The sequence below is a fragment of the Enterococcus sp. DIV1444a genome (assembly GCF_051712125.1).
GTDB lineage: Bacteria > Bacillota > Bacilli > Lactobacillales > Enterococcaceae > Enterococcus > Enterococcus faecalis.
The window spans coordinates 1,650,830-1,881,515 of sequence record NZ_JBIOOG010000001.1 but is presented as its reverse complement, the minus strand read 5'-3'; the positions used below and the strand labels follow the sequence as shown (position 1 = coordinate 1,881,515).

General features: G+C 36.7%; 204 protein-coding genes, 1 tRNA gene, 1 other RNA gene, 2 pseudogenes and 2 other annotated features (2 of these 210 cut by a window edge). Of the genes and pseudogenes, 168 read left to right on the top strand and 40 right to left on the bottom strand.

Annotation, left to right across the window (positions count from 1 at the left end; all coding sequences use genetic code 11):
- Both IGI87_RS09110 and IGI87_RS09105 read left to right on the top strand, forming a co-directional pair.
- Positions 1-129 carry the final stretch of a glycosyltransferase family 2 protein gene (locus IGI87_RS09110; protein WP_438736760.1) on the top strand. The gene continues 597 nt to the left of window position 1, outside the view, so the window shows 129 of its 726 coding nt (coding positions 598-726); its start codon lies off the left edge, out of view; it ends in the stop codon at positions 127-129.
- On the top strand, positions 129-479 hold the full coding sequence (locus IGI87_RS09105) for a DUF2304 domain-containing protein (RefSeq protein WP_438736758.1): 351 nt from the start codon (positions 129-131) through the stop codon (positions 477-479). Before IGI87_RS09110 ends, IGI87_RS09105 begins: the two co-directional genes overlap by 1 nt.
- Positions 480-552: 73 nt before the next feature.
- On the opposite strand, the gene IGI87_RS09100 is transcribed toward IGI87_RS09105, so the two are convergent.
- Positions 553-894: an EamA family transporter gene (locus tag IGI87_RS09100; RefSeq protein WP_002356899.1), complete on the bottom strand. Its 342-nt coding sequence runs from the start codon at positions 892-894 to the stop codon at positions 553-555.
- 247 nt (positions 895-1,141) lie between these two features.
- On the opposite strand from IGI87_RS09100, the gene IGI87_RS09095 reads away from it, so the two are divergent.
- The 34 genes from IGI87_RS09095 (at position 1,142) to IGI87_RS08930 (ending at position 49,606) form a co-directional block, all read left to right on the top strand.
- Entirely contained in the window at positions 1,142-1,936 is a 795-nt protein-coding gene (locus IGI87_RS09095; protein ID WP_192384268.1) for an ABC transporter permease, read from the top strand.
- Positions 1,937-1,948: 12 nt separating this feature from the next.
- Positions 1,949-3,166: an ABC transporter ATP-binding protein gene (locus IGI87_RS09090; protein WP_438736755.1), complete on the top strand. Its 1,218-nt coding sequence runs from the start codon at positions 1,949-1,951 to the stop codon at positions 3,164-3,166.
- Entirely contained in the window at positions 3,156-6,299 is a 3,144-nt protein-coding gene (locus IGI87_RS09085; RefSeq protein WP_438736753.1) for a glycosyltransferase, read from the top strand. The genes IGI87_RS09090 and IGI87_RS09085 overlap by 11 nt, the downstream gene beginning before the upstream one ends.
- A gap of 11 nt (positions 6,300-6,310) precedes the next feature.
- Positions 6,311-8,452, top strand: a complete 2,142-nt coding sequence (locus IGI87_RS09080) for a glycosyltransferase family 2 protein (RefSeq protein ID WP_438736751.1) — start codon at positions 6,311-6,313, stop codon at positions 8,450-8,452.
- The gene (locus IGI87_RS09075) at positions 8,453-10,456 is read left to right on the top strand and encodes a YfhO family protein (RefSeq protein ID WP_242365972.1); all 2,004 of its coding nucleotides are present in this window, start codon (positions 8,453-8,455) and stop codon (positions 10,454-10,456) included.
- 28 nt (positions 10,457-10,484) lie between these two features.
- The gene (locus tag IGI87_RS09070; protein ID WP_438736748.1) at positions 10,485-11,777 is read left to right on the top strand and encodes an EpaQ family protein; all 1,293 of its coding nucleotides are present in this window, start codon (positions 10,485-10,487) and stop codon (positions 11,775-11,777) included.
- Between the two features lie 105 nt (positions 11,778-11,882).
- Complete coding sequence (locus tag IGI87_RS09065) at positions 11,883-13,280, top strand: sugar transferase (RefSeq protein ID WP_033600742.1); 1,398 nt, start codon at positions 11,883-11,885, stop codon at positions 13,278-13,280.
- Positions 13,281-13,290: 10 nt separating this feature from the next.
- A complete protein-coding gene (locus IGI87_RS09060; RefSeq protein ID WP_421503429.1) occupies positions 13,291-14,118 on the top strand; it encodes a glycosyltransferase in 828 nt (275 codons plus the stop codon).
- 17 nt (positions 14,119-14,135) lie between these two features.
- The gene (locus IGI87_RS09055) at positions 14,136-16,955 is read left to right on the top strand and encodes a GW dipeptide domain-containing protein (protein WP_438736746.1); all 2,820 of its coding nucleotides are present in this window, start codon (positions 14,136-14,138) and stop codon (positions 16,953-16,955) included.
- Between the two features lie 126 nt (positions 16,956-17,081).
- On the top strand, positions 17,082-18,080 hold the full coding sequence (locus IGI87_RS09050; RefSeq protein ID WP_438736744.1) for a glycosyltransferase family 2 protein: 999 nt from the start codon (positions 17,082-17,084) through the stop codon (positions 18,078-18,080).
- On the top strand, positions 18,077-19,228 hold the full coding sequence (locus tag IGI87_RS09045) for a CDP-glycerol glycerophosphotransferase family protein (RefSeq protein WP_174098089.1): 1,152 nt from the start codon (positions 18,077-18,079) through the stop codon (positions 19,226-19,228). The genes IGI87_RS09050 and IGI87_RS09045 overlap by 4 nt, the downstream gene beginning before the upstream one ends.
- Positions 19,229-19,237: 9 nt before the next feature.
- Positions 19,238-20,671 carry an oligosaccharide flippase family protein gene (locus tag IGI87_RS09040; protein ID WP_421503432.1) on the top strand — a complete coding sequence of 478 codons (1,434 nt, stop codon included), beginning with the start codon at positions 19,238-19,240 and terminating at the stop codon, positions 20,669-20,671.
- Positions 20,671-21,558, top strand: coding sequence for a beta-1,6-N-acetylglucosaminyltransferase (locus tag IGI87_RS09035; RefSeq protein WP_002370370.1), 888 nt, complete (start codon positions 20,671-20,673; stop codon positions 21,556-21,558). The genes IGI87_RS09040 and IGI87_RS09035 overlap by 1 nt, the downstream gene beginning before the upstream one ends.
- Positions 21,555-21,959 carry a glycerol-3-phosphate cytidylyltransferase gene (gene tagD, locus IGI87_RS09030; protein ID WP_002364272.1) on the top strand — a complete coding sequence of 135 codons (405 nt, stop codon included), beginning with the start codon at positions 21,555-21,557 and terminating at the stop codon, positions 21,957-21,959. The genes IGI87_RS09035 and tagD overlap by 4 nt, the downstream gene beginning before the upstream one ends.
- Before the next feature lie 63 nt (positions 21,960-22,022).
- Positions 22,023-23,420, top strand: a complete 1,398-nt coding sequence (locus IGI87_RS09025) for an O-antigen ligase family protein (RefSeq protein ID WP_438736738.1) — start codon at positions 22,023-22,025, stop codon at positions 23,418-23,420.
- A gap of 598 nt (positions 23,421-24,018) precedes the next feature.
- The gene (locus IGI87_RS09020; RefSeq protein WP_421503434.1) at positions 24,019-24,969 is read left to right on the top strand and encodes a GDP-mannose 4,6-dehydratase; all 951 of its coding nucleotides are present in this window, start codon (positions 24,019-24,021) and stop codon (positions 24,967-24,969) included.
- 132 nt (positions 24,970-25,101) lie between these two features.
- Positions 25,102-26,067 (top strand): glycosyltransferase family 2 protein, encoded by a 966-nt coding sequence (locus IGI87_RS09015; protein WP_421503435.1) that lies wholly within the window; start codon positions 25,102-25,104, stop codon positions 26,065-26,067.
- Positions 26,064-27,428, top strand: a complete 1,365-nt coding sequence (locus tag IGI87_RS09010) for a DUF3329 domain-containing protein (RefSeq protein ID WP_002359921.1) — start codon at positions 26,064-26,066, stop codon at positions 27,426-27,428. Before IGI87_RS09015 ends, IGI87_RS09010 begins: the two co-directional genes overlap by 4 nt.
- A 1,027-nt stretch (positions 27,429-28,455) precedes the next feature.
- Positions 28,456-29,202 (top strand): glycerophosphodiester phosphodiesterase, encoded by a 747-nt coding sequence (locus tag IGI87_RS09005; RefSeq protein ID WP_421503437.1) that lies wholly within the window; start codon positions 28,456-28,458, stop codon positions 29,200-29,202.
- Positions 29,203-30,132: a tRNA (adenosine(37)-N6)-dimethylallyltransferase MiaA gene (miaA, locus tag IGI87_RS09000; RefSeq protein ID WP_438736734.1), complete on the top strand. Its 930-nt coding sequence runs from the start codon at positions 29,203-29,205 to the stop codon at positions 30,130-30,132.
- Between the two features lie 3 nt (positions 30,133-30,135).
- Positions 30,136-31,377: a GTPase HflX gene (hflX, locus tag IGI87_RS08995; RefSeq protein WP_104853746.1), complete on the top strand. Its 1,242-nt coding sequence runs from the start codon at positions 30,136-30,138 to the stop codon at positions 31,375-31,377.
- A gap of 202 nt (positions 31,378-31,579) precedes the next feature.
- On the top strand, positions 31,580-31,963 hold the full coding sequence (locus tag IGI87_RS08990) for a MerR family transcriptional regulator (RefSeq protein WP_002388239.1): 384 nt from the start codon (positions 31,580-31,582) through the stop codon (positions 31,961-31,963).
- 42 nt (positions 31,964-32,005) lie between these two features.
- A complete protein-coding gene (gene glnA, locus IGI87_RS08985) occupies positions 32,006-33,346 on the top strand; it encodes a type I glutamate--ammonia ligase (protein ID WP_104853747.1) in 1,341 nt (446 codons plus the stop codon).
- A gap of 257 nt (positions 33,347-33,603) precedes the next feature.
- Complete coding sequence (gene nifJ / locus IGI87_RS08980; RefSeq protein ID WP_438736732.1) at positions 33,604-37,335, top strand: pyruvate:ferredoxin (flavodoxin) oxidoreductase; 3,732 nt, start codon at positions 33,604-33,606, stop codon at positions 37,333-37,335.
- 196 nt (positions 37,336-37,531) lie between these two features.
- Positions 37,532-38,416 (top strand): diadenylate cyclase CdaA, encoded by an 885-nt coding sequence (gene cdaA, locus IGI87_RS08975; protein ID WP_438737419.1) that lies wholly within the window; start codon positions 37,532-37,534, stop codon positions 38,414-38,416.
- The gene (locus tag IGI87_RS08970) at positions 38,413-39,576 is read left to right on the top strand and encodes a CdaR family protein (RefSeq protein ID WP_317095141.1); all 1,164 of its coding nucleotides are present in this window, start codon (positions 38,413-38,415) and stop codon (positions 39,574-39,576) included. Before cdaA ends, IGI87_RS08970 begins: the two co-directional genes overlap by 4 nt.
- A complete protein-coding gene (gene glmM, locus IGI87_RS08965) occupies positions 39,569-40,924 on the top strand; it encodes a phosphoglucosamine mutase (protein WP_438736730.1) in 1,356 nt (451 codons plus the stop codon). Before IGI87_RS08970 ends, glmM begins: the two co-directional genes overlap by 8 nt.
- 228 nt (positions 40,925-41,152) lie before the next feature.
- Positions 41,153-41,704, top strand: a complete 552-nt coding sequence (locus tag IGI87_RS08960) for an ECF-type riboflavin transporter substrate-binding protein (protein WP_002356937.1) — start codon at positions 41,153-41,155, stop codon at positions 41,702-41,704.
- A gap of 100 nt (positions 41,705-41,804) precedes the next feature.
- Positions 41,805-43,511: an ABC transporter ATP-binding protein gene (locus tag IGI87_RS08955; RefSeq protein ID WP_438736728.1), complete on the top strand. Its 1,707-nt coding sequence runs from the start codon at positions 41,805-41,807 to the stop codon at positions 43,509-43,511.
- Positions 43,508-44,341, top strand: a complete 834-nt coding sequence (locus IGI87_RS08950) for an energy-coupling factor transporter transmembrane component T family protein (RefSeq protein WP_002356939.1) — start codon at positions 43,508-43,510, stop codon at positions 44,339-44,341. The genes IGI87_RS08955 and IGI87_RS08950 overlap by 4 nt, the downstream gene beginning before the upstream one ends.
- A gap of 442 nt (positions 44,342-44,783) precedes the next feature.
- Positions 44,784-46,592: a glutamine--fructose-6-phosphate transaminase (isomerizing) gene (gene glmS, locus IGI87_RS08945; RefSeq protein ID WP_113794334.1), complete on the top strand. Its 1,809-nt coding sequence runs from the start codon at positions 44,784-44,786 to the stop codon at positions 46,590-46,592.
- A gap of 381 nt (positions 46,593-46,973) precedes the next feature.
- Positions 46,974-48,212, top strand: a complete 1,239-nt coding sequence (locus IGI87_RS08940; protein WP_438736725.1) for an aminoacyltransferase — start codon at positions 46,974-46,976, stop codon at positions 48,210-48,212.
- A 48-nt stretch (positions 48,213-48,260) separates the two neighbouring features.
- Positions 48,261-48,551, top strand: a complete 291-nt coding sequence (locus tag IGI87_RS08935; protein WP_002359936.1) for a hypothetical protein — start codon at positions 48,261-48,263, stop codon at positions 48,549-48,551.
- An 89-nt stretch (positions 48,552-48,640) separates the two neighbouring features.
- Positions 48,641-49,606 carry a hypothetical protein gene (locus IGI87_RS08930; protein WP_113794332.1) on the top strand — a complete coding sequence of 322 codons (966 nt, stop codon included), beginning with the start codon at positions 48,641-48,643 and terminating at the stop codon, positions 49,604-49,606.
- 87 nt (positions 49,607-49,693) lie between these two features.
- On the opposite strand, the gene IGI87_RS08925 is transcribed toward IGI87_RS08930, so the two are convergent.
- The 3 genes from IGI87_RS08925 to IGI87_RS08915 all read right to left on the bottom strand — a co-directional run bounded on the left by IGI87_RS08925 (position 49,694) and on the right by IGI87_RS08915 (position 51,807).
- Entirely contained in the window at positions 49,694-49,873 is a 180-nt protein-coding gene (locus IGI87_RS08925; protein ID WP_002383739.1) for a hypothetical protein, read from the bottom strand.
- A gap of 213 nt (positions 49,874-50,086) precedes the next feature.
- Complete coding sequence (locus tag IGI87_RS08920; protein ID WP_438736723.1) at positions 50,087-51,577, bottom strand: glucosyltransferase domain-containing protein; 1,491 nt, start codon at positions 51,575-51,577, stop codon at positions 50,087-50,089.
- Positions 51,578-51,734: 157 nt separating this feature from the next.
- A tRNA-Thr gene (locus IGI87_RS08915) sits at positions 51,735-51,807 on the bottom strand.
- Positions 51,808-52,070: 263 nt separating this feature from the next.
- Positions 52,071-52,316 (top strand) — a binding site (T-box leader).
- A 161-nt stretch (positions 52,317-52,477) separates the two neighbouring features.
- Positions 52,478-52,728: a binding site (T-box leader), on the top strand.
- 85 nt (positions 52,729-52,813) lie between these two features.
- Between IGI87_RS08915 and IGI87_RS08910 the strand changes: the two genes are divergently transcribed.
- The 5 genes from IGI87_RS08910 to IGI87_RS08890 all read left to right on the top strand — a co-directional run bounded on the left by IGI87_RS08910 (position 52,814) and on the right by IGI87_RS08890 (position 58,552).
- The gene (locus tag IGI87_RS08910; protein WP_438736721.1) at positions 52,814-53,884 is read left to right on the top strand and encodes a methionine ABC transporter ATP-binding protein; all 1,071 of its coding nucleotides are present in this window, start codon (positions 52,814-52,816) and stop codon (positions 53,882-53,884) included.
- Between the two features lie 18 nt (positions 53,885-53,902).
- The gene (locus tag IGI87_RS08905; RefSeq protein ID WP_002359998.1) at positions 53,903-54,583 is read left to right on the top strand and encodes a methionine ABC transporter permease; all 681 of its coding nucleotides are present in this window, start codon (positions 53,903-53,905) and stop codon (positions 54,581-54,583) included.
- Positions 54,584-54,602: 19 nt separating this feature from the next.
- Positions 54,603-55,436, top strand: a complete 834-nt coding sequence (locus IGI87_RS08900; RefSeq protein WP_002366917.1) for a MetQ/NlpA family ABC transporter substrate-binding protein — start codon at positions 54,603-54,605, stop codon at positions 55,434-55,436.
- Between the two features lie 14 nt (positions 55,437-55,450).
- Positions 55,451-56,644 carry an amidohydrolase gene (locus IGI87_RS08895; RefSeq protein WP_438736719.1) on the top strand — a complete coding sequence of 398 codons (1,194 nt, stop codon included), beginning with the start codon at positions 55,451-55,453 and terminating at the stop codon, positions 56,642-56,644.
- A 369-nt stretch (positions 56,645-57,013) separates the two neighbouring features.
- The gene (locus IGI87_RS08890) at positions 57,014-58,552 is read left to right on the top strand and encodes an ABC-F family ATP-binding cassette domain-containing protein (protein ID WP_438736717.1); all 1,539 of its coding nucleotides are present in this window, start codon (positions 57,014-57,016) and stop codon (positions 58,550-58,552) included.
- Positions 58,553-58,606: 54 nt separating this feature from the next.
- Here the strand turns inward: IGI87_RS08890 and IGI87_RS08885 are convergent, their stop codons facing one another.
- Genes IGI87_RS08885 through IGI87_RS08875 form a run of 3 tightly spaced genes read right to left on the bottom strand, consistent with a single transcriptional unit; the run spans position 58,607 to position 61,135 of the window.
- Positions 58,607-59,533, bottom strand: a complete 927-nt coding sequence (locus IGI87_RS08885) for a metal ABC transporter substrate-binding protein (RefSeq protein ID WP_113794324.1) — start codon at positions 59,531-59,533, stop codon at positions 58,607-58,609.
- Positions 59,520-60,389, bottom strand: coding sequence for a metal ABC transporter permease (locus tag IGI87_RS08880; RefSeq protein WP_104855145.1), 870 nt, complete (start codon positions 60,387-60,389; stop codon positions 59,520-59,522). The genes IGI87_RS08885 and IGI87_RS08880 overlap by 14 nt, the downstream gene beginning before the upstream one ends.
- Complete coding sequence (locus tag IGI87_RS08875) at positions 60,386-61,135, bottom strand: metal ABC transporter ATP-binding protein (protein WP_104855146.1); 750 nt, start codon at positions 61,133-61,135, stop codon at positions 60,386-60,388. Before IGI87_RS08875 ends, IGI87_RS08880 begins: the two co-directional genes overlap by 4 nt.
- A 212-nt stretch (positions 61,136-61,347) precedes the next feature.
- On the opposite strand from IGI87_RS08875, the gene IGI87_RS08870 reads away from it, so the two are divergent.
- From IGI87_RS08870 to mnmA, 4 genes are all read left to right on the top strand, one after another.
- On the top strand, positions 61,348-62,322 hold the full coding sequence (locus tag IGI87_RS08870; protein ID WP_438736715.1) for a ribose-phosphate diphosphokinase: 975 nt from the start codon (positions 61,348-61,350) through the stop codon (positions 62,320-62,322).
- Between the two features lie 156 nt (positions 62,323-62,478).
- Positions 62,479-63,624 (top strand): cysteine desulfurase family protein, encoded by a 1,146-nt coding sequence (locus tag IGI87_RS08865; RefSeq protein ID WP_104855147.1) that lies wholly within the window; start codon positions 62,479-62,481, stop codon positions 63,622-63,624.
- A gap of 67 nt (positions 63,625-63,691) precedes the next feature.
- Complete coding sequence (locus IGI87_RS08860) at positions 63,692-64,036, top strand: DUF1831 domain-containing protein (protein WP_002356959.1); 345 nt, start codon at positions 63,692-63,694, stop codon at positions 64,034-64,036.
- A 225-nt stretch (positions 64,037-64,261) separates the two neighbouring features.
- Positions 64,262-65,386 (top strand): tRNA 2-thiouridine(34) synthase MnmA, encoded by a 1,125-nt coding sequence (gene mnmA / locus IGI87_RS08855; RefSeq protein ID WP_104855148.1) that lies wholly within the window; start codon positions 64,262-64,264, stop codon positions 65,384-65,386.
- A 179-nt stretch (positions 65,387-65,565) separates the two neighbouring features.
- Here mnmA and IGI87_RS08850 read toward each other — a convergent pair whose 3' ends face one another.
- Together IGI87_RS08850 and IGI87_RS08845 are read right to left on the bottom strand one after the other, a co-directional pair.
- A complete protein-coding gene (locus IGI87_RS08850; protein ID WP_438736713.1) occupies positions 65,566-66,804 on the bottom strand; it encodes a multidrug efflux MFS transporter in 1,239 nt (412 codons plus the stop codon).
- Between the two features lie 16 nt (positions 66,805-66,820).
- Positions 66,821-67,336 (bottom strand): YbhB/YbcL family Raf kinase inhibitor-like protein, encoded by a 516-nt coding sequence (locus tag IGI87_RS08845; RefSeq protein ID WP_104855150.1) that lies wholly within the window; start codon positions 67,334-67,336, stop codon positions 66,821-66,823.
- 132 nt (positions 67,337-67,468) lie between these two features.
- Between IGI87_RS08845 and IGI87_RS08840 the strand changes: the two genes are divergently transcribed.
- From IGI87_RS08840 to cydC, 7 genes are all read left to right on the top strand, one after another.
- A complete protein-coding gene (locus IGI87_RS08840; protein WP_002356965.1) occupies positions 67,469-68,038 on the top strand; it encodes a TetR/AcrR family transcriptional regulator in 570 nt (189 codons plus the stop codon).
- Positions 68,039-68,135: 97 nt separating this feature from the next.
- Positions 68,136-68,501: a DUF1033 family protein gene (locus tag IGI87_RS08835; RefSeq protein ID WP_438736711.1), complete on the top strand. Its 366-nt coding sequence runs from the start codon at positions 68,136-68,138 to the stop codon at positions 68,499-68,501.
- Positions 68,502-68,631: 130 nt separating this feature from the next.
- Positions 68,632-70,713 carry a DNA topoisomerase III gene (locus IGI87_RS08830; protein WP_438736709.1) on the top strand — a complete coding sequence of 694 codons (2,082 nt, stop codon included), beginning with the start codon at positions 68,632-68,634 and terminating at the stop codon, positions 70,711-70,713.
- Positions 70,714-71,373: 660 nt separating this feature from the next.
- Positions 71,374-72,792 carry a cytochrome ubiquinol oxidase subunit I gene (locus IGI87_RS08825; protein WP_002356974.1) on the top strand — a complete coding sequence of 473 codons (1,419 nt, stop codon included), beginning with the start codon at positions 71,374-71,376 and terminating at the stop codon, positions 72,790-72,792.
- Positions 72,789-73,802, top strand: a complete 1,014-nt coding sequence (gene cydB, locus IGI87_RS08820) for a cytochrome d ubiquinol oxidase subunit II (protein ID WP_104855155.1) — start codon at positions 72,789-72,791, stop codon at positions 73,800-73,802. Before IGI87_RS08825 ends, cydB begins: the two co-directional genes overlap by 4 nt.
- Before the next feature lie 4 nt (positions 73,803-73,806).
- Positions 73,807-75,540, top strand: a complete 1,734-nt coding sequence (cydD, locus tag IGI87_RS08815) for a thiol reductant ABC exporter subunit CydD (RefSeq protein ID WP_421503448.1) — start codon at positions 73,807-73,809, stop codon at positions 75,538-75,540.
- Complete coding sequence (gene cydC / locus IGI87_RS08810) at positions 75,537-77,303, top strand: thiol reductant ABC exporter subunit CydC (protein WP_438736707.1); 1,767 nt, start codon at positions 75,537-75,539, stop codon at positions 77,301-77,303. Before cydD ends, cydC begins: the two co-directional genes overlap by 4 nt.
- A gap of 80 nt (positions 77,304-77,383) precedes the next feature.
- Here the strand turns inward: cydC and IGI87_RS08805 are convergent, their stop codons facing one another.
- Positions 77,384-78,364: a polyprenyl synthetase family protein gene (locus IGI87_RS08805; RefSeq protein ID WP_002360015.1), complete on the bottom strand. Its 981-nt coding sequence runs from the start codon at positions 78,362-78,364 to the stop codon at positions 77,384-77,386.
- A 121-nt stretch (positions 78,365-78,485) separates the two neighbouring features.
- Here IGI87_RS08805 and IGI87_RS08800 point away from each other — a divergent pair, with 121 nt between their 5' ends.
- The 17 genes and pseudogenes from IGI87_RS08800 (at position 78,486) to IGI87_RS08720 (ending at position 95,908) form a co-directional block, all read left to right on the top strand.
- Positions 78,486-79,391: a prenyltransferase gene (locus IGI87_RS08800; protein WP_438736705.1), complete on the top strand. Its 906-nt coding sequence runs from the start codon at positions 78,486-78,488 to the stop codon at positions 79,389-79,391.
- A gap of 28 nt (positions 79,392-79,419) precedes the next feature.
- On the top strand, positions 79,420-80,631 hold the full coding sequence (locus tag IGI87_RS08795; protein ID WP_438736703.1) for an NAD(P)/FAD-dependent oxidoreductase: 1,212 nt from the start codon (positions 79,420-79,422) through the stop codon (positions 80,629-80,631).
- A gap of 172 nt (positions 80,632-80,803) precedes the next feature.
- Positions 80,804-83,227 carry a DNA translocase FtsK gene (locus tag IGI87_RS08790; RefSeq protein ID WP_280210809.1) on the top strand — a complete coding sequence of 808 codons (2,424 nt, stop codon included), beginning with the start codon at positions 80,804-80,806 and terminating at the stop codon, positions 83,225-83,227.
- Between the two features lie 130 nt (positions 83,228-83,357).
- Entirely contained in the window at positions 83,358-84,059 is a 702-nt protein-coding gene (locus IGI87_RS08785) for a GntR family transcriptional regulator (RefSeq protein WP_104855161.1), read from the top strand.
- Between the two features lie 117 nt (positions 84,060-84,176).
- A complete protein-coding gene (locus IGI87_RS08780; protein WP_002381711.1) occupies positions 84,177-84,926 on the top strand; it encodes an ABC transporter ATP-binding protein in 750 nt (249 codons plus the stop codon).
- Positions 84,916-86,745, top strand: coding sequence for an ABC transporter permease (locus tag IGI87_RS08775; protein WP_438736701.1), 1,830 nt, complete (start codon positions 84,916-84,918; stop codon positions 86,743-86,745). Before IGI87_RS08780 ends, IGI87_RS08775 begins: the two co-directional genes overlap by 11 nt.
- Positions 86,746-86,869: 124 nt before the next feature.
- A pseudogene (gene rlmN, locus IGI87_RS08770) lies at positions 86,870-87,943 on the top strand (23S rRNA (adenine(2503)-C(2))-methyltransferase RlmN).
- Between the two features lie 290 nt (positions 87,944-88,233).
- Positions 88,234-89,562 (top strand): APC family permease, encoded by a 1,329-nt coding sequence (locus IGI87_RS08765; RefSeq protein ID WP_438736699.1) that lies wholly within the window; start codon positions 88,234-88,236, stop codon positions 89,560-89,562.
- Between the two features lie 239 nt (positions 89,563-89,801).
- Positions 89,802-90,770: a competence type IV pilus ATPase ComGA gene (gene comGA, locus IGI87_RS08760; protein ID WP_438736697.1), complete on the top strand. Its 969-nt coding sequence runs from the start codon at positions 89,802-89,804 to the stop codon at positions 90,768-90,770.
- On the top strand, positions 90,727-91,773 hold the full coding sequence (comGB, locus tag IGI87_RS08755) for a competence type IV pilus assembly protein ComGB (RefSeq protein WP_438736695.1): 1,047 nt from the start codon (positions 90,727-90,729) through the stop codon (positions 91,771-91,773). The genes comGA and comGB overlap by 44 nt, the downstream gene beginning before the upstream one ends.
- Positions 91,773-92,048, top strand: coding sequence for a competence type IV pilus major pilin ComGC (comGC, locus tag IGI87_RS08750; RefSeq protein ID WP_002356991.1), 276 nt, complete (start codon positions 91,773-91,775; stop codon positions 92,046-92,048). Before comGB ends, comGC begins: the two co-directional genes overlap by 1 nt.
- Positions 92,045-92,491, top strand: a complete 447-nt coding sequence (comGD, locus tag IGI87_RS08745; RefSeq protein WP_317095153.1) for a competence type IV pilus minor pilin ComGD — start codon at positions 92,045-92,047, stop codon at positions 92,489-92,491. Before comGC ends, comGD begins: the two co-directional genes overlap by 4 nt.
- Positions 92,457-92,783 (top strand): type II secretion system protein, encoded by a 327-nt coding sequence (locus IGI87_RS08740; RefSeq protein WP_280210800.1) that lies wholly within the window; start codon positions 92,457-92,459, stop codon positions 92,781-92,783. The genes comGD and IGI87_RS08740 overlap by 35 nt, the downstream gene beginning before the upstream one ends.
- Positions 92,773-93,210 carry a competence type IV pilus minor pilin ComGF gene (gene comGF, locus IGI87_RS08735; RefSeq protein WP_438736693.1) on the top strand — a complete coding sequence of 146 codons (438 nt, stop codon included), beginning with the start codon at positions 92,773-92,775 and terminating at the stop codon, positions 93,208-93,210. Before IGI87_RS08740 ends, comGF begins: the two co-directional genes overlap by 11 nt.
- Positions 93,207-93,560, top strand: a complete 354-nt coding sequence (comGG, locus tag IGI87_RS08730; RefSeq protein ID WP_104855170.1) for a competence type IV pilus minor pilin ComGG — start codon at positions 93,207-93,209, stop codon at positions 93,558-93,560. The genes comGF and comGG overlap by 4 nt, the downstream gene beginning before the upstream one ends.
- 128 nt (positions 93,561-93,688) lie before the next feature.
- Positions 93,689-94,696 carry a class I SAM-dependent methyltransferase gene (locus IGI87_RS08725; RefSeq protein WP_438736691.1) on the top strand — a complete coding sequence of 336 codons (1,008 nt, stop codon included), beginning with the start codon at positions 93,689-93,691 and terminating at the stop codon, positions 94,694-94,696.
- 24 nt (positions 94,697-94,720) lie between these two features.
- Positions 94,721-95,908, top strand: a complete 1,188-nt coding sequence (locus tag IGI87_RS08720; protein ID WP_438736689.1) for an acetate/propionate family kinase — start codon at positions 94,721-94,723, stop codon at positions 95,906-95,908.
- Between the two features lie 111 nt (positions 95,909-96,019).
- Here the strand turns inward: IGI87_RS08720 and IGI87_RS08715 are convergent, their stop codons facing one another.
- The 4 genes from IGI87_RS08715 to IGI87_RS08700 all read right to left on the bottom strand — a co-directional run bounded on the left by IGI87_RS08715 (position 96,020) and on the right by IGI87_RS08700 (position 98,855).
- Positions 96,020-96,493 (bottom strand): universal stress protein, encoded by a 474-nt coding sequence (locus IGI87_RS08715; protein WP_104854105.1) that lies wholly within the window; start codon positions 96,491-96,493, stop codon positions 96,020-96,022.
- A gap of 478 nt (positions 96,494-96,971) precedes the next feature.
- Positions 96,972-97,304: a hypothetical protein gene (locus tag IGI87_RS08710; protein ID WP_113794297.1), complete on the bottom strand. Its 333-nt coding sequence runs from the start codon at positions 97,302-97,304 to the stop codon at positions 96,972-96,974.
- Between the two features lie 7 nt (positions 97,305-97,311).
- Positions 97,312-97,505, bottom strand: a non-coding RNA gene (gene ssrS / locus IGI87_RS08705) — 6S RNA.
- A gap of 72 nt (positions 97,506-97,577) precedes the next feature.
- Positions 97,578-98,855: a replication-associated recombination protein A gene (locus tag IGI87_RS08700; protein WP_113794295.1), complete on the bottom strand. Its 1,278-nt coding sequence runs from the start codon at positions 98,853-98,855 to the stop codon at positions 97,578-97,580.
- Positions 98,856-98,982: 127 nt separating this feature from the next.
- On the opposite strand from IGI87_RS08700, the gene IGI87_RS08695 reads away from it, so the two are divergent.
- From IGI87_RS08695 to IGI87_RS08595, 21 genes and pseudogenes are all read left to right on the top strand, one after another.
- The gene (locus tag IGI87_RS08695; RefSeq protein WP_438736686.1) at positions 98,983-99,660 is read left to right on the top strand and encodes a DNA-3-methyladenine glycosylase; all 678 of its coding nucleotides are present in this window, start codon (positions 98,983-98,985) and stop codon (positions 99,658-99,660) included.
- Complete coding sequence (locus IGI87_RS08690; RefSeq protein ID WP_317095154.1) at positions 99,617-100,102, top strand: DUF3013 family protein; 486 nt, start codon at positions 99,617-99,619, stop codon at positions 100,100-100,102. Before IGI87_RS08695 ends, IGI87_RS08690 begins: the two co-directional genes overlap by 44 nt.
- Positions 100,103-100,117: 15 nt before the next feature.
- On the top strand, positions 100,118-101,065 hold the full coding sequence (gene prmA, locus IGI87_RS08685) for a 50S ribosomal protein L11 methyltransferase (RefSeq protein ID WP_002357075.1): 948 nt from the start codon (positions 100,118-100,120) through the stop codon (positions 101,063-101,065).
- A 1-nt stretch (position 101,066) separates the two neighbouring features.
- Positions 101,067-101,819, top strand: a complete 753-nt coding sequence (locus IGI87_RS08680) for a 16S rRNA (uracil(1498)-N(3))-methyltransferase (protein ID WP_438736683.1) — start codon at positions 101,067-101,069, stop codon at positions 101,817-101,819.
- 214 nt (positions 101,820-102,033) lie between these two features.
- On the top strand, positions 102,034-104,247 hold the full coding sequence (locus IGI87_RS08675; protein WP_438736681.1) for a RelA/SpoT family protein: 2,214 nt from the start codon (positions 102,034-102,036) through the stop codon (positions 104,245-104,247).
- A gap of 23 nt (positions 104,248-104,270) precedes the next feature.
- Complete coding sequence (gene dtd / locus IGI87_RS08670; RefSeq protein WP_113794287.1) at positions 104,271-104,717, top strand: D-aminoacyl-tRNA deacylase; 447 nt, start codon at positions 104,271-104,273, stop codon at positions 104,715-104,717.
- A gap of 139 nt (positions 104,718-104,856) precedes the next feature.
- Complete coding sequence (locus IGI87_RS08665) at positions 104,857-105,051, top strand: hypothetical protein (protein WP_162782500.1); 195 nt, start codon at positions 104,857-104,859, stop codon at positions 105,049-105,051.
- Positions 105,052-105,074: 23 nt separating this feature from the next.
- Positions 105,075-106,376: a histidine--tRNA ligase gene (hisS, locus tag IGI87_RS08660; RefSeq protein ID WP_438736679.1), complete on the top strand. Its 1,302-nt coding sequence runs from the start codon at positions 105,075-105,077 to the stop codon at positions 106,374-106,376.
- 17 nt (positions 106,377-106,393) lie between these two features.
- Positions 106,394-108,163, top strand: a complete 1,770-nt coding sequence (gene aspS, locus IGI87_RS08655) for an aspartate--tRNA ligase (protein WP_104854101.1) — start codon at positions 106,394-106,396, stop codon at positions 108,161-108,163.
- A gap of 154 nt (positions 108,164-108,317) precedes the next feature.
- Entirely contained in the window at positions 108,318-109,154 is an 837-nt protein-coding gene (locus IGI87_RS08650) for a bifunctional hydroxymethylpyrimidine kinase/phosphomethylpyrimidine kinase (protein ID WP_438736677.1), read from the top strand.
- Positions 109,138-109,644 carry an ECF transporter S component gene (locus tag IGI87_RS08645; RefSeq protein WP_438736675.1) on the top strand — a complete coding sequence of 169 codons (507 nt, stop codon included), beginning with the start codon at positions 109,138-109,140 and terminating at the stop codon, positions 109,642-109,644. Before IGI87_RS08650 ends, IGI87_RS08645 begins: the two co-directional genes overlap by 17 nt.
- On the top strand, positions 109,641-110,210 hold the full coding sequence (locus IGI87_RS08640) for a TIGR01440 family protein (RefSeq protein WP_438736673.1): 570 nt from the start codon (positions 109,641-109,643) through the stop codon (positions 110,208-110,210). The genes IGI87_RS08645 and IGI87_RS08640 overlap by 4 nt, the downstream gene beginning before the upstream one ends.
- 142 nt (positions 110,211-110,352) lie before the next feature.
- Positions 110,353-111,231, top strand: a complete 879-nt coding sequence (locus IGI87_RS08635) for a YitT family protein (protein ID WP_002357090.1) — start codon at positions 110,353-110,355, stop codon at positions 111,229-111,231.
- A gap of 420 nt (positions 111,232-111,651) precedes the next feature.
- Positions 111,652-112,689 carry a sugar-binding transcriptional regulator gene (locus IGI87_RS08630; protein WP_002357092.1) on the top strand — a complete coding sequence of 346 codons (1,038 nt, stop codon included), beginning with the start codon at positions 111,652-111,654 and terminating at the stop codon, positions 112,687-112,689.
- 39 nt (positions 112,690-112,728) lie between these two features.
- The gene (gene gap / locus IGI87_RS08625) at positions 112,729-113,730 is read left to right on the top strand and encodes a type I glyceraldehyde-3-phosphate dehydrogenase (protein ID WP_002357093.1); all 1,002 of its coding nucleotides are present in this window, start codon (positions 112,729-112,731) and stop codon (positions 113,728-113,730) included.
- A gap of 126 nt (positions 113,731-113,856) precedes the next feature.
- Complete coding sequence (locus IGI87_RS08620) at positions 113,857-115,050, top strand: phosphoglycerate kinase (RefSeq protein WP_002357094.1); 1,194 nt, start codon at positions 113,857-113,859, stop codon at positions 115,048-115,050.
- A 48-nt stretch (positions 115,051-115,098) separates the two neighbouring features.
- Complete coding sequence (gene tpiA, locus IGI87_RS08615; protein WP_002362045.1) at positions 115,099-115,854, top strand: triose-phosphate isomerase; 756 nt, start codon at positions 115,099-115,101, stop codon at positions 115,852-115,854.
- Positions 115,855-115,985: 131 nt separating this feature from the next.
- Positions 115,986-117,284 (top strand): phosphopyruvate hydratase, encoded by a 1,299-nt coding sequence (gene eno, locus IGI87_RS08610; RefSeq protein WP_002357098.1) that lies wholly within the window; start codon positions 115,986-115,988, stop codon positions 117,282-117,284.
- 353 nt (positions 117,285-117,637) lie between these two features.
- Positions 117,638-117,721 (top strand): annotated as a pseudogene (locus tag IGI87_RS08605) (toll/interleukin-1 receptor domain-containing protein); the annotation flags it as partial.
- A 69-nt stretch (positions 117,722-117,790) separates the two neighbouring features.
- The gene (locus tag IGI87_RS08600) at positions 117,791-119,428 is read left to right on the top strand and encodes a DUF6119 family protein (protein WP_438736671.1); all 1,638 of its coding nucleotides are present in this window, start codon (positions 117,791-117,793) and stop codon (positions 119,426-119,428) included.
- Positions 119,429-120,091: 663 nt separating this feature from the next.
- The gene (locus IGI87_RS08595) at positions 120,092-120,442 is read left to right on the top strand and encodes a DUF2200 domain-containing protein (RefSeq protein ID WP_438736669.1); all 351 of its coding nucleotides are present in this window, start codon (positions 120,092-120,094) and stop codon (positions 120,440-120,442) included.
- Positions 120,443-120,452: 10 nt separating this feature from the next.
- Here IGI87_RS08595 and IGI87_RS08590 read toward each other — a convergent pair whose 3' ends face one another.
- A complete protein-coding gene (locus IGI87_RS08590; protein ID WP_002387299.1) occupies positions 120,453-120,803 on the bottom strand; it encodes an iron chaperone in 351 nt (116 codons plus the stop codon).
- Between the two features lie 150 nt (positions 120,804-120,953).
- Positions 120,954-121,103 (bottom strand): hypothetical protein, encoded by a 150-nt coding sequence (locus tag IGI87_RS08585; protein ID WP_002357118.1) that lies wholly within the window; start codon positions 121,101-121,103, stop codon positions 120,954-120,956.
- Positions 121,104-121,311: 208 nt separating this feature from the next.
- Between IGI87_RS08585 and IGI87_RS08580 the strand changes: the two genes are divergently transcribed.
- Positions 121,312-123,147 (top strand): LTA synthase family protein, encoded by a 1,836-nt coding sequence (locus IGI87_RS08580; protein ID WP_438736667.1) that lies wholly within the window; start codon positions 121,312-121,314, stop codon positions 123,145-123,147.
- 36 nt (positions 123,148-123,183) lie between these two features.
- Here the strand turns inward: IGI87_RS08580 and IGI87_RS08575 are convergent, their stop codons facing one another.
- The 3 genes from IGI87_RS08575 to yeiL form a co-directional block, all read right to left on the bottom strand.
- A complete protein-coding gene (locus IGI87_RS08575) occupies positions 123,184-124,365 on the bottom strand; it encodes a multidrug effflux MFS transporter (protein WP_438736665.1) in 1,182 nt (393 codons plus the stop codon).
- A 109-nt stretch (positions 124,366-124,474) separates the two neighbouring features.
- Positions 124,475-124,870 (bottom strand): DUF3224 domain-containing protein, encoded by a 396-nt coding sequence (locus IGI87_RS08570; RefSeq protein WP_002362038.1) that lies wholly within the window; start codon positions 124,868-124,870, stop codon positions 124,475-124,477.
- A gap of 71 nt (positions 124,871-124,941) precedes the next feature.
- Entirely contained in the window at positions 124,942-125,607 is a 666-nt protein-coding gene (gene yeiL / locus IGI87_RS08565; protein WP_113794265.1) for a transcriptional regulator YeiL, read from the bottom strand.
- An 88-nt stretch (positions 125,608-125,695) separates the two neighbouring features.
- Between yeiL and IGI87_RS08560 the strand changes: the two genes are divergently transcribed.
- The 4 genes from IGI87_RS08560 (at position 125,696) to IGI87_RS08545 (ending at position 130,484) form a co-directional block, all read left to right on the top strand.
- Positions 125,696-126,346 (top strand): YczE/YyaS/YitT family protein, encoded by a 651-nt coding sequence (locus IGI87_RS08560; protein ID WP_104854090.1) that lies wholly within the window; start codon positions 125,696-125,698, stop codon positions 126,344-126,346.
- A 317-nt stretch (positions 126,347-126,663) separates the two neighbouring features.
- Positions 126,664-129,369: an HAD-IC family P-type ATPase gene (locus tag IGI87_RS08555; protein WP_202564864.1), complete on the top strand. Its 2,706-nt coding sequence runs from the start codon at positions 126,664-126,666 to the stop codon at positions 129,367-129,369.
- Positions 129,370-129,437: 68 nt separating this feature from the next.
- Entirely contained in the window at positions 129,438-129,974 is a 537-nt protein-coding gene (locus IGI87_RS08550) for a GNAT family N-acetyltransferase (protein WP_438736662.1), read from the top strand.
- 69 nt (positions 129,975-130,043) lie between these two features.
- Positions 130,044-130,484: a hypothetical protein gene (locus IGI87_RS08545; RefSeq protein WP_002385841.1), complete on the top strand. Its 441-nt coding sequence runs from the start codon at positions 130,044-130,046 to the stop codon at positions 130,482-130,484.
- Between the two features lie 240 nt (positions 130,485-130,724).
- Here the strand turns inward: IGI87_RS08545 and IGI87_RS08540 are convergent, their stop codons facing one another.
- Positions 130,725-130,886: a hypothetical protein gene (locus tag IGI87_RS08540; RefSeq protein WP_002357133.1), complete on the bottom strand. Its 162-nt coding sequence runs from the start codon at positions 130,884-130,886 to the stop codon at positions 130,725-130,727.
- 33 nt (positions 130,887-130,919) lie between these two features.
- Positions 130,920-131,276 (bottom strand): hypothetical protein, encoded by a 357-nt coding sequence (locus IGI87_RS08535; RefSeq protein ID WP_002357135.1) that lies wholly within the window; start codon positions 131,274-131,276, stop codon positions 130,920-130,922.
- Between the two features lie 179 nt (positions 131,277-131,455).
- On the opposite strand from IGI87_RS08535, the gene IGI87_RS08530 reads away from it, so the two are divergent.
- The 5 genes from IGI87_RS08530 (at position 131,456) to IGI87_RS08510 (ending at position 138,606) form a co-directional block, all read left to right on the top strand.
- On the top strand, positions 131,456-132,790 hold the full coding sequence (locus IGI87_RS08530) for an FAD-dependent oxidoreductase (RefSeq protein WP_438736660.1): 1,335 nt from the start codon (positions 131,456-131,458) through the stop codon (positions 132,788-132,790).
- Positions 132,780-134,246, top strand: a complete 1,467-nt coding sequence (locus tag IGI87_RS08525; protein ID WP_280210767.1) for a helix-turn-helix domain-containing protein — start codon at positions 132,780-132,782, stop codon at positions 134,244-134,246. The genes IGI87_RS08530 and IGI87_RS08525 overlap by 11 nt, the downstream gene beginning before the upstream one ends.
- A 277-nt stretch (positions 134,247-134,523) precedes the next feature.
- Positions 134,524-136,029, top strand: a complete 1,506-nt coding sequence (gene glpK, locus IGI87_RS08520; RefSeq protein WP_438736658.1) for a glycerol kinase GlpK — start codon at positions 134,524-134,526, stop codon at positions 136,027-136,029.
- Between the two features lie 20 nt (positions 136,030-136,049).
- On the top strand, positions 136,050-137,879 hold the full coding sequence (glpO, locus tag IGI87_RS08515) for a type 1 glycerol-3-phosphate oxidase (RefSeq protein ID WP_104854084.1): 1,830 nt from the start codon (positions 136,050-136,052) through the stop codon (positions 137,877-137,879).
- Positions 137,880-137,886: 7 nt separating this feature from the next.
- Positions 137,887-138,606 (top strand): MIP/aquaporin family protein, encoded by a 720-nt coding sequence (locus IGI87_RS08510; protein ID WP_002357140.1) that lies wholly within the window; start codon positions 137,887-137,889, stop codon positions 138,604-138,606.
- Positions 138,607-138,685: 79 nt separating this feature from the next.
- Here the strand turns inward: IGI87_RS08510 and IGI87_RS08505 are convergent, their stop codons facing one another.
- Positions 138,686-140,191, bottom strand: a complete 1,506-nt coding sequence (locus IGI87_RS08505; RefSeq protein WP_104854083.1) for a helix-turn-helix domain-containing protein — start codon at positions 140,189-140,191, stop codon at positions 138,686-138,688.
- A gap of 186 nt (positions 140,192-140,377) precedes the next feature.
- On the opposite strand from IGI87_RS08505, the gene IGI87_RS08500 reads away from it, so the two are divergent.
- Complete coding sequence (locus IGI87_RS08500) at positions 140,378-142,729, top strand: VaFE repeat-containing surface-anchored protein (protein WP_438736656.1); 2,352 nt, start codon at positions 140,378-140,380, stop codon at positions 142,727-142,729.
- A gap of 378 nt (positions 142,730-143,107) precedes the next feature.
- Here IGI87_RS08500 and IGI87_RS08495 read toward each other — a convergent pair whose 3' ends face one another.
- A complete protein-coding gene (locus IGI87_RS08495) occupies positions 143,108-144,136 on the bottom strand; it encodes a lactonase family protein (protein WP_104854081.1) in 1,029 nt (342 codons plus the stop codon).
- Positions 144,137-144,327: 191 nt separating this feature from the next.
- Between IGI87_RS08495 and clpX the strand changes: the two genes are divergently transcribed.
- Both clpX and yihA read left to right on the top strand, forming a co-directional pair.
- Positions 144,328-145,581, top strand: coding sequence for an ATP-dependent Clp protease ATP-binding subunit ClpX (clpX, locus tag IGI87_RS08490; protein WP_104854080.1), 1,254 nt, complete (start codon positions 144,328-144,330; stop codon positions 145,579-145,581).
- A gap of 97 nt (positions 145,582-145,678) precedes the next feature.
- A complete protein-coding gene (yihA, locus tag IGI87_RS08485) occupies positions 145,679-146,260 on the top strand; it encodes a ribosome biogenesis GTP-binding protein YihA/YsxC (protein ID WP_002357155.1) in 582 nt (193 codons plus the stop codon).
- 16 nt (positions 146,261-146,276) lie between these two features.
- On the opposite strand, the gene IGI87_RS08480 is transcribed toward yihA, so the two are convergent.
- Entirely contained in the window at positions 146,277-146,429 is a 153-nt protein-coding gene (locus tag IGI87_RS08480; RefSeq protein WP_002362024.1) for an SPJ_0845 family protein, read from the bottom strand.
- A 178-nt stretch (positions 146,430-146,607) separates the two neighbouring features.
- On the opposite strand from IGI87_RS08480, the gene yidD reads away from it, so the two are divergent.
- Positions 146,608-146,910, top strand: coding sequence for a membrane protein insertion efficiency factor YidD (gene yidD, locus IGI87_RS08475; protein WP_002357157.1), 303 nt, complete (start codon positions 146,608-146,610; stop codon positions 146,908-146,910).
- Positions 146,911-146,912: 2 nt separating this feature from the next.
- Positions 146,913-147,794, top strand: coding sequence for an ROK family protein (locus IGI87_RS08470; RefSeq protein WP_002360061.1), 882 nt, complete (start codon positions 146,913-146,915; stop codon positions 147,792-147,794).
- Positions 147,795-147,834: 40 nt separating this feature from the next.
- Here IGI87_RS08470 and IGI87_RS08465 read toward each other — a convergent pair whose 3' ends face one another.
- A complete protein-coding gene (locus IGI87_RS08465) occupies positions 147,835-148,446 on the bottom strand; it encodes an FUSC family protein (RefSeq protein ID WP_002395185.1) in 612 nt (203 codons plus the stop codon).
- A gap of 102 nt (positions 148,447-148,548) precedes the next feature.
- Here IGI87_RS08465 and IGI87_RS08460 point away from each other — a divergent pair, with 102 nt between their 5' ends.
- From IGI87_RS08460 to IGI87_RS08440, 5 genes are all read left to right on the top strand, one after another.
- A complete protein-coding gene (locus IGI87_RS08460; RefSeq protein WP_104854079.1) occupies positions 148,549-149,508 on the top strand; it encodes an aromatic acid exporter family protein in 960 nt (319 codons plus the stop codon).
- 116 nt (positions 149,509-149,624) lie between these two features.
- Positions 149,625-150,578 carry a hypothetical protein gene (locus IGI87_RS08455; RefSeq protein WP_438736654.1) on the top strand — a complete coding sequence of 318 codons (954 nt, stop codon included), beginning with the start codon at positions 149,625-149,627 and terminating at the stop codon, positions 150,576-150,578.
- Between the two features lie 154 nt (positions 150,579-150,732).
- Entirely contained in the window at positions 150,733-152,070 is a 1,338-nt protein-coding gene (murC, locus tag IGI87_RS08450) for a UDP-N-acetylmuramate--L-alanine ligase (RefSeq protein ID WP_002357163.1), read from the top strand.
- A gap of 198 nt (positions 152,071-152,268) precedes the next feature.
- Complete coding sequence (locus IGI87_RS08445) at positions 152,269-152,754, top strand: MaoC/PaaZ C-terminal domain-containing protein (protein WP_002357164.1); 486 nt, start codon at positions 152,269-152,271, stop codon at positions 152,752-152,754.
- Positions 152,747-153,433, top strand: a complete 687-nt coding sequence (locus IGI87_RS08440) for a Bax inhibitor-1/YccA family protein (RefSeq protein WP_002364139.1) — start codon at positions 152,747-152,749, stop codon at positions 153,431-153,433. The genes IGI87_RS08445 and IGI87_RS08440 overlap by 8 nt, the downstream gene beginning before the upstream one ends.
- A gap of 46 nt (positions 153,434-153,479) precedes the next feature.
- On the opposite strand, the gene IGI87_RS08435 is transcribed toward IGI87_RS08440, so the two are convergent.
- From IGI87_RS08435 to IGI87_RS08425, 3 genes are all read right to left on the bottom strand, one after another.
- Positions 153,480-155,282, bottom strand: a complete 1,803-nt coding sequence (locus IGI87_RS08435; protein WP_002364138.1) for a glycerophosphoryl diester phosphodiesterase membrane domain-containing protein — start codon at positions 155,280-155,282, stop codon at positions 153,480-153,482.
- Between the two features lie 100 nt (positions 155,283-155,382).
- Entirely contained in the window at positions 155,383-155,991 is a 609-nt protein-coding gene (locus IGI87_RS08430) for a TVP38/TMEM64 family protein (protein WP_002383106.1), read from the bottom strand.
- Between the two features lie 250 nt (positions 155,992-156,241).
- Complete coding sequence (locus tag IGI87_RS08425; protein WP_113794238.1) at positions 156,242-156,616, bottom strand: VOC family protein; 375 nt, start codon at positions 156,614-156,616, stop codon at positions 156,242-156,244.
- 196 nt (positions 156,617-156,812) lie between these two features.
- Between IGI87_RS08425 and IGI87_RS08420 the strand changes: the two genes are divergently transcribed.
- The 4 genes from IGI87_RS08420 (at position 156,813) to rplS (ending at position 160,027) form a co-directional block, all read left to right on the top strand.
- Positions 156,813-158,174 carry an Nramp family divalent metal transporter gene (locus IGI87_RS08420; RefSeq protein WP_002360069.1) on the top strand — a complete coding sequence of 454 codons (1,362 nt, stop codon included), beginning with the start codon at positions 156,813-156,815 and terminating at the stop codon, positions 158,172-158,174.
- 107 nt (positions 158,175-158,281) lie between these two features.
- Entirely contained in the window at positions 158,282-158,806 is a 525-nt protein-coding gene (gene rimM / locus IGI87_RS08415) for a ribosome maturation factor RimM (RefSeq protein WP_002360070.1), read from the top strand.
- The gene (trmD, locus tag IGI87_RS08410; RefSeq protein WP_002389350.1) at positions 158,796-159,536 is read left to right on the top strand and encodes a tRNA (guanosine(37)-N1)-methyltransferase TrmD; all 741 of its coding nucleotides are present in this window, start codon (positions 158,796-158,798) and stop codon (positions 159,534-159,536) included. The genes rimM and trmD overlap by 11 nt, the downstream gene beginning before the upstream one ends.
- A 143-nt stretch (positions 159,537-159,679) precedes the next feature.
- Positions 159,680-160,027, top strand: coding sequence for a 50S ribosomal protein L19 (gene rplS, locus IGI87_RS08405; RefSeq protein WP_002357176.1), 348 nt, complete (start codon positions 159,680-159,682; stop codon positions 160,025-160,027).
- A 122-nt stretch (positions 160,028-160,149) separates the two neighbouring features.
- Here the strand turns inward: rplS and IGI87_RS08400 are convergent, their stop codons facing one another.
- A complete protein-coding gene (locus IGI87_RS08400) occupies positions 160,150-161,055 on the bottom strand; it encodes a polysaccharide deacetylase family protein (protein WP_438736651.1) in 906 nt (301 codons plus the stop codon).
- A gap of 1,140 nt (positions 161,056-162,195) precedes the next feature.
- Here IGI87_RS08400 and fsrA point away from each other — a divergent pair.
- The 5 genes from fsrA to sprE all read left to right on the top strand — a co-directional run bounded on the left by fsrA (position 162,196) and on the right by sprE (position 167,755).
- Positions 162,196-162,927 (top strand): response regulator transcription factor FsrA, encoded by a 732-nt coding sequence (fsrA, locus tag IGI87_RS08395; protein WP_104854072.1) that lies wholly within the window; start codon positions 162,196-162,198, stop codon positions 162,925-162,927.
- An 88-nt stretch (positions 162,928-163,015) separates the two neighbouring features.
- Positions 163,016-163,744 carry a quorum-sensing system protein FsrB gene (gene fsrB / locus IGI87_RS08390; protein ID WP_113794213.1) on the top strand — a complete coding sequence of 243 codons (729 nt, stop codon included), beginning with the start codon at positions 163,016-163,018 and terminating at the stop codon, positions 163,742-163,744.
- On the top strand, positions 163,741-165,084 hold the full coding sequence (gene fsrC, locus IGI87_RS08385; protein ID WP_438736649.1) for a sensor histidine kinase FsrC: 1,344 nt from the start codon (positions 163,741-163,743) through the stop codon (positions 165,082-165,084). The genes fsrB and fsrC overlap by 4 nt, the downstream gene beginning before the upstream one ends.
- 235 nt (positions 165,085-165,319) lie before the next feature.
- The gene (gene gelE / locus IGI87_RS08380; protein WP_104854069.1) at positions 165,320-166,852 is read left to right on the top strand and encodes a gelatinase GelE; all 1,533 of its coding nucleotides are present in this window, start codon (positions 165,320-165,322) and stop codon (positions 166,850-166,852) included.
- A 48-nt stretch (positions 166,853-166,900) separates the two neighbouring features.
- Positions 166,901-167,755, top strand: a complete 855-nt coding sequence (sprE, locus tag IGI87_RS08375; protein ID WP_104854068.1) for a serine proteinase SprE — start codon at positions 166,901-166,903, stop codon at positions 167,753-167,755.
- A gap of 147 nt (positions 167,756-167,902) precedes the next feature.
- Here the strand turns inward: sprE and IGI87_RS08370 are convergent, their stop codons facing one another.
- Positions 167,903-168,733 carry an MBL fold metallo-hydrolase gene (locus IGI87_RS08370; protein ID WP_104854067.1) on the bottom strand — a complete coding sequence of 277 codons (831 nt, stop codon included), beginning with the start codon at positions 168,731-168,733 and terminating at the stop codon, positions 167,903-167,905.
- A 329-nt stretch (positions 168,734-169,062) separates the two neighbouring features.
- Here IGI87_RS08370 and IGI87_RS08365 point away from each other — a divergent pair, with 329 nt between their 5' ends.
- The 3 genes from IGI87_RS08365 to IGI87_RS08355 all read left to right on the top strand — a co-directional run bounded on the left by IGI87_RS08365 (position 169,063) and on the right by IGI87_RS08355 (position 173,788).
- Positions 169,063-169,917 carry a LysR family transcriptional regulator gene (locus tag IGI87_RS08365; protein WP_104854066.1) on the top strand — a complete coding sequence of 285 codons (855 nt, stop codon included), beginning with the start codon at positions 169,063-169,065 and terminating at the stop codon, positions 169,915-169,917.
- 380 nt (positions 169,918-170,297) lie between these two features.
- Positions 170,298-171,686, top strand: a complete 1,389-nt coding sequence (locus IGI87_RS08360) for an MFS transporter (RefSeq protein ID WP_438736647.1) — start codon at positions 170,298-170,300, stop codon at positions 171,684-171,686.
- Between the two features lie 41 nt (positions 171,687-171,727).
- Positions 171,728-173,788 carry an LTA synthase family protein gene (locus IGI87_RS08355; protein WP_438736645.1) on the top strand — a complete coding sequence of 687 codons (2,061 nt, stop codon included), beginning with the start codon at positions 171,728-171,730 and terminating at the stop codon, positions 173,786-173,788.
- 147 nt (positions 173,789-173,935) lie between these two features.
- Here the strand turns inward: IGI87_RS08355 and IGI87_RS08350 are convergent, their stop codons facing one another.
- Positions 173,936-174,775, bottom strand: a complete 840-nt coding sequence (locus tag IGI87_RS08350; RefSeq protein ID WP_104854058.1) for a helix-turn-helix domain-containing protein — start codon at positions 174,773-174,775, stop codon at positions 173,936-173,938.
- 202 nt (positions 174,776-174,977) lie between these two features.
- Here IGI87_RS08350 and IGI87_RS08345 point away from each other — a divergent pair, with 202 nt between their 5' ends.
- From IGI87_RS08345 to IGI87_RS08255, 19 genes are all read left to right on the top strand, one after another.
- Complete coding sequence (locus tag IGI87_RS08345; protein WP_438736643.1) at positions 174,978-175,553, top strand: WxL domain-containing protein; 576 nt, start codon at positions 174,978-174,980, stop codon at positions 175,551-175,553.
- 89 nt (positions 175,554-175,642) lie between these two features.
- Complete coding sequence (locus tag IGI87_RS08340) at positions 175,643-176,686, top strand: WxL protein host-binding domain-containing protein (protein ID WP_438736641.1); 1,044 nt, start codon at positions 175,643-175,645, stop codon at positions 176,684-176,686.
- Positions 176,687-176,688: 2 nt separating this feature from the next.
- Positions 176,689-178,857 (top strand): L-type lectin-domain containing protein, encoded by a 2,169-nt coding sequence (locus IGI87_RS08335; RefSeq protein WP_438736639.1) that lies wholly within the window; start codon positions 176,689-176,691, stop codon positions 178,855-178,857.
- 368 nt (positions 178,858-179,225) lie between these two features.
- The gene (locus IGI87_RS08330; RefSeq protein ID WP_113794193.1) at positions 179,226-180,071 is read left to right on the top strand and encodes a glycosyltransferase family 8 protein; all 846 of its coding nucleotides are present in this window, start codon (positions 179,226-179,228) and stop codon (positions 180,069-180,071) included.
- Entirely contained in the window at positions 180,061-180,963 is a 903-nt protein-coding gene (locus IGI87_RS08325) for a glycosyltransferase family 8 protein (RefSeq protein WP_113794191.1), read from the top strand. Before IGI87_RS08330 ends, IGI87_RS08325 begins: the two co-directional genes overlap by 11 nt.
- Positions 180,964-181,093: 130 nt before the next feature.
- Positions 181,094-182,032, top strand: coding sequence for a magnesium transporter CorA family protein (locus tag IGI87_RS08320; RefSeq protein WP_104854052.1), 939 nt, complete (start codon positions 181,094-181,096; stop codon positions 182,030-182,032).
- Between the two features lie 36 nt (positions 182,033-182,068).
- Complete coding sequence (locus tag IGI87_RS08315; protein WP_104854051.1) at positions 182,069-182,899, top strand: manganese catalase family protein; 831 nt, start codon at positions 182,069-182,071, stop codon at positions 182,897-182,899.
- A gap of 271 nt (positions 182,900-183,170) precedes the next feature.
- Positions 183,171-183,902, top strand: coding sequence for a GntR family transcriptional regulator (locus IGI87_RS08310; protein ID WP_104854050.1), 732 nt, complete (start codon positions 183,171-183,173; stop codon positions 183,900-183,902).
- A gap of 11 nt (positions 183,903-183,913) precedes the next feature.
- On the top strand, positions 183,914-185,086 hold the full coding sequence (agaS, locus tag IGI87_RS08305; protein WP_113794189.1) for an SIS domain-containing protein: 1,173 nt from the start codon (positions 183,914-183,916) through the stop codon (positions 185,084-185,086).
- A 22-nt stretch (positions 185,087-185,108) separates the two neighbouring features.
- Positions 185,109-186,104 (top strand): tagatose-bisphosphate aldolase, encoded by a 996-nt coding sequence (lacD, locus tag IGI87_RS08300; RefSeq protein WP_104854048.1) that lies wholly within the window; start codon positions 185,109-185,111, stop codon positions 186,102-186,104.
- 15 nt (positions 186,105-186,119) lie between these two features.
- Entirely contained in the window at positions 186,120-187,061 is a 942-nt protein-coding gene (locus tag IGI87_RS08295; RefSeq protein ID WP_438736636.1) for a hexose kinase, read from the top strand.
- 32 nt (positions 187,062-187,093) lie between these two features.
- Positions 187,094-188,902 carry a glycoside hydrolase family 35 protein gene (locus IGI87_RS08290; RefSeq protein WP_438736634.1) on the top strand — a complete coding sequence of 603 codons (1,809 nt, stop codon included), beginning with the start codon at positions 187,094-187,096 and terminating at the stop codon, positions 188,900-188,902.
- Positions 188,903-188,904: 2 nt separating this feature from the next.
- Entirely contained in the window at positions 188,905-189,384 is a 480-nt protein-coding gene (locus tag IGI87_RS08285; protein WP_002361968.1) for a PTS system mannose/fructose/N-acetylgalactosamine-transporter subunit IIB, read from the top strand.
- A 13-nt stretch (positions 189,385-189,397) separates the two neighbouring features.
- Positions 189,398-190,297, top strand: a complete 900-nt coding sequence (locus tag IGI87_RS08280) for a PTS mannose/fructose/sorbose/N-acetylgalactosamine transporter subunit IIC (protein WP_002357253.1) — start codon at positions 189,398-189,400, stop codon at positions 190,295-190,297.
- Complete coding sequence (locus tag IGI87_RS08275) at positions 190,284-191,093, top strand: PTS system mannose/fructose/sorbose family transporter subunit IID (protein WP_002357254.1); 810 nt, start codon at positions 190,284-190,286, stop codon at positions 191,091-191,093. Before IGI87_RS08280 ends, IGI87_RS08275 begins: the two co-directional genes overlap by 14 nt.
- A 19-nt stretch (positions 191,094-191,112) precedes the next feature.
- The gene (locus tag IGI87_RS08270) at positions 191,113-191,520 is read left to right on the top strand and encodes a PTS sugar transporter subunit IIA (protein WP_438736632.1); all 408 of its coding nucleotides are present in this window, start codon (positions 191,113-191,115) and stop codon (positions 191,518-191,520) included.
- A gap of 147 nt (positions 191,521-191,667) precedes the next feature.
- Positions 191,668-195,642 carry an endo-alpha-N-acetylgalactosaminidase family protein gene (locus IGI87_RS08265; protein WP_438736630.1) on the top strand — a complete coding sequence of 1,325 codons (3,975 nt, stop codon included), beginning with the start codon at positions 191,668-191,670 and terminating at the stop codon, positions 195,640-195,642.
- 240 nt (positions 195,643-195,882) lie between these two features.
- A complete protein-coding gene (locus IGI87_RS08260; protein WP_438736628.1) occupies positions 195,883-197,037 on the top strand; it encodes an AI-2E family transporter in 1,155 nt (384 codons plus the stop codon).
- Between the two features lie 120 nt (positions 197,038-197,157).
- A complete protein-coding gene (locus IGI87_RS08255) occupies positions 197,158-197,802 on the top strand; it encodes a DUF998 domain-containing protein (RefSeq protein ID WP_438736626.1) in 645 nt (214 codons plus the stop codon).
- A 47-nt stretch (positions 197,803-197,849) separates the two neighbouring features.
- On the opposite strand, the gene IGI87_RS08250 is transcribed toward IGI87_RS08255, so the two are convergent.
- Entirely contained in the window at positions 197,850-198,419 is a 570-nt protein-coding gene (locus IGI87_RS08250) for a hypothetical protein (protein ID WP_104854041.1), read from the bottom strand.
- 228 nt (positions 198,420-198,647) lie between these two features.
- Positions 198,648-198,818: a hypothetical protein gene (locus tag IGI87_RS08245; RefSeq protein WP_010707488.1), complete on the bottom strand. Its 171-nt coding sequence runs from the start codon at positions 198,816-198,818 to the stop codon at positions 198,648-198,650.
- Positions 198,819-199,017: 199 nt separating this feature from the next.
- Between IGI87_RS08245 and IGI87_RS08240 the strand changes: the two genes are divergently transcribed.
- From IGI87_RS08240 to IGI87_RS08225, 4 genes are all read left to right on the top strand, one after another.
- On the top strand, positions 199,018-199,470 hold the full coding sequence (locus tag IGI87_RS08240; RefSeq protein WP_113794176.1) for a DUF2188 domain-containing protein: 453 nt from the start codon (positions 199,018-199,020) through the stop codon (positions 199,468-199,470).
- A 189-nt stretch (positions 199,471-199,659) separates the two neighbouring features.
- Complete coding sequence (locus IGI87_RS08235; RefSeq protein ID WP_438736624.1) at positions 199,660-200,679, top strand: branched-chain amino acid aminotransferase; 1,020 nt, start codon at positions 199,660-199,662, stop codon at positions 200,677-200,679.
- 134 nt (positions 200,680-200,813) lie between these two features.
- On the top strand, positions 200,814-201,134 hold the full coding sequence (locus IGI87_RS08230; protein ID WP_438736622.1) for a cupin domain-containing protein: 321 nt from the start codon (positions 200,814-200,816) through the stop codon (positions 201,132-201,134).
- A 62-nt stretch (positions 201,135-201,196) separates the two neighbouring features.
- Positions 201,197-202,837, top strand: coding sequence for a peptide ABC transporter substrate-binding protein (locus tag IGI87_RS08225; protein WP_438736620.1), 1,641 nt, complete (start codon positions 201,197-201,199; stop codon positions 202,835-202,837).
- 97 nt (positions 202,838-202,934) lie between these two features.
- Here the strand turns inward: IGI87_RS08225 and IGI87_RS08220 are convergent, their stop codons facing one another.
- The gene (locus IGI87_RS08220) at positions 202,935-203,810 is read right to left on the bottom strand and encodes an NAD(P)H-hydrate dehydratase (RefSeq protein WP_438736618.1); all 876 of its coding nucleotides are present in this window, start codon (positions 203,808-203,810) and stop codon (positions 202,935-202,937) included.
- Positions 203,811-203,959: 149 nt separating this feature from the next.
- Between IGI87_RS08220 and IGI87_RS08215 the strand changes: the two genes are divergently transcribed.
- The 14 genes from IGI87_RS08215 to IGI87_RS08150 all read left to right on the top strand — a co-directional run bounded on the left by IGI87_RS08215 (position 203,960) and on the right by IGI87_RS08150 (position 217,652).
- Positions 203,960-204,826 (top strand): SPFH domain-containing protein, encoded by an 867-nt coding sequence (locus IGI87_RS08215; RefSeq protein ID WP_002357267.1) that lies wholly within the window; start codon positions 203,960-203,962, stop codon positions 204,824-204,826.
- A 172-nt stretch (positions 204,827-204,998) separates the two neighbouring features.
- Positions 204,999-205,487, top strand: coding sequence for a 5-(carboxyamino)imidazole ribonucleotide mutase (purE, locus tag IGI87_RS08210; RefSeq protein WP_002365766.1), 489 nt, complete (start codon positions 204,999-205,001; stop codon positions 205,485-205,487).
- Positions 205,480-206,604, top strand: coding sequence for a 5-(carboxyamino)imidazole ribonucleotide synthase (purK, locus tag IGI87_RS08205; protein ID WP_438736616.1), 1,125 nt, complete (start codon positions 205,480-205,482; stop codon positions 206,602-206,604). The genes purE and purK overlap by 8 nt, the downstream gene beginning before the upstream one ends.
- A 148-nt stretch (positions 206,605-206,752) precedes the next feature.
- Positions 206,753-207,466: a phosphoribosylaminoimidazolesuccinocarboxamide synthase gene (gene purC, locus IGI87_RS08200; protein WP_438736614.1), complete on the top strand. Its 714-nt coding sequence runs from the start codon at positions 206,753-206,755 to the stop codon at positions 207,464-207,466.
- 13 nt (positions 207,467-207,479) lie between these two features.
- Positions 207,480-207,731, top strand: coding sequence for a phosphoribosylformylglycinamidine synthase subunit PurS (gene purS, locus IGI87_RS08195; protein WP_002357271.1), 252 nt, complete (start codon positions 207,480-207,482; stop codon positions 207,729-207,731).
- Positions 207,732-208,406 carry a phosphoribosylformylglycinamidine synthase subunit PurQ gene (purQ, locus tag IGI87_RS08190; protein ID WP_002408883.1) on the top strand — a complete coding sequence of 225 codons (675 nt, stop codon included), beginning with the start codon at positions 207,732-207,734 and terminating at the stop codon, positions 208,404-208,406.
- On the top strand, positions 208,403-210,622 hold the full coding sequence (purL, locus tag IGI87_RS08185; RefSeq protein ID WP_438736612.1) for a phosphoribosylformylglycinamidine synthase subunit PurL: 2,220 nt from the start codon (positions 208,403-208,405) through the stop codon (positions 210,620-210,622). The genes purQ and purL overlap by 4 nt, the downstream gene beginning before the upstream one ends.
- Positions 210,598-212,037: an amidophosphoribosyltransferase gene (gene purF, locus IGI87_RS08180; protein ID WP_438736610.1), complete on the top strand. Its 1,440-nt coding sequence runs from the start codon at positions 210,598-210,600 to the stop codon at positions 212,035-212,037. The genes purL and purF overlap by 25 nt, the downstream gene beginning before the upstream one ends.
- A 1-nt stretch (position 212,038) precedes the next feature.
- On the top strand, positions 212,039-213,070 hold the full coding sequence (purM, locus tag IGI87_RS08175) for a phosphoribosylformylglycinamidine cyclo-ligase (RefSeq protein WP_438736608.1): 1,032 nt from the start codon (positions 212,039-212,041) through the stop codon (positions 213,068-213,070).
- Complete coding sequence (purN, locus tag IGI87_RS08170) at positions 213,067-213,639, top strand: phosphoribosylglycinamide formyltransferase (RefSeq protein WP_280210661.1); 573 nt, start codon at positions 213,067-213,069, stop codon at positions 213,637-213,639. Before purM ends, purN begins: the two co-directional genes overlap by 4 nt.
- The gene (purH, locus tag IGI87_RS08165) at positions 213,591-215,177 is read left to right on the top strand and encodes a bifunctional phosphoribosylaminoimidazolecarboxamide formyltransferase/IMP cyclohydrolase (protein ID WP_438736605.1); all 1,587 of its coding nucleotides are present in this window, start codon (positions 213,591-213,593) and stop codon (positions 215,175-215,177) included. The genes purN and purH overlap by 49 nt, the downstream gene beginning before the upstream one ends.
- Before the next feature lie 18 nt (positions 215,178-215,195).
- Positions 215,196-216,443 (top strand): phosphoribosylamine--glycine ligase, encoded by a 1,248-nt coding sequence (gene purD, locus IGI87_RS08160; protein ID WP_438736603.1) that lies wholly within the window; start codon positions 215,196-215,198, stop codon positions 216,441-216,443.
- 124 nt (positions 216,444-216,567) lie between these two features.
- On the top strand, positions 216,568-216,897 hold the full coding sequence (locus IGI87_RS08155; RefSeq protein ID WP_104854025.1) for a DUF1648 domain-containing protein: 330 nt from the start codon (positions 216,568-216,570) through the stop codon (positions 216,895-216,897).
- A gap of 20 nt (positions 216,898-216,917) precedes the next feature.
- Positions 216,918-217,652, top strand: a complete 735-nt coding sequence (locus tag IGI87_RS08150; RefSeq protein WP_438736601.1) for a TIM44-like domain-containing protein — start codon at positions 216,918-216,920, stop codon at positions 217,650-217,652.
- A 39-nt stretch (positions 217,653-217,691) separates the two neighbouring features.
- On the opposite strand, the gene IGI87_RS08145 is transcribed toward IGI87_RS08150, so the two are convergent.
- From IGI87_RS08145 to IGI87_RS08130, 4 genes are all read right to left on the bottom strand, one after another.
- Complete coding sequence (locus IGI87_RS08145; RefSeq protein ID WP_438736599.1) at positions 217,692-218,213, bottom strand: QueT transporter family protein; 522 nt, start codon at positions 218,211-218,213, stop codon at positions 217,692-217,694.
- A 145-nt stretch (positions 218,214-218,358) separates the two neighbouring features.
- Complete coding sequence (locus tag IGI87_RS08140) at positions 218,359-219,144, bottom strand: 3-oxoacyl-ACP reductase (protein ID WP_317095229.1); 786 nt, start codon at positions 219,142-219,144, stop codon at positions 218,359-218,361.
- Between the two features lie 63 nt (positions 219,145-219,207).
- Positions 219,208-219,441, bottom strand: a complete 234-nt coding sequence (locus IGI87_RS08135; RefSeq protein ID WP_002357284.1) for a DUF2829 domain-containing protein — start codon at positions 219,439-219,441, stop codon at positions 219,208-219,210.
- Positions 219,431-220,093, bottom strand: a complete 663-nt coding sequence (locus IGI87_RS08130; RefSeq protein ID WP_438736598.1) for a YigZ family protein — start codon at positions 220,091-220,093, stop codon at positions 219,431-219,433. The genes IGI87_RS08135 and IGI87_RS08130 overlap by 11 nt, the downstream gene beginning before the upstream one ends.
- Before the next feature lie 141 nt (positions 220,094-220,234).
- Here IGI87_RS08130 and IGI87_RS08125 point away from each other — a divergent pair, with 141 nt between their 5' ends.
- Positions 220,235-220,522: a DUF7662 domain-containing protein gene (locus tag IGI87_RS08125; RefSeq protein ID WP_002357286.1), complete on the top strand. Its 288-nt coding sequence runs from the start codon at positions 220,235-220,237 to the stop codon at positions 220,520-220,522.
- Positions 220,523-220,642: 120 nt separating this feature from the next.
- Positions 220,643-220,978 carry a PTS sugar transporter subunit IIB gene (locus tag IGI87_RS08120; protein ID WP_002360150.1) on the top strand — a complete coding sequence of 112 codons (336 nt, stop codon included), beginning with the start codon at positions 220,643-220,645 and terminating at the stop codon, positions 220,976-220,978.
- A 324-nt stretch (positions 220,979-221,302) separates the two neighbouring features.
- On the opposite strand, the gene IGI87_RS08115 is transcribed toward IGI87_RS08120, so the two are convergent.
- The gene (locus IGI87_RS08115) at positions 221,303-222,019 is read right to left on the bottom strand and encodes an AAA family ATPase (RefSeq protein WP_104854021.1); all 717 of its coding nucleotides are present in this window, start codon (positions 222,017-222,019) and stop codon (positions 221,303-221,305) included.
- A gap of 272 nt (positions 222,020-222,291) precedes the next feature.
- Here IGI87_RS08115 and IGI87_RS08110 point away from each other — a divergent pair, with 272 nt between their 5' ends.
- The 7 genes from IGI87_RS08110 (at position 222,292) to ftsX (ending at position 230,614) form a co-directional block, all read left to right on the top strand.
- Entirely contained in the window at positions 222,292-223,608 is a 1,317-nt protein-coding gene (locus IGI87_RS08110) for a DEAD/DEAH box helicase (protein WP_104854020.1), read from the top strand.
- Positions 223,598-224,284, top strand: coding sequence for a ComF family protein (locus IGI87_RS08105; RefSeq protein ID WP_104854019.1), 687 nt, complete (start codon positions 223,598-223,600; stop codon positions 224,282-224,284). The genes IGI87_RS08110 and IGI87_RS08105 overlap by 11 nt, the downstream gene beginning before the upstream one ends.
- Before the next feature lie 138 nt (positions 224,285-224,422).
- Entirely contained in the window at positions 224,423-224,974 is a 552-nt protein-coding gene (gene hpf / locus IGI87_RS08100) for a ribosome hibernation-promoting factor, HPF/YfiA family (protein ID WP_002357293.1), read from the top strand.
- A gap of 255 nt (positions 224,975-225,229) precedes the next feature.
- Positions 225,230-227,767, top strand: coding sequence for a preprotein translocase subunit SecA (gene secA, locus IGI87_RS08095; protein WP_002381826.1), 2,538 nt, complete (start codon positions 225,230-225,232; stop codon positions 227,765-227,767).
- Positions 227,768-227,843: 76 nt separating this feature from the next.
- A protein-coding gene (gene prfB, locus IGI87_RS08090; protein WP_111997025.1) for a peptide chain release factor 2 occupies positions 227,844-228,945 on the top strand; the annotation gives its coding sequence in 2 pieces (ribosomal slippage) (positions 227,844-227,915 and positions 227,917-228,945; 1,101 coding nt in all).
- A gap of 105 nt (positions 228,946-229,050) precedes the next feature.
- Positions 229,051-229,737 (top strand): cell division ATP-binding protein FtsE, encoded by a 687-nt coding sequence (ftsE, locus tag IGI87_RS08085; protein ID WP_002361935.1) that lies wholly within the window; start codon positions 229,051-229,053, stop codon positions 229,735-229,737.
- Positions 229,730-230,614, top strand: a complete 885-nt coding sequence (gene ftsX / locus IGI87_RS08080) for a permease-like cell division protein FtsX (RefSeq protein WP_002360154.1) — start codon at positions 229,730-229,732, stop codon at positions 230,612-230,614. Before ftsE ends, ftsX begins: the two co-directional genes overlap by 8 nt.
- Positions 230,615-230,632: 18 nt before the next feature.
- Here ftsX and IGI87_RS08075 read toward each other — a convergent pair whose 3' ends face one another.
- Positions 230,633-230,686, bottom strand: partial view of a helix-turn-helix domain-containing protein gene (locus tag IGI87_RS08075; RefSeq protein ID WP_438736597.1) — the final stretch only. Its footprint extends 1,482 nt past the window's final position; 54 of the gene's 1,536 nt are visible here — the last part of the coding sequence; its start codon lies off the right edge, out of view — the gene reads right to left on this strand; it ends in the stop codon at positions 230,633-230,635.

The window sequence follows — 230,686 nt, the reverse complement described above, 5'->3', positions numbered from 1 at the left end:
GAAAGACCTGTCAATATGATGGAACGGCTTGGTGGTGTTTCTTCGATTCGTGCCTTGGCTTCTGTGAAGTATATGCTGGAAGTCGGCTCAGCAATTCTGATTGCTGCCTTTATGAAGGAGGGAGATTAATGCTACCAACCGTGTTATGGCTAGCTTTATTTTTATTTGCGATTGGTTTTTTCTTGTACATTATTCGCGGGATTAATAAAAATATTTTTCTCCTAAAAAATGCTTTGATTTGGTTATTAATCTCAGTTGTCTTAATTATTTTTGCTATTTTCCCGCATGTGGCAGAATGGTTAGCAATGGCCTTGGGGTTTGAAACAACGTCAAACTTCTTATTATCTGTTGCAGTGATTGTCCTTTTAATTATGGAAATTAAAAATTCTGTGTTGATTTCAAAACACGAAAATCGCATCAAAACATTATTGCAAGAATTATCTATCATGAAATCTGAAGAAAATAAAAAAGATCGCTAATGTGTAGTGACCCTTAAAAGTTGGACCTGAAAGTCTAATATTTAAGGGTCAGCTCAATGAATAGCGATCTTTTTTATTTAAGATTCATAATCACAATACCGACAATAATAACCACAGCACCAATAAGGGCATTCGTTGTGATCGTCTCTTTTAGAATCAAATTTGAAGCAATTAAAATAGCAATGTTTGTACAGGCAACGCCTAAAGGAACAATGTAAGAAACATCGGAACGACTAATAATTAACATCCATAAAATAAAACTAATTAAATAACAAAATAAACCTAATAAAGAAATAAGTGAGATATTCATTGAAAAGATTGTTTGTTGGAGTTGGATGTTCAAACTGCTAGAACCTAGTTTAAATAAGACCAGACCAGCAGAAGACAGAAATACGTAAATAATAAAAAGAACCATAATTTCCCTTCTCTCAAAAATAGTTTCCGTGCAAAAAAATGCAAGACCTCCATTATTGTAGCATAATCTCCCAAAAATTGGACAAGATTTTTTAATATAGCGAAATCAATTAAATTTTTCTTTATAAAAAGGGGTCTACTATTGAAAAGCTAGGCGTTTATCGATAAAATAGAAATGTTGTTTAAAATGGCATTTTTGTATCCAAAAATTTTAGTTAAAAATAGTTTATTACGGAAGGAATAAGTATATGTTTAAAGAAACATTTTCAATTTTCAAGAATATTTTTCAGAACAAAAAATTGTTATTACAATTTTCATTTAATGATTTTAAAGCCAAGTATGCTGGTTCAGCACTAGGAATTGTCTGGGCGTTTTTAACGCCATTAGTAACTGTTTTGACGTATTGGTTTGTCTTTTCTGTGGGCCTTCGTTCTAGAGCTGGCAACAATATGCCGTTCATTGTCTATTTAGTAACAGGGATGGTGCCTTGGTTCTTCTTTTCAGATTCGTTATTATCAGCCACGAATGTGTTTCGTGAATATAGTTACTTAGTTAAAAAAGTCGTGTTTAATGTACAGATTTTACCGACGTCTAAAATTTTATCGAACTTGTACACCCACTTGTTTTTCATTCTAATTGGTTTTGTGATTACTACAGCTAACGGTTATTATCCAAGTCTGTACAGTTTACAATTAATTTACTACTTAGCTTGTTTATTAGTCTTTTTAACAGCAATTACGTGGATTACTGCTTCAACACAACCATTTTTACCTGATATTATGCAATTTATCAATATCATTATGCAAACAGTTATGTGGACATTGCCAATTTTATGGCAACCAACTGGAATGATTGCGACAATCTTAAAAATCAATCCATTATATTATATTGTTCAAGGATACCGCGAATCTTATTTAGGCGGTGCATGGTTCTGGGAACATTGGCAATATAGCTTATATTTCTGGGGAGTTACTATTGTTTTACTATTAATTGGCTCAACCGTGTTTAGACGCTTAAAACCACATTTTTCAGATGTACTATAAGGAGAGAACGACATGTCAGAATATGCAATTGATATCCAACATATTACCAAAACATACAACATGTATAAAAAACCGTCCGATCGGTTTAAAGAAGCGCTTAGTCCAACCCAAAAATCCTACCACGATTTGTTTTATGCATTAGACGATGTCACGATGCAAATTAAAAAAGGCGAGATGATTGGTTTTGTCGGTGAAAATGGCTCTGGAAAATCAACCATGTTAAAAATTATTACTGGAGTGCTAACACCAACCTCCGGGTCAATGGTCATTAATGGTAAAATTTCAGCGTTGCTTGAATTAGGTTCAGGTTTTAACCCTGAATATTCAGGATATGAAAATATTTTCTTAAACGGAATGGTCCTAGGTTTTTCCCGAGAAGAGATGGAAGAGCGTGTCCAAGATGTCATTGATTTTGCTGACATCGGCGATCATTTGTATCAACCAGTTAAAACGTACTCTAGTGGTATGTTTGTCCGCTTGGCTTTTGCGGTAGCCATTAACGTGGATCCAGATATTTTAATTGTCGACGAAGCGTTGGCTGTCGGGGATTTAGAATTTCAATTAAAATGTATGGAAAAATTTACAGAAATTAAAAATTCTGGTAAAACAATTTTATTTGTTTCTCACGATGTAAACTCCATCCGTCGTTTTTGTGACAGAACTTTTTGGTTGCAACACGGGAAAGTCGTTGAATATGGTGATACGATGGATGTGACTACCAATTACGAAAACTTTTTGAAAAAGAAATCAATTAAAACAGTTGACCGCGAAGCGACCATGAAGGATGAAACTCCAACGCCAGATATTATTGAAGTGGATCATGCGGAACTTTTAAACGCGGATTATGAACCATTAGAAATGGTAACACAAGATGAAAAAGTGATTGTAAAAATTGAATATACTGTCAAAAACGACCAAATTAAGAAGCCTGTTTGTGGGGTCGCTATTCGAACAGTGGACAATCATTATGTCTGTGGCTTAAATACGTTGTTAGATGACGTGCAAATTCCTTGGAAAAAAGGACGGAATGTTTTTTATTTAGAATATGAAAAAATGTCATTATTAACAGGTGAATATTATTTTGATATTGCTTTCTTTGAGGAACATGCAACAGTCCCATTAGTCTACAAAACAAAATACGTGACGATGTTTATTACCGGTCGTTATGCCGGAGAAGGAATTGTCATCTTAGATCATAAATGGAAGGATACGACAAAAGATGAAGTATGATTTTGAAATGGAAACAGACGAGAGTACCAGTGTTGGGAAAATCGTAGCACAAATCAAAGAAAATAGTGATGTTTTGGAATTCGGTCCAGGGAATGGGCGGATGACTAGCTATTTGATGGAAGAAAAAAAGTGCCAGGTCTCAATTGTTGAATTAGACAAAGAACTTTATGATCATGTCAGTCAATTTTCAACAGATGCCTTTTATGGCAATATTGATGAAAATGATTGGGTCGAATACTTTGCTGGTAAGACGTTTGATTATATCGTTTTTGCGGATGTGTTGGAACATTTAATGAATCCTCAAAGCGCCTTAGCAAAAGTCAAACCATTTTTAAAACCAGGCGGTCAAATCTTAATCACTTTCCCTAATTTGGCACATAATTCGGTCTTAATTAATTTATTTAATAATCGTTTAACCTGGAATGAAACTGGGCTGTTGGATGCTACGCATAAATCATTCTATTTACAAGAAGGATTTGAAAAAGTTTTTGCAGAAGTTGGATTATACATTGCCAAAGAAGATTTTACATTTAATCAAGTGGGCTACAACGAAATTCCTACGACGTATGAAGAGTTACCTGTAGAAGTACAAGCAGCTTTTAAAGCGCGTCCCTTTGGCGAAGTGTATCAGTACTTTTTTGCTTTGACTGCTGAACCAGTAGAAGAGCCAGAGCGAGTAACACCGATAAATTCATACAATGAAAAAAATGTTCATATTTTGATTAATTGTGGCGAAGAAAAAGAAACCGAGTTGGATCAACCAGTTGATCTACAAAATCCTGAAACAAAACAGTTCCAACTGAAGATACCAGAAGACGCCCAACTGATAAAATTATTCCCAAGTTTAACGGGGACAATTATCAAATTATCCATGACGATAGATGGCGAGACAGTCCCAGTCGCAGCAACAAATGCTTTTCTGGTACAAGAGAATATCTATTATTTCTTAGATACGCAAGTACCTGTAATTGAAGTAACCGATGCCCAAATAGCAGGCAAAGACCTGACGGTAGCCATTGATTATTTCTTTGAAGGCAACTATTCAGAACGTGAAAATACCTTTATTCATGCATTGTTAGATGAAAGAAATCAATTTTTAGAAGAAATGAATAAACAGACGGAGACTGCCCCTATGCCTACTGGAAAATATAAACGAATCACATTAACTAAATTTGATAAAATGATTAATTTGACCATTGATGATATTGCTCGCGATGTAGAAAATAACGTTTCTGTTATTAGAGGGTGGGCGTATGACAAACAAACAAATTATCCGCTAAGATTCGGCATTGCAGAAGCCAGTGAATCAGTCACTTATACGGTGGAAACAGAATATCGTCGTGATGTTATCGATATGTTCGAATTAGAAGGCGATCAAGATTATGGGTTTGTCATTACGATTAAAGATCCAGAAGATTTACCAGCCTACACGTTAAACATTGACACCAAATCAGGACAGAAGGTTCAATACATGGTGGAGCGTCCAAACATGGTTCAACCAGGTACGAAATTTGATCGAGCATGGCGTTCGATTCAAACACGTGGTTTGATGGGCTCTGTGAAGTGGTACTTTAAACGACAAGAAAAAGCAGAAGCCCCTGTTGACGTGGAGGCAGTTTTAGCGGAAATCAAAACGTTCCAATTTCAGCCTAAAATTTCTGTCGCTGTGCCTGTTTATAATGTCGAAGAAAAATGGCTTGCAGCGTGCGTCTCTTCTTTACAAAATCAGTACTATGAAAACTGGGAGTTATGTTTAGCAGATGATGCATCGCCAAGCGAACACATTAAGCCCATGCTAGAAAAATATAAAGAACTAGATCAACGGATTAAAGTTATTTATCGCGAAGAAAACGGACATATTTCAGAAGCAACTAACTCAGCTTTGTCGATTGCTACTGGCGATTTTGTTGGTTTCATGGATAACGATGATGAATTAGCGCCACAAGCATTATATGAAGTGGTCAAAGCTTTAAACACAGACCCAACGATTGATTTTCTTTATACTGATGAAGATAAAATTACAGAAAATGGTCGTCGCTTCAACGCGTTTTACAAATCGGACTGGAATCCAGAATTGATTTTAAATCATAATTACATTACACACTTTGTTGTTGTGAAACGTGATTTATTAGAAAAAGTAGGCGGATTGAACTCAGCATATAACGGCGCTCAAGACTATGATTTCGTATTACGAGCAACGGAACAAGCAACGAAAATCAAGCATATTCCTGGTATGATGTATCATTGGCGTGCCATTGAATCATCGACTGCTCTAAACCCTGAAAGCAAAGGTTATGCCTATGTAGCTGGTCAAAAAGCGGTCCAAGCGGCAACGGAACGCCGTGGCTTAAAAGCACAAGTAGAGATTGCCGAATTTTATGGTTCCTATAAAATTAACTATCTTTATGATCATGTGCCGATGGTATCATTGATTATTACGAATGATACAGAGAATATGAGTAGTTACTTACGTCAATTATTAGAAAAAACTGCCTATACAAATTATGAAATTCTATTGCCTGCACGCTTCGAGAATCAAATAAATATCCAAAATGACCGTCTTCGTTATGTTTCAACAGAAACTCGTCATGGCATGATTCAAGCTGCTAAGGGAGAATATGTGGCTTTATTAAATGCTGGATTGGTACCAACGAAAAATGATTGGTTAAAAGAGTTAATGAACATTGGTCAACAAGAGACCTCTGGTTTAGTGACTGGCCGCGTAGTTGATGCACGCTATCGCGTGGAAACGGTGGGAGTATCAGTTGATACAGACAAAGGTCGATTACTTTATCCTGAAAAAGGCACCCCTGGTAAAAGCTTAGGTTACTATTACAGAATTGCTTTACCAAGAAATATTCAAGCAGCAACTGAAGACTGCTTACTATTCAACAAGCAACTTTACCTAAATTTAGAAGGAATTAACGAAAGCTTAGGAAAAGAGTGGATGGGTGTCGATTTATCGTTACAATTTGCTAGCGTTGGTAAACGAAATGTATATGTGTCCTATGCAATTTTAAAAGCAGACGAAAAAATGCAAAACCATGATAAAAAAGGATCTTATAAAGAACTTGCGGAAAAATGGACCGCGGAAACTTTAGCTGATCCCTACCGAAATCCGAAACATCTATAAGGAGAATGCACATGAATGAAGACATTAAGGTGATCTTTGATAGTATCTATCGCGACAAAACAACAAATAATTTAACCATTACAGGTTGGGCGTTGGATACAATCACTAAAGAAAGCCCAACTTTCACAATTAATAATGAAAACCAAGTGTCCGCTTATAACATTCAGCGCGTTTTACGTGAAGATGTTAATCAAATTTATCAAACAGAGCCTGCGATTGAAGCTGGCTTTGTTGTTACACTTGAAGGAATTAAACAAAAAAAAGTACTCCCTTTTCATTTTCAATCATCAGCACATGTTGTAACGGTGGATTTTCCCTTGAATAAAAAATATCCAGTGATTCCAGGGACAGAAGATAAAGTGACTCGTCTTTGGATAAAAGCCAAAAAAGGATTTAAATATATGGCTAAAAATGGTATTTCTCATACCATTCAACGAGCGAAAATTGAGAAACTAAGAAATCAAGCTTCGTATCCTAACTGGTTAGCTAGAAATGAAGTACTAGACATAGAAGCGATGACGCAAGAAATCGCAACGTTTCATTACCAACCTAAAATTTCCATTGCGATGCCAGTGTATAATGTTGAAGAAAAATGGCTTCGGTTGTGCATTGATTCTATTTTGAATCAAGTCTATACTAACTGGGAATTATGTATGGCCGATGACGCCTCAACAGATCCTAATGTCAAAAAGATTTTAACAGAGTACCAACAATTGGATGAGCGAATTCGGGTCGTCTTTCGTGAACAAAATGGTCATATTTCCGAAGCAACCAACTCTGCTTTAGTGATTGCTACCGGAGAATTTGTCGCCTTACTAGACAACGATGATGAATTAGCGATCAATGCTTTTTATGAAGTGGTTAAAGTGCTGAATGAAAACCCAGAACTGGATTTAATTTATAGTGATGAAGATAAGATTGACATGGATGGAAATCGTTCTGATCCAGCCTTTAAACCAGATTGGTCACCTGATTTACTTTTAGGAACCAATTACATTTCGCATTTAGGCGTGTATCGTCGGAGTATTCTAGAAGAAATTGGCGGCTTTCGAAAAGGTTACGAAGGTTCTCAAGACTACGATTTAGTCTTAAGATTTACTGAAAAAACGACAAAAGAACGCATCAAACATATTCCAAAAGTTCTTTACTATTGGCGGATGCTGCCAACCTCAACAGCAGTAGATCAGGGCTCAAAAGGTTATGCTTTTGAAGCGGGGCTAAGAGCCGTGCAAGATGCGCTCGTTCGTCGAGGTATTAATGGTCATGCAACGCATGGGGCGGCGAATGGCTTATACGATGTTTATTATGACATTGAATCTGAAAAGTTAGTCTCAATTATTATTCCAACTAAAAATGGCTATAAAGACGTACAACGTTGTGTTTCATCGATTATTGAAAAAACAACTTACCAAAATTACGAGATTATTATGGCTGACAATGGAAGTACAGATCCAAAAATGCACGAATTGTATGCAGAATTTGAACAACAATTGCCTGGCCGCTTTTTCGTTGAAGCAATCGATATTCCATTCAATTTCTCAACTATTAACAATCGTGCAGCGAAAAAAGCGCACGGAGAGTATTTGTTATTTTTAAATAATGATACTGAAGTGATTACAGAGAATTGGTTAACTTTGATGGTTTCATTTGCTCAGCAAGAACGGATTGGCTGTGTAGGTGCGAAATTATTGTATCCAAATAATACGGTCCAACACGCAGGCGTTATTTTAGGACTAGGTGGCGTCGCTGGGCATGGTCATTATGGTTATCCCCATGGTGACTTAGGCTATTTTGGTCGGTTAGCTATTAATGTTAATTATTCAGCAGTAACTGCCGCATGCTTACTTATGAAAAAAGCAGATTTTGATGCAGTTGGTGGTTTTGAAGAAGCGTTTACCGTAGCTTTCAATGATGTTGATTTATGCCTGAAAGTCCAAGCTTTAGGACGTGACAATGTTTGGCTTCATGAAGCAGAGCTTTATCATTTTGAATCTCAAACTCGTGGATATGATGATAAAGGCAAAAAGAAAAAACGTTTTGAACAAGAAAAAGTGATGATGGAAGAAAAATGGGGACCTTTAATTGAAAATGATCCATTTTATAATCCTAATCTGACAAGGGATATTCCCAACTTTTCATTACGAATTGACTAGATGCAATTGCGGATGACGAAATGGAGCGAAAAGATGGAACAACAACTAACTACAAGAAAAGAAAAACAACCATTACGCAACCAAGCTGAGCAGAGCGCTCGCTTGGTTGATCATTTGTTACGCTGGCGCTATCTGCTAGCGGCAGTCATTTTTATTTTACTGGTCGCCTTGAAAGTCCATGGTAGTTCATTAAACATGTGGGATGCGTATGTTTCTGAATATGCAGATGGTCAAAAAAGTTCATTAATTGCTGGTGAACCAAGAGGTGTTCGCTCGGATGAATGGCTCGTTCAAACCCCATTTAGCCTCTCGCAAACACAAACAGGTTTGAAAACACATAATGATGTGATTACGTTAAATGGGCAAGACATGGTGGTAGGCTATAATTCGCCAGCGTGGAATTTGGCCACGTTAGCGAAACCTTTTACGTGGGGCTACGTGCTGCTAGGTAAAGAATATGGCTTATCTTGGTATTGGAATCTTAAATTAATTGGCTTAATTTTATTCTCTTTTGAAATTGGCTTGATCGTCACACGGCGGAATAAATATTTAGCTTTGTTAGCAAGTGTTTGGATTCCGTTTTCTTCGGCCCTTCAATGGTGGTTTGTCTCGCCAGTCGGAGATTTAGTATTTTTTGGCTTAGGTTTTTTAGTGGGAATTTATAATTATTTCTATTATCATAGTAGTGTTCGACGTCGCGTTATTTGTGCGATAACGGCTGTTATTATGGCCTCAGGATTTGTTTTAGTGATTTATCCTGCGCTACAAGTACCACTTGGTTATTTGATTTTATTATTTTTGATTTTATTCTTTTTAGAATTTCGTAAAAAAATTAAGTTGGATAAGTGGGATGGGGTCCTGATAGGTGGGGCACTCTTGATGACGGCGATTATTGTTGGCGGCTCGCTATATGGCTCGTTGGATTCCTTAAAAGCAGTAATGGATACCGCTTATCCAGGAAAACGGGTGAGTTTAGGTGGCGATATGCCCAAACGTGATATTTTGTTATTTTTAACAAACTGGAAAATGCCGTTTCAAGATGTTCCGTATTCCAATAATTCGGAAATCAGTAGTTTTTATCAATTATTTTTTGTTATTTTGCCGCTCTCACCATTTATTTTTTATAAAAAAATCAAAGAAAACATTTACGGTTTTGTCTTATTCGTGTATTGTTTATTTAACTTAGTTTGGATGAGCGTTCAATTTCCAACAATTTTTGCTAAGGTCACATTGTGGTCTTATGTGCCAGAACAACGGGCGATGTTATCCTTTGGGTTTGCCGCTGTGTTGTTGAGTTTATGGTTCATCGATTATTTATGGAATCGTCAAGCAAAAATTCCGATGATGGGCTGGTTAGGAGCGCTAGGATTAAATGTTGTTCTGTATTTCTTTGTTTTATATACGGGTAATTTACGGTTATATGTTACACGAATGGACATCATCGGTGTCTTGGTTGTCGCTACCGTTTTAATTGTTGCTTTATTTAAACGTTGGCGCACGTTATTTGTCCTTGTCTTATTAGGGATCATTATGGTTTCTGGTGCCTTTGTTAATCCAATTTCTCGAGGTGTTTCTGCTGTCTATGGAAAAAAATTAGCAGTAGAAGTGGAAGAAATTAACAAAAAAGACCCCAACCAATTGTGGGTGGGCGAACGCTTGATGTATGGTTATTTGCCAATGTTAGGCGTGCATACATTTAACGGTGTTGCTTTTACACCTGACTTAGAGGCTTGGAAACCATTAGATCCAAAAGGAAAAGACACATTTATTTATAATCGCTATGCGCATATCAATGTTGAAGTAGGAAATCAGACACCTGTTTTAGAGTTGATGCAAAAAGATGCGATTATTGCTCGTTTATCTCCAGAAAAATTAAAAGAATATGGGATTAAATATGCGGTCGTTTATAAACCATTAGAACCGTTAGACACACCAACGATTCATTTTGAAAAATTATATGGACCTGATCAGAATGGGGCATATATTTATCGAATAAACGACTAGTGATTCATTCATGGAATGAGGTTTGAATATGGGAAAAGTATTGAATAGAATCGGTCGACTTATTTTATTATTAACAATGATCGGCTCGTATACGATGTGGGTCGTAGGAATTGACGCGCCAGTCACAAAATATATGTATGCCAATAGTTCAATTTTATTATTAATAGCAGTAATACTTGTACTGCTATTAAATTGTACGAAATTAAAATTTATTGACTGGCTGACCGTAGCGCTGGCACTAGCCACCTGGCTCTTGTTTCACTTTACGGAATCAATCCGTCATAGCACAATGCAAACAGATACAATGATTCCTTTAATTATTTTGTTGGTTCTTTGTTTTAAAGTTTGTGTCTTTGATCGTTTGGATCAAACGCTTTTATTAATTGTCTCTTTAGTTGCTTTGAGTGCGACTTTGTATCGGATGTCCGTGGAGTTGCCTCAGTTGATTCCAGCAGACGAAATTTTTAAAGAATCAAATAAACTAGAAAGTATTTGGATTAATACCAATACGATTGGTGCAACGTTGATGTTTTCAACGATGATGGCCAGCAGTTTGATCAAAGCATATAGAAATAAAGTTTTTAACCTGCTACTTTTACCTGTATACATTGGTGGTGTTTTAGGTACATGGGTCAGTCAATCAAAAACCTCTTTTGCCATTTTAGTTGGTTTTATTCTGGTGGATAATCTTTTACCAAAACGTTTCTTGCAACGTTCGAAAGTTTGGCTGTTTGGTTTTGTCGGAGTAGCTGCATTGGGACCGTTGTTATTTTACTTATGTGCGGAAACAGATACTGTTGATTTATTTACAGGAAGAGAACGAATTTGGCATGAGTTTTTTGCTAAATGGTTATCTGATCCTCAACATATTAAAGTCGGTATGGAGCCTTTTGTGGCCTCATGGAAACCGCTGGGGACACATAATGCTTTTCTATTTACGTTAAGTAACTTTGGTGTCATTGGCTATCTGATTTTATTTGGTTTTTTAGGCAGTATGATTTTATTGATTGGTTTCCGCAAAAAAACATTGGATCGTTTGCAAGTTAGTTTACTTTTAGGCTTCCTTTTAATCTGGATTCATTCATTTATGGAAGATATTTTATTAGCGCCTCATTGGATGCCGATTGTTTATAGTTTCCTTGGGCTAGCCTTCTACTTCCGGCCAGAGAAAAAACGAGGAAGACATGAAAGACCAACGATACCTAAAAGAAGAAAACGAGTGAAACAAACAAGTCCTGTTAGCAATGAAGAGGCACCTGTTGACGAAGAGGGCTGGGACCATTCTGAAGAATTAAGTCGTGTCCAAAGACATCGCAGATAATTTTCATCCTATAGAACTTTCTTGTCCGCTGACATTATGGTAATATAGGGGTTGCATGTTATTACAAATAATGTAATTACTGGAAGTGAAGAGAGGAAGTTTTTAATGACATCAAAAAGTGAATGGAGTAATGCAAGACGAATTGTAATTATTTTAGCAGACGTTTTGCTCTATAATTTATCAATCATCTTAGGGTTTATGGTGAAATTTGGCCGAGAAATTCCTTCATTTAACTTTGTGGCTTATGAAAAATCTGCAATTTACATTTCAATCTTTTTTATCTTTTTGAATTTGTTGTTAGGTGCGTATATTTTTTATAATCGCAAAATTAGTGACATCATTTTTGTCACGGTGATTGGTCAAATTTTAATGACTTTAACGATTATGATTGTGACATTTGCCGGACGTTGGTTTACGTTCCCGCGTTCTGTTTTAGGATATTCCTTTATAATCGGAATTATTGTTCTAAGTCTTTGGAGAATTCTTGTTTATTATCTTTACTTAAAGGTCAGCAATGAGCGAAAAGTTGTTTTACTAGGTAAAGAAAATCAAGTCATGCGGTCAATTCAAAACTTTATGTCTGATAAAAATAACAAGCATAAAGTAACGAGCGTTGTTGTCAGCAATTACTATGAAAACTTAAAAAAAATTATCGATGAAATCGATATTGTTTATATTTCAAGTAATGTTGATGAGAACGAAAAAGTAAAATTGTATCAATTAATTGTCAAACACAAGAAAAAAATCTTTTTAGATACAAGTTTTGAAAATCTAATTATGTTAAAACCAAACATGATGAACTTTGAAGATGAAAGTATTATCGAAGTCTCAAATTTTGAAATTCAACCAGAAGAGAATTTTATTAAACGTTTATTCGATATTTTAGTCTCTGTTTGCCTATTTGTGATTACCTCCCCCTTAATGCTTATTGCAGCAATTTTAGTCAAAGCAACCTCACCGGGACCAGTGATTTACAAACAAACTCGGATTACATTAGATCAACGTGAGTTCTCGATTTTAAAATTTAGAACGATGTCGGCAACAGCGGAAGCAAAATCAGGCCCAGTCTTATCTACAAGTAACGACAGTCGCGTCACTACAGTTGGTAAATACTTGCGCGCTTTACGTATTGATGAATTGCCACAACTAATCAATGTTATTCGCGGGGATATGTCCATTGTCGGACCACGTCCTGAACGACCATTCTTTGTTAATCAATTTAATCAGGAAAACCCGAATTACTATTTACGTCACAATGTACGTGCGGGGATTACTGGCTATGCCCAAGTTTATGGGAAGTATGCTTCTGACTACAATAGTAAATTGAACTTTGATTTACTGTACATCAAGAATTATTCATTACTGTTGGATATGAAAATTTTGCTTCAAACCATCAAAATTCTCTTTGATAAAGTATCATCAAGAGGATTGGATGAGTCTGAAGAACGTGAAACGATTACTTGTTCTTATTTAAAAGAACGAAATATAAAGTTATTGAAATGAGGATTTTATTGTGGAGACTGTGCCTATAAGTATTCTAATGTCAATTTACAAAAATGAAAAACCAGAGTATTTAATTGACACAATGGAGAGTATTTTAAGACAAACTATTCAACCTGAAGAAATTTTTTTAGTAAAAGATGGCCCTTTAACGTTAGAACTAGATGAAGTTATTGATGAATATAAACGAAAATTAGGCAATCAACTAAGTCTTTACTCGTTATCAGAAAATAAAGGATTAGGTATAGCGTTGGCAGAGGGAGTTTTAAATTGCCGAAATGAGTTAATTGCAAGAATGGACACAGACGATATTATGGTAGAGGACAGATTGGAAGTTCAGTATAAATTATTTAAAGAAAACCCAAGTTTAGCGATTGTTGGTGGTAATATTATAGAATTTGAGGGGAATGTTACCAATATTTTGGGAAGACGTATAGTACCACAAAGTAACGAGGAAATTCGCCGCTTTTCGAAAAGAAGAAATCCCTTTAATCATATGACAGTTATGTATAAAAAAGAGGATATTATTCAGGTTGGTAACTATAAACCTTTGAAGGGGTTTGAAGATTATTATCTTTGGATAAGGCTGTTGAAACAAGATAAAAAAGCGGCAAATATAAATAAGATTTTGGTTTATGCTAGAGGCGGAAAAGATATGTATTCTAGGCGTGGCGGGATTAAATACCTAGTACCAGGATTAAAAGCGCGTAAAGTAATATATCGGGAAGGTTTAGGATCTTTTTCTGATTTTATATTTGTTTCTGCAGTACATTCAATTATTAGTTTACTTCCTAATGGTATACGTGGAGTGATTTATCAAAAAAGGTTGAGAAATAAATAATATTCAAGGAGAGAATAATGAAAAAAATTTTATTACTGTTGTTACTTCCTATTTGTTTTTGGAGCCAAACGGTTTTTGCTTCAGATAAGCTTCAGGATTCATTACCTATAGAAAATCATAAAATGGGAGATTTTATTTATTCAACGTCAAGTTTATCTAATCAAATTTTATTTAGAGCAATGAACCAATTATCGCCAGTTGATGTAAATGCTGGCGATAAAAACACTCCAGGTCAAGATTTTATTGATGTTTCATACTGGAATGGATACATATCTACTACTCAATACTCTATGATGAAAAACCAATATGGTATTAAAGGTGTTGTAGTGAAGTTAACAGAAGGCACGTACTATATAAATCCATACGCAGAAAGTCAAATTAGAAATGCCCAAAGTGCAGGCCTAGTAGTTTCTGTGTATCATTTTAGTAGATATACGACTTCTGAGGAAGCAATTCAAGAAGCAAATTATTTCGTAAATTATATGAAAAAATTGAAACTGAACTCAAGTACTATTACAGTTAACGATGCTGAAGCAACGGAATTATTGCAGGGGGATGTAACTGAAAATAGTAAATCTTTTATAAATCAAGTTAAAGCACATGGATACAATTATTCACTTTTATATACAGGGAAAAATTGGTTAAATAGTGGTTATATTGATCCTAACCAATTTGGATATAAAAATATTTGGGTTGCTCAGTATCCCTTCTATCCCGCTGCAGATTCAATTTGGAATCAAGAATATGGGGCTTGGCAATGGAGCTCGCAGTTTTATTTTCCAGGTATTGCTCATCCTTTTGATATTTCTATGAGCTTTACTGACTATTTTGTGAAATCGCTGAGCGGTTATGATATCATTACAGAAGAGAAATCATTAATTAAGGACGGAAATATTTTATCTACTCCTTTTGATGAATATGGTAATAGACCATGGGGGACAGAAGGTTATCAAAAATTAGGAGCTGTAACTCAGTTTTTAAACAAAGACATAAAAGTTAAAAAAGAAGTGGTAACGACATCTAACAATAAGTATTATCAGTTTGAAGCTGATGGAAATAATTATTGGACTGACTACAGAAATATCAAACTATTTGATCAAATCGTTTCAGAAAAGCAAATAGATGCAGATGGGACTATCCAATATTTCGAGTATTCAGAGTATGGAAGCGTCCCATGGGGAACACGAGGTTATAAGCGAGTAGGTCTCCTAAAAGAATATGAAGGTCAGACAGTGAAAGTAACCAAAGAAGTGACAACTTCAGGGAACAATACGTACTATGAATTTGAGCTGAATGGACAGAAGTATTATGGAGATGTCCGTAACTTTAAGTTGAAACAATACGATCAAGTCGTTTCAGAAAAGCCAATAGATGCAGATGGGACTATCCAATATTTCGAGTATTCAGAGTATGGAAGCGTCCCATGGGGAACACGAGGTTATAAGCGAGTGGGTCTCCTAAAAGAATATGAAGGTCAGGCAGTGAAAATAACCAAAGAAGTGACAACTTCAGGGAACAATACGTACTATGAATTTGAGCTGAATGGACAGAAGTATTATGGAGATGTCCGTAACTTTAAGTTGAAACAATACGATCAAATCGTTTCAGAAAAGCCAATAGACGTAGATGGGACTATCCAATATTTTGAGTATTCAGAGTATGGAAGCGTCCCATGGGGAACACGAGGTTATAAGCGAGTGGGCCTCCTAAAAGAATATGAAGGTCAGACAGTGAAAATAACCAAAGAAGTGACAACTTCAGGGAACAATACGTACTATGAATTTGAGCTGAATGGACAGAAGTATTATGGAGATGTCCGTAACTTTAAGTTGAAACAATACGATCAAATCGTTTCAGAAAAGCCAATAGACGTAGATGGGACTATCCAATATTTTGAGTATTCAGAGTATGGAAGCGTCCCATGGGGAACACGAGGTTATAAGCGAGTGGGTCTCCTAAAAGAATATGAAGGTCAGGCAGTGAAAATAACCAAAGAAGTGACAACTTCAGGGAACAATACGTACTATGAATTTGAGCTGAATGGACAGAAGTATTATGGAGATGTCCGTAACTTTAAGTTGAAACAATACGATCAAATCGTTTCAGAAAAGCCAATAGACGTAGATGGGACTATCCAATATTTTGAGTATTCAGAGTATGGAAGCGTCCCATGGGGAACACGAGGTTATAAGCGAGTGGGCCTCCTAAAAGAATATGAAGGTCAGACAGTGAAAATAACCAAAGAAGTGACAACTTCAGGGAACAATACGTACTATGAATTTGAGCTGAATGGACAGACGTATTATGGAGATGTCCGTAACTTTAAGTTGAAACAATACGATCAAATCGTTTCAGAAAAGCCAATAGACGTAGATGGGACTATCCAATATTTTGAGTATTCAGAGTATGGAAGCGTCCCATGGGGAACACGAGGTTATAAGCGAGTGGGCCTCCTAAAAGAATATGAAGGTCAGACAGTGAAAATAACCAAAGAAGTGACAACTTCAGGGAACAATACGTACTATGAATTTGAGCTGAATGGACAGACGTATTATGGAGATGTCCGTAACTTTAAGTTGAAACAATACGATCAAATCGTTTCAGAAAAGCCAATAGACGTAGATGGGACTATCCAATATTTTGAGTATTCAGAGTATGGAAGCGTCCCATGGGGAACACGAGGTTATAAGCGAGTGGGCCTTTTAAAAGAATATGAAGGTCAGACAGTGAAAATAACCAAAGAAGTGACAACTTCAGGGAACAATACGTACTATGAATTTGAATTGAACGGTCAGAAGTATTATGGAGATGTTCGCAACTTTAAGTTGAAACAATAGTAAAAAAGGTGTACGTAAAAGTTTATGTACACCTTTTTAATTAAAATCGTTATTTTTTTGACTTTCTAGTATAGAAAAGTGTATTATAAAATGAATTAGTTTAAAAGAAATGAGTTAGGAGATAAGATGAAATTAGTCAGTGTAGTCATACCCGTATACAATGTAGAAAAATATGTAGAAAAATGTTTAGACTCAGTTATTAATCAAACCTATCAAGCTTTAGAAATTATTATTGTTAATGATGGATCTACTGATAATTCTTTAAGTATTTGTCAAAAAAAGAAACTATCAGATTCCAGAATAAAATTAATTAACAAGGAGAACGGAGGACTCTCTTCTGCTAGAAACGCTGGGATTGAATGTGCACAAGGTGAATTTATCTGTTTTGTCGATAGTGATGACTGGATTGAATTAGATTATATTGAAGTGTTATTGAACGGCATGGAAAACACGAATGTGGATATATCGGTTATTCAGATGATTAAAGTAAAGGATTTTAATAAAATTGAATTTCAAAGTGAAAGTCAAAGTGAGTGGGACATATTTGAACGAAAAACTGCAATGAAAGAACTATTTTCGAGCAACTTAATTGGTTATTCGGCAAACAATAAGTTATATAGAATTAGTTTGTTTAAAAGCATAAGATACCCAGAAGGAATGTTGATGGAAGATAAAGGAACTACGTATCGTTTAATTGATAGTTCAACCAAAGTCGCTGTTAATGGTTCTACTAAGTATCACTATTATTTACGAGATAATAGTATTTTAAGAACAAATTTTAATCAAAAAAATTTTGATTCTTTTATTATCCATGAAGAAATTTTAAATTTTATGGATGAACATTATCCTAGTATAAGTCCTAAAGTAAAGTCTAGATATGTCTATGAAGCAATTAGAATGATGATGAGAATGATTGAAAGTAATTATACCTCAAAATTAGATTATACTAAATGTATGGATATTGTAGAAAAATATCAAAGTGAAGTACTAAATGATAATAAGATATCTGTTAAGCTTAAATTAATCACAAAACTATTAGTTAAGTTTCCTAGTTTACCAAGTCGCATCTCTAAGAATAAATTAATCGCTAAAATATTTAAAAAAATGGAAGGAATTAACCGATGATAATAAAGATAAAAAAATTTCTTTCACGCTATATTTATCCTGTGTTTTTTTTAATGTTGCCTATTCAAAATAAAAAAATATTTTTTTCTAGTTTTGGTGGGAGAAACTATTCAGGTAATCCGCGAAGAATATCTGAAGAGCTTTATAAATTGAATCCTAAACTAAAGTATATATGGTGCATTAATAAAGATGTTTCTGTTCAAAACCTGCCACCATATATAAAACGTGTTGACAATAATTCGCTTTTGGCTACTTTTCATCTATATACAAGTAAAGTTTGGATTGATGACTCAAGAAAAACAATTTTTTTTAAAAAACGTAAAAATCAGATTTACTTTCAAACATGGCATGGAACTCCCTTGAAAAAAATAGAGTTTGATGCCGTGGATAAACTCCCAAATAGTTATTTAAACTATGCTCTAAAAGATTCAGAAAGCTTAGACTATCTACTTTCTGGTAATAAGTATAGTAGTGATATCTATGCTTCTGCTTTTAGAATAGATGAAAATAAAATTGCTAATGTTGGAACGCCGAGAAATGATCAATTATGCCTAAAAATTGATAAAGAAGTTTCGTTGTTTGAAAAAGAAACTATTAAGTTGCTATTTGCACCAACTTTTAGAAATAATAAAGCTGATAATGGTCAAAAGCAACTAGATATTTTAGGTATTCCGTACCTAGTTAAATATTTTGAATCACTCAATAAAAAAGTAGAAATTTATTTGAAATTTCATCCTAATGTAAATCAAAGCCTAATTAAGAAGGTAGAAATACGAGATTTGATAAAAAAATATTCAGTTCACTTAATCGATAATAATGTAAGTTCAGAAGATACGTTTCTTGATATGGATTTACTGATTACCGACTACTCGTCTATTTTCTTTGATTTTGCATTATTAAATAAGCCAATTATTCTTTTAAACTATGATGAAGATGAGTATAAGAAGGAAAGAGGATTTTATATTGATTTAGATTATTTACCTTTGCCGAAAGCAAAAAGTTACCAAGAAATTTTGGCTATTTTCGAACATGATAGAGAAACGTTGATAGAAGGTCCTAAAATGTTACTGAAAAAAATAGGTAATTTTGAAACTGGAAAAGCAACAAATTTTGTCACTGAAAAAATATTAGAAAATATTGAGAGATGATAGAAAAATATGAAAAAATTCATTAGTGATGTTTTGTTTAATGCAACTTACCAAGTATTATTAATTATACTGCCAATTATAACAATGCCTATACTTAGTCGGCGGCTGGGAACAGAAGGATTAGGGATATACAGTTATGTATTCTCTATCGCTCAGTTTTTAATGATCTTGATATCAGTTGGGATGAATCCCCTTAGAATTAGAAGAATAGCACAAAATAAATTTAATAAAGATGAATTAAATAAAGAATTTTGGAATCTTTTTATCATGCAAGCATTAATTGGATTAGTGATCACAACTATATATTTTTTCGCAATTTTTTTATTTAAAATTGAGTATAAAGAATTATATTATATACAATTAATTTTTTTAATAGGTACAACCTTTGATATTGCTTGGTTTTTTCAAGGTATTGAACAATTTGCTCAGGTAGTTATTAGAAATGTGATCATAAAATTGTTATCAGTATTGTTGATTATCTTGTTAGTGAAAAACGATAAAGATTTACCTTTGTATGTTTTAATTACATCTGCATCTACTGTAGTTGGAAGTTTAATTTTTTGGCTGAGTCTAAAAAATAAAATTTCTACACCTAACTTTTCTATGCCTATTTTTAAATCTTTATGGAAACCTAGTTTGATTATCCTTTTGCCACAAGTGTTTATGCAAGTTTATACAACTTTGGATAAAACGGTAGTGGGATCTTTAACTACCAATACAGAGCTTTCTTACTATGATCAGTCTCAAAAAATTGCAAGAATTCTACTAACATTACTCTCATCTTTAACTATTGTTATGTTACCTAAAATGACTGGAGCTATCAAAAATGGGGATAATGATAAGGTATATATGTATACTAAAAAGGCATTTAATTATACGTTGACTTTTTCATTAATTTTGTTTTCTATTATTTTTGCTAATACGAAAGAGTTTGTTGTATGGTTTTTTGGACCTAAATTTGTTCCTATGACCACAAATATGATGATTGTCTCATTTATTATTATATTAAATCCGATTGGAGGGATTTTCTCTAATCAGTTTGCTTTGGCTATGGAAAAAGACAAAGAATATGGAATCCCATTAATAATTGGTTCAATTGTTAGTTTACTTGGCAATTATATTCTTGTTCCAATTTATAATGCATTAGGTGCGACTATTGTACTAGTTTTTGTAGAACTCATCGTTTGCATATTAAGAATAGTATTGATTAAAGATTTTATTAATTTACAATTTTTAATTACCAAACAGATACTTATTGAATTGGGCTTAACAATAGCAATTACAATTACTGGGCTTCTATTACCTTCAATTTTTGCTAATTCTTTTTTTAACATTGCATATAAATCAATGGTCATGTTATTATTGTTTGGTATCATATTATTTACGACTAAAAGTGAAGTTGTGTTAGATGTAAAAAAAATACTAAAAGGAACTAAAAATTAATGAAAAAACATGTTTACTTAATCATGGCGCATGACAATTTCGATATGTTAAGCTTATTGTTAAAAGAGTTAGATGATATTAGAAATGATATTGTAATTCATATTGATAAAAAATCTAGTAATGTTAATATAGCTGATTTAAAAACACATTGTCAGTATTCGGAAGTTTCTTTTATTGAAAGTATTTCTGTAACATGGGGGGCTTATTCACAAATTGAATGTGAACTGGCATTACTTAAAGCTGCTGTGAAAAGAAATTATAATTATTATCATTTGATTTCTGGGCTTGATTTTCCTCTTAAAAGTCAAGATTATATTCATGAATTTTTTGATAAAAATGATGGAAAAGAATATATACAATTTCAGCAGCCAAAAATTAAACAAAGAAATTTAGAGCGTGTTATGTATTACTACCCATTTCAAGAAAAAGTTGGTAAGAAAAAAAATTTTTTATGGTTTTTAGGTAAACTGTATAAAATTATTCAAAAATTTTTAAATAGTAATAGAATAAAATCAGATAAATATACATTTCAAATGGGGGCAAATTGGTTTAGCATAACTAACGATTTGGCCAAATATGTGTTAGAGCAGGAAAAGTTTATTAATGATTATTTTAAAGATACGATTAACGGAGATGAATTATTTCTACAAACGATTGTTTATAACTCTAAATTTTTAGAAAAAGTAAATACACCTAATTTTGATAATTCTTGTCATTCAAATATGCGTTATGTAGTATGGGAAAATGATACACCAAAATATTTTTGTGACAGCGATTATGATATGCTGATTAACAGAGAAGAATTATTTGCTAGAAAATTTAATGTATCATATTCTGGTCAGTTAGTAAATAAATTAAAAAATGCGAAAGAGAGGAGATATAAATGAGAAAGATAATAACATATGGTACCTTCGATTTGTTACATTATGGACATATTAATCTTTTAAGAAGAGCGAAAGAAAGAGGAGACTATTTAATCGTTGGACTATCTACAGATGAATTCAATTGGGATGAAAAAGGAAAGAAAACCTATTTTTCTTTTGATAAGAGGAAAAAATTATTAGAAGCTATCAGATATGTAGATTTAGTTATTCCGGAAAATAGCTGGCAACAAAAGATTCAAGATATTAAAGAATTTCATGTCGCTGAATTTGTGATAGGTGATGATTGGTCAGGGAAATTTGACTTTATCGCTAATGAAACTAATGCGGAGGTTATTTATTTACCAAGAACACCTGAAATATCAACAACTCAGATAAAAAAAGATTTAGAAAATAAAACATTTTAAGTTTTTAGGTATCATAATATTTGTATTTAAAGCGTAAATTTGTATGAGGAAGTGGATAACTAGATGCTAAAACCAAATAGCACACTAAAGAATATAAAAGGAATATATATCTTATATTTTGAGCTGATATTAATTTTTCGTACAATCGGTCCATTAATATTAATGCCCAACTTGTTGGATAAACTATTCTTTGTATCATCTGGTCTTATAGGATTAACAATTATTTTTATTGATGCAATTGATTCTATTAAAAAGAGTAATCAAAAAAAATTTGACATATGGCTCATATTATTTATTGCTATTATGTTGATATCTAGTTTAGTCAATATAAAGTATGGATTGGCTGGTAATTTAAAATTAATTATGTGGCAAGCTATATACTTTTTTGTAATATTTCAATATGGCAAAGATTATGGTAAAAAAGATAAGATTTTTGATTATTTTTTTGTTATATTAATAATCTTCTGGTTCTTTTCTGCTATTATTTCTTTATGGATGTTTTTTACGCAATTTGGCGTTAAAATTCCTATGGATAACCGTTATTATCCATTACGTATGGGATTTCTAGGAAATAGACTTTTCGGAGTGTTTCCAGACCCCAATTTTGGAGCTACTATATCCGTTGTTGTAATTTTACTTTCTGTTTATTATATTAAAACAAATTCTAATAGAACGTTTACTTTATTTAATAGCCTTAATATCTTGTTACAGTTAATGTTTATATCGCTATCAGGGTCTAGAACTGCATTAATTGTGTTATTAACAGTAACTGCTGTAGGTATGTTTTTTGTTAGCTATCATAGCAAAAAGATAGATTCTCAGAAATTATTTTTACGTTGGATTCTATCTATAATTAGTTCGCTCCTCACTATTGCGGTCTTGTACTTGATAATTGATGCTCTTAAAACAGGTTTATCATATATTCCAAGCCTTTTGCAAATGAAAGAAGCCTCGCTTCCTACGATTGATACTAAGAATAATTTGAATAAAGTAAACTTAGACAGACCAGATGTTTCTAATGGCGGTGATATATCTAATTTACGATTTTCTCTTTGGAGTAGTGCTGTTGAGATATTTAAATCAAGTTGGTTAGTAGGAGCTTCAGCTGCTAATTATATTCCATATGCACATGATGTTTTACCAGATTCATTTATAGGGCAAAATACATTAACAACACATAATTTTGTGTTCTTAATCATGGCTTCTACAGGAGCTTCTGGATTATTAGTTTTCTTTATATTCTATGTAAATAAAATATACATTTCTTTAAAATATTTATTTGGTAAAAGTAGTTTGATGCAAGATATGAATTTTTACGTAATACTTAGTGTTTTAGCTATTACAATATCAGCATTGTTTATTACCGAGCTAGTGTTAGTGAGTACAATTGGTGCTGTTGTGATTTGGTTCTTTTTGGGTAAAATTACATCTTTAGAAAATAAAGATTCTTTGTCAAAATAATGTTGGCAAAGAAAAATTATAGAATAGAGTCTCGTCCAGAGGAGAAAATTCTCTGGGCTTTTTTCATTTGGTTCGTATTTCGTGTGTATACTTGATAGAAGACAATTGGCAATTTGAAATTATAAAAGTTACAAAACATAGGAATTTCATTTAAACTGTTGTTTCCTCAATTGCAGATATGTTTTGAATTTTGTGACTTCATTAAGAAACAATCGAGTGTTTGTAATCCCATAGCGAATGATAATTAAATGATTTGTGCAATGTTAAAGTAAGTGGAGTATGTTGATTTTCCTATATAAATGGTGCATTTAGTTTACAAGTAAAAAATAAACATTTAGTTATACTAATTTTTCAACAAAACTATTAAAAAGTAGATATGCCCAGTTATTTATGAATTTCCTTTGCGAACAATAATTACTAGAAAGTACCAGGTTATTAAATTTTAACTTATTAATATAAATTTTCTATTTATTAATGGAAATATATCGAGTTTTAAAACTTGATATTTCATGATAATCTTGTATTGCAAACAATAAGTGTTTAGGTTATCATTTGTTATGTTAATATAGAGTTAATAACTATTTAAGGGGTTAATTAAATGAAGTCATTTCTAATCACAGGCGGTGCCGGCTTTATCGGCTCAACCTTAGCAAATTATTATAGTAAAGACAATCAAGTTGTGGTCATTGATGATTTATCAATGGGCCAAACTGAAAATTTAAACGCATCTGAAAATATTACGTTCATTGAAGGTAGCGTGACTGATCAACAATTAATGGAAAAAGTACTACAAGAGTATCAGTTCGATTACATTTTTCACTTAGCAGCGATTGCTAGTGTAGCAGACTCAGTAGCACGTCCAGTGGAAACACACCGAGTGAATTTTGAGAGTGTGTTACAATTACTGGAATTAATTCGGAAATACCAGAAAGATTTAAAACGTTTGGTGTTTGCTTCTTCTGCAGCTGTTTATGGCGATGAGCCAACTTTACCAAAACAGGAAGAATCAGTAATTCGTCCGTTAACGCCTTATGCTGTGGATAAATTTGCTTCTGAAAAATATGTGTTAAACTATTGTCATTTATATGATGTTCCAACAAGCGCTGTTCGCTTCTTTAACGTTTATGGGCCAAACCAAAATCCTAATTCGCCTTATTCTGGCGTTATTTCGATTGTGATGGACTCTTACAAACGCTTATTAGCCAATCAAGAAGTGACATTCAATATCTTTGGCGATGGAAAACAATCTCGTGATTTTGTCTTTGTTGAGGACGTGGTTCAAGCATTGAATCTTGTCGCTCATTCTGACCAATCACTTGGGGAAGTGTATAATGTCGGGACTGGGAAAGCAACCGATTTAAATGAGTTAATTTCTTCTTTAAATGATATTATGAAAGTCACTTTGCCAGTTGAATACAAAGAAGCGCGAGCAGGTGACATCAAAGATTCCTTAGCGGATATATCTAAATTACGTGCCATTGGTTATGAACCGAAATATAGTATTCAATCCGGTTTGGATAAATATGTTAAGTATGAATTAAAAGAATAAATAAAACTTCTTGAGAGCTGATAGTTCTCAAGAAGTTTTCAGGTAATTTATACGAAGTAGTCATAGATAAAAAAAGTTTAATATGGTATGCTAAAATTTGTATGCAAGTATTAAATTTGGGGGATTTAACCTGTGAAAAAGAAAATTTTAATTTCTATACCCGCGTATAATGAAGCAAATAATATACGTCCTCTATATAAAAAATTAAATGAAACTTTAGAAGAAAAAAGAGATGAAGTTGATTTTGAAATATTATTTATTAATGATGGAAGCAAAGATAACACTGTGAGTGAAGTTTTATCATTAATTGAACAAACGGATAATGTTTCTTTAATTGATTTGTCTAGAAATTATGGAAAAGAGATAGCAATGAGTGCGGGATTTGATTATTCTACACATGATGCTGTTATTACAATGGATGCTGATTTACAACATCCGCCAGCTACAATTATTGATATGATTGATCTTTGGCAGCAAGGTTATGAAGATGTCTATGCTAAAAGAAATCAACGCAAAGGGGAGTCATGGTTAAAAAAAACATCCTCTAAATGGTTTTATAAAGTATTAGGAAAACTAGCCAATACGCCTGTTTTACCAGATGCAGGAGATTACCGATTACTTGATCGTAAGGTAGTAGAGGCGCTGAAGCAAATGAGAGAATCCCAACGTTATACGAAGGGGTTATATAATTGGGTAGGCTTCAAAAAGGTTGCGATTGAATTTGATGCGGATGAGAGACTACACGGTGAAACAAAATGGAGTTTTGGCGCATTATTGAAATTGGCAATTGAAGGAATTACTTCTTATACAACGGCTCCTTTAAAGATTTCAATGTATTTTGGCTTTTTAGTTTCTTTTGTTGCGTTTATTTACATGATATATGTATTAATTAAAACATTGATATTTGGGGCGGATACTTCAGGCTTCCCATCGCTGATGATTATGATGTTGTTTTTGGGTGGATGTCAATTGATTTCTGTAGGTATTTTAGGAGAGTATGTAGGACGTATTTTTTTGGAAACAAAAGACCGTCCATTATATTTTGTAGAAGATACACATTGTTCAAAAAATAGAAATAAGAATGGGGAAAATAGATGAAAATATTTAATAATAAAAAGACATTTTGGTGTTTAATTCTATTGGTCTATATAAGTTTTGTAATATTGAATTTTCTTACTCCCTTATTGGCAGATGACTTTAATTATATTTTCAAAACGGGGAATATATTTACTGTCTTTCATGACGAATATCTTCATTATTTGAGTACTAATGGACGTTCAGTTGCACATTTAATTGTAAGAACTTTGTTATTAATGCCAAAGTTTATTTTTAATATTGTAAATCCTATAGTTTTTCTTATAGTAAGTGGAATTATTTATAAGCTAACTAATTTTTCAAAACAGAAATTTAACACTATTCGTCTACTATTTATAGTGATGTTGATTGTTTTGTTTGTACCAAGATTCGGTGAAACAATTCTTTGGGAAACTGGTAGTATAAATTATTTGTGGACTTTTGGTATTATGCTAACATTTATTAGTATTTATCACTGGAAAATTATAAAAAATGTTTCACCTGTTATGAAATATGCTTCTTTTTTTATGTTTATATTTGGTCTTATAGCAGGCTGGTGTAATGAGAATACATCGGGTGGATTAATACTTTTGACTATTTCATATATTTTTATAGAGTGGAAAATAAATAATAAAAAAGTGTTAAATTGGATGAAATTTGGTTTATTAGGTGAATTTATTGGATTTCTTATTATGTTATCTTCTCCAGGGAATAAAATGCGCAGTACATTTTTTGAACGTTCTTCTTGGCCCGTTTTAAAAAAAGTTCTTGTGGGAATAGGAGATGTCTCGAATGCTCTGGTAGAACATTCGCTGATTTTATTTGTTCTAACAATTATTATGATTACTATTTGTATTACATTTTATAAAAATAGATATAATTATTTACTAGCTCTTGTTTATTTATTTGTTGGTACTGCAACTTGTTATTCATTAGCGTTGTCTCCTGCGGGGTTTGTTTGGGGAAGATCTTATTTTGGTGGAATTATGTATATCATAATAGCCTTGAACATGGTTATTCCAGACTTTAACTTAACAGGGATTGATAAAAAAATAGTAGACGCTACTTATTCAATTATATATTTATATGTAATGTTACTTACGGTATGGGCATTCTTGCCTGCTATTCCAGATATTTATCATTCCTATACAGAACAGAATAAAAGATATAGTTTTATCATATCTGAGAGAGAGAAAGGTAACAAAAATCCTGAAGTCCCATCGTTTGATATAAAAACAAGCACTTCTTATCCTGCTTATTCAACTAGGTTGTCTCATATGGGTGAAGATACTAATGCAAATCACCCCGTAGCAGATTATTTTCATGTGAATACAGTTAAAGCTATTCCCATGAAAGAATGGGAAGAAAAATATGGTAAATGGTAAGTATGTAAGTATTTAAAAGAAAAGCTTGAGACTTGGAACCGACCCAAGCAACTGAAAAAATAAAAAAGAACCACTTATTGAATTCAAAATCAAATGAATCCAATAGGTGGTTCTTTTTAACGGAAAAGCACGAATTTTATCCGATTGATATTAAAAAACGAGTATATGGATTAAAAAAGAGAACACTCCTGTAAAAATGATTACGAAAGAATTAGGTGTTAAAATTAAAACACAAAACGAAACGTGATGGCGTTGGTATCGTAATGGTCAGAATCATTAGTTATTAAGTCAACAAGTTAGGAAATAGCATGCTTATGAAAAGGTTCAGGAAATGAATCTGAAGAACAATAGCTTAAAATGAAAATAAATACCTAAAAACGCATATGGAAATGCTAAAAAGATACAAAGCATTGGAAAGGATGTAGAACCAGAAATATTTGTAGAATTAGTTAATATAATGAAAGTGAAATTAACCATTACTGCACGGATTAATCAAGAATACCAAGTGAATAAAAACACTATACAAAAAAATATGCAGAAATATTATTGAAGTTCACGTGTGAAAATGAATAAATGCAGTAAAGCGAAATAAACTTAGGTGGTTGTCGAAAACAAGTTAAACAGATAATTTCGTTAGATGACCTTTAAAGAAATTGATAACGGATATTGCTTATCCGTCTTTTGGTCAAAAATAATTGAATTTATCTTCTATTATGGATTTGTACAATGGTTAAATTATTGCTTATACAACTGGGGATAAGCAAGGTGCTTTATTTGTTCTAGATGCAATTAATCAACTGTTTCAAACAACAGACTGCCTGTTGCATAGTGGTTAAGAGTTTGTTTATACTATTTTCGACTACAAATCACAGATAAACTATTAAAATTCAGCAGTCTAGGAAAGTGCTTTTTTTGTTATTCAGATCTTTATACCAGTTCATTTTTTCCTAGGCTCTTTTTCTCTGTTTTTCCTATATTTGAACCCACTTCACTCCAATGGTACAATAAACAAGATTGGAGTGAGAGCATGACAGATATTATTGCACACCGAGGAAGTAAAGGCACCCATCCTGAAAATACGTGTATTGCTTTCAGAGAGGCTGTTCGTGTTGGTGCTGAAGGAATTGAATTAGACGTTCACTTATCTAAAGATGGTTATTTAATCGTTATGCACGATGAAACGGTGAATCGTACGACAGATGGTCATGGTGAAATCCAACAGTTAACATTAAACGAATTAAAACAACTAGATGCTGGAAGCTGGTTTCAGAAAAATCCTTCTGTTCAATGTGTTCCAACATTGGAAGATGTTTTAAATTGTCTTGAAGAAGAACAATTCAATGGTTTTTTGAATATTGAACTTAAAACGGATATTATCCATTATGAAGGAATTGAGAAAAAAGTTGTCCAACAAATGAATCAAAAAAACTGGCCGTTTCGTTATTTATATTCCAGTTTTTATTTTCCAAGTTTAGTTAAATTAAAAAAAGCTGATCCTAAGACAGAAATTGCCTTTATTTATGAATCTGCAGAGGATTTAAGTCAAGCGGGACCGGCATTCGCGCTTGTCGATAGTTTACATCCAAAAATGTCATGGGTGTTGGCTCATGAAAAAGAACTTATCACAATTGGCAAACCGCTGCGGCCGTGGACTGTTAACCGGATGGAAGAAATGGAAAATTGTTTTCAGCTAAAATTGGCAGGTGTTCATACAGATTTTCCTGAAGAAGCAAAATTTGCTCGTCAAAATTGGCAAGAAGAAGGAGAAACATAATTGGAGAAAGTATTAGTTATTGTAGGACCCACTGCGGTGGGGAAAACAGCATTAAGTATTGCTTTAGCAAAAAAATTTAATGGTGAAATTATTAGCGGTGACTCCATGCAAGTTTATCGCTCGTTAGACATTGGCACCGCTAAAGTCACAGAAACAGAAAAAGAAGGGATTCCTCACTATTTAATTGATTGCCGTGAAGTCAGCGAAACATATTCTGCCGCTGATTTTCAGAAAGAGGGTCGTCAAAAAATCAAAGAAATTACTGAAAAAGGGAAACTACCAATTATCGTTGGAGGAACAGGGTTGTATATTCAATCACTTCTTTATGATTTTCAACTAGGAAGTCGTGAGATAGATGACTCGCCTGAAATTAGAGAAACGTACAATTTATTTGCGGAAGAAAAAGGGAATCAAGCTTTATGGCAGTTATTACAACAAAAGGATCCTCTAGCGGCTAACAGCATTCATTTTAATAATCGCAAAAAAGTGATTCGTGCGTTAGAGGTCTTTGATAAAACAGGTTATAGTATTTTGACCCCGAAGGAAAAACCAGCTCGTCTCTATGATTATTATTTATTAGGTTTGGAAACAGATCGCGCTTTATTATATGAACGCATTAATCAGCGGGTGGATCAAATGATGACAGAAGGGCTGTTGGAAGAAGCAAAACAGATGTTTCAGCAACCACATGCACAAGCAGCTCAAGGTATTGGCTATAAAGAATTTTTCCCATATTTTTCCGGGGAACAATCATTAGAGATCGCAGTTGAAACAGTCAAACAGCAATCGCGACGATATGCCAAACGTCAATTGACTTGGTTTAGAAATCGCATGGCTGCGCATTGGTGGGATTTGGTTCAGCAGCCAACTGATTTGCCCAAGTTGGAAAAAGAAGTAGCGCAATGGCTACAACAGAAGGAGAGTGAGTAGGCGATGACCACTCATGAAAAAGTGATTTTAGTAGGAGTTGAAACGGAAAAAAATTATCAGACATTTTCTGCATCAATGGAAGAGTTGGCTAATTTAACGGAAACCGCTAATGGAGAAGTGGTGTTTGTTTTAACGCAAAAACGACCACAAGTTGATCGACAAACCGTAATCGGTAAGGGGAAATTGGAAGAATTAATTCAATTCACAGATGCCTATGAAGCGGATGTTGTGATTTTTAATCATGAGCTCACACCTCGTCAAAATCAACTGTTATCTGAAGCGTTAGCTGTGCGAGTAATTGATCGTGTACAATTAATTTTGGATATCTTTGCTTTGCGTGCACGCTCCAAAGAAGGAAAGTTACAAGTTGAATTAGCGCAATTGGATTATTTATTGCCTCGCTTGGCTGGTCAAGGAAAACAGTTGTCCCGACTTGGCGGTGGAATTGGGACGCGTGGGCCTGGTGAAACGAAATTGGAGTCGGACCGCCGACACATTCGGAATAAAATCTTAGGTATCCGTCGTGAGTTAAAAGAAGTCACTGCTCATCGTGAACGAAGCCGCCAGAAAAGACAAAATTCAGAACTATTTCAAATTGGCTTGATTGGTTATACCAATGCTGGTAAATCAACCATTCTTAATATGTTAACAACAGCAGGTACTTATTCAGAGGATCAATTGTTTGCAACGTTAGATCCTTTAACCAAAAAATGGCAATTGCCTCAAGGCATGGAAGTTACTCTGACAGATACGGTCGGCTTCATTCAAGATTTACCGACACAGCTGATTGAAGCCTTTCAGTCGACATTGGAAGAAAGTCGAACGATGGATTTACTGCTTCATGTGGTGGATGCAAGTGCGCCAGATCGTTTACAACATGAACGCACAGTTCAAACATTAATTAAAGAATTAGCGTTGGAAAATATTCCATGCTTGACGGTTTATAATAAAAGAGATCAAGTGGACAGTAAAGAATTTGTCCCAACTTTATTTCCCAATGTGTTGATTTCAACTAAAATTCCTGAAGATAAAGAACGACTGGTTCAAGCTATTCGTGCTCAAATGATGGAATTACTAGCGCCTTATCAATTAGAAATTAGTCCAACTGATGGGCAACTATTAAGTGAACTTCGTCGGATGACGCTAATGATTTCAGAAGAATATGCTGAAAATGAAAATCGGTATATCGTGAAAGGCTTTGCGAAAAAAGAGTCTAAATGGTTGGCTGAATCCGAAAGCGAATAGAAAATGGTAAGTTGATTAGAAATGATTTGTTTTTACAAATCATTTCTATTTTTTTAGTTAACAGGAGAAAATCAGCCGTGAAAAGATGGAAAAGTCCATATTTATCAGGTTTTTTGTTTTATGTTAGAAAATCTAACATAAGTTCTTGACAATTTATCGTTCTATTGTTATTCTAAGAAATAACTAAGAGAGGAGGATGGAGATGAGAGAAAAAGAGTTACGCCGTTCCATGTCAGTTTTTCCAATTGGTACAGTCATGAAACTAACGGATTTGACCGCTCGACAAATTCGCTACTACGAAGAACAGGGCTTGATTCATCCAGAACGTAGTGAGGGCAACCGGCGCATGTATTCCTTAAATGATATTGATGTTTTGTTAGAAATTAAAGATTATTTATCTGATGGATTGAACATGGCAGGGATTAAGCGTGTGTATGAAATGAAATTAGAGGAACAAAAAAACACCGCCGAGGCGACTCGTCCGTTAACCGATGCAGATGTTCGTCAGATTTTATACGACGAAATTCTTTCGCAAGGAGGACTTACTCAGCAAAATCCGTTCCAATCGAATGTACCAAGGCTTTAACGTTTCAGCAGCCAATAAAAATGAAGGATGGGGATCAGACCGATGACAAGAAAAGCCAAAACGGCAGAAGAGATTAAACATATTGCAGAAGAAGAAAACGTACGTTTTTTACGACTAATGTTTACCGACATTATGGGGACAATTAAAAATGTTGAAGTTCCTGTGAGTCAGCTAGATAAAGTATTAGATAATAAAATGATGTTTGATGGGTCATCCATTGAAGGATTCGTTCGTATCGAAGAAAGTGACATGTATTTATACCCTGACCTATCTACATGGATGATTTTTCCGTGGGAAAGCGACCATGGAAAAGTTGCGCGCTTAATTTGTGATATTTACAATCCTGATGGTACCCCTTTTGCCGGAGATCCCCGCGGTAATTTAAAACGCGCCTTAGCAGATATGGAAGAATTAGGCTTTACTTCATTTAACTTAGGACCAGAACCAGAATTTTTCCTATTTAAATTAGATGAGAATGGTGAAATTACCACTGATTTGAATGATAAAGGTGGCTATTTTGATTTTGCGCCAACCGATTTAGGTGAAAATTGTCGCCGTGATATTGTTTTAGAGTTAGAAAGTTTAGGCTTTGAAGTGGAAGCTTCGCATCATGAAGTAGCACCTGGTCAACATGAAATTGACTTTAAATATGCTGATGTAGTTGATGCTTGTGACAATATTCAAACGTTCAAGCTAGTTGTGAAAACTATTGCGCGCAAACATGGCTTGCATGCAACATTTATGCCAAAACCTTTATTTGGGATTAATGGTTCTGGCATGCACTGCAATATGTCATTATTTAATGAAGAAGGTAATGTTTTTTATGACGAGTCAGGAGAGATGGGCTTAAGCCAAACTGCGTATCATTTCTTAGGCGGTTTGTTAAAACATGCCCGTGCCTATACTGCGGTATGTAACCCAACAGTGAACTCTTATAAACGCTTGGTACCAGGTTATGAAGCACCTGTTTATGTAGCTTGGAGCGGCAGAAATCGTTCACCACTCATTCGAGTTCCTGAGTCTCGTGGTTTATCGACTCGTTTAGAGTTACGTTCTGTCGATCCTTCAGCGAATCCGTATTTAACAATGGCAGTCTTATTACAAGCAGGTTTGGATGGTATTCGTAATGAACTTACGCCACCGCCAGCGGTTGATCGTAACATTTATGTGATGAATGAGGAAGAACGTCAACATGCACAAATTGAAGATTTGCCATCAACCTTACACAATGCCATCAAAGAATTACGTAAAGATCAAGTAATGATTGATGCATTAGGTCGTCACATTTTTGCCAATTTTGTAGAAGCAAAACGAATGGAATGGGCAGCCTTCCGTCAAACCGTTTCTGAATGGGAAAGAGAACAATATTTGGAGTTGTACTAAAAGCCGTTACTCTTAATAATCTTAATGTTTAGAAAGAGGGGGATAAGTCGAAACGCTTATCTCCCTCTTTCATTCTTTAGTTTGTGAACGAATAGATAATTTCTATTTCACAAAATAAAGTAATTTTAATTCAGTGAAATAGTTTATTTATAGGGGGTAAAGTGGTTTTTTCTCAATTTCTCTTTTATTTTTAAGCAAAAAAATTGACAAAATCTTTCATAATTTGTGAAATTCCGCTATAATAAACAAGAATATGCGTGCAACTATTCTATTTTTTAGATATAAAGGATGAGAAAAACATGCGGAAAATGAAAACAATGGATGGGAATGCTGCAGCAGCTTATATTTCCTACGCCTTTACAGAATTAGCAGCCATTTATCCAATAACACCAAGTTCAACAATGGCTGAGCTTGTTGATCAGTGGTCGGCCGAAGGTAAGAAAAATATCTTTGGTCAACCTGTGAAAGTAGTCGAAATGCAATCAGAAGCTGGTGCTGCCGGCGTGGTTCATGGCTCTTTAAAAACAGGCGCGCTTACCACGACCTATACGGCTTCACAAGGGTTACTTTTAATGATTCCTAATATGTACAAAATAGCTGGAGAACTATTACCATCTGTTTTTCATGTGGCGAGCCGAGCTTTAACTACGAATGCTTTAAATATTTTTGGTGATCAAGGAGACGTAATGGCCGCACGCCAAACAGGCTTTGCTATGTTGTCAGAAAGCAGTGTGCAAGAAGTGATGGATTTGGCACCAGTGGCTCACTTGGCTTCGATTGAAGCGAGTGTGCCATTTATGAACTTTTTTGATGGCTTTAGAACAAGTCATGAAATTCAAAAAGTGGCAGTTCTTGACTATGAAGAATTAGCACCCTTAGTAAATCAAGAAAAATTAGCCGAATTTCGTCGTCGGAGCATGAACCCGAATCACCCTTCCGTTAGTGGAATGAACCAAAATCCAGATATTCACTTTCAACAACGAGAAACAATAAATCCTTATTATGAAAAATTACCTGGTATTGTTCAAAAATATATGACAGAAATTAATCGATTACGGGGCACCAATTATGATTTGGTGACGTACTATGGCGCAGAAGATGCAGAAGAAGTGATCGTTACAATGGGTTCAGTTGCACAAACAATTGAACAGACGGTTGATTATTTACAACAACAAGGAAGAAAAGTCGGCTTCCTTAATATCCATCTCTATCGACCATTTCCAATTGAAACATTTCTCGAAAAAATACCACAATCAGTTAAAGCAATTGCTGTTTTGGATCGGACGAAAGAGCCTGGTGCTGGTGGCGAACCGTTATTATTGGATGTCCAAAGTGCGATGTATGAAGCGGACATTCGCCCAACAATTATTGGTGGGCGTTATGGTTTAGGTTCTAAAGATGTACTGCCAAATCAGATTGTTGCGGTTTTTGATGAATTGATGAAAGAACGTTCTGCCATGAAGAAGCGCTTTACAATTGGGATTGATGATGATTTAACTTATACTTCATTAGAAGTTGGCAAACCACTTGATTTGACGAATCCGAAAACCTATCAAGCTAAATTTTGGGGCTTTGGTTCTGATGGGACAGTAGGGGCGAACAAGTCAGCAATTAAGATTATCGGTGATCATACAGACAAGTATGCACAAGGCTTTTTCTATTATGATTCAAAAAAATCAGGCGGGTTGACCGTTTCTCATTTACGTTTTGGCGAGACACCCATTCGCTCAACGTACCTCATTGAACATTCTGATTTTGTGGCCTGTCATACAGCCGCTTATTTGCATACCTATGATTTAGTAAAAGGGTTAAAAAAAGGCGGTACTTTCCTCTTAAATACCATTTGGAATGATGAACAACTAGCACGATTTTTACCAAATCAATTAAAACGGTATCTAGCTGAAAATGAGATTCAGTTTTATACAATCAATGCAGTGAAATTAGCTAGTGAAGTCGGACTAGGCGGGCGAATTAATACCGCGATGGAAACAGCTTTCTTCAAATTGGCGGAAATTATGCCTTTTGAGCAAGTGTTGCCAATTTTAAAAGAAGAAGCACTGAAAAGTTATGGTCATAAGTCCATGAAAGTTGTCGAAAAAAATATTCAAGCAATCGACAAGACCGTTGAATTGTTGCATCAGGTACCTGTTCCAGCAGAGTGGATAACGCTTGAAGTTCAACCGCGAAAACGTTCAGAAAATGTTAGTGATTTTGTTCATGAAATTGTTGAACCGATTAATCGTCAAGAAGGCAATGCGTTATCTGTTGCGACACTAGCGAAAAATGGGATGACCGATGGGCGGATGCCTTTGGGAACTGCAGCAGTTGAAAAACGTGGAGTTGCATTAGAAGTACCTGAGTGGATTAGCGATCGATGTACTATGTGTAATGAGTGTGCCTTTGTATGTCCCCATGCGGCGATACGACCATTCTTAGCCGATGAAGAAGAAATGACCGAAGCTCCAGAAGGATTCATTGTGCGTGATCTACGTGGTGCCGACGGCTTGAAGTATCGTATCCAAGTCTCAGTCAAAGATTGTACTGGCTGTGGTCTTTGTGTTGAAGCCTGTCCAGCTAAAGGCAAAGCTTTAGTAATGAAACCTTATGAAGAAGAAAAAGAGCAGGCTATGAACTGGGCGTTTGCTATGACGTTACGTCAAAAGGAAAATCCAGCAAAACCGAATACTGTTTTAGGTTCGCAATTTAATAAACCTTTATTAGAGTTTTCTGGTGCTTGTTCTGGTTGCGGCGAAACGCCTTATGTTAAATTATTGACGCAAATGTTTGGTGACCGAATGATGATTGCTAATGCCACAGGTTGCTCATCGATTTGGGGTGCTGCAGCGGGGGTGACACCGTACACTACTAATGAACAAGGGCAAGGTCCAGCTTGGTCTAATTCTCTTTTAGAGGATAATGCTGAGTTTGGCTATGGTATGTTGTTAGCAACGCAAGCACGTCGCGAACGTTTGGCTAGTAAAATGACCAAAGCTTTTTCTGTAGCCAGTGACTCGTTGCGTCTATTGATGGAAGATTGGATAGCACATCTGTCCGAAAGTGAAGGTACGCAACAACGTGCAGCTAAATTACGTGCAGCTTTGCTTGAAGAAAAAACGAATCAACTTTTATTGGAAGCAATTTATGACGATCAAGATCTTTTTGTCAAACCAAGTCAGTGGATGATTGGTGGGGACGGTTGGGCTTACGATATTGGCTACGGCGGGATTGACCACGTGTTAGCCAGTGGCGCGGATGTAAATATGTTAGTTCTAGATAATGAAGTCTATTCCAACACAGGTGGTCAAACTTCCAAAGCAACTCCTGCATCAGCGATTGCGAAATTTGCTGCCAGTGGGAAGTATGCCTCTAAAAAAGATTTAGGGATGATGGCAATGACTTATGAAAATGTCTATGTCGCTCAAATTGCCTCAGGTGCAAACCAAATGCAGACGATTAAAGCTTTTGAAGAAGCAGAAAAATTCCCTGGACCATCGATTATTATTGCCTATACACCATGTATTACACATGGTTTAGCAGGTGGGATGAGTCAAACGTTGAAAGAAGCGAAAGACGCGGTTCATTCAGGTTACTGGTCCTTATATCGCTATAATCCATTGTTGCGAGAAAAAGGCAAAGAACCAATGACATTAGATTTCAAAAAACCAGATTTTTCATTAATGAAAGAGTTTATGCGCCAACAAGTTCGCTTTGCATCCTTAGAATCTAGTCAACCAGATACAGCGGAATTGTTATTTAATAAAACAATTAATGATGCTAAGAGACGGTTCTATAATTATGCTCGTTTAGCTGGTCAAGAAGAAAAAATTCGAGCAAAACTTGAAAAACAGAGTGAACCAGAAATAAATGCATCGGAGAAAGAGAAACCGCGAGTGAAAAAAGAACGCGTAGTTGATCCGGAAGCGGAAGCGAGAAGGGCTGCCCGCCGTGCAGAACGAGCAGCCAAGAGAAAACAACGTGAGCAAGATTAAATAGAAATCAAAAAAACGTGTCTGAGCTTTTTACTTGGACACGTTTTTTAGTTAGAAATGCGATTTTTTGATGAAAAATTTCAAGTTATTTGAAAAAGTTCCTAAATTTTTTTGATGTTTCCGCTTGCGTTCTGTGATGAAAGAAAATAATGTGGTATACTTGTTAGGAAATCTTGAGAGAGAAGTGAGGGGTATGATGTCGTTTCAATTGAATCAATTATTAGATTTGAATTATTGGCAGCAAGTCATCTCAACGGATTTCTTATCTAAGGATTTTGTTATCAATATCATAGATATCCTAGTCGTATGGTACCTCGTTTACAAATTAATCATGCTTGTTCGTGGAACAAAAGCAGTCCAACTATTAAAAGGGGTCGCTGTTTTTATCATTATCCGCATTCTAAGTGAGATAATTGGTCTACATACATTATCTTGGTTAATGAATCAAGTCATCATGTATGGTGTAATCGCCGCGGTTGTTATTTTTCAACCGGAAGTGCGAAGAGGGCTGGAACATCTAGGGAGAAGTTCGTTTTTCCGCCCGAATAAAGGCGCGCAACAAGAAGATGAGCGTATTATTCAGGCCTTTGACAAAGCCATTCAGTACATGTCAAAACGGAAAATTGGTGCTTTGATAACCATTGAACGCAATATTGGTTTAGATGAATACATTGAGACAGGTATTGATTTGGATGCCGATATTACTGGTGAATTACTGATTAATATTTTCATTCCAAATACACCATTACATGATGGTGCAGTGATTATCAAAAATGAAAAAATTGCTGTTGCTAGTGCGTATTTACCGCTATCAGAAAGCAATTTAATTCCAAAAGAATTTGGAACGCGCCATAGAGCCGCTGTCGGTATCAGTGAAGTTAGTGATGCAATTACGATTGTTGTTTCTGAAGAAACTGGTGACGTTAGTTTGACGTTGAACAATGAATTAATTCCTGGCCTAACGCAAGAAGAGTATTTAACAATTTTGCGTAAGGAGTTAATTTCGGAATCATCGGAAGATAAAAAAAGTGCCTTGCAGCATTTTATCGATGATGTAACAAAGGGGGTTAAACGCAAATGAGAAAAGCCTCCCAAAAAAGCTGGTTTAATGGTTTACTTTCATTGCTGTTTGCATTGTTGTTATTTTTTAATGCCAATGCAACGGGCAATAATCCCTCCAACTCGGGTTCTAGCCAAACGTATAGTGAAACACTGAATAATATTCCTGTCCAAGTCCAATACGATAAAGATAAATATTATGTCTCTGGATTTGAAGAGAGTGTGAATGTTCATTTACGTAGTGCGAACCGCGTTCAATTAAACATGGAATCAAATGCTGACACACGAAATTTCCAAGTGGTCGCAGACTTAACCAAATTGCCATTAGGGACTTCGGAAGTGCCATTGACAGTTCGGGGACTAAGTTCAGCTGTTACAGCTGAAATTGAACCGAAAACAGTGACTGTAACGATTGAAAAGAGAGTAACAAAAAAATTCGATGTAGAAGCACAACTTTCTGATAACATTGAAAAAGAAGGATACAAAGTAAAAAATATTTCTGTGGATCCAAAAACCGTAGAAGTAACAACTGGAGAAGAAACAGCAAAAGCAATTGACAAAGTGATTGCGCCAGTCTCAAGTGCTAAACAAACAATTGATACGATTAAACAAACGGTAAATGTCCAAGCGTTAGATGCCAAAGGACAAGTCCTAAGCATCGAAAATCCAGCGCCACAAGTCAAAGTAACAGTGGGCTTAACAGCGCCAACAAAAGACGTGCCATTGAATGTTAGTATGACAGGTACGCCACCTGCCGGGATCGCTCATTACAATTATAGTTTATCAACGTACCAAGTTAGGGTCAGTGGCCCGCAATCAATTTTAGATACGCTAGAATCAATTGAGGTACCGGTAGATATTTCTGATATTCGCAAAGAAACAAAACAATCAGTGACTATTCCCGTCGATGGAGAATATGTAGTTACGCCAGATGAGGTTGACGTTTCTTTAAGCCCCGTGTACAATCAACAACAGTCGTCAAATACAAATGAAACTTCAGGGGAACCTGCAAGTTCAACAACGGTTGGTTCAGGCAGCCAAGTGGTACAACCGAGTACATCTAGTCAAGTAGAATCAAATACTTCTGAAACAACAAGTGAGGGATCAACAGTAGAAAGTACAACTGCTGGTTCAACTGAAAATACTGAGAATCAAGTGACTAAGGAGAATCAAAATGGGTAAATATTTTGGAACAGATGGTGTAAGAGGAATTGCAAATAAGGAGTTAACACCTGAATTAGCCTTTAAATTAGGGCGTTACGGTGGTTATGTATTGAGTCAACATGAAGATAGTTCAAGAAAACCTCGTGTTCTCGTTGGCCGCGACACACGTATTTCAGGTGAGATGTTAGAACAAGCATTGATTGCTGGATTATTATCAGTTGGGATTGAAGTTTTCCAATTAGGGGTGATTTCAACACCTGGTGTTGCATATCTAACTCGGTTACAAAAAGCATCCGCTGGCGTAATGATTTCAGCATCACATAATCCTGCAGAAGACAATGGGATTAAGTTTTTTGGTGCAGATGGCTTCAAATTAGTAGACGATCAAGAAGCCGAAATTGAAGCATTGTTAGACGCAGAAGAAGATAATTTACCAAGACCTTCTGCAGAAGGCTTAGGCTCACTGGATGAATTTCCAGAAGGCTTACTAAAATATTCGCAATTTTTAGTTCAAAGTATTCCTGGCGATTTAGCAGATATGACTGTTTGTTTAGATGCTGCCAACGGAGCAACTGCAACAGCAGTCAATCGCGTCTTCGCAGATTTAGAGACAGATTTCTATACAATGGGAACAAGTCCGAATGGATTGAATATCAATGATGGTGTGGGTTCCACTCATCCTGAAGCTTTGGCAGAAATGGTAGTTGAAAAAGGCGCCGATGCTGGTTTGGCTTTCGATGGCGACGGCGATAGAATTATTGCAGTCGATGAATTAGGACGAATTATCGATGGTGATAAAATCATGTATATTTGTGCCAAATATTTAGCTGAGAAAAAACGTTTGAAAAAAGATACAATTGTTACAACAGTGATGAGTAATCTAGGTTTTCATAAAGCTGTAGAAGAAATTGGCTTAAAAGATGTGGTAACGCAAGTGGGTGATCGTTATGTTGTAGAAGAAATGCGTAAAAATGATTACAATTTTGGTGGCGAACAATCTGGTCACATGATCTTTTTAGATTACAACACAACAGGTGATGGCATGCTTTCAGGGATTCAATTGTTGAATGTTATGAAGCAAACGGGCAAAAAATTATCTGAATTAGCGGATGAAGTGACGATTTATCCACAAAAATTAGCCAATATTCGTGTCACAGATAAAAATGGTGCAATGGAAGTTCCGGCAATCAAAGCAGTTGTCGAACAAGCAGAAGCAGAAATGAATGGCGAAGGTCGTATTTTAGTTCGTCCTTCTGGAACAGAACCATTGTTACGTGTGATGGCCGAAGCGCCAACACAAGAAAAAGTTGATTATTACGTTGATAAAATTGCCGCAGTAGTACGTGCAGAAATCGGCGTTGAATAAGAACAAATTAGAAACCAGACACTTAATGCTAGCTTGCGTTAAGTGTCTGGTTTCTTTGTTGGAAATCAAAAAATAAAATAGCTAATAAGCTCTGTCTATCATTGACATAGAGCGGTTAAAAGGGTACTATTTTAGAAGTAAGATGCACCGCGTATCTTCTTTTTTTATTCGATAAAATCAAGAAGGGAGCGGCTGTAAATCAATGGAGTTATAGAATGGAGGAGCGAAATGAAAGAAAAAATGTCTGTCAAGACAATTGTAGCAATTGGAATTGGCTCTGCAGTTTTTGTTATTTTAGGTCGATTCGTTGTGATTCCAACTGGAATTCCTAATACGAACTTAGAAACGTCGTATCCATTTCTTGCCTTAATGTCAGTTGTTTTTGGACCAGTAGCTGGAGGGCTAATTGGTTTGATTGGTCACACGTTAAAAGATTTTACCACGTATGGTAGCGCTTGGTGGAGCTGGATTATTTGTTCAGGAATTATTGGTATTATTTTTGGCTTCGCTGGTCGTAAAATGGATCTTCAACATGGTGAATTTACAACAAATGACATGGTGCGTTTCAATATTTTCCAAGCGTTTGGTAATATCGTCGTTTGGGGCTTAATCGCGCCTAGTTTGGATATTTTGATTTATAGTGAACCCGCAAGTAAAGTGTTCACACAAGGAGTATTTGCGACTGTTTCAAATATTGTCGCTGTGGGTATTATTGGAACATTGTTGATGAAAGCTTATGCATCAACAAGAACAAAGAAAGGCAGTTTATCAAAAGATTAAGAAACTGTCGAAATAATTTAAATGGTTAAGGGTCTGCCCTAGTAATTACTTTGCTAATGCTCAGACCCTTTCTTTTATGGAGAAACTGAGGTGAGGCCGAATGAAAAAACCAATCATTACTTTTAATAATTTTTCCTTTCAATATCATAGCCAATCTGAACCAACATTAAAGGGGATTCAATTAACCATCTATGAAGGAGAAAAGGTTTTAATCGTTGGGCCTAGTGGTAGTGGTAAATCAACATTGGCGCAATGTATCAACGGGTTAATTCCCAATATTTATGAAGGTGAAATTCAAGGAACAGCTACGGTTGCTGGTAAAAATATCCAAGAAACAAGTCTGTTTGATCTGTCTTTTGATGTCGGAACTGTTTTGCAAGATACCGATGGGCAGTTTATCGGCTTAACGGTTGCTGAGGATATTGCTTTTGCTTTAGAAAACGATGCAGTTGAACAAGCAGAAATGAAAAAAGCGGTCCAGAAATGGTCCGAGATTGTTGAGCTGAATCAGTTATTGCAACACCGTCCACAAGATTTGTCAGGTGGTCAAAAACAACGTGTATCTATGGCGGGCGTTCTAATTAATCAATCAAAAATTTTACTTTTTGATGAACCTTTGGCTAATCTTGACCCACGAGCGGGACAAGAAACAATGACTTTGATTGACACCATTCAACAAGAAACAAAAGCGACTGTTTTAATAATAGAACATCGTTTAGAGGACGTTCTTTGTGAATCAGTTGATCGAATTATTGTCATGAATGAGGGCGCAATTATTTCTGATACAACGCCAGATGAATTGTTACGTCAAGATACATTGACCCAACAAGGAATTCGTGAACCTTTGTACGTCACAGCCATGAAATATGCTGGGATTGATTTAACACAAGTTAGTCATTTAGACAAATTAGCCGAAGTATCAGGCGAAACGGTTTTGCCCAAAATGACACAGTGGTCTGTCCAACCTAGTTCAGTTAGTGCAGTCAAAGGAGCTGAACTATTACGTTTGGAACAAGTGTCCTATCAATATGATCGTCACGGTGAAAAAGTGTTAGATGACTTCTCAATAACTATTCATCATGGAGAAATGATTAGCATTGTAGGAAAAAATGGTGCCGGGAAGTCAACACTTTCTAAAATAATTTGCGGGTTCATCACGCCTCAATCGGGCAAGATTTTATGGGAAGGACAGGATTTTTCCAATTATTCAATCAAAGAACGTGCAGAAAAAATTGGTTATGTGATGCAAAATCCAAATCAAATGATTTCTAAAAAAATGATTTTTGATGAAGTAGCTTTAGGTTTAGTTTTACGAGATGTGCCACAAGCAGAAATTGAGGAACGTGTGACGAATATTTTACATATTTGTGGGCTGTATCCCTTCCGGAACTGGCCGATTTCTGCATTGAGTTTTGGGCAGAAAAAACGGGTAACTATTGCATCGATCTTAGTTTTAGAACCTGAATTATTAATTTTAGATGAACCAACAGCTGGGCAAGATTTTAAACATTATACAGAAATGATGACATTTTTAGAAGAATTGAACCGCTTAGGTGTGACTATTTTAATGATCACTCACGATATGCACTTAATGTTGGAATATACAACACGTGCGTTAGTAGTTTGTGATGGACGTTTACTAGCAGATGCGACTCCAGTTGCTGTTTTAACAAATGAAAAATTAATTCAAGCAGCTTCTTTAAAAGAAACGAGCTTATTTACCTTTGCTAAAGCGTTAGGCTTGGAAAATCCCTTGCTATTTACAGAAAAATTTGTTGCTTACGATCGTGAGGTGCGTTTTGGATGAGTGAACGACAAATGTTAGGCTATCATCCTGATTCAACCTGGATTCATCGCTTAAACGGCACAAGCAAATTAGTCTTTTTAATCGTTGTCTCTGTGGCTTGTATGACCACGTATGATACTCGTTATCTGTTAGGAATGTCTGTGGTTTCGCTTGTTTTGTTAAAATTATCAAATATTAAATGGCATCAAATATCTTTTGTTATTAAATTTATTGCTATTTTTTCTTTGTTAAATATCTTAACGGTTTACCTTTTTGCACCTGAATATGGGGTTGATTTATATCAATCACGTACCGTGATTTGGGAAGGAATCGGACGGTTTACTTTGACACAAGAAGAATTATTTTATGAATTTAATTTAGTTTTAAAATATTTCTGTACGATTCCGTTGGCATTAATCTTTTTATTAACAACAAATCCTAGTGAATTTGCCTCCAGCTTGAATCGGATTGGTGTGAGTTATCGCATTAGTTATGCAGTAGCGCTGGCTATTCGTTATATTCCCGATATCCAAGAAGATTTTTTTAATATTTCTTTAGCACAACAAGCGCGAGGCTATGAGATGTCTAAAAAGGGGCGGTTAGGCCAACGAATCAAAGGCGTAGCACAAATCGTTTTACCCTTAATCCTATCTAGTTTAGATCGAATTGAAACTGTCAGCACCGCTATGGAATTAAGGCGTTTTGGTCAAAAGAAAAATCGAACATGGTATGCGCAACAACCTTTTCATCTGCGTGATTTTTCGGTAATGATACTCGCCTTATGCCTATTAGGAATCAGTTTCTGGTTGTTCCATGTGAATGGTGGACGGTTTTATAATCCGTTCCAATAAATAACAAATTGATAAGGTTCTATAAATGGAGCGGATATTTTTTTATTATTAAGAATCTAGTACTTTCTCTTACTATGAGTGTACTAGATTCTTTTTTTACTATTGTAAAGAACTAGACCAATTTAATGTTTTTATATTTTTGTTGACAATCACCTCCTTTTAATTGTATGATTATTTATGTTTCTACGAAATATATTTATAAGGGAGGTATATAGACCAATATTGGATAGCGCCAGACCTGAACGTACAGGTGACGAGGAGAGAGCTTATCGAAGATTCGGCGGGTGGCTCTAGGGACTGCACTCTACAGATAACAAAGAAAAACTAATTGCGAAGTTAGAACAAAGCGGTTATCACGCAGGTAGAAACATATAATGGGATTTACTAGTTAAACAGGACCTAGTAAATACAGAATTTCAATTGGAAAGTAGGAATTAGCATTATGTGTGGAATTGTCGGAATGATTGGGAAAGAAAATGTCACGGAAAGTTTGATTCAAGGATTAACAAAATTGGAATATAGAGGCTATGATTCTGCTGGGATTTGTGTGAATGATCAAAGCCAACAGCCCCATGTAGTTAAGGCAGTTGGGGGCATTGCCGATTTAGCAGCAAAATTAACGCCAGAAATCGATGGAACAGTTGGTATTGGTCATACTCGTTGGGCCACTCATGGCGAACCAACTGTCGCCAATGCACATCCCCATGTTTCAAGCGATCAACGCTTTGCCTTAGTGCATAATGGTGTCATTGAAAACTTTGAAGAATTAAAAGAACAATTTTTAAGTGGTGCTCACTTAATTGGTGATACAGATACTGAAATCGTCGTTCAATTAATTGCTCATTTTGCTGAAAATGGTTTTTCAACAAAAGATGCTTTTAAAGCGGCTTTAGCCGAAATTAAAGGTTCATACGCTTTTGCATTAATGGATAAAATGGACCCCAATACTATCTACGTAGCGAAAAATAAAAGCCCGTTACTTATCGGTCTAGGTAAAGGCTTTAATGTGATTTGTAGTGATGCGATGGCGATGATTAAAGAAACCAATAAATTTGTTGAGATTGTTGATGGTGAAATTGTAACTGTTACAGCGGACAAAGTAGTAATCGAAACGCCAGAAGGACAAGTAATCAATCGAGAAACTTTTGAAGCGCAATTAGATTTAAATGACATTGAAAAAGGAACATATCCGTTTTATATGCTCAAAGAAATTGATGAACAACCTGCAGTGATGCGCAAAATTGTTCAAGCATATACTCAAGGCGAAAAAGTGACTTTAGATGAAGCGTTACTTGAAAAAATTAATCAATGTGACCGAATTTACATTATTGCTTGTGGAACAAGTTATAATGCAGGTTGGGTCGGAAAATCTTTAATTGAAACGATTGCCAGTATTCCTGTGGAAGTTCATTTATCAAGCGAATTTGGCTACAATATGCCTATTTTATCTGAAAAACCGTTCTTCATTTTCTTAAGTCAAAGTGGTGAAACGGCGGATAGTCGCCAAGTACTGGTACAGGTTAATGAATTAGGGCATCCATCACTGACATTAACAAATGTTGCTGGTTCAACATTATCACGTGAAGCGGACGATACCTTGTTATTACACGCAGGACCAGAAATTGCTGTCGCTTCCACCAAAGCTTATACTGCCCAAATCGCTGTCTTAGCTATTTTAGCAAAAGCAATTGGTGAAGAACGCCAAACATTAGCAGCCGTCTCATTTGATGTAGCTCACGAGTTGAGCGTGGTAGCGGCTGTCATGGAAACCTTGATTGATGAAAAACAACAAATGAAAGCCTTGGTGGAAGATTATCTGACGTATACTCGAAATGCCTTCTATATTGGGCGAGGAGTCGACTATTATGTGTCGATGGAAGCGGCCTTGAAGTTGAAAGAAATTTCCTACATTCAAGCAGAAGGCTTTGCGGCAGGTGAGTTGAAGCATGGAACGATTGCCTTAATTGAAGAAGGAACACCTGTGATTGGGATTGTGACAGATGCCAAAGTCGCAGCTCATACAAGAGGCAATTTAAAGGAAGTCGAGAGTCGTGGGGCAAGAAATATTGTGATTGCCTTGGAATCCTTGGCAAAACCACAAGACCAACTGATTATTCCAGATGTTCATCCGTTACTTTCTGCCTTAGTTAGCATTGTTCCAGGCCAATTATTAGCGTACTATGCAACCTTACAAAGAGGCTACGATGTTGATAAACCAAGGAACTTAGCCAAAAGTGTAACTGTTGAGTAAATTAAGAACCTAAGGTAAAGATGTTCAACGGATTTTCATAAGTTTTAATATCTGAGGTCGAGACAGAAGCAATGCGTAGTGTTGCTTCTGTTCCCGCCGTTTATCAGTTTTTGAGCGTGGAGCAAAAATCCAAAGTGATTTTTGTCCCACGCTCAAATATTTTTTATAAAAGAAAGATATTCAGTCAAAAATGAAAGATTCCAAAGAAATTCTTTTTTTCCGTTGAAAACTGTTTGCATTTTAGCAAAATTAGATATAATTAATAAGAACCGAAAAATAAGAATTAGCCAGTGAGGTAACTTTGTTTGAAAGAAAGCAAAAAGTAGGTTAAGCTGAAAAGTGCTAATTTATTTAACAAAAAAAGATTGTGAGTTGTTTGATATGGATCAGTTTAGTACATTAACTGAACAAGAATTTACTACCTTTGCGATGACACACCCTGCAGGTAACTTTTTAGAAACACCCGAAATGAAACATTTATTGGAACGACGTGGCTGGCATTGTGAATATGTTGGTGTCAAACGAGAAGGTCAATTAATTGCTGCGTGTATCCTAAGCAAGAAAAAAGTCAAAATTGGTCATGCTTTCGACATTGACGGCGGAATTTTGATGGATTATACAGATAAAAAATGTGTAGAAGCCTTTTTCACAGGCTTAAAAAAATATGTGAAAAAAAATGATGGCCTTTATTTAACCTTTACTCCAAATAAACAAATTTGTTTACGTGATTTTAATGGTGGTGAAGTTGAAAAGGTCAATCAAGAAACATTTGAATATTTCACATCAATTGGTTTTGAACACCAAGGGTTTGATGTGCACAATTTTGATGGCGCGCCACGTTGGCTGTTTGTCAAAGATATGGCTGGGTTAACAGAAGAAGATCTTTGGAAATCTTATGGAAAAGATGCTAAATATGACATCAAGAAAACATGGGAATATGGAGTAACAACCCGAGAACTTCGTTACGAAGAGTTACCTCTCTTTAAGAAATTAACGGAAGAAACAAGTGCACGACGTAATTTTGAAGATAAGGATTTAGCTTATTACCAAGCGGTTTATGAAGAGTTTGGCGAACGAGCGAAATTTATGGTGGCGGAACTAAACTTTGCTACTTATTTAGAAAATCTTCATGAGAAATTACGCAAATTACAAGAGACACTCAACGAAGTCAATGAAGCGTTAATTGCCAATCCTAAAAGCCGTAAAAAAAATAACCAGAAACGTGAATTCGAAGATGAAGTTCGTACCGTGCGCAAACGGATTGACGAAGCTAAAGAAATGAAAACATCAGATGAACCTGAAATTTTAGCAGGCGCCTTATTCATTGTTCATCCACAAGAAGTGGTTTACTTGTTTAGTGGTACGTATGAAAAATATAAACAATACTATGCACCGTATTTAATTCAACATAAAATGTTAACTTACACAGTAGAAAATAACATTCCCAAATATAATTTTTATGGCGTTGACGGTGTCTTTGATGGAAGTGATGGGGTTCTTAAATTCAAACAATCCTTTGGCGGTCATGTCGAAGAATTAATGGGTAATTTCCAATGGAAAGCCAAACCAATGAAATATGCCTTATACCACGCATTAAAAACAATTAAAGAAAAAGTCTAAAATTAAAACCTAATCCTTAAAAAGGAATGGACAAAGTGAGGCGTTTAAATGGAAAATCAAGTCGAGGTTATGACGTATGCACAGTTAAAAGAAATTATGCAGGCGTTAGAAGCAAACGAAGCGATTACTGAAGATACAAAAGTCTTTATTGATACAGGCTGGGATAGCGTGCAAGAAGTAGCACCAGATGCAGTCAGTATTGAAAAAGTTGCTAAATTTACAGTAGCAGATGTCTTAACAAACGAAAGTTTTGCTGGGTATAGTTTAGAAGAAAAGGCGGAGAAGATGAACGCTGAGGGCGACCTAGAAACGGCAATCATTATTCGCAATCTTTACTAAAAAAGTCCGTTTGAATAGTTAAAATCGGGACACTAGCCATTTAGGCAAGTGTCCCATCTGCTTTAAATAAGAAATAAAGGAGGTTAGATATGACTACCATTCATGAATTTCCAAAAAACTATGAACGTTTTATTGCACAAGGAGAAGAAGCGCTGGTAGAACATAATCAGCTAGCTGCTTTAGAAAATTTTCAACAAGCCTATCAGCTACAACAAACACCGCCAGTAAATCAAAAAATTGTCCAATTATTGTTGGAAATGGGTGAAGCTGACGAAGCACTAGCATTGGCAGAAGCGTTCCAAGAGTCTTATTTTGAGAACCTAAAAACAGCGGCAATTTATATACAAATCTATAGTCAAAGTCGTCGCTTTATTGAAGGGTATATTTTATTAAAGCAATTACTTCAAACTAAAAAAATAACGCTAGCACAACAAAAAACGTTAGAGCAACAATTAATGCAAGTGGAAGAAGCGTATCAACAATTAGAAACGCAGCAAATTCAAGCAATCAAAAGGAACCTGTTAGTAAGCGATCAGTTGCCTGTTTATCAACAATTAGCGAATATTAAAACCAGTTTATATTTGCCTAAACCAGTATTTGTGGAAGTCGCAAAAGATTTAGTTATGAACCAAGCGCTTAGTTATTTTGCTCGGGAATGGTTTATTGAAGAATTAGCACTGTTGCAATTTTCAGAACCACTGACTTTTCTTTGGTATGACAATCAGCCTCAGACAGTCTTACTAGAAGGAAAAACTGGCCCGTTAAATACACCGATCTATTCCGAAATTTGTACGGAACTTAGGAATCGTTTAGAAAATGATGATCCAATTATGCTGCAGCATTTGGAAGAAGAAATTCGGTTGCATCTTGTCTATTTGTATCCATTAGCAGAGACGGTTATTTCAGATCCAACTATCTGGGTCTTGGGTTATTTGGCAACCTATTATCCTGAATATATTGAAAAAGAATTGACTGAAGCAAAAAGCCATCAAATCGATGCTGTTCAAAATGTTCAACAGGCGATACGAACGGCTTTTACACAAATAATGCTTTAAAAAATGGCACGTCCTAAAAGCGAGGACGTGCCATTTTTTTGGTTTCAGAAATTTGCTGAATCTGCTCCAATTGCTTTTCTTGACTGATTATTGCGGATAATAGAAAAAAGCAAGACAGAAATAAGTAAAAAGAATTCCTTGAATCAAGCAAATCACAACGAACAATGGCGTTGCTCCTGGAAAAGAATCAGAAATCCGTGTAATTAAAAATTCAACTAACCATAAAATCATTGAAAATAAAAATAATTTTTTCTGACGAGTTCTCATAGTCCGCAACAACCTTTCTGGTGATTTTCACTTCTCTATCATAACATAGAAAACGAATTGTTTTTTTGCAAAAATTTTGTTAGTTCATAAGAAAAATGAGAAATAAACAAGTTTCAGGAAGTAATAAATGTACCCGAAAAGAATACTTAATCCATCTTAATCAAACCATACAGTCACGTTTATTGCAAAAGAAGTGTTTTTGGATGGAACAAATTATTTCATAAACACAAATATTTCTTTGTTGTTTGTATAAATGTCATAAAAGTGATTACTTACTACTTTTTGATTTTTTAACATATCCGTATCGGTCAGTGGTGCCATCTCTACTCCTAAATTCGATGAAGTATTGAACCAAACGTAATTAGGGAAGTATAGACCGTCATTTGGTGGCACAATCTTTGAAAGAATTGGGTAGTTTCGACTTGTATTAGCATAAACAGTTGAATTTTTGAAAAACGTATTTAAATAAACTTTTTTTCGTTCGTTTGTTACAACATTTTTTAAATCATCTGTTAAAACAGCTGCTTGGCGGTTGAATGCCTCTTTTTGATAGTTTAATGTGGAAGAATACACCAAAACAAACGATAAAATATAATAAGAAAATAAGCTGGCCACAAGCAACGAAGTTAGATAAATGGCTTTCACTTGTCGATTGTTAAATAAACTTAACATACTGATTGTAACAAAAACAGCAAATCCGTAAATATAGCGAGGCGCATCGCCTGCGATATTTCGTGAATAGACAATAAAAATACCAAAACTTAAGAGAGAAGCAAATCCTAAATACAAGATACAATAAAGGAAACTTAAGCCCAAGTTGATTTTGCTATTGGATAGATGACTAATAAAAAATAAAACAAGCAGTAGGAGCAGTAATAAAAGCCATAAACGGTTACTTTGATTCAATAGCTCTGAAAAATAATGGTAACTATTTTGATAAGCCACACTGGGAATATCGTGCAAACTTGGTAAGGCCTGACTGCCCCCAATGTTGTTTGTTGCGGAAGGTACAAATTTTAACTCGATAAGGTAGCTGACTATAGAAAGTAGATAAGCGATAGCAGCAAGTGCAACTTTTTTACAAAGAGCGATGAAATTTTCTCCAGCAAGTAACTGCTTGAAAGTAAGGAATAAGACGATAACTATATAAATTCCTGACGAGGCTTGGTAAGTATTAAACATAACAAACAGCGAAAAGACAGAAACCAAGAAAAACGTGAAAGAATTACGTTGCCACCAATAAAAAGGAAGAAATGAACAAAAAATACTCAATGCCATATAGGGACTATCAAACCTGAAACTAAGACATTGAAGGAACCAAGGATTGAGGCCAATTAAAGTAGCTACTAAAGAGGAACCCCAGCTAATTTTTTGATCATTGATGATATAAATCGCCAGTATGCTTGTGAAAGATAAGATAAGACCTGTTAGAATCGGTGTGGTCAAGCCCAGATCTGTCAAATGACGACTTCCTTGAACAAACCATGAGAGAAATTCACTGCCCCAACGTGCGTAAGTCGTACCAAAATCTGTCATTCCAGCGACTTGGCGAGCATTATCATCTAAGTAAGGGAAATTGATAATGCCGATGGATAAAACTGCCACTTGATAAATTAAAATGATCAATAGAAGATAGGTTTTATTTTCCATACACCAATACTTTAAATCAAATTTTTTTGATTCTGTAGGTAATTGTTTCATCATTGTACTCCACTCCAATAATTATTTAACAATTAAAATATACCATAACGAGTGGAATGAAGAAATTGCTTTTGTTATTTTCTCATCTTGACAGAACACTAAGTGTAGGCAAAACAAAAAAATCCCAACTCTTTATTAAAGAGTTGGGATTTTACAAAAAAGCCACCTGCCGGGCTTGAACCGGCGACCCCCACCTTACCATGGTGGTGCTCTACCAACTGAGCTAAGGCGGCATTTTCAAAGGCTAAACTAACTCGAGGATTGCAATGAAGTGAAAACCATAGAGTTCACTTTCAAAGGCTAAACTACGAGGAGTAATCGTCAAAGATCCTTTTAAAAAATGGTACAAATCTCGTGCACAAGAAATAGAATAACGTATAGACGAAAGTTTGTCAATTGCTCTTTCGTAAAAAAAGAAAAATGATTTTTTTCTGAGAAAAACTGTTGACAATCTCTTTTTTCTCTAGTAAAGTGTAAATCAACATCACAGATAACTATTCATTCGTTGAAGAGAAGAGTAAATTTTGATGACCTTCAAAAGAGAGTCCTGACTGGTGAAAAGGGACAAGGTTCAGAAAAGTTGAAGATGGCCTCTGAGAATAAATTGCTGATAAGTAAGCAATTTCGGCTAAGCACCCGTTACCATGTGCACCAAGTTAATAAAGACTTGGATAAGAGATGAGATATAAAGAATCAGTTATATTTCGAAAAAAGGTGGTACCGCGAATCATTCGCCCTTTACTAGCAAAACGCTAGTGAAGGGCTTTTTGCTGTGAAACACTACGATTGGCGCAAAGCGACAGAGTAGCAGTTATCTGCGATTACTCGATGCTTGAAGGGATAGAAACTCTAGTCTGTTTGATTTTGAAATCAGATGAAAATCAGTTTAGAATGAATAGAAATAAAAAAGCAGTGAGATAGTAAGTACAAGACTTGATCTGTCTAACAGAGAGCCTAGGTAGCTGAGAATAGGTGACAAAGACGTTTTGGAAAATGGCTATTGAGCAAGCGCTCCGAGTGTTAAACACAAGGCGGCGACGGGGGCTCCCGTTATCGAGCTAGGGTATCGAACATGTTGTTCCGTACTTGAAAAGGGAATTTGTGTGAGCAAATTCTGAACATGAGGTGGTAACACGCAAAAAAGCGTCCTCAACGATACAACTCGAGTTGTGTCGTTGAGGATGCTTTTTTCTTTTTTATGAAAAAATGCAGGTTGGTAAGAATGAAGGGGGATAAAGAATGATTGAACTAAAAAATATCAGTGTGACATTTCAACAAAAAAAACAAGAAATTCAGGCCGTCCAAGATGTTTCTTTGACAATTGATAAAGGAGATATCTACGGAATCGTTGGTTATTCCGGTGCTGGAAAAAGTACGTTAGTACGGGTAATTAATTTATTGCAACGACCAACAGCGGGCAGCGTTATTATTAACAAAGAAAATATTTTAACTTTTTCTAAAAAGGAATTACGACAACAACGAAAAAAGATTGGCATGATTTTTCAACATTTTAATTTGATGAAAGAGCGAACCATATTTAGTAATATCGATTTTTCATTAAAATATTCTGGGCTAAGTAAAAGTGAACGGCGTCAAAAAATCAGCCGTTTATTAGAGTTAGTTGGACTAAGTGAAAAACGGGACGCTTATCCCAGTCAACTGTCAGGAGGGCAAAAACAGCGGGTTGCGATTGCCCGCGCTTTAGCAAACGATCCTGAAATTTTACTTTGTGATGAAGCGACGAGTGCGTTAGATCCAAAAACAACTGGACAGATTTTAGCCTTGTTAAAAAAGTTAAATCAAGAACTGAACTTGACGATTGTCTTGATCACCCATGAAATGCAAGTGGTTAAAGAAATTTGTAATAAAGTCGCGGTGATGGAAAATGGCTGCGTTGTCGAATCAAACGATATTGTTTCGATTTTTAGTCAACCACAACAACCTTTGACCAAAGATTTTATTCGGACAGCAACCCATATTGACCAAGCATTAACCACGATTCTTGAACATCCTAAATTAGCTGATTTAGATAAAAATCAAGAATTAATTGAATTTTCTTATGTGGGAGATCAAACGAACGAGCCATTAATTGCACAATTGTATAGCCAATATCAGGTATACACAAATATCCTTTATGGCAATGTCGAAATTGTTCAAAATGTTCCTATTGGCCATTTAATTGTGGTGCTTTCTGGTGATGAGGCCCAGCGTCAACAAGCCCTTACTTATTTAGCGAAACAAGGCGTGCGAACCAATGTTTTGAAAACCTATCAGCAAACGAAGCAAAAGCAGAATTTACAGGTGATTTAAAAAAGGAGTGAACTGAGAATGTATCAATTATTTGAGAAATATTTTCCGAATGTTGTCCAATTAAAACAAGAGTTTCTTCAAAGTACATGGGAAACATTATACATGGTTTTTTGGACAGCCTTGATTGCTGGCGTGTTAGGAGTCTTGTTGGGTGTCGTGCTTGTTAGTACTGGGCCCAGTGGTGTTTTGAAAAATCCACCCCTGTATAGCGTCTTAGAAAAAATTATTAATGTTTGCCGCTCCATTCCTTTTATTATTATGCTCGCACTGATTCAACCATTAACACGAATTTTGGCAGGAACAACAATTGGTACAACCGCAGCGTTAGTCCCGTTAGTTATTGGCGTAATTCCGTTCTTCGCGCGCCAGATTGAAAATGCGTTATTAGAAGTAGATCCTGGTGTTATTGAAGCGGCAGAAGCCATGGGGACGAGTCCATTAGGGATTATTTTTCGGGTCTATTTAATTGAAGGGTTACCAAGTATTATTCGTGTTTCAGCAGTGACAATTATTAATTTAATTGGATTAACAGCTATGGCAGGAGCGATTGGGGCCGGTGGTCTAGGCAACTTAGCGATTACTCGAGGCTACAATCGGTTTCAAACCGATGTGACATTTATGGCCACGTTAATTATTTTAATTATGGTATTTATCAGTCAAGCCATTAGTAATCAATTAATCAAAAAAACATCACATTAGAAAAAAGGAGAACTGACAAATGAAAAAATTTAGTAAATTAATTGGACTTATTGGGGTATTAGCTTTTACGATTGCAGGTTGTGCATCGGGGTCTGCGAAGGATACTAAGACAGAAACCGTTAAACTAGGGGTTGTAGGAACAAAAAATGATGAATGGGAATCGGTCAAAGACCGTTTGAAAAAGAAAAATATTGATCTACAATTGGTAGAATTTACAGACTATACGCAACCAAATGCAGCATTAGCAGAAAAAGAAATTGATTTAAATGCCTTTCAGCATCAAATCTTTTTAGACAATTACAATAAAGAACATGGAACGAAATTAGTATCAATTGGCAATACAGTCAATGCACCATTGGGAATTTACGCTAATAAATTGAAAGATATCACGAAAATTAAAGACGGCGGAGAAATTGCTATTCCTAATGACCCAACGAATGGTGGGCGGGCGTTAATTTTATTACAAACTGCGGGACTGATAAAAGTTGATCCTGCGAAACAGCAACTACCGACTGTCAGTGATATTACTGAAAATAAACGCCAATTGAAAATAACTGAATTAGATGCTACGCAAACAGCGCGCGCTTTACAAGATGTCGATGCTTCAGTGATTAATAGCGGCATGGCTGTCGATGCTGGGTATACACCAGATAAAGATGCTATTTTCTTAGAACCTGTAAACGAAAAAGCGAAACCTTATGTGAACATTGTCGTGGCTCGAGAAGAAGATCAAGAGAATAAACTTTATCAAAAAGTTGTAGAAGAATATCAACAAGAAGAAACAAAAAAGGTCATTGCAGAAACATCAAAAGGCGCCAATGTTCCAGCCTGGGAAACATTTGGTAAAAAATAAAGGGGGCAGTTATAATGAGTACAACAACGATTCAAACAATCCAAGAAGCTATTGCTGCGGAAAAGGAATGGATAATCCATTTAAGACGTCATTTTCATCAATACCCTGAAGCAAGTTTAAAAGAATATGAAACAATTAAGCGAATTAAAGAAGAACTACTAGCCTTAGCTATTCCGTTTGTAGAAGTAGGGGCAACGGGTGTTTTAGCAACCATAGAAGGAGGTCTTGGCGCTGGCAAAACGATTTTGTTACGTGCAGATATTGATGCGTTGGAATTGCCAGATGCAACAGGTGCTGCCTATGCTTCTAAAAATCCAGGACTCAATCATGCTTGTGGACACGATGGTCATGCGGCAGCATTGCTAGGTGCAGCTAAAGTGCTTAAAAAACATCAGGATACCTTTTCAGGAACGATTAAACTGGCCTTTCAGCCCGCTGAAGAAATTGGTGCAGGCGCTCGACAATTTGTGGAAGGAAATTATTTAGAAGCAATCGACCAAGTGTTTGGAATTCATTTAGATTCTAGTGTGCCGGTCGGAAAATTAGTCGCTACCAAAGGCGCCACCAACGCCTCTTGTGATATTTTTAAAATTGAAGTCAGGGGTCAAAGTAGTCACGTTGCCCAACCACAGAATGGACGGGATGCTGTTTTAGCAGCAGCCAGTATCGTTGTGGAATTACAAAAAATTGTGGCTCGCGAGATTGATCCTTTAGATTCTGTCGTAGTAGGAATTGGCGTTTTACAAGCAGGAACACGCTATAATATTGTAGCAAACCATGCAACCATTGAAGGCACTGTTCGAACATTTAGTCAGGAAACGCGCCAATTTGTTTTACAACGAGTCGAAGAAATTGCCCATGAAATTGCCCAGTCTCATCGCACAGAAATTGCTGATTTTTCTGTTTATGCGGCAGCGAATCCATTAATTAATGAAGAACAAGCAACCAACCGTGCACAGCAGGTAGCCAGTGAAATTGTTGGTTTTGAAAATGTTGTGACCGATCATCCTAAAAGTTTAGGGGCGGATGATTTTGCTGATTACTTAGCGGTAATTCCTGGTATCTATGGACGGGTCGGTTCACGAAACCCTGAAAATCCTGCTACTCATTTTGGACACCACCATGAACAATTTGATATTGATGAACGTGCCTTACTTTTAGCAGCAGAGTACCACGTACGCTATGCATTAAACTATTTATCAGAATAATAGGGATAGGGAGCCGACAAAATGATGGTTTGTGGGCTCCTTTCGTTATAAACCAACGTGGCTTGCTTTCTTGTCATTCTATGGTAGAATACAAGCATAAGAAAGGTGATTCACATGTTTTTTGTTTTAACTGATAAATTAACAAGAAAAGTAGCTCCCGATAGTTTAAGAACAGATGAAGCACTGTTGTGGAGCCGAGCAATTAATTTCTTCATCGCTTGATAGGCCATTTTTTGACTAGAAAAGCTAGTCTTATTTGAGTGTACGTACAAGCGGTTGTCGGGATTTCTGTCAGGATGGACGACGTGCAGACGTGGTTCTTTTTTTGTTGTCCCAAAATAATCAGTTAACAAGAAAGAAGTGACGAAAATGAGTATTTTAACTATTGAACATTTAACGCATCGGTTTGGCGAAAAGGTCTTGTATGAAGAAGCTTCATTGCAAGTAAATAAAGGGGATCATTTAGGTTTAACTGGCCAAAATGGTGTCGGCAAATCTACCTTAATTAAAATTTTAACGGGGGAAGTATTGCCAGACGAAGGAACGATTCAGTGGCAAAAAAATTGCAAGATTGGGTACTTGGATCAGCATGTTTCTGTAGAACAATCACTAACGATGGTTGATTTTTTGAAACAAGCCTTTCAAGAACTTTTTGATAAAGAAGCGAAACTGACAAAACTTTATGAAGAATACAGTCAAACGGCTTCGGAAAAACTTTTAGAACAAGCAGGCAAATTACAAACAGATTTAGATGAGAGTAATTTTTACCAAATCGACACGATTATTCAGGATTTAGCCAATGGATTAGGACTACAAGCAATTGGTTTGGATAAAAAGTTAGGGGAGCTAAGCGGTGGTCAACGTTCAAAAGTGATTCTAGCAAAATTATTGTTAGAGGCCCCTGATGTGTTACTTTTAGATGAACCCACCAACTATTTAGATGATACACATATTCAATGGCTTGTTCGCTATCTGAATAATTTTGAAGGGAGTTTTCTATTAGTCTCCCATGATTATCAATTTTTGAATGAAGTGACAAATTGCATCGCAGACATTGAGTTTGGCAAATTAACCAAATATACTGGAAATGTAGAAAAATCTTTTGCACAAAAAGAGCAGAATAAACAAACCTATTTGAAACAGTATCAGGTCCAACAAGAAAAAATTGAAAAAATGGAAGCCTATATTCGTAAATACAAAGCTGGAAATCGAGCAACGATGGCTAAAAGTCGTCAAAAACAATTAGATCGATTAGAACGATTGACTCCGCCAGGTTCCTTGACTAAGCCGGCGATTGAATTTCCTTATCAAGGGTTAGTTGCAACACAAGCGCTAACGACCCACAAGTTAGTTGTTGGCTATCGGGAACCTTTGTTAGAACCGTTAGATTTAATGGTTCATGTCGGTGAAAAAGTCGCATTGAAAGGCTTCAATGGGATTGGCAAATCAACATTAATTAAAACGTTAACGAAAGTTATTCCTTCATTAGATGGAGAATTTCATTATCCGCTGAATACAAAAATTGCTTATTTTACCCAAGAATTGGCGTGGCCTAATGATCAGTTAACGCCGCTTGACTATTTGTCAGATCGTTTTCCAGATACAACGATTAAAGAGCGAAGAAGTCATTTGGCTAGAGCAGGTTTACCAGATAAGTTAGCAATGCAATCGCTAGCTTTGTTAAGTGGTGGTGAACAAACAAAAGTAAAACTAGCGGAACTAATGATGCAAGCTAGTAATTTATTATTTTTAGATGAGCCAACCAACCATATTGATGAAGCGGCCAAAAAAAGTTTACAAGAAGCAATTCACATTTACCCAGGAACGGTTTTTCTGGTTTCCCATGAAGCAGATTTTTATGAAGAAATTGTGGATCGAGTAATTGATATTGAGGAGTTAGTTAAATAAAGAAGAAAGAACCCAGTTGAGGGGGAGTCAACTAGGTTCTTTCTTCTTTATTATTTATTTACTCATTAAGCCATCATGGATTTTTGTTAAATTCCAGTTCATCATGCTGTAGTACGTGTCGCCTTCTGTTCCTTCTTTAGCAAGAGAGTCTGTGAAAAGTGTATCGTAAATTGGTCGATTCACTTCTTTTGAGACCCGTTCCATGCTACGTTTATCGACACTGGTTTCAACAAATAGTACAGGAACTTTTGATTTCTTAATGGTATCAATAATCGTGGTCATTTGTTCAGGTGTTCCTTGACTTTCCGTGTTGATTTCCCAAATATAAGCGGCATTTAAATCATATGCTTTGGAGAAATATTTAAAGGCACCTTCACTTGTAACTAATAATTTTTTATCATCAGGAATATCAGCGAATTTAGCTTTGGCTTCCTCGTGTAATTTGCTAAGCTTTTCTGTATAATTTTTCGCGTTTTCTATATAGAAATCTTTATTTTTTGGATCTTTTTCTACTAAAACGTCACGAATGTTTTCTACATATTTAATACCATTTTCAATGTCTAACCAAGCATGCGGATCTTCTGTTTGTTCTTGACCAGCACTTGTTAAATATTGTGGTGTAACGTTTTTGCTTGCGGAAAAGTAATCTTTATTCTCAACTTTTTTGGCCGTTTTCATTAATTTATTAAACCAGCCATTTCCGCCTGTTTCTAAGTTCAAGCCGTTAAAGAATAAAATGTCCGCTTCAGAAGCTTTAGCAATGTCTTCTGGTAACGGTTCATATTCGTGAGGGTCTGTCCCAATTGGCACGATACTATGCAACTCAATTTTGTCTTGGCCAACATTTTTTACTAAATCGGATAGGATCGAGTTCGTTGTCACAATTGCCAATTTTTCTTTCTTCTCAGCGGCTTGATTCCCACAAGCAGCTAACGCTAACCCTGCTAAAAGGGTTAAAAAAAATAAACTAAATTTTTTCATTCGTTGATTCCTCCATTTCTTTCTCACGGTTTACAAATACTAGGCCTTTCTTTGGTGAGAAAAAGAAAGCCAATAAAAAGAATAAGGCGGCGGTTAAAACAATCGTCGCACCAGAAGCTAAGTTATAAGAATAACTAAAGAACAGGCCAATCACTGAACTTAAAATCCCAAAAGTAGAGGCTAAGCCAATCATTGTTGGTAAGTGGTTTGTTAATAGATAAGCCGTTGCCGCAGGCGTAATCAGCATGGCAATGACTAGAATAGTGCCGACGGTTTGCAAAGAAGAAACAGCGACTAATGTTAGTAAAAACATCAATGCATAGTGGAAAAATTGAATATTTAAACCATAGGCTTGGGCCATTGTGGGATCAAAAGAAGTGATTTGCAATTCTTTATAAAACAATGCCACAAAAATCAAGACAATCACGCCGACGACACAGGTAATTAAAATATCGGTGTCTGCGACCGCTAATACATTCCCAAACAAAATATGATATAAATCGGTGGAACTTTTTGCAAAAGAGATAAAAATAATCCCTAAAGCAAAAAAAGAACTAAAGACAACACCAATGGCAGTATCATTTTTTAGTGGACTTTTTTGGGTAATAAAGCCAATCGATAATGCAGCTAATAAGCCAAAAATTGAAGCGCCAAAAATATAATTGAAACCAAACATATAAGAAACAGCGACGCCTGGTAAAACAGCATGGGAAATCGCATCACCCATTAAAGACATCCCTCGTAAAATAATGAATGAACCAATTACCCCTGAAATGAGTCCGACAATTACAGACGTCAAAAGGGCATTTTGTAAAAATTGATAACGGAATAAACCATCAATAAATGCAGCAATCATTTTGCAACCCCCTGTATTAATAAATCACCTAACAAATCACCGTATGCTTCTTGGAGCGTTTCTGCAGTAAACGTTTGTTCCACAGGGCCCGCAGCAATTAGCCGGTTTTTCAAAACGATTAATTCATCAAAATAGTGGGAAACTTTGTGCAAATCATGGTGAACAATGATAATCATTTTACCTTGATTTTTTAATGATTTAAGAATATCCATAATCACTTTTTCACTAGACATATCAATGCCGACGAAAGGTTCATCTAAAAAAATCACCTCAGCACCTTGGGCCAAAACACGGGCAATAAACACACGTTGCAATTGACCACCAGAAAGTTCGCCAATCTGGCGTTGCGCATAGTCTTCTAATTGCACCATTTTTAATGCAGCCAGGGCTGCTTGCTTTTCTTTCTTTCCTGGGCGTTTTAATAGTCCCAAGTTTGGATAGGTTCCTAGCAAGACCGTTTCAAAAACGCTAATGGGGAAACTAAGATCCAAGGCACTACGTTGTTCTACATAGGCAATGGTTGTTTTTTGTTGGTCAATCGCTTGATTATTTAACAAAACATCACGTTCCTTTGTTTTAATCAAGCCTAATAACCCTTTAATAAATGTTGACTTTCCAGCACCATTTGGTCCGATAATTCCAGTAATTTTACCGGAGGGAATAGTAACGTGGATATTATTTAAAGCGGTCCGTCCTTGATATTGAACGGTTAACGCTTGAACAGCTAAGTTAAAGCTTTTTCTCATGAAATTCCTCCTTTTTAGGTTTGCCTTAAAAATAGTATAAGGGATAATTTGAGAAAATGCAAATTATTTTTAGGTGCGCCTAAAAATAAGCGCTTTTTTCACAAAGAAAACCGTTTCTTTCAATAAATTAAGGAGGATCCCATGATTTTTATGACAAAAAATGGTAGAATATGAATGAAAACGACTATTATTTTATATTGACGGAGGATATCATGACCGAAAACTATCAAGATGAAACCTTACGCATCTTCAGTTTAAATGCAAATCGACCACTTGCTGAAAAAATCGCAGCATCTGTAGGAACAGAATTAGGAAAAAGTACCGTGCGCCAATTTAGTGATGGCGAAATTCAAATTAATATTGAAGAAAGTATTCGTGGCGATCATGTCTACATCATCCAAGCAACGAATGCCCCTGTAAATGATCATTTGATGGAATTGCTTATTTTAATTGATGCATTAAAACGTGCTAGCGCAAAAACAATTAATGTTATTTTGCCTTACTATGGTTATGCTCGCCAAGACCGCACAGCGAAACCAAGAGAGCCCATTACTGCGAAATTAGTTGCTAATATGTTAGTAGAGGCAGGCGCAACACGTTTGTTGACATTAGACTTGCATACTGTTCAAGTCCAAGGATTTTTTGATATCCCAGTAGATAATTTATTTACAATGCCTTTGTTTGCTCATTATTATCGTCAACAAGCATTAGTAGGGGAAGAAATTGTGATTGTTTCGCCTAAAAACAGTGGCGTTCAACGCGCACGTAGTTTATCGGAGTACTTAGATGCGACCTTAGCAATTGTCGACCATGAAGAGATTGATGGGGTGCGTCAAGAAGGTTACGTTATTGGGAATGTCGCTGGGAAAAAATGTATTCTTGTTGATGACATTTTGAATACTGGTCAAACGTTAGCCACAGCGGCGGAAGTTTTAATGAAAAATGGTGCGCAAGAAGTTTATGCTTGCGCCTCGCATGGTTTGTTATCAGAAGGCGCAAAAGCAACCTTAGAAAATGCGCCAATTAAGGAAATTAGTATTACTGACTCTGTTTATACGACAGCAGACCGCCAACCAGCAACCTTGAATATTATTTCTTGCGCTGAGTTAATGGGGGAAGCGTTACTTCGTATCCATGAAAATAAACCAATGAGTCCATTATTCCGTTTAGAACCAAAAGGAGAATAAGTGATTCCTTAAACTAGAAATAGGTCTAACAACTTTAATAGTGTTGGGCCTATTTTTCTTATCTCTTTTATAAATAGAAGAGAAAGTATTCTGATTTTGTGTTTTAAGCTTTTTATGCTAGAATAACGCCAGAACATAAGGAAAGGGACGAGTCATTTGGAACCCATTTATTTAGATCATGCGGCAACAACGCCGCTTCATCCAACGGTCATTCAAGCGATGACTGAAAATATGCAAACGACTTTTGGCAATCCATCAAGTATTCATCAGTTTGGACGAAAGGCACACGGTCTTCTGGAAGAAGTGCGTCAAACGATTGCCGAGAGCTTACAAGCCAAACCCCACGAAATTATTTTTAATAGTGGTGGCACAGAAGGGGATAACACAGCTATCTTGGCAGTTGCTTTTTCTCGTCAAAAGGAAGGAAAACATATTATTACTACGGCAATTGAACATCCGGCTGTGTTACGAACGATGGAATACTTAGAGACGTTAGGCTTTGAAGTGACTTACTTGCCTGTGAATGAAAATGGTCAGATTTCAATGGATCAATTCAAAAAGTCTTTACGCGAAGAAACGATCTTGGTTTCAATGATGTATGGCAATAATGAAATCGGAAATCGATTACCGATTGCTGAAGTTGGTGCAATTCTGAAAAATCATTCGGCGATTTTTCATACAGATGCCGTCCAAGCTTATGGAAGTGAAGTGATTTTACCTCATGAATTGGGGATCGACTTATTAAGCATTTCTGCTCATAAAATCAATGGCCCAAAAGGCGTAGGTTTTTTATTTAAAAGCGATGCAATCCAATTACCTCCTCTTTTACATGGTGGGGAACAAGAAGAAAAACGACGTGCGGGCACGGAAAACTTAGCTGGAATTATTGGCATGGGTACTGCCGTTTCATTACTAACTTCTGCAGAAAAGCACGCAAGAAAAACAGCTTATCAAAGTTTTCAAACGATTATTTTAAAAGCGTTAGAGGAAGCCAATATTGATTTTTCAATTAATGGTGAACCAACCAATCGTTTAGCGCATGTCTTAAATCTTCATTTAAAAGGAATTCCCAGTGATTTGCTCTTAATGCATTTGGACTTAAGAGGCATTGCGATTTCAACCGGCTCGGCTTGTACAGCGGGAACTGTGGATCCTTCGCACGTGTTGACAGCGATGTATGGAGAAAATTCCTCTGCTATTAAAGAATCGATTCGGATTAGCTTTGGCTACGGGAACACACCAGAAGAAATTGCGACTTTTTCTGAAGTACTAGTTGCAGTGATTCAACAATTGAAAAAATAAACTGATTGCGGCAGCTAAAGGTTTTCGCTATAATGAAGGTAACAATGAAAATAACGAGGTGGAACCCATGGCATTTACAACAACGGCTGCTGTTGAAGGCTCAACAGTTTTTTACAAAGTACATCCTAGTGCAAAACGCTATACATTAAAAGATAACGGCTTTACTGAAACAAAATCAGGGAACTTTCAATTGATTCGTTCCTTAGATCCAACGCCTCAGAGAAATGAAGGCTTCAAATTAAAAATTACGATCACTGCTGATCTGAAAGAATTAAAAATGTCCATTACAACGGCAAATGGTTTAAAACCAATGAATATTTTCAAGAATGAACAACATGAAATGAGTAAAGAAAAATACTTTTTCTTAATGGATGGCTTAATTAGTCGTGGTGTACTAGAGAAAGTAGAATAATTCAGAGAAACCTGAAGAAACAAGTAAAAGCAGCTTGTTCCTTCAGGTTTTCTGTTTACTTGAAAGCAACGGCTTGCTCGCTGTGTCTTTGTTCCAAGTATTTTCTCATTATACGCCCGGCTTGCTTTACTTATTTCAAAAAAATAGTATAATGAAAAGCACTGAAAAGTTACGACCTTCAAATCGTGGATGATTTCAGAATCTAATTGAAATGATGGTGATAAAATGGCAGATAACAGCAAAACGCGTGTCGTGGTAGGCATGAGTGGCGGTGTCGATTCATCTGTCACAGCGTTGCTTTTAAAAGAGCAAGGCTATGATGTAATTGGGATCTTTATGAAAAATTGGGACGATACAGACGAAAATGGTGTCTGTACCGCAACTGAGGATTATAAAGATGTCGCAAAAGTAGCGGATCAAATTGGGATTCCGTATTATTCGGTTAATTTTGAAAAAGAATATTGGGACCGTGTGTTTGAATATTTTTTAGCAGAATATCGGTTAGGACGGACACCAAATCCAGATGTCATGTGTAATAAAGAAATTAAATTTAAAGCATTCCTAGATTATGCTATGCAACTAGGCGCTGACTATGTTGCAACTGGCCACTATGCGCAAGTAGAAACGGATGAAAATGGCGTAGTGCATATGTTACGTGGAATTGATAATAATAAAGACCAAACCTATTTTTTAAGCCAATTATCACAAGCCCAATTGGCAAAAACAATGTTCCCATTGGGTGGTATGGAAAAATCAGAAGTTCGTGCAATTGCTGAACGTGCTGGATTAGCCACAGCCAAGAAAAAAGACTCAACGGGCGTTTGTTTTATTGGTGAAAAGAATTTTAAAGAATTTTTGAGTAATTATTTACCAGCTAAAAAAGGCAACATGGTGACAGAAGATGGTGAAATCAAAGGACAACATGATGGTCTGATGTATTATACTATCGGTCAACGCCAAGGCTTAGGAATTGGTGGTGGCGGTAAAACACAAGAACCATGGTTTGTGATTGGGAAAGATTTAACCACCAATACATTATATGTGGGACAAGGATTTCACCATGAAAAACTATATGCAACACATTTAGAAGCCAGTGAGGTTCATTTTACTGTTGATACACCAATGCCAAAAGAGTTTGACTGTACGGCTAAATTCCGTTATCGTCAAGCAGATATGCCAGTGCATGTTTCCTTATCTGAAGATGGCACAAAAGCAACCGTTACGTTTAAGGAACCAGCCCGCGCAGTCACTCCAGGTCAAGCTGTTGTTTTTTATGATGGAATGGAATGCTTAGGGGGCGGCTTAATTGATCGCGCCTACCAAGATGAAAAAGAACTACAATACGTCTAAAAAGTTTCACGAGTTGTGAAACAAAAAGAGTGGAGTTAACTAAAAGAAAAGCTGATATGATGGTCATAAAACCAGTAAATATCAGCTTTTCTTTTTTATTTAATATGCCTATTTTTTAAAAAATAAGAAAAAGAGAAAAATTAAAAATTAAAATTGTGGATAACTTTTCTGTGTATAACTTAGATGTTTTTTTTCTCTTTTTTTAATTCGGCGGTGCTTCGACGAACCCATAGAAGGTTAATGAGAACCAGACAAGAAGTGGAAATAAAGACACCACGATAACCGAAAGCGGCAGATACGCTTGAACCAATCATAGGACCAATCACATTTCCGGTCGCTTGGAAAGATTGGTTGTAACTGAAAATACGGCCTGCAGCATCACTTGGAGAATAACGAGTGATCAATGTTTGAACAGCAGGTAGTAAACAGGCATCGGAAATCCCAACTAAGAAACGAAGTATAGCAAGCTGCCAGACATTTTGAACAAAGGCCATTGGCAGGTAAACGAAAATGGCTAAAATTAAGCCAATTGTCAAGATGCGTTCGCTGCCAATACGATCGCCTAACCGGCCGAAACGAGGGGCAGCTATTAACGTTGCAATCCCTGGAATAGAAGCAATGACTCCGCTAATTAAGGTGACATTTCCGTGACCACCCAACAATTGTTGAATATATAAACTGATGATGGGACTAATTGAATTATTGGAAGCTTGAATGATTAATGTCGTAATAAACATTCCAAGAATCACGTGGGGATGTTCTAGTTTTTTTAAAATTTGTTTCCCAGATGCGGCTTGATTTTTTTCAATTGGCACAAACTCTTCATGGACAAAGACGAGACTCAAAACAAAAACGAGTAATAAAATCGTACCAGTAATGAAAAAGGTTGGCCGATAACCGAAAATAGACGCAGTGACACCGCCCAAAAGAGGACCTAGCAATGTGCCGGTAACAGAACCAGTGGCTAAAGTACCAAGCACTTGACCGCTTTTTTCCTTAGGTGTGCCTGTAGCAACTAACGCAGTTGCATTACTGATATAACCAGAAAAAACACCTTGTAATAAGCGCAAGCCTATCAATTGATAAACACTTGTGACTGCGCCCATTAAACTAATGACGATAGCCATTCCTAATGAAGCACGTAATAACATTAACTTACGTCCTTTTCGGTCGGCTAAACGGCCCCACCAAGGAGAAACAATGGTCGTGACTAAAAAAGTGGAGGAGAATGTGATTCCGCTCCAAAAATTCAATTGTTGGTGGGTAAAAGTACCTAATGTGTTGATATAAAGAGGCATAAATGGCATCACTAAGCTAAAGCCGATACCGGCCATAAATGTGCCAAACCATAAAACGAGCAGATTTTTTTCCCAAGGTTGTCTTGGCCGGAAAATTTTACTTTTAATTAATTCATACATTCTATTTCCTCACTTTCTAGTAAAGAAATTCAAATTTGGCTTTAGCGAGTAGTTGATCATTCAATGCTTGATGCAACTCATTCGCAAAAAAGCCTTCTTTTAAATTTAGTGGATTTTTTGTAGCGTACACATATAACGTATAGGTGTGCACACCAGAGCGAGGACTTAACCCCAGATAACGTTCGGTTAACTCGGGTAACGTTTCAGTGGCAAGCACAGGAAGCATCTGTTTCCCCAAAGGAGAAGCAAGACTATTTTTTCCTTGAATGGTAGGCTTGAGTGCTGTTCGACTATAGTCTTCAGGAATTTCATTGGTTACAGGAACATTGGCAGCTAACCAATGAATAAAAGGGAAACCGATTAAAGGAATTGTGTCATAATCAATTAATTCCCAGGATAAATAACGGGCTTCTTTAGGAATAGCGGCTAAAGAAATAGGAAAAGATAAAATAGGACGTTCGTGTAATAAAAATTCTGCACTGGTTCGTTTGCCATAACGGTCGGCCAAATGAGAATGGTTGGTAATATGCATGCCAAATAGCCTTCTTTCAAAAATGATGTTTACAAATTATTATTATAAACTATAATTTATAGTTTAAAAAGAGTCAATAGATATGATAAACTAATACTTGTCCAAAATTTAAGAATTGGAGGCGTCAGAAAGATGGCAAAAAAACGGAATTTAACGAAAGCCAAAATCCTTGAAAGTGCTCGCAACCTAGCGGAAGAATTGGGCGTTCAACAATTAACCTTTCAAAATTTAGCCGTTGATTTAGGCATCAAGTATCCTTCACTCTATAATCACTTTAAAAATATTGCTGAAGTAAAAAATGCTCTAGTGGACTTGTTAATCCAAGAATTAAATGATGCCTTGCGAAGAGCCCTTGTGGGTAAGAGTGGCGCAGAAGCAATTCGGATATATGCTGAAACGTACCAACAATTTGCTTTTGAAAATTCTGCGGTCTATGAATTACTTATCAGTGTGCCGAAAACGCAAAACCAACAATTAATTGAAGGCATTCATGAAACCAATCAAATTATTTTACAACTTTTAGCTTTTTATCCATTTAATAATGAAGAACGACTGCATAAAAGTCGAGAATTACGTAGCTTAATCCATGGTTATATTACCTTACGTTTTTTAGGTTATTTTCAGCGCGAAGAAGCCACGCCAGAAGAAAGTTATCGTCGCATGATTGAAGATTTTATTGCTTCTTTAGAAGTGGCAGGATAAAATAAATTTCAAAAATTTCTCAGTCCGAAACCAAATCCTTGCAACTTTTTCAGAAAGTGACTATGATACCTACAGTAGTAAAAAAAGGAGCGGTTCAATGTATCAAGTAATTACAATGTATGGCGACAATGAACCTTGGTGGTTTTTTGATGACTGGCAAGAGGACATTGTTCAAGAAAAAACCTTCGATAACTTGACCGATGCAGAGACATATTTTGTGGAAGTTTGGCAAAAACTTTCTCAGGATTATACATACGTCAACACAAAGCCTAATTATTTAACGGCTTTCTGGAATGATGGGGAAGAACGCTGGTGTGAAGAATGCGATGAAGATTTACAACAATATTTCGGTTTAGCATTACTAGAAAATCATCATGCGGTTACTTTTGAAAATAAAGCTGAGTTTACCACAATCTCCAATCATTTTGGCAAAACAAAATTCTGCAAACGGAAAGTTATTTGAAACGTATGAGTTTAAAGAAAAACCTCAGGGAATTTTCTTTAAACTCTTTTTCTATTCTCGGAATTTAGAGAAAATCGAACCAATATTTGGTATAATACGAAAAGATAGCACTTAAAAAGGAGCGAAACTAGTGGTTGCAAAACAATTAATTATTGCTGAAAAACCTAGCGTAGCAAAAGATTTAAGCCGCGTTTTAGGAGCAAATCAAAAAAATAAGAATTATTATGAAGGACCCAACGTGATTGTCACCTGGGCTTTAGGGCATCTCTTAGGACTAAAAATGCCAGAAGATTTAAACAAAGAATGGCAAACATGGCAAATGGAAACCTTGCCAATGATTCCTAAGAATTTAGGGATTAAACCGTTACCGAAAACAGGACATCAATTAAAAGCGATTAAACAATTAGCCAATCGTAAAGATGTTTCTGAAGCTGTTATTGCCACCGATGCTGGTCGTGAAGGTGAATTAGTGGCCCGCTGGATTTTAGAATATGTCCGTTTTAACAAACCAGTCAAACGTTTATGGATCTCATCTCAAACAGACAAAGCCATTAAAGACGGGTTTAAGAAAATTCGCCCAGCGAAAGACTACGATAATTTGTATGACTCTGCCTTGGCGCGCGCAAAAGCTGACTGGTTAGTGGGGCTAAACGTCACACGGGCCTTGACAGTGAAATATCAAGATAACTTATCCGCAGGTCGTGTTCAAACACCAACTTTAGCAATGGTACGCCAACAAGAAAAAACGATTGAACAATTTAAGCCTCAAACTTATTTTACTATCTCGTTAACTGTTGAATCAGAAAAAGCAAAGATGACCCAAAAAAATCCATACGCTTTAAAAGAACGGCAGGAAGCAGAACAATTAGTCAAAGAACTATCGAAACAAAAGGGCTTAGTTACCGATATCCAAGAAAAAGTCAAAACAGAAAATGCGCCGTTGCCGTATGATCTAACCGAAATCCAGCGTGAAGCCAACCAGCGGTTCCAATTTTCTGCAAAGAAAACGTTGTCTCTCGTACAAAGTTTATACGAAACCCATAAAATTGTTTCCTATCCTCGAACTGACAGCAAATATCTAACAACGGATATGAAAGGAACGATGAAAGAACGACTTCAAGCCATTGCTGATTTTTCACCAGAAGTGAAAGGCTACCTTAAAAATGGGGCCGTTGTTAAACAACAAAAAGTTTTCCAAAATGCAAAAGTCACGGATCACCATGGATTGATTCCAACTGAACAACGTCCTCGTTATGAAAAGCTAAGCAATGATGAACAAAAAATTTATCAAATGATTGTTCAACGATTCTTAGGTTTGTTTGCTGAGCCAAACCAAACCAAACAAACAAAAGTTACCGTCGCTTTTGGGAAAGAAACATTTGTCTTTCATCAAAATAAAATAGTTGTTGCTGGCTGGAAAACAACAGCCGAACAGCCGCTATCCACTGTCCAATGGCAAAAAGGCATGACCGTTGTGCCAAACTTTACCATTAACAAAGAATTAACGTCGCCGCCAAAACCATTAACCGAAGGAACGTTGTTAGGAAAAATGGAGAAACACAGTTTAGGCACACCGGCAACGCGGGCGGAAATCATTGAAAAACTGATTAAATCAGAATTGATGGAACGAACCAATAGCGGTTTAAGTGTCTCTGCCAAAGGGAAGCAACTATTAGACTTGGTGAATCCATCACTTGTGACACCTGAACTAACGGAAAAATGGGAAAAGTCGCTCGAAGCAATCGCTTCGGGTCAACAAAAGAGTCAACTTTTCTTAAAGGATATTGAAGAGGATACGAAAAAATTAGTCCGTGAAATTAAACAAAGCGAGAAAAAATATCAAGATTTTTCCATTACGCAAAAAAAATGTCCAGATTGTGGCTCAAACTTACGGGAGAAAAATACGAAAGATGGGAAGATTTACGTTTGTACCAATCAAGAATGTAGCTATCGCCGTCGTAAAGACCCGAAAGTCTCCAATCATCGTTGTCCACAATGTCATAAAAAAATGGTCATTATAGAAGGAAAAAATGGTCGTTCTTTCAAATGTAAATTCTGTTCGATTACTGAAAAAATTCCCGATAAAAAAGAACGAAAACAAAAAATGACAAAACATGAAGAACGTCGTTTGATGAAAAAATATTCACAACCAGAAGAACCAGAAGAAAGTGCGTTAGCACAGGCCTTAAAAGCCGCTATGAACCAAGAATAGCAACTTGACGAATTACAGTTAGCTATAGTGTATAGTGGATTTGATTGTTGTTACGTTTTAATAAAGAAGTCCGCTCTTGAAAGAGTGGACTTTCCCTACAGATATTAATGAGTTTGGTATAATAAACGTGAAGAAAAAAATCAGACCTTCTAAACTGAAATCTAGCTATGGATAAGTGATGCGAGTACGGAATCATGGAGAAAAAATAATTCTCCGAGGTTTTAGAGTCATGTTGTTTAAAAACAAACTATCACCTCCAGCAATCCGTAATTTTCATCACAAGATTAGAATTTTTATCATCAAAGAATAGTTGCTTCAATTTTTGGGAACTAATCAAGTGATAAGTCAAAATGTTGATAGATTGAGATTAGTTCTTCCTTTTTTGGGGAAGGGCTTTTTTTATTGATGGAAGAAAGGGAAGAAATCTTGGTAGCACCTAAAAAAATTGTGAGAAATACTTCTGTATTGTTTGGTTTCTGCCTCAGAAAGTTGTATACTTAGATTGGAATTATTCTATATTACATGCATTTTCACACTTTTTGGAAAAGTTCACTTGAATTTTCTTTTAGTTTCGTAGATAAAAGGAGTCATCGCTAATGGAAATGAACAATTCAGGTAAGCTTGTTTCTTTGTGTGGAGGCAAATCAGGGAGGAAATAATATGTTTGATATTGTAACATTGGCGAGAATCCAATTTGCGATGACAACAGTTTTCCACTTTTTCTTCGTACCGTTTTCAATAGGATTAGCACTTGTTGTAGCAATTATGGAAACAATGTACGTTGTGAAAAAAGAGGAACGTTATCGTAAAATGGCCAAGTTTTGGGGAAATATATTCCTATTAAGCTTCGCTGTTGGGGTTGTAACCGGGATTATTCAAGAATTTCAGTTTGGGATGAACTGGTCTGATTATTCTCGATTCGTCGGAGATATTTTTGGGGCACCGTTGGCGGTAGAAGCGCTCTTAGCCTTCTTCTTAGAGTCAACATTCTTAGGTTTGTGGATCTTTACTTGGGATAAAATGAATCCAAAAGTTCACGTAACGTTTATCTGGTTAGTTGTATTCGGTTCAATGATGTCTGCTTTCTGGATTTTAGTTGCGAATAGTTTCATGCAACATCCAGTAGGCTATGTCATCAATAATGGCCGTGCTGAAATGGTGGACTTTGTAGCTGTCATCAGCAATCCAAAAGTTTGGTATGAATTTTCACACGTTATCATGGGCGCCTTTACATTGGGCGGCATGGCAGTAGCTGGTATGGCTGCTTTCCAATTGTTGAAAAAACGGGATATTTCATTCCACAAAGCATCTATGCGCATTGGCTTATGGGTTACTTTGTTCGGTTCAATCGGCGTTTTATTAGCTGGCGACTTGCAAATGAAAGCTCTAATTGAAGGACAACCAATGAAATTTGCGGCGATGGAGGGGGCCTATGAAGACTCTGATGATCCTGCTGCTTGGACATTGATTGCTTGGGCAGATGAACGAGAACATAAACAAGTTTTTGGTATCGATATTCCGTATATGCTAAGTATTTTATCGTATAACAAATTATCAGGTTCGGTTGATGGGATGGATACAGTCAACAAACGCTTGGTAGAAAAATATGGGGATGATAAAAATTATTATCCACCAGTTAACACTTTATTCTGGAGCTTCCGTATCATGGCTGGTTTTGGTGCCTTAATGTTATTGGTTGCTGCCTTAGGACTATTCTTTACAAGGAAGAAAAAACCCTCGCTGTACGAGAAGAAATGGATGCTGTGGATTGTTGCTCTATGTACGTTCGCGCCATTCCTTGCGAATACAACAGGTTGGTTAGTCACTGAATTAGGTCGTTATCCGTGGACTGTTTATGGATTATTTACGATTGAACAAAGTGTTTCACCAAATGTATCGGTTGCTTCATTAATTACGTCAAATGTCATTTATTTCTTATTATTTGCTGGTTTAGGTAGTGTCATGGTTTACTTGGTCATTTTAGAATTACGTAAAGGACCAGACTATGAAGCAAAAAAATTAGCGAAAGAAAATGAACCAGCGTTGGATCCATTTGATAAGGGGGTATTTGGCGAATGAGTACACTACAATTATTATGGTTTGTCCTTATCGGCGTCTTATTCTCAGGTTTCTTCTTCTTAGAAGGATTTGACTTTGGTGTTGGAATGGCCGTTCAAACGTTGGCACACAATGATGATGAAAAAGATCAAGTCGTTGCAACAATTGGACCTGTCTGGGACGGAAACGAAGTTTGGCTGTTAACAGCGGGCGGCGCAATGTTTGCCTCTTTCCCATATTGGTATGCTTCATTATTTAGTGGCTACTATTTAATTCTATTTACGATTTTATTTGGGTTAATTATTCGTGGAGTTTCCTTTGAATTCCGCCACAACATGCCAGAAGGCAAACGTCGTCGGATGTGGAACTGGACGCTATCAATTGGGAGTTTCCTTGTACCGTTCTTCTTTGGGATTTTGTTTATTAGCTTAGTCCAAGGAATGCCTTTAGATGCAAACGGCAATATGCATGCGCAATTTACGGATTATTTTAATCTGTTTTCAATTGTTGGTGGAGTAGCCTTAACATTACTTTGCTACTTACACGGCATGAACTATATTGCTTTAAAAACAGAAGGCCCAATTCGCGAACGTGCTCGAAATTATGCAGAAATTTTATATGGCGTTTTATATGTCGGTTTAGTTGTTTTTGCAGTGTTGATGTACTTCAAAACGGACTTTTATGAAAAGAACTTTACGGTCACTTTAATTTTAACGTTAGCAATTGTGGTCTTAACAGTCATTGCCAATGTTGGGGTGTTTAAACGCAAAGAGATGTTAGCTTTTCTAGCGAGTGGTTTAACGTTAGTTGTATTAGTTGCTCTCTTGTTCAGTGGCTTGTTCCCACGTGTTATGATTGGTAGTGAAGGATTTGATTTGTTGATTAAAGATGCAACAAGCACACCATATACACTAAAAATTATGACGTGGATTTCTTTAAGCATTTTACCATTCGTGTTAGCTTATACTGCTTGGTCCTATTATATTTTCAGAAAACGTATTTCACATACAGCCGTACCAGAGGGGTATTAAATCTATGATTGATAAAGACATCTTACAGATGCCTAAAATCAAAAAAATTCTTGTCTTGCTTGCAGGTTTTTCTTTCCTGCAAGCAGTCTTTATAATTGGGCAAGCTTTTTTTCTTTCAAAAGCCATTGTCGGCCTTTGGAGTGGTGGGCATCTCAACCAACAACTACAGAGTATTTTACTCTTTTTTATTTTTTATCTTGGTCGACATGTTATTACGTATTTTCGTGAGAGAATGCTCGATACATTTAGTTATGAACGCTCAAAAGAATTACGCGAACAATTGTTAACCAAAATTTTCCGTTTAGGGCCAAATGTTGTTCAAAAAAATGGGACTGGAAATATGGTTACCATGGCTTTAGAAGGCATCAGTCAAACCGAAAATTATTTACAGTTGATTTTGACAAAAATGATGAATATGATGATTATTCCTTGGATTATTTTGGCCTTTGTTTTTACACAAGATATTCGTTCAGGCGTAACATTGCTGATTGTTTTTCCGATTATTATTATTTTTATGATTGTGTTGGGTTATGCAGCGCAAAGTAAAGCGGACAAGCAATATGCGGCGTTTCAAATGCTTTCCAATCATTTTATTGATTCCTTGCGAGGAATTGACACGCTGAAACTGTTTGGGTTGAGTAAAAAATATGCTGGGAGTATTTACCATACAAGTGAACGATTCAGAAAAGCGACCATGAGTACGTTGAAAATTGCTATTTTATCAACTTTTGCGTTAGACTTTTTTACGACATTATCGGTAGCTGTTGTGGCAGTTTTCCTTGGATTAAGTTTATTAAACGGCACGATTTTATTATTTCCTGCCTTGGTTACTTTAATTTTAGCACCTGAGTTCTTTTTACCGATTCGTGATTTTTCAAGTGATTATCACGCGACCTTAGATGGAAAAAACTCTTTTCAAGCAATCCAAGCGGTATTAGCATTGCCAGAAGCAAAACAGACCGATGTGCTAACGTTAGATGATTGGCATCAAGAAAGTCAGTTGTCAGTCAAAGCGTTAAATTTTTCCTATGAAGATGCAACGCAAGAAGCAATTCAATCGTTGCAATTCTCTGTTGATGGCCGTAAAAAGATTGGAATTATCGGAGCGAGTGGTTCTGGTAAGTCAACGTTAATTAATTTATTAAGTGGCTTTTTATTACCAACAGAAGAAACGAGTCAATTGGCGATAAATGGCCAAACGATTCCACATTTTTTACAAAAAGACTGGCAAAAGCAAATCCTTTATATTCCGCAAGCGCCATATATTTTCCAGGATACTTTGGCAAACAATATTCGCTTTTATACACCTGAAGCAACAGATGAGGCGATTCAGCAAGCAATTCAGTTAGTTGGCTTAGACGAGCTGGTTAGAGATCTTCCTGAAGGAATTCATACCTTGATTGGGGAAAGTGGTCGAATGTTAAGTGGGGGACAAGCGCAACGAGTAGCGTTGGCCCGCGCCTTTGTTGATCAAAAGCGCCACGTCTTACTGTTTGATGAGCCGACAGCGCATTTGGATATTGAAACAGAAGTTGAAATGAAAGAGCGCATGTTGCCATTAATGAACAATCATCTTGTCTTCTTTGCGACACATCGTCTGCATTGGATGGAAGAAATGGATTACATTTTAGTGATGGAAAAAGGTCAATTAGTGGAACAAGGAACGCTAGCAGAGTTGATTGAAAAAGATGGCTACTATGTTCAATTAATGAAGCAAATGAGAGGAGGACGCCAATGATGGAAAAACAGCCGACAACGAAAGACGTTTGGAAAAACGATCAATGGGTTCGTCCTTTCTTAAAACGCTATAAAAAAACTTTGTATTTTGCCTTACTTTTAGGCTTCTTGACGTTCTTTAGCGCAGGGGCATTAATGTTTACGTCTGGTTACTTAATCAGTCGTGCGGCTTCCTTACCAGAGAATATTTTATTAATTTATATTCCCATTGTTTTAACAAGAGCATTTGGGATTGGCCGTCCTGTTTTTCGTTATGTGGAGCGTCTAACGAGTCATAACTGGGTGTTAAAAATGACCTCTGATCTGCGCTTGAAACTTTATAATGTGCTAGAAAAAGATGCGATTTTCTTTAAGACAAAATATCGCACGGGGGATATCTTAGGTTTGCTTTCGGAAGATATTAATCATATCCAAAACTTATATTTACGAACGATTTTCCCAACCGTTATTGCTTGGATTTTGTATATCTTTTTAGTGATTGCATTAGGTTTCTTTTCTTGGTGGTTTGCTTTATGTATGTTACTGATGTTAGGAGTGGTTGTTTTTCTATTGCCACTTGTTTCAGTTCTCGTGAATGGTGCGCGTCAAGAAAAACATAAATATGCCAAAAATGAGTTATATCAAACACTAACCGACAATATTCTAGGTGTGTCTGATTGGGTGTTTAGTCAACGAGGCTCTGAATTCGTAGCTCGTTATGAAACAGATGAAGCAAACGTTCGTGCATTAGATGAAAAAATGAAGCAATTTAACCGTGGCCGAGACTTTGTTTTACAACTTCTGTTTGGTGTGATTGCGATTGCTGTCTTGGCTTGGACTAGCGTGCGGTTTCCAGGCAATCATGGGGGCGCCGCCAATTGGATTGGTGCTTTTGTTTTAACCGTTTTTCCGTTAATTGATGCCTTTGCTCCGCTACCTGCTGCAGCACAGGAAACAACAATTTATAAGGATTCCATTCGTCGTTTTAATGAGCTTCCTGAAGGAGACGATGACTCAACAGAAGTGTCTGTTCAGCCAAACGGCACCAGTTTATCGATAGAACATTTGTCTTTTGCATATGAAAATCAAGAGAAAAAGGTATTAAATGACTTATCGTTAACAATTCCTGAAAAACAAAAATTAGCGATTTTAGGGCGCAGTGGTTCAGGAAAGAGTACGTTGGCTTCGCTCATTCGTGGTGATTTACGGCCTACTTCGGGAGAAATCCTTTTAGGAAATATCCCAACTGAGGCATTTGGTGAGACGATGACTGAATATATTGGTGTTATGCACCAAGCGCCGTACCTCTTTCGAACAACCATTTTAAATAATATTCGGATTGGTAGAGAAGAAGCGAGCGAAGCAGAAGTTTGGGCGGTTTTAGAAAAAGTTGGCTTAAAAGAAATGGTTGCCCAATTACCAGAAGGTTTACAAACAATGGTGGATGAAGCAGGTTTGCGTTTTTCTGGTGGCGAACGACATCGTTTGGCACTAGCGCGGATTCTTTTACAAGACACACCGATTGTGTTATTAGATGAACCAACTACTGGGTTAGACCCAATTACAGAACAGCAATTGTTGGAAACCTTTTTTGAGGCATTAAAAGATAAAACTGTCATCTGGATTACCCACCATTTGCAAGGCGTAACTTTGATGGATCAAGTGATCTTTATCGAAGACGGCCAATTAGAAATGAGTGGTACGCCAGAGGAATTACTTGCAACCAATGCACATTATCAAAAACTTTACCGAATTGATCGTGGCATTAGTTCTTTAGAGGAATAAAAAAAACGACTGGTTGTTGATTAAAGCAAACAATCAGTCGTTTTTCTATTTCAATTAATGGCAATTCTTCCATAAAACGTTTAAAATGAACGATGTAATAAGAGCTCAGTTAAGGAAAGTAAGGTTTCTTTTGCTGTGCCATCAGGCAATTGTTGAATATCAGTGATTGCTTTGTTGGTTACTTTTTTAGCAAAAGCTTGTGCTTCTGTAACGCCATGATAGTCGTTGACTAGCGCCGCAACTTCAGCTGCCTCTTCTAAGGTAATGGCACGTCCTTTATCCAAATAAGGGCTGAATACGTCAGGTGCTGCTTGATAAGCGAAGAGAAGTGGTAACGTATAGACACCTTGTGACAAGTCTTCTAAAGCGGGCTTTTTCAAGGTTTCCGTGTCGGCGGTATAATCTAAAATATCGTCATAGACTTGAAAAGCAATGCCAATATGGCGGCCAATTCGTTTAGCTAAACGTTGGACTTCTTTTGAACTATGACCGAAATAGGCCCCTTCAAGACAGCTTAGTGAAAAAAGTTCGGCTGTTTTGCCATTGACACTTCTTAAATAAGCAGGAATCGACATACGGCGGTCAAATCGATGACTCATTTGATCGAGTTCACCAAGTAACAACCGTTTCATTCCTTGTGCATTGATTTTCATAAATTCAGAGCCATTCATGGCATCTGCAATTAAAGTAAAGAATTCAGTGAATAGTAAATCACCTGTGTAAACAGCCACGTCTTTACCATATTGTGATTGAATAGTCACAGCGCCTCGGCGCAATGGAGAATCGTCAATAATGTCATCGTGAATCAACGTAGCCATATGTAGGATTTCCAAAGATGCAGCTATTTTTAATAGTTGTTGTTTCTCTTGTTTTTCTTCATCACCCAGTTGAGCAAAAAGAAAGAAAAAAGCGGGGCGTAATAATTTGCCGCCAGAACGAGCCAAAGTTACCAAGGCTTCTTCAATATCTTCGTTGCGTGTATGCAACGTTTGTTCAATTAGTTCACATGTTTCCGTTAAAGAACGTTCAACGTCAGGAAACGATTTCCAAAATGTGTTCATAAATATACTACGATCCTTTCAGTGGTTCAATACTATTTGATTGTATACGAATTGGCGACAGAAATACAGTAATTAAGTTTTAAAAGTAACAAAGTTTGTAAAAAAGTAGCGGAGGGATAGTTTGAATCGAGAAACATTTTTTGAATTAGTAGAATTAAAAGCAAAAACGGCTAGTGTTTTGCCATTTTTGTTAGGAATTTGTTTTAGTTGGTACCAATATGGGCGGCTCCATGTCGGCTATGTTTTAATTTTTTTCATTGCGATGTTTATTTTTAATATGGCGGTCGATATTTTAGATAATTATAATGATTACCATCATGCCACAGAAGTTCATGATTATAAGGAAAAAACGAATATTATCGGTCGAGAAAATTTATCTTTGCCATTAATACGTAAAATGATTTTTTGGATGATTCTCGTTTCTGCTTTAATGGGAATTGGGTTGTCATTCATTGTTGGCTGGCCGTTATTAATTATGGGTCTTTATTGTTACTTAATTGGTATTTTTTATTCATCAGGACCCAAACCTTTGTCCAGTCTACCATTAGGGGAAGTTTTCTCAGGATTTACAATGGGGTTCATGATTACCCTTATTTGTGTCTACATTAATACGTTTGAAGTCTTCCCTTGGTCGGCAGCTAATTTATGGGGGATTTTCTTAGTCGCTTTACCTAACACTTGTTACATTGCTAACTTAATGTTAGCAAATAATATCTGTGACTTAGAGGAAGATGAAAATAACAAAAGATATACATTAGTTCATTACCTTGGCAAAGCAAGTTCTTTGAAATTATTCGTCGGATTAAATACAATAGCAATGTTAGCCATTTTGTTAGCTGTCGGTTTAGGATTAACGCCGCCAACAATGTTACTCATGCTTTTAACTTTACCTTTTGTACGGAAACAAACCCAAGCCTTACTGAAGGAACAAGTGAAGAGTAAAACATTTGTTTGTGCTGTGAAGATCTTAGCTGTGGGAGCAACTGCACAAGTGCTATTTTTCGCCATAGGTTTGTGGTGGCTGTAAATTTTTTATAGAGTGGAAGGGAATCAAAATGAATAAGAAACATGTTGTTATTTTAGGTGCTGGTTACGCAGGCTTAAAAACATTACGCGAATTACAAAAAGGCGCCAAAGACGTCAAAATTACTTTAGTGGATCGTAACAACTATCACTACGAAGCAACGGATTTGCATGAAGTTGCTGCTGGAACACAACCAGCTGAAAAAATCACATACAATATTATGGATGTTGTCGATGAAAAAATGACCACCTTTATCCAAGGAACAGTTAAAACAATTGATGCTGCAACACAAACAGTTGCTTTAGAAGATGGCCAAACAATCAATTATGATTACTTAGTTGTTTCTCTTGGGTTTGAATCAGAATCATTTGGTATCCCTGGTGTGCAAGAACATGCTCTACAAATGGTAGATGTGAAAACGGCTTTAAACGTGTATGAACATATCCAAGAGCAAATGCGTCAATACAAAGCAACTCAAAACGAAGAATTCTTAAAAATTGTTGTCTGTGGAGCAGGCTTTACAGGGATTGAATTATTAGGTTCTCTTGTTGAAAACAAACCAAAATTTGCTGAAATCGCAGGTGTCTCAGCAGATCAAATCCAAATTTATTGTGTCGAAGCAGTTATTCGCCTATTGCCGATGTTTAACGAAAAACTTGCGAACTATGGTGTGCAATTATTAAAAGATTCAGCTATTCATTTATTATTAGGTAAACCAATTAAAGAAATCAAACCAGGCGCAGTTGTTTATCAAGATAACGAAGCAGGCGACTTGGCAGAACTTTCTGCCAAAACAATTATTTGGACAACGGGTGTTAGTGGAAGTCACGTTGTAGGCGATTCTGGATTTGAAGCTCGTCGTGGTCGTGTCATGGTTCAACCAGATTTAACAGATGCGAACCATAGCAATGTCTATATTATTGGTGACTGCTCGGCAGTGATGGATACAGAAACCAATCGACCTTACCCTACGACAGCACAAATCGCCTTGAAAATGGGCGCTCATGCTGCAAAAAATATTCAAGCACAATTGAAAGGGGAAGCAACTAAACCTTTCAGCTTCAAATCACAAGGTTCTGTTTGTTCTGTCGGAAATACACGTGCCTTAGGAATCGTGGGTAAAACAGACATCAAAGGATACCCAGCTTCATTCATGAAAAAAATTATCATGAACAAAGCGCTCTTTGAAACAGGTGGCGCCAAAGAAATGATGGCTAAAGGTCGTTTCGACTTATACCATTAAGAATCAGCAAAATAAGAAATAATGGAACAGTGGTCAAGAGACTATTGTTCCATTTTTCTTAAAATGAAAGTTTTTAAAAAATTTCCATGATTTTTCAAGTAAAATGAGGTGGGCACTTTTGTTCGATTCCATTTTTATGTATAATGAGAAGTGATGGAAAGAGGGAAGTTAAATGGCACAAAAAAGAGCAACAAATAAGAAAAAAAGTACGACAAAGAAAAAGACCAAAAAACAACAGCAACAACAAGAACGTTTAAATTATATGTTTCTTGGCCTGATTTTTATTTTATTCGGTGTCTTTGGACTCTTTCGCTTAGGGTTTTTAGGCACGTTATTAGCGAATTGTTTACGCTTAGTCGTAGGTAATACCTTTCCATTTGCAGCGATTTTACTAATCCTGTATGGCTTATTAGTCATGATTTATGGGAAAGATTTTCCGTTAAAAAGAGGGCGCCCTATTTTTGGCGCTGTTCTGATTTATATTAGTATTTTGTTATTTTTACATGCCTTTATGTTTCGGAATGTTAGTGGCAGTCAACCAGATATTTTAGGTAATACTTGGGAATTTTTACAAAGCGATTTAAAAGCCAACCAAGTGACGCAAAACGTAGGAGGCGGTATGATTGGCGCACTGTTTTATCAAGGAACGTACTTTTTGGTGGCACAATTTGGTAGCTATTTAATTGCTACATTGCTACTGTTAGCGGGGATTTTCTTGATGAGTATGTGGGATTTTCAGCAAATTGTTGATCATTTCCAAAGTATTCAAGATCGCCTAAGCCATGTTTCGGCAAAATCACAGGCGCGACAAGAAGAAAAAGAGGCGAAGCGAGCAGCGAAGAAAGAAGCCAAAGCAGCAGAACGCCAAGCAAAAATTGAAGCCGCTGCCCAACAAAAATTACAAGAGCAGGAACGCATGGAACAAGCGGCAGCCGAGCGCTTAACAAAAACGCCAGTTGAAACCCACCAACCAATGGCAGAAGAACCGGCCGCACCAACGCCTGTTCAAATTGATTCGTTTCAACAGCAAAATCAGGCGATGCCTGTACCGCCAATTACAGCAACAAAACCGCAACGAGAGCAGGAAGAGGAAGCGGCAGATGAAGCTGGTGTTCTCGAATTTGAAATTTCTGAAGAAGCGGAAGATCGTGATTATCAACTACCACCAACTGATTTGTTAGATACAATTCAAGCAACGGATCAAAGTGGTGAATATGAAAAAATCGAAAAAAATATTGGCGTCTTGGAACAAACCTTCAAGAGTTTTGGCGTGGATGCTAAAGTGGTCAAAGCCAGTTTAGGACCATCTGTCACAAAATTTGAAGTTCAACCCGCTGTTGGGGTAAAAGTTAGCAAAATTGTTAACTTGACGGATGACATTGCTTTAGCGCTTGCCGCCAAAGATGTTCGTATGGAGGCCCCGATTCCTGGAAAATCATTAATTGGGATCGAAGTTCCTAATAGTGCAATTAGTACAGTATCCTTTAGAGATATTGTTGAGGCACAACCAAGTCATCCAGATAAACTATTAGAAGTACCTTTAGGTCGAGATATTTCAGGGATGGTTCAAACTGCGGATCTATCAAAAATGCCGCATTTATTAATTGCGGGATCGACAGGGAGTGGGAAATCGGTTGCAATCAATGGCATCATCACAGGTATTTTGATGCAAGCGAAACCCCATGAAGTAAAATTAATGATGATTGACCCGAAAATGGTGGAATTGAATGTGTATAACGGGATTCCTCATTTATTAACGCCAGTGGTTACTAATCCGAGAAAAGCGGCCCAAGCCTTGCAAAAAGTAGTTCAAGAAATGGAATTTCGTTATGAAAAATTTGCAGCAACAGGCGTCCGAAATATTACTGGTTACAATCAATTAATTCAACAGAAAAATGCGGAAGATGGCGAAAATCGTCCGATTCTGCCATTTATTGTTGTCATTGTTGATGAGTTAGCTGATTTAATGATGGTGGCAAGTAACGAAGTCGAAGATGCGATTATCCGCTTAGCCCAAATGGCACGAGCAGCGGGCATTCATATGATTTTAGCGACACAACGGCCAAGTGTGGATGTCATTACAGGAATCATCAAAGCAAATGTTCCTTCTCGAATGGCTTTTGCGGTTTCAAGTGGGACAGACTCGCGTACCATTATTGATACCAATGGGGCGGAAAAACTATTAGGTCGAGGCGATATGCTCTTCTTACCAATGGGAGAAAATAAACCAATCCGCATCCAAGGGGCCTTTATTTCTGATCAAGAAGTCGAACGAGTGGTTGCGTTTGTAACGGACCAACAAGAAGCTGAATATCAAGAAAGCATGATGCCAACCGATGAACCGACCACTTCAGGCGGTGGCGAAGCTCCTCAAGATGAGTTATTTGAAGAAGCAAAAAACTTGGTGGTTGAAATGCAAACAGCTAGTATTTCATTGCTACAAAGACGCTTTAGAATTGGCTATAATCGTGCGGCTCGTTTAGTGGATGAATTGGAAGCACACGGAGTTATTGGACCATCAGAAGGTAGTAAACCAAGAAAAGTCTTTTTACAAGCGGAATCAGAAGAGGTAGTGCCTGAGACACCGGAACAATAAACAAAAAGAACAAAAATAGATAAATTTATCTATTTTTGTTCTTTTTTTATAATTTCAGCAAAGCATCATGTTATAATCATCATTTTCTGGTAAAATAGAAAGGAATAGTGCGGTTGGGAGGGAGCGTATCATGAGAAGAAAAAGCGTGCTTTATTTAGAAGTAGCAGATCAGATTAAAGAAGATATTTTGAGTGGCAAGTATCCAGTAGGAACGTTTTTACCAACAGAAACAGAATTGGAAGAGATGTTTAACGTTAGTAAAATTACGATTCGACGGGCAATCGAAATGTTAGCAGCGGAAGAATTTGTTGAGAAAAAAAGTGGCCGGGGCACAACTGTTTTAAGCAATCGGCCCTACAATAAATTATCAAAAGCAGGGACATTCACTGAATTTTTGAATGAGTCAGGTCAGAAAGTAACTAAAAAAGTTTTACAAGTTGAAAACTTGACATTGTCAAAAGAGATGCCAGCTTATCAATTTTTAGGAGAAGAAGTGGTTCACCTTTCACGGTTATATCTAATCGATGAACAACCCTATATTTATTTTAATTACTATTTGCCAGCTGCCATGAAAGACGTATCATTGATTGAATACCAAGAAGAATCCTTATATCGTTTGATGGATCGTCATGCCATTGAAATTTATAAATTTGAAGACCGGTTTGAAGTTGCAACTTTGACAGAAGAAGAACAAAAGATGTTGCAAACAACTGAAACAACGGGCTTAAAAAGAATTCGGCGTTCGTTAAGCCCAACAGGTCATTGCGTAGAATATTCAGAAGCTATTTATAATACGAAGATTCATCCTTATGTGATTGAATATGAAGCGTAACTTTTAAAAGAATAACAGTGCACTTACAGTAATGTAAGTTCATTGTTATTCTTTTCTATTGTCGTTTTTTTTCATTTTCGATACACTAAATGAGTGAGAAGAATAGGAGTGGAAAATATGTTAGAAGTACAAAATTTGAAAAAAGTTTACGGAAACGAAATTAAATATGAAGCCTTAAAAGGGATTAATTTAACTGTCCAAGATGGTGAATTTATTGGCATTATGGGGCCTTCTGGAAGTGGGAAAAGTACACTTTTAAATTTATTGGCAACAATCGATAGTCCAACAGACGGTGAAATACTTTTAAATGGAAAAAATCCAAATAATTTGAATCAAGAACAAATTGCTAAATTCCGTCGTACAGAATTAGGATTTGTTTTTCAAAGCTTTAATTTAATGCCAACATTAACAGTTGAAGAAAATATTATTCTGCCATTGACGCTTGATGGAGAAAAAGTCTCTGTAATGAAACGCCAATTAGCAGAATTAAGTGAGCGTTTAGGTATCAATCATTTGTTGAAAAAACGAATTGCAGAAATTTCTGGTGGACAAGCACAACGGGTCGCCGTTGCTCGGGCAATGATTCATCATCCACAATTATTACTGGCCGATGAACCAACAGGAAACTTAGATACGAAATCATCTAAGGATGTGATGGGCTTGTTACAACAATTAAATGAAGAAGAGGCAGCAACGATTTTAATGGTGACCCACGATCCGCTAGCCGCAAGTTATTGCAAGCGTATCGTCTTTATTAAAGATGGTGAATTAATTGATGAAATTGTCCAAAATGGCAATCAAAAAGAGTTCTACGATTTAATTATGGTGAAACTGGCTGAGATTGAAGGTGTCGATAATGAATTTTAATCAGTTTGTTATAAGAAATACGATTCGAAATAAGCATTTATACTTGGCTTATTTCCTAAGCACAATGTTTTCTGTGATGATCTTTTTTACATTCACTGGTTTTGTCTTTCACCCAGCCTTAGCTAATGGTTTAAATCCTAAAGCACAAATGGGAATGACGGCTGCGGCAATTATTATCTATGGTTTCTCTTTCTTGTTCGTTTTATACTCGATGGATGTCTTTATCCAATCTCGGAAAAAAGAATTTGGAACCTTGATGATTCAAGGGATGAGCCCGAAACAGTTGAAGAAAATGATTTTTATTGAAAACTTAGTGATTGGTTTCTTTGCTACAATTTTTGGTAGCATTTTAGGTGTTGGGTTTTCACAGTTTATTTTATGGATTAGCAATTTATTAATGCATCTAGGTTTAGGTTTTTATTTACCAGTGATGCCGTTTATCATTACTGTCATTTCGTTTGCGGTCTTGTTCTTAGTAATTTCTTTCTTTATTCAATTCCGCTTGCCAAAAGCGACACTTCAAGAGTTACTAAAAGCGGGTGAAATGGGTAAAGGTGAAATTAAAAGCTCTAAAATTAAATCCTTCTTAGCCGTGTTGCTTTTAGTTGTCGGCTATGGAATTGCTTTAGTTGCTAAGGGACAACTAGTTTTAATGGTGATGTTCCCAGTAATTTTCCTAGTTATTTTAGGAACAAAATTCTTATTTGACCAATTGAGTGTTTCTGTCATTGAACGTTTAAAACGGAAACCAAAAATCTTTTGGAAAAAAACTAATATGGTCGTTTTATCAGATTTGGCTTTCCGCATGAAAGATAATGCGCGTTCGTTCTTCTTGGTGTCAGTGATTTCAACAGTCGCTTTTGCTGCCATTGGAACGTTATACGGCGTGAATGAAATGATTTTTAAAGGAATAAGTTCTGTACCATACGAATTGACATTGTCTGATTCTTCCAACCCAGAAAATCAAGAAATGAGACAATTTGCGACAAAAACATTCCAAGAAAAAAATATTCAGTTTGATCAGGTTGATTACACAATGTACAAAACAAGTGCTGGCATCCAATTGATCAAAACATCTGAATATAATAAGTTAGCAAAAATGATTGACGAACCAACGTTTACTGGGAATAGCGTAGTTAATTTAGTACAAAAAGATGCTCCTTCTGCTGCATCAGTAGATGTTAAATCTGTTCAATTGGGAAATGATCAAGTTTTAAACATTGGAAAAACAGAAGAAACCAAGGTATTACCGACTTTTGGCGGTGTGGTTGTTATCCCAGATAGTACCTCAACAGATGGAATCAAAGAGGAAACAGAAACAATTTGGCAACCAAAAGAAGGCACAGATAAAGAAACCTTAATTGATGCTGAAAATATTATTGGTGATAAATACCCAATGTTAACAGGAACAACGGCTACAATTGCAGCCATTACACAATTTTATACACCAGTTCTATTTGTCGGACTATTCATCGGTATCGTGTTCTTTGTCTCTGCTGGTAGTTTCTTATACTTCCGTTTATACAGTGATATGAATACGGACGTTGAAAAATTCAAGATGATTTACAAACTTGGTTTGACGAAAAAAGAATTGAAGAAAATGATTTACCAACAAGTAGGTATTTTATTCTTTACCCCAATTGTTGTTTCATTTATTCATGGAGCTGTTGCTTTGAAAGCAATGTATGCCGTGTTAGATCAGCCAATGCAATTAGCTGGCTGGGAAGTTTTAGGCGTTTTCTTATTGATTCAGGTCGTTTACTATTTAATTGCCAGAACGTTCTACTTCAAGAAAGTTTATCACTTAGTGAAAGATTAATTATAAAAAATCGTTAAGCATGCACGCTTAACGATTTTTTTTGAGGATCTTCGTGATATTGCATTCAAAGTGAGAATACGTTATAGTTATGAAGCGAATGTAATAGCAGAAATGAGGAAAAGAAATGCAGAAAGAATCCATTTATGGACTGACAAGAGAACAGCTTGTGGACTGATTTTTAGCCCATGGCGAGAAGAAATTTCGCGCAACACAAGTGTGGGAATGGTTGTATACAAAACGTGTTGCTTCATTTAGTGAAATGTCGAACATTTCTAAATCGTTGATGACTTTATTAGAAGAAAATTTTTCATTAAATCCATTAAAACAAGTCATTGTGCAAGAAGCGCAAGATGGTACTGTGAAATATTTATTTGAATTACCAGATAAAAATATGATTGAAACAGTTTTAATGCGTCAAGAATATGGGTTATCTGTTTGTGTGACCACTCAAGTTGGCTGCAATATCGGGTGTACATTTTGTGCTAGTGGGCTATTAAAAAAACAAAGAGATTTAACTGCTGGCGAGATTGTTGCCCAAATTATGTGGGTACAACACTATTTCGATGAACGTGGGTTGGATGAACGTGTTAGCCATGTCGTTGTGATGGGAATTGGTGAACCATTTGATAATTATGCCAATGTCATGAACTTTTTACGAACGATTAATGATGATAAAGGCTTGGCCATCGGTGCCCGCCATATTACAGTTTCAACAAGTGGTTTAGTGCCAAAAATTCGTGAATTTGCGGACAGTGGACTACAAGTAAACTTGGCAATCTCATTACATGCTCCTAACAATGAAGTCCGTACATCAATTATGCGGATTAATCGTAGTTTTCCAATTGAAAAATTAATGGCAGCAATTGATGAATATATTGAAAAAACCAACCGGCGTGTTACATTTGAATATATTATGTTGAGTCAAGTGAACGATCGACCAGAACATGCCCAACAATTAGCAGATTTACTACGGAATAAGAAAAAACTTTCTTATGTTAATCTGATTCCATATAACCCGGTGAGTGAACACGATCAATATAGCCGAAGCTCTAAAGAAGCGGTATTAAAATTTTATGATGTACTCAAAAAGAATGGCATCAATTGTGTTATTCGTAAAGAGCACGGAACAGATATTGATGCGGCTTGCGGACAATTACGTAGTAAACAAATGAAAAAAGAAAAAGTCAAAAACCAATAACGTAGTTAAAATCGGATCAAAAAGGTTTCTTTTTGATCCGATTTTTCGTTTATTTAATGGAAAATCGTCGCTTCCTCAGTTTTTGTTTATAAACAAAAGATGAATGCTCTAAAACTTTTATGACAAATTTTCTTTTTGTAGTTTTCAAACTTGAAATTCTAAAAGAAATAGCTATACTGAAAAGAGATCGTCACAGAATTTTTCATGAAAACAGCTATTATTTTCGTTATCTTTTCAAGAAAGTGAAAATTTTGTAACGCTTGTTTATTTTAAATGAAATGAGGGAGTCTATGGAGAAAAAGCAATTAAAAAGAGAGATAACAACGTTTGGTGCGTTATCCACGGTAATGGGTACGGTGATTGGCGCTGGCGTTTTCTTTAAAGCTGCGAGTGTCGTTGGACACGCACAGTCATCTAGTTTAGCTATTTTTGCTTGGGTATTAGGTGGTGCCTTAACCATTTGTGCAGGATTAACTAGCGCCGAACTTGCTACAGCAATCCCTGAAACAGGTGGCGCAGTGAAGTATATTGAATATACATATGGGAAACTAGCTGGTTTTCTGTTAGGGTGGGCACAAAGTATTATTTATTATCCTGCCAACATTTCGGCGTTATCCATTATTTTTAGTACACAACTAATCAACTTGTTTCATCTATCGGCAAATTTATTGATACCGATTGCCGTTCTTGCTGGAACCAGTATCACGATAATTAATTTATTAGGAACAAAAATTGCTTCTTTGGTCCAATCCACGACATTGGTGGTAAAACTGATTCCAATTGCCTTGATTTCTTTAGTAGGATTATTTACTCCAGGGCAGGTAGCGGTTTCGCTTTTTCCCATTGAAACAACAGCGAATACTGGCTTTTTAGTTGCTTTTAGTGGTGCCTTAGTTGCAACCATGTTTGCTTATGATGGCTGGCTAGGTGTGGGTAATGTGGCTGGTGAAATGAAGCGACCAGAAAGAGACTTGCCTAAAGCTATTATTTTTGGTTTGTTATTGATTACTTTAATTTATGCCTTAATTAATTTTGTGTTTCTAAAAACATTACCAATTGAGCAAATCGCTGGAAATTTAAACGCTGCTTCGGATGCTTCTGTGGCTATTTTTGGACCAATTGGTGGTAAAATCGTAACTATCGGGATTTTAATCTCTGTATATGGTGCGTTAAATGGTTACACAATGACGGGAATTCGGATTCCTTATGCCTTGGCCTTAGATAATCTGATGCCTTTTAGTCGCCAGTTTCAAAAGTTGTCTAAACGCTTTGTTGTTCCTTACGTAGCTGGAATTTTTCAGTTAGCCGTAGCCGTTATTATGATGTTTTTCGGGACCTTCGATTTATTGACGGATATGTTAGTTTTTGTTATGTGGCTTTTTAATCTATTAATTTTCTTAGCCGTTTTTATTTTAAGAAAACGAGAACCTGAATTAAAACGACCGTATAAAGTTCCTGGCTATCCAATTATTCCAATTATCGCGAGTCTAGGTGGTATCTTTATCTTGGTTACAACAAGTATTACACAGCCTTTTCTAGCATTGATTGGGATTGGGATTACGCTTTTAGGAATTCCAGTTTATTTAGTTAATAAACAAAAAACGAAGCCAAAAACGTAAACGATCCGATCTGATTCTGATAGTTTTCTCAAAGATTTTGTGATTCAGAGAAATTTTTGAAAACTAAAAGCCAGATTTTTTTAGTATAATACTAAGTGTCTAGTAGTTCCACTATTTTGGGGAAGATAGATGGACAGCGCAAACTTCAAAAAAAGAACCTTCATCTTATTGGTGAAGGTTCTTTTTTTTGCTGAAATCATAAAATAAATGCGTAGTTTATTAGTGAGAGGAGGAAATAAATGACTGAAAATGTAAAAAAATTGGCTCATCAATTAATTGAATGGGGCGTTCTTCATGGAGCGCAAGACGTTTATTTTTTACCCAATGATAACGAAATAGCCATCTCTTTTCGGACAGGGATGCAACGGACACCTTACACACAAATTTCCGCAGAAATAGGTGAAAAGCTAATTTTCCACTTTAAATTTATAGGCGGCATGGATGTCGGAGAAAGACGAAAAGCACAATTAGGTGCGACAACTTATCTAATTGGCGAGACAAAGCAACGCTTGCGTTTATCATCTGTGGGGGATTTTCAGAATCGAGAGAGCTTGGTGATTCGCTTTTTGCATCGATTTGGTGAACAAGCTGAACATTTTTTCTTTCCCGACCAACTGAATGAAATTGAAGCATCTTGTCAGAAACGCGGACTTTATTTATTCAGTGGACCAGTTGGTTCGGGGAAAACAACAACCATGTATCGTGTGGCTAAACAAAGAAGTCGCGAACAACAAGTGATAGCAATTGAAGACCCTGTTGAAATTGAGGAAAAGCAGTTTTTACAGTTGCAAACAAATGAAAAAATTCAGTTAACGTACGAAGCCTTAATCAAAGTCTGCTTGCGACATCATCCTGATATTTTGATTATTGGTGAAATTCGTGATAGTGAGACGGCTCAAGCAGTTATTCGAGCCGCCTTAACCGGTCATACTATTTTTGCGACAATTCATGCGCGCAACTTATTGGGGGTGCAACGCCGTTTGATAGAATTAGGTGGCCCAGAGCATGAATTGAGTGAATGCTTGCAAGGTGTTATTTATCAACAGATCTTGACAACCACGATTAATAAGGAAGAAGTAGCGGGAATTCTTTATGATTATTTCTTCTTTAAGGAAGCCATTATAAAGAGCAGTTGGCAAAAGAATCTAAGAAAGGCGTGGGCATATGGGTTTATTACAGAAGAAACGTATTTCCAAACCGTCGAATAAACTAACAAAAAAACAACAGCAGCTTTTTCTGAAACTATTAGCAGATTTACTTGCAAATGGTTTTAATATACAAGAAAGTTTTTCCTTCATGAAAAAATCAAACGCGTTACCTCAGCACAGTATAACTTTTTTAGTCGAAGGTTTTTCCTCAGGTATTGCCTTACAAGCTTTAGTAGAACAATTAGGATTTTCAACAATGGTCTCGGCTCAATTATCGTTTGCTACCGCACACGGTGATTTGGTAGGGACACTACAAGCGATTTCCGAACATTTTTTTCAAACGGAAAAATATCGGCAACAGTTCTATAAAATAATTAGTTATCCGTTGCTCCTGATTGTTTTTTTGATTCTCGTCATTGTTGGTATTCGACAATTTTTATTGCCCCAATTAATGGAAAATAGTGCCAATAATTTCTCTAAAAATATTGGGATTCTTCTGATTGTTTACAGTCCGTACATTCTGTTTACTTTACTTTTTGTCCTCTTATTTAGTTTCTTCATTTTAAATCGTTATTTGAAGCATCAATCTGCTATTCAGCGGGCGTTCATTTATCTGAAATTGCCAATTATCTGCGGTCTTTATCGGGAATACGTCAGTGCTTTTTTTGCACTAGAATGGGGGAAGTTGCTCGCACAAGGATTAGAAATGAAAGAGGTCATTGATTTGATGCGACACACCACCAATTATCCCTTAATGAAAGAATTAGCTGAAGCAATTAGTGAAGGACTGCTAGTTGGTGAAACCTTACATAGACAATTAGCCGCTTATCCTTTTTTTACAAAAGCATTGGGTTTAATGATTCAACAAGGAGAAGTGAAAGGAAAACTAGGTAAGGAGTTGATGGTTTATAGTAATGTCTGTTTTCAAGGTTTTTTCAAAAAAATTGAACGAGTTATTACTCTTGTTCAACCACTTATTTTTATCGTAATTGCTTGTTTAATTATCGGTGTTTATGGTGCAATGTTACTGCCTATTTATGGCAATATGGAAGGAGTTTTATAATGAAAAAGAAACAGAAATACGCAGGTTTTACATTATTAGAAATGTTGATTGTCTTATTGATTATTTCCGTATTGATTTTACTTTTTGTCCCTAACTTAGCAAAACATAAAGAAACTGTTGATAAAAAAGGCAATGAAGCAATCGTAAAAATTGTAGAATCACAAATCGAGCTCTATACACTAGAAAAAAATAAGACGCCTTCCTTAAATGAATTAGTCAACGAAGGCTATATTACTAAAGAGCAGTTAGATAAATATACAGCAGAAAAGCAATGAACAAGTCTGCAGGATTCACATTAATGGAAACACTTGCTAGTTTGACGATTGTTTGCTTTATGACTATGCTCCCAACACTCACTATTAACCGTTGGCAAGAGACGTTAAAAATTGAACAGTTTCTAGCTACGATAGAAAAACAACTTCGTTTTGCGCAACAGCAAGCAATTGTTTTAGAGGAAACACAAGAAGTTTGGTTTTTTGAAGAGCAACAAAGCTTTTCGTTTCCTGATAAATTGAGCCAATCGGCTGGAAGGACTTCGCTAGCTGTACCTGAAAAAATGACTGTGATTGGTCCAAGCAAGCTCAGTTTTCTTCACTCTTCAGGGAACAATGGCCGTTTAGTGAAATATATTTTTACTTGGACTGAAAAGAAACAGCAACTTATTTTACAATTTCAGATGGGGAGTGGTAAATATACGAAGAAAATTAACTATTTATAGCGGTTTTATTTTATTAGAGAGTCTCGTTAGTTTTAGTATTGTATGTGTTGTAGCAGGGATATTATCTCTGACTATTACACAATTAATTCAGCAAAATTATCAACGTGAGCAACAATTAACGCGCACTCGTCTAGGATACGAAGCAATTTTGTTTTTAGAGCAGACGGGGGATCTACGTTTTAAAGAGCGGATATATCAAGGAGAAACTTACAAATTTTCTTTGATGGAAAACGAGGGAAGAAGGATACTAAAAGTCACAGATTCAAGAGGAGCGATTTTGATTGGTGAATAAAAAATATGCGGGTTTTACGATGTTAGAGTGTTTAGTGGCACTAGTCGTTTTAAGTTGTATGTGTCAATTGTTTCAGTTGATGATTCAACAAAGTTTTATCGGAAATCAATATTTGAAAAACAATGATTCGAAATCCTGGCATATATTTTTAATTCAATTAGAAAATGAATGTCAAAAGCTCGCTTTCCAAACAGGCTCTGCTCAAGAGATTTCTTTCCTCGATTCAGAAACAAACAAGACTATTTCAATTCAAATCAAAGAAGATAAAATTATTAAGCGAGTCAATGGTAAAGGATATCAGCCGCTGTTAATCGGTATCAAAAATGGACAGTTTAAAAATGAAGGGCAATCGTTTACTTTGGAAGTTACTTTTACTTCTGGAAAAACATTTGATAGTTTTTTTCCGATAAAAGGAGAATTACAATGAGGCAAAAATATTCAGGAAACTTATTATTCACGGCCATGGCATTTGTTTATTTGATGAGTTTTCTCACCCTTCAGTTACTAGAAGAACGTCAGTTAACACAAAAATTTACGCAAGCTACACAGGAATACTATACAGTGAAAAGTATCCTTCATTTATTTCTTGCAGATGTTAAACAAAATAGACGAAAGTTAAAAACAGACGAAAGGCTCGTATATGAGCAAGTAACCCTCAATTATACATACAAAAATGAACAATTAAGAATAACTGTTTTATTAAACAAATCTGGTCAGAAATACCAATACCAAGAGAGATTTTCTCATCCAAAAAAAGCGGAAACAATCCTGGAGTAGCGTTGTTTTTCTACAAATTATTAGATTTTAGAAGAAAGACAGTAAAGGCATTGATTATTCTTTCTTTTTTCGTTAAAATAAAACAGGTATGGAAGTTGTTACATTTTGAATAGAATAGAGGTGCTAATTTGTTCCCAGAAAAAATTGAAGAGGCTTTCGAGCCAATGGAACAAGCAATCCAGTTATTGCAACAGTCATTGGATACTTCTTTTTTAGATGCGTATATTGAGAATGGTGAAAATATTTTAGATGATTTTCAAGTACGAGTACTTGACGGAGTACCTAATCCAGAGACAGTGAAACAATTAGAAACGCTGTATCATACGATTAAAAAAATTGATTTAGCTCCTGAAGATGTGCGACGCTTGTCCCAATTACTTTTGTTAAAAGGCACGAGAAAAGAGCAGCTTCAAGCAAATCATCAATTGACGCCAGACGGTATTGGCTTTTTGTTTGTTTATTTAGTAGAACAATTAACAAATAAATCAGAGCTATTAAAAATTTTAGATCCTGCTTCAGGAATGGGAAATTTACTGTTAACGGTTCTGCTGAACCTTGAAACAGCTGGTTACAAAGTTTCTGGTTATGGTGTGGATATCGATGAAACACTTTTGGCAGTATCTTCTGTGAACAATGCTTGGTCACAAGCCAATATTCAGTTGTTCCATCAAGACGGATTGCAAGATTTGTTATTGGATCCAGTTGATTTAGCATTAAGTGACTTGCCGATTGGCTATTATCCAAATGATGAGCGAGCAAAGGGATTTGCTGCTGCTGCTGAGGAAGGCCATAGTTATGCGCATCATTTATTAATGGAGCAAGCTATGAAATATGTGAAGCCAGCAGGGTTTGGCTTATTCTTAATCCCAACCAATATTTTAGAGACTGAGCAAAGTGAATTCTTTAAAAATTGGTTGACGAAAAACGTCTATTTACAAGGAATGATACAGTTACCTGATGAATTGTTTAAGTCAGAACAATCACGTAAAAGTATCTTGCTTGTTCAAAACAAGGGTGCAGATGCTGAGCAAGTGAAGGAAGTTTTGTTAGCAAAACTTGCCTCTTTGAAAGATATCAATAAAGTAACGGAGTTCTTTAAACAATTTGAAGCTTGGAAAGCTTCAAATTTAAAATAAAATAGTAACGAAGAGGAGAAAATTATGTCTAAAACAATTGCAATTAATGCAGGTAGTTCAAGTTTAAAATGGCAATTATACCAAATGCCAAATGAAGAAGTGATCGCTAAAGGAATCGTTGAACGTATTGGCTTAAAAGATTCTATCTTCACAATTAAATATGGTGAAGGACAAAAATATGAAGTAATTGTTGATATTGATAATCATGAAGTGGCAGTAAAAATGTTACTAGACCAATTAATCGACTTAAACATTTTAGGTTCTTATGATGAAATTACTGGTGTGGGTCACCGTGTAGTTGCTGGTGGAGAAGAATTTAAAGATTCTGTTGTTATTACAGACGAAGTATTAGAAAAAATTGAAGCTTTATCTGAATTAGCGCCTTTACACAACCCAGCGAATGCGATGGGGATTAAAGCATTTAAACATATCTTACCAGAAATCATTAGCGTGGCAGTCTTTGATACGTCGTTCCACACGACAATGCCAGAACACAACTATTTATATAGTGTACCACGTGAATACTATGAAAAATTTGCTGCTCGTAAATATGGGGCACATGGAACAAGTCATCGTTATGTTTCTCAACGTGCTGCAGAAATGTTAGGTCGTCCAATTGAAGACTTAAAAATTATCACTTGTCACTTAGGAAATGGTGCTTCAATCACTGCAGTTGATGGTGGTAAATCAGTCGATACATCGATGGGCTTCACTCCTCTTGCTGGTGTTACAATGGGGACTCGTTCAGGAGATGTTGATGCGTCACTATTGCCTTATTTAATGACAAAACTTGGCTTGACTGATGTGCAAGACATGGTTGATATTTTAAACAAAAAATCTGGTTTATTAGGTTTAACAAATGGTTTATCAAGCGACATGCGCGATATTCAATCAAACCTAGATAAACCTGAAGTTCAAACAGCATACAACATTTTTATCGATCGTATTCGTAAATACATTGGTAGCTATGTCACTGTTATGAATGGCGTTGATGCGATTGTCTTTACTGCTGGAATCGGTGAAAATGCTATTGGCGTTCGTAAAGATATTATTGATGGCATGACTTGGTTTGGTTGTGAAATCGATGATGATAAAAATAATGTACACGGTGAAGAAGCAGTTATCTCAACGGATGATTCAAAAATCAAGCTTCTATTAGTACCAACTGACGAAGAGTTAATGATTGCCCGTGACGTAGAACGTCTAAAATAATTAAACGAACACACCTTGTGAGACGCTCTCACAAGGTGTGCTTAATAGGTAAATAAGAAGAAACTGAGCCAACTATCAAAAGTGATAGTTGGCTCAGTTTCTTTTTATTTTTTATTTTTCTTCATTTTTTGGTAATTTGTTGTCTAAATCCGTCCGTACAACGAGAACATCGCAGTTAGCGTTACGGATAACCGATTCAGAGACAGAGCCAATAAATAAACGCTCAACGGCATTTAATCCAGTTGCTCCTAACATAATTAAATCAATGTTGTATTCTTTTGGTAATTCTTTGGCAATAATGTTCTTAGGAGAACCATAGGCTAGAACGCTGGAGACTTTTGTTTGTCCCATATCCACCGCTTGTTGTTGGTAGGTGTCTAAGGTTTCTTTTGCCATTGACATTGCTTCTTCTGCTAGCGCACCATCAAAAGAGGACACTGATTGGAAAGAGCGCGTATCAACAACATGTGCTAATAGTAATTCAGCATCGTTTCGTTTAGCGACGTTGACCGCTTTTTTAAAGGCTAAGTCTGCTTCGTCAGAACCATCGATTGCTATCATAATTTTTTGATATTGTTGTAACATAATAACCGCTCCTTTCAGCGTAAAAAAATCATTAATTGTTTCTATAATAATTGTAAAACAAACAAAGAAAAAAAGAAACTGAAACCGCTTCTTTTTTTCTGAATATTGGCATTTTTTTGTAAAAAAAGAGGTCGGGACAGAAATGTTTAACTCCGAGAACCAAGTAGGTACTGTTTAACATCTATTTGCTTTGCAAATAGTGTTTCTCAGCAATAAGAAGGAATTTCCGAAAATTGTTCTATAATTTTTGGAGACCAAGTAGGTATTGTTCATCATCGAATCACTACGTTCTTCGTGATTTTCAACAATTTCGGCTTATTTCCGAAGGACCTTCAACTCTTAGAGCTTTAGCTCTTAGAAGTTGTTGAGATCGGAGCAACGCGTAGTGTTGCTTCTGTTCCCGCCGTTTATCAATTTTTAAGCCTGGAACAAAAATTCAAAGTGATTTTTGTCCCAGGCTCTTTAAATTCATCGTCTTTTATGACATTTTTTTTGCAAAAGTTAAACTAAATAACGTTGAAAGCAATAAAACAAAAAAGATAAAACCAATTGACAATAACGGGCGATTAAAAATAGCCGCTAGAACGCCTAGAATGGCGATAATCAAGTAATAACGCCCAAAACGTTCGATAAACTGTTGACTTTCTGGTGCAGTTTCTTTTTTTAAGAGTGGTAAAAAAGCTACACTTTTCTTCATCAAATAATAACTGGCTACGCCTGTGACAACGGCGAGTAATAGTACGAGTATACGAATCATCTTGTCCTCCAAAAAAAAACAACTTGCCAGAGCAAATTGTTTAGAAATCTTCATAAAAATGGTAAAATCCGTCGATGCCGGTAATCGTCCTAGAGTATTGAACCCGCAAGATAAGCAGGTGGGTTCCTCGATCGCAGTATTGAACTACCAAAAGAAAAGGCATGTTACCAACTTTGATACAAGCAGGATCCCTAGATATCAATAAAAATGTTCGGTCAACACAGTGAAAGGACAACGCGTACATCACAGATTTACCATCTTTATAATAGCATACTCTCTCAAAATCGGCAACGAGATTGTTTCTTTTTTTGAAAGCGTATTATTTTGTTATTTTTTCTGTTTCCATTCTTGGATACGCTTGAGTTGCTGATGTAAGGCTTGTTCATATTTACCAATATCAATTGGTTCGTAATAACGTGCCTCTTTTAATTTATCAGGTAAGTATTGCTGATTGACCCAACCGTTTTCAAAATTATGTGGGTATTGATAACCAATGCCACGATTTAATTCTTTGGCTCCAGCATAGTGGGCATCACGCAAATGATCAGGAACGTCTCCCACAGAGCCTTGTCGAATATCTGCCAAAGCAGCATCGATCGCTGTGACTGCAGAATTTGATTTTGGCGATAAACATAAATCAATGACGACACTGGCTAGAGGAATCCTAGCTTCTGGAAACCCTAGCTTTTCGGCGGCTTGAACAGCGGTGACCGTCCGAGCGGCGGCAGCAGGATTCCCAAGACCGATATCTTCGTAAGCAATGACCATTAAACGACGACAAATAATCGGTAAATCACCTGCTTCAACTAAGCGACCCAAATAATGAAGTGCAGCATCTACATCGCTTCCTCGAATCGACTTTTGGAAAGCGGAAATCACGTCGTAATGGGCATCGCCATCTTTATCATGCGTTAAGGCTTTTCGTTGCACGCACTCTTCAATAATCGGTAAGGTAATCTTAATTTCGCCTTGTTCATTTTTGGGTGTTGATTTAACAGCTAATTCTAGTCCATTTAGCGCACTACGTAAGTCACCGTTCGTTGCACGTGTCAAATGTTGTAATGCTTTTTCTTCTAATTGGACAGGATAATCGCCTAAACCACGTGTGCTATCGGTTAAGGCTTCTTGAATCGCTTGATGAATGTCTGTTTCCGTTAATGGCTTTACTTCAAAAATTTGCGTGCGACTACGAATCGCAGGATTAATTGTAATATAAGGATTTTCGGTAGTGGCGCCAATCATGATAATTCGTCCGTTTTCTAAATGAGGGAGCAAAAAATCTTGTTTTGTTTTATCTAATCGGTGAATTTCATCAAGCAGTAAAATCACTGTACCACTCATTTTGGCTTCTTCAGCAACGATTTGTAAATCTTTTTTGGTGTCTGTGGCCGCGTTCAACATGCGAAAGGCATAATTTGTTGAACCAGCGATTGCACTGGCAATACTGGTTTTACCAGTACCAGGCGGCCCATAAAGAATCATCGATGAAAGCATTTTGGCTTCGACCATCCGACGAATAATTTTTCCAGGGCCGACTAAATGTTGTTGACCAACTACTTCGTCTAAGTGACGAGGTCGCATTCGATAGGCTAAAGGTTGTTGCATAAAAGGACCTCCTTTTTCATAATCATCTTATTATAACATAAAGAACGTACATTCGCTTTTTGGTGGTTTTTGGCTTTTAGATGGATATAGCGGAAGGTTTCGTGTATGATAGGGAGTGGTGAAAGAAATGAAAGAAACGATAAATATCTTTAACACAAAGACAACTGAAGAAGTGGCGCAATACTTGTTAGGGATGTATTTAGAGCACGAAACAGCAACAGGCGTTTTAGGTGGGTACATCGTGGATGCAGAAGCTTATTTAGGTCCTGATGATGAGGCGGCCCATAGCTTTGGCTTAAGAAAAACGCCACGCTTAAAAGCCATGTATGACAAACCAGGCACGATTTATTTATATACTATGCACACGCATTTAATTTTAAATATGGTGACACAAGAACAAGGCAAACCACAAGGGGTGATGATCCGTGCGATTGAACCCGTTGCAGGTGTCGATCAAATGATTGAAAATCGCCAAGGACGTCAAGGCGTGGAATTGACTAATGGACCAGGTAAGTTAGTTGCAGCCTTAGGAATTGATAAGCAATTATATGGGCAGTCGATTTTTTCTAGTTCATTACGGATTGTGCCAGAAAAACGAAAATTTCCGAAAAAAATTGAGGCACTACCACGAATTGGGATTCCCAATAAAGGTCGTTGGACAGAGTTGCCTTTAAGGTACGTCGTGGCTGGCAATCCCTATATTTCTAAACAAAAAAGAACAGCAGTAGACCAAATAGATTTTGGCTGGAAGGATGAAGAAAATGAAAAAAGCAACAATATTAACTTACTTAGAGGAACAACTTGAAAAACACTTAGCAGATTACGAAGTAGGTCTTGATTGGGATCGCAAAAACCATACCATCGAAGTTATTGTTCGTTTATATGCAGAAAACAATGAGCAAGTGGCGATTGATGATGTTGATGGTACGCTTTCAGAAGAAGAATTTATTGAATTTGAAGATGGTTTGTTATTTTACAATCCGCAAAAGTCAGTCGTTGATGACGAAGAGTATTTAGTCACAATTCCTTATGAAGGAAAAAAAGGGCTACGCAAAGCAGTTTTAGACGGATTCATTAACTATTTAAAAGTGGTTTTAGATGAAGGGCAAAGTGATTTGTTAGACTTTTTATCAGATGAAACAGCGGAAGTTTTTGAATTGCATTGGGAGCCAGCAGATTTTGAAGCGATGATTAAAAAAGTGGCAGAAACAGAAAAAGAACAATGGATTGCGTATCCAAGTTATTAATTTAGAGGTGAGAACATGAAGTGGACAGAAGTAAAAGTAGAAACGGCTAGCGAAGCAGTTGAAGCAATTTCAAACATTATGATGGAAGCTGGCGCAAGTGGCGTGGCCATTGAAGATGCGTTGGACATTGAAAATTTTGAAAGTGATCTGTATGGGGAAATTTTAGATAAAGAGCAATTCACCCACATTAAAGAAGGGGCGATTGTGATGGCTTATTTTCCTGAAACAACCTTCTTACCAGAAATTTTACCATTTATGAAAGAAAATATTTTACGCTTGCCTGAGTACGGCTTATCCATTGGTAAAAACGAAATGACAATTAGTGAAGTAGCAGAAAGCGACTGGGCAACTGCTTGGAAAAAATATTATCATCCTGTCCGTGTCACACGATTCTTAACGATTGTGCCAAGTTGGGAAGCCTATCACGCACAAGATGAAGCAGAAAAAATTATCACATTGGATCCGGGTATGGCTTTCGGTACAGGCACGCATCCAACGACTCGTTTAACCTTGCAAGCTTTAGAAACTGTTTTACGTGGTGGCGAAACAGTTCTAGATGTAGGAACGGGTTCTGGTGTTTTGAGTATTGCAAGTCGCTATTTAGGGGCTAAAGACGTCTACGCATATGATTTAGATGAAGTAGCAGTTGCAGCGGCAAAAGAAAATATGGATTTAAATCCCATTGCGGCCGATGTTCATGTGTCAGCCAATGATTTACTAAAAGGGATTGACCATTCTGCTGATGTAATCGTCGCAAATATTTTGGCAGATATTATTGTGTTAATGATTGAAGATGCTTGGCGTTTGCTAAAACAAGACGGTACCTTCATTATTTCTGGAATTATTGAAGATAAAAAAGCAATGGTTTTAGAAGCACTAACGAAAGTCGGTTTTGTGGTGGACCAACTCTTTAATCAAGGCGATTGGTATGCGATTATCTTGAAGAAACCAGAGGAAGAGTAAAATGCAACGGTATTTCATGAAAGAAGATTATCAAGAAAAAGATTTGTATAAAGTCGCAGATGAAAACTATCATCATATTGTGCGAGTTATGCGAATGACGCCGAATGATCGTTGTTATTTAGTCTTTCAAAATAAAACTGCCATTTTAGCTGAGATTGTGGAAATTGATTCAACGTCTGTTTACTTTAAAGAAATTAGTAAAGAAGAAATGGACAAAGAATTGCCAATTGAAGTGACGATTGCGTGTGGGTTACCAAAAGGGGACAAGTTAGAATGGATTGTTCAAAAAGGCACGGAGCTAGGTGGCAATCAGTTTATCGGCTTTCCTGCGAAAACTTCCGTTGTCAAATGGGACCACAAAAAAAGAGTAGCCAAAGAAAAAAGATTACAAAAAATTGCCACAGAAGCGGCGGAGCAATCGCATCGGCAGCAGACACCAAGTGTTTCTTTGGTGGAAAAAACACAAGAAATCATTGCGCAATTTGACTCATATGACACAGTCTTGGTTGCGTATGAAGAATCAGCAAAACAAGGAGAAAAAAGTCAATTAGCACAAGTATTATCCACTTGCCAGCCAGGCACACGTTTATGTGTGCTCTTTGGACCTGAAGGTGGCTTTGCACCGCAAGAAATTGAACAATTTCTGCAGGCTGGGGCGAAACTTTGCGGGTTGGGTCCGAGAATTTTACGAGCAGAAACAGCACCGTTGTATCTTTTAAGTGCGGTTAGCTACCAAATGGAACTTTTAAATTAAACGAAAGCCCGCCTGTAAAATTCTTGGAGGCATTCTCTTTGAATAAACAGAGAGTAAAAAAGCGACAGTGATTGAAATTTAAGGGAAATTTAGTATAATAGAGTTGTTGAAAGTGCTACTGTTTCAAGTGGTACTTTTCTTTTTTATTAAAATAGATAAAACGTGAACGAAGTGTTCTTTATCCAAAGGTCACCTTCATAGAGGAGTGAATACCATGCCAAAAGAAGAAATACTGACAGGCCCAGCGGTCATCAAAATTGTAAGTATCTATATGGGACCAGAACATGTTGAGTTGGTTCAAAAAGCATTAACTTATGCTGAAAAAGCACACGAAGGTCAAGTCCGACAATCAGGTGAACCTTACATCATCCATCCGATTCAAGTGGCAGGCATTCTGGCTGAATTACATATGGATCCCCATACTGTAGCAACAGGATTTTTACATGATGTTGTCGAAGATACGGACGTAACACTGGACGATTTAAAAGAAGAATTTGGCGAAGACATCGCAATGTTAGTCGATGGCGTAACGAAACTAGGAAAAATTAAATATAAATCTCACGAAGAACAATTAGCTGAAAACCATCGGAAAATGTTATTGGCAATGGCGCAAGATTTACGGGTTATTATGGTGAAACTAGCCGATCGTTTGCACAATATGCGCACATTAAAACATTTACGTGAAGATAAGCAACGACGGATTGCACAAGAAACTTTAGAAATTTATGCGCCTTTAGCACATCGCTTAGGGATTAGTCGAATTAAATGGGAATTAGAAGATACGGCCTTACGTTATATTAATCCCAATCAATACTATCGAATTGTTAATTTGATGCAAAGCAAACGCGATGAACGTGAAGCTTATGTGGCAGAAGCAGTCGAAGATATTCGTTTAGCTACGGAAGATTTAGAAATTTACGCAGAAATATATGGTCGACCAAAACATATTTATTCAATCTATCGTAAAATGAAGGACCAAAAGAAACAGTTTAATGAAATCTATGACTTATTAGCCATTCGTGTTATTGTCGATTCCATTAAAGATTGCTATGCCGTGTTAGGGGCGATTCATACACGTTGGACACCATTGCCAGGTCGCTTTAAAGATTATATTGCTATGCCAAAAGCGAATATGTATCAATCTATCCATACGACAGTTATTGGACCAAAAGGGAATCCAGTAGAGGTCCAAATTCGGACCCATGAGATGCACCAAATCGCCGAATTTGGGGTGGCGGCTCACTGGGCCTATAAAGAAGGCAAAGCAGAAAAAATTGAAACAGATGAACTAACGAAGCAAGTCGATTGGTTCCATGAAATTATTGAATTACAAGATGAAAGCTACGATGCTTCTGAATTTATGCAAGGTGTGAAAGAAGACATTTTTAGCGACAAAGTCTATGTCTTTACGCCAAGTGGAGATGTAACCGAACTGCCAAAAGGCTCCGGACCACTAGATTTTGCCTACAGTATTCATACTGAAATTGGGAATAAAACAACTGGTGCGAAGGTCAACGGCAAAATGGTACAGTTAGATTATGTCCTAAAAAATGGGGATATTATTGAAGTCCTAACATCACCGAATTCTTTCGGACCTAGTCGCGACTGGCTGAAAATGGTTAAAACAAGTAAAGCCAAAAATAAAATCAAACGTTTCTTTAAAGAACAAGACCGTGAAGATAACATTATTAAAGGGCATGATGCTGTCGTTAAATACATGACAGAAATCGGCTTTACACCGAAAGAATTTTTAACGAAGAATAAAATGGCGGAAGTGCTAGATAAATTTAAATTTCAAACGGAAGATGATTTATTTGCGGCAGTAGGTTATGGCGAAGTAAGTGCGCAAGTAGTGTGCAATCGTTTAACAGAAAAAGAACGCCGCGAACAAGAGTTAGAACGCCAACGTCAAGAAGCAGAAGAGTTGCTAAATCAACCAGCTAAAAAAGAATCAGAAAAAATGAAAGTTCGTCATGAAGGCGGCATCGTGATTCAAGGGGTGGACAACCTGTTGATTCGTTTAAGCCGTTGTTGTAATCCAGTACCTGGCGATGAAATCGTTGGTTACATTACCAAAGGACGTGGCGTTTCAATTCATCGTGCGGACTGTCCTAACGTACAACATCAAGAAGAATTAGCGCAACGTCTAATTGAAGTTGAGTGGGAAGATACCGAGCACAGTCGCAAAGAATACGCTGCCGATTTGGAGATTTACGGCTATGATCGTAGTGGCTTACTAAGTGATGTTTTACAAGTCATTAGTTCAATGACAAAAAATTTAGTCGGCGTTGAAGCTCGTCCATCCAAAGATAAGATGGCCCAGATTCATGTCACTGTGAAAATTCAAAACCTTTCTCATTTAAAAACCATCGTTGACAAAATTAAAAGTGTACCAGATGTTTATAGTGTTCGTCGAACCAATGGGTAAGTGTTAAAAGTGAGGCAAAAAAGATGAAAGTAGTTATTCAAAGAGTCAGTCAAGCACAAGTCGCGATAGAAGAGCAGATAGTAGGACAAATCAAGCAAGGCTTCATGGTGCTGGTTGGCATCCATCAAGAAGACACGCCAGAAGATGTGGCTTATGTTGTTGGTAAAATCAGCAAATTGCGTGTTTTTGAAGATGACGAAGGGAAAATGAATCGCAGCATTCAAGAGATTGAAGGGTCAATTTTGAGTATCTCTCAATTTACCCTCTATGCAAAAACTAAAAAAGGCAATCGTCCCAGTTTTATTGAAGCGGCTCGTCCAGATGTGGCGATTCCTTTGTATGAATTATTTAATCAACAATTAGAAGCAGAAGGAATAGCAGTAGCCACAGGAAAATTTGGCGCGGATATGCAAGTGTCGTTGACCAATGATGGACCAGTAACCATTGTGATTGATACACGAGAAAAATAATTGATTTTCCTGTCGGAACCCCTTGACTTTCTAAGAGAACTTTAGTAGTTTATAGATAATATTAAAAATCTACGAAGGAACGAGTAAGTTTCATCTGTCTGCGAAGAGAGAGTTGCCGTGGCTGAGAGCAACTTCAACAGTGAAAGTGAAAGACATTCTGGAGATGGACGGAAGAAAAGCCGTCCCGTTACGAGCGTTAATCGTTGAGGAAAGAGTAAAATCTTTCAAAACTAGGTGGTACCGTGTAAAAGAGACTTTTACGCCCTTGTATGTTGAACATACAAGGGCTTTTTTCATTTTTAGAAAAAAGAAAATGGCACACACATTTTTGTGAAATGATAGAAGGAGAGAAAGACAATGAGTTATCAAAAACCAAAAGGAACAAACGATATTTTGCCAGGAACTTCTGAAAAATGGCAATTTGTGGAAGAAACAGCTCGTTTGATTTTTAAAGATTATCAATACCAAGAAATCAGAACCCCAATTTTTGAACATTATGAAGTAATCTCTCGCAGTGTTGGGGATACCACAGATATTGTTTCAAAAGAAATGTATGATTTTTATGATAAGGGAGACCGTCACGTGACGCTACGTCCTGAGGGAACAGCGCCGATTGTTCGGGCCTTCGTTGAAAATAAATTATATGGCCCAGAATACACAAAACCATACAAAACCTATTACATGGGGCCCATGTTCCGCTATGAGCGCCCACAAGCTGGTCGTTTGCGTCAATTCCATCAAATTGGTGTGGAAGCATTTGGTAGTGAAAACCCAGCATTGGATGTTGAAATCATGGCTATGGCTTTGGACTTCTTCAAACAATTAGGCATCCAACAAATCAAATTAGTTATTAATTCCTTGGGGGATAAAGAAACACGTGCTACGTACCGTCAAGCATTAATCGATTATTTAGAGCCCCATATGGCAGAATTAAGCGAGGATTCACAACGTCGCTTACATGAAAATCCATTGCGGGTGTTAGACAGCAAAGATAAAAAAGATAAGGTGATTGTCGCGGAAGCACCCTCCATTTTAGATTATTTAAATGAACCATCTAAAGCACATTTTGAAGCAGTAACTGATATGTTAGATTTACTAGAAATTCCTTATGAAATTGATAGTAATATGGTTCGTGGCTTGGATTATTATACACACACAATTTTTGAAATTATGAGTGAAGCGCCTAAAATGGGTGCGCAATCAACTATTTGTGCAGGGGGCCGATATAATGGTTTAGTTGAAGAATTAGGCGGCTCAGACACACCAGGTTTTGGTTTTGGTATGGGTATTGAACGAGTGTTGTTAACAATGGAAGCTGAAGAAGTTGTGATTCCAGCGTTATCTGAATTAGACGCATATGTGGTTGGCATTGGTTCAGAAACCAACGTCGCAGCTTTGCAACTTGTTCAAAGCATTCGTAACTTTGGTTTCTCAGCTGATCGTGATTATATGAATCGCAAACCAAAAGCGCAATTTAAAACGGCCGATAAATTACAAGCAAAATTAGTTTTAACAATCGGTGAAAATGAATTGAATGAAGGCATTGTCAACGTAAAATCAATGGCAACACGCGAAGAAAAAGCCTTTCCGTTAAGTGCTATTCATGATTCATTTGATGAAGTGTATGACGAAATGATGACAAAAATGATTGAAGAATAAAAAGGAGAGATTGAGAAATGGCAAAACGCACAACCTATTGCGGCAATGTATCTGCCGAATTTATTGAAAAAGAAGTTGTATTAAAAGGATGGGTTCAAAAACGTCGTGACTTAGGAGGCGTTATCTTTATTGATTTACGTGACCGTGAAGGAATCGTCCAAGTGGTCTTTAACCCAGAAAAGTCAAAAGAAGCATGGGAAATTGCTGATAAATGTCGTAGTGAATACGTCATCGAAGTTAAAGGTCAAGTCGTTTATCGTGATCAAGAAGCGATTAATCCCAAAATGAAAACTGGCGAGTTTGAAGTGATGGCGACTGACATTACGATTTTAAATACTGCGAAAACAACGCCATTTACCATTGAAGATGATAATAACGTTAATGACGAATTGCGCATGAAATATCGTTATTTAGATTTACGTCGTCCATCAATGACAAACAACATTAAATTACGTCACCAAGTAACGAAAACAATCCGTCACTATTTAGATAATCATGACTTTTTAGACATTGAAACCCCTTATTTAGGCAAATCAACACCAGAAGGCGCTCGAGATTATTTAGTTCCTTCTCGTGTCCATGCCGGTCATTTTTATGCTTTACCACAATCACCACAACTCTTTAAACAATTATTAATGGGGGCAGGCTTCGATCGCTATTACCAAATCGTTCGTTGTTTCCGTGATGAAGATTTACGAGGCGACCGTCAGCCAGAATTTACACAAATCGATATCGAAACGACCTTTTTAACACCAGAAGAAATTCAAACATATACAGAAAATATGTTGGCTGAAGTGATGAAAGAGACAAAAGGAATTGAGATTTCTGTTCCATTTCCACGAATGAGCTATGACGAAGCAATGGCACGCTATGGTAGCGATAAACCCGACACTCGTTTTGCTATGGAATTAATTGATGTTGCAGATGTAGTGAAAGACGTAGACTTCAAAGTTTTCCAAGCAGCGTTGGAAAATGGCGGACATGTTAAGGCTTTAAATGCAAAAGGCGCCGCAGATAAGTATTCTCGTAAAGATATGGATAACTTAGGTAAGTATGTGAGTCAATTTGGCGCAAAAGGCTTAGCTTGGTTAAAAGTTGAAGAAGATGGCTTAAAAGGACCGATTGCTAAATTCTTAACAGAAGTTAGTGATGAATTAATTGCTGCTACCAATGCAGAAGTCGGTGATATTTTAATGTTTGGTGCCGATAAACCTGAAATCGTAGCCGCTGCTTTAGGTGCGGTACGTACACGTTTAGGTAAAGAATTAGGTTTAATTGATGAATCGAAATTCAATTTCTTGTGGATTGTGGATTGGCCGTTGTTTGAATATGATGAAGAAGCTGGTCGCTACGTTTCTGCTCATCATCCATTTACACAACCAAAAGCAGATGATGTGGCCCGCTTAGCAACAGACCCAGCCTCTGTGTATGCTGAAGCTTACGATGTTGTCTTAAACGGCTACGAATTAGGCGGCGGCTCATTACGGATCCATACACGAGAATTACAAGAAAAAATGTTTGAAACGTTAGGTTTTACAAAAGAAGAAGCACAAGACCAATTTGGTTTCTTGCTAGACGCATTAGATTACGGCTTCCCGCCACATGGAGGGATTGCTTTAGGGCTAGACCGCTTAGCAATGCTATTGGCTGGGGAAGAAAATATTCGTGAAGTGATTGCCTTCCCTAAAAATGGTAAAGCGATTGATCCAATGAACAACGCACCAAGTTTAGTTTCTCCATTACAATTGTTCGAATTAAACATTGATGTAACAGCCATTGACGAATAAGTTTTAAATTCAAAGAAAGAGTGACCTCATTGACAGATGAGGTCACTCTTTCTTTGGGAAGGAAAAAGATAACGAAAGATTTAAAAAAGTGGCTGAGCTAAAAATCTGCCAATTGGCTGTTTTTTCTTTTTAGAAAACTTTGTATGATAACTGAGTGTATAAAGGAGCGAAACAAATGACAAAAATAATTTTAACAATTGGCGGTTCCGATCCTTTTTCAGGTGGCGGGATTCAAACAGATTTAAAAACGTTTGAAAATCATCAAGTCTTTGGCTTATCAACTTTAACTTGCCTTGCTACAGCCCCTAAGAATCATTTTCAGATTCATGACCTTGAGACTTCTTTGGTGAAAGAGCAACTCGCTTCCATACCTGCCGGCAGTTTAGACGGCATCAAGATTGGCTTGATTCACAGTGAAGAAAGTATGCTACAAATTGCAACCTTTTTGAAAAAGCACGCAGGTCTGCCGGTGGTGTTGGATCCTGTCTTGGCTTTTAAAGAAACGACTTCAGTTTATGAAAAAAGGTACATGCAGTTATTGGTTGAAAAACTTTTTCCATTCGCAACGATTATAACGCCTAATTTAAAAGAAGCAGAATTACTCATTGGCAGAAAATTAACAACCGTCGAAGAAGTCCAACAAGCGGCGGAAGAGTTAAACTCTTTAGGAGCGGCAACGGTGGTGATTAAAGGCGGTAATCGTTGGCTTGGTCAAGAAGCACGTGACTTTTTTTATGATGGACAACAACATATTCAATTGGTCAAAGAAAAAGTAATGGCCCACACCATTGATGGCGCTGGTTGTTCCTTTGCCTCTGCAATTGGTGCGAATTTAGTTAAAGGATATCCGTTAATTGAAGCAGTTGATTTAGCAAAAACATACGTTCATGAAGCCATTGTTTCTGGGGTCCAGCTAAATGCAGCTTTTGGAAGTGTGTGGCATGAAGGATTACTAGCAGGAGGTGTGGCGGATAGTGACAAGAAAAATTAGTCTATATGCAGTAATTACCGCTTTAACAGTGGCTGTATCAATGGTCTTTATTATCCCCGTCCCAGCAACAAATGGTTTTGTTACATTGGCGGATGCAGGGATTTACGTTGCTAGTTTACTTTTTGGTCCGATCGGTGGCTTGACAGTCGGAGCTTTAAGCGGTGGTTTAATTGATTTATTGTCAGGCTATCCACAATGGTTCGTTTTTTCGTTATTGATTCATGGTGGACAAGGGTGGTTAGCAGGGCACTTCTTTAATAAAAATAAAAAGATGCAAACGCTAGGATTACTTTCAGCCAGTCTCCTCATGATTAGCGGGTATGCTTTAGCGACTAGCTGGCTTTACGGCGTGGGTGCGGGGATTGCCTCTTTACCAGGGAATATCATTCAATCCTTATTTGGGGTGATTGTAGCATTGCCTCTTAGTCAAACATTAAAACGTGTGTTACCAAAAAATGGTCGTTTAGAAGAAAGAAGGATGAACAAATGACTATCGATGAAAAAATGTTAAAAGAACAGTTAGTGACAATTACAGAAGAAGTCATTACAGCAGGAAATTTACAAAAAGGGGACCTATTTGTTTTAGGTTGCACCACCAGTGAGGTAGTAGGCGGAGTCATTGGTAAAAATTCCAGCGCCGAAGTAGGACAATGGATTGTCTCAACCTTAATTGAACAATTAGATAAAAAAGGCATCTCTTTGGCTGTGCAAGGATGCGAACATATTAATCGTGCTCTAGCCATGGAACGTCGTGTGGCTGAAGAAAAAGGCTTTGAAATTGTCTCTGTAGTACCACAATTACATGCTGGCGGTTCTTGTTCAGTGGCTGCCTTTGAAAAATTTGATGAACCAGTGGAAGTGGAGCATATTGTTGCTCAAGCAGGGATTGACATTGGCGATACATCTATCGGTATGCACGTAAAACATGTGCAAGTGCCTCTTCGCTTGAGCATTCGAATGTTAGGTGCGGCTCATATTACAGCATTATATTCTCGTCCTAAATATGTAGGTGGACCAAGAGCCCATTATGAAACAACTCAAGAACGAAATCGTTAAGATTTCGTTCTTTTTTCATTTCTATAAACATTTGATGAATCTTCCGTAAATATTATAGGAATCTCTTTTTTTCTCTCGGTAAACCACGTATAATATGAAAAGAAATGTAATTTATTGAAAACCTGAAACGAGGCTATTATTTATGAAAAAAATTTACGACGGACTGCCAGTTCATGACTATACAACAAAATTTTCCGTGTCGATTGTCTATGCCATTCTTGCATCAATTGCCATGAACTTTTTCTATCAACCAGGAAATATTTATTCCAGTGGCTTAACAGGCTTGGCCCAAATTTTAACAACCCTCTCAACCAAAATTGTCGGTTTTAATGTGCCCGTCTCCATTACATTGTATCTTTTAAATGTGCCGTTATTCTTTATTGCGTGGAAAAAAATAGGTAAGAAGTTTACAATTTTTACTTTTATAACCGTGACTTTAACTTCATTATTTATGCATATTGTTCCGCAAACGGTGATGACCCAAGATCCAATTATCTGTGCTATTTTTGGTGGGGCGATTTCTGGATCAGGAATTGGTTTTGTCTTAAAAAACGGGGTTTCTTCTGGGGGCTTAGATATTCTAAGCATTACCATTCGGAAAAAAACGGGGCGTTCCGTTGGCTCCATTTCAATTTATTTTAACGCCCTAATTGTCTTTGTTGCAGGTTATTTATTTGGTTGGCAGTACATGTTCTACAGTGCGTTATCAATTTTTGTAAGTGGGAAGGTCACAGATGCTGTTTATACTAAGCAAAAGAAAATGCAAGTTATGATTGTTACTAAAAACCCAGATCGAGTCGTGGATGAGATTCAGAAGAAAATGCGCCGCGGTATTACAATTATTCATGAAGCGGAAGGGGCGTATCGCCACGACCGCCAAACTGTTTTGCTAACTATTGTGACACGCTTTGAGTTGCCAAGTTTAGAAGCAGCCATGAAAGAAAGTGATCCGAATGCCTTTGTCAGCATCTCAGATAATGTTAAAATTTTAGGACGTTTTTACGAAGAAGATTACAAATAAAAGGGTATGAAGCAACAAGAGAATGGCTATGTCCAGTCTCTTGTTGCTTTTTTTTGAAAAATAAGTAAAAAATGCTTTGTGAAAGGACCAGAAATTCCCATTTAAACAAGAAGTTAATTGAAAGACGTTCGTGAATTCCTTTGCTTTTGGCTTAATTAGATCTGATTATTCGGAAATAAGTTGCTATTGTTTCTCACAAACGAATGCTTTGTTTGGATTTGAAAGAAAACGATGAAAAAAGAATCATTTTTATTGAAAAGACCCAAAAAAACTGGTACACTAAGTGTGTAATTGATAAGTACTTTTAATACTGTTATGAATAAATAGTAGGAAAAACGAACATCAATTCTATTTTTTTAAAGTTCATAGGTCGTTTTCAGTCTTACTTGGACATATTTCGACCCACAAAAGGAGCGCATCATGTTAAAAGAATTTAAAATGATTGAAGCAGTTGCTCCAGATATGCTCGATGTATTACAAGAAAGATTCCAAATTCTTCGCAATATTTATTGGATGCAACCTATTGGACGTAGAAGTTTATCAGAAACGATGGGAATTACAGAGCGAGTCTTGCGTACAGAAACAGATGTTTTAAAGCAACTCAACCTGATTGAACCTTCAAAAAGCGGAATGACATTAACAGAACGCGGTTTGGAAGTCTACCAAGGCTTAGAACTAGTCATGAATCAATTGCTTGGTATGCACCAAATCGAAAAAGAAATGACACAGTACTTTGGCATTCAACGTTGTATCGTTGTTGCAGGAGATAGTGATATCCAAAAGAAAGTTCTTTCGGACTTTGGAGATGTCTTAACCAATACGCTGAATTTACTCTTACCAAATGGTGAGAATACAATTGCGGTTATGGGTGGGACAACAATGGCCATGGTGGCCGAAAATATGGGATCACTAGAAACTGAAAAACGTCATAATTTGTTTGTTCCAGCCAGAGGAGGGATTGGTGAAGCAGTTTCTGTCCAAGCCAATTCAATTAGTGCTGTAATGGCCAACAAAACGGGTGGTAACTACCGGGCGTTATATGTCCCAGAACAATTGAGTCGTGAAACGTATAATAGTTTATTGCAAGAACCCTCGATTCAAGAAGTTCTTACGTTAATTAGTCATGCCAACTGTGTGGTGCACAGTATTGGTCGAGCGTTGCACATGGCGGCACGCCGAAAAATGTCTGATGACGAAATGGTTATGCTCAAACAAAAAAATGCCGTGGCGGAATCATTTGGTTATTTCTTTGATGAAGAAGGAAAAGTGGTCTATAAAATTCCACGAATTGGCCTTCAATTAAAAAACTTACAAGAAATTCCCTATGTCGTCGCAATTGCGGGCGGCAAAACGAAAGCAAAAGCCATTCGCGCATACATGAAAAACGCACCAAAACAAACGTGGCTCATCACAGATGAAGCTGCTGCAAACGAGATTTTAAAAGGGGTAACCCTTTAAAATAAAAAATTTTTGATTTTCATAAGGAGGAAATCTTTAATGACAGTTAAAGTAGGTATTAATGGATTTGGACGTATCGGACGCTTAGCTTTCCGTCGTATCCAAGATGTAGAAGGAATCGAAGTAGTTGCAATCAACGACTTAACAGATGCTAAAATGTTAGCACACTTGTTAAAATATGACACAACTCAAGGCCGTTTCAACGGTACAGTTGAAGTTCACGAAGGTTCATTCAACGTTAACGGCAAAGAAATCAAAGTTTTAGCTAACCGTAACCCTGAAGAATTACCATGGGGCGAATTAGGCGTAGACATCGTTTTAGAATGTACTGGTTTCTTTACTTCTAAAGAAGCTGCTGAAAAACATTTAACTGCTGGTGCAAAACGTGTAGTTATTTCAGCTCCTGGTGGTAACGATGTACCAACAATCGTTTACAACACAAACCATGAAACATTAACTGGAGAAGAAACTGTAATTTCAGGCGCTTCTTGTACTACAAACTGCTTAGCTCCAATGGCTAAAGCTTTACATGACAACTTTGGTGTTGTTGAAGGTTTAATGACAACTATCCACGCTTACACAGGTGACCAAATGACATTAGACGGACCACATCCTAAAGGCGACTTCCGTCGTGCGCGCGCTGCTGCTGCAAACATCGTACCTAACTCAACTGGTGCTGCTAAAGCAATCGGCTTAGTAATCCCAGAATTGAACGGTAAATTAGATGGTGCTGCTCAACGTGTTCCTGTAGCAACTGGTTCATTAACTGAATTAGTTACTGTATTAGACAAAGAAGTTACTGTTGATGAAGTGAATGCAGTAATGGAAAAAGCTGCTAACGAATCTTATGGTTATAACACAGACGAAATCGTTTCTTCTGATATCGTAGGTATGACTTACGGTTCATTATTCGATGCAACTCAAACAAAAGTTATGACAGTTGGCGACAAACAATTAGTTAAAACTGTTGCTTGGTATGACAACGAAATGTCATACACTGCTCAATTAGTTCGTACTTTAGAATACTTCGCTAACTTATAAGATTCATTCTTATCATTAGTGAAATTTGAACAATTGTGAAATAATAAGCGGGGAAGCAACGCGCTTCTCCGCTTTCTTTTTTTAAAAAAGAAAAATCCTAAAATTGACAATACAGGAGGTCTACTCATGGCTAAAAAGACAATTAAAGATGTAGATTTAAAAGACAAAAAAGTCCTTGTCCGTGTTGACTTTAACGTTCCGTTAAAAGATGGCGTGATCACAAACGATAATCGTATCGTAGCGGCTTTACCAACAATCAAATACGTGATTGAAAATGGCGGAAAAGCAATTCTTTTCTCTCATTTAGGTCGTGTAAAAACAGAAGAAGACAAAGCTGGTAAATCATTAAAACCAGTGGCTGAACGTTTAAGCGAATTACTAGGTCAACCAGTTACTTTTGTTCCAGAAACACGTGGTAAAGAATTAGAAGACGCTGTTAACAATATGAAAGATGGCGACGTTTTAGTATTTGAAAACACTCGTTTTGAAGATGTTGACGGCAAAAAAGAAAGCGGCAATGACGCTGAATTGGGTAAATACTGGGCTTCTTTAGGCGATGTATTTGTCAATGATGCTTTTGGTACTGCACACCGTGCACATGCCTCAAACGTTGGAATTGCTTCAACTGGTATCCCAACAGTTGCTGGTTTCTTAATGGAAAAAGAAATTAAATTCATCGGCGAAGCTGTTGAAAATCCAAAACGTCCATTCGTAGCAATCTTGGGTGGCGCAAAAGTTTCTGACAAAATCGCTGTCATTGAAAACCTAATTGAAAAAGCCGACAAAATTTTAATCGGTGGCGGTATGGCTTACACATTCATGAAAGCACAAGGCTATAGTGTTGGTTTATCTTTACTTGAAGAAGATAAAGTGGACTTAGCGAAAAGCTTAATGGAAAAAGCTGGCGACAAATTAGTTTTACCGGTTGATACAGTTGTCTCTAAAGAGTTCAGCAATGACGCTCCTTTCCACACGGTTCCTTCAACTGAAATCCCAGATGATGAAGAAGGCTTGGATATTGGTGAAAAAACAATTGAATTATTCGCTAACGAATTACAAGGTGCGAAAACAGTTGTTTGGAATGGACCAATGGGCGTATTTGAAATGAGTAACTTTGCCAAAGGAACAATTGGTGTTTGTGAAGCGATTGCTAATTTAGAAGACGCAACAACAATCATCGGTGGCGGGGACTCTGCTGCTGCAGCAATTCAATTAGGCTACGAAAACAAATTCTCTCACATCTCAACAGGTGGCGGAGCAAGTTTAGAATTATTAGAAGGCAAAACTTTACCAGGTTTAGCTTCTATTAACGATAAATAATCAGTTTAAAAGACAATATTTTTAAAAAAAGAAAAGGATGTGCTTTTCATGCGCAAACCAATTATCGCTGGTAACTGGAAAATGAACAAAACTTTAAGCGAAGCACAAAGCTTTGCAGAAGCAGTAAAAAATGCTGTTCCATCAAACGACGTTGTTGACGCTGTGATTGGATCTCCAGCATTATTCTTAGCTCCTTTAGCTTGGAACCTAAAAGATTCTGAAGTGAAATTAGCTGCACAAAACTGCTACTGGGAAAACGCTGGTGCCTTCACTGGTGAAAACTCACCAGCTGCAATTGCCGATTTAGGTGTAAACTATGTGATTATCGGACACTCTGAACGTCGCGAATATTTCCACGAAACAGATGAAGATATCAATAAAAAAGCCAAAGCAATCTTTGCAAATGGTATGACACCAATCTTCTGTTGTGGTGAAACTTTAGAAACGTATGAAGCTGGTAAAACAGCGGAATGGATCGAAGGTCAAATCACTAACGGCTTAGTTGGTTTATCAAACGAACAAGTTGCTTCAATGGTTATCGCTTACGAACCAATCTGGGCAATCGGAACTGGTAAATCTGCAGATGCTAATATTGCAGATGAAATCTGTGGTGTTGTTCGTTCAACAGTTGAAAAATTATACGGCAAAGAAGTTTCTGAAGCTGTTCGTATTCAATACGGTGGTTCTGTTAAACCAGAAAACATCGCTGAATATATGGCAAAAGAAAACGTTGACGGTGCTTTAGTCGGCGGCGCAAGCTTAGAAGCAGACTCATTCCTAGCTTTATTAGATGCTGTAAAATAAGAAATCACTAACGGTAACGTTTTCTCAATGACTTTTGCAAAAAAATGTTTGCATAGTTTGCGAGAATTAACTACAATCATACATGAGGGAATCCCCTTAGTATAAATACAAACTCAAAGGAGAGACAAAACATGTCAATTATTACTGATATTTACGCACGCGAAGTCTTAGACTCACGCGGTAACCCAACAATCGAAGTAGAAGTTTACACTGAAAGCGGAGCTTTCGGCCGTGGAATGGTTCCTTCAGGAGCTTCAACTGGTGAATACGAAGCAGTTGAATTACGTGATGGCGACAAAGCTCGTTACTTAGGTAAAGGTGTTACTAAAGCTGTAGATAACGTAAACAACATCATTGCTGAAGCAATCATCGGTTACGATGTACGCGATCAAATGGCTATCGATAAAGCAATGATCGATTTAGATGGAACTCCTAACAAAGGTAAATTAGGTGCTAACGCTATTCTTGGTGTGTCTATCGCCGTAGCTCGTGCTGCTGCTGATTACCTAGAAGTGCCTTTATATCACTACTTAGGCGGATTCAATACAAAAGTATTACCAACTCCAATGATGAACATCATCAACGGTGGATCACATGCTGACAACAGTATTGACTTCCAAGAATTCATGATCATGCCTGTAGGTGCGCCTACATTCAAAGAAGCTTTACGTATGGGTGCAGAAGTATTCCACGCATTAGCTTCAATCTTAAAAGGTCGCGGCTTAGCTACTTCAGTAGGTGACGAAGGTGGTTTCGCTCCTAACTTAGGTTCAAACGAAGAAGGTTTCGAAGTAATCATCGAAGCTATCGAAAAAGCTGGCTATGTTCCTGGTAAAGACGTTGTTCTTGCTATGGATGCTGCTTCTTCAGAATTCTACGACAAAGAAAAAGGCGTTTACGTTTTAGCTGACTCAGGCGAAGGCGAAAAAACAACTGAAGAAATGATCGCGTTCTACGAAGAATTAGTTTCTAAATACCCAATCATTTCAATCGAAGACGGCTTAGACGAAAACGACTGGGACGGATTCAAAAAATTAACTGAAGTATTAGGCGACAAAGTTCAACTAGTTGGTGACGATTTATTCGTAACAAACACAACTAAATTAGCTGAAGGTATCGAAAAAGGTATCGCTAACTCAATCCTAATCAAAGTTAACCAAATCGGTACTTTAACTGAAACATTTGAAGCAATCGAAATGGCTAAAGAAGCTGGCTACACTGCAGTTGTATCTCACCGTTCTGGTGAAACAGAAGATTCAACAATCTCTGATATCGCTGTTGCAACAAACGCTGGTCAAATCAAAACTGGTTCATTAAGCCGTACAGACCGTATTGCTAAATACAACCAATTATTACGTATCGAAGATCAATTAGGCGATGTAGCTGAATACAAAGGCTTAAAATCTTTCTACAACTTAAAAAACAAATAATTCATTTAATGAATAACGCTTAAAGGGACAATTGGTTAATGAATCAATTCTCCTTATACTCGGACGTAAAAACACGCCTTTCTGCAAAGAAAGGCGTGTTTTTTTTATATTTATATAAATATTGAAAAAATATATTAGAAATAATTTCAACCATACATTGCTCTATAATCACTTGTTTAAAAATAACAAAACATTAACAAAATAACATTATATAAAATTTTAATAAAACAAAATAATTGTTATTTTATAATTTTAGTATTGACTGGTTTCAGATAACGCTGTACGCTTAAAGAAATAGTATAGAATTTCACAAAAAAATGAAAACACAAATTTAACTTGGAGGATGTTGAGTAGTGAGCAACGGGAAAAAGATTTTTATTAGTCATAGTTCAAAGGATCAAGAATATGTGGATGCGTTTATCCAATTATTGAAAAAAAGGATAAATGTAAAGCTACTTGTGCATTTTAATTAGAATCCTAAAATAATTTTAGAGGAGGTCCTAAAATTGAAAGTAAATTTATATAAAATTTTAACTGAAAAAGAGGAAGAATTTTTTGAGCAAATTAATTTAGAATATAAAATGGAAAGTGATGAAGTTCGTCAATATAGACAAAAAAGTGTACATATTCAGTTATATATTGATCGAAATAACTTAGAGAGAACTCCAAAATGGCAATGGATAATTGATGAATTGACAGAAGGAATATATCTAAAAACTTATGGGGCACCCAAAGGAATTTTAACAGTTTCTTTGGATGATGAGTTGTATGCGTTTTCTTTTAGTCATGCGCATCATTGTGTTCATAAGTTTGCAGATAAAGAATTTGCCTTTCGTTTTGCGAGAAAGTTAGACTACAAAGAAATAAAGCGTACAGCTAAAGCAGCGCCGCATAGTTCTAAGGTAAAGATGATTGATGCTTTTAAAGATAATAAATACTTTGATTTTGATAGTGGTGAAGCTTATTTAAAAGTTAAAGCTACCCAAAAATTACCAAGAGATTTTGGAATATATAAAGAAAATATCGAAATTGGGGATGCTTTATCTGTTGAGTTGAAAAATGACTGTCTAACACACATGTTAGCGCTTGTATTTTATGCAAAAAGAATCATTACATCTGAGAAAGAAGAAATAAAAATTCCATTATTGAAGAAATTGGACAAGAATGATGATAATCTTATTAAGAAATTAGACGGGAAATTAATAAAAAAAATAATTGATGGAGAAACACCTATTTATTTTTCAGATTTTGACATTATAGGAAACATAGAGAGTTTTAATGATTATAGTACGGAATATACAGTACATTATTTAAATAGAAAACCGGTTTTTTTAGATGGATTTGACATCAATGATTTACGCATGTTCATTGAAAAAAACAAATTAATAGGTGAAGATATTTTTAAAATCTTTATAGGTAAAGAAATTGAAGGCAAAAGAAAAAAATATGAGATAAAGAAAATCTTAGATTACACAGATGAAGAAGAGCGTTATACACTACTAAATGGTGAATGGTATTCTTATAATAATGACTATCTAGATTATTTAAACGATTCACTTAGTGAAATCCCAGTAATCTATAATCCTGAGTATGATTTTTCTAAAAAAAGGCATGAAACTTTTTGTGCTAAGAAATATGAAGAAGAAAAAAATAGTTCTGACTATACTGGCAAAACAAAAAAAGAGATTGAACAGTCAATAAAAAGAAAATACTATAAAGAAAGAGTTTATAATTTCTTGCTAGCAGAAGAAAATGAACATTTGGAGAATCATGATCGTCAGTTGACCAAACTTTCTAATAATGAAGACATTGAGATTGCAGATATATACTGTAAAGAAACGCAAACATTATTTGCAGTTAAAATCGGTGATGCATCATCTAAGCTAAGTTATGTAGTTACTCAATCACTTGCTTCTTTAGACATTATTCGTTCAGGATTAGTAAAAGATATACCATCTGTAGAAAAAATAGGTTTATGGCTTGTATTAGATAAGAAGAATAAGTTGATTGAGCGAGAAAAAGGAATACCAGACTTAACATATTTGAAAATGTTTTTATTCAAAAATTATTTAGACAATTGGAAAAAACATGTATTATATTCTTCTAAAAAGCCGGTTATCTATATAAACTATATGATAGAGTAGAGCAACTTAAAATTTGAGAAAAAGTTTCTCAACGGTTGCCGCCGCTAAGAAAACTAGTTCAGTGCACAGGCTGATCGTTTCAGTAAAAATTTTAAAGATGCTAGTAATTTCACTGAAAATCGGGTACACTAAAATTAGCTAGTGTAACTAGCAAAAAAGGCAACTGGAATAGATAGGTTGTGCTGTCTATGAAGGGCTTTGTTTGTCAGGTGGTGCTGACAAACAAAGTGCCTTTTTTCTTTTTCTCAACATTTTAAGGACAAAAAACGATTGCAACATGTCACAATCGCTAACCTCGGAGAAAAAGGAATTTTTCTCCAATGGCCATTTCGATAACCTGTTGTGTGTTTCGAAACATTCAGAACGGTGGTGCGCTCTTTCAGTGCCTAATTATCCAATTCGTTTCTTGTTCCTCTATTTACAGTATACTGAATGAAAGCCTATTCTGCAATGATAGAATCAGGTTCCTATGATTAAATAACATAAAAAATGGGCTCCTTATATAAAGAAAAATAACAAAAGAAATTTTGACTAGAAGAGTCAATTTTACTGCTTTTTAAATTTTTTTACGGCACTTATTCTTTTAACATGTATTAAAGTTTAAATTTAAGAGAAGTATAGTATAATGAGAAGGAGTTATTTTTTCAGAAAGTAGGAAAACCAATGACAAAACCGAAAATCTATACAATGACCTTTGCCAGTGTTTACCCGCTATATATTCAAAAAGCAGAACGTAAAAATCGAACGCAAGCGGAGGTTGACGAAATTATTTACTGGTTAACTGGTTATGATGAAAAAGGCTTGCAACAACAATTGGCTCAAAAAGTAACGATGGAAACTTTTTTTGAAGAAGCGCCCAATTTTAATGAAAACGCCCAATTGATTAAAGGCGTAATTTGTGGCTATCGCGTGGAAGAAATTGAAGATCCTTTAATGCAAAAAATCCGTTACCTAGATAAGTTAATCGATGAATTGGCCAAGGGAAAAGCGATGGAAAAAATTTTAAAAACATGAAAACAGGGTCTCATTGAGACCCTGTTTTCATGTTTTCTTGTACACGGAATTTAACTATTTCCTGTATTAATGAAAGAGGTAACTCTTGCGTGTAGGGAAATTGAATGGCACCTTTCGAGGTTTTAAAAGGGCGTAATTCTTTGCTGAAACGCTGGATGGCTGATGGCGTAGGATAGAAACCTAAATGTTGCTTGGCCGCTGCAAAATGCACTAAATTGCCATTTAAGTAAAAGGTCGGCATTCCATAAGCGATTTTTTCAGTAGTCTCCTGAGGAACAACCGCTAAAATTGCTTGGTAGATTTCTGTTAACTGTGTTTGATGTTGGGGTTGTTGGCGAATATAGTTTGCAATGATGGTCATATAAAAACACCTCCGTTTGTTTCAGTATACTATGTAAAAAATAAAAGGCGCAGAGGATACAAAAAAACCGTCTAGTATTTTTTCTTTACTAAACGGCTTTTAGCTTAAATAACTACCTAAAGGGTCTTGCATGGAAATGTTTGTCACTCCTTAGTTTAATTGTTTTAAGTGTGCAATTGCTTCTTCAATTGTGTGACCAGTTGCTGTTTTACTTTCATTTTTTGCATCAAAAACAATGAAAATATTTTTGTCTGTGTCTAATTGAATACGGTATTGAATGTTTTTTACTTTGTAAGTCATAGTTATTCTCCTTTCATAAAGTACTCTAAAAAGGCGACGATAACTGATAACGAAATTCCATTGTTACTATACCACTGGAAAATTATTTTTGCAACAAATAACATTTTTTCTTTACCATTCCTTAGACTTCTTTGCTAGCTACTTCTTTACATTCTTTTTCAAGAAGCATAAAATAAATACATTACTAGTTTTTGAATAGGAGATCGATGTGAAAAAGAGAGTTGAAAAATTTAGACGATGGCCCTACCGCTACCTTTTGTATGGAATCGGGTTCATCTTATTAATTATTTTTAGTAATTTATATTTGCAATGGTGTCAGAATAACTTGTCTGTTGATTTAGCCTTCAAGTTTGCTTTTTCGTGGCATACGGAAAAGTTTTTCTTAGGTTGTTTTGTGCTAAGCGTTTTTTTACTTTTTTTATGTAGTTTGGCAGGCTCATTAGGAGTTGGCGCTCTTTTATATAGTGTCATAATAGGTGTTTTAGGATTTGCGGACTATCAAAAGATGTTTTATCGTGTCGAACCTATTTACCCAGACGACTTAAAAATGATCACAGAAGTTAGTTTATTAAAAGAAATGGTTGGTTTATGGCCGTTTATTTTTGTGGTAGCGTTAGGTTGTGTAGCACTTTTTTTCTTAGGAAAAGCTTTTTATAAAAGTTTCTTTTTATCGAAGAAAAAACAAACGATTCGTGTGTTAAGTCTTGTACTTTCAATTGGTCTATTTTCATATATTGGTGATTTTAACAATCCGCAAAATTTGTTACGTAAAGCCTATAATAAAACCGCGTTATGGATTCCTTACAGCCAAAAAATGAATTACTACAATACAGGATTTATTGGTGGTTTTCTATATAATTTAAAAGTAGAGGCTATGGACCAACCAAAGGGTTATTCAAAAGAAGCTATTTCAGAAATTACTCAGAAGTATCAAAAGTTGGCCGAGACGAAAACAGTGCCGAGCAATGAGCAACCCAATATTGTGTTTGTCATGAGTGAAAGTTTTTCAAATCCAGATCATCTGAAAGGTTTGTCCATTATTGGTAATCCTTTAGCTGATTATCAGCAAATCGCTGATAAAACTTACAGTGGCCAGATGCTTTCACAAAACTACGGGGGTGGAACTGCGAATATTGAATTTGAAGCCTTAACAAGTTTTTCGATGGAATTAATGAATGGCCAAATGACTACCCCTTATACGATGATGATTCCTAAGATGACGGAATTGCCTTCCATTGTTTCATTACTTAAGGAACAAAAGTATCAAACAACGGCTATTCATCCGTACAATACATCTATGTATAAACGAAAAGATGTGTATAAAATTTTAGGTTTTGATCAATTTATCAATGAAAAAACAATGAACTATACAGAAAAACTAGAAAATAATCCTTACATTTCAGATCAAGCAGCATATCAGGAAGTGACGACACTGCTTAAAGAAAAAGAGCAACCACAATTTATTCATTTAGTTACTATGCAAACACATATGCCTTATGAGAATAAATACCCAACGTCCAGTTATTTTTCTCAAGGAAACGGCAATCAAGTCGCGCTCAATAATTACTTGCAAGATATTGCCTACAGTAGCGAAGCTTTGAAAAATTTCCTACAAGAAATCGAAAAAATGCCCAAACGCACATTAGTCGTTTTTTGGGGAGATCACTTACCAAGTATTTATGATGAAAACATTCAAGCGTTGAATGAAGGGGCAGCCCTTCACCAGACAGAATTTCTAATGTATGATACGGCGAACCAGTTAACAGAAAAAAATCAGCATCAAGCAATCATTAGTCCATTTTATTTTGCTCCCTCACTTTTCCAACAAAGTGGCTTACCGCAATCGGGATTTTACGCTATGCTAAATGAGGTACAAGGACAATTGCCTGCTTTTGAAAAGGGAAATTACTATCTCGGTGGGGAATGGAAAAAAACAGTAGAAATGAATAAAAAGCAAGAACAACTATATGAGGAATACCGACTGATTCAATATGACATTGTTTCAGGGAAGCAATATAGTTTAGAAAATCAATTTTTTAGCTAAAAAAAACACACGAAACATTCGTGTGTTTTTTGATTTTTATTTTAAAGTTTTACGATAAACAATGACATAATAGCTGAAAGCTAACAGACAAGCAAAACTTAAAAAGTAAAGCGGTAAGACCCAAATGGTACCATTGTGAAAGTAACTAATCAAATAGGTAAAGAAACTAACAAACAAGTAATAGACAAAACTAAAAATCCCACTAGCAGTACCAATCACAGATTCATAGCCTTTTAAGGCCATACTTAAGGCATTTGGCAGAGTAATATTAATCCCTAAGAAAAAGAGAAAAATAAACAAAATAAGACCAATGATTGTTTCAAATTGTGTCATTATTAATAAACAGCAAGCCGCAAAGATACTTAGCAGCAAACCAGCAAAGGCAATTTTTTCCGCTGACCAATATCCCAGCAACCAATTGATAAGAACCGCAGCAAGAATACTAGACCCAGCTAAAACTAAACCAAGAAAGCCATATTGGACACTGCTAAAGCCAAAGTGATTGATGAAAATAAACGGAGCTTCTGCATAGTAGCTAAACAATAAACCATTAATGACCCCAATCAATATGCCGTAGCACCAAACTTTCGAGTCGAAGGAAAGGCGTTTCGCCACAGACCAAAAAGGCGCTTTCGTTAAGGTGTTTCCTAAGTGAAAGGTTTCTGGTAAACGATAAAAACTATAGAAAAGTAATAGAACAGCCATGACAATTAAGGTGCTAAAGACATGCTGATAGCCAAAATAGGTTTGAACAAGTCCGCCGACTAAGGGTCCGATAGCAGGAGATAGCGATAGGGCAGCGCTTGTTTGAGCAAAAATTTTCCCTCTTTGAAGATCGTTAAAGCTTTCCCGCATCATCGATTGGGTAATGACAGAACCAACGCTTGCACCAAAGGCTTGAATTAAACGGAAGAATAACAGCCAAGGAAATGTCGGACTCAAAAAAAGGCCAATATTTCCAATTAAATAGCATAAAATTCCTAATAACATAGCTGGGCGACGTCCAATCGTATCGGATAGAATTCCCCAGAATAAAACGCCAACGGCAAAGGCAACAAAATAAATACTCATGGTTAATTGTGCCACGCTATCGTGAATGTTAAAAGCAGAACTAAGCGCGGGCAAAATAGGTGTGAAAATCGACTCGCTGATTTGTGGAAATCCCACAAGCAAAATAATAATTAGTAATGATGGGACGGTGTTTCGGGTGTTTTTCATGATTTTTCTCCTTAAAAGTTTAATCTAATCAAAAACACCCATTGTCTTTTACAACCGCCAAATTTAAAATAAGTAAAATAATGTCACCAACTTTCCTTGAAATTTTTTATTATACAAAGTCTAAATGAAGAAGTGCTTCTTCTTGACTAAATTCATAAGTGTAACGACCAGATAAACCGGCAAGCTCACCTGATGCTTGAAATAGTTCACCAGGGCAGTCTAAAAGACCCTGGGTAAACGTCCCTTTTTCGCAAGCAGTAAAGGTGCCTTTTTTTCCTAAATAAGTTCCTTCGAAATGGAGGAAACCGACCACTTGAGCCACAGCTTCAAGCCCATCAGCCATTGAAGAGCCTTGATAAGTCATTAAGTATTCCACAGAAGCTGTCCCAGATAAGGCGCCTGACAATTGATAAGTAGCGCTCGCTTGATTCACTGGGAAATTTTCATTAAGATTGTCAATCGGTTGTTCTTGCCAACTAGATACAGTAAATGATGCTTGCTCCATTGCTGTCCCTTCTTTCTTATTAATAAGAATAGGGTAGCGGGAAGCGCACTATTTGTCAACAATCCACCACTTTAACTCTTCATTTTTTGCACAAAAGAATGTAACGCTAAGCGGTTGATGTGATAAGCAGTTCCTTGTTTTTGAATAAAGCCGCGCTCTCGAAATTGTTTGAAGGTATAAATAAGATGGCGATAACTAACCCCTAAGTATTCGGCAATCTCAGTATGTTTTTCTTTATAAACATCTTCGTGATTAGCGGCAACCAATAGCAATTCCGCTAACCGATAACTTAGTTCATAGGTCTGATTCGTTGTAAAGTGGTCCACCCGTTGGAGCATTTTTTTCCCTAGATAATGGCTGAGTTGCTGCATAAAAAGCACCTTGTTTTTTAAAACAGTTTCTGCGTAAGCTAAAGGTACAGCTAAACAACAGGTTTCTCCTATGGCGATAACGTCCTTGGTTATTGTTTCCGCTTGAACTAATGTTAAATCGCCAATTAAATCACCTGTCGTTAAAAACTGAACAATGGATTGGCGCCCATTGCGTTCTGTTTTTAAAATTTTCGCTTTTCCTTTGATTAAATAAAAAAGATAATTTAATGGCTCTGCTTGGTGATGAATGAATTCTTGATTTTCAAAATCGATAATAAAACTATGTTTTAAATCAGTTTCATTAAAAAAAGGCGTATTTTTAGCTAATGCTTGTTTCGGTGATCGTTGGTAGGCTGTTTTAAGCATTTTTTCTCCTTATAATAGGAGATATCTCCTATTTGTTTCTTCTATTTTAGCACATAATAGACGTATCAAGAGTAGAGGAGTTTTTATAATGTGGAAGAAAAAAATTGTGCTATCGTTTCTTTTTTATTTAATTAGTGCATTGGGCATCAGTTTGACAATTCAAGCAGGCATTGGAGTTAGTAGTTTTAATGCGTTTAATGTGACCTTTGCAACACTTACTCATTTAAAAGTCGGGACGGTTACTACGGCTATCAATTTAGCTTTTTTAGGCACGTGTTGGTTGTTAGATCAGGAGCGTAAAATTCAGGACTATTTGATTATTTTGGTGGCGTTAATCGGCTTTGGTTTTGTCATTAATTTTTTCTTGTATCAATTATTTGGTTCGCTTATTTTTCAAAATTATTTGGTTAAAATTGTTCTATTTATTTTAGGGACAATCATAGCAGGAATTGGAACAGGACAGGTAGTTGCGCTAGGTGTTTTGCAATTTCCCATTGAAAAATTTTGTACACTTATTTCTGAAAGAACGCGCTATAGTTTTCAGGTTTATCGATATTTAGTTGATATTTTTTGCGTCAGTTTAGCACTAGGATTGTCCATGAGTTATCATTTGCCGATTTTTGTTCGTGAGGGAACCGTGATCAGTCTTTTCCTACTTTCTTGGGTTATTAGTTGGTCGAGAAAGCGGGGGCAACAACGTATTTTACGAATACAAATCAAGAAACTGGAATCCGAATGAAAGGATTTCAGTTTTTTTCAAATGAGCAGAACTTTTATTTGAAAAAAAGAGTGGAAAACGGTATACTAATTAAGTAATTATTCATAACATTGGTTCTCCAATCAATGTTAAATAGTTTTTTCATGAGGGAGTAACTGACAGTATTTATGCTGTGACAACATCACCAACTCCGAAAGCAATTTCTGGTGTTGTCTTAAACGGTGAGACTTATGTATGTTCGACGAAGTAGCATACACAAGTCTATTTTTTTTCATTTATTTTTGATGGAATGTAAAATAGTACTTGAAGGATGCTGCAAAAAATAGAGGAGGAAGAACATGTCAGAAGAAAAGAAAACACAATTGTCTGAAGCGTTTTACGCACAAGACGACACAGTTGTTTTGGAGAAAATGAACACAACAACTGATGGATTAAGTGCACAGGAGGCTCAAAAGCGTTTAGAAACGTACGGGGAAAATGTGCTAGATGAAGGGAAGAAAAAATCACTTGCCGTGAAATTCTTTGAGCAATTCAAAGATTTTATGATTATTGTTTTATTAGCGGCAGCGGTCATTTCAGCCGTCTTTTCCCATGATGTGGTAGACTCGATTATCATCTTAGTGGTTGTTATCTTGAATGCTATCTTTGGGGTCATTCAAGAAGCTAAAGCGGAACAAGCCATTGAAGCATTAAAAGAAATGTCTTCACCAAATGCCAATGTTCGCCGTGATGGACACGTCATTACTGTTAAAAGTGATGAATTAGTACCAGGCGACATTGTTTTATTAGAAGCAGGCGATGTCGTTCCAGCCGATTTACGTTTATTGGAAGCGAATAGCTTAAAAATTGAAGAAGCAGCGTTAACTGGTGAATCTGTTCCAGTCGAAAAAGAAGTAACCATTTTAGAGGGAACCGATATTGGTATCGGTGACCGGATCAATATGGCTTATTCCAATAGTAATGTGACGTATGGACGCGGTCTTGGTGTTGTAGTTGGCACAGGAATGAATACAGAAGTCGGTAAAATTGCTGGCATGCTGGCAAGCGAACAAGAAACGGAAACGCCATTAAAACAAAACTTAAACCAATTGGGTAAAATGTTAACAATTGCCATTTTAGTCATTGCAGCGGTGATGTTTGTGGTAGGAATGATGAATGGTCGTTCATGGATTGACATGTTATTAACGTCAATTTCGTTAGCTGTAGCGGCAATTCCAGAAGGATTACCAGCGATTGTCACGATTATTTTGGCTTTAGGGACTCAAAAAATGGCCAAGAAAAATGCGATTGTCCGTAAGTTACCAGCCGTTGAAACATTAGGAAGTACAGATATTATCTGTTCAGATAAAACAGGTACATTAACCTTAAACCAAATGACCGTTGAAGCGTTGTATACAGATGGTCAAGTTTTATCTGCTTCAACAGAAATCCCTGCTGATAATATGGCTTTAAAAATCATGAACTTTACGAATGATACAAAAATCGCACAAGATGGTTCATTAATTGGTGACCCAACAGAAACTGCCTTAGTACAATTTGGTTTAGATCATGCGTTTAACGTAACCGAAAAAGTAGCAGCTGAACCGCGTGTGGCAGAAATTCCTTTTGACTCTGATCGTAAATTAATGACTACTGTTCATGAATTAAAAACAGGTGGTTTCTTGGTTTCTGTCAAAGGCGCGCCAGATGAATTATTGAAACGTTGTACGGAAATCTTATCAAATGGCGAAACAAGTCCATTAGATGAAACAAAACGTCAAGAAATTTTGAAAACCAACACCTCATTAGCGAAACAAGCCTTACGTGTTTTAGGAATGGCTTATAAATATGTTGAGACGATTCCAGCCGAAATGAGCTCTGAACTTGTGGAAAAAGATTTAACATTTGCTGGTTTAGTCGGTATGATTGACCCAGAGAGAAAAGAAGCTGCAGATGCTGTAAAAGTCGCGAAAGAAGCGGGTATTCGTCCAATCATGATTACTGGTGACCACCGTGATACAGCAGAAGCAATTGCGGCACGCTTAGGCATCATCAAAGAAGGCGACGACGATGCAGTCATTACAGGCGCTGAATTAAATGAATTGTCAGATGAAAAATTTGCACAAGTTGTAGGACAATACTCTGTCTATGCTCGTGTTTCACCAGAACACAAGGTTCGAATTGTTAAAGCGTGGCAACAAGAAGGAAAAGTGGTTGCTATGACTGGTGATGGCGTAAATGATGCCCCAGCCTTAAAAGCTGCTGACATCGGCATTGGTATGGGAATTACCGGAACCGAAGTATCGAAAGGTGCTTCAGATATGGTCCTAGCCGATGATAACTTTTCAACAATTATTGTGGCAGTAGAAGAAGGGCGTAAAGTCTTCTCAAATATCCAAAAAACGATTCAATATTTACTTTCAGCTAACTTAGGGGAAGTATTAACCTTGTTTATTGCAACGATGCTCAATTGGGATACCTTGTTACCTGTTCACTTATTGTGGATTAACTTAGTAACGGATACGTTCCCAGCGATTGCGTTAGGTGTGGAACCAGCAGAACGTGATGTGATGAGTCATGCCCCTCGTGGAAAAAAATCGAACTTCTTCTCTGGCGGCGTTTTAAGCAGTGTAGTTTACCAAGGGATTACGCAAGGAGCCTTGACTTTGATTGTGTATAAAATGTCAATTATGTTCCCAGCACATACCGCAGCTAACACAAACTTATCGGCGCAAGCGTTGTATGATTTACAACACGGCGATGCTTTAACCATGGCCTTCGCTACTTTGGGATTAATTCAATTGTTCCATGCCTTTAATGTGAAGTCGATTTATCAATCAATTTTCAAAGTTGGCTTGTTCCGCAACAAATCATTTAACTATGGGATTCTTGTTTCGTTCTTGCTATTAGCTGCAACGATTGTTATTCCAGGATTTAATGATTTATTCAGCGTCACACATTTAGATGCGTATCAATGGGCAATTGTAGCAGGTACTTCTTTTGCTATCATCCCAATTGTGGAAATTGTCAAGTTCTTCCAACGTAAAGCAGGTAAAGGTGCTTAATATAGAAAAAAGAAAATTGGCTGGTACTTAAACCAGTCAATTTTTCTTTATTCAAGGAGTGAAATGGCTTGAAACGGAAAATTATTTTCGAAACACAACGACTTATTGTCAGAGAATGGCAGTCGGAAGATAAAGCGGAATTGAAAAAATTTTTGCAAGATGAAAACGTAATGTATGCCTATGAACATGCTTTTTCTGACGAAGAAGTCGCAAACTGGCTAAAGTGGAACTTACAATCCTATCAAGAATACGGCTACGGCTTATGGGCGTTAGAGAAGAAAAAAACAGGCGAAGTCATCGGCGAGTGTGGTCTCACCAATCAATTAGTAAAAGGAAAGAGCTATCCAGAAATTGGTTATCATTTATGTGCCAAAGAATGGCATAAAGGGTATGCGATTGAAGCTGCCGCAGCGACAAAGCAGTACGCATTCGATGTGTTAAATTTTCCAGAAGTTATTTCAACGATTCGTGATACGAACTTAGCCTCTATGAATGTCGCTATTCGAAACCAGATGCTTGTTAGGGATCGATACATTAAAACATACTGTGGCAAAACGATGCCTCACTATATTTTCTCTGTTAAAAATCAAAAAAATAAAGATTGAAAAAGTGCCACTTGTCAGATGGAATAGAAAAAGTGTAAAATGGAGTGAAAGAGAAAAGGGAAAAGAGGGATGGTTATGAGACCAAATTTAGGATTTTATGTTCAAACAATTAATGATATCGTTAAAACAACAGAAGATATTGGCGAAGTCATGAATCCATATTACGAAGAAGTTCGTCAAGCGATTGATAAGAATAAAGTAAATGATTTAACAGCCGAACGAATTGCAGAAATTCAAGCAAAATTTAAAGAAGGTACTGAAAAATATGAATTAATGCTCAAAAAAGTCGGAACATTAAAACCGACACCACAAGTACTTGGCATTCACAAAAAATTTCAACATGCTTATACAGAATATGTAGCAGGATGCAATGAAATGATTTTAGCAACAGATCCAGAAACAGGTATTGATGCAGATTTATTTAATGCTTCAGAAGAAAAGCAGGATCAAGCAACGGATGAATTAACCTTTGCCATTACGCGGATGAGCAACATTCTTTTGAAAAAATAAAAAACTAATAAAAATAACTAACGAATTTAATATTTTTTTCATGTCTTTTTTATGGACAAAAGAGAAAGTGTATTGTATTATTAATTCATACCAACAACAACCTTTTTATTTTTCATTTTACTCTTATTGAGTAAATACTCCTTTTCCATCGGCAAAACTGCCGGTGGTTTTTTTGTTATTTTTTTATTTAATAATAAAACAACCTTTGATTTTATTAAAATCAAAGGTTGTTTTAGCTTGTTAATTTTCAACATTTCGCACATAATCATCAAAGTATTGAATTAACTCTTTCTTGATTTGTTGATAATCTGCTTCAGAATAGTTCTTTTCTTCCAGCGTACCATTAAAAAATGGCAAATTTAGTTCTTCTTTTAAACGTTCAATCACTTCTTCTTGCTTCATAAGGACCCCTTCTCAACGAATTGTTCTCTTCTATTATAGAACATTGTAGTCATCCGTCAATTGTTCAAAGGCAATTTTCATTTCCTCTAGACGTTCATTCAATTGATTGGTTTCATCTTCTTCATTGAAAAAATGTTGTTTTAATTCAAAATAAAAATTTTCGAAGGCTTGGAAAAAAGGCTCAGACTTGTTGTTTTCAAGAGCAGGAACACTTGTGTAGAGAACACGAGCGCTATGATAGTAAGTGAAAACCTCGTTAATATTTAATAAAATACGCGCTTCCTCTGGGCGTGGTCGACTTGTAACTAAGTCATGTAAAGATAAACTTTTTGTATGGGTTTCAGACAAATAAAATAAAAATAGTTCCAATTGCTCTTTTGTTGCAGACATGAAAACTCCTCCTCAAACAGTAGTAACATTTATTATAAATGAAAATGAAAGTGCTTGAAAAGCAATGCGCTCAGCAAAAATAATTATTTTAAGGGAAAAATATAGTTGTTGCTTTAGCATTCTTTTTAATCATGATAAACTGAGAGAAGTATAATAGGTCCTGACAGAGGAGGAAACAAATGAAAATTGTGATTATTGGTGCATCATTCGCAGGTATTTCCGCAGCAATTGCTTCAAGAAAAAAATATCCCCAAGCAGAAATTTCTTTAATTGATAAACAAGCAACAGTGGGGTATTTATCTGGTGGCTTAAGTGCGTATTTTAATCATACCATCAATGAATTACACGAAGCACGTTACATAACGGAAGAGGAATTACGTCGTCAAAAGATTCAGTTGCTTTTAAATAGAGAAGTCGTGGCAATGGATGTGGAGAACCAATTGATTGCTTGGTCACGAAAGGAAGAGCAACAGTGGTATTCTTATGATAAATTGATTTTAGCGACAGGCGCGAGCCAATTTTCCACGCAAATTCGGGGTAGTCAAACAGAAAAACTACTCAAGTATAAATTTTTATCAGGTGCTTTAGCGGCTGTTCCACTTCTGGAAAAGAGCCAGACAGTAGCCGTCATTGGTGCAGGACCTATTGGAGTAGAAGCAATTGATTTTCTTGTGAAAATGAAGAAAACGGTCCATGTTTTTGAAAGCTTGGAAAATCTATTGCCTAAATATTTTGATAAAGAAATGGTCGCAGAAGTTCAAAAATCTTTGGAAAAGCAAGCAGTAATTTTCCATTTTGAAGAAACGGTCCTAGGAATTGAAGAAACAGCACATGGTATTGTTCTTGAAACAAGCGAGCAGGAAATTTCTTGTGACAGTGGGATTTTTGCTTTAAACTTACATCCTCAATTAGCCTATTTAGATAAAAAAATTCAACGAAATCTGGATCAGACAATCGCGGTGGACGCTTATTTACAAACATCAGTGCCGAATGTTTTTGCCATCGGTGACTGCATTTCAGTTATGAATGAACCAGTCGCGGAAACTTTTTATGCCCCGTTAGTGAACAATGCGGTACGAACTGGCTTAGTAGTCGCCAACAATTTAGAAGAAAAAACACACCGATTCATTGGCTCTTTGCGAACAATGGGAACAAAAGTGGGGGACTATTATCTTGCTAGTACAGGTCTAACCGAAACGGAAGGGTTATTTTTTCCGCAAACACTTGCTTCCGTAATTGTTAGACAGCCAGCGCCGCCCCTACAACATGGGACAGAAATTTTAGGCAAATTAATTTATGATAAAGTGACGCAACGGGTCCTTGGGGCACAGCTTTGTTCAAAAAACAATTGTTTAGAAAAAATAAATACTTTAGCATTAAGTATCCAAACAGGTCAGACGCTGACAGACCTATTACAAAAAGATTATTTTTATCAACCTGCTTTAACCAATATTTATGATATTACAAATTTGATGGGTGCTTCGGCTTATTGGAGAGAGAACGATGAAAGTTGAGACGTTATTGGAAAAGAAAGCGATGCGACAATTATTAACGGTGCAACAAACCATCTTAGCAGGCGGTACCTGCTCAGTCTCTGATTTAACGGCATTTTTAGCGGTCACAAAAGCCTCCTTTGAAAAAGACTTAGAGGATTTACATTATTTTTTGAAACCTTTTGGACAAGATTGTCAGCTGACTTATGATGGCCAACAGCTATCAATCACCTTATCGGATTTTTTTTCGTTGAATCATTTAATTGAAGCATTTATAAAAGAGTCCCTTAAATTTCAACTTTTAGATTATTTATATCGTAATAAAGAGTTTTCTATTGTTCAATTAACGACCAAATTTATGATTAGTGAGTCTTCTTTATTTCGAAAAATTAAAGAACTTAATCAATTGTTAGCCGCCTTTGATCTGCAAATAAAAAATGGCCAACTACAGGGAGAAGAATTGCAGATTCGGTACTTTTACTTTCAGTTGTATTGGTATATTACTCCTTATGAAACACACCAGAAAAAAACGATGTCGCCGTTAAATAAACGGATAATTGAAGGGGTTGAGACTGGCTTAGGTTTTACTTTTAATGAACATAATGCGTTAAAAGTTAGTCTTTGGTTGAGTATTACGAAAAAGCGCCTAGCGGGCACTTCGAAAAAATATCAACAATTGAGAAAGAAAATGACTGATTTTAAAGAAGATCCTCTATTTAAGCAAGTTCGACAATTATTTTTCCGTTTTTCTAGTCGCTATTCATTAGAATTAGACGAAGGAGAAAGCATGATTCATTTTGTTTTTCTAATTACAATGTCGGTTTTACCAGAATCAGCTTTTGATGAATATTCCTTAATTCGGGGTCGTCGTTCCGCTGTTTCTTTAGCTGATACATTTATCATGGAAAATGTGGTCTTATATTATCGGCCCCATAAATTTGAACCTACTCTTGAGAAAACCATGGCTTATTATTTTTCACAAATTCATGGGAAACTGTATTTTTTTAAAGGAGAATTGGAAGTCTTTGATCGGGCCCATATTTGGGAAAAAGAACAACAATTATCTAGTCGGGAATTAGCTTCTTTTTCAAAAACGTTATTAGAAAAAGCTTTAGCTTGTTTTGATGAAACGTATCAACCAGGAGATAGTTTACATGAACTTTCTTTGGTCAAATATTTAAGCGTGTTGGCATTAATTGAATTTAAAATGATTGGCGAAATAAAAATTGGGATTCACTTAGCGATGGATGCTCTTTATCAAGCGGCGTTAACACAAGTATTAATGCTCAGTCTTAAAAATATGAATGGCACGCTGGTGGAGAGGTATCAGCCTGAACAAACATATGATTTAATTGTGACCAATTATCAGCAAACGAGCTATCAAGGAACACCGGAAGTCTATGTTTTGTCAGAATTAAGTTCGACCTATGATGTGCAACAATTAAAAAAGAAAATACGCACCTTGCGGGAGAAATAAACAAAAGGTTGGTGTGAAGGAAATTATCTGATCCTCACAACCAACCTTTTTACCACTAAAAGTCGAAAATTAGGCTTTTTTAAACAAAAATGTTTCTTTTTATTGAAAAATTAGAGATAATAAAAGTATTGTTGAAAGCGTTGTCTTTGTTGGTTTTAGTAGAAATCCTTTCAATTTTTTTAAAATAAAAAAAGTTTTTGACATGTTTAGTTATTCTTTTGTTTGTAAGATAGGGACGTAAAGAAAACGATTTCAAAAACGTTTAGGAGGAATTATCATGGCAGAAGAAAAATACATTATGGCGATTGATCAAGGAACGACTAGTTCTCGTGCAATTATTTTTGATAAAAAAGGAAACAAAATTGGTAGTTCACAAAAGGAATTTACTCAATATTTTCCTAATGCAGGCTGGGTGGAACATAATGCCAATGAAATTTGGAATTCTGTTCAATCCGTTATTGCAGGTTCTTTAATTGAGTCAGGAGTGAAACCTACAGATATTGCCGGAATTGGGATTACAAACCAACGGGAAACAACCGTTGTTTGGGACAAAGCAACGGGGTTACCAATTTATAACGCAATCGTTTGGCAATCACGCCAAACGACACCGATTGCTGATCAACTAAAAGAAGATGGCTACAGCGAAATGATTCATGAAAAAACCGGGTTAATCATTGATGCTTATTTCTCAGCAACGAAGGTTCGTTGGATCTTAGATCACGTAGAAGGTGCGCAACAACGTGCAGAAAATGGAGAATTGATGTTTGGAACGATTGACACTTGGCTCGTTTGGAAATTAACGGGAGATACTCATGTCACTGATTATTCAAATGCAAGTCGGACGATGTTGTTTAATATCCATGATTTAGATTGGGATCAAGAAATTTTGGATCTTTTAAATATCCCACGCGTGATGTTACCAAAAGTCGTTTCGAACTCTGAAGTGTATGGCTTAACAAAAAATTACCATTTTTACGGAAGTGAAGTTCCTATCGCTGGGATGGCTGGTGACCAACAAGCCGCCTTATTTGGTCAAATGGCCTTTGAACCTGGAATGGTTAAAAATACCTATGGAACAGGCTCATTTATTGTCATGAACACTGGCGAAGAACCTCAACTTTCTAAAAATAATCTGCTTACCACTATTGGTTATGGCATTAACGGCAAAGTATATTATGCCTTAGAAGGAAGTATCTTCGTGGCTGGTTCAGCAATTCAATGGTTACGAGATGGCTTAAAAATGTTGCAAACGGCTGCGGAATCTGAAGCAGTAGCCAAAGCGTCAACAGGGCACAATGAAGTTTATGTGGTTCCTGCATTCACTGGTTTGGGTGCACCATATTGGGATTCACAAGCGCGTGGGGCTGTCTTTGGATTGACACGCGGTACCACGAGAGAAGATTTTGTCAAAGCGACACTTCAAGCAGTTGCGTATCAAGTTCGTGACATTATTGACACGATGAAAGAAGATACAGGCATAGACATTCCTGTCTTAAAAGTAGACGGTGGCGCAGCAAACAATGATTTCTTGATGCAATTCCAAGCGGATATTTTAAACACTGCTGTTCAAAGAGCCCATAACTTAGAAACAACGGCCTTAGGCGCAGCTTTCTTGGCGGGCTTAGCGGTTGGCTTCTGGAAAGACTTAGAAGAAATCAAAGCATTCCAAGAAGAAGGCCAACAATTTGAACCAATTATGGCGGAAGAAGAAAGAGAAGATTTATATGAGGGTTGGCAACAAGCAGTAGCAGCTACCCAACAATTCAAACGTAAAAATAAGTAAATGGAAAAGGGGAATTTTCTATGACTTTCTCAATAGAAACACGCCGACAATCAATCGACGCTTTAAAAACACAACACTTAGATGTCTTAATTATCGGTGGTGGCATTACTGGCGCAGGCGTTGCCCTGCAAGCCAGTGCCGCTAAAATGAAGACAGGATTAATTGAAATGCAGGATTTCGCAGAGGGCACCTCTTCACGATCAACCAAATTAGTTCATGGTGGTATCCGCTATTTGAAAACGTTTGATGTAGAAGTAGTGGCGGATACGGTTAAAGAACGAGCCGTTGTTCAATCAATTGCGCCACATATCCCTAAAGCGGATCCCATGTTATTGCCGATTTATGATGAGCCAAATGCAACATTTAACCTATTTTCTGTCAAAATAGCAATGGATTTATACGATCAGTTAGCTGATGTTACAGGTACTAAGTACGCCAATTATCTGTTAACAAAAGACGAGGTTTTGGCACGTGAGCCACAACTAAAAAGTGAAGGTCTACAAGGTGGCGGTGTTTATTTAGATTACCGAAATAATGATGCTCGTTTAGTTATTGAAAATATTAAACAAGCAGTAGCTGACGGGGCGCATGCTGTGAGTCGGGTTCAAGCGGTGGGCTTTTTATACAATGATGAAGGGAAAATTACTGGCATTCAAGCAAAGGATCTACTAACTGACGAACAGTTTGAGATTCACGCAGATGTTGTGATTAATACTACTGGTCCTTGGTCAGATAAATTAAGAGGCTTAGATAAAAACGAATCATTCACACCACAAATGCGTCCGACCAAAGGAGTCCATTTAGTTGTAGACAAAAGCCGTTTAAACGTCCCTCAACCAACGTATTTTGATACAGGTAAACAAGATGGCCGCATGGTCTTTGTTGTTCCTAGAGAAGAAAAAACATATTTTGGGACGACGGATACAGATTACCATGGAGATTTTCAACATCCAACAGTAGAACAAAGTGATGTTGATTACCTATTGGAAGTAGTAAATAATCGTTATCCAGAGGTACAATTAACAATTGATGATATTGAAGCCAGCTGGGCCGGTTTACGACCGTTAATTTCTGCTAACGGTGGCTCAGATTATAATGGTGGAAACAATGGCAAACTTTCAGATAAAAGTATTGATGAAGTCATTGATGTCGTTGACAGATACCAAAAAAAACAAACAGATAAACGAGAAATTGAAGAAGTCCTAAACCATCTGGAAGACAGTTTGGTGGAAAATAAAGTCAATCCTTCAGCTGTTTCTCGAGGCAGTTCATTGGAAAGATCAGCGGATGGCTTGCTAACTTTGGCTGGTGGGAAATTAACAGATTATCGTAAAATGGCAGAAGGTGCGATGAAAATGATTCAAACCATCTTAGCAGAAGAATACCAAAAAGAATTCACCTTAATTGATTCTAAAAACTATCCAGTTTCAGGTGGGAAATTGAATCCTGCAACGGTAGATGAAGAATTAGAAGCGTTGGCAAAACATGGCGTGTCTAAAGGGTTAAGTGAAAAGGATGCACTATACTTAGCTCATTTATATGGCTCTAACGTACCGACTGTTTTTGAAATGATTGATCATGCAAAAGTAATTCCTGGTTTAACCTTAACGGAAACTGTCTCTTTAAACTATGCGATGGAAGAAGAAATGGCTTTAACACCCGTTGACTTTTTATTACGACGGACCAACCACTTATTGTTTATGCGTGATCGTTTGGACCAAGTAAAAGCGGGAGTCATTGAAGAAATGGCACAGCATTATCAGTGGACAGCGGAAGAAAGAGCACGACAAATTGAAACATTAGAAAAAGTAATTGAAGAATCAGATTTAAAAAATTTGAAAGTAGGGTGAAGGAAAAATGGGAACTTCGATGATGACACAATTATTCGGTGAATTTTTCGGAACGATGATTTTAGTTTTACTAGGAGATGGCGTCTGTGCCGCAGTTAACTTGAAGAAAAGCAAAGCCTTTGCTTCTGGTTGGGTCGTTATTGCTTTAGGTTGGGGCGCTGCTGTTACATTAGCTGTTTACATGTCTGGGTATATGAGTCCAGCGCATTTAAATCCTGCTGTAACAGTTGCGATGGCAATTACGGGAAATTTTGAATGGGGCATGGTTTTACCTTATATCGTAGCTCAAGTCCTAGGCGGTTTTATTGGTGGTTTAGTTGTCTGGTTAGCTTATTTACCCCATTGGAACATTACAGAGGACAAAGGCGCTATTTTAGGAACCTTTGCAACTGGTCCAGCTGTCCGTAACTATCCAGCCAATGTTTTAACAGAAATTATCGGCACATTTGTCTTGGTTTTTGGCTTACTAGCCTTTTCTCAAAACGACTTAGCGGCTGGGATTAACCCAATGCTTGTGGGGATTTTGGTCTTAGGACTAGGTCTATCATTAGGCGGACCTACAGGTTATGCAATTAACCCTGCACGTGATTTAGGACCTCGTTTAGCGCACCAAATTATTCCTGTGAAAACAAAAGGTGATTCCGATTGGGCGTATTCTTGGGTGCCAATTGTGGGACCTATCTTAGGTGCTTCATTAGCTGCAGTAATTTATTTATTCACTATTTAATAGAAAAAACGGATAACTAACTGAATAGAAAAAAAGAACGAACCCAGAAATCTACACTGATTTTTGGGTTCGTTCTTTTTTATTGTAAATCGAAAATAGCGATACTTATTTTACTGAAAATTAATTCCCAATCTTCCCGGGTTAACTCTTCTTCTAAAATATAAATTCGTTCAATTTTTTCAGGCAAATTAAATATAGGATAATCAGTAATAACAATGTCGCAAGTTGAAAAATTCGTTCGTTCAAAAATAATGTCCTCACTAAACGCTTGTTTAATTTTCATCATGATAAAACTCGCAATGTAAAAATCACGAGAATACGACACACCAATTTTTATTTTAGTACGCGGGCTATAATGTTTATAGATTCTTAGTAGTAATTCGCATGTCCAATCAGGATTTTCTTGGTCTTTAAATTCTAATTGATAAGGAAAGTTACCTGAAAAACTTTGATAAAAATCATAAATTTCTTTCTGTAAAGTCTTTTGGCTATCATTGTTTTTATTGACTAAAAAATCTAGAATTGCTGTATTTGGCTGTTTGGAAATAAACAGTTGATTATAAACAACATTTTTAAATAAAATAAGTAAAAAGTAATGACGATCAAATTCACGCATTTGAGAGATATTGAATGTTTGGCAAAAAGTGTCTAATAATTTTTCAACATATTGATATTCTAGACATTGTTTATTTTTTAAAGAAGTTAACAAATATAATGCACGTTCAGAAGAATCAAGATTGTCAATGGCCAGCGGGGCAATGATGTTTACTACGTTTTTTTGATTTTCTGAAAAACTTGAAATTGTACTAAATATATTTAATTCTGGTTCTGAATACAGAGTTAAGTAAGACTTTTGTTCCATGTCTTTTTCAAGGTAATCTTCTGAAGTATAAGGAAAACGATAGTTAGAAATGTGTAAAAGTAAGTTTAACTTTAACTGTGAAGCTAACTCTAAACGCTCGGAAATTTCCGGTTTAATATGTTCTGATAAAATATTTTTAAAATATTTTGATGTATAACGTGGCAAAGAAAGTAAATTTAAAAAAATTGTCCAATACACATCTAAAAAAGCATATAGAACTTGAAATTCAGTACCAGAAATTACTTTAGTTGATGAAGGAGAAAAATGGACAGAAATACCATATAAATCCAGCAATTTATTAAGATTGTTCAAACGCTTATAGATATAAGAGGAACTGAAATTGGTTTCTTGGCTAACTTTCCAAACAGAATTATTTTCTTTTTTTAAAATAGCTTTGAAAAGAATATAATCAGTAGATTGTAAACAATAATAATTGAATAGCAAAAAATAATGAAATAAAAAATCGTTACTAGTTGTATACAATGAAATTGTTCCATGATTAATTTGTATTTCTAAGGTACTTTCGGGGATGTTAGTTAAGTCTTCCTGGATTTCATGAAGGTAGATAGATAAATTTTTATTGGACAAATTAAATATTTGGGCAATAACAGATAACTTGGGGTTGTTTCGTTTCGCTAAATACAAAAAGACATCTAACTTTTTTTGAGTTTTTTTTGAAAGCAGAAATGTTTTTATGGCATCTTGCGTTTTTATGAGACTCACTCCTTAATAATAGCTTCTATTTTATTATAATAGTTATTATAAAAAATAGCTCGGAAATTGATTATCTAAATCGTTCTTTTTTTTAGAAGTTATAAAGTAAACCAAACGAAAAAAATTGAGTAAAATATACTTACTATATTACTGTATATCAGAAGTATAGATTAATAGATTAGTGGAGGCTAATAAATGAAAAAAGTAGTTGCGTTATTAAGTGTGCTGTTTACGCTTGCACAATTAGTTATTTTACCAGTTGTACAAGCAGCTGAAATTCCAACTGGTTCAAAAAATTTTGCACCTGTGGGAATTAATACTGCGACCCGAACGTGGAACGATGGAATCCCGCTCCAAGGTTCTTATTTAACGGTAGACAGCGACGGAATAATTAAAGGGTTTGCGAAAGATCAAAATGGTGTGCCATGGGATGGACAAAAGTTTAAAAATACGACAGATAATATTTTGGCATATTGTTTGAATTTTAATCAGGCAACGCCAAATGGGTCTGCCATACCTGCAGATGACTTAACACAAGAGCAAAAAGTATTATTGTCAAATTTATTAAAACTAGGATACGTTGAGCAAGGACAAAATGTTTACAAAGGTCCTGGCGTTCGGACATTGAGTAACATCGATGCATACACAACGACCCAATGGATGGTCCATGAAATTGTACCAACATGGGATATGAGTCAATTTACGATTACTAATCCACAGCTTGCTGCTGGAGTAGCAAATTTGCGTGAGTGGATTCATCAAGATTTATCTATTAAGTTAGAAAAAATTGGTGAGGTTGTTTCTAACGAATCCACATATCGTCAAAGCTATCGTTTGACAGCTCCTTTTAATTTACAAGGAAGTGCGATGATTACTTTAAGTAAAGATATCGCAGATGCACAAATTATTACCAAATCGGGAACTAAAGCGGTAGGTATGACGACAGGCGTAGAAATTGCAGTTGGTGAAGAATTTGTAATTTCTGTTCCAGATGCAACTCCAACAGATGAGATTCAAGTCGTTGCGAATGGCGGAACTACTTCCTTTACATTTATGAAATATGATCGACCAGCAGGCACAAATCAGCAACAATCATTAGTGATAGGTGATCAGTATATCGCGAAAGACGAGCAAACTGAGGCATCAATGAATTGGATTACAGAAACCCCTAATGAGCAACCAAAAAAAGTAACAGTACGCACAACAGCAACAAATAAAACGGATGGAACAAAAGTTGTTGAGCCAGAAAAAATAGCAACAATTCGTGATGAAATCCATTATGAAAATTTAATACCAAATAGAGAGTATACTATTTCAGGAAAACTGATGGATAAAGTGACTGGTGAAGCTTTATTAGTGAACGATCTACCTATTACTGCAGAAAAAACATTTATTCCAACAGAATCAAACGGTTTTGAAAGGTTAGATTTTACATTTGATGCAAGCTTGTTAGCTGGGAAAACAATTGTTGTTTTTGAAAAATTATTCCTAGAAAACAGAGAAATTGCATCACACGAAGATATCAATGATGTCGATCAAACTGTGACAATCAACGAAACTGAAAAACCGAAAATTCCTAATACGCCTAACAATCCAAGAGAAGAAATTAAAATACAAACAACAGCAACAGACAAAGAATCTGGATTGAAAGTGTTAGAACCACTAGCGAAAGTTATAATTGAAGATAAAATTAATTATGAGGGCTTAAAGGTAAATCAGAAATATACTATTGTCGGACAGTTGATGGACAAAGCAACGGGTCAACCGTTGGAAGTTGATGGCAAAGCAGTGACGGCTGAAACAACCTTTACGCCTACACAGTCAAAAGGCACGACAACAGTCGAATTTACAGTAAAAGCTAGTGAATTAGCTGGCAAAAAAGTGGTCGTTTTTGAATACTTATACGAAGGAGAAAGTTCCAATCCTATTGCTGAACATGCCGATTTAGATGATGAAAAACAAACCGTTCTTTTCACAACACCAACCATCGCCACAACCGCGACAAATAAAGAAAACGGTCAAAAAGATCTTGTACCAAGTAAACAAGTAACGATTGTGGATAATGTTTTTTATAAAAATTTAATTAAAGGTAATGAATATGTCATCCAGGGAACATTAATGAATAAAGAAACAGGACAACCGTTATTGGTAGATGGCAAAGCAGTGACGGCGACACAAGTTTTTGTGGCCAAAAGCCAAGAGGGCGTCGTTCAACTTGAATTTACTTTTGATGGTACAAGTTTAGAAGGAAAAGAAGTTGTCGTCTTTGAACGCTTGATGCGTCAAGGTACAGCAATTGCATTGCATGAGGATATCAATGACAAGAACCAAACTGTTTACTTCCGTACTCCAGCAAAAGAAGTCAACGATACAAAAGTTACACACAATAAAAATCCGCAAAAACAATCACCACTTAAAACAGATTTAAGAAAAAAAGTTTTACCTAAAACTGGCGAAAATCAAAAAATGAGTCTACTTCTGGTAGTTATTGGTATTCTTATGATCTCTTTGGTTCTTTTCTATATCTCTAAAAAGAAAAAAGCGTAAATTAAAAACTAGTAAAAAAGTGACCGACTCCATAAACGAAAAGGAATAGGCACCATTTCTTTCCTAATATTAGGTTTTAAGCACAAGCCTGGGGCAAAAATCTAAAATGATTTTTGCCCCAGGCTTGAAATCTTATAATAGGAAGAACAAAAGTAACAACCTTTAAGATGCTTTTTGATATTCATTTTCACAGGTAGGCCCCTCAAAAATGTAGCTCTAAAAAGTGGTATTGCTTTACTACAAAGCATAAACAGATGAAAGTAATATTGCCACTTTGGGAAGAATTTAGCTTTAGAGCTGAATACTATTTCTTAATTAAACATTCGTTATAATATTGCCTTTTCGGGTTCCGTCTCATCGTTCTGCTTGTTGTGATTATTACACAAACAAAACACAAACACATTCGGGAACGGCAACATCTTTTTGAATCATTTCTAATAAGCCTGTTTCTTGGTTCCGACGATAAAGTGTTAAATTATCAGAGTCTTGATTAGCGACAACAACGAAATCTTCAGAAGCATCTAAATCGAAATCTCGCGGAATCTCGCCTTCGGTTGAAATTAATTGAATTCGTTCAATCGCTTCGCCGTTTTCTGAAACAGCATAGACAGCAATCGAGTTATGGCCACGGTTTGAAGCATAAAGGAAACGGCCATCAGAAGAAATACGAATCGCAGCACCACCATTAAACGCATCATAATCAGCAGGCAAAGTAGAAACTTTTTGTAATTCAGTGAAAGAACCATCTGTTTCATCATATGAAAGAACTGAAACAGTGCTATCTAATTCGCCAAATAGATAAGCCAATGATTTTGTTGGGTGGAACACTAAATGACGTGGACCAGTCCCTGGCTCAGTCACGAATTGAGCGATTTCAGAAAGTTTTCCGTCTAAGCTAACATTATACGTATACACACGATCGGTCCCAAGATCACAGACGACTAAGCGTTGGTCAGGCGTTAAATCTGTGTAATGAACATGGGCATTGTTTTGGTTTTCATGAGGACCAGTTGGCTCTGTATGAATTACTTTGTCAGCATCTTCCAATGAGCCATCTTCCAAGATACGATACACGTGAACAATACCTTGGTGATAATTTGCTGCATAGACAAGTTGTCGGTTTTCGTCAACAGCTACATAACATGGCGGCGCACCTTCCTCAGTTACTTTATTCAATAAGTTAAAATGGTCCATTTCTGGTTGATAAGCGGCAGTGCCACCTTCACCGTCAACACTAGTGACGCTAAAAAGTTCGCCCTTTTGACTCAGAGCAAGATAGGTAGGACTCGTTTCTTCTAATAAAAGTGTCGCTTCTGTTAAACGACCTTGTGTTGTATCTAATGCAATTTTATAAATGCCTTGGCTGGCTCTTCGAGTATAGGTACCTAGTAAAATTTGTTCTAACATCACAATTCCTCCAATTTGTTTCAACACAATCACTTTTTATGAAAGTGCTTTTATATAATGTAGTATACCATAAGAAGTCTAAGAACAATAAAACTTTCTATCTGAGATGTTCGCATTTTAAAGTGGTTTGTGCTATTATGATGAGAGACTGTGATGACAGTCATTTTTTGATTTTTAGAGGGGTGACGAACATGTACGACAATACGGATAATAACGGGACCGTTCGTTGTTCATTTTGTGGGAAAACACAAGAAGAAGTAAAAAAAATTGTTGCTGGTCCGGGTGTCTATATTTGTAATGAATGTATTGATCTATGTAAAGAGATTATTGATGAAGAATTTTATGATGAAGCAGTCCGAGAATTAACGGATGTGCCAAAACCCCAAGAAATTTTAAATGTTTTAAATGAATATGTTATTGGACAAGAACGTGCAAAACGCACACTTTCTGTTGCTGTTTACAATCACTATAAACGTGTGAATCAATCAGAAACAGCTGCAACTCAAGATGACGTTGAATTGCAAAAAAGTAACATTTGTTTAATTGGACCTACAGGTTCAGGTAAAACTTTCTTGGCTCAAACGTTAGCAAAAACATTAAATGTACCTTTTGCAATCGCTGATGCGACCAGTTTAACAGAAGCAGGTTATGTAGGGGAAGATGTTGAAAACATCCTTTTAAAATTACTACAATCTGCTGACTATAATGTTGAACGTGCGGAAAAGGGCATTATCTATATTGATGAGATTGATAAAATTGCCCGTAAGAGTGAAAATGTTTCGATTACTCGAGATGTTTCAGGTGAGGGTGTTCAACAAGCCTTACTAAAAATTCTTGAAGGAACAGTTGCAAGTGTACCGCCACAAGGGGGCCGCAAACATCCACATCAAGAATTTATCCAAATAGACACAACGAATGTTCTCTTCATTGTTGGTGGAGCATTTGATGGGATTGAAACCATTGTTAAAAACCGCTTAGGCGAAAAAACCATTGGTTTTGGTAAAACCAATTCTGCTTTAAATGAAGAAGAAAGCATTATGCAACATATTATTCCAGAAGATTTATTGAAATTTGGTTTAATTCCAGAATTTATTGGACGCTTACCTGTAATGGCTGCGCTTGATAAATTAACGAATGATGATTTGGTTCGAATTTTAACAGAACCGAAGAATGCTTTGGTGAAACAATATCAAAAATTATTGTCTCTTGATGACACTAAATTAGAATTTGAACCAGAAGCATTAAAAGCCATCGCAGCCAAAGCCATTGAACGTAATACTGGCGCACGCGGACTTCGTTCAATCATTGAAGAAATTATGATGGACGTAATGTTTGATGTTCCTTCAGATGAAAGCATTGAAAAAGTTATCATTACTAAAATGGCAGCTGAAGGTGCCGGTAAACCAACAATTATTTATAACAAAAAAGATAAAGAAGCTGTATAAGATTGAAGCTGAAAACAGCTCTTTCGGCGGATCTCCGAAAGAGCTGTTTTTGTTAAGTTTTTGAATGAAAGACTGAATAGAAGAACGGAGGAAAACAATGAACGTACATAATGCAGAAATCGTGATTAGTGCGGTATCCCCTAAACAATATCCTGAATCTCAGTTACCGGAGATTGCTTTAGCTGGACGTTCGAACGTTGGAAAATCATCTTTTATTAATACCTTGATTAATCGTAAAAATTTAGCAAGAACCTCAGGTAAACCTGGTAAAACGCAAACGCTAAACTTTTATTTAATTGAGGATGCCTTACATTTTGTAGATGTTCCTGGCTATGGTTATGCCAAAGTTTCTAAAACAGAACGTGCGAAGTGGGGAAAAATGATTGAAACGTATATCACGCAACGTGAGCAATTACGTGCTGTCGTTTCTTTAATTGATTTACGTCATCCGCCGACCCAAGATGATATCCAAATGTATGAATTTTTGAAATACTATGATTTGCCAGTTATTATTGTGGCAACTAAGGCGGACAAAATTCCGCGGGGCAAATGGAACAAACACGAGAGTGTCATTAAAAAAGCTTTGAATTTTGATAAACAAGATGACTTTATTATTTTCTCTTCTGAAACAAAAGAAGGAAAAGAAGCAGCTTGGACAGCAATTGAAAAGTTTCTATAGAAAAAAACAAGCAAAATTACTCTTTTGCTTGTTTTTTTGCTTCTTCTTTTTTTGCTTCTTGTCGTTGTTTTGCCAGTTCTTCAAGAGGTACTTCTTTTTTTAATGGATCAACGGCGAAAGAATCGAAGAGTTTATCTAAGTCATTGGAACGTTCAAATTTTAATCCCATTTACTAAGCCTCCATTCCTTTTTTTTATAGTGTAGCACGTTTTTTTTCATTTGGATAGCAATAGAAATGTAAGAATTCGTAATAGGGGCACCTGGTGTAATTTCTCGTCACTAGGACTTGCCAAACATGAAAAAACAAGCTATTCTTTAGTAAGAATTAGTTAGAAAGAAGGCACTTTATGAAAAATCCGTTAATCGGCGGTGTTCGTTTTTATCAACGATTTATTTCTCCAGGATTGCCTGCACGTTGTCGCTATTACCCAACGTGTTCTCAATATATGATTGATGCAATTCATACACATGGAAGTGTCAAAGGAACAACGATGGGAGTAGCCCGGATTTTACGATGTCATCCTTTTGTTAAAGGCGGCATTGACTATGTTCCGTTGAAATTTCGCTTGACGAAAAATCCTGATGAGACCTATCATGGACCGTATACGTATCGAAGAAATAAGAAAACAGAAGTAGAAAAGGATGGATAAATATGGCAATTTTAGCATTTGATCTTGGCGGTTCTTCCGTGAAATACGGCGTTTGGACAGGCAAAGAATTAACAAATCAAGGGAGCTTTCCAACACCTGGCTCTTGGGAAGAAATGAAAGCGCATTTATATTCGGTTTATGCAGACAAAAGAAATGAGTCGATTAGTGGTGTTGCTTTTAGTTCACCTGGAGTAGTTGACGAAAAAAGTCAACAGATTTTAGGGATTTCCGCCATTCCATATATTCATCATTTTAACATTTACGAAGAATTAGAAGCGTTGTTTGGCTTACCAGTGACTATCGAAAATGATGCGAATTGTGCTGGTTTAGCAGAGATATATGAAGGCGCGGCGAAAGGGAAAAAAGAAGTGCTTTTTGTCGTTATTGGGACAGGAATTGGCGGAGCGATTTTTCGCAATGGCGAATTGTACAAAGGCGCTCATTTATATGGAGGCGAGTTTGGACTGAACTTTTTAAGTAATGGCCAAACATTCAGTGAAATTGGCACAGCTGTCAAAATGGCTCAGCGCTATTGTGAGCGAATCGGAGTCGAAAAACAGGCGGTGACAGGAGAAGAAGTTTTTGAATTGGCACAACGAGGAGATGAGATTGCTCGCGAAGAAGTCAATAATTTTTATGATTATTTGACACAAGGGTTATTCGGCTTACAGTTTTCTTATGATCCTGAAATGATTGTACTTGGAGGCGGTGTTTCTGCTAAAGAAGGCTTATTAGCAGAGATTAATCGCCGGATGCTAACGCATTTACAAACCTTTGAATTAAAAGATTTTGTTCCCGAAATCGTGACCTGCCATTATCAAAATGATGCCAACTTGATTGGCGCAGCCGCCAACTTTCAAGCAAAAACAAATTGGGAACTATAAAGAAACAGCCGATTGTTATTCTCTTCAATCGGCTGTTTCTTTATTTATTTGCCTTGTCGTCTGTGTTTTCTTCTGCAGCAATCCGCGCTTGAACTTGTTGGCGTAAAGCTTCTAGTTCTTTTTCTTTCTTTTCTAATTCAGCTAAATCTTCAGAAATTTCATGAGCTTCTTCTGCTGGCTTAGGTTGTAAAAAGACGTTTAAACCAATCGCTATAAAGGTCCCAATGAATGTATCTAACACACGTTCCATTGCATATTGAAAGGAATCGCTTTGCGGAATACTTAAAGAAATCATTAAAAGTGTCGCAGTCGCAGAAATGATCCCAGCATTGTTATTAATCCCATCAGAAACAACGATGACGATAATGACTAAAAGTGGTAGTAGCAGTAATTCTACTAAGTTTTGATTAGGAAAATAATCTTGTGCTAATACATAAAGCAAAGCTAAAAAGCCACCCAATGTGTTTCCAATAATGCGCGATTTTCCAAAAGACAAACTTGTATTTAAATCTTGTCTTAGTGAAAAAACAGCTGCTAAACAGGCAATCATAGGTGAGCCACGATGGAAAAATTGAAATAAAAGAATACACAGCATGACAGCAATTGCTGTTTTTAACGTTCGCATGCCTAAACGAAATCGACCCACTATCATAAATATTCGCTCCTAAATAACTTTTCTCTTTAATGATAACCGAAATAGAGGTAAAATTACTAGAGAAAAGTGAAGAATTATTATTTTTTAAGGGGAGTATGCATGAAAATTGGTTTACGAACAGTCAAGACAGCCATTAGCGCTGCATTAGCAATGATTATTGCGGAAAAACTGGGATTACTTTATGCCCCTTCGGCAGGGATTATTTCGGTTTTAAGTGTTACTAGCACGAAAAAAACATCTGTCATGACAGGGATTTATCGTTTGTTATCCTTAGCTTTAGCAACTATTTTAGCGTATATTTGTTTTACTTTTTTAGGTTTTACAGCGATTGCTTTTGGTATTTTTTTGTTATTATTTATTCCAGCAGCTGTGTATTTTCAATTATCTGATGGGATTGTTGTGAGTTCCGTTTTGGTAACCCATTATTTAGTCGAAAAAAATCTTTCTTGGGCGATTATTGGAAATGAGTTTTTATTAATGAGTATTGGTGTGGGACTAGCGTTATTAGCTAATTCTTATATGCCTGATACAGAAAAACGTTTAAGAGAAGACCAAGAAGTCATTGAAACAATGTTTCGTAAAATTTTAAGGGAAATGGCGCTACATTTAAACAACGCTGCAGGAGAGCGAAATTTGGTCAAGCATTGTGCAGATTTAAAAGCCTTTATTCGCACAGGCGAGACGTGGGCCAAAAATCATGCCGAGAATCAATTGCTGTCTACCAATACGTACTATTTAGAGTACTTTGCGATGAGAAAAATGCAAAGTAATATTCTAAAAAACATGTTGGAATTATTAGAAGATATTACCGTTGATGCGCAACAAGTTCGCTATATTCAACAATTGTTGGAATATACGGCAGAAACATTTGCAGAGAATAATGATGGACAAGAAATTATGAATCGAATTAAGACCGTTTATGAAACCTATCGCACAAAACCACTGCCACAAACAAGAAGTGAATTTGAAAATCGGGCGCGGCTCTTTCAGTTTTTACAATTGTTTCAGTCGTTCATCCAAGTCAAAGCGGACTTTGCCAAATTACAACTAGATAAATAAACAGAAAAGAAACCTTTTTAAACGGAGGTTTCTTTTTTGTTCTCTTAAAAATTCAGGCAAGTTCTTTAGTATTCATTGAGAATGTGTTAAACTAATGAGAAAGAAAAATAAAAGGAATGACCGCAATGGATAATGCTCAAGTGAAGAGAAAACATTTCCGTTTTCCAGCGTATGATGATGAACAGGGCGTAAAATTACCAACAGATAATGAACGTAACTTGTTTCAAGATGATCTGATTGGGAAAACAATGTCTGGTAGCAGAAGAACTGCAACATCTGCCGAAGATACTAGACAAAGCACGCCATCTGTCCAACAACCAACAACGAATCAACCAACTACAAATAAACAACCGCAACAACTAACGGCAGCACAACAAGAGCAATTAGCACGTCATCGCTCTAATTTGCCAGACTATACAAAACACGCTAGTAAAACAACGAAAAATAAACAAGCAACGAAAAAAAATAATAGCCTTTTTGGCACGCCAAAAGGAAATGGCTGGACACAAACGTATAAAAAAAAAGAAGTCGTAGCGAAACCAAGTAGACCTGCCGCATCACCATTAGTGCAGAAAACGACACCTTCTTATTTTGTTCCTAAATATATCCCGGCTTCTGTGATTCCTGAGGAACAGGAACCTAGTTTTACTGAAGAAGAGTTGCTAAAAGCAATGAAAAAAGATCGACGTTCATATGTCATTCTTGATGATGAACCAACGGCTTTTCAAGTGAAAGATACGGAAGAAGATCCAACGGTGCGGAAATTTAATATTCCAACCTCAGAACCTGAGATTCCTTTAACTAGACGACAATATCAACAAATTAAACCAGACTTAGAACGTTTTGGCGAAGATGCGTTAGATTTGCGTTCGCGTTCCCGTTTGAATGCCGCAAAGAAAAATGCTAAAAGTCAAACTGCCTATGGGAAAAAACTAGCTAAAGCGAATGCTCAAGTGGAGCCTGAAGCACCTGTGACAGAAGAAAAGAAAAAGGGCATCTTGGATAAACCATTAAGTGGGATGCTAGAAGATTCAAGTTCTGTATTAGAAAACAGTAAATATTTTAGTTAAGAGATGAAACTTGCATGTGGAATTGAAACATGTAAGTTTTTTATTCTGTTTTAATAGTTGATTATTTTTTTGTTTTATACGATAATGAATCTCGTATGATTGAAATTTTTTTAAAAAAGGTATGTTTTATATAGTGACAGAGAAGAGGATTATAATGGGAAATCAAGAGAACAAATTATACCATTTTGTCGGAATTAAAGGTTCTGGCATGAGCTCATTAGCGTTGGTCTTACACCAAAAAGGCTACAACGTTCAAGGATCAGACGTAGAAGAGTATTTCTTTACACAACGGGATCTTGAAAAATCAGGTGTCCCTATTTTACCATTTAATGCAGATAATATTGATAAAGACATGATTGTTATTGCTGGAAATGCTTTTCCAGATACCCATGAGGAAATCGCCCGCGCCATCGAATTAGGCGCAGAAGTAATTCGTTACCACGATTTCATTGCTCGTTTTATCGAACCGTATACAAGCATTGCTGTAACAGGGTCACACGGGAAAACAAGTACGACTGGTTTGCTAGCACATGTATTAAGTGGTATCAATCCAACTAGTTATTTAATAGGGGATGGCACTGGCCACGGCGAACCAGATGCTGATTTCTTTGCATTTGAAGCGTGTGAATATCGCCGTCATTTCTTGGCTTATTCACCAGATTATGCGATTATGACGAATATCGATTTTGATCATCCGGATTACTATAAGAGCATTGAGGACGTTTTTTCAGCGTTCCAAACAATGGCTCATCAAGTCAAAAAAGGAATTTTTGCTTATGGTGATGATAAGTATCTTCGTCAGTTAGAATCAGAAGTGCCAGTTTATTATTATGGCGTCAGTGAAGAGGATGATATCCAAGCACGAAATATTCAACGAACAACGGAAGGCTCATCTTTTGATGTTTATCACAAGGATGATTTTGTAGGTCATTTTGTCTTACCAGCATTTGGCCATCACAATATCATGAATGCGCTAGGTGTGATTGCTGTGGCTTATTTTGAAAAACTTGATATGCAAAAAGTCGCAGAAGAAATGCTAAGTTTTAAAGGTGTGAAACGTCGTTTTAGCGAGAAAAAAGTCAGTGACATGATTATTGTTGATGATTATGCGCACCATCCAGCCGAAATTAAAGCAACGATTGATGGCGCTCGTCAAAAATATCCTGACAAAGAAATTATTGCTGTCTTCCAGCCGCATACATTTACACGAACAATTGCCTTAATGGATGAATTTGCTGAAGCACTGGATTTAGCAGATGAAGTATTCTTATGTAATATTTTTGGCTCTGCGCGTGAAACACAAGGCGAGGTACGCATTGAAGATTTAGGTGAAAAAATTCAAAAAGGTGGACAAGTAATTACCGAAGATAATGTGTCGCCTTTACTAGATTTTGAAAATGCAGTGGTTGTCTTTATGGGCGCTGGCGACGTTCAGAAATTTGAACAAGCCTACGAAACATTACTAAGTAACACAACTAGAAACGTTTTATAAGAGAACATAATCAAAATCGGGACAGGGGTATCTGGCTTCAAAAAATAAGAAGCTGCTCCTGTTCCGTTGTTTGTTTTTAGAATGCTAGCATGGTAGATCAGTTGGTTTTGTTTAAACATCCTTTAAAGACTACTTTTTAACTTGCCTTTTAAGTACATTTTGGTACAATTATCTTATCAATAACGGAGGTGTACTAATTTGAATATCGGAAAACCGAGAAAATTAGGCAAAACCATCGAAGATATCGAAGAGGGAGATTCGTTGTCCTTGACAGAGTCAATTGAAGACAAGGACTTATTACTTTACTTGGGCTTGACCAATGATGCGAATCCTTTATATATCCAACATGATTATGCCCAAAAAACAGAATATGAAAAACCAATCGTACCATCAATTATGCTGATGGGAATTATCACTAGTGCGATTTCTAAACATTTACCAGGACCAGGTTCACATGTTGTGAATTTCTCTGTGAACTTTGTGGAACCCGTTTTTCATTACGAAACATTGACTTTCCAATTAGAAGTAATCAAAGTCGACAAAATGAAAGATGTGATTACCATTTCTGTTGAGGCGGTTAATGAGCAAGAAAATCGCGTGTTAGATGCAGTGGTGATGGTTCAACCACCCCAAGTGACGATTGATGAACTAACAGAGAAAGAAGGGACTTTAACTTATGAATAATCAAGAGTATATCCAAACTGGCACAGGGTTGAATAAATTTTATGCCAAAATTTACGGATTTTTAGCGTTAGGAATTGGTATTAGCGCAATCATGGCTTATGCCATGACGACTGTCTTTTTACCTGTTCTAGCTACTTTATTCCAATCAAGCTTAGCTTTTTGGATGATTTGGCTTGTTGAAATTGGCTTAGTTTTATATCTAGGCGCAAAAGCACAGAAGAATCCAACCATTGCGATTGCAGGATTTGTTGCGTATGCATTATTAAATGGTGTCACTTTATCCGTGACTTTATTAATGTATACTGGTGGAACAGTGGCCGGCGCATTTTTAAGTGCAGCAGCTACCTTTGGCGCGATGTCATTAGTAGGTGTCTTTACGAAGAAAGACCTATCAGCAGTTGGTCATGCCGCTTATAGTGCCTTAATCGGAATTATCATTGCGATGTTGCTAAATATGTTCCTTTTACACAGTAGTGCTGTAGAATTTTTTATTTCCATTTTAATGGTCCTAATTTTCTCAGGGATTACTGCTTATGATAACCAACGTATTCGCCAAGTCTATGCGCAAACAGGTGATCAAGCAGGTACTGGGATGGCCGTTTTCTTCGCATTACAATTATACCTTGACTTCATCAACTTATTCTTAGCTTTCTTAAGAATTTTTGGTAAAAACAACTAACATGAACGTAAAAGAGCCAATCTGCTCCAGCAGATTGGCTCTTTTTTTAACCCATTCCAATAGCGAAATTCAACAGTTTATCAGAGTATGTTGGGTTTTCTAAATCGGTTTTCATTGTTTCATTCAGTAGACTAAGCTGATCAGTAATGATGCCATCGACACCATAAAAAATCATTCGCGTCATAACATCTTCATCATTTGCTGTCCAAGCATAAACCTTTTTACCATCATGATGAGCGGCATTTACAAAGTTACGATTCATTGTACTGTATTCCATAGTAAAAAAGTCAACTGGCATTTTAGGCGGTCCCACAATGTTGAAAGGAATAACGTAGCCTACATAAAAGCGTGGTTCTTCTTTCTTTAAGGCCATCGCCGTATCATAGGTTAAGGTATGAAGGATATGACCGTTTTCTAAAATATTTTCGCGGTATTGTTTGACAAAGCGCTGCACTAAATCAGGGCTATCCTGAGGCGTGGTTTTGATTTCAATTAATAAACGTTGTTTTAATTGATTGGCTTTGGCTAAATAATCATCGAAAGAAACCATTTTAGCAGTTTGCCCATTTTCTGTGACATTCATATTCGTTAATTCTTTAAGTGTTAATTGATTTGGTCGTTTATTAACGCCCGTTAACGCCCGTAAATTAAAATCGTGCATGACAATAAACTGATGGTCTTTAGTTTCTTGAATATCCATTTCAACATAATCAGGTTTCGCCTTATTGGTCTCGATTAAAGAGTCTAAGGTGTTTTGAACACCATTGTTACCATTGACACCACGATGGGAGATAGTAACAGGTTTTCGGTCAGGGGTATGACTTAGGTAATTTGTATTATAAGTACCTACACCAATTCCGAAGATGATTGCAATCAAACAAAAAAGAACGACTCTGAAGGTGGTCCATTCTACCCGAACTTCTGATTTCGGGGTGAACCATTCTGGCGTGTCAGGTAAAATCCCTTCATCCTCCATGTCATCAACAATAATGTAAAAAATAGCAACACTAGACAACACCAAGTTTAAGAGCATCATAACCTGAAGGAGTGTCATAGCGATGACAGCACTAGGTAAAGACCATTCAGGTTTAAACGTTTCAACGGCGGTTTGACCTAAAAATATCAAGAAATAGCCAGCCGTAAAAATCCCTAAAACAGTTCCGCCAATAATAATAAATTGTCCCAGAATTTGGAAAAAGCGCCGCTTCGTAATTTGCCAACTACGTTTTAAAGACTCACGAAAACCAACATCACGTAAAATCAATTCTGGGAGGGCAAAAGCAAGTCGAATCGCTAAATATAAGATAATCAGCTCTAACAGTACGAAACCAATAATAATAATGACGCGATTTGCAAAAATAAAATCTAAGATAAAGGCTGGAATCTTAACTCTTGTTAATAAATAAGAGCGGAAGGTTAACCCACTTAATGGTAAAATCAAAAAGAAATATGCCAGGAAAAACAGAAAGGTAATTCCTCGAACTTTTTTGATCTGAAGCAAGGTGCCGTGCAATAATTGCGTTAGAGTAATTGGTTGCTTTTTCTTAATAAAATAGACACTTAGCAATAAAAAAGTAAATTCAAAAAAGAGCGCCAGTAAAATTAACAGTCCAATCAGTAGAAAAGTCAAAAGGACATAAGGATGTTGCGTGGCAATTGCCCCTAAGTTATCATAGGAAATATAATCAATCCCACCTTCTTTGAGTACCAATTTGGATAAACTTGTTAATAAAGGCAATAGAACGAATAACATAAATCCGTGCATCAAGAGCACGTCGCGAAAATATGCCGTTGTCCCTTTAAGAAAATCTAGCGTATTCACAATACTATTTTTAAAATAACTAAACATCAAAAGTCCTCCAGTTTCTAACAAAATTCCATAATAAAAGGACTAAATCAAACTGACACAGGCAAAGTTTTGATTTAGTCCATTCGCTTTTTTATTTATTTTACATTCCCAGTAAGCTAGTTAAAAATGTTCCGCCATAAATTAACGCAAGACTATATAAATAGATAGAAGCAGGTTTTGCTAATAAAATAATCAGAGTAAATTTTTTCACAGACATTTTTGTTAGACCGGCCATTAAACAAAGCGCATCATCCGGTGCAATCGGGAAGAAAATTGCTAAAGCAAACAATCGTTCAAAACGTTTTTCATTGTCTAACCAACCGATATACTTGTTATATGTTTTATCACTGACAAGGCTCATAATGAACGGTTTCCCATAATTACGACCTAGTAAGAAAATAATGATAGAGCCAAGTGCAATACCAACGTAATTATAGACGAAGCCCATTGTTGGTCCGAAAATCAAGACCCCCGCAGCACAGCTGACACCACCAGGAATAATCGGAATAACCACTTGAATAATCTGAATTAACATGAAAATAATCGGACCGAGAATGACAGATTGCCCTACTAGTCCTCTTAGGGCATTGATATCCTTGAAGACACCCAATCGAATAAAATAGATGGTTGCAATAATGGTTGCAACAATGCCTAAAATGGAAATAATATTAACAATTTTTCTAGACAGGGTAACACTCACATTTCTCATCTCCTTTAGTTATACTCATTATACTTTTAGTATATAACTTTTTATCAATATACTTTTAGTATATAACTTTTTATCAATAAAAAACATCGTTTGTTCTTTCTGCAAACGAACAAAGTTGTAAGATACACATCATTTGATAGGTTTATTATACAAAAAAAGAAGTAGAAAAGACATCCTACTTAAGACCCATTCTGCACTGATCTTTCGAAAGAGAGTTAAAGAAACGAAAGTGGTGCATCTTTTAGTAATATTATAGAGGGGCAAAGAGTGAAATTAAATTTGCATCTACATCTTTAATGATTGCGTATCGTTGGCCCCAAGGTGCATTCCAAGGTTCTTTAAAAACGATGTAACCAGCTTGGCTTATTTTTTTCACGGTGTTATCAACTTCTGCGGCCGTTTCACAAAGAAAAGCAAGTTCAATTTTATCTCCTTGCTGACTAGGCGCAAACCCATAGACGCCAGTAATCATTTGTAGTGAATTTAAAGAAATCCTGACGCCATTGTTTTGTAATTCTGTGTAATCGGGCGAAGCTTCTCCCAGCACGTTAAAACCTAGCGTTTGGTAAAAAGAGAGTGCTTGTGTCATATCGTTGACGATAATACCGACCATATCTAACTTCATCCTCATAACCTCCGATCTATGATAAAATAAGTGTAAGGGATTTTTGGGTAAAAACCAAACGATTTAGAGCGAGAGTGCTTAAAAAATTAGAATGTAACAGTTTACAACGAAGAATAAGAAGACTATAATTATGTTAACTAGTTTTAGGTGTACCTAAAAGTGAAATGTGTGAACAAGATAGATTGAGGGATGTTGGATGAAAGAAAAGAAAACGGAAAAAATGCTTAATTATGCAAATGGACCTAGTTTAGAAGAGATAAATAATACCGTCGAGGTACCTAAAAACGCTAGCTTTTGGCGAACTTTGTTAGCCTATAGCGGACCGGGCGCTTTAGTGGCTGTTGGTTATATGGATCCAGGAAATTGGATTACTTCAATTGCTGGTGGAGCGGAATATAAGTACACGTTACTTAGTGTGATTTTGCTTTCTAGTTTAGTTGCCATGTTACTACAAAGTATGGCTGCGCGCTTAGGAATCGTGACAGGAATGGATTTAGCTCAAGCGACTAGAGAGCATACAAGTAAACGAACGGGCGTTGCCTTGTGGGTGGTGACGGAGTTAGCCATAATGGCTACAGATATCGCTGAGGTAATTGGTGGTGCCGTTGCTTTGCAATTATTATTTGGTTTTCCATTATTAATTGGTGTGTTGATAACAACGTTTGATGTTTTATTACTTTTGCTACTGACAAAGTTAGGCTTTCGCAAAATCGAAGCAATTGTTTCTTGTTTAATTGCAGTCATCTTTTTTGTTTTTGCTTATGAAGTGGCATTAGCAGATCCAAATGTTGGTGAAGTATTACGAGGTTTTATTCCAGACACAAAAATAGCGACAGATAAATCTATGTTATTTTTAGCCTTGGGAATCGTTGGAGCGACAGTCATGCCTCATAATTTATATTTGCATTCTTCCATTGCGCAAGCACGGAAATTTGATCGTAACGATGATGCTGAGAAAGCCAAAGCAATTCGTTTCACTACTTGGGATTCAAATATTCAATTAACTGTCGCTTTCGTCGTAAATTGTTTGCTGTTAATTTTAGGAGGAGCATTATTTTATGGAACCAACAGTGAATTAGGTAAATTCGTTGATTTATTTGATGCCCTGAAAAATCCAGATATTGTTGGTAATATTGCTAGCCCAGTGTTAAGTATTCTTTTTGCAATTGCTTTATTGGCTTCGGGTCAAAATTCAACGATTACAGGTACGCTGTCAGGACAAATTGTGATGGAAGGCTTTATCCATTTAAAAATGCCGTTGTGGGCACGACGAGTGTTAACTCGTTTGTTAGCAATTGTGCCAGTCATTATCTGTGTCATTATCTATGGTGGTAGCGAAACGGCTGTTGAAGACTTGTTACTTTATACGCAAGTTTTCCTAAGTATTGCTTTGCCAGTGTCGATTATTCCTTTAACGATGTATACAAGTGATAAAAAATTAATGGGCCAATTTGCGAATCCAGCGTGGGTGAAATTTTTAGCTTGGATTATTGCAATTGCCTTGACGTTATTGAATTTATTTTTAATTTATGGCACATTAACTGGTTTAACGAATTAATAAAAACAAAGGCTGACTGGAAAAGTCAGCCTTTGTTTTTTCATAGAATTTGCGCGTAAGAAATGGTAGAATAGGAAAGATGAAATACAAGGAAGAGAGGCTTTCACGTGACAGATTATTTAAATGTAGGAAAAATTGTGAACACACAAGGAATCAAAGGAGAAGTTCGGGTCATTTCGAAAACGGATTTTCCAGAAGAACGTTATCAAAAAGGGGCAACGTTACTGTTATTTCAAGAGAAAAAAGCACCAATTGAATTGGTCGTGAAGTCCCACCGCAAGCATAAGAATTTTGACATTTTAAGCTTTGAAGGACATCCAAATATCAATGATGTTGAAAAATATCGTGACGGTATTTTAAAAGTTGCAAAAGACAATCTCGCTGAATTGGCAGAGGACGAATTTTATTATCACCAAATCATTGGTGCCACTGTTTATGATGAAACCGGTAGTGAACTGGGAAAAATTAAAGAAATTTTATCTCCTGGTGCGAATGATGTGTGGGTCGTCCAACGACCAAAGAAAAAAGATTTACTTTTACCGTATATTGAAGGCGTTGTTACAAAAGTCGATGTCGAAAATCAACGGATTGATGTGGACATTCCAGAAGGATTGATTGACGATGAGAATTGATGTATTAACTCTTTTTCCTAGAATGTTTGAAGGGCCAATGGGGGAATCAATTATTGGGAAAGCTCGGGAAAAGCAGTTATTAGAATTGAATGTCTCTAATTTTCGCGATTTTTCAGATAACAAACACCAAACGGTCGATGATTATCCGTATGGCGGTGGCGCGGGGATGCTTTTAAAAGTACAACCGATCTATGATAACCTAAAGGCAATTGAAGAAGAGACAAACCAGCAACCAAAACGGGTCATCTTATTAGATCCAGCAGGAAAACCATTTAATCAGAAAATGGCCGAAGAATTTTCACAAGAAGAACATTTAGTTTTTATTTGTGGACATTATGAAGGCTATGATGAGCGAATTCGCACGATGGTTACAGATGAAGTTTCATTGGGGGATTACGTTTTAACAGGGGGCGAATTAGGCGCAATGGTCATGATTGATGCGACAGTCCGTTTATTACCTGATGTCTTAGGTAACAATCTTTCTGCACAAACGGATTCACATTCCACTGGCCTATTAGAACATCCACAATATACCAGACCTGCTATTTTTAACGATATGGAAGTCCCTGCCGTGCTAACGAATGGTAACCATAAATTAATTGCAGAATGGCAACTAAAAGAATCATTACGACGGACCTTTTTGCGTCGACCTGACATGTTAGAATCATTAGAAATGACGCCTGAAATGTTGAAGTTATTAGAGGAAATTAAACAAGAAGAACAAAAATAAGGGAACTTTCAAGAAAATTCTCTTTACAGCTTATTTTGTCTATGGTACACTAATTTGGTGAGTGCAATGCGCTCTAACTATTACAATATTCCGCTGTGGCAGAAGTGACCATAAGAATATTTGGGAATAAGGAGAAGGATAAAATGAATCCATTAATTCAAGAATTAACACAAGAACAATTACGTACGGATATTCCTGCGTTCCGCCCTGGTGACACTGTTCGTGTTCATGCGAAAGTAGTCGAAGGTACTCGTGAACGTATCCAGTTATTCGAAGGTGTTGTAATTAAACGCCGTGGTGCTGGAATCAGCGAAACTTACACAGTACGTAAAGTTTCAAATGGTGTTGGTGTGGAACGTACATTCCCATTACACACACCACGTGTTGCTCAAATTGAAGTGGTTCGCTACGGTAAAGTACGTCGTGCAAAACTTTACTACTTACGCGCATTACACGGAAAAGCAGCTCGTATCAAAGAAATCCGTCGTTAATCTTTACTATTCGACAAACGAATACCCTCTTGCTGAGCAAGAGGGTGTTTTTGTGTGTAATTAAGTGGGAAATTAGCATTGACTAAGACCAGAAATGCTTTCTTTAGTTGTTCCTAGTTACTCTAATATAACACACCAAATTGATAACCATTTGATTGATAAAACTTTATTAATTGAGGCAATGCTTGTTTCGTTAATTCTTTATCTACTGAATCATGCATTAAGACTACTCTAACGTTATAATCTGGATAGACCTCAAGTGAATTTTGATGGAAAGTTAGCATTTCTGCGACTGTAGTAGGCTGTTTGTCTAACGGCTCCGCATCACCAACCATTGCATTCCAGTCAATCCAATGAATGCCGAGTTGTTTTAATAATTCATCAGATTTTTCTGTACCTCTCCATGACATATGACCTCCTGGGTATCGCCAGAGAGTTGTTTGAAATGTTTCCCCCAATATTTTTTTAATAGAGCTCTGCATGGTCGCTATTTCCGCTTGTATTTCTTCAGTGTTGACAATCCCATTTGGATATAACGTTGCATAATCATGAGTTAAACTATGAAAACCTATTGCATTTCCTTCTGCGACTATACGTTTCACTATGTTTTGGGTTCCAGAAGTTAGGGTATTTCCTACAAGAAAAAAAGTTGCATGGACTTTATACTTTTTTAACGTATCTAGGACCTGGGGTGTTATTTGATTATTAACGCCATCATCAAAGGTTAAGAATACTAATTTTTCACCTTTGTAAGGTTCTTCTCCAGTTATATATTTTCTGATTTTGTCTGCTGAGTAAGCATATTTTTTTGATGAAATACTCATATGTGTTGATTCCTTTTCTAGCTTGGTCGGGGAATCTTTTTTTGCAGTTGATTTTTTGGTCGATGTTTGTGCAGTAGCATCATTTTGACTTGTTATCTTGGGCTGAGTTAATAGGAACGTTTGAACGAAAACAAGAACAATGAGAATTAACACACTAAATAATACATAGCCGTTTATTTTGAATTTTCTTTTCTGATGTCGCATACTTTCACTCCTCTTTGGTTAATGAAAAAAGTTAAAAATACACCTCCACGTTATACAAAATTGAACGTCCTATTAGTTATAGACGAATTTGAGGACCGAAAAGTTTCATTTTTTTCAATTTAGTTAGTTGTTTATTTAATAAAAGATAAAAGGTTGCTAGGGGATGAAAGGAATATAATTTATTTATCTAGAAGAGCAGCTGAACCGAATGTATAAAGAAAAATATGCTCTAGGAAATTCGATTAATTTTAATGGTGTCCAGACGCCTGAAGGTTTAATAGGAGGAGGTTGGGACAGAAGTGTTTAACTCCGAGAACCAAGTAGGGACTGTTCAACACTACCAAAAGCTCAAATACATCGAGTAATCGCAGGAGCACTTGGAAGGATTAAGATACGCCGAACACTTATGTGAGAAAGTCAATTTCGGCTTATTGTTTTCTCGCCAAAGGCTCGTCACAGTTTTATCCTTGTAAGTTCCGAAGGACCTTCACCAAGTAGGTACGATGATTTCATCTGTTCATGCTTCACAGTGAAACATCGCAACTCTTAGAGCTGTAGCTCTTTTGAAGCCTGGACTGTGACGAGACGTATGTCGAGAAAACACCTTAGATGTTGTTGAGATTGAAGCAACGCGTAGTGTTGCTTCTGTTCCCGCCGTTTATCAGTTTTTGAGCGTGGGACAAAAATCCAAAGTGATTTTTGTCCCACGCTCAACGCTTAATCGACTCATTGCACAGGAAGAAGTGTAGATGTTTAAGTAAAAAAACTAGCACAATGATCTATGTGTGAACAAACGAATTAAAATAACCAGGATCGACCAATAAATTGATTTTGTCATGTATAAAACGACAAGAACAGTTTGGCGGTTGATTCTTTGTTTTTTGTCAATGAAGAGACAATAGACCTCATAATTCGTTAGCGGTAGATGAATAGTCCAAAGTCATCTTTCTTAATTCTTTGTTATTTTATGTTTTTGTTTGCAGGAAACTACTGAAATCGCTATACTAAATTTATGTGAATATACTAACAGACAATCAATTTTTTATCTCTTTTATTGGTGTATAAATTGATTGAACATTATAATCATTTGTCTTTTGTTGTGTAATTTTATATCTTCTTGAGAAAGGGATGAGTGAACAAATGGCTATTTATATATTAGAAGACCAAATTATTCAAGCAAAAGCGTTAGAAGCATTGGTAACAAATATCCTACATTCAAGAAATATTTATAATGAAACAATCCATTTATTTTCACGGTCAGATGAATTATTACGAACAGCACGCGAGGATGCCCAATTAAATATCTTTTTCCTAGACATTCAAATGAATAATCATATCCAGGCAGGCTTTGAGGTTGCTAAAGAAATCAGAAAAACAGACAGCGAAAGTCTGATTGTTTTTATTTCTACGCACACAGAATTAGTTTTAACTTCCTATAAATATATGGTTTCAGCTCTTCAATTTATTCAAAAGAACGTGGATTTTCTAGATTTCCAAAAAGAGGTTGAAACGTGTGTCGACGCATATATTCAACAAAAAGAAAATATAAAGACAAAAAGTGAATATATTATCATTAACTTAAAAGCGTCCTCTATAAAAATGGATATTAATGATATTTATTTCTTTCAAACGGAATACGATCATCGTGTGTCAATGGTTGGTAAAAATTTTAAAAGAGAATTTTATGGAACGTTATCAAAAATTGAACAACTGCATCCAGATTTGATTAGAGTCCATCAATCAATCATCATCAATAAAAAATATGCGGCAAAATTAAATTATAAAACGCATCTTTTAACTATGAGAGACGGAACGGAAGTACCAGTCTCAAGAAGATATTATACTCAGGTCAAGGGGCTATTTCTTACTTAGGGAGGAATAATGACTAATTAAGGAATTATCTATCTATTAGTCGCTATATTCGTTATAATTTAGTGCAATACTTGAAGAGGAGGGCGATATGCTAATCGATTGGATTCTAAAAAATATTATGGATATGGATAAGGAAGATCAATCAGGAAAAACACAATGGACAAAGTATTACCTGACCGTTTATTTTTCTGGCTTGTTTAATTTTCTGATGATTCTGATTTTATCGGTTTTATTTGGGACGTTAAGCGAAACCTTTATTGTATACGTCGTACTGATTTTTTTACGGCCTGTCGCAGGTGGCTGGCATGCGAAAACCAAATGGCTCTGTCGTCTAGAAAGCATTGTTATCTATGTTGCCATACCATTTGTATTGAAAAATTTTTCTGTGAGCTTACCGTTTATTTATAAAATTTTATTGATTTGCCTCTTAGTCGTATTATTTTATTGGTATGCGCCACAAGGAACAGCGATCGAACCTGTTCAGCAATCTGATTTAAAAGTGCTCAAAAAACAAAGCCTTATAAGGGTGTGTTTACTTATTTTATGTAGTCTGTTTGTCAAAGAAAAGGTTGCTTCAGTAATACTCTACGGTCTCGTCATCCAAGGTCTGATGATACTACCTGTAACAAAAAATTTAATTGAAGGAAGTGTTTTTATGAAATTTGGTAAAAAAATAATTAAAAATGTTATTGAAAAAAGAGTAGAAAAAGTTAGTGATGGTGTGGGAACTAAACCTAGATTAAATCAAAATTCGCCAAATATATTTGGACAATGGATGGGACAAACTGAAAAACCTAAAAAGAATATTGAAAAATGATTTTATCGTTATTAGCTACTAACATTTTGTTTGTATCCAGCTTTATCGTTTTTGTCTTTTTACGAGTAACATTGATCAAGATTGAATGTAAAATACCGTTACTTTCATTGCTTATTGTCATTAATCTTTGTTCGTTTGCGGCATTAATGTTGGGCTACTCTTGGTTGATTTATGCGCTGACAGTCGTTGTTTTTACAGGATTTTTACTTATTCACAAAAAGAGGTTTTCAATTTTTAAAGCGATATTTTTATCCGTTTTTACATTGCTTATGGTTTCATTTATCAATTACACGGAGCAAACGACTTTAAGTGTTGTTTTTCAACAGATTTATCAAAATAAATTATTATGGATTGCCTCAAATGTTATTCTGTTGCTTATAAATATCTGGATTGCTTTAAAAATTCCCAATAGTGTTTTTTTAAGATTAAATCGTGTGTTAGAAAATAGCCGAATTTTTTTTGGTTGTTTACTTTTATTGTTGATTCTGTTGTTACTTTTTGTGTTTTTGATTTCGCCAGAGATTTCACCTGACTTTATGCGAGGATTTGTCACGGTAAATAGTTCTAAATTGGAGTTATTAATAAGTGTAGGTTTATTTTTAATTCTGATTGGCTTAGTCATTGAAGCTTATTTGGAAGAACAACGTATCAACACTCAATTATTGAATAATTTAACGATTTATACTGAAAAAATAGAATCCATTAACGAAGAGCTAGCGATGTTTCGTCATGATTATAAAAATTTATTGTATAGTTTACAAATTGCTATTTCATACGAAGATATTCTGGAAATCAAAAGAATTTATGAAGAAACAATTGCACCAACCAAAAAAATTATTGATAACGAAGAGTTTGAACTTATGAAGTTAAATCGTTTGAAAAATATGGAACTTAAGGCGCTCATAAGTATGAAAATTAATACCGCAAAGCAAGCAAAACTAAAAGTGATTGTTGATGTGCCAGAAGTATTTATTCTTGATGCATCAATCGACTTAGTGGTTGTGATTCGTTTGTTGGCTATTCTATTAGATAACGCGATTGAAAATAGTGTAAAATCAGAATTGAAAATGTTCGCAATCTCGATTTTTAATAAAAATGAAACGCAAGAGTTTGTGATAACAAATAGTGTTCAAGCCGAATTTGATTTTAGGGTTATGAAGAAAACCAAATTTAGTTCTAAAAGTAACCCTGAAGAGCATGGTTGGGGATTGTTATATGTAAAAGAAATTGTTGATTTTTCGAATCAATTTGATTTACAAACTTCCTTCAATGAAGGATCGGTCACTCAACATTTAATTATTGAAAAAAATCATAACAGTAAAAAAGTTGTTAACGAATGAATTTGTTAACAACTTTTTTGCTATGGTATTAAGATATGAAGGACAATCCAGGGAAAAATGTCGGCTGATTAAGGAATTTAGATAGTGCCAGTTAGGTAATTGTCTATAATGAAAATAGCAACAAAATATTTACGCAGGGAAAGGGGCGGTCGTTTAACGGGAAAGATTAGGGAAGATAAAGCAATACTTTTGTTGGGAAAAGAAATAAAAGGAAACTGGGGAAGGAGTTAATCGTTTGATGAAGGGAAATAAAATTTTATATATTTTAGGTACAGGCATCTTTGTTGGAAGTTCATGTCTATTTTCTTCACTTTTTGTAGCAGCAGAAGAACAAGTTTATTCAGAAAGTGAAGTTTCAACAGTTTTATCGAAGTTGGAAAAGGAGGCAATTTCTGAGGCAGCTGCTGAACAATATACGGTTGTAGATCGAAAAGAAGATGCGTGGGGTATGAAGCATCTTAAGTTAGAAAAGCAAACGGAAGGCGTTACTGTTGATTCAGATAATGTGATTATTCATTTAGATAAAAATGGTGCAGTAACAAGTGTTACAGGAAATCCAGTTGATCAAGTAGTGAAAATTCAATCGGTTGATGCAATCGGTGAAGAAGGAGTTAAAAAAATTATTGCTTCTGATAATCCGGAAAATAAAGATCTTGTCTTTTTAGCTATTGACAAACGTGTAAATAATGAAGGGCAATTATTTTATAAAGTCAGAGTAACTTCTTCACCAACTGGTGACCCCGTATCATTGGTTTATAAAGTGAATGCTACAGATGGAACAATTATAGAAAAACAAGATTTAACGGAGCATGTTGGTAGTGAAGTAACGTTAAAAAACTCTTTTCAAGTAGCGTTTAATGTACCAGTTGAAAAAAACAACGCGGGAATTGCTTTACACGGGACGGATAACACAGGTGTTTACCATGCAGTAGTTGATGGCAAAAATAATTACACTATCATTCAAGCACCATCACTAGCAGCATTAAATCAGAATGCTGTCGATGCCTATACACATGGAAAATTTGTGAAAACATATTATGAAGACCATTTCCAACGACACAGTATTGATGATCGAGGGATGCCCATCTTGTCAGTTGTTGATGAACAACATCCAGATGCTTATGATAATGCTTTTTGGGATGGAAAAGCAATGCGTTATGGTGAAACAAGTACACTAACAGGAAAAACGTATGCTTCATCTTTAGATGTAGTTGGCCATGAAATGACACATGGTGTGACAGAACATACTGCAGGTTTAGAATATTTAGGACAATCAGGTGCGTTGAATGAATCTTATTCTGATTTAATGGGTTATATTATTTCTGGTGCGTCTAATCCAGAAATTGGCGCAGACACTCAGAGTGTAGATCGAAAAACAGGCATTCGAAATTTACAAACGCCAAGCAAACACGGACAACCAGAAACCATGGCTCAATACGACGATCGAGCACAGTATAAAGGAACGCCTTATTATGATCAAGGCGGTGTTCATTATAATAGTGGAATTATTAACCGGATTGGTTACACTATTATCCAGAACTTAGGCATTGAAAAAGCGCAGACTATTTTCTATAGCTCGTTAGTAAATTATTTAACACCTAAAGCACAATTCAGTGATGCTCGTGATGCGATGCTTGCTGCTGCAAAAGTTCAATATGGCGATGAAGCAGCTTCAGTGGTGTCAGCAGCATTTAACTCTGCTGGAATCGGAGCTAAAGAGGATATTCAGGTAAACCAACCAAGTGAATCTGTTCTTGTCAATGAATGAAAAAACTTCCCCAATTAAATAAAAATGGATAAGGAGTGGCATAATTTTATGAAAAAGTTCTCCATACGAAAAATTAGTTCTGGTTTTTTGTTTCTGATTTTAGTAAGTTTGATAGCCGGTTTTAGCCTGTCTGCAAATGCAGAAGAGTATATCGTTCCTGCCGAAAGTCATTTACGACAAAAAAGATCGTTACTGGACCCTGAAGACAGAAGACAAGAAGTAGCAGATACAACCGAAGCGCCTTTCGCGTCAATCGGAAGAATCATTTCCCCGGCCAGTAAACCAGGCTATATTTCTTTAGGAACAGGATTTGTGGTTGGAACCAATACAATTGTCACCAATAATCATGTGGCTGAAAGTTTTAAGAATGCCAAAGTATTAAATCCAAGTGCCAAAGATGATGCTTGGTTTTATCCAGGGCGAGATGGCAGTGCGACACCATTTGGTAAATTCAAAGTGATTGATGTAGCTTTTTCCCCGAACGCGGATATTGCCGTAGTAACTGTTGGTAAACAAAATGATCGTCCGGATGCCCCAGAGTTGGGAGAAATTTTAACGCCATTTGTTTTGAAAAAGTTTGAATCTTCAGATACCCATGTAACAATATCAGGCTATCCAGGTGAGAAAAACCACACGCAATGGTCTCATGAAAATGATTTGTTTACATCTAACTTTACAGACTTAGAAAATCCATTACTATTTTATGATATCGATACAACAGGCGGTCAATCTGGTTCACCAATCTATAATGCTCAGTTTGAAGTAGTTGGTGTTCATTCCAATGGTGGCATTAAGCAAACAGGAAACCATGGTCAAAGACTAAATGAAGTGAATTATAACTTTATTGTCAATCGAGTGAATGAAGAAGAAAATAAACGCTTATCCGCTGTGCCAGCAGCGTAAAGAACCATAAAAATACTCGAAATTTCCCGTAATTCTGGAAATTTTGAGTATTTTTGTTTTTTAAGATAGTGTAAGTTACGATAAAAGTGCCTTGTAATTATCGGTTAAAAGCATATAATAGTGCTGAAAAGAAGGTAAATAATCCGATTAAGTTAGTATTTCTAAACCATCATAACTAGTAATGATTTCATGCTTTTGAGATAAAGCCGCCATCTCCGCATAAGACAAGCCGCCATTGTGAGAAAAATGGTTGGCAACGTAAATCGTTTTATCTGTGACGAGTTTCCTTTCTTTTAATTCTGTAATTAATTTTAAATTTTCTTCCCAGTTCATATGGCTATTGCCAGTTTCGTTTATTTGACTAGTACAATCTAAAGAAACAACACTAAGAAGTAAATGGCTCTTTTCAAGATATTCAAACATTTCTGACGTAAAGTAACCTGTATCATGAGTGGATAAAAAGGCATCTTTACCATCATCAATAACGAAAATAAAACAATCTTCGCTGAAATTTCCATGTTGTGCAGGAAGGGGATAAATCGTATAGTTCGCAATAGTAAAACACTTGTAGGGCTGAATAACCTGATATTGTAATCGGGTATCGTCTTGACGACCTTCTAAATCAAAGGCGCGCTGATAAAATGTCTTAACTGCTTTATTCCCGTAAACAGTTAAACAATTGGGCACATCTAATGCATAACCAGACATTCGATAAGCCAAATCCTCGCCGTAAAAATGATCGGAATGCCAATGAGAGATTAGCAAAGAGTCAAAGTCTGCAAAACACAAGCCGTACTGCAACAGATGCAAATAAGAATCTCCTGGAAAATCAATCAGCAGGACATCATCAATAATTAATTGAGTTTGTGTACGAATTTCTCGTCCTTTTTTCTCTCGAGCATACTTACATAATTTACAATTACAAAAAATTCCTGGAATCCGTTCTGCTGCACCCGTACCTAAATAGTTGATTTTCATTGGGAGTACCTAACCTTTCTTTGACATTCTTGATACTTAGTAAATAACGCTGAATCTTAAAGCAAAAGGGGATGGAAGCGGAAACATTTTCTGTATTTATCTTACCTTTTTTAGAGAAGAATTGAAATGGCATTTCTTAAGTTAATTTGCGTAAAATAGAAAAAGTTTTACTGAAGGCACTTCCATATCTATCTAACATTAGTTATAGAAGAATAACAAGATGGACATAGCTTATTAGTACAAAAGTAACTACGCTATTGATAAAGAGTGAGGCGTGTTTTGAACAGGTTGTGTGGGCATATGAATTTGAATAAAAGGGATGACAAAAGATGACCATTGAAAAATTAGAATACTTTTATACTATTGCAAAATATAATAGTATTTCCAAAGCAGCCTCTGAACTCCATGTTAGTAAATCAACCTTAAGCGCATCATTAAGAGATTTGGAAAGTGAATTGGGCCATTTACTTTTTGACCGTAACGGTAATTCTTTGACGTTAAATTCTTATGGTGATAAAATCGTCCAATCTGTCTATATCATTTTAAACGAGGCTAAGAAAATGAAACTTAATCTGCACGAAATGATTGAGAATCCAGTGATGCGTTTAGGTTTTGGAAATACGTCCCTAATGTATAAAGTGACAGAAAATGAGAGTCAACTGAATCGTTTTTGGGAATGTTATCATGGTTCATCGTTTGAGTTATTGAATAAATTGGAGAATCATGAGTTAGATTTTGTGATTACTTCTGCAGACGTGAATAGTCCAGTTTTAAAGAAAGAACAATTAATTGAACTAAAAATGTATCTTTGTGTTTCAAGAGAAATTAAACAAGAAATTGAGGAAGAAGACTTCACTTGTTTGACTAACTATCCATTTCTATTTTTGCCTCATCACTTAGATCACTTAGAAGCTACCAAGAATGTGCTAGAAATGTTGCAATTAACAAGTCCGCTTGTTTGTTGCTACGATACGTTGATGCTTACTCGTCTCATTGAAAAAAGTAAAGGAGTTTATGCGGTGATCTCTCTTCGGAAAGAACAACTGCAGGAAATTGATTCTAAACTCTTCTTTTTACCGATTGAACGAAAACAAAAATTTTATTTATACCGAAATGTTTCCAGTTCGGTTTTTGTCCAACCTAATCAAGTCAAGGCAACTTTACAAAAGTTGCTAGAGACTTAGCCATTAAAATTACTTCGGAATAGTTACCAAAAATAGCTTTATTCGCTTAGATTTACTTCTGATGCGGATAAGGCTATTTTTGGTGTTCATTGTTTAAAAGAGGTGGTAAATCATGGGACTGTTCGATATTTCTGAACGGAATGTTCAATAATTTAATAACTTAAGAATCAATAAATCGTATCTATTACGGTTCAATTTAAGTGGGTTCTGGTGTATAGTTTGGCTATCTAAAGATTTACTTTTTTAGAATAAAATAACTAAATAGCAAGTTATATAAAGAATTGTTGATATGTGAGTACTTGCGATAACCGTGTCGCTAGAAGTTTAGGTGTCATTGTTGTATTTCCTGTTTTATGTAGTTGCTAGAAAGGCCTGTTTTTATGATCGATAGAAAAAAAGTTATTTTGTACACTTGTTGCATGAGTTTGTTTATAGTAACCATGGATGTTACGGTTGTCAACGTTGCCTTACCGTCCATTCAGAGTGAATTTCACACGAATTTGTCTACATTACAGTGGGTAACAGATGGGTACACTTTAATGGTGGCATCCTTGTTATTGTTGTCTGGATCTACAGCGGATCGAATTGGTCGTAAACGAGTCCTTCAGTTGGGCTTAGCCTGTTTTGGTTTAGCATCTTTCCTATGTGGGATTTCACAAACGCCTGGACAATTGATTGCGTTTCGCATGTTGCAAGGGATTGGTGGTTCCATGTTAAATCCGGTAGCAATGTCTATTATTACACAGGTATTTACCGAAAAGTTAGAACGAGCTAAAGCAATCGGCTTGTGGGGCTCTGTTACAGGGATTTCCTTAGGAATGGGCCCGATTATTGGCGGACTGATTGTTTCTTATTTTAGCTGGCGGTATGTCTTTTTTGTAAATGTACCGATCATTGCAGCGGCAATCATCCTTACAAAAAAGTTTGTACCTGAGTCAAGAGTAGAGAAAACGGCGAAAAATGATTTTGTTGGCCAAGCATTGATGATTCTTTTTCTATTTAGTTCTATCTATTCCATTATCGGACTACCTAGAAAAGGTTTTTTCTCGCCAGATATTTTAAGTACTGGGATAATCGGCTGCTTAGCTATTGTTATTTTCTTTATTTATGAATATAACATTGACAATCCGTTAATCAACCCGCGCTTCTTTTTATCTATTCCATTTACATCGGCTTCTTTTTTAGCTATTTTTGGTTTTATCATATATAACGGCTATTTATTTTTAAACACGCTATATTTGCAAGAGATGAGAGGCTTCAGCCCGTTGGCAGCTGGCTTATCAACCATTCCTTTGGCTTTTGTTAGTTTTATTGTTGCCCCGAGAGCCGGAGAAATGGTAGGGAAAATAGGAACAAAACGTCCTATTATTCTTTGTGGTATTTCAATGTTGGCTGTTAGCTTTTTACAATTATTTGTGACTAAAACGACGCCTATGATTATTTTGTTTGTTATTTATATCTTTTTAGGTATTGGATTTGGGATGCTAAACGCACCGATTACCATTACAGCGATTGAAGGAATGCCACTTTCTCAGTCAGGAACGGCAGCCGCAATTGCGGTGACATGTAAGCAAATTGGCAATTCTTTAGGGGTCGCGCTACCAAGTCTTTTAATTACAAAGCCTATTACTAGTTCACTTACTCGAACGCCTTTTACAAACGTATGGCTTTTATTTGCATGCTGTGCCATTGCGATTATCTTTTTAAGTTATTTATCCAATTCTGCGCTAGCGAAAAAGTCTTTGCGCAAAGTTAAGTTTTATTTTTAACAAATCAAGATTTTTTTGAAGGGAAAGGAAGACAAACTTAGATGAAAAAAATAAATAACCGATTAGGACTCTTTCTATTTTTTGTTTTACTCTTTTGGGCAAAAACGATTCTGGCGTATTATCTAGATTTCTCATTGGGCGTTAAGGGCAGTCTCCAGCGAGAAATTTTGTGGTTCAATCCAGTTGCTACTACGTTGTTATTATTTGGCTTTAGTTTGTATTTTAAAAAGCATAAAACGTTTATGCTTAGCTTAACTCTTTTAAATGTTTTAAATACATTAATTTTATATTTGAATATTATTTTTTATCGTGAATTCACTGACTTTATTACCATCCAATCTGTTTTTGGTTTTTCAAAAGTTTCAGAAGGGATTTCTGTTGATTTACTTGCCTTAATGAGGGTCCACGATGTCTTTTATTGGCTAGATACTTTAGTGCTGCTTGTTTTGGTATTTTACTCTTTTAAACAGCGACGGAATCATCAAGTCTTTATGACCAAACCTATCAATAGAAGACTGGCGATCTCAATTAGTTGTTTAAGCGTCTTGCTCTTTTCGGTTAACTTATTTTTAAGCGAAACCGATCGTCCTCAATTGCTTCAAAGAATTTTTGATCGTAATTATATTGTAAAATATCTTGGTTTGGATGCATTCACAGCCATCGATGGTGTCAAAACAGCCATGTCAAATGAGGTAAGAGCAGAAGCTAGTTCAAACGAATTACCTGAAATCATGAAATTTACCAAGCAGAATAACTTACCGCTTAATCCGCAGTATGCCGGGATTGCTAAAGGAAAAAATGTATTTGTGATTCATTTAGAAAGTTTTCAACAATTTTTGATTAATATGAAAGTCCAAGGCCAAGAGGTTACACCGTTTTTAAATCAGCTCTATCAAAACAAAGCGACAATCAGTTTTGATAATTTCTTTCATGAAGTCGGGCAAGGAAAAACGAGTGATGCGGAGAACATGTTAGAAACAGGAACATTCGGGTTACCGCAAGGCTCTCTTTTTACACAATTAGGATCAGACAATACTTTCGAAGCGGCTCCCGCTGTTTTAGGACAAAAAGGCTATACAACCGCTGTTTTCCATGGAAATGTGGGGAGTTTTTGGAATCGAGACCATGTGTATAAAAACTTAGGTTATCAATACTTTTTTGATCGGTCATATTTTTCAAAAGATGACAAAATGCTAGGTTACGGTATTTTAGATAAACAATTGTTGCGGGAATCAGCTAGTGAGCTTGAGCATTTACAGCAGCCATTCTATGCGAAGTTTTTAACTGTGACCAATCATACCCCTTATTATACGGATGATCAAAACTTTCCGTTTCCTAAATTGAACACAGGCAATTCGATTGTGGATGATTATGTTCGAACAGCGCACTATTTGGATCAATCGCTAGAACAATTTTTCCATTACTTGCAAACAACTAGTTTATATAATCATTCTATTTTTGTTATTTATGGTGACCACTTTGGTATTTCAGACGCGAACAACAAGGACTTATGTAAAGCCTTCAACCGCGATCCAAAGACGTGGACAAACTATGACAATGCGCAATTGCAAAGAGTGCCCTTAATGTTTTACATGCCCGGCTATACGCAAGGGAAAATCATGCACGAATATGGTGGAGAAATTGACGTTTTACCGACACTGTACCATCTTTTAGGCATCGATGATAAAAATTATATCCATTTTGGCACGGACCTTTTATCCCCTCAATATAAACAAGTGGTTCCTTTTAGAAATGGCGATTTTGTAACGCCTCAATTTTCTTATCTAGGTGGGGAGATCTACAACAATCAAGGGAAAAAATTAGACCAAGTTCCAGCAGATTTACAAGCAGAAGTCACGAAAGATAACGATTGGGTGAAAAAATCGTTAAGTTTATCTGACAAATTAAATCAGGAAAACCTTTTACGTTTTTATAAACCACAAGGATTCCAAGAAGTGCAACCAAAGGACTACAACTATGATGTGGCTTTTGAAAAAAATAAAGTCTTAGAAGTAGAAAAACAAAAAAATGCACAATCGACTAGCTTGTTTAGTCAAAATGGCAATCAAACGACAGTTCAAAATTATCCGACTACGCCATAGATTATTTAAGAAGGATAACTTTTGTAAGGGGAAGAGAATCTTGTATGAAGTAAAGGACAAAAATCATTTTAGATTTTTGTCCTTTAGTTTTTATAATAGTTTTTTAGAGATAGTAGTAAATACTGTAAAAGTCAAAAAATGAATATATCAATAGATAGTTTTAATATACTCAAAGTATTGTTGATACTTGCGAGAAAAATTATCCATCTCTAATAAATGAAAAATTTGAAACGCCTCACTCACTTTTTTGGTACCCGCAAGTTGTGCTCCTTTGGCATAGCAAAGCAACCCCTCTAAGAATAAAGCCATTGTTTTTCCGAATAAATCTCGAATTTCTAACGTTTCTCGAAACTGTTTCATATAACTTAGCCCTTCGTTAAGATACTTGTTGTTTACACAGAGAAGGATGGTATTGATGAGTATTTTGCTATAAGGAGAATTGTAGCCATCAGAAGCAGAATAAAGATTTCTTTTTTTGAGCAATCGATTGACAATAATTAACAAAGTTTCGATAGGAATTTCGTCCATAATCGTAATGAACATTGTGACTTCCCTACTTGTCCAATTTTCTAAGTTCATCAAGTTTTGAACAATATTGGTTATATTTTCGGCAACGACATTGCCGCCCAAGCGATAAATAAACAGGTTAATTAATTGAATCGTAATTTCTTCTTCGTGTGGCAGTTTTCCAGTTAAAATCGCTGTTTTATAGTCCTCAAGACCTTTCATATTTCCTGCATGATAAAGTTCGGTAATCTCAAACCAAGTCTGATCTTTTAAAGCTTTCTGATAGCCATTGTGAATATACATAAATTCTTCTAATCGAACATTCAAATTTTTTATGATCTCCATAAATATATCAATGGTAGGGATACTAATGTTTCGTTCAATTCGGCTGTAATAGCTCAGTGTCACAACCCCTTGGCAAACATCTTTTTGAGTTAACCCTTTGTCTTTTCGAATTTTTCTGATTGTTTGACCATACACGTCAGTTTACCTCCTTGGTCTCTGAAAATTTCTTTCTGTTTCCCTATTATACCATCATAGAAAGGTCTTGCTCTTATGAAAATGACTTATAGTACATCTTTTTTTTTAAAGAAAAACATCTTGTGTTATGCTCCAATTCAGACTAATTATCATTTAGATAGTTAAGTTCATTTTTTGAAAATTTTAAAAAGGATGGGATAGGATGAAAAAAAGTATTTTATCGACAATAGCGGTACTGGGATTGACTTTGGGAGGTGGAGCAATCAATTCGTATGCTGCCGAAGCGAACCCAACAGCTGAATTGACAAGTGAAGCATCTTTGACAATTCAACCAGGAATCTTAAGTTTAGACGCAGTTTCTAACTTTAATTTTGGAGAGTTAACGATTCAAGATGTTGCGGAATCTGATCAAACATTGACTGGAACACCAGAGATAACAAAAGTATCTGATTATCGAGGGCCAAACGAATCTGGTTGGATGTTGTCATTAAAACTCTCAGATATTAAAAATGAAAATAACGTAAAATTACAATCTGCGAAATTAAATTTAGCAACCACACGCGCAAAAGGCGATGCGACGGTTACTGCTACGACAACGATTGATGCTGGCACAACTGAGCCGACACTTGTTGCTAGTGCAAGTGGAACAACAGGATTGGCAGCGAATGAATTTGATTTATCAAACACGACGTTAACTTTTCCAAAACAAAATATTAATAGTGGCCGCTACAGAGGAACGGTTACTTGGGTGTTAACAAACGCTTATACTCCTGAATGAAGCAACATGAACAAAAAATTTAGTAATTTGTTTGTTAGTTAAATGGCTCAACAATAAAGTTGAAATTTTGACTGTTAGGAGGAGAGAGCATGGCTGTCAAATGTAACACCACTTTTTTGTTATTTTTTTTCACATTATGCAGCATATTTTTTGGTATAAACAGTAAAGTACTGTCTGCAGAGGCGGAAACGACCACTTTTACTGTGACACCCGAGTATCCTGAAAATCAAGTGTCAGAAGCTACATATTTTGATTTATATCTTCAGGAAAATAAACAAACGTTGACTCTTTTAGTTACAAATACATCTGAACAAACATTGCAAGTAAAAGCGAGTGCTTTAAACAGTTATACAACATCTACGGGCATAATTGCGTATCAAAGCCGTGAAACTGCAGAAATGTATCAAGGGCAGTCATTTACTCAATTTGTTGAACCAAAACAACAAATTATAAGGATGCAGCCTTCTGAAAGTAAAAAAGTTTCGTTTCAATTAGATAGTCAACGATACAAAATTACTGGTGAGATGCTAGGTGCTTTTGCTTTTGAAACAATTACTTCCCCAAACCAAGAAAAAGCAATGCATTCAATGATTCAAGCAAAATATCTAACCCAAATTGGTGTACGGTTACGCAGTGAATTAGGATCACTACCATTACCTAATTTACTTTTTGACAAAACTGAGCCTGTCATTAAAAATGATGCTGTAGCCATCAAAAGTACCTTGATAAACAACCAGCCTACCGCGCTTGGTAAGGTAAACGTTGAGACAACTGTCTATGATAAAACAAATAAAAAAATAATTGGTGCAAAAAAAGCAGACAACTATCAAATTGCTCCTAACTCCTTAATGCCAATTTTAACAGAGTTAAAGGAAGAAACTTTAAAATCTGGAACATATAATGTTCATATCGCAATTCATTCCTCAAAAGGCAACTGGGTGTTCGATGACTCGTTAACTGTTTCTGCTGCTCAAGCGAAAGCAATTAATCAAAAAACAGTCTTTTTTGCGAAACAGAAAGATGAAGCTATTATATTTTCAATTTTAGTTGGCATGCTAATTGTGTTTTTACTAGCCATTCTGGGCTTGCTTTGGAAATATTACCAATTAAAAAATAAAAGGAGGGTGAATTAAGAATGAAGCCCAGCAAATTAAGCGTTTTGTTTTTTTTGCTTTCCTGTTTACCACTTTTCTTTGGTGGTCTATTTTTCTTCCCCAGTGAAGGGTTAGCGGCAATCATTGAACCAGAATTTGAGACATTACCAATCGATCAAACGATGATTTCGACGGTAGGAAAAGCGGGAAGTCCAAGTGGATCTGAAAATCACCGCTATGTTCAGATTAATGATACAACACCGAGTTCTAGTGGGGCAGTTTGGTTTAATAATCCAGTGAGTTTCACAAATGATTTTAAAATTGAGATGGCTTTTTATATTGAAAATGTAGCAAATGATAGTGATGGATTAACGTTTGTTATGCAAAGTAATGGTCCGACAGCAATAGCCGCAGAAACTGGTCCAACGATTGGGGTATGGGCAAACACAGGAGATTCTACACCGCTAAGTAAAGGGGCAATTCCTAACAGTGTGGCGATTGAATTTGACACCTTCTATAACAATAATAGTAATCTTATTGCAAATGATGGCATGATGGATCGTGATACAAGTTCCAAAGGCCATCATATTGCCTGGGCTTATCCGGGGGCAGAAACTTCCTATACAAAAGATGGTATTTTTAAGATTGACAAAGTCCTTCATCACCGAAATGAAAAAGGAGTGGCAGATTTATCTGATAGTAAGTGGCATAAATTTGTCGTGGAATTTAAACGAGAAGCGGGAACATTTACCTATTCTGTTCCTGATTATGCCTTAAATATTACGATTCCTGTGGATACGGAGTTTAAAAATAACTTAGGCTTAAATGAAAATAAACGTGTTTATTTTGGGTTTACTGGAGCAAATGGGGGCTATGCACAAGCAAAAGCTATTTCATTTACAAATGTGGAAGGGCTGGTAGATTTGCAATTACGTACGGGTGTCGTACAATCAGCGGATAACCAATTGCTAGCAGATACTGGGATTCCTCAAAATGAAGTTCATTCGGTCGACAGAAGTCAAGAAATCACGTATATGACAGCGATTGATTATTTACAAACAAGTGATTTACTTCGTCTACAAGCTGGGACGAGGATTCAAATGACACTCCCTGATAACTTTGAAGTGCTAGAGAATAAGGTTTACTTCGGGAGTGCTCAAGAAATAGGCACAGGCGCTCAACCAACGGGGGGACAAGCACTTGCTTTTACAAGAGAAAAAGACAAAATAGTTATTACATTACCGGCACTTGAAAGAGGCACGTTGTATGGTCTTTATTTCAAAGTGAAAAACAAGTTCGTTCAAATAAATAGCCGGCTGGATTTAACTATTCCTGTTTCTAGTACTTTTTCCGGGAATGCTTTTTCTAAACCAGTGACTACCGGTGATCCCGCTGTCCATTATTACAAGCTAACAGGGAAATGGATGCCGACAATTACAACTGGTCATTCTTCTGCAACGGAGGCAGCTCAGTCTCCTCAAATTGTACGACAAAAACGAAAGGCCTATCTGCCTGTTCAAATTGAAGATGAAAATTCCACTTCAACTAAACTGTTTATGAGTCCTATCGTTTCAGAAGAAGAATTAGCTACGACTACCTTTTCTGAAAAAGCACATCTTTCGAGAGAAAATTTAACGGAGAACTTTGAAACAACTATTGAATACGAGACTTCACAGCTTCAACCCGAAAAAATGTATTACGTAGGTATGTATACAGTAGATGCTGAAGGAAATCAATCAGAAACCAAAATTCAAGCCATTGATTTCAAAGGAATTGTAGAATTAGCAACAGTTCCTACAGCTTTTGTTGGCAACACTTTGACAATCAACGAATTAGTTCAAACGAAGCGTGAAGATGGCTATTTTTATATGAAAATAGAAAATTTACAGGAGAACGATTTGCTGACGATTACAAATACAAGCAGTCATTCTTGGGAATTAAGTGGACAACTAGCAACTATCGTTGAACAAATAGAAAACTGGGGACAAGACGTGTCACTTTGTTTTTTTGAAAAGAATACTCAAACATTACTTTTTCAATTAACCAAAGATGAACAGTTAATTCTAAAGCAAGAAGTAGAAGGTAAGGATATAACTAAAAGTTTAAATGATTATGATCTCTATTTTCGTTTTAAAGCTGATCCTTTAAAAGTTATACCGGGACGGTATTCAGGAAATGTTAGATGGCGGTTATCAGAAGTTAAGCCTTAAAAATTAGAATATTTTTAAAGATCATTGAATAAAAAAACTGACTACTTAACTGAGTAGTCAGTTTTTTATTGGTAATACTATTTTAAAAAATATTAAAATAAATAAGGGGATTTCGAATGGTTGTTTTTATCAAAAATAAAAAATAGTAGGAATAGTATTATATAGGTTTTATTGCGTATAATATGTCCGTAAAATAAGAGTATATGATTTTTTTTGTTTCCTCATAAATATTTTTTAATAGTAATAAAATATATTTTTTTTATAATTTAATTATGTTTGTCAAAGCGTATCATTTGCATAAATATTTTTTCAGTCCTATTCTGGTTATGAACTTAGCTATAAAAAGATGAAAGAGGAGAGTGGTTTTGATGAGAAAAACACAGAAGATTGTGCCAATTGTGACAGCTTCAGACGAAAATTATGCTCCTTATTTGAATGTGATGATAACGACTGTTTTAGAAAATTGTCATTCGAATAGGTCAATTCATTTCTATGTGATTGATGATGGATTATCTATATCTAGCAAAAAAGCACTCCAAGAGACGGTTAGTAGTTATTCACAAAGTGCGACTGTTGAATTCTTAACAGTAGACAAAGAAGTCTATCAAAATTTTTTAGTGAGTGACCATATTACAACGACCGCTTACTTACGAATTTCTTTGCCATCAATTTTACAAAAATATAGCTATAAAAAAGTCCTTTATTTAGATGCAGACACGCTTGTTTTAGATGATATTGTCCAGTTGTATGATACGCCATTAGCGAACCAAACGATTGGCGCAGTGATTGACCCTGGTCAAGCATATGCCTTAAAACGTTTGGGTATCCATTCATCCGATTATTATTTTAATTCAGGGGTCATGATTATTGATGTTGATCGGTGGAACGAGAAAGCAATCACCCAAAAAACAATTCAGTATCTAGAAGAAAACGGAGATCGGATTGTCTATCATGATCAAGATGCCTTAAACGCCGTTCTTTATGAAGACTGGTTAGCTTTAGAACCGAGATGGAATATGCAGACATCTTTAGTATTTAATCGTCATGAAGCGCCCAATGAAGCCTACCAAAAATTATATACAGCGGGAAATCAAGAACCAGCGATTATTCATTTTACTGGTCATGATAAACCTTGGAATACATTAGAAAATCATCCTTATACAGCTCTTTATCTAAACAAGCTAAAGAAAGTAGGTGCAAGAAATGGAAAATAGAAAAGAATTAGCAATCGTCTCTTGTTGCAATACCAACTTTGTACCACATCTTGCTGCTATGTTTGTTTCAATTTTAAAAAATAGTCCCTCAGCAGCCGCTGTTCATTTTTATGTGATTGATGACAATATCAACTTTGAAAGCAAGCAGCTACTGTATTTTACGATTAAACATACACAAATCAACGCAGAGTTAACATTTTTAAAAATTAATCCTCACTTTTTCAAAAACGTTGTAACAAGTGAGCGGATTCCCGAAACAGCCTATTATAGAATTGCAATTCCAGAGTTATTTAGAGGCAGCCATATTGACCGGCTTTTATATATGGATTGTGACATGATTGCCTTGGATGATGTCGCAAAATTATGGACAGTAGATTTAGGTGAAAATATTATCGCCGCTGTTGAAGATGCAGGTTTCCACCAACGTTTGGAAAAAATGGCGATTCCCGCAGAATCTATGTGTTATTTTAACTCAGGCTTGTTGCTAATCGATGTTAAAAAATGGTTGGATTTAGATGTAACTACTAAAGTCTTAACATTTATTGAACAAAATCCAGAAAAATTACGTTTCCATGATCAAGATGCATTGAATGCTATTTTACATGATCGTTGGACCCTGTTACATCCCAAGTGGAATGCACAAGGCTATATAATGTCAAAAGCGAAAAGGCATCCAACAATATACGGAGAAAGACAATATGAAGAAACGAGAAGAGCACCATCCATTATCCACTTTACTGGCCATGTCAAACCTTGGACCAAAGAATTTCAAGGCAGAACAAAATATTATTATGACCAATACGCGAATATGACTGCCTTTCGATGTGCAAAAACATTTAGTAAATATCTTTCTTATGCCAAAAATAGTAAAGCTGTTGAGCACGTTCAATAACCCTTGTTATTTAGAATAATAGAGGTACACCTCAATTAATTACTGCAGAAAAGTGGAGACGTAAAGAAGATTAATTTGCGCCAGGCATTGTGTGTTTACTCGAAATATTTTTTAGAAGGAGAGATTTATAATGCCCAAGTACTACTTTATTGGTGGGGAACGAGTGAGGGAGACAGAAGAAAAAGATTTTAACTGGTTAGTCATTGACACTAGTGAAAACAAGGTAATTGAAAGAATAATTAAAGAGTATAATTTTCCTCAAGATATTTTTGTAGGTACGTCGTATCCAGAAGAAGTTTCTCGTTTTGAAACTCTTTCGGATACGATGTTGAAACAACCGATTTCGCTAGTGCTTATGAATCTTTTGAAAGAGGGCAAGAACATTGAGGAACGTATAGTACCTATTTCGTTTATTTCTTCAGAAAACCTTTTAATTACATGTACTAATGGAAACAATCATTTTTTTGATCGTTTATTAGAAAAATATGATTACAAAATAGATACATTTGAGAAATTAATAACGTATGCGATTTTAGATATCTACTCACATTACGTAGAGGAGTTGAAGGAAAAGAAACAACGGATCGATCGTCTAGATAAAAAAGCACGTATGACTACAGAAAACGAGGAATTGTACAAACAAGCTGATTTAGAAAGAGAAATCGTTTACATTGATCATACGTTAAGGGATCAAAAAAGCACCTTAGAATTACTCTGGCAATCTTCCCAGTTTGTTCAGCGATTATCCGATAAAAAACTACTTTATGACGTTCAATTGAGACAACGACAAACCGAAAAAATGATTTCGATTTATAGAGACCTTTTAGAAAGTATTGGCAATCTTTTTAGCGGAATGATGGATAACCAATTAAACCATTTAATGAAATATCTTGATTCAGCGGCATTAATTATTTCAATTCCAGCGATGATTGCTGGCATCTGGGGTATGAATACCGGGGGCTTACCAGGTAAAAGTTCTGGGCTAGGTTTTTTATTAGTCGTCCTAGGTGCGCTCATTATCGCAGTGGCCTTTGGTTACCATCTTTACAAAAAAGATTATTCAAAATAAAGAGGAATTAAAATTTATTATATAGGAGGATGAATCATGTTTAGACATCAAAAAGAATTACAGTTTGAAGCGAAACCAGACAAACCGAATCCGTTAATTGCAAAGTATCTTCAAGAATTAATTGGTGGACAGTACGGTGAAATGAGTGTAGCAATGCAGTATTTATTCCAAGGATGGAGCTGTCGTGGAGAAGAAAAGTATAAAGATATGTTAATGGATATTGCTACTGAAGAGTTGGGCCACGTTGAAATGCTTGCGACAATGGTCGCTCGTCTACTTGAAGGAGCGCCAGTGGAAGACCAAGAAGAAGCAATGAAAAAAGATCCAACAATTGGGGCAATTATTTCTGGAATGAATCCCCAGCATGCGATTGTTGCTGGTTTAGGGCCACGTCCCGCAGATAGCGTTGGAAATCCCTGGAGTGGTGGGTACATTATTGCTAGTGGGAACATGTTAGCTGATTTTCGTGCTAATTTAAATGCAGAATCCCAAGGACGCTTACAAGTTGCTCGAATTTATGAAATGATTGATGACCGTGGAGTGAAAGATTTACTTTCTGTCCTTTTAGCTAGAGATAGCTATCACCAAAATTTATGGGCAAGCGCAGTGAAGGAACTGGAAACAAAAGAGGGCTCTATCTTAGTTCCAAGTACTTTTCCTAGAGAAGAAGAACGTTTGGATATTGCCTATGATTTCTATAACTTTTCTGAAGGAGATGAAAGCAGTCAAGGCTCATGGGCTAGTGGTAAAGCATTAGATGGAGAAGGAGAATATCAATGGTTGAAAGAACCAAAAATTGAAGGGAAAGCACCTAACTTAAAGCCTGTTACACCTAAAATGTACGGTACACCGAAATTAAAAAAATAAAAGATACCTCTAGCTATATATGAAAAAAGATTCTCGTTTAGAGAATCTTTTTTTTATTAACTGGTATCATATTTAAGGGTGGTTTTTTATAACAAGGTGATTTCTTTAGGAAAAAAATATTAAAACAAAGAAAAATAAAAAAATGCAAACGCTGTTATACAGGGGGTGTGGCGATGTAAAGATATTTATTGATGCTTTTTATTGACAAAATAAAAAAAACCACCTTACTATTGGTTTGTGGTTATAACCAGTTAAGGTAAAGGAGAAAGTTATGGAAAATGCCTTTAAAAACAAAGCTTTGTATCATCAACTTGTCGATTTGCTGCAGGAACGAATCGAAACATGCATGATTCCTCATGACAAGTTGCCCTCGGAACGTGAATTGACTGCACAATATGGGGTGAGTCGGACGACGGTCCGGTTAGCGCTACAAGAACTAGAAAATAGAGGTTCCATCTATCGCCGTCATGGCAAAGGAACATTTGTTTCAGATATAAAAAAAGAGGCCGCTGATTTAGCTGGCGCCTATAGTTTTACAGAACAAATGAAAGGACTCGGCCGAAAACCGCATACGCGTATTTTATCCTTCGAAAAATTGGAAGCGGATAAATTTATTTGTCAGCATTTGAATCTTTCGTTAGGAGAGGCAGTTTTTAAATTAAGTCGGTTGCGGATTGCTGATAACGAGCCATTAATGGTTGAAGACACATACTTGCCTGTGAAATTTTTCTTATCACTCACGGATCAATTGTTACGTAGCAAACCATTATATGATCTGTTTTCGGAAGATTTTAAGCAAACCATACGCTTAGCTGATGAAGAATTATACGCTAGTATTGCTTCAAAAGAAGATGCCAAATTATTGATGATTCCAGAAGGAGCGCCAGTCCTTCATTTAGCACGTCAGACATATAACATGAAAAATGAAATTATTGAATTTACGTTGAGTGTGGCGCGAGCAGACCAATTTCATTATCAGATACGCCATATTCGGAATAGTTAGGAGAGTTTAGTATGTTTACAGCAGAAAAAGAAGAACTAGAACAGTTAGGAGCGGAAATCACGACACGTGAAATTCGTCAGCAACCTGAGCTTTGGCAAGAAACCGTGACCCTGTATCATAAAAATCAAGCAGCTTTGGAAAACTTTTTAAAAGAAGTCCAAGCGAAAGCGCAAGGGAAACGCACAAGAGTAATTTTTACAGGAGCAGGAACTTCGCAATATGTCGGTGATACTGTTGTACCTTATCTCCGAGCATATGGCGACACACAAGCCTTTTCATTCGAGAGTATCGGGACAACCGATATTGTGGCCAAACCAGAAGATTATCTGATTAAAGACGAACCAACATTGTTAGTTTCGTTTGCAAGAAGTGGGAATAGTCCTGAAAGTTTAGCGGCAGTTGAAGTGGCTAATCAAGCGGTTGAAACAATTCATCATTTAGCGATTACTTGTGCCGAAGAAGGACAACTGGCACAAATAAGCCAAAAAGAAGAGAACAGCTTTTTATTCTTAATGCCAACACGTTCCAATGATGGTGGTTTTGCAATGACTGGTAGTTTTTCTTGCATGACCTTAGGCACATTACTACTCTTTGATCAAACAGCCGTTGAGCAAAAACAAGATTATGTAACCGCTTTAATCAAATTGGGTGAAGAAGTGTTATCTCGTGAAGAAGAATTAAATGAAATTGTTAACCTTGATTTTGAACGAATTGTTTATGTTGGTTCTGGAAGTTTAGCTGGTTTGACAAGAGAAGCACAATTGAAAATTTTAGAACTAACAGCCGGCAAAGTTGCCACGATTTTTGACTCTTCCATGGGCTTCCGTCATGGACCAAAATCATTTATTAACGAAAAAACAATAATGTTTGGCTTTGTTAATAATACACCATACACAAGAGATTATGACTTGGATATCTTAGAAGAAGTTCACGGTGACGAAATTGCGGCGGGTGTTTTTGCGATTGCTCAACCTGGCAAACGTAATTTCACAGGTTCGACTATTGAATATTCCGCAGAAACAGCGCTGTTACCTGATGGCTATTTAGCATTAGCAGATATCATGGTAGCCCAAACAGTCGCACTTTTAACATCTATTAAAGTTGGAAATAAACCGGATACCCCTTCACCGACAGGTACAGTGAATCGTGTGGTTAAAGGCGTAACGATTTATGACTATAAATAATACAACATTTGGAGGAGGAACTATGCTTACGTTAACAGCTGGAAAAAAAGCGGCAATGGATCGTTTGTCAACCCAAGAAGGAATCATTAGCGCATTAGCCATTGATCAACGAGGTGCCTTGAAAAAAATGATCAAAGCGCTAGATGTAGAGCCAACTGATGCACAAATTGAAACGTTTAAAGAATTAGTCTCGAAAGAATTGACACCTTATGCGTCCGCCATTTTATTGGATCCAGAATATGGATTACCTGCTGCAAAAGCACGCGATACCGAGGCTGGATTGTTACTCGCTTATGAAAAAACGGGCTATGATGCAACAACTCCGGGACGATTGCCTGATTTACTAGCAGATTGGTCTGTTTTACGCTTGAAAGAAGAAGGCGCAGATGCGATTAAATTTTTACTCTACTATGATGTGGATGAGGATCCAGAAATCAATCATCAAAAACATGTATTTATTGAACGCTTAGGGAGTGAATGTGCAGAAGAAGACCTACCATTTTACTTAGAATTAGTTTCTTACGATGCACAAATAGCAGATGCAACTTCTTTAGAATATGCAAAAGTTAAACCGCATAAAGTGAATGAAATGATGAAAGAATTTTCTAAACCCCAATATAAAGTAGATGTATTGAAAGTGGAAGTTCCAGTTAATATGAATTTTGTAGAAGGTTTTGCGCCGGCTGAAACAGCGTATACAAAAGAGGAAGCGGCGAATTATTTCTTAGAACAAAGTCAAGCCACTGATTTACCATTTATCTTTTTAAGTGCCGGTGTCTCAACAGAGCTATTCCAAGAAACACTACGTTTCGCTAAAGAAGCTAGTTCAACATTTAATGGTGTTTTATGTGGCCGTGCTACGTGGAAAAATGGCGTGAAACCTTTCGTTGAAGCAGGAGAAACTGCGGCTTGTGATTGGTTAAAAACAGAAGGCCGAGAAAACATTGAAAGTTTAAATGAAGTCATCGCAGCAACCGCCAGCTCTTGGCATGCGAAAGTTCAAGTAAACGAAGGGTAATTGGGAGGCATAGCTGTGATAGTAACAGTAACAATGAATCCGTCAATTGACATCTCCTACCTATTAGATCATCTAAAGCTTGATACCGTTAATCGGACCAGTCAGGTGACCAAAACCCCTGGTGGCAAAGGACTAAATGTCACTCGCGTTATTCATGATTTAGGTGGAGATGTTATCGCTACCGGCGTTCTTGGTGGTTTTCATGGGGCGTTTATTGCAAACGAGTTAAAGAAAGCAAACATCCCCCAAGCATTTACGTCAATCAAAGAAGAAACGCGTGATTCGATTGCGATTTTGCACGAGGGGAAGCAAACTGAAATTTTAGAAGCTGGACCGACTGTTTCCCCAGAAGAAATCAGCGACTTCCTTGAAAATTTCGATCAATTAATTAAGCAAGCAGAAATTGTCACAATTTCTGGAAGTTTGGCGAAAGGATTACCATCAAATTTTTATCAAGAATTAGTTCAAAAAGCTCACGCACAAGAGGTTAAAGTGCTACTAGATACTTCTGGTGATAGTTTAAGGCAAGTTCTTCAAGGACCATGGAAACCGTATTTAATTAAACCTAATTTAGAGGAACTAGAAGGATTGCTAGAGCAAGATTTTTCAGAAAATCCGTTAGCAACTGTACAAACAGCTTTAACAAAACCAATGTTTGCTGGAATTGAATGGATTGTCGTGTCTTTAGGAAAAGATGGTGCAATTGCCAAACACCACGATCAGTTCTACCGTGTAAAAATTCCAACGATTCAAGCTAAAAATCCTGTTGGTTCAGGAGATGCAACCATTGCTGGTCTGGCATATGGACTAGCGAAGGATGCCCTAGCTTCTGAACTGCTAAAATGGGGCATGGCGGCCGGAATGGCTAATGCCCAAGAAAGAACGACTGGGCATGTAGACGTAGAAAACGTGAACAAACATCTTATGAACATCCAAGTAGTCGAAATTGCTAAATAAAGAGCTCTCTTTATTTAGCAATTATCCAGGAATTGAAAGCGTTTACTAGAAAGGGTGGCAATGTGGACAGATTTGAAATTAAAGAGGAATTTCTTTTAAATGGTCAACCATTTAAAATTTTATCAGGCGCTATTCATTATTTTCGTGTAGATGCCTCAGATTGGTATCATTCACTTTATAATTTGAAAGCTTTAGGCTTCAATACAGTTGAGACATATGTGCCATGGAATTTACATGAACCGCAAAAGGGAACATTTCATTTTGAGGGAATATTAGATTTGGAGCGCTTTTTAAAATTAGCACAAGAACTTGGACTATATGCGATTGTGCGGCCGTCTCCTTATATTTGTGCAGAATGGGAGTTTGGCGGTTTTCCAGCATGGTTATTAAATTTACCAGGACGGATGCGTTCAAATGATTCAACCTATCTGAAGCATGTTGCGGAATATTATGATGTTTTAATGGAAAAAATTGTTCCGCATCAACTTGCTAACGGTGGCAATATTTTAATGATTCAAATCGAAAACGAATATGGTTCATTTGGCGAAGAAAAAGCGTATTTACGAGCGATTCGTGATTTAATGATTGAACGTGGCGTGACAGTACCATTATTTACTTCTGACGGGCCATGGCGCGCAACATTGCGGGCAGGCAGCATGATTGAAGATGATATTTTAGTAACTGGGAATTTTGGCTCAAAAGCTAAAGAAAATTTCGGTATGATGCAAGCCTTTTTTGAAGAACATGGTAAAAAATGGCCGTTAATGTGTATGGAATTTTGGGATGGCTGGTTTAATCGTTGGAAAGAGCCAATTATTAAACGAGATCCGCAAGAATTGGCTGAATCAGTTAGAGAAGCATTAGCATTAGGCAGTATCAACTTATATATGTTTCATGGTGGCACCAATTTTGGGTTTATGAATGGCTGCTCCGCACGAGGAACCATTGATTTACCACAAATCACTTCCTATGATTATGATGCGCCACTTGATGAACAAGGGAACCCAACCGCAAAGTATTTTGCGTTACAAAAAATGCTTCACGAGGAGTATCCTGCGTTACCACAAGCTGAGCCATTAGTAAAAGAATCTTTTGCGCAAACAGCAATTCCTTTAACCAACAAAGTGAGTTTGTTTGCGACCTTAGAAACGATTAGTCAGCCAGTAATCAGTGTTTATCCGCAAACCATGGAACAATTAGGACAAAATACAGGTTATCTTCTTTACCGAACAAGCATTGAAAAAGATGCTGCAGAAGAAAAGCTAAGAGTGATTGACGGTCGTGATCGTCTGCAATTATTTGTCAATCAGATACATCAAGCAACGCAATATCAAACGGAAATCGGTGAAGATATTTACGTTACACTGCCGCAAGAGAATAATCAAATCGATGTTTTAATGGAAAATATGGGTCGTGTCAATTACGGGCATAAACTATTTGCAGATACTCAGAAAAAAGGGATTCGAACGGGTGTCATGGCAGATTTACATTTTATGACGCAATGGCAACAATATTGTTTACCTATGACAAGCTGTGAACAGGTAGACTATTCAAGAGAATGGCAACCTGATCAACCAAGCTTTTACCAGTATCATGTGGAGTTAGCAGAAGTGAAAGATACATTTATTGATGTTTCTAAATTCGGCAGAGGAATTGTTTTTGTTAACCAAACCAATCTTGGTCGTTTCTGGAATGTTGGTCCGACGCTTTCCTTATATATTCCCAAAGGATTATTAAAAGAAGGGCAAAATGAGATCGTCATTTTTGAAACGGAAGGAACGTACCAACCAGAAATTCGGTTAGTAAAAGAACCACTATATAAAGAAATGAAAGAGGGATGACAATGAGTATTATTGGCGTAAGAATTGATGGACGTTTGATTCATGGACAAGTGGCAAATTTATGGGCGACAAAATTGAATATTTCCAGAATTATGGTCGTTGATGATGAGGTTGCAGGGAATGCCATTGAAAAAAGCGGCTTGAAATTAGCAACACCAGCTGGCGTGAAACTAAGCGTGTTACCAGTTGAAAAAGCTGCTCAAAATATTTTAGCAGGAAAATACGACTCACAACGTTTACTAATTGTGGTACGTAAACCAGATCGTTTATTAAAACTAGTAGAACTTGGGGTACCGATTAAAGAAATCAATGTCGGGAACATGTCTCAAACAAACGAAACACGGTCGATTACTAAGTCAATCAATGTGGTCGATCAAGATATTGAGGTTTTTAAAGAGTTAAATGCTAAAGGTGTCCATCTGATTGCTCAAATGGTGCCAAGTGACAAAGCGGAAGACTTTATGAGTTTGATAACAAAATAGGAGGGAACAAAAAATGAATATCTTATGGTGGCAGATCTTATTATTAACATTATACGCAGGATACCAAATTTTAGATGAATTACAAATTTATTCTTCATTAAGTGCGCCAGTGTTTGCAGGTCTTTTTGCAGGATTAGTGATGGGGGATATTAAAGCAGGACTTATTATTGGTGGAAGTATGCAATTAACTGTATTAGGAGTGGGGACTTTCGGGGGTGCCTCTAAAATTGATGCTAACTCAGGCACGATTCTTGCCACAGCATTTTCTGTGTCTTTAGGAATGAACCCTGAACAAGCAATCGCTGCTATTGCAGTACCAGTTGCTAGTTTAATGATTCAATTAGACATTTTGGCTCGTTTTGCGAATACCTACTTTGCACATCGGATTGATAAAATGGTCGAAGATATGAACTATAAAGGAATTGAGCGTAACTTCTTAATGGGTGCCTTACCTTGGTCTCTTTCTCGAATGATTCCAGTCTTCTTAGCACTTGCTTTTGGTGGTGGTTTAGTACAAAAAGTTGTATCTGTCCTAAATGGCGATTTGAAATGGTTAGGTGATGGCTTGTCTGTTGCTGGGGCGGTCTTACCAGCGGTCGGTTTTGCAATTTTACTACGTTACTTACCAGTGAAAAAACATTTCCCTTATTTAATTCTTGGTTTCACTGTAACTGCTTTACTAGGAACAATCTTTACAAACATGCAACTTTTAGGAACATCTGTTGCGAGCGTTGTGAAAGACTTCAGTGGTGTATTTAACGCACTACCAATGCTAGCAGTCGCTTTAATTGGTTTCGCTTTAGCCGCAATTAGCTACAAAAATGGCCAAATGATTCCGAGTGGGCCAGCAGCCAAAAAAGAACATGCAGCGAATGATTCAGACGAAGGAGAGATTGAAGATGACGAAATCTAATTATAAATTGACGAAAGAAGATTTTAAACAAATTAATCGCAGAAGCTTGTTTACTTTCCAATTAGGTTGGAACTACGAAAGAATGCAAGGATCAGGTTACTTGTATACGATTTTGCCACAATTGCGTAAAATTTATGGGGATGATACGCCTGAATTAAAAGAAGTGATGAAAACGCACACGCAATTTTTCAATACTTCCAACTTCTTTAATACAATTATTACAGGGATCGATTTGGCCATTGAAGAAAAAGAAGGCATTGCTGGAAAACAAACAGTTTCAGGTTTGAAAACTGGTTTAATGGGACCGTTTGCAGCAATTGGGGATTCAATTTTCGCAGCTTTAATTCCAACTATTTTTGGGGCCCTAGCTGCCAACATGGCGATTAATGGTAACCCAACTGGTATCTTTATCTGGATTGTTGCTCAAATTGCGGTGATGGTCTTCCGTTGGAAACAATTGGAATTTGCGTATCGCGAAGGAATTTCTTTGGTAACAACTATGCAACACCGCTTAACTGCCTTAACAGATGCTGCAACTTTACTAGGGGTCTTCATGGTTGGCGCTTTAGTGGCAACGATGGTTAATGTGAAACTATCATGGGCACCAAGTATTGGGGATGTAACACTTAACATGCAAAATAACTTGGATATGATTTTACCACGTCTACTACCTGCAGGAATTGTCGGTGGCGTTTATTGGATGCTAGGTAAAAAGAATATGACGTCTACTAAAGCCATTTTTATCGTATTAATTGTCTGTGTCGCATTGTCTGCGTTAGGTGTTATTTCAAAATAAGTAAGACAGGAGAAAATCGATGAGTACACATTTAGTTTTAGTAAGTCATGGCCGTTTTTGCGAGGAATTGAAAAAAAGTGCGGAGATGATTATGGGACCGCAAGCAACAATTTCCACTGTTGCTTTATTACCAGAAGAAGGAGAAGCTGACTTTTTAGAAAAATTTGAAGCGATTACGGAATCGTTAGAAGATTTTGTTGTCTTTGCTGATCTATTAGGGGGGACACCTTGTAATATTTTATCCAAAAAAATTATGCAAGGTGCTTCGTTTGACTTATATACAGGGATGAATTTACCGATGGTTATCAGCTATGTAAATGCAAGTTTATTAGCGATTGAAGGTGACTATGTTAAGGAATCAGCAGAAAGTATTATGAAAGTTAATGAATTGTTGCTAAATGTTGCAGTAGATGATGAGGATGAATAATTCTGACTTGTCGTCGTAAGTTATCAAAGGTTTAAGAGAATGATTTAGAGAGGACGTTCCAAAAATAAAAGAATTTATTTTTGGAACGCCCCTTTAATCGTTAATAATGAAAGCGTGTTCAAAAATGTTAGGGGGCTAATTTATCAAATGAAACATGGAAAAATAAAACGATTTAGTACATTGACACTATTGGCAAGCGCAACGATTTTAGTACCATTGAGTACGTCTGCAGAAGAAACAACAAACAGCAGCACTGAAACAAGCTCATCAATGGTGGAACCTGCCGCAACAGAAGAAAAATTGTGGCAATCTGATTTTCCAGGAGGGAAAATTGGTGAGTGGCAAGATGTGATTGGTAAAACAAATCGAGAATTAGCAGGAGAGTCGTTGGCGATTTCACGAGATGCAGCAGCAGGTAATAATGCCGTCTCTTTAAATTTAGATTCCCCTAAATTAGCTGATGGTGAAGTAGAAACAAGGTTTAAATACACTGCTGGAAGCGGTCGAACGGGTGTGATTATTCGTGGCAACGCCAAAGATAGCTGGGTTTTTGTAGGTTATAACGCGAATGGCAAATGGTTAGTTGAAAGCCCTAATTCGTGGAATGATTCGATTTCTGGACCAACGTTGAATGAAGATACGAATTATTTGTTGAAAGTACGTTATGTTGGTGAAAAAATTACTATCTGGCTTAACACCACGTTGATTTACGAAGGAGAACCTGTTTTGGCCAACGGGGACAAAATTCCAACAGAAGCCGGACATATGGGTGTCCGTTTGTGGTATGACAAAAAAATTGTCAATTACGACTATTTTAAAAATGGCCCTGTAGATAGTATTCCGGAAATTGTGCCAGAAGTGACGCAAATTGCTCCAGTCAAAGTTTTTACAAAAATTGGTGTCGCACCAAAATTACCGAAACAAGTAAAAGTGACCTATAATACTGGTAAAGAAGCCAATGAAGCAGTCAGTTGGGATGAAATCAATCCTGATGCATACAAAGAACCAGGAACTTTTGAAGTCGACGGTACTTTGGAAAATACAAACATCAAAGCAAAAGCCAGCGTTGTTGTTGCTAAAGACGATGAAGCTGAAAAAGGCGACAAAATCTCTTCCGCAGATTTAACAGCCGTGGTTGATCCACAATTTCCTCGAATTATTCGCTACGAGGACCCTCAGAATAATCAAGTGATTTTTAATGGCCAACACGAGAAAATAGACCAAGTAATGATTGATGGCAAAGCATATCAAGCAACTGCTGAAAAACAAAAGAGTGAAGCAAATCAAGCCGTTTATAACGTAGCAGTCCCAGAAATTGGTCTGCGTTTCACAACGACAGTGACTGTTTCAGAGGGTCAAGAATTAGCTATGAAACTCTCAGATATTCGTGAAGAAGGAACCAAAATACACACAATTTCAATTCCAAATCAAGGCTTGATTTCTGTCAATAGTACAGATGAAGGGGCGACTTTTGCTGGCGTTGTGATGAATACTGGGACAAATGCAAATAACGGAAATAAAAATGGTGATACTATCCAAGATTTAACTACAACAAGCCAAGAAGAAACGAAAAAATATATGTATGGTTTCTTAAATACAGCGAATTATGCTGCAAGTTTTTGGACGAACGCCTATGGAGACGGCTCTGTCGATGGTAGTGACAACAATCGAATCCATAAACAAACAAAAGAAGCGGCGACTGGTTTTGTAACAACCTTGTCAAGTGGGGCATGGACCTATCGACCATTTGATGCACCAGCAGATTACACAACTGGAGAAACACCAGAAGTGAAAGTTAAATTCTCAAAAGATAGCAACGACGACAATCGGGTGGATTGGCAAGATGCGGCAATTGGGTTCCGTTCAATCATGAATAATCCAATGGGCGCAGAAAAAGTCCCTGAATTAGTCAACCAACGGATTCCTTTTAACTTTGCTAGTCAGGCGACAAACCCATTCTTAGTGACGTTAGACGAATCAAAACGCATTTACAATTTAACAGATGGATTAGGACAAATGAATTTACTAAAAGGGTATCAAAATGAAGGACACGACTCTGCGCATCCAGATTACGGTGCTATTGGTCAGCGACCTGGTGGGGAACAAGCGTTAAATCAATTAATTGACGAAGGCCATAAATTAAATGCCGTTTTCGGTGTGCATATTAATGACACCGAGTCTTACCCAGAAGCAAAAGGATTTAATGAGGAATTAGTTGATCCGACGAAGCGTGGTTGGGATTGGTTAGATCCGTCTTACTTTATTAAACAAAGACCAGATGCATTGAGTGGTCGTCGCTATGAGCGTTTTAAAGAATTAAAACAAAAAGCACCGAATCTAGATTATATTTATGTCGATGTTTGGGGCAATCAAGGCGAAGCAGGTTGGTCAAGTCGTCAACTAAGTAAAGAAATTAATTCACTCGGTTGGTTTACAACCAATGAATTTCCGAATGCTTTAGAGTATGACTCGGTTTGGAACCATTGGTCTGCAGAAAAAGATTACGGCGGTACAACAACGAAAGGCTTTAACAGTACAATCGTTCGTTTTATTCGGAATCACCAAAAAGACACTTGGATTATTTCCGACAATCCCCTATTAGGTGGAGCCGAATTTGAAGCCTATGAAGGTTGGGTGGGTAAAACCAATTTTAATATCTATCGCCAAAAAACTTTTGCCATTAATGTCCCAACTAAGTTCTTACAACACTACCAAATTACCAACTGGGAAACTACAACAGCAGAAGATGGTCAAATCTATGGCACGATTAAATTAGCGAACGGCGCTGAAAAAGTGACCGTTACTCAAGCAGATGCCAATTCACCAAGAAGCATTAAGTTAAATGAGACAGAAGTTCTAAAAGGTGATGCGTATCTACTGCCTTGGAATGTTAATGGTCAAGACAAACTATATCATTGGAATCCAAAAGGCGGTACCAGCACTTGGTCATTGGATAAGAAAATGCAAGGAAAAACGAATTTACACTTATATGAATTAACAGATCAAGGGCGTATTGATAAAGGCGCAATTGCCGCTACAAATAACCAGGTGACCATCCAAGCCGAGGCGAATACGCCGTATGTCATTGCTGAACCTGACAGTATTGAACCGATGACATTTGGAACAGGAACACCATTTAAAGATCCTGGATTTAATGAAGCCAATACCTTGAAAAATAACTGGAAAGTTTTCCGAGGGGATGGTGAGGTTAAAAAAGATGCCAACGGTGATTATGTCTTTAGTTCAGAAAAAGAAAGAACCGAAATCAAACAAGACATCACTCTTCCTAAACCAGGAAAATATAGTTTGTATCTAAACACAGAAACACATGATCGTAAAGCCACAGTAACTGTTAAAATTGGTGGTAAAAAATATACGCGGACAGTGAATAATTCGGTTGCCCAAAACTACATTCAGGCAGATATTAACCATACAAGCAGGAAAAATCCGCAGTATATGCAAAATATGCGAATTGATTTTGAAATCCCAGATAATGCCAAAAAAGGCTCGGTGACATTAGCGGTTGATAAAGGCAATTCCGTTACAAAATTTGATGATTTACGAATTGTTGAGCGTCAAACGGATATCATGAACCCAGACAAACAAACAGTTATTAAGCAAGATTTTGAAGACACACAAGCAGTTGGGTTATATCCGTTTGTTAAAGGCTCAGCTGGTGGTGTAGAAGATCCACGGATTCATTTATCAGAAAGAAATGAACCTTACACACAATATGGTTGGAATGGAAATCTTGTTTCAGATGTATTAGAAGGCAACTGGTCCTTGAAAGCCCATAAACAAGGGGCAGGTTTGATGCTTCAAACAATTCCGCAAAATATTAAATTTGAACCGAACAAGAAATATACGGTCCAATTTGATTATCAAACTGATGGTGAAAATGTCTTTACTGCTGGGACCATTAATGGGGAGTTGAAAAATAACAATGACTTTAAGCCAGTCGGTGAGTTGACTTCGACAGCAGCAGATGGTCAAACCAAGCATTATGAAGCAGAAATAATTGGGGATGCTTCAGGAAACACCACGTTTGGTATTTTTACAACAGGTGCCGATAAAGATTTCATTATGGATAACTTTACGGTCACAGTGGAATCGAAAAAATAAATTTAGTCTATTTAAGAAACTTGGGCTACAAGTAGTTTTAACTTGTAGCCCAAGTTTCTTCTTTTATGAAAAGAATCAAGGTCTAGTGCTGCACTTTTAGACTGCAGAATAAACAGACACATTTTTTAAAGTGTCAGGCTTCTTTGTGTATTTCATCAAGAACAGATGGACAAACTTGCCTTTTGCCACAAATCGTTTACAATTATAATGATAGGCATAATTTATTTAGAGGTGAAGTGATTGAAGAAATACAATGTTGATTGGAATTACTGGGTTATCCGCTTTTTATTTGTAATGGCGCTGATTGTTGGCTATTTATTAATCACGAATTATCAGCACTTTGTCCATAGCGTTTCGGGCTTGTTAGGAATTTTATCCCCATTTATTACTGGTTTCGTGATTGCTTATTTATTGAGTGGAAGTCAGAAAAAAATCGAGGGGTTACTAGAAAGAGTTCCTTTACCAGTCGTTAAAAAAGCGAAACACGGCTTGAGCGTACTCCTTTTGTACCTAATTATTTTGTTTATTTTTGTTTTGACATTAAACTATATCGTTCCGCTACTCATTAGTAATTTAGTAGATTTAGCAAACTCTTTACCCACTTTTTATGAGCACATGGTTCAGTTTGTGATGAGCTTAGAAGATAAAGGGATTTTAAAAACAGCCGCGATTGAAAAATATTTAAATAGTGTCCTTAAAGATTTGTCGCCGGAACGTTTTTTAAATCAATGGACACAAGCGTTGTTTTCATTAGGAGCGTTGACTAAAAATGTTTCCTCATTCTTTTTAAATGCATTTTTAACGTTGATTATCTCAATTTATGCGCTGGTATTTAAGCAATCTATTTTGACATTTGTTGAAAAGGCCGCCCACAAATTGCTGTCTGAAAAAGTGTACAAGCAAACACAAACTTGGTTAAATACAACGAATAAAATTTTCTATAAATTTATCAGTTGCCAATTTCTTGATGCCTGTATAATTGGCGTTTCATCAACGCTTTTGTTAAGTATTTTAAATGTGAAATTTGCTGTGACTTTGGGAATTTTATTAGGTGTTTGTAATATGATTCCTTATTTTGGTTCGATTTTTGCGTCAATTGTTGCTGGTGTGATTACGCTTTTCACAGGTGGTGTTACTCAAGCCATTACGGTGTTACTGGTTTTATTAATTTTACAACAAATTGACGGCAATATTATTGGTCCTCGAATTATGGGAGATGCCCTAAATGTCAATCCGATTTTAATTATTGTTTCAATCACGATTGGAGGAGCGTACTTCGGCGTCTTAGGGATGTTTTTAGCAGTTCCTGTTGCTGCAATCATTAAAATTGTTGTCTCGGAGTGGCTAAATGAATCAAAAGAATCTGATAAGATCGTAGATTCTTTTGAACCTTAAAGCAAAACTTTTCGTCTCGCGTCGACGAAAAGTTTTTTAGTGAGAAAGAAAGTTAAGTTATTCGTAATGTTAGATAGGCTATATTTAAAGTGAATATAAAATCAAAATTGAGGTGAATAGATGCAGTTTTTAAAAAAATATGGCGGCTATTTTTTAGTTTTAGGGGTCTTACTTGATTTTTTTACACCGTATTATGTCGGATTCAAAGATCAATCTTACAACCAATTGACGGAAGTAATCAGTTTATTAGGTGATGTGAATAGTCCAGTCAGGGAAACCTTTAATCGTTTAACTATCATCGCGGGAATGTTGATGTTAGCAAGTTTACCTAGGATATATGCTATTTTTTCCAGACAAACAAAAAAAGGTGCCTGGTTAGTAGTGGCAATGATGGGCGCTTATGGTTTATTTGACTGTATTTTCAGTGGTCTCTTCAGTGTGGACACTTCAACCGCTGGCACAGTTGCCGCCGCAATTCATAACGGAGGATCAGCAGTCGGTTATACAGGCTTTTTGTTGTTATCGGGCGTCTTAACCGTTATCTATAGTAAATACGGTTCGCAAAAAAATAAAAACCTTTTTGGCTTTTTGTTTATTTTATGTATGCTTGCAGCCGGCTTATATGGCTTAGCAAGGATTCCACAGTTGCAACAGGTAAAACCATTTAATTATTTAGGCTTATGGCAAAGAGTGAGTTCATTTTGTAATTATTTACCAATGCTGGCACTGTGTTTACAAACTAAAACCAATGACAAATTTGATTGAACATTTGTCATTGGTTTTTTTACTAGTTAAAATTGTTTGGTAATGACTTAATTATTGGCTACGGTGACTTCACCAGTAACAGTGGCACCATCTTTTTCTAAGTCAGCAGAATCTTTGTATTCTTGTTTTTCAAAAGTAATATTGCCATTAACTTTGGTACCATTTAAAGTAAAGCCGTTTGCTTTCACCTCAATATCACCCTTGACAGTCCCGTGAACGATGTTGAAATTTTCAGAAGAAACGATTAGCTTAGGAACCGTGATTTCATATTCAGCAGTTACTTTTTTATTATCATCTTGGGAATAAAGCGCTAATTTACGATAGATATCATTGGAATCTTTCCCCTTATCATGGAAAGTACCAGCAACTGTTACCTCTTTATCAAAAGTGACATTATCAGTAGCTGCGACAATCCAATTTCCTTTATCACTTAACGCCATTTCGAGTTCTTCAGGCTTGGCACTAATTGAAGCACCAGAGACTACTTCTGTACTTGAATTAGCTGTTTCTTTGCTACTAGAACTACTATCTGTTTTTTTATCAGATGAACAAGCACTAAGCAGCACAAGAGCAGCAGTTGCCGTCAAAACAGTGGTGAGTACTTTAGACATTTTCATGAAAATCCCTCCAAAAAAATTTATTTATTTCTTCCTTTATCATAACTGATTCAAAGGGAAATGAGTAATCATACACTCAAAGATTGAGAAGTTTGGAAGGGGAATCCACTTTAAAATGTATTTATATTTTTAACAATTTATTGTTATATAATCAGTAGTATAAATTGGAAACTTAAGCATTTTTTTTAGAATTTGATGGTTTTTAGCTTCTTTTTTTATTAATAGTTTTTATTTTTTGCAGCCTCTTTTTTCACAAGTAACATATTGGGTTGTATTTTCCCAGTCTTCAGGATTGTCATCGATTCGAGCTCCACAAGCTGTATAATTGCCATTTCTTACGTGGATTTTCCCTTTTTCAGATTTTTTTGTATCGTTTCCAATATATTTTACATTAGCCATAAATTAGCAACTCCTTTTGTTGGATTTATAAATTTTTACTTCTGCTTAAGCTTCCATAAATAAAGATAGCATTTTTTTACATTGTAAACAAATATTTTTAGTTAACCTTAAAAAAAATAAGTCTTTGATTCATTTCTTTTTCAAATGTTCCTTTTCTGTAGTAAGCTAGTAATAGACAGAATTTAAGGAGGAGATTTTGATGCCTTGGAATATGAATGATTATCCTACATCAATGAAAAATTTAGCACCTTTGATTCGGAAAAAGGCGATAGATATTGGCAATGCGTTGCTTGCGGATGGCTACCCTGATGATCGCGCCATTCCAATTGCGATTAGTCAAGCGGAGAAATGGTATCAAGAGGCAAGTACAGCAGACAAAAAGGCATTTGAACAAGAAGCAAATCCTACGAAACGAGATTCGCATAAACAGGATAAACACGCTGGGAAATTATTAACGGCGGCTGTCAACGTTAAATATAAAGACGACCAATGGTTGGTAATTTCAGACAGCGCTGAAAAAGCAAGTAATGCATTTACTCACAAACAAGAGGCGATTGAACGAGCCCAAGAAATCGCTCGGAATAAGCAAACAAAGTTGAAAATCTATAAGCAAGATGGTACGTTACAAGAAACCAAAGAGTATACTGAATAATTTTTCGAAACCTTGATATTCCGTTGCAATTCAAGAAACGGCTATCAAGGTTTTTTGCGAGGGAAAAATGTGCAAGTAAGAAAAAATAACAAAAGTTAAGAATGAGAATAAGGCTTGCTTTTCTAGTTTTTGGTGGGTACAATTACACTAATTAAGATAAAAAATTAAAATAATTGAGGTGCTACGACAATGGAAAAAGCCAATCTTGATTGGAATAATTTAGGATTTTCTTACATTAAAACGCCTTTTCGTTATATTAGTTATTGGCGAGATGGTAAGTGGGAAGAAGGCACGTTAACAGATAACAATCAGATAACGATTAGTGAAGGTTCGCCTGCTCTACATTATGGCCAACAATGTTTTGAAGGATTAAAAGCGTATCAATGTGCAGATGGTTCTGTCAATTTGTTTCGTCCAGATGAAAATGCCAAACGGCTACAAAAAAGTTGTGCGCGTCTACTGATGCCACAAGTGCCAGTAGAAACCTTTGTTTCTGCATGCCAAGAAGTGGTGAAAGCCAACCTTGCTTATTTACCGCCATATGGAACGGGCGGCACGTTGTATCTTCGCCCTTATATGATTGGTGTCGGCGATAATATTGGCGTAGCACCTGCCAAAGAATACATTTTTTCTATTTTTTGCGTGCCGGTTGGTTCGTATTTTAAAAATGGTTTAGCACCAACCAACTTTATCGTTTCTGAATATGATCGAGCGGCGGGTCGAGGAACTGGGGCCGCTAAAGTGGGGGGCAATTATGCAGCTAGTCTTTTACCAGGTGCAGAAGCACATGAGAAAGAATTTAGTGATTGCATTTATTTAGATCCGTATACGCATACGAAAATTGAAGAAGTTGGTGCAGCTAATTTCTTTGGCATAACCAAAGACGGTACTTTTATTACGCCGAAATCAGCGTCTATTTTACCAAGTATTACTAAATATTCATTATTGACGCTAGCAAAAGAACGTTTAGGGATGACGGCGCTTGAAGGAGATGTTTACATTGACCGATTAGCGGACTTTTCCGAAGCAGGTGCTTGTGGCACAGCGGCGATTATTTCTCCTATTGGTGGGATTCAAAACGGCACAGATTTTCATGTATTTTATAGTGAAACAGAAGTTGGGCCAGTGACCAAGCAACTATATGATGAACTGGTTGGCATTCAGTTTGGTGACAAAGAAGCGCCAGAAGGCTGGATTGTTAAAGTTTAAAGAGACAAAAAAGAGAGAATTCATGCTCTCTTTTTTTTGTGTAGAATATTCAGAATTTTCTATAAAAAGATTGACTTTGATTCTATTTAAAGGAATAATGGAAGATACAAGATTTAAAAAAGGAGGGAAAGCTATTGCTTATTAAATCAGCAGAATCAGAAGAAATGACGATTTTTTTTGATAAAGAAAACCAACCAAATACACAAGTTCAAATGGGCATTATTACATTACAGCCTGGTGAAAAACGGCCTTTAGCTGGATATGCTCGCCATGAACAGGATGAATATTCTTATGTGATTTCTGGCGAAGCACATACGATTTTAGAAGATGGTCAAGACTTAGTTGGAAAAGCTGGACAAGCCCAATTAATTGAAGCTGGTGAGGGGCACATTAATTATAATAATGGGTTGGAGCCAGCGGTCGTTGTCTGGATGCTTGTGGAAAGGACAAAATAAAAGGGGAGCTGTCTTTCTGTAAGTAAGAGCATAAAAAAATGAAGAGTTATAGGAGAAAGAAGATGAAAAAGTATTTAAAAATCACAATGGTTTGTATTTTATTGGTAGGATTTTTAGCTGTGTGTACCAATAAAAATGAAAATAAAAAGAAACAGAAAAATACCAAAGAAGCCGTTCAATTGATGTCACCCTCGGAATTAACAACGCTCAACACCTCTGTATTATTGGATTTTCCAGATGCTATTGTCCAAACTGCAGCGTTTGAAGGGTTATATAGTTTAGATGAACAAGACCAATTGGTACCAGCCGTAGCAAAAGCATTGCCGACGATTTCAGAAGATGGAAAAACCTACACGATTTCTTTGAGAAAAGAAGCGGTTTGGAGTAACGATGATCCTGTCACGGCACATGATTTTGAATATGCTTGGAAAAAAATGATTGATCCTAAAAACGGATTTGTCTATAGTTTCCTCATCGTTGAAACAATTCAAAATGGTGCAGAAATCTCAGCGGGGAAATTAGCTCCCAATGAACTTGGTGTCACAGCTGTGGATGATTATACATTAAAGGTGACGCTCAAAGAGCCAAAACCGTACTTTACGTCCTTATTAGCTTTTCCTACATTTTTCCCGCAAAATCAAAAAGTAGTCGAACAATTTGGTGCGGACTATGGAACTGCTAGTGATAAAGTCGTCTATAATGGCCCGTTCGTGGTAAAAGATTGGCAGCAAACAAAGATGGACTGGCAACTAGCAAAAAATAATCGCTATTGGGATCGCCAGAACGTGCGCTCAGACATTATCAATTATACGGTTATCAAAGAAACATCTACCGCATTGAATCTTTTTGAAGATGGACAATTAGATGTGGCTACACTAAGTGGTGAACTGGCGCAACAGAATAAAAATAATACGTTGTATCATTCGTACCCAACAGCGACAATGAACTATTTGCGCTTAAATCAAAAACGGAAAGGGCAAGCAACGCCGCTTGCAAACGAAAACCTGCGTAAAGCGTTGGCTTTAGGAATAGATAAAGAAAATCTAGTCAATAATATTATTGCAGATGGTTCTAAAGCTTTACATGGTGCGATTACGGAAGGCTTTGTGGCGAATCCCACAACGGGCCTCGATTTTCGTCAAGAAGCAGGTAATTTAATGGTTTATAACAAAGAAAAAGCGCAAAGTTATTGGAAAAAAGCACAAGCAGAATTAGGAGAAAAGGTTAACGTTGAATTGATGGTAACAGATGATGGTTCTTACAAAAAAATTGGTGAAAGTTTGCAAGGCTCGCTACAAGAACTGTTTCCTGGTTTGACAATAGAGCTAACCGCATTGCCGACTGAAGCTGCATTGAACTTTGGGCGAGAAAGTGACTATGATTTATTCTTAATTTACTGGACACCAGACTATCAAGATCCTATTTCTACCCTGATGACTTTATACAAGGGCAATGATCGCAATTATCAGAACCCTGTCTATGACAAATTATTAGATGAAGCAGCCACAACCTATGCCTTGGAGCCAGAAAAAAGATGGGCGACACTGATTGCAGCTGAAAAAGAAGTGATTGAAACGACTGCTGGCATGATTCCACTTAGCCAAAATGAACAAACAGTCCTGCAAAATGATAAAGTCAAAGGCTTGAATTTTCATACCTTTGGCGCTCCATTAACGTTAAAAAATGTTTATAAGGAAAAATAAAAAGAGAGCCTGGGCTGAAAATCGCTTTTGATTTTCGGCCCAGGCTTAAATCCTGCTTTTTAACCCAAAATTTGTCACCATTTAGCCTTTTCGGGTTTTATCTCGAACGCTTCTGTTCCAATAGTTCAGAATCAGGTGCAGTGTGTGACTGGGCATATTTTTTCATATATGTCGGCAAGGCTTGACTAATCTTCGTTGGTAAAACAACATAGTCGGTTTTGGCCAAATCATCACCAATGAGACTGTGTAAGTAGACGGCGCCAGCAATTGTTTCAATTGTCGGCTTAAACTGAGCTAAAAAGCCAGCAATGATGCCAGCCAAGGTATCCCCAGTTCCGCCAGTAGCCATCCCAGGATTGCCACCTGTATTTTGAAAAGGTTCTCCTGCGTGGAAAATTGTGGTGCGATGACTTTTTAAAACAATCGTACTGCCTAATTTTGCTTGTTGGGGCTGGTTACTTGCCAGTGTTTGTTGCTCAATAGGTAAGTGACTCAAACGTTGCCATTCCAATTGATGAGGTGTGAAAACAACTTTTTCAGGATAAGTAAGGGAAAAATTACCTTGGCTAAACAGGGTAATCGCTGAGCCATCGATAATTAACCATTGGTGTTTTTGATGTTGGACGAGCACCATCTTTAACAGTTGTTGTGCAGTAGCATCTAAGCCTAAACCTGGACCAATTAAAATAACCTCCGCTTGCTCTACGACGTCCGTCAGAAGGACTGTTTCTTCAAAGTCCACGACCATGGCTTCTGGACATCTTGCATGTAAAGGCCCGTGATTCTTAACATCAGTAATCACAGTGGTGAGACCAGCGCCACTATTGATGCACGCTTCGGTACTCATGATAATGGCTCCGCCATATTGTCGGTTTCCTCCGATTAATACAACACGCCCAAAATTGTTTTTATAAGAGTCAGAGGGGCGTTGAGTGATGACTTCCTTTAAAATGTCCTTGCTTAAATAGCGCATTCTATCACTCCTTTTCTTGGGATTTCTTTGTTCTCAGTATACTACAAGAACACCGAAAAAATCAGTTTATTTAATGTTAAAAGTTACTCTATTGAAGGCAATGAGGTGTATAATAAGGACCAGATAAATGAGTTAGGAGAGTGAAACAGATGGAAGAGAAAAAAACATTTTATATGAGTGGCTACGTAGGAATTGCGAGCTTATTAGTTATTTTAATTGCGGGAATTGGTTTATTTATTTATGGAGCGAGTCATACCAATGGTGTTCTTGTTGTTTTAGGTATTATTTTGTTAGTTGGGGCTATTTTATTTTTAAGTTCCTTAACTATTGTTAGTCCCAATCAGGCGAAAGCTATTTTATTTTTTGGTCGTTACTTAGGCACGATTAAAGAAAATGGGTTGTTTATTACCATTCCATTTACGCAAAAAATGAACATTTCTTTGAAAGTACGAAATTTCAATAGTTCTCTGTTAAAAGTCAATGACTCTGACGGGAATCCAATCGAAATCTCTGCGGTCATCGTTTTTCGGGTAGTCGATACAGCTAAGGCGTTATTTAATGTTGATTATTATCAAGACTTTGTGGAAATTCAAAGCGAAACGGCAATCCGGCATGTAGCAACACAATATCCTTATGATACTTTTTCAGATAATGATGTAACTCTGCGAGGAAATACCGAACAAATTTCCGAGGAGTTAACCAAAGAATTGCAAGAACGCTTAGCAGTGGCTGGTGTAGAGGTTATCGAAACACGATTGAATCATTTAGCTTATGCAACTGAAATTGCTAGCTCCATGTTGCAAAGACAGCAAGCAAAAGCAATCTTAGCGGCTCGACAAACAATTGTTGAAGGTGCGGTAAGCATGACACAAATGGCCTTAGAACAGATCGAAGAAGGGCAAGAAATTAATTTTACCGATGAACGAAAAGTACAACTTATTAATAATTTACTAGTCTCAATCATTACTGATAAAGGCACACAACCAGTTATTAATACAGGCGACGTTTCTTCTTAAAGAGGAAGCAACGCTAAAAATAGCAAAAAAGAGTCATCTTTCCGATGACTCTTTTTTTGATAGACACGAACATTATATAATTTTAATATATAATATTTCGGTTTTTCTTTGACATCTCTTTTTCTCATTGTTAGAATAACAGTGAAAAAAGGCGGAAGGAGTTATTACATTCATGAAACCATTAGTCGCTGTGATTATGGGAAGTACCTCAGACTGGGCAACGATGAAAGCTGCTTGTCTTGTGTTGGAAGAGTTGAAAATTCCTTATGAAAAACGGGTGATATCAGCACATAGGACCCCTGATTTGATGTTTCGTTTTGCAGAGGAATCACGAACAAAAGGATTGAAGGTTATTATTGCTGGCGCTGGTGGAGCGGCCCATTTACCAGGGATGGTAGCTGCAAAGACAACCTTACCTGTCATTGGTGTTCCAGTTAAAACACGAACATTAAACGGTATTGATTCACTGTTGTCTATTGTGCAGATGCCAGGCGGAGTTCCTGTAGCAACAACTGCGATTGGCTCAGCAGGTGCTACCAATGCTGGGTTATTAGCTGCAGAAATACTAAGTATTGATGATTTACAGTTAGCAGAAAGAATCCAAGCAAGACGACAATCATTGGAAAAAGCTGTTATGGAAAGTGGGGAACAACTTGAATAAACCTTTAAAAGTCGGTGCAACTATTGGCATTATAGGTGGGGGACAGTTAGGGCGAATGCTAGTTATGAGTGGTAAAAAAATGGGTTTCCAAATGATTGTGTTGGACCCAACGCTCAATAGTCCAGCTGGTCAAGTAGCTGACCGTCAAATTGTGGCAGCCTTTGATCATATATCTGCTTTAACTGAACTAGCAGAGTTATGCGATGCGATCACCTATGAATTTGAAAATATTGAAGTGGCCTCCCTAGAAAAGGCCATTCCACTAGAAAAGCTACCACAAGGAACAGAATTGTTAAAAATTACTCAAAATCGATTGCTTGAAAAAACGTTTCTTCAATCGATTGGCTGTAAGATTGCCCCTTTTGCGGAAGTAAAAAGCCAGAAAGAGCTGCCACAAGCAACAGAAAAGATTGGGTTTCCATGTGTCTTAAAGACTATTCAAGGTGGATATGATGGCAAAGGACAGGTCATCTTAAAATGCGATGAGGATTTGTCCCAAGCGACTGAATTATTAGCTAACACCACATGTGAACTAGAAAAGTGGGTGCCTTTCACTAAAGAACTCTCAATCATTGTTGCGGGGAATAAGCATGGCTATCAAGCCTTTCCTGTGTCAGAAAACATTCATCGAAAGAATATCTTGCATGAATCAATTGTGCCCGCTCGAATTTCTGAGGATGTGCAACAAAAAGTAGCGGAATTAGCGCAACACATTGCTGAGGAATTAAATTTATCTGGGGTTTTAGCTATCGAACTGTTTTTAACGGATTCAGAAGAGTTGTACGTCAATGAATTAGCGCCACGGCCTCATAACTCAGGTCATTACTCTATTGAAGCTTGCTCATTTAGTCAATTTGATGCGCATATTCGAGGGATTAGCAATTGGGGCATTGGGTTACCCCAGTTACTTCAACCAGTGGTTATGGTGAATCTCTTAGGAGAACACTTAGAAAAAAGCTACCAGTTATGCACGTCAAAACCCACTTGGCAAGTCCATTACTATGGGAAAGCCGAATCAAAAGTTGGCAGAAAAATGGGCCACGTCACCATTACAACACCTTGCTTATCAGAAACGTTAAAGGAAATTGAGGCTGTTGGTATTTGGAACGTAACTTAATAAATGCTTGCTTCAAGCAAGTTTTTTATTTTTACATTCGCCAAACACGAACGATTATTGTTTTTTTGTAACTAATGTAAGTTTTTTGGTGTAAATCAGCCGACTTAGAAAGAATAGGGTCCATGAAGCTAACGAGAAGAGGGAAAGAATGGAAAAGAAAGCACTTGTGTATACAGGAAAAGCGAAGAAGTTGTATCAAACAGAAAATGCAGCGGTTCTTTTTGTGGAATATCTTGATCAAGCAACAGCTTTAAACGGTCAAAAAAAAGATAAAGTTTTGGGGAAAGGCGCTTTGAATAATCAAATCACTAGTCTAATTTTTGAACATTTACAGCAACAGAAGATTCCCAATCATTTTATTAAAAAAATCTCTGATCACGAACAATTAATTCAGGCCGTAGAAATGATTCCTTTGGAAGTTGTCGTACGTAATTATGCGGCGGGAAGTTTTTCAAAGCGTTTAGCGATTGAAGAGGGCACTAAATTAGTGACGCCCATTATCGAATTTTATTACAAAGAAGATCGTCTGGATGATCCTTTTATTAACGAAGACCATATTCAATTTCTAAAAGTAGCCACTCCTGCTGAAATTGTGGAGATCAAAGCATTGGCTTTACAAATTAATCAGGCGCTTAGTCAACTCTTTCAACGCCTCAATATTTGTTTGATCGATTTTAAAATCGAGATTGGTCGGACGAAGGCCAATCAATTGTTACTGGCAGATGAAATTTCTCCAGACACCTGTCGTCTATGGGATTTAAATACAAACGAGCATCTGGATAAAGATGTTTATCGTCGTGAATTAGGAGAAATAGTTCCTGTATATGAAGAAGTTTTACAACGTTTACTAACAGCTAATTGAGGAGGAAGCGCGTATGTATTTTGTCAAAGTCTATGTTACGTATAAAGAATCAATTTTGGATCCCCAAGGTGAAGCGGTTAAAGAAGCAGTCCATCGGCTTGGTTTTACAGAAGTAGCCGAAATCCGTGTCGGTAAGTATTTTGAAATGCACGTCCAGCAGACAGAAGCAATTGAAGAGAAAATTGAACAAATTTGTGATCAACTATTAGCCAATGTAAATATGGAATCCTATCGTTTTGAAATTTTATCTTTGGAGGAAATTTAAATGAAATTGGCAGTGATTGTTTTTCCAGGATCCAATTGTGATGCAGACTTATTGTGGGCTGTCAAAGAGGTGATGGGCGTCGATGCAGAATTTGTCCGACACGATGCCACTTCTTTAGCAAAATTTGATGGCGTATTGTTGCCTGGTGGTTTTTCTTATGGCGATTACTTACGTTGTGGTGCAATTGCTCGGTTTTCGCCAATTATCAATGAGGTGATTCGCTTTGCTACAGAAGGCAAAATGGTTTTTGGTACTTGTAACGGCTTTCAAATTTTAACAGAAATTGGCTTGCTTCCTGGTACGTTGTTAAGAAATGATTCGCTTCGTTTTATTTGTAAAAGTGTCCCATTGAAAGTGAATACGCACACAAAGTTTACAAGCGAGTATCCTGAAAATGTTTCGATACATTTACCAGTAGCGCATGGCGAAGGGAATTACTATTGTGATGAAAAAACGTTGAAAGAGCTGAAAGAAAAGAACCAAATTGTTTTTACGTATCAAGAAAGGGTGAACGGTAGTCTTGCGAATATTGCTGGTATTTGTAATGAACAGGGCAATGTTCTAGGAATGATGCCTCATCCGGAACGAGCGATGGAAGAATTGTTAGGTTCAACAGATGGACGCAGCTTTTTTGCTTCAATCATTAAAAACTTTGGAAAGGAATTAAGCCAATGATGAATGAACCAACACCAAAAGAAATCAAGGAGACACGGTTGTATGCAGAATGGGGACTAACAGATGAAGAATATCATCAGATTGAGACCATTTTACAAAGAGAACCTAATTATACAGAAACTGGCTTATTCTCCGTGATGTGGAGTGAACATTGCTCTTACAAAAATTCCAAGCCCGTTTTAAAAAAGTTTCCGACGGAAGGGCCACGAGTGCTTCAAGGTCCTGGTGAAGGAGCTGGGATTGTCGATATTGGTGACGGATTAGCTGTTGTTTTTAAAGCAGAGAGTCATAATCATCCTTCTGCAGTGGAACCTTACGAAGGAGCAGCTACAGGCGTTGGTGGAATTATTCGCGATATTTTCAGTATGGGGGCGCGGCCGATTGCTTTATTGGATTCGTTAAGATTTGGCGAACTGACGGATGCACGAACACGTTATTTGTTTCAAGAAGTTGTGGCGGGGATTAGTGGTTATGGAAATTGTATTGGTATTCCAACCGTTGGCGGCGAAATTGCTTTTGAGCCATGTTATCAAGGAAACCCACTTGTTAATGCTATGTGTGTGGGATTGATTCGTCATGATGAGATTCAAAAAGGCCAAGCAAAAGGCGTCGGAAATAGCATTCTTTACGTAGGTGCGAAAACAGGACGAGATGGAATTCATGGTGCGACCTTTGCTTCAGAAGAATTTAGTGAAGGTGAAGAACAGCAACGATCTGCGGTACAAGTAGGTGATCCGTTTATGGAAAAATTATTATTGGAAGCTTGTCTTGATTTAATCAAAAATCATCAAGATATTTTAATCGGCATCCAAGATATGGGGGCGGCTGGCTTGGTTTCTTCAAGTACTGAAATGGCATCAAAAGCAGGTTCAGGCTTGATTCTAGAGCTAGATAAAGTTCCGCAGAGAGAGACGCAGATGAGCCCCTATGAAATGCTCTTGTCTGAGTCTCAAGAACGGATGTTAATCTGTGTGGAAAAAGGAGCAGAACAGCAAGTTTGTGAATTGTTTCAAACGTATGACTTAGAAGCGGTAGCGATTGGATCCGTAACAGATGATGGACAGTATCGTGTCTTTCACAGGGGCAAAATAGTCGCAGATGTACCAGTAGATGCTTTAGCAGAAGAAGCCCCTGTCTACCAGAAAGCTTATCAAGAACCAGAACGGATGCGTGCTTTTAAAAAATTATCGCCCTTCATTCCAGAAATTGCGAATAGTACGGAATTATTAAAACGTCTATTGCAACAGCCAACGATTGCATCAAAAAAATCAGTTTACGAAACCTATGATAGTCAAGTCCAAACGAATACAGTGGTGCAACCAGGAAGTGATGCAGCTGTTTTAAGAGTGCGGGGCACCAACAAAGCCTTAGCGATGACGACAGATTGTAATAGCCGTTATTTGTATTTAAATCCTGAAATTGGTGGGCAAATTGCGGTTGCAGAAGCAGCTCGTAATATTGTCGCAAGTGGGGCACAACCTTTGGCTATCACTGATTGCTTGAATTATGGTTCCCCAGATAAACCAGAAAGTTTTTGGGAATTATGGACGTCGGCGGATGGAATCGCCGCAGCCTGCCGTCAACTAGGAACACCCGTGATTTCAGGGAACGTCTCTCTTTACAATGAAACAGATGGTCAAGCCATTTATCCTACACCGATGATCGGCATGGTGGGAGTGATTGAAGATGTATCACATATTACCACACAAGCGTTTAAACAAATTGATGACTTAATTTATCTCATCGGTGAAACTCACGCAGATTTTAACGGCTCAGAAATTCAAATAATGCAACTGGGTCGAATTGAAGGGCAATTACGCTCATTTGATTTAAAAGAGGAAAAAGCAAACCAAGAGTTAGTTTTAAAAGCAATTCAAGCGGGCCTGGTTGCTAGCGCCCATGATTGCGCTGAAGGCGGCGTTGCCGTTGCTTTAGCCGAATCGACTTTTGCCAACGAATTGGGGTTACAGGTGACACTGCCATTAAAAAAAGAATATCTATTCGCGGAGACGCAATCCCGTTTTATTCTTTCAGTTAGTCCCCAGCATCAAGAAGCATTTGAAACACTTATTGGAAAAAAAGCCCAACACATTGGGAAAGTGACTGAAACTGGTTTGGTCATTCATGCGTTAGATGATGTGATCAATTGTTCAACAAAAGAAGCCAAAGCCTTATGGGAGGATGCGATTCCATGTCTTATGAAGCAAAAAGCTTAAATGAAGAGTGTGGTATTTTTGGTATTTGGGGTCATCCAGAAGCGGCACAAGTGACCTATTTTGGCTTACACAGCTTACAGCATCGAGGCCAAGAAGGCGCGGGAATTGTGGCGAACAATTCTGGGAAATTAGATGGGCACCGTGATTTAGGTTTATTAGCAGAAGTCTTCCAAAAGCAAGAACAACTGAATGCGTTAGAGGGAACAGCGGCTATTGGTCATGTACGCTATGCAACAGCTGGTACGGGTAGCGTGGATAATATCCAGCCATTTTTGTTTAAATTTTATGATAGTCAAATTGGGTTAGCGCACAATGGCAATTTGACAAATGCCAAGCGTTTACGAAAACAACTAGAAACAGAGGGGGCAATTTTTCATTCCAATTCAGACACTGAAATTTTAATGCACTTGATTCGAAAAAGCACTGCTGCCTCGTTTCTCGATAAACTAAAAGAGAGCTTGAATTTGGTTAAGGGGGGCTTTGCTTATCTTTTACTAACAGAAACAATGATGATTGCTGCACTCGATCCCAATGGCTTTCGTCCTCTCTCCATCGGACAAATGAACAATGGCGCGTATGTTGTGGCATCCGAAACGTGTGCATTAGAAACAGTTGGTGCTCGCTTTATTCAAGATGTGGCACCTGGTGAAGTAGTCATCATTTCTGATGAAGGCTTGCAAATAGAGGTTTTCACTACGGAAGTCCAACCAGCGATTTGCGCAATGGAATATATTTATTTTGCGCGACCAGATTCAAATATTGCTGGAGTTAATGTGCATACAGCACGTAAAAGAATGGGGAAGAACTTGGCAATCGAAAGTCCAGTTGCAGCTGATATGGTGATTGGAGTGCCCAACTCGTCATTGTCTGCAGCTAGCGGCTATGCAGAAGAAGCAAAGATTCCTTACGAACTAGGTTTAGTAAAAAATCAATATGTCGCTCGAACATTCATTCAGCCAACACAAGAATTAAGAGAACAAGGTGTCCGTATGAAACTATCGGCAGTTCGTGGCGTGGTCAAAGGGAAAAAAGTCATTTTAGTTGATGACTCGATCGTTCGTGGGACCACTATTCGGCGTATTATTCATTTATTAAAAGAAGCAGAAGCGCAAGAAGTTCATGTCAGAATTGCTTCACCACCATTAAAATATCCCTGTTTTTATGGCATTGATATACAGACTAGGGACGAACTAATTGCGGCAAACTATTCAATTGAAGAGATCAAAGAGCAGATTGGCGCAGATTCGCTTGCTTTTTTGAGTGAAGCAGGGCTGATTGATGGGATTCAATTAAATTATGATGCTCCTTATTCTGGGTTGTGTATGGCTTACTTTAATGGAGACTACCCAACGCCTTTGTATGATTATGAAGAACAATATCAAGCATCCTTGAAAAAAGAAACTAGGAGGAATTGACATGGAAAATGCCTATTCAAAAGCTGGCGTAAATGTTGAGGCGGGATACGAAGTAGTAGAACGAATTCAAAAGCATAGCCAAAAAACGCAACGGACGGGAACGTTGGGCATGCTTGGTGGTTTTGGCGGTTGTTTTGATTTAAGTAGTTACAAGCTTAAAGAACCAGTTTTGGTATCAGGAACAGATGGCGTAGGTACAAAGTTACTCTTAGCAATTGAAGAACAGCAACACGAGACAATCGGAATTGATTGTGTAGCAATGTGTGTCAATGATGTCGTCGCACAAGGAGCCGAACCGTTATATTTTTTAGATTATTTAGCGTTAGGAACCGTTAATCCAGCTAAAGTTGAAGCAATTGTTGCGGGTGTTGCGGCTGGCTGTTGTGAGGCAAATGCAGCCTTAATTGGGGGCGAAACAGCTGAAATGCCTGATATGTATGAAGCAGATGTTTATGACGTGGCTGGTTTTGCCGTGGGTATTGCTGAGAAAAGTCAACTCTTGGCACCAAGTAATGTAAAAGAAGGCGATTTCTTGATTGGTCTTCCTTCAAGTGGTCTTCATTCTAATGGTTACTCTTTAGTAAGAGATGTTTTTTTTAAGAAACATTCGTTTAAAACAACGGACGAGTTTCCAGAATTGGCCCCCAAAACGTTAGGGGAAGAATTATTAACACCAACAAAAATTTATGTGAAGGAATTATTGCCATTGTTAAAAGCAGGACTCGTGCATGGGGCTGCGCATATTACTGGCGGCGGATTTTTAGAAAATCTACCAAGAATGTTTTCTTCCTCATTAGCTGCAGAGATTCAATTAAATAGTTGGCCAGTGCTACCAATTTTTAAATTGATTCAAAAATACGGTGAAATTCCACCTGAAGAAATGTATGAAATTTTCAATATGGGTCTAGGGATGATTTTAGCGGTAAGTCCAGAGCATGTCGAAAAAGTTCAGGAGCTTTTGCCAGAAGCTTTTGAAATTGGTCGTTTGGTACCTAGGGAAACGAAAGCCGTTATTTTTAAGGAAGCCTTATGAAGATAGCTGTTTTTGCCTCTGGCAATGGTAGCAATTTTGAGGCGATTGCTACAGCTTTTTCCCAGAAAAAAATCGCAGGGCAGTTGAGCTTAGTCTTTTGTGACCAGCCTGAAGCATACGTATTGACACGCGCCCAAAAACGCAAGCTTCCCGTTGTTTGCTTTTCACCATCTGATTTTCCATCTCGTGCGCAGTATGAGGAACAAGTATTGAAACATTTAAAAGAGCATCAGATCGATTTAATCGTGTTAGCTGGTTATTTGAGAATTATCGGCAAGACTTTACTGGAGGCTTATCCAAAGAGAATCGTGAATATTCATCCTTCTCTGTTACCTAGTTTTCCAGGTCTTCACGGAATTGAAGAGGCATTTCATTATGGAGTGAAAATAACAGGAATCACTATCCATTATGTTGACTCTGGGGTTGATACAGGACCGATTATTTTCCAAACAACAACCAAGATTGACACCGAAGACACATTGGACACATTAACAGAGAAAATTCATGCTCTTGAGCACGAATGGTACCCAAAAATAATTTCACAAATTGTAAAGGAGATAATGAAATGACCAAAAGAGCATTGATTAGCGTTTCAGATAAAACAGGAGTGACAACATTTGCAGCAGGCTTAGTTGCAAATGGCTTTGAAATTATCTCCACTGGGGGAACAAGGACTGTCTTAGAAGAAGCGGGGGTACCGACACTTGCTATTGACGACATCACTGGCTTTCCAGAAATGTTAGATGGCCGTGTCAAAACGTTACATCCGAACATCCATGGTGGACTTTTGGCGAAAAGGGGAAACCAAGCGCATCAAAAAGCACTGACTGAACAAGGCATTCACTTTATTGACCTTGTAGTAGTGAATCTTTATCCATTTAAAGAAACAATTTTAAAACCAGCGATCTCTGAAGCAGAAGCGATTGAAATGATTGATATTGGCGGTCCTAGCATGTTACGTTCGGCGGCAAAAAATTATCAAGACGTAACAGCAGTGGTTGATCCTAGTGATTATGAACAGGTATTAAGTGAAATTAGCAGCGCTGGAACTAGCCAGTTAGCCACTAGAAAAAGATTAGCAGCAAAAGTCTTTCGTCATACCGCTGCTTATGACGCGCTTATCGCTGACTATTTAACGACGCAAGTGGGTGAAACTGAACCAGAGAAACAGACGCTCACTTATGAACGCAAGCAAACATTACGCTATGGCGAAAATAGCCATCAACAGGCCACCTTTTATCAATCCGTTGTACCCGTATCATTATCCATTGCTTCTGCTCGACAACTTCATGGCAAAGAACTTTCATATAACAATATTCGAGATGCTGATGCAGCGCTCCGGATTGCTAGCGAGTTTACAGAACCTACGGTCGTCGCTGTTAAACATATGAACCCATGTGGGATTGGAACAGGAAAAACGATTTTGGCGGCCTATCGTCAGGCATTTGAAGCAGACCCAGTTTCAATTTTTGGTGGTATCGTTGTTTTGAATCGTCCGGTGGACCAAGCCACTGCGGCTGAAATGCATCAAATTTTCTTAGAGATAATTATTGCGCCTAGTTTTGAGGCAGAAGCACTGGCACTGTTGTCTCAGAAAAAGAATCTTCGTTTGTTAACGTTAGATTTTCATGCTCAAGAAAAAAAAGCGGCGGAATTAGTTTCTGTTATGGGTGGGTTATTAATTCAAGAGCAAGATACAGTTGCTGAAAATGAACAAGCATGGCAAGTTGTTACAGAGCGACAACCCACACCAGCCGAAAGAGACGCATTGAACTTTGCTTGGAAAGCAGTCAAGCACGTAAAATCAAACGCTATTGTTTTAGCCAATGAAAGCCAAACTGTGGGAATTGGCGCTGGTCAAATGAATCGAATTGGTTCAGTAAAAATTGCAGTTGATCAAGCCCAAGCAGCTGGAAAATTACAGGGCGCCGTCTTAGCAAGTGATGCCTTTTTCCCCATGGCGGATAGCGTGGAATATGCTGCACAACATGGTATTCAAGCAATTATTCAGCCAGGCGGGAGCATTAAAGACCAAGCATCCATCGATCTAGCCAATCATTATGGCATTGCGATGATTTTTACTGGGACTCGTCATTTCAAACATTAATATTTAAAGGAGAAACCGATGAACATATTAGTGATTGGGCGTGGTGGACGTGAACACGCAATCGCCAAAAAATTACAGCAAGAAGACAAAGTCAAGACTGTTTATTGTGCACCAGGTAACCCTGGTATGAATGGTGATAATATTCGGACTGTACCTATCAATGAAGAGCAGCAAACGGAATTAATTCAATTTGCGAAGGATAATCAGATTGATTGGACATTCGTCGGCCCGGAAACGCCATTAATTGAAGGGATTGTAGATGCCTTTCAAGAAGCGGGATTACTGATTTTTGGGCCGACAAAAGCAGCTGCAATAATTGAAGGTTCAAAAAGTTTTGCGAAAGATTTTATGCGTAAATACCAGATTCCGACGGCGGATTATCGGGTCTTTCAATGTTTGGCACCTGCCTTAGAATATATTGAACAGCAAGAAGTACCAATTGTTATTAAAGCAGATGGTTTGGCAGCTGGAAAAGGAGTAGTGGTTGCTGAAACAAAAGCAGCCGCAAAACGAACGCTAGTTGCGATGATGGAGGACCAACAATTTGGAGCAAGCGGTCAAACGGTCGTAATCGAAGAGTTTTTGCAAGGAGAAGAATTTTCCTTAATGGCCTTTGTTTCTAATGAGAAGGTATATCCTATGGTGGTTGCTCAAGATCATAAGCGGATTTTCGATGGGGATATTGGGCCGAATACAGGGGGAATGGGCGCTTACACACCAGTGCCTCAGATCCCAGAAGAAGCGGTTCAGCAAGCCATTAGCCAAGTCCTGAAACCGACTGCTAAAGGAATGGTGAATGAAAAACGTCCGTTTCAAGGGATTTTATATGCTGGTCTAATCCAAACAGCAACTGGCCCCAAGGTTATTGAATTTAATGCTCGATTTGGGGATCCAGAAACACAAGTTGTGTTGGCCCGCTTAGAGAGTCCCCTTTCAGAAATAATTTCTTCATTGTTGACGAAAGAGCAACCAACGATTGAATGGAATGAGTTAGCGAGTATTGGTGTTGTTGTAGCAGCAGAAGGTTATCCTAATCAATACAAGACAAGCCTGCCATTGCCAAAAATGTCTGGTGAAACCATCTATTATGCAGGAGTAGCCCGTTTAGAGCAGTCTCTGGTTTCGGCTGGCGGACGAATCTTTTTAGTAGAAGCGACTGCTTCGACTCTTGCAGAAGCGCGTAAAAAAGTTTATCAGACATTGGATAATTACTCATTTCCTGGAATGTATTTTCGAAAAGATATAGGCCTGAAAGGCTTGGTTTAACATTTTTAAACAGGCAAGGACATTTAATCGAATGTTTCCTTGTCTTTTTTTTATTGCAAATTCAAATAGGGAGGCATAAACTGATAGTATATTTATCATTAAACTAGAGGAGAAAGCTAAGATAATGAGAGAGAAGCAGATTGAAAAAATTAGTCAGGGGTTGTTTATTGTTACAAGTGTCTTGGCAGTCAGTTTACTGTTATTAAGTGCGGTGGTTTATCCTGATTTACCAGCTCATGTGCCCATTCATGTGAATTTTTGGGGCGAGGGTAATTCGTTTGGCCCAAGATCTAGTATATTTATGTGGCCAGTAGTCCTGTTTGGCTTAAGCATTTATCAACGAAGTTATCAATCAGCACAACCATACGGTAGATGGCTAAAGGTGTTTTTAATCATTGTTAATCTTGGCGCTTTGTTTAGTATTCTGCGTCTATTTATTAATTTGTTGGTTTGAAGGGATCGAAAGGTGAGAAAATGAGAAAGTTAATTTTGGTTTTTGTGGGATGTGTCATGGTCTTTTTTTTATGGCCGAATCAAGCGGCGGCTGTAGCTGGTGGCTATGGCGGTGGTCGTGTAGAAAGTCCTAGCGGTGGCAATCCCTCGAATGGTTTTTCGTCAGGCGGTAATGGATCAAGGAGTTATGTTCATCATCATGAGACCGGGTCCAGCAACACAACGCCGCTGGAAGGCTTAATTTCAACAGCGTTTTTTGTCCTTTTTGGGGGCGCGGTGATTTGGCAAAGACGTCGTAGAAATCAACCAGTCGATGAAGGTGCTTTTCAAGAAATGTGGGCGGCCTTACCCGGAACATCAAAAGAAAAAAAGGCATTCTTAAAAGAAATACAACAAACGTTTTTAGAAATACAGCAAGCGTGGGATCAAGAAAACTTGTCTGCAGTCAAAGATAACTATACAGAAAAACTTTATCAAAAACATCTTGCAGTATTACAAGCAAATCAACAAGCGGGCATCAGAAATCATGTGAAAAAAGTGAAAGTAGCGCCAGCTTCGAATTATCATCATATTAGTGAAACCAGTTTTTCACTGATGATTCATTTTTCTTGTATTGACTACGAGGAAGATGCTCAAAGCGGTCGTGTTTTATCGGGATACAAGCATCAAAAACAATACTTTTCACAACTTTGGTATTTTGATTACAATCCTTCTCTTGGGAAATGGCAAGCAGACTTCATTCAACCTAAAGGATAGCGCTAAAAAGCGCTTGGGGTTTAAACCCCAAGCGCTTTTTTATTCTTCGATGCGTTTTACAAGCTGTATTTTTTTATTTAACACGTAAATCAGGATACCGCCGACTGTCATTGAAAGAAGTTCACCAAGGCCAACGGTTAACCAAGTGTACCAAAAAGGCAACTGGTAAAAGAACGTTAAGGGTCCGGCGACAGTGAACATGGACAAAGCAAAAATAATGGCCGTCAGCATCAGTTTAATCAACAAATTTTGCTGATTTTTTGTCGCCAAATAGGCAATCCATAAGACTGCGCACGTGCCAGTGCTTCCGATGACTATATCGATGATACCAAGAGGCGAAGCGGTGTTGGCAATCGCAACACCTAACGTAATGGACCAGATATATCGCTTGTTAAAAACGCCTAAATAATTAAATAATTCGGCAAGACGAAGCTGTATCGGACCAAAACTAAGCGGAGCGAGAAGTACAGTGACAACGACATACAAAGCGGTAACCAGCGCCATTTTAGCCAAAGCCGTAGCTGACCACGTACTGGTTTGTGGATTTGATGAATGATTCATTTAAGATTCTCCTTTATAAAACAACGACGTGTTTTAGTGATAACCATAACCAAAGGAAGGGCAGTAAAGCCAACTGAAGTGTTATGGTGTGAGTTGCCTCACTGTGTTACATGTTACTGAAGAACAGACAATCTGTAAAGTCTTTTTATTTCATGGTCCAACCACCATCAATGGTCATAACTGTGCCGTGGATATAATCAGCGCCATCACTAGCTAGAAATAATGAAAGTTTTGCTACTTCTTGTGGTTGTGCCCAACGGCCCGCAGGTGTTTCACTTGCTACCCAAGTAGCCATTTCACCTTCTCCTGCAAAATCAGCTGCGTTCATGGGTGTTTGGATGGCACCTGGCGCAATCGCATTTGCTCGGATGCCTAATTTGGCATAATCGTAGGAAAGTTGTTTTGTATACCCGATGATTGCGTGTTTGGAGGCAGTGTACGCTGCGCCGCCGCCCCCAGCTACTAAGCCAGCGATAGATGCCATATTAACGATTACTCCTTTTTTTTGTTGGAGGAAATAAGGTAATAGAGCATTGGTCACTAAAAAAACACTTTTTAAATTGGTTGCTAAAATTTGATCCCATAAAGCTTCCGAAGTTTCTAGAGAAGGACGATAATCATCTAAAATACCTGCCGTATTTAATAAAATATCAATTTGGCCGTTGTTTTTCACAATTTGTTTCATCGTGGCTTGCACAAATGCGGGAGAAGACACATCACCGACAAAATAAGTAAATGGCTTAGTAGAATCTGGATTAACCAGTGCGGCTGTCTGCTTTAACCCCGTTTCGTCTAGGTCGATGCCAATAACTTCAGCACCTTGCTCAGCAAAGGCAATTGCTTGTGCTTGGCCAATCCCTGAAGCTGCACCGGTTACAAGCACCCGTTTTGTTTCAAATTCTTTTGGCATAAGAAAAACTCCTTTAAACATTTATAAAATTAAGGTCTGGAAGAACGAGCAATCGCCGTAATCTGCCAGACCTTATGTGTGTAGTTATGCTTCAACAATCACCCAATCTTCTGCTAAGACATCACAAGGTGTTGGTGAAAACATGCTGTAGCCTTCATCAGAAGTTTTGATTAAAAAATACGGGGTAACTTGTAAAAATTCACCTTCGGAGGTGCCAATTTCATCACGTAATTCAATAAAAAGTTCAAAACCGCTCCAGCCTTTACGTACGGCTTTTTTTCCTGCTTTAATCTGTGGCAATACTTCTTCAAATGTCATTTGATTGTGCTCCTTTTTCGTTAAATGGTAGTTCGTGATAGCTTGTTGCGCCTTTTTCAATTGTCAACTGACCGTTAAGTAGATCCGTCATTTCAGCTATAAATGTTTCTGTTGCTTGTTCATCTACTAAACAAATTAACTGAATAGACTCTGTGTAAATAGTTTCTTTAAGCGTGTAGGGACTATGTTCTAAAAAGGCTTGGGCTTTTCCCAATAAAGGATAGGCGATCGTAATCAATAGTTCTTGTTGCAATTTGCCAATGACTAAACCAATTTCATCTAAAGTGTGGGAAAGAGCATGACTATATGCTCGGATTAAACCACCAGCGCCTAATTTTATTCCGCCAAAATAACGAGTGACAACAGCCACTACGTTGATTAACTCTTTTTTCTTTAAGACTTCCAGCATTGGAACACCAGCAGTGCCACTAGGTTCGCCGTCATCGCTGCTCCGCTGAATGTCATTGTTTTCGCCGATCACAAAGGCACTACAATTATGATTGGCTTTCCAATGCTCTTTTTTTATTGCAGCGATAAAGGCTTTTGCTTCTTCTTCTGATGTTACGCGCTTTACAGAACAGATAAACCGCGATTTCTTGATTTCAATCTCGCTGAAACCATCTTGTTTGACTGTAATATAGCTTTCTAACATATGGGCATCCTTTTCTCTCGTAATAAAGTCAGTATAAAAAAGAATCAACTGAATAGCAACTTTTTATCTCATCTTTTTTGTGAGATTTTTGGAAAAAAACGTTATAATAAGGTATGATAGAGAAAAGGGAGGCGCTGGAAAATGGTACATACACGACAGAAAAAATATGATACAATTACTCATTATTTGAAAACGAATGGCGGTTCCCAAGTTACCTTGACCTTTACCCAGTTTGATGAATTGTTATTCCCTCATTCTGGTTTACCGAAAACTGCTAAGACAGATGTCGATTGGTGGGCGAACGATTATAAGCATCCAGAAAAGGGCGCTTATGGTTGGTTGAATGCGAGTTACCAAGTAGTTCAAGTGAATTTGGAAAAAGAATATGTGGTATTTAATAAATTGCTGAAGTCAGCATGGTACGTTTAAATCAAGATTGTATCCGCTTTAAAAAACAAGAATGATTGACAAAAATTAACTTTACACTATAATATTTTTAATAGACAATGTTGAAAATTGAAAAAGGCAATGGTAAAAGGGGCTGTTAAAATGTCAAAAAAAACAATTATGTTAGTTTGCTCCGCAGGAATGAGTACTAGTTTGCTTGTTACAAAAATGCAAAAAGCAGCATTTAATCAAGGGTTAGATGCCCATATATTTGCGGCTTCTGCATCGGAAGCAGAAACGAATTTAGAAAATAATCCAGTCGATGTGTTATTGTTAGGTCCACAAGTTCGTTATATGAAGAGTGATTTTGAAAAGCGTCTATCACCAAAAGGTATCCCAACAGATGTCATTAGCATGTCAGATTACGGCTTAATGAACGGGGAAAAAGTTTTGGAACAAGCCTTGGGTTTGTTAGCACAAGCAGATAAAAAAGAGTAAAAAGACAAGTTGTTTTTTCGAAGAATCTTCGAAAAAGCAACTTGTCTTTTTTATGACTTTAGTTAATTAGAATTGGGCTGAAGAATCCATTTTGGTTCATCAGTTCCATAAATTATAGAACCGAAATTAGCCCTGTGAGCTAGAGAAAGACAACTGGCTTTAATTTTTTACTTTAATCTGGATACTAAGAAAAAAACATACTTAACAATCTATTTTCTGAATATTGAACGCACTTTTCCGTAGTCTGAAAGTAGTCATTCAAAGAATGATTAACAATATTTTTATATACCAGTCATTATAGTATGATACAAGCAATTAACAGACTTATTCAGCAAATAAATGAGAGAGAATTCTGTTTTTGTTGTTTAAAAATAATGAGGTTATTTCATAAGGCATACTTTCTTCATACGAGATTTCCAAAGGTCTATCTTTATCAAAAGAAATAATTTGTGAGTCAGGCATTGCAAGTAATATAGGTGAATGAGAGACAATAATGAACTGAGATCCCTCATCAATTAGTTTTTTTATAGAGACCATTAAAGCTAGCTGGCGTTGAGGTGAGAGAGCCGCTTCAGGTTCATCTAATAGGTACAGACCATTCCCTCTAAACCGATGGTTCACCAGATTCAAAAAACTTTCGCCGTGTGATTGATGATGTAAGGATTTATCGCCGTATTCAGAAAAATCTAAGTCTATATTTTCTGCATATGTAGCAACATTGTAGAAACTTTCAGCTCTTAAAAAGAAACCATCCGTAGCACGCTTTACACTTTTCCCAACAGTTAAATAATTCTGTAAATCCAAGTGAGTATCGTTTGTAGAGAAATTAAAATTAATACTACCGCCTTCAGGATTAAATCCCCAATTGACTGCGATTGCTTCTAGTAAAGTGGATTTTCCAGTTCCATTTTCACCTGAAAAAAAAGTAATAGGTTTTTTTAAATTTAGTGAATTAAATTTATTCAGCCCTTCAATTTTTGAAAAAACAGAATCTTCTTCAAAAGCTTTGAGTTCTAGTCTTTTTAAAAAAATGTTTTCCATGATAAAACTTACTCCTTTCTAGTCTTTTCAAATTAAAGCTTAGAGTACTAGATATACTTTAACATTAATTTTTCTTTAAAGGTAGATAAATTTGTTTATCAAAAATCTGCATATAGGCAAGTCGAGAGTAGAAAAATGGTGTAAACAATAAAGCGTATCAAGAGTTCGTTTAGTAGGTCACAACTAGATAAGAATAGAAAGATAGCGGTTGGAGATTTCCTTTTTCGCAAAAAAGTTAGAGAAATGCGTATTTTATAAATGAGGTGGTTAACATGGAAGATTTACATGGTCGTAAAATAATTCTTGAAGAAACAGAACGTTCAATACAGACAAAACTGGTTTATTTACCAACCATGTTAGAGCGTTCACCCCTAACCATTCAATGTCAGCGGTGCGGGGAAGTCGTATCCAAAAAAGAAAATAGACTGGCGACAAATGTTTACTACTGTCATGCTTGCATTCAATTAGGACGTGTGACTTCTTGTCAAAAATTTTGTCATTTACCAGAAAGGCCCAATAGCCCAAGAACTGTCTTTTTTGAGTGGTCTGGACAATTAACAAAGGGACAACAAGCAATCTCAGTTGAACTTTGTGAGACAGCAAAAGTAAGAGAGAATCGGTTAGTGTGGGCAGTTACGGGTGCAGGCAAGACGGAAATGTTATTTGCTGTTTTGCACCAAACCTTACAAGAAGGGGGACGGATTGCGTTGGCTTCGCCGCGTGTCGATGTTTGCTTAGAACTGTATCCCAGAATCCAAGCGGTTTTTCCTCATGAAGCGATTGCTTTACTTCATGGAAACAGTCAAGAAGCGTATCGTTATACGAAATTAGTGATTTGCACCACACATCAATTATTGAAATTTCATCAGGCATTTGATTTACTCATCGTTGATGAAGTAGACTCTTTTCCTTTTGTTAATAACGAGCATCTTTATTATGGGGTGCGTAACGCACGAAAAAAAAGAAGTAGTTTGGTGTACTTAACAGCAACCCCTACGAAAGAATTGCGGAAGCTTTTACAGCAAAAAAAATTAGCAGCCAGTATTTTGCCAGCAAGATATCATCGTAGGCCATTACCTGTGCCACGTCGATTTTGGGTTCAGTCGTGGCAACGTATTTCTACCAAAAATATTAAACTCATTGCACATCATGTGAGACGTTTATTGGCGCGTAATTCAGTTTTACTATTTTGCCCAAGCATTTCATTAATTCACCAATTACATGCATTAATAGCTAAGCGATTTTCCGACAAAGAAGTTGTTGCCGTTTATGGTAGTGATGAGCTTCGCCTGGAAAAAGTTCAAGCAATGCGTCAGCAGAAAACGGATATTTTGATCACTACAACCATTTTAGAACGTGGTGTGACTTTTGATGCAGTCTCAGTTATTGTTTATGGTGCCAATCATCGTGTCTTCACTTCTTCGACACTTGTCCAAATCGCGGGTCGAGTCGATCGAAGGCAAGAATTCAATTACGGTGAAGTTTTATTTTTACATGATGGAGAAACAAGAGATATGAAAGAGGCGATTCGGCAAATCAAGCAAATGAATCGCTTGGCTAGCAAACGAGGGATGTTAGATGGATTGTAAAAATTGCGCAGAGCCCATTCGTTTGGAGATAACATTAAAAATGCTCTTACGTTTTAAAACATGGGCGAGTCCTTCACTTTGCCAGCAATGCCAAGCAAAGTTCCAGAAACTGCCAATGACAGGCACTTGTTTTGGCTGCAGTCGAGTCAGCCGAGAGCATTATTGTTTTGATTGTCAAAGGTGGCAGCTACTTTATCCAGAGTATTCTTTTCATAATGCAGCGTTGTTTCATTATGATGAAGAAATGCAAGAGTGGATGGAACGCTATAAATTTCAAGGAGACTATCGCTTAAGAACGTGTTTTAATGAGGAAATAAATTTTTACTTTCAGCAACATTCTGCGGACTATATTATTCCGGTGCCCTTATCCGAAAAAAGAATGCAAGAACGAGGCTTTAATCAAGTAATTGGCTTGCTAGAAGCGGCTGATGTTCTATACACACCTTTTTTAATCAGAAAAGAGGAAAATATTCCGCAATCTAAGAAAACCAGAAAGGAAAGGATGCGGTTGCAACAACCATTCGCGATCCAAAAAGAAAATCAAGAAAAATTAAAAAATTGTTCTGTTATTTTGGTGGATGACATCTATACCACTGGACGAACTCTTTTTCACGCAGCTGCTGTTATCAATAACTGTTATCCTAAAAGTTTGAATACGTTTACTCTCGCGCGGTAAAAAGAAAAGAATTCATAAAATTGATGACTATTTTGTTGGCAAAACCCAGATTATTCGATATAATGAAATTAAGAAGAAGGGAATTAAAGAGTGGTCCTTTAATCTTTTCTTTACTGGTAGATGAAAGGGGTAATTGTTATGTTTAGATATAATGTACGTGGAGAAAATATCGAGGTAACCGAAGCGATTCGAGACTATGTTGAGAAAAAAGTCGGTAAATTAGAAAGATATTTCAGCGATTCACCTGAAGCAACGGTTCACGTGAATTTGAAAGTGTACACTGAAAAAACAGCCAAAGTCGAGGTTACTATTCCTCTTCCTTATCTAGTTTTACGAGCTGAAGAAACGTCACCTGATTTATACGCAAGTATTGATTTGGTTGTCGATAAATTAGAACGACAAATTCGTAAATTTAAAACAAAAATCAACAGAAAATCTCGTGAAACAGGACGTAACAATACAAAAGCCGCTGTCTTCTTAGTTGGTGAAGAAACAGAAGAAACACCTTCAGAATTAGACATCGTTCGTACAAAACGTCTATCATTAAAACCGATGGACAGTGAAGAAGCTGTTTTACAAATGAACATGTTAGGACACAACTTCTTCATTTTTGAAGATGCTGAAACAAATGGAACAAGCATTGTTTACCGTCGTAAAGATGGCAAATATGGCTTGATTGAAACAGACTAAAGCTTAAAATAAGAGCTGAAATGCCTTTGTGCATTTCAGCTCTTTAAACATCTTTAAAGTACGCAAGAAAGAAAAAATAAAGAAATACATAAAATAACTTTAAAAGTACCTCTTTTAAAGGAAAATGTCTGCAAAATAGAGAGAAATGGTTTTCTTTCTCGTCAAGTAATGATAAAATAAAACGGATAGATTGTGCTTCTTGTACAAAAAGGATACAAAAATAAAAAGAGGTAATTGAAAGGAACACAGATACCAATGGCAAATTTTTTGAAAAAAATGATTGAAAACGATAAAAAAGAATTAAGACGATTAGAAAAAATCGCCGATAAAATTGATGCACACGCAAGTGCAATGGAACAACTAAGCGATGAACAATTACGTGAAAAAACAGATGAATTTAAAGCCCGTTATCAAAAAGGGGAAACCTTAGACGAACTCTTACCAGAAGCGTTTGCGGTTGTTCGTGAAGCCGCTAAACGAGTACTAGGTTTATTCCCGTACCGTGTCCAATTAATGGGTGGGATTGTGCTTCATGACGGGAACATTCCTGAAATGAGAACAGGTGAAGGGAAAACCTTGACTGCCACAATGCCTGTATACTTGAATGCACTATCTGGCGAAGGAGTACACGTTGTTACAGTTAATGAATACTTAGCAACCCGTGACTCTAACGAAATGGGAGAATTATATAATTTCTTAGGTTTAAGCGTTGGCTTAAACATTAACTCTAAATCTTCTGATGAAAAACGTGAAGCATATAACTGTGATATTACTTATAGTACAAATAACGAATTAGGATTTGACTATTTACGTGATAACATGGTAGTTTATCGCAGCCAAATGGTTCAACGTCCATTAAACTATGCAATTGTCGATGAAGTGGATTCAATCTTAATTGATGAAGCAAGAACCCCATTAATTATTTCTGGACAAGCTGAAAAATCGACAGCACTCTATACACGTGCGGATAATTTTGTCAAACGCTTAAAAGAAGACGAAGATTACAAAATTGATATTCAGTCTAAAACAATTGGTTTAACAGAAGCTGGTATTGAAAAAGCTGAACAGACTTTCGGATTGGATAACCTTTACGATATTGAAAATACAGCATTAACGCACCATTTAGATCAAGCGTTACGGGCAAACTATATCATGTTATTAGACATTGATTACGTGGTTCAAGACAATAAAGTTTTAATTGTTGACCAATTTACTGGTCGTATCATGGATGGTCGTCGTTATTCTGATGGCTTGCATCAAGCGATTGAAGCAAAAGAAGGCGTCGAAATTGAAGATGAAACAAAAACAATGGCGACGATTACTTTCCAAAACTACTTCCGGATGTACAAAAAACTAGCCGGGATGACTGGTACTGCTAAAACAGAAGAAGAAGAATTCCGTGAAATTTACAATATTCAAGTCATTCAAATTCCAACCAATCGTCCGATTATCCGTGACGATCGTCCAGATTTACTTTATCCAACCTTGGAAAGTAAATTTAATGCAGTGGTGGAAGATATTAAAGAACGCTACCACAAAGGACAACCAGTGTTGGTGGGGACTGTTGCGGTAGAAACATCAGAATTACTTTCTGATAAATTAAACGCAGCTAAAATTCCTCATGAAGTATTAAATGCGAAAAATCACTTTAAAGAAGCCGAAATCATTATGAATGCTGGTCAAAAAGGTGCAGTCACAATTGCAACAAATATGGCTGGTCGTGGAACGGATATTAAACTTGGTTTAGGTGTGCTTGAACTAGGTGGTCTAGCGGTTATCGGAACAGAACGTCATGAGTCACGTCGTATTGATAATCAGTTGCGTGGACGTGCAGGACGTCAAGGAGATCCAGGGGTTTCACAATTTTATTTATCTTTAGAAGATGACTTAATGAAACGCTTTGGCTCAGAACGTATTAAAACATTCTTAGAGCGAATGAATGTGCAAGAAGAAGATGCGGTTATTCAAAGCAAAATGTTTACTCGCCAAGTAGAATCTGCTCAAAAACGTGTGGAAGGAAATAACTATGACACACGTAAAAATGTCTTACAATACGATGATGTGATGCGCGAGCAACGTGAAGTTATTTATGCGCAACGACAAGAAGTAATTATGGAAGAAAATGACTTGTCTGATGTATTAATGGGCATGGTAAAACGGACGATTGGCCGAGTGGTGGATAGCCATACACAATTAGAAAAAGAAGAATGGAATTTAGATGGGATTGTCGATTTTGCAGCCTCAACACTTGTCCATGAAGATACGATTTCTAAAAAAGACTTAGAAAATAAATCAGCTGAAGAAATCAAAGACTATTTAGTGGCACGTGCGCAAGAAGTATTTGAAGAAAAATCTCAACAATTGAATGGTCAAGAACAATTGCTAGAATTTGAAAAAGTTGTCATCTTGCGTGTCGTCGATACTAAATGGACAGATCACATTGATGCAATGGATCAATTACGCCAATCTGTCGGCTTACGTGCGTACGGTCAAAACAACCCATTAGTAGAATATCAAACAGAAGGTTATTCTATGTATAACAATATGGTGGGTTCAATCGAATATGAAGTAACACGTTTATTCATGAAATCGGAAATTCGCCAAAATGTCCAACGTGAGCAAGTAGCTCAAGGACAAGCGGAACATCCAGAAACAGAACAAGATGCAGCTGCACAAAGCAACACAAGTGCGAAGCGTCAACCTGTGCGTGTAGATAAAAAAGTGGGTCGTAATGATTTATGCCCATGCGGAAGTGGCAAAAAATTCAAAAATTGTCATGGAAGAAACGCTTAATTAAAGAAAAAACGCAGGGTGGGGCAATTTGTCCCGCCTTTGCTCTTTTTACAATAAAGAGAAAGAAGGAATCATTTTGGAAAATCCAGAAATTCGTACATTATTAGACGAAATGACACAAAAAATTACTAGCTTCAGGAGGTCTCTTTGACTTAGACCAGTTAGAAGAAGACATTGCCGAGGCGGAAAATCGGATGGGAGAACCTGGTTTTTGGGACAACACAGAAACAGCTCAAAAGCTAATTAACGAAACCAATAGTTTGAAAGAAAAATATCAACAATTTCATCAGCTCTCTGAGGAACTTGACGAATTAACGGTAATGTTTGAATTACAACAAGAAGAATATGATGCAGAGATTCAAGAAGAATTGGAAGAAAGAATTCATCTCTTGCAAGAACGTTTAACAACGTATGAGCTATCCTTACTACTAAATGAGCCATATGATCATAATAACGCGCTCATTGAATTACATCCTGGTGCTGGTGGTACTGAATCACAAGACTGGGGAAGTATGCTTTTACGAATGTACACACGTTGGGCAGAAAGTCACGGCTTTCAAGTTGAAACGTTGGATTACCAAGCTGGAGATGAAGCCGGGATCAAAAGTGTCACCTTATTAATCAAAGGTTACAATGCTTATGGTTACCTTAAATCTGAAAAAGGTGTCCATCGTCTTGTGCGGATTTCGCCTTTTGATTCCGCTAAACGCCGTCATACTTCGTTTTGTTCAGTTGATGTAATGCCTGAACTAGACGATACAATAGAAATTGCGATTAATCCAGATGACTTAAAAATTGATACCTATCGAGCAAGTGGTGCCGGTGGTCAGCATATTAATAAAACAGAATCGGCTGTTCGAATCACACATATTCCAACAGGCACCGTTGTCGCAAGCCAAGCACAACGTTCTCAATTAAAAAACCGTGAGCAAGCAATGAGTATGTTAAAAGCCAAATTATATCAATTGGAAATGGAAAAGAAAGCCCAAGAAGCAGCAAGTTTACGTGGTGAACAAATGGAAATTGGCTGGGGCTCACAAATCCGTTCTTACGTGTTCCATCCGTATTCAATGGTCAAAGACCATCGGACAAATTACGAAACTGGCAATGTACAAGCTGTGATGGATGGAGACCTTGATGGTTTCATTGATGCCTACTTAAAACAGCGCTTAAGTTAAGCTCTTCATTAAATTGAAATAAAAATGTAACTTAATGCAAGAAGTTTGCAATATTGACATGTTATAATGAGTAGGATTGAAGAAAAAAGAGATGGAGAGAACGCCATGATTGAAATGAAAGATGTAATGAAGAAATATTCGAATGGTACAACAGCGATTCGGAATATTTCAGTAGAGATTGACCAAGGCGAGTTCGTCTATGTGGTTGGTCCCTCAGGTGCAGGGAAATCAACCTTTATTAGATTAATGTATCGTGAAGAAAAAGCAACAAAGGGCAATTTGACGGTTGCAGGTCATGATTTAATGAAAATAAAAAATAAAGAAGTTCCTTATTTACGTCGTGAAATCGGCATCGTTTTCCAAGACTATAAACTATTACCAAAGAAAACTGTGTATGAGAATGTGGCTTATGCGATGCAAGTTATTGGACGACGTCCTCGCGAAATCAAGAAACGCGTGATGGAAGTTTTAGATTTAGTCGGTCTAAAACATAAGGTACGTGTTTTTCCAAGCGAACTTTCTGGTGGGGAACAACAACGGGTGTCCATTGCACGAGCCATTGTAAATACACCAAAAGTTTTAATTGCCGATGAACCAACTGGAAACTTAGATCCAGAGAATTCATGGGAAATCATGAAATTGTTGGACCGGATTAACGCACAAGGAACAACAGTCGTGATGGCAACGCATAATAGTACAATTGTAAATACGATTCGTCACCGTGTTATTGCCATTGAAAATGGTCGCATTATCCGTGACCAAGTGGAAGGAGAATACGGCTACGATGATTAGAACATTCTTTTCTCATTTATTTGAAAGTATCAAAAGTTTAAAACGGAACGGTTGGATGACTGTTGCCTCAGCAAGTGCGGTTACAATTACATTAGTTTTAGTTGGTATTTTTATGGGCGTTATTTTTAATGCAACGAAACTTGCTGATGATGTCGAAAAAAACGTGACAGTGTCTGTTTTTGTCGATATTGGTACAAAACAAAATGAAATGAAAACATTAGAAAAACAACTTAAAGGATTAGACAATGTTGAAGATATTTCTTATTCAAACAAAGATCAACAATTGAAAAAAATCCAAGAACAAATGGGGGATGCCTGGAATCTTTTCGAAGGCGACAGTAACCCATTATACGATGTGTATTATGTCCGTGCGAAAACACCAGAAGACACGAAAGATATTGCGAAACAAGCAGCCAAATTCCCAAGTGTTTTTAAAGCTGATTACGGCGGTGTGAACTCAGACAAAATCTTTAAAATCGCTCAAACCGTTCGAACTTGGGGATTGGCAGCTGCTGCGTTACTTTTATTCGTTGCGGTGTTCTTAATTTCCAATACCATTCGGATTACGATTTTATCTCGTCAAAAAGAAATCCAAATTATGCGTCTTGTAGGAGCGAAAAACAGTTTCATTCGTTGGCCGTTCTTCTTAGAAGGGGCTTGGATTGGGTTGATTGGCGCAATCGTGCCAGTCATTATTATGACGTTAGGCTACCATCAAGTTTATAACATGTTCAACCCGCAGTTATTGCGTTCGAATTATTCATTAATTCGTCCAGAAGATTTTATTTGGAAAGTTAATCTATTAATGATTGCAACAGGAATGATTATTGGATCACTAGGTTCAGTTATTTCAATGCGTCGTTTCTTGAAGATATAAGATATAAAAGAAAAAGGCTTAATCCAATGGATTGAGCCTTTTTTTGACTTCTCGAGAAAAGCCACTATTTTT

Coding starts and splice junctions, on each gene's coding strand:
- eno (WP_002357098.1), top strand. CDS start 115,986: ATGTCAATTATTACTGATATTTACGCACGCGAAGTCTTAGACTCACGC.
- yeiL (WP_113794265.1), bottom strand. CDS start 125,607: ATGCTTAAAACAGCCTACCAACGATCACCGAAACAAGCATTAGCTAAA.
- IGI87_RS08720 (WP_438736689.1), top strand. CDS start 94,721: ATGTCTAAAACAATTGCAATTAATGCAGGTAGTTCAAGTTTAAAATGG.
- IGI87_RS08215 (WP_002357267.1), top strand. CDS start 203,960: ATGGAAGAGAAAAAAACATTTTATATGAGTGGCTACGTAGGAATTGCG.
- IGI87_RS08595 (WP_438736669.1), top strand. CDS start 120,092: ATGACAAAACCGAAAATCTATACAATGACCTTTGCCAGTGTTTACCCG.
- IGI87_RS08955 (WP_438736728.1), top strand. CDS start 41,805: ATGAAAAAACCAATCATTACTTTTAATAATTTTTCCTTTCAATATCAT.
- IGI87_RS08775 (WP_438736701.1), top strand. CDS start 84,916: ATGAATTTTAATCAGTTTGTTATAAGAAATACGATTCGAAATAAGCAT.
- IGI87_RS08695 (WP_438736686.1), top strand. CDS start 98,983: ATGAAAGAAACGATAAATATCTTTAACACAAAGACAACTGAAGAAGTG.
- IGI87_RS08510 (WP_002357140.1), top strand. CDS start 137,887: ATGGGAACTTCGATGATGACACAATTATTCGGTGAATTTTTCGGAACG.
- fsrA (WP_104854072.1), top strand. CDS start 162,196: ATGGCTATTTATATATTAGAAGACCAAATTATTCAAGCAAAAGCGTTA.
- IGI87_RS09095 (WP_192384268.1), top strand. CDS start 1,142: ATGTTTAAAGAAACATTTTCAATTTTCAAGAATATTTTTCAGAACAAA.
- comGC (WP_002356991.1), top strand. CDS start 91,773: ATGAAAAAGAAACAGAAATACGCAGGTTTTACATTATTAGAAATGTTG.
- IGI87_RS08845 (WP_104855150.1), bottom strand. CDS start 67,336: ATGCATATTACCAACCATTCTCATTTGGCCGACCGTTATGGCAAACGA.
- IGI87_RS09105 (WP_438736758.1), top strand. CDS start 129: ATGCTACCAACCGTGTTATGGCTAGCTTTATTTTTATTTGCGATTGGT.
- IGI87_RS08805 (WP_002360015.1), bottom strand. CDS start 78,364: ATGAACACATTTTGGAAATCGTTTCCTGACGTTGAACGTTCTTTAACG.
- IGI87_RS08400 (WP_438736651.1), bottom strand. CDS start 161,055: ATGCGACATCAGAAAAGAAAATTCAAAATAAACGGCTATGTATTATTT.
- IGI87_RS08795 (WP_438736703.1), top strand. CDS start 79,420: ATGAATAAGAAACATGTTGTTATTTTAGGTGCTGGTTACGCAGGCTTA.
- IGI87_RS08335 (WP_438736639.1), top strand. CDS start 176,689: ATGAAGCCCAGCAAATTAAGCGTTTTGTTTTTTTTGCTTTCCTGTTTA.
- IGI87_RS08530 (WP_438736660.1), top strand. CDS start 131,456: ATGAAAATTGTGATTATTGGTGCATCATTCGCAGGTATTTCCGCAGCA.
- comGB (WP_438736695.1), top strand. CDS start 90,727: ATGGGTTTATTACAGAAGAAACGTATTTCCAAACCGTCGAATAAACTA.
- IGI87_RS08440 (WP_002364139.1), top strand. CDS start 152,747: ATGAATAATCAAGAGTATATCCAAACTGGCACAGGGTTGAATAAATTT.
- purE (WP_002365766.1), top strand. CDS start 204,999: ATGAAACCATTAGTCGCTGTGATTATGGGAAGTACCTCAGACTGGGCA.
- IGI87_RS08940 (WP_438736725.1), top strand. CDS start 46,974: ATGGATCAGTTTAGTACATTAACTGAACAAGAATTTACTACCTTTGCG.
- IGI87_RS08120 (WP_002360150.1), top strand. CDS start 220,643: ATGTCAAAAAAAACAATTATGTTAGTTTGCTCCGCAGGAATGAGTACT.
- tagD (WP_002364272.1), top strand. CDS start 21,555: ATGAGAAAGATAATAACATATGGTACCTTCGATTTGTTACATTATGGA.
- IGI87_RS08310 (WP_104854050.1), top strand. CDS start 183,171: ATGGAAAATGCCTTTAAAAACAAAGCTTTGTATCATCAACTTGTCGAT.
- aspS (WP_104854101.1), top strand. CDS start 106,394: ATGGCAAAACGCACAACCTATTGCGGCAATGTATCTGCCGAATTTATT.
- IGI87_RS08135 (WP_002357284.1), bottom strand. CDS start 219,441: ATGACATTTGAAGAAGTATTGCCACAGATTAAAGCAGGAAAAAAAGCC.
- IGI87_RS08870 (WP_438736715.1), top strand. CDS start 61,348: ATGACCGAAAACTATCAAGATGAAACCTTACGCATCTTCAGTTTAAAT.
- glmM (WP_438736730.1), top strand. CDS start 39,569: ATGGGTAAATATTTTGGAACAGATGGTGTAAGAGGAATTGCAAATAAG.
- IGI87_RS08325 (WP_113794191.1), top strand. CDS start 180,061: ATGGAAAATAGAAAAGAATTAGCAATCGTCTCTTGTTGCAATACCAAC.
- IGI87_RS08635 (WP_002357090.1), top strand. CDS start 110,353: ATGAAAAAAATTTACGACGGACTGCCAGTTCATGACTATACAACAAAA.
- IGI87_RS08935 (WP_002359936.1), top strand. CDS start 48,261: ATGGAAAATCAAGTCGAGGTTATGACGTATGCACAGTTAAAAGAAATT.
- hflX (WP_104853746.1), top strand. CDS start 30,136: ATGACCACTCATGAAAAAGTGATTTTAGTAGGAGTTGAAACGGAAAAA.
- IGI87_RS09040 (WP_421503432.1), top strand. CDS start 19,238: ATGAAAAAATTCATTAGTGATGTTTTGTTTAATGCAACTTACCAAGTA.
- purC (WP_438736614.1), top strand. CDS start 206,753: ATGGAAAAGAAAGCACTTGTGTATACAGGAAAAGCGAAGAAGTTGTAT.
- IGI87_RS08900 (WP_002366917.1), top strand. CDS start 54,603: ATGAAAAAATTTAGTAAATTAATTGGACTTATTGGGGTATTAGCTTTT.
- IGI87_RS08925 (WP_002383739.1), bottom strand. CDS start 49,873: ATGAGAACTCGTCAGAAAAAATTATTTTTATTTTCAATGATTTTATGG.
- IGI87_RS08345 (WP_438736643.1), top strand. CDS start 174,978: ATGAAAAAAAGTATTTTATCGACAATAGCGGTACTGGGATTGACTTTG.
- IGI87_RS08535 (WP_002357135.1), bottom strand. CDS start 131,276: ATGTCTGCAACAAAAGAGCAATTGGAACTATTTTTATTTTATTTGTCT.
- IGI87_RS08220 (WP_438736618.1), bottom strand. CDS start 203,810: ATGCGCTATTTAAGCAAGGACATTTTAAAGGAAGTCATCACTCAACGC.
- IGI87_RS08360 (WP_438736647.1), top strand. CDS start 170,298: ATGATCGATAGAAAAAAAGTTATTTTGTACACTTGTTGCATGAGTTTG.
- IGI87_RS08420 (WP_002360069.1), top strand. CDS start 156,813: ATGAAAGAAAAGAAAACGGAAAAAATGCTTAATTATGCAAATGGACCT.
- IGI87_RS08315 (WP_104854051.1), top strand. CDS start 182,069: ATGTTTAGACATCAAAAAGAATTACAGTTTGAAGCGAAACCAGACAAA.
- glpK (WP_438736658.1), top strand. CDS start 134,524: ATGGCAGAAGAAAAATACATTATGGCGATTGATCAAGGAACGACTAGT.
- IGI87_RS08500 (WP_438736656.1), top strand. CDS start 140,378: ATGAAAAAAGTAGTTGCGTTATTAAGTGTGCTGTTTACGCTTGCACAA.
- yihA (WP_002357155.1), top strand. CDS start 145,679: ATGAACGTACATAATGCAGAAATCGTGATTAGTGCGGTATCCCCTAAA.
- IGI87_RS08150 (WP_438736601.1), top strand. CDS start 216,918: ATGAGAAAGTTAATTTTGGTTTTTGTGGGATGTGTCATGGTCTTTTTT.
- IGI87_RS08710 (WP_113794297.1), bottom strand. CDS start 97,304: ATGAAGATTTCTAAACAATTTGCTCTGGCAAGTTGTTTTTTTTTGGAG.
- IGI87_RS08630 (WP_002357092.1), top strand. CDS start 111,652: ATGTTAAAAGAATTTAAAATGATTGAAGCAGTTGCTCCAGATATGCTC.
- IGI87_RS08110 (WP_104854020.1), top strand. CDS start 222,292: ATGGAAGATTTACATGGTCGTAAAATAATTCTTGAAGAAACAGAACGT.
- purN (WP_280210661.1), top strand. CDS start 213,067: ATGAAGATAGCTGTTTTTGCCTCTGGCAATGGTAGCAATTTTGAGGCG.
- IGI87_RS08105 (WP_104854019.1), top strand. CDS start 223,598: ATGGATTGTAAAAATTGCGCAGAGCCCATTCGTTTGGAGATAACATTA.
- purF (WP_438736610.1), top strand. CDS start 210,598: ATGTCTTATGAAGCAAAAAGCTTAAATGAAGAGTGTGGTATTTTTGGT.
- purM (WP_438736608.1), top strand. CDS start 212,039: ATGGAAAATGCCTATTCAAAAGCTGGCGTAAATGTTGAGGCGGGATAC.
- IGI87_RS09070 (WP_438736748.1), top strand. CDS start 10,485: ATGGGAAAAGTATTGAATAGAATCGGTCGACTTATTTTATTATTAACA.
- IGI87_RS08270 (WP_438736632.1), top strand. CDS start 191,113: ATGAGTACACATTTAGTTTTAGTAAGTCATGGCCGTTTTTGCGAGGAA.
- IGI87_RS08700 (WP_113794295.1), bottom strand. CDS start 98,855: ATGCAACAACCTTTAGCCTATCGAATGCGACCTCGTCACTTAGACGAA.
- yidD (WP_002357157.1), top strand. CDS start 146,608: ATGAAAAATCCGTTAATCGGCGGTGTTCGTTTTTATCAACGATTTATT.
- IGI87_RS08330 (WP_113794193.1), top strand. CDS start 179,226: ATGAGAAAAACACAGAAGATTGTGCCAATTGTGACAGCTTCAGACGAA.
- sprE (WP_104854068.1), top strand. CDS start 166,901: ATGAAAAAGTTCTCCATACGAAAAATTAGTTCTGGTTTTTTGTTTCTG.
- IGI87_RS08280 (WP_002357253.1), top strand. CDS start 189,398: ATGAATATCTTATGGTGGCAGATCTTATTATTAACATTATACGCAGGA.
- IGI87_RS08590 (WP_002387299.1), bottom strand. CDS start 120,803: ATGACCATCATTGCAAACTATATTCGCCAACAACCCCAACATCAAACA.
- IGI87_RS08140 (WP_317095229.1), bottom strand. CDS start 219,144: ATGTTTAAAGGAGTTTTTCTTATGCCAAAAGAATTTGAAACAAAACGG.
- IGI87_RS08905 (WP_002359998.1), top strand. CDS start 53,903: ATGTATCAATTATTTGAGAAATATTTTCCGAATGTTGTCCAATTAAAA.
- fsrC (WP_438736649.1), top strand. CDS start 163,741: ATGATTTTATCGTTATTAGCTACTAACATTTTGTTTGTATCCAGCTTT.
- IGI87_RS08620 (WP_002357094.1), top strand. CDS start 113,857: ATGGCTAAAAAGACAATTAAAGATGTAGATTTAAAAGACAAAAAAGTC.
- cydC (WP_438736707.1), top strand. CDS start 75,537: ATGATGGAAAAACAGCCGACAACGAAAGACGTTTGGAAAAACGATCAA.
- IGI87_RS08990 (WP_002388239.1), top strand. CDS start 31,580: ATGAGAGAAAAAGAGTTACGCCGTTCCATGTCAGTTTTTCCAATTGGT.
- ftsE (WP_002361935.1), top strand. CDS start 229,051: ATGATTGAAATGAAAGATGTAATGAAGAAATATTCGAATGGTACAACA.
- IGI87_RS09065 (WP_033600742.1), top strand. CDS start 11,883: ATGACATCAAAAAGTGAATGGAGTAATGCAAGACGAATTGTAATTATT.
- IGI87_RS08930 (WP_113794332.1), top strand. CDS start 48,641: ATGACTACCATTCATGAATTTCCAAAAAACTATGAACGTTTTATTGCA.
- IGI87_RS08960 (WP_002356937.1), top strand. CDS start 41,153: ATGAAAGAAAAAATGTCTGTCAAGACAATTGTAGCAATTGGAATTGGC.
- IGI87_RS08340 (WP_438736641.1), top strand. CDS start 175,643: ATGGCTGTCAAATGTAACACCACTTTTTTGTTATTTTTTTTCACATTA.
- purQ (WP_002408883.1), top strand. CDS start 207,732: ATGAAATTGGCAGTGATTGTTTTTCCAGGATCCAATTGTGATGCAGAC.
- IGI87_RS08365 (WP_104854066.1), top strand. CDS start 169,063: ATGACCATTGAAAAATTAGAATACTTTTATACTATTGCAAAATATAAT.
- IGI87_RS08785 (WP_104855161.1), top strand. CDS start 83,358: ATGAGAAGAAAAAGCGTGCTTTATTTAGAAGTAGCAGATCAGATTAAA.
- IGI87_RS08480 (WP_002362024.1), bottom strand. CDS start 146,429: ATGGGATTAAAATTTGAACGTTCCAATGACTTAGATAAACTCTTCGAT.
- IGI87_RS08115 (WP_104854021.1), bottom strand. CDS start 222,019: ATGGAAAACATTTTTTTAAAAAGACTAGAACTCAAAGCTTTTGAAGAA.
- IGI87_RS08525 (WP_280210767.1), top strand. CDS start 132,780: ATGAAAGTTGAGACGTTATTGGAAAAGAAAGCGATGCGACAATTATTA.
- agaS (WP_113794189.1), top strand. CDS start 183,914: ATGTTTACAGCAGAAAAAGAAGAACTAGAACAGTTAGGAGCGGAAATC.
- IGI87_RS09075 (WP_242365972.1), top strand. CDS start 8,453: ATGCAATTGCGGATGACGAAATGGAGCGAAAAGATGGAACAACAACTA.
- dtd (WP_113794287.1), top strand. CDS start 104,271: ATGAAAGTAGTTATTCAAAGAGTCAGTCAAGCACAAGTCGCGATAGAA.
- glnA (WP_104853747.1), top strand. CDS start 32,006: ATGACAAGAAAAGCCAAAACGGCAGAAGAGATTAAACATATTGCAGAA.
- IGI87_RS08245 (WP_010707488.1), bottom strand. CDS start 198,818: ATGGCTAATGTAAAATATATTGGAAACGATACAAAAAAATCTGAAAAA.
- tpiA (WP_002362045.1), top strand. CDS start 115,099: ATGCGCAAACCAATTATCGCTGGTAACTGGAAAATGAACAAAACTTTA.
- mnmA (WP_104855148.1), top strand. CDS start 64,262: ATGGCAGATAACAGCAAAACGCGTGTCGTGGTAGGCATGAGTGGCGGT.
- IGI87_RS08880 (WP_104855145.1), bottom strand. CDS start 60,389: ATGATTGCTGCATTTATTGATGGTTTATTCCGTTATCAATTTTTACAA.
- IGI87_RS08780 (WP_002381711.1), top strand. CDS start 84,177: ATGTTAGAAGTACAAAATTTGAAAAAAGTTTACGGAAACGAAATTAAA.
- IGI87_RS08320 (WP_104854052.1), top strand. CDS start 181,094: ATGCCCAAGTACTACTTTATTGGTGGGGAACGAGTGAGGGAGACAGAA.
- IGI87_RS09050 (WP_438736744.1), top strand. CDS start 17,082: ATGAAATTAGTCAGTGTAGTCATACCCGTATACAATGTAGAAAAATAT.
- cydB (WP_104855155.1), top strand. CDS start 72,789: ATGAGTACACTACAATTATTATGGTTTGTCCTTATCGGCGTCTTATTC.
- IGI87_RS09055 (WP_438736746.1), top strand. CDS start 14,136: ATGAAAAAAATTTTATTACTGTTGTTACTTCCTATTTGTTTTTGGAGC.
- IGI87_RS08920 (WP_438736723.1), bottom strand. CDS start 51,577: ATGATGAAACAATTACCTACAGAATCAAAAAAATTTGATTTAAAGTAT.
- IGI87_RS08455 (WP_438736654.1), top strand. CDS start 149,625: ATGACCGCAATGGATAATGCTCAAGTGAAGAGAAAACATTTCCGTTTT.
- IGI87_RS08265 (WP_438736630.1), top strand. CDS start 191,668: ATGAAACATGGAAAAATAAAACGATTTAGTACATTGACACTATTGGCA.
- IGI87_RS08885 (WP_113794324.1), bottom strand. CDS start 59,533: ATGAAAAAATTTAGTTTATTTTTTTTAACCCTTTTAGCAGGGTTAGCG.
- IGI87_RS08370 (WP_104854067.1), bottom strand. CDS start 168,733: ATGAAAATCAACTATTTAGGTACGGGTGCAGCAGAACGGATTCCAGGA.
- IGI87_RS08240 (WP_113794176.1), top strand. CDS start 199,018: ATGCCTTGGAATATGAATGATTATCCTACATCAATGAAAAATTTAGCA.
- glmS (WP_113794334.1), top strand. CDS start 44,784: ATGTGTGGAATTGTCGGAATGATTGGGAAAGAAAATGTCACGGAAAGT.
- IGI87_RS08250 (WP_104854041.1), bottom strand. CDS start 198,419: ATGAAAATGTCTAAAGTACTCACCACTGTTTTGACGGCAACTGCTGCT.
- hisS (WP_438736679.1), top strand. CDS start 105,075: ATGAGTTATCAAAAACCAAAAGGAACAAACGATATTTTGCCAGGAACT.
- IGI87_RS08425 (WP_113794238.1), bottom strand. CDS start 156,616: ATGAAGTTAGATATGGTCGGTATTATCGTCAACGATATGACACAAGCA.
- IGI87_RS08765 (WP_438736699.1), top strand. CDS start 88,234: ATGGAGAAAAAGCAATTAAAAAGAGAGATAACAACGTTTGGTGCGTTA.
- prmA (WP_002357075.1), top strand. CDS start 100,118: ATGAAGTGGACAGAAGTAAAAGTAGAAACGGCTAGCGAAGCAGTTGAA.
- IGI87_RS09025 (WP_438736738.1), top strand. CDS start 22,023: ATGCTAAAACCAAATAGCACACTAAAGAATATAAAAGGAATATATATC.
- IGI87_RS08890 (WP_438736717.1), top strand. CDS start 57,014: ATGAGTATTTTAACTATTGAACATTTAACGCATCGGTTTGGCGAAAAG.
- rplS (WP_002357176.1), top strand. CDS start 159,680: ATGAATCCATTAATTCAAGAATTAACACAAGAACAATTACGTACGGAT.
- cdaA (WP_438737419.1), top strand. CDS start 37,532: ATGTCGTTTCAATTGAATCAATTATTAGATTTGAATTATTGGCAGCAA.
- IGI87_RS08225 (WP_438736620.1), top strand. CDS start 201,197: ATGAAAAAGTATTTAAAAATCACAATGGTTTGTATTTTATTGGTAGGA.
- lacD (WP_104854048.1), top strand. CDS start 185,109: ATGCTTACGTTAACAGCTGGAAAAAAAGCGGCAATGGATCGTTTGTCA.
- IGI87_RS08470 (WP_002360061.1), top strand. CDS start 146,913: ATGGCAATTTTAGCATTTGATCTTGGCGGTTCTTCCGTGAAATACGGC.
- IGI87_RS09100 (WP_002356899.1), bottom strand. CDS start 894: ATGGTTCTTTTTATTATTTACGTATTTCTGTCTTCTGCTGGTCTGGTC.
- IGI87_RS08575 (WP_438736665.1), bottom strand. CDS start 124,365: ATGAAAAACACCCGAAACACCGTCCCATCATTACTAATTATTATTTTG.
- IGI87_RS08790 (WP_280210809.1), top strand. CDS start 80,804: ATGGCACAAAAAAGAGCAACAAATAAGAAAAAAAGTACGACAAAGAAA.
- IGI87_RS08825 (WP_002356974.1), top strand. CDS start 71,374: ATGTTTGATATTGTAACATTGGCGAGAATCCAATTTGCGATGACAACA.
- gap (WP_002357093.1), top strand. CDS start 112,729: ATGACAGTTAAAGTAGGTATTAATGGATTTGGACGTATCGGACGCTTA.
- IGI87_RS09045 (WP_174098089.1), top strand. CDS start 18,077: ATGATAATAAAGATAAAAAAATTTCTTTCACGCTATATTTATCCTGTG.
- IGI87_RS08840 (WP_002356965.1), top strand. CDS start 67,469: ATGGCAAAAAAACGGAATTTAACGAAAGCCAAAATCCTTGAAAGTGCT.
- IGI87_RS08275 (WP_002357254.1), top strand. CDS start 190,284: ATGACGAAATCTAATTATAAATTGACGAAAGAAGATTTTAAACAAATT.
- IGI87_RS08560 (WP_104854090.1), top strand. CDS start 125,696: ATGTGGAAGAAAAAAATTGTGCTATCGTTTCTTTTTTATTTAATTAGT.
- IGI87_RS08910 (WP_438736721.1), top strand. CDS start 52,814: ATGATTGAACTAAAAAATATCAGTGTGACATTTCAACAAAAAAAACAA.
- glpO (WP_104854084.1), top strand. CDS start 136,050: ATGACTTTCTCAATAGAAACACGCCGACAATCAATCGACGCTTTAAAA.
- comGD (WP_317095153.1), top strand. CDS start 92,045: ATGAACAAGTCTGCAGGATTCACATTAATGGAAACACTTGCTAGTTTG.
- IGI87_RS08895 (WP_438736719.1), top strand. CDS start 55,451: ATGAGTACAACAACGATTCAAACAATCCAAGAAGCTATTGCTGCGGAA.
- IGI87_RS08545 (WP_002385841.1), top strand. CDS start 130,044: ATGGTTATGAGACCAAATTTAGGATTTTATGTTCAAACAATTAATGAT.
- purD (WP_438736603.1), top strand. CDS start 215,196: ATGAACATATTAGTGATTGGGCGTGGTGGACGTGAACACGCAATCGCC.
- trmD (WP_002389350.1), top strand. CDS start 158,796: ATGAGAATTGATGTATTAACTCTTTTTCCTAGAATGTTTGAAGGGCCA.
- murC (WP_002357163.1), top strand. CDS start 150,733: ATGGGAAATCAAGAGAACAAATTATACCATTTTGTCGGAATTAAAGGT.
- IGI87_RS08835 (WP_438736711.1), top strand. CDS start 68,136: ATGTATCAAGTAATTACAATGTATGGCGACAATGAACCTTGGTGGTTT.
- IGI87_RS08680 (WP_438736683.1), top strand. CDS start 101,067: ATGCAACGGTATTTCATGAAAGAAGATTATCAAGAAAAAGATTTGTAT.
- IGI87_RS08145 (WP_438736599.1), bottom strand. CDS start 218,213: ATGAATCATTCATCAAATCCACAAACCAGTACGTGGTCAGCTACGGCT.
- IGI87_RS08495 (WP_104854081.1), bottom strand. CDS start 144,136: ATGTTAGAACAAATTTTACTAGGTACCTATACTCGAAGAGCCAGCCAA.
- IGI87_RS08155 (WP_104854025.1), top strand. CDS start 216,568: ATGAGAGAGAAGCAGATTGAAAAAATTAGTCAGGGGTTGTTTATTGTT.
- IGI87_RS09035 (WP_002370370.1), top strand. CDS start 20,671: ATGAAAAAACATGTTTACTTAATCATGGCGCATGACAATTTCGATATG.
- IGI87_RS08875 (WP_104855146.1), bottom strand. CDS start 61,135: ATGAGAAAAAGCTTTAACTTAGCTGTTCAAGCGTTAACCGTTCAATAT.
- IGI87_RS08465 (WP_002395185.1), bottom strand. CDS start 148,446: ATGATAGTGGGTCGATTTCGTTTAGGCATGCGAACGTTAAAAACAGCA.
- IGI87_RS09085 (WP_438736753.1), top strand. CDS start 3,156: ATGAAGTATGATTTTGAAATGGAAACAGACGAGAGTACCAGTGTTGGG.
- IGI87_RS09005 (WP_421503437.1), top strand. CDS start 28,456: ATGACAGATATTATTGCACACCGAGGAAGTAAAGGCACCCATCCTGAA.
- IGI87_RS08255 (WP_438736626.1), top strand. CDS start 197,158: ATGCAGTTTTTAAAAAAATATGGCGGCTATTTTTTAGTTTTAGGGGTC.
- comGA (WP_438736697.1), top strand. CDS start 89,802: ATGACTGAAAATGTAAAAAAATTGGCTCATCAATTAATTGAATGGGGC.
- IGI87_RS08570 (WP_002362038.1), bottom strand. CDS start 124,870: ATGGAGCAAGCATCATTTACTGTATCTAGTTGGCAAGAACAACCGATT.
- hpf (WP_002357293.1), top strand. CDS start 224,423: ATGTTTAGATATAATGTACGTGGAGAAAATATCGAGGTAACCGAAGCG.
- IGI87_RS08355 (WP_438736645.1), top strand. CDS start 171,728: ATGAAAAAAATAAATAACCGATTAGGACTCTTTCTATTTTTTGTTTTA.
- secA (WP_002381826.1), top strand. CDS start 225,230: ATGGCAAATTTTTTGAAAAAAATGATTGAAAACGATAAAAAAGAATTA.
- IGI87_RS08585 (WP_002357118.1), bottom strand. CDS start 121,103: ATGACTTACAAAGTAAAAAACATTCAATACCGTATTCAATTAGACACA.
- purS (WP_002357271.1), top strand. CDS start 207,480: ATGTATTTTGTCAAAGTCTATGTTACGTATAAAGAATCAATTTTGGAT.
- purL (WP_438736612.1), top strand. CDS start 208,403: ATGATGAATGAACCAACACCAAAAGAAATCAAGGAGACACGGTTGTAT.
- IGI87_RS08850 (WP_438736713.1), bottom strand. CDS start 66,804: ATGTATGAATTAATTAAAAGTAAAATTTTCCGGCCAAGACAACCTTGG.
- IGI87_RS08640 (WP_438736673.1), top strand. CDS start 109,641: ATGACTATCGATGAAAAAATGTTAAAAGAACAGTTAGTGACAATTACA.
- IGI87_RS08435 (WP_002364138.1), bottom strand. CDS start 155,282: ATGTTTAGTTATTTTAAAAATAGTATTGTGAATACGCTAGATTTTCTT.
- IGI87_RS08430 (WP_002383106.1), bottom strand. CDS start 155,991: ATGAGAAATGTGAGTGTTACCCTGTCTAGAAAAATTGTTAATATTATT.
- IGI87_RS08860 (WP_002356959.1), top strand. CDS start 63,692: ATGGCATTTACAACAACGGCTGCTGTTGAAGGCTCAACAGTTTTTTAC.
- IGI87_RS09010 (WP_002359921.1), top strand. CDS start 26,064: ATGAAAATATTTAATAATAAAAAGACATTTTGGTGTTTAATTCTATTG.
- IGI87_RS08540 (WP_002357133.1), bottom strand. CDS start 130,886: ATGAAGCAAGAAGAAGTGATTGAACGTTTAAAAGAAGAACTAAATTTG.
- IGI87_RS08130 (WP_438736598.1), bottom strand. CDS start 220,093: ATGTTAGAAAGCTATATTACAGTCAAACAAGATGGTTTCAGCGAGATT.
- clpX (WP_104854080.1), top strand. CDS start 144,328: ATGTACGACAATACGGATAATAACGGGACCGTTCGTTGTTCATTTTGT.
- IGI87_RS08675 (WP_438736681.1), top strand. CDS start 102,034: ATGCCAAAAGAAGAAATACTGACAGGCCCAGCGGTCATCAAAATTGTA.
- IGI87_RS08970 (WP_317095141.1), top strand. CDS start 38,413: ATGAGAAAAGCCTCCCAAAAAAGCTGGTTTAATGGTTTACTTTCATTG.
- ftsX (WP_002360154.1), top strand. CDS start 229,730: ATGATTAGAACATTCTTTTCTCATTTATTTGAAAGTATCAAAAGTTTA.
- IGI87_RS08690 (WP_317095154.1), top strand. CDS start 99,617: ATGAAAAAAGCAACAATATTAACTTACTTAGAGGAACAACTTGAAAAA.
- fsrB (WP_113794213.1), top strand. CDS start 163,016: ATGCTAATCGATTGGATTCTAAAAAATATTATGGATATGGATAAGGAA.
- IGI87_RS08555 (WP_202564864.1), top strand. CDS start 126,664: ATGTCAGAAGAAAAGAAAACACAATTGTCTGAAGCGTTTTACGCACAA.
- IGI87_RS09090 (WP_438736755.1), top strand. CDS start 1,949: ATGTCAGAATATGCAATTGATATCCAACATATTACCAAAACATACAAC.
- IGI87_RS08950 (WP_002356939.1), top strand. CDS start 43,508: ATGAGTGAACGACAAATGTTAGGCTATCATCCTGATTCAACCTGGATT.
- IGI87_RS09020 (WP_421503434.1), top strand. CDS start 24,019: ATGAAGTCATTTCTAATCACAGGCGGTGCCGGCTTTATCGGCTCAACC.
- IGI87_RS08285 (WP_002361968.1), top strand. CDS start 188,905: ATGAGTATTATTGGCGTAAGAATTGATGGACGTTTGATTCATGGACAA.
- comGG (WP_104855170.1), top strand. CDS start 93,207: ATGAGGCAAAAATATTCAGGAAACTTATTATTCACGGCCATGGCATTT.
- IGI87_RS08125 (WP_002357286.1), top strand. CDS start 220,235: ATGGTACATACACGACAGAAAAAATATGATACAATTACTCATTATTTG.
- IGI87_RS08715 (WP_104854105.1), bottom strand. CDS start 96,493: ATGTTACAACAATATCAAAAAATTATGATAGCAATCGATGGTTCTGAC.
- IGI87_RS08460 (WP_104854079.1), top strand. CDS start 148,549: ATGAAAATTGGTTTACGAACAGTCAAGACAGCCATTAGCGCTGCATTA.
- IGI87_RS09080 (WP_438736751.1), top strand. CDS start 6,311: ATGAATGAAGACATTAAGGTGATCTTTGATAGTATCTATCGCGACAAA.
- cydD (WP_421503448.1), top strand. CDS start 73,807: ATGATTGATAAAGACATCTTACAGATGCCTAAAATCAAAAAAATTCTT.
- purH (WP_438736605.1), top strand. CDS start 213,591: ATGGTACCCAAAAATAATTTCACAAATTGTAAAGGAGATAATGAAATG.
- IGI87_RS08235 (WP_438736624.1), top strand. CDS start 199,660: ATGGAAAAAGCCAATCTTGATTGGAATAATTTAGGATTTTCTTACATT.